At 63.5% G+C, this 226,209-nt stretch carries 204 protein-coding genes (1 of these 204 cut by a window edge); 113 read left to right on the top strand and 91 right to left on the bottom strand.

Annotated elements, in window-relative coordinates:
* The coding region (locus PXK01_RS03300; protein ID WP_274858854.1) for a hypothetical protein at window positions 1-192 on the top strand (192 nt) is incomplete at its 5' end.
* 149 nt (window positions 193-341) lie between these two features.
* Here the strand turns inward: PXK01_RS03300 and PXK01_RS03295 are convergent.
* Complete coding sequence (locus tag PXK01_RS03295) at window positions 342-2,456, bottom strand: methyl-accepting chemotaxis protein (RefSeq protein ID WP_274858853.1); 2,115 nt, start codon at window positions 2,454-2,456, stop codon at window positions 342-344.
* A gap of 378 nt (window positions 2,457-2,834) precedes the next feature.
* Here PXK01_RS03295 and fabB point away from each other — a divergent pair, with 378 nt between their 5' ends.
* Window positions 2,835-4,064, top strand: a complete 1,230-nt coding sequence (fabB, locus tag PXK01_RS03290; protein WP_274847858.1) for a beta-ketoacyl-ACP synthase I — start codon at window positions 2,835-2,837, stop codon at window positions 4,062-4,064.
* Window positions 4,065-4,071: 7 nt separating this feature from the next.
* The gene (locus PXK01_RS03285) at window positions 4,072-4,863 is read left to right on the top strand and encodes an enoyl-ACP reductase FabI (protein WP_274847857.1); all 792 of its coding nucleotides are present in this window, start codon (window positions 4,072-4,074) and stop codon (window positions 4,861-4,863) included.
* 77 nt (window positions 4,864-4,940) lie between these two features.
* Here the strand turns inward: PXK01_RS03285 and PXK01_RS03280 are convergent, their stop codons facing one another.
* The 3 genes from PXK01_RS03280 to PXK01_RS03270 form a co-directional block, all read right to left on the bottom strand.
* Window positions 4,941-5,570, bottom strand: coding sequence for a hypothetical protein (locus PXK01_RS03280; RefSeq protein ID WP_274847856.1), 630 nt, complete (start codon window positions 5,568-5,570; stop codon window positions 4,941-4,943).
* 50 nt (window positions 5,571-5,620) lie between these two features.
* The gene (locus PXK01_RS03275; RefSeq protein WP_274847855.1) at window positions 5,621-6,685 is read right to left on the bottom strand and encodes an NAD(P)H-dependent flavin oxidoreductase; all 1,065 of its coding nucleotides are present in this window, start codon (window positions 6,683-6,685) and stop codon (window positions 5,621-5,623) included.
* A gap of 408 nt (window positions 6,686-7,093) precedes the next feature.
* A complete protein-coding gene (locus tag PXK01_RS03270) occupies window positions 7,094-7,522 on the bottom strand; it encodes an FKBP-type peptidyl-prolyl cis-trans isomerase (protein WP_274847854.1) in 429 nt (142 codons plus the stop codon).
* A gap of 206 nt (window positions 7,523-7,728) precedes the next feature.
* Between PXK01_RS03270 and PXK01_RS03265 the strand changes: the two genes are divergently transcribed.
* The 10 genes from PXK01_RS03265 (at window position 7,729) to PXK01_RS03220 (ending at window position 17,416) form a co-directional block, all read left to right on the top strand.
* Complete coding sequence (locus tag PXK01_RS03265) at window positions 7,729-8,415, top strand: haloacid dehalogenase type II (protein WP_274847853.1); 687 nt, start codon at window positions 7,729-7,731, stop codon at window positions 8,413-8,415.
* Window positions 8,416-8,448: 33 nt separating this feature from the next.
* Window positions 8,449-9,285 (top strand): alpha/beta fold hydrolase, encoded by an 837-nt coding sequence (locus tag PXK01_RS03260; protein ID WP_274858852.1) that lies wholly within the window; start codon window positions 8,449-8,451, stop codon window positions 9,283-9,285.
* On the top strand, window positions 9,282-10,259 hold the full coding sequence (locus PXK01_RS03255) for a threonine ammonia-lyase (protein WP_274858851.1): 978 nt from the start codon (window positions 9,282-9,284) through the stop codon (window positions 10,257-10,259). The genes PXK01_RS03260 and PXK01_RS03255 overlap by 4 nt, the downstream gene beginning before the upstream one ends.
* A gap of 89 nt (window positions 10,260-10,348) precedes the next feature.
* A complete protein-coding gene (gene pcaD / locus PXK01_RS03250) occupies window positions 10,349-11,140 on the top strand; it encodes a 3-oxoadipate enol-lactonase (protein WP_274847850.1) in 792 nt (263 codons plus the stop codon).
* Window positions 11,133-11,843 (top strand): alpha/beta fold hydrolase, encoded by a 711-nt coding sequence (locus PXK01_RS03245; RefSeq protein ID WP_274858850.1) that lies wholly within the window; start codon window positions 11,133-11,135, stop codon window positions 11,841-11,843. Before pcaD ends, PXK01_RS03245 begins: the two co-directional genes overlap by 8 nt.
* Before the next feature lies 1 nt (window position 11,844).
* Window positions 11,845-13,185: a lyase family protein gene (locus PXK01_RS03240; protein WP_274858849.1), complete on the top strand. Its 1,341-nt coding sequence runs from the start codon at window positions 11,845-11,847 to the stop codon at window positions 13,183-13,185.
* 90 nt (window positions 13,186-13,275) lie between these two features.
* Window positions 13,276-14,493: a TCR/Tet family MFS transporter gene (locus tag PXK01_RS03235; RefSeq protein WP_274858848.1), complete on the top strand. Its 1,218-nt coding sequence runs from the start codon at window positions 13,276-13,278 to the stop codon at window positions 14,491-14,493.
* 118 nt (window positions 14,494-14,611) lie between these two features.
* Window positions 14,612-15,706 (top strand): Zn-dependent alcohol dehydrogenase, encoded by a 1,095-nt coding sequence (locus PXK01_RS03230; protein ID WP_274858847.1) that lies wholly within the window; start codon window positions 14,612-14,614, stop codon window positions 15,704-15,706.
* Between the two features lie 45 nt (window positions 15,707-15,751).
* A complete protein-coding gene (locus PXK01_RS03225) occupies window positions 15,752-16,984 on the top strand; it encodes a mandelate racemase/muconate lactonizing enzyme family protein (RefSeq protein WP_274858846.1) in 1,233 nt (410 codons plus the stop codon).
* A gap of 147 nt (window positions 16,985-17,131) precedes the next feature.
* On the top strand, window positions 17,132-17,416 hold the full coding sequence (locus tag PXK01_RS03220; protein ID WP_274847867.1) for an ArsR/SmtB family transcription factor: 285 nt from the start codon (window positions 17,132-17,134) through the stop codon (window positions 17,414-17,416).
* Window positions 17,417-17,648: 232 nt separating this feature from the next.
* Here PXK01_RS03220 and PXK01_RS03215 read toward each other — a convergent pair whose 3' ends face one another.
* Window positions 17,649-18,497 carry a fumarylacetoacetate hydrolase family protein gene (locus PXK01_RS03215; protein WP_274858845.1) on the bottom strand — a complete coding sequence of 283 codons (849 nt, stop codon included), beginning with the start codon at window positions 18,495-18,497 and terminating at the stop codon, window positions 17,649-17,651.
* Window positions 18,498-18,558: 61 nt separating this feature from the next.
* Window positions 18,559-21,555, bottom strand: a complete 2,997-nt coding sequence (locus PXK01_RS03210; protein WP_446728417.1) for an ABC transporter transmembrane domain-containing protein — start codon at window positions 21,553-21,555, stop codon at window positions 18,559-18,561.
* A 199-nt stretch (window positions 21,556-21,754) separates the two neighbouring features.
* On the opposite strand from PXK01_RS03210, the gene PXK01_RS03205 reads away from it, so the two are divergent.
* On the top strand, window positions 21,755-22,144 hold the full coding sequence (locus PXK01_RS03205; RefSeq protein WP_274847841.1) for a DUF3307 domain-containing protein: 390 nt from the start codon (window positions 21,755-21,757) through the stop codon (window positions 22,142-22,144).
* A gap of 10 nt (window positions 22,145-22,154) precedes the next feature.
* On the opposite strand, the gene PXK01_RS03200 is transcribed toward PXK01_RS03205, so the two are convergent.
* Window positions 22,155-22,613, bottom strand: a complete 459-nt coding sequence (locus PXK01_RS03200; protein WP_274847840.1) for an Lrp/AsnC family transcriptional regulator — start codon at window positions 22,611-22,613, stop codon at window positions 22,155-22,157.
* A 144-nt stretch (window positions 22,614-22,757) separates the two neighbouring features.
* Between PXK01_RS03200 and PXK01_RS03195 the strand changes: the two genes are divergently transcribed.
* Window positions 22,758-26,180 carry an indolepyruvate ferredoxin oxidoreductase family protein gene (locus PXK01_RS03195; RefSeq protein WP_274858844.1) on the top strand — a complete coding sequence of 1,141 codons (3,423 nt, stop codon included), beginning with the start codon at window positions 22,758-22,760 and terminating at the stop codon, window positions 26,178-26,180.
* Between the two features lie 63 nt (window positions 26,181-26,243).
* Here PXK01_RS03195 and PXK01_RS03190 read toward each other — a convergent pair whose 3' ends face one another.
* Both PXK01_RS03190 and PXK01_RS03185 read right to left on the bottom strand, forming a co-directional pair.
* Complete coding sequence (locus PXK01_RS03190; RefSeq protein ID WP_274847838.1) at window positions 26,244-26,909, bottom strand: TetR/AcrR family transcriptional regulator; 666 nt, start codon at window positions 26,907-26,909, stop codon at window positions 26,244-26,246.
* A gap of 135 nt (window positions 26,910-27,044) precedes the next feature.
* The gene (locus PXK01_RS03185) at window positions 27,045-27,629 is read right to left on the bottom strand and encodes a TetR/AcrR family transcriptional regulator (protein WP_274858843.1); all 585 of its coding nucleotides are present in this window, start codon (window positions 27,627-27,629) and stop codon (window positions 27,045-27,047) included.
* A 75-nt stretch (window positions 27,630-27,704) separates the two neighbouring features.
* Between PXK01_RS03185 and PXK01_RS03180 the strand changes: the two genes are divergently transcribed.
* On the top strand, window positions 27,705-28,496 hold the full coding sequence (locus PXK01_RS03180) for a crotonase/enoyl-CoA hydratase family protein (RefSeq protein ID WP_274847836.1): 792 nt from the start codon (window positions 27,705-27,707) through the stop codon (window positions 28,494-28,496).
* 47 nt (window positions 28,497-28,543) lie between these two features.
* Here the strand turns inward: PXK01_RS03180 and PXK01_RS03175 are convergent, their stop codons facing one another.
* Both PXK01_RS03175 and PXK01_RS03170 read right to left on the bottom strand, forming a co-directional pair.
* The gene (locus PXK01_RS03175) at window positions 28,544-29,173 is read right to left on the bottom strand and encodes a glutathione S-transferase family protein (RefSeq protein WP_274858842.1); all 630 of its coding nucleotides are present in this window, start codon (window positions 29,171-29,173) and stop codon (window positions 28,544-28,546) included.
* Between the two features lie 77 nt (window positions 29,174-29,250).
* Window positions 29,251-29,745 carry a class I SAM-dependent methyltransferase gene (locus PXK01_RS03170; protein ID WP_274858841.1) on the bottom strand — a complete coding sequence of 165 codons (495 nt, stop codon included), beginning with the start codon at window positions 29,743-29,745 and terminating at the stop codon, window positions 29,251-29,253.
* Window positions 29,746-30,013: 268 nt separating this feature from the next.
* Here PXK01_RS03170 and PXK01_RS03165 point away from each other — a divergent pair, with 268 nt between their 5' ends.
* Genes PXK01_RS03165 through PXK01_RS03145 form a run of 5 tightly spaced genes read left to right on the top strand, consistent with a single transcriptional unit; the run spans window position 30,014 to window position 37,229 of the window.
* Window positions 30,014-31,786: an ABC transporter ATP-binding protein gene (locus tag PXK01_RS03165; protein ID WP_274858840.1), complete on the top strand. Its 1,773-nt coding sequence runs from the start codon at window positions 30,014-30,016 to the stop codon at window positions 31,784-31,786.
* Complete coding sequence (locus tag PXK01_RS03160) at window positions 31,779-33,704, top strand: ABC transporter substrate-binding protein (RefSeq protein WP_274858839.1); 1,926 nt, start codon at window positions 31,779-31,781, stop codon at window positions 33,702-33,704. The genes PXK01_RS03165 and PXK01_RS03160 overlap by 8 nt, the downstream gene beginning before the upstream one ends.
* A complete protein-coding gene (locus PXK01_RS03155; RefSeq protein WP_274858838.1) occupies window positions 33,704-34,732 on the top strand; it encodes an ABC transporter permease in 1,029 nt (342 codons plus the stop codon). Before PXK01_RS03160 ends, PXK01_RS03155 begins: the two co-directional genes overlap by 1 nt.
* Window positions 34,729-35,886 carry an ABC transporter permease gene (locus tag PXK01_RS03150; RefSeq protein ID WP_274858837.1) on the top strand — a complete coding sequence of 386 codons (1,158 nt, stop codon included), beginning with the start codon at window positions 34,729-34,731 and terminating at the stop codon, window positions 35,884-35,886. Before PXK01_RS03155 ends, PXK01_RS03150 begins: the two co-directional genes overlap by 4 nt.
* Window positions 35,883-37,229, top strand: coding sequence for a CoA transferase (locus PXK01_RS03145; protein WP_274858836.1), 1,347 nt, complete (start codon window positions 35,883-35,885; stop codon window positions 37,227-37,229). Before PXK01_RS03150 ends, PXK01_RS03145 begins: the two co-directional genes overlap by 4 nt.
* Before the next feature lie 103 nt (window positions 37,230-37,332).
* On the opposite strand, the gene PXK01_RS03140 is transcribed toward PXK01_RS03145, so the two are convergent.
* Window positions 37,333-39,723 (bottom strand): mechanosensitive ion channel family protein, encoded by a 2,391-nt coding sequence (locus tag PXK01_RS03140; protein WP_274858835.1) that lies wholly within the window; start codon window positions 39,721-39,723, stop codon window positions 37,333-37,335.
* A 219-nt stretch (window positions 39,724-39,942) separates the two neighbouring features.
* Between PXK01_RS03140 and PXK01_RS03135 the strand changes: the two genes are divergently transcribed.
* From PXK01_RS03135 to PXK01_RS03105, 7 genes are read left to right on the top strand one after another with little or no spacing between them, the layout of a single operon-like run.
* Entirely contained in the window at window positions 39,943-41,169 is a 1,227-nt protein-coding gene (locus PXK01_RS03135) for a glycosyltransferase family protein (RefSeq protein WP_274858834.1), read from the top strand.
* Entirely contained in the window at window positions 41,166-42,410 is a 1,245-nt protein-coding gene (locus PXK01_RS03130) for a glycosyltransferase family 4 protein (protein ID WP_274858833.1), read from the top strand. The genes PXK01_RS03135 and PXK01_RS03130 overlap by 4 nt, the downstream gene beginning before the upstream one ends.
* Window positions 42,407-43,495, top strand: coding sequence for a glycosyltransferase family 4 protein (locus tag PXK01_RS03125; protein ID WP_274858832.1), 1,089 nt, complete (start codon window positions 42,407-42,409; stop codon window positions 43,493-43,495). The genes PXK01_RS03130 and PXK01_RS03125 overlap by 4 nt, the downstream gene beginning before the upstream one ends.
* Window positions 43,492-44,079, top strand: a complete 588-nt coding sequence (locus PXK01_RS03120; RefSeq protein ID WP_274858831.1) for a histidine phosphatase family protein — start codon at window positions 43,492-43,494, stop codon at window positions 44,077-44,079. The genes PXK01_RS03125 and PXK01_RS03120 overlap by 4 nt, the downstream gene beginning before the upstream one ends.
* On the top strand, window positions 44,076-45,212 hold the full coding sequence (locus tag PXK01_RS03115; protein WP_274858830.1) for a glycosyltransferase family protein: 1,137 nt from the start codon (window positions 44,076-44,078) through the stop codon (window positions 45,210-45,212). The genes PXK01_RS03120 and PXK01_RS03115 overlap by 4 nt, the downstream gene beginning before the upstream one ends.
* Window positions 45,209-45,967 carry a polysaccharide deacetylase family protein gene (locus PXK01_RS03110; RefSeq protein ID WP_274858829.1) on the top strand — a complete coding sequence of 253 codons (759 nt, stop codon included), beginning with the start codon at window positions 45,209-45,211 and terminating at the stop codon, window positions 45,965-45,967. The genes PXK01_RS03115 and PXK01_RS03110 overlap by 4 nt, the downstream gene beginning before the upstream one ends.
* Entirely contained in the window at window positions 45,968-46,444 is a 477-nt protein-coding gene (locus PXK01_RS03105) for a class I SAM-dependent methyltransferase (protein ID WP_274858827.1), read from the top strand.
* A gap of 17 nt (window positions 46,445-46,461) precedes the next feature.
* Here PXK01_RS03105 and PXK01_RS03100 read toward each other — a convergent pair whose 3' ends face one another.
* Both PXK01_RS03100 and PXK01_RS03095 read right to left on the bottom strand, forming a co-directional pair.
* On the bottom strand, window positions 46,462-47,268 hold the full coding sequence (locus tag PXK01_RS03100) for a metallophosphoesterase (protein ID WP_274858826.1): 807 nt from the start codon (window positions 47,266-47,268) through the stop codon (window positions 46,462-46,464).
* A gap of 38 nt (window positions 47,269-47,306) precedes the next feature.
* Window positions 47,307-48,449 carry an alpha-D-ribose 1-methylphosphonate 5-triphosphate diphosphatase gene (locus PXK01_RS03095; RefSeq protein ID WP_274847816.1) on the bottom strand — a complete coding sequence of 381 codons (1,143 nt, stop codon included), beginning with the start codon at window positions 48,447-48,449 and terminating at the stop codon, window positions 47,307-47,309.
* A 52-nt stretch (window positions 48,450-48,501) separates the two neighbouring features.
* Here PXK01_RS03095 and PXK01_RS03090 point away from each other — a divergent pair, with 52 nt between their 5' ends.
* Window positions 48,502-49,185, top strand: a complete 684-nt coding sequence (locus tag PXK01_RS03090) for a DUF1045 domain-containing protein (protein WP_274858825.1) — start codon at window positions 48,502-48,504, stop codon at window positions 49,183-49,185.
* Here the strand turns inward: PXK01_RS03090 and phnN are convergent.
* From phnN to phnG, 7 genes are read right to left on the bottom strand one after another with little or no spacing between them, the layout of a single operon-like run.
* Window positions 49,167-49,727 (bottom strand): phosphonate metabolism protein/1,5-bisphosphokinase (PRPP-forming) PhnN, encoded by a 561-nt coding sequence (gene phnN, locus PXK01_RS03085; protein WP_274858824.1) that lies wholly within the window; start codon window positions 49,725-49,727, stop codon window positions 49,167-49,169. The genes PXK01_RS03090 and phnN overlap by 19 nt on opposite strands.
* Window positions 49,724-50,407, bottom strand: coding sequence for a phosphonate C-P lyase system protein PhnL (gene phnL, locus PXK01_RS03080; RefSeq protein WP_274858823.1), 684 nt, complete (start codon window positions 50,405-50,407; stop codon window positions 49,724-49,726). The genes phnN and phnL overlap by 4 nt, the downstream gene beginning before the upstream one ends.
* Before the next feature lie 10 nt (window positions 50,408-50,417).
* Window positions 50,418-51,188 carry a phosphonate C-P lyase system protein PhnK gene (gene phnK, locus PXK01_RS03075; protein WP_192964531.1) on the bottom strand — a complete coding sequence of 257 codons (771 nt, stop codon included), beginning with the start codon at window positions 51,186-51,188 and terminating at the stop codon, window positions 50,418-50,420.
* Complete coding sequence (locus PXK01_RS03070) at window positions 51,185-52,045, bottom strand: alpha-D-ribose 1-methylphosphonate 5-phosphate C-P-lyase PhnJ (protein WP_274858822.1); 861 nt, start codon at window positions 52,043-52,045, stop codon at window positions 51,185-51,187. The genes phnK and PXK01_RS03070 overlap by 4 nt, the downstream gene beginning before the upstream one ends.
* A 42-nt stretch (window positions 52,046-52,087) precedes the next feature.
* Complete coding sequence (locus PXK01_RS03065) at window positions 52,088-53,188, bottom strand: carbon-phosphorus lyase complex subunit PhnI (protein ID WP_274858820.1); 1,101 nt, start codon at window positions 53,186-53,188, stop codon at window positions 52,088-52,090.
* Between the two features lie 3 nt (window positions 53,189-53,191).
* Window positions 53,192-53,776, bottom strand: coding sequence for a phosphonate C-P lyase system protein PhnH (gene phnH / locus PXK01_RS03060; protein WP_274858818.1), 585 nt, complete (start codon window positions 53,774-53,776; stop codon window positions 53,192-53,194).
* Entirely contained in the window at window positions 53,776-54,228 is a 453-nt protein-coding gene (phnG, locus tag PXK01_RS03055; protein ID WP_274858817.1) for a phosphonate C-P lyase system protein PhnG, read from the bottom strand. The genes phnH and phnG overlap by 1 nt, the downstream gene beginning before the upstream one ends.
* 108 nt (window positions 54,229-54,336) lie before the next feature.
* Between phnG and phnF the strand changes: the two genes are divergently transcribed.
* Complete coding sequence (gene phnF / locus PXK01_RS03050) at window positions 54,337-55,050, top strand: phosphonate metabolism transcriptional regulator PhnF (RefSeq protein WP_274858815.1); 714 nt, start codon at window positions 54,337-54,339, stop codon at window positions 55,048-55,050.
* Window positions 55,051-55,317: 267 nt separating this feature from the next.
* Here the strand turns inward: phnF and PXK01_RS03045 are convergent, their stop codons facing one another.
* Genes PXK01_RS03045 through PXK01_RS03035 form a run of 3 tightly spaced genes read right to left on the bottom strand, consistent with a single transcriptional unit; the run spans window position 55,318 to window position 57,532 of the window.
* Complete coding sequence (locus tag PXK01_RS03045) at window positions 55,318-56,121, bottom strand: substrate-binding domain-containing protein (RefSeq protein WP_274847807.1); 804 nt, start codon at window positions 56,119-56,121, stop codon at window positions 55,318-55,320.
* Window positions 56,118-56,828 (bottom strand): ATP-binding cassette domain-containing protein, encoded by a 711-nt coding sequence (locus tag PXK01_RS03040; RefSeq protein WP_274858814.1) that lies wholly within the window; start codon window positions 56,826-56,828, stop codon window positions 56,118-56,120. Before PXK01_RS03040 ends, PXK01_RS03045 begins: the two co-directional genes overlap by 4 nt.
* Window positions 56,828-57,532: an ABC transporter permease gene (locus PXK01_RS03035; protein ID WP_274847805.1), complete on the bottom strand. Its 705-nt coding sequence runs from the start codon at window positions 57,530-57,532 to the stop codon at window positions 56,828-56,830. Before PXK01_RS03035 ends, PXK01_RS03040 begins: the two co-directional genes overlap by 1 nt.
* Window positions 57,533-57,932: 400 nt before the next feature.
* Here PXK01_RS03035 and nadA point away from each other — a divergent pair, with 400 nt between their 5' ends.
* The 3 genes from nadA to nadC are packed head-to-tail and all read left to right on the top strand — an operon-like array spanning window position 57,933 to window position 61,429.
* Entirely contained in the window at window positions 57,933-58,985 is a 1,053-nt protein-coding gene (gene nadA, locus PXK01_RS03030; RefSeq protein WP_274858812.1) for a quinolinate synthase NadA, read from the top strand.
* A 3-nt stretch (window positions 58,986-58,988) separates the two neighbouring features.
* Window positions 58,989-60,578, top strand: coding sequence for an L-aspartate oxidase (locus tag PXK01_RS03025; RefSeq protein WP_274858810.1), 1,590 nt, complete (start codon window positions 58,989-58,991; stop codon window positions 60,576-60,578).
* Window positions 60,575-61,429 carry a carboxylating nicotinate-nucleotide diphosphorylase gene (gene nadC, locus PXK01_RS03020; RefSeq protein ID WP_274847802.1) on the top strand — a complete coding sequence of 285 codons (855 nt, stop codon included), beginning with the start codon at window positions 60,575-60,577 and terminating at the stop codon, window positions 61,427-61,429. Before PXK01_RS03025 ends, nadC begins: the two co-directional genes overlap by 4 nt.
* A 2-nt stretch (window positions 61,430-61,431) precedes the next feature.
* Here the strand turns inward: nadC and PXK01_RS03015 are convergent, their stop codons facing one another.
* The 8 genes from PXK01_RS03015 to PXK01_RS02980 form a co-directional block, all read right to left on the bottom strand.
* A complete protein-coding gene (locus PXK01_RS03015) occupies window positions 61,432-63,426 on the bottom strand; it encodes a CocE/NonD family hydrolase (protein WP_446728360.1) in 1,995 nt (664 codons plus the stop codon).
* A gap of 42 nt (window positions 63,427-63,468) precedes the next feature.
* On the bottom strand, window positions 63,469-64,572 hold the full coding sequence (locus PXK01_RS03010) for a CaiB/BaiF CoA transferase family protein (protein ID WP_274847801.1): 1,104 nt from the start codon (window positions 64,570-64,572) through the stop codon (window positions 63,469-63,471).
* An 88-nt stretch (window positions 64,573-64,660) separates the two neighbouring features.
* Window positions 64,661-65,758: a TonB family protein gene (locus PXK01_RS03005; RefSeq protein ID WP_274847800.1), complete on the bottom strand. Its 1,098-nt coding sequence runs from the start codon at window positions 65,756-65,758 to the stop codon at window positions 64,661-64,663.
* Complete coding sequence (locus PXK01_RS03000) at window positions 65,755-66,144, bottom strand: ExbD/TolR family protein (protein WP_446728361.1); 390 nt, start codon at window positions 66,142-66,144, stop codon at window positions 65,755-65,757. The genes PXK01_RS03005 and PXK01_RS03000 overlap by 4 nt, the downstream gene beginning before the upstream one ends.
* Window positions 66,144-66,527 carry an ExbD/TolR family protein gene (locus PXK01_RS02995; RefSeq protein ID WP_274847798.1) on the bottom strand — a complete coding sequence of 128 codons (384 nt, stop codon included), beginning with the start codon at window positions 66,525-66,527 and terminating at the stop codon, window positions 66,144-66,146. The genes PXK01_RS03000 and PXK01_RS02995 overlap by 1 nt, the downstream gene beginning before the upstream one ends.
* Window positions 66,517-67,194, bottom strand: coding sequence for a MotA/TolQ/ExbB proton channel family protein (locus tag PXK01_RS02990; protein ID WP_274858809.1), 678 nt, complete (start codon window positions 67,192-67,194; stop codon window positions 66,517-66,519). Before PXK01_RS02990 ends, PXK01_RS02995 begins: the two co-directional genes overlap by 11 nt.
* The gene (locus tag PXK01_RS02985; protein ID WP_274858808.1) at window positions 67,191-67,616 is read right to left on the bottom strand and encodes a hypothetical protein; all 426 of its coding nucleotides are present in this window, start codon (window positions 67,614-67,616) and stop codon (window positions 67,191-67,193) included. Before PXK01_RS02985 ends, PXK01_RS02990 begins: the two co-directional genes overlap by 4 nt.
* Before the next feature lie 26 nt (window positions 67,617-67,642).
* The gene (locus PXK01_RS02980; protein WP_274858807.1) at window positions 67,643-69,658 is read right to left on the bottom strand and encodes a TonB-dependent receptor domain-containing protein; all 2,016 of its coding nucleotides are present in this window, start codon (window positions 69,656-69,658) and stop codon (window positions 67,643-67,645) included.
* A 278-nt stretch (window positions 69,659-69,936) separates the two neighbouring features.
* Here PXK01_RS02980 and PXK01_RS02975 point away from each other — a divergent pair, with 278 nt between their 5' ends.
* From PXK01_RS02975 to PXK01_RS02960, 4 genes are read left to right on the top strand one after another with little or no spacing between them, the layout of a single operon-like run.
* On the top strand, window positions 69,937-70,995 hold the full coding sequence (locus PXK01_RS02975) for a hemin-degrading factor (protein WP_274858806.1): 1,059 nt from the start codon (window positions 69,937-69,939) through the stop codon (window positions 70,993-70,995).
* Complete coding sequence (locus PXK01_RS02970) at window positions 70,995-71,858, top strand: heme/hemin ABC transporter substrate-binding protein (RefSeq protein WP_274847793.1); 864 nt, start codon at window positions 70,995-70,997, stop codon at window positions 71,856-71,858. Before PXK01_RS02975 ends, PXK01_RS02970 begins: the two co-directional genes overlap by 1 nt.
* Window positions 71,855-72,958: a FecCD family ABC transporter permease gene (locus PXK01_RS02965; protein ID WP_274847792.1), complete on the top strand. Its 1,104-nt coding sequence runs from the start codon at window positions 71,855-71,857 to the stop codon at window positions 72,956-72,958. The genes PXK01_RS02970 and PXK01_RS02965 overlap by 4 nt, the downstream gene beginning before the upstream one ends.
* Window positions 72,959-72,969: 11 nt before the next feature.
* Window positions 72,970-73,758: a heme ABC transporter ATP-binding protein gene (locus PXK01_RS02960; RefSeq protein WP_274847791.1), complete on the top strand. Its 789-nt coding sequence runs from the start codon at window positions 72,970-72,972 to the stop codon at window positions 73,756-73,758.
* Here PXK01_RS02960 and PXK01_RS02955 read toward each other — a convergent pair whose 3' ends face one another.
* The 10 genes from PXK01_RS02955 to urtA all read right to left on the bottom strand — a co-directional run bounded on the left by PXK01_RS02955 (window position 73,759) and on the right by urtA (window position 83,711).
* A complete protein-coding gene (locus tag PXK01_RS02955) occupies window positions 73,759-75,327 on the bottom strand; it encodes a polyamine aminopropyltransferase (protein ID WP_274847790.1) in 1,569 nt (522 codons plus the stop codon).
* Window positions 75,324-75,548 carry a DUF350 domain-containing protein gene (locus PXK01_RS02950; RefSeq protein ID WP_274847789.1) on the bottom strand — a complete coding sequence of 75 codons (225 nt, stop codon included), beginning with the start codon at window positions 75,546-75,548 and terminating at the stop codon, window positions 75,324-75,326. The genes PXK01_RS02955 and PXK01_RS02950 overlap by 4 nt, the downstream gene beginning before the upstream one ends.
* Window positions 75,549-75,563: 15 nt before the next feature.
* Complete coding sequence (locus PXK01_RS02945; RefSeq protein WP_192967357.1) at window positions 75,564-75,725, bottom strand: hypothetical protein; 162 nt, start codon at window positions 75,723-75,725, stop codon at window positions 75,564-75,566.
* 3 nt (window positions 75,726-75,728) lie between these two features.
* On the bottom strand, window positions 75,729-77,039 hold the full coding sequence (locus tag PXK01_RS02940; RefSeq protein ID WP_274858805.1) for a DUF4178 domain-containing protein: 1,311 nt from the start codon (window positions 77,037-77,039) through the stop codon (window positions 75,729-75,731).
* Entirely contained in the window at window positions 77,036-77,662 is a 627-nt protein-coding gene (locus PXK01_RS02935; protein ID WP_274847787.1) for a DUF4178 domain-containing protein, read from the bottom strand. Before PXK01_RS02935 ends, PXK01_RS02940 begins: the two co-directional genes overlap by 4 nt.
* A gap of 71 nt (window positions 77,663-77,733) precedes the next feature.
* Window positions 77,734-78,429, bottom strand: coding sequence for an urea ABC transporter ATP-binding subunit UrtE (gene urtE / locus PXK01_RS02930; protein ID WP_274847786.1), 696 nt, complete (start codon window positions 78,427-78,429; stop codon window positions 77,734-77,736).
* Window positions 78,430-78,432: 3 nt separating this feature from the next.
* Window positions 78,433-79,173, bottom strand: a complete 741-nt coding sequence (gene urtD / locus PXK01_RS02925) for an urea ABC transporter ATP-binding protein UrtD (protein ID WP_274858804.1) — start codon at window positions 79,171-79,173, stop codon at window positions 78,433-78,435.
* The gene (gene urtC, locus PXK01_RS02920) at window positions 79,170-80,336 is read right to left on the bottom strand and encodes an urea ABC transporter permease subunit UrtC (RefSeq protein WP_274858803.1); all 1,167 of its coding nucleotides are present in this window, start codon (window positions 80,334-80,336) and stop codon (window positions 79,170-79,172) included. The genes urtD and urtC overlap by 4 nt, the downstream gene beginning before the upstream one ends.
* Window positions 80,337-80,339: 3 nt before the next feature.
* Complete coding sequence (urtB, locus tag PXK01_RS02915; protein WP_274858801.1) at window positions 80,340-82,304, bottom strand: urea ABC transporter permease subunit UrtB; 1,965 nt, start codon at window positions 82,302-82,304, stop codon at window positions 80,340-80,342.
* A 126-nt stretch (window positions 82,305-82,430) separates the two neighbouring features.
* Complete coding sequence (urtA, locus tag PXK01_RS02910; protein WP_274847781.1) at window positions 82,431-83,711, bottom strand: urea ABC transporter substrate-binding protein; 1,281 nt, start codon at window positions 83,709-83,711, stop codon at window positions 82,431-82,433.
* Between the two features lie 404 nt (window positions 83,712-84,115).
* Here urtA and PXK01_RS02905 point away from each other — a divergent pair, with 404 nt between their 5' ends.
* From PXK01_RS02905 to PXK01_RS02825, 17 genes are all read left to right on the top strand, one after another.
* Entirely contained in the window at window positions 84,116-84,970 is an 855-nt protein-coding gene (locus PXK01_RS02905; RefSeq protein ID WP_274858800.1) for an urease accessory protein UreD, read from the top strand.
* A gap of 4 nt (window positions 84,971-84,974) precedes the next feature.
* On the top strand, window positions 84,975-85,277 hold the full coding sequence (locus PXK01_RS02900; RefSeq protein WP_274847779.1) for an urease subunit gamma: 303 nt from the start codon (window positions 84,975-84,977) through the stop codon (window positions 85,275-85,277).
* A 21-nt stretch (window positions 85,278-85,298) separates the two neighbouring features.
* Window positions 85,299-85,472, top strand: coding sequence for a hypothetical protein (locus tag PXK01_RS02895; protein WP_274847778.1), 174 nt, complete (start codon window positions 85,299-85,301; stop codon window positions 85,470-85,472).
* Window positions 85,469-85,774 carry an urease subunit beta gene (locus PXK01_RS02890; protein ID WP_274847777.1) on the top strand — a complete coding sequence of 102 codons (306 nt, stop codon included), beginning with the start codon at window positions 85,469-85,471 and terminating at the stop codon, window positions 85,772-85,774. The genes PXK01_RS02895 and PXK01_RS02890 overlap by 4 nt, the downstream gene beginning before the upstream one ends.
* The gene (locus PXK01_RS02885; RefSeq protein ID WP_274847776.1) at window positions 85,771-86,202 is read left to right on the top strand and encodes a lysozyme inhibitor LprI family protein; all 432 of its coding nucleotides are present in this window, start codon (window positions 85,771-85,773) and stop codon (window positions 86,200-86,202) included. Before PXK01_RS02890 ends, PXK01_RS02885 begins: the two co-directional genes overlap by 4 nt.
* On the top strand, window positions 86,202-87,938 hold the full coding sequence (gene ureC / locus PXK01_RS02880) for an urease subunit alpha (RefSeq protein WP_274858799.1): 1,737 nt from the start codon (window positions 86,202-86,204) through the stop codon (window positions 87,936-87,938). Before PXK01_RS02885 ends, ureC begins: the two co-directional genes overlap by 1 nt.
* 142 nt (window positions 87,939-88,080) lie before the next feature.
* Window positions 88,081-88,320, top strand: coding sequence for a hypothetical protein (locus tag PXK01_RS02875; protein WP_274858798.1), 240 nt, complete (start codon window positions 88,081-88,083; stop codon window positions 88,318-88,320).
* A gap of 43 nt (window positions 88,321-88,363) precedes the next feature.
* A complete protein-coding gene (gene ureE, locus PXK01_RS02870; RefSeq protein WP_274858796.1) occupies window positions 88,364-88,942 on the top strand; it encodes an urease accessory protein UreE in 579 nt (192 codons plus the stop codon).
* Window positions 88,932-89,579: an urease accessory protein UreF gene (locus PXK01_RS02865; protein ID WP_274847772.1), complete on the top strand. Its 648-nt coding sequence runs from the start codon at window positions 88,932-88,934 to the stop codon at window positions 89,577-89,579. Before ureE ends, PXK01_RS02865 begins: the two co-directional genes overlap by 11 nt.
* Complete coding sequence (gene ureG / locus PXK01_RS02860; protein WP_274858794.1) at window positions 89,576-90,217, top strand: urease accessory protein UreG; 642 nt, start codon at window positions 89,576-89,578, stop codon at window positions 90,215-90,217. Before PXK01_RS02865 ends, ureG begins: the two co-directional genes overlap by 4 nt.
* A gap of 331 nt (window positions 90,218-90,548) precedes the next feature.
* Window positions 90,549-92,165 carry a glucose-6-phosphate isomerase gene (pgi, locus tag PXK01_RS02855; protein ID WP_274858792.1) on the top strand — a complete coding sequence of 539 codons (1,617 nt, stop codon included), beginning with the start codon at window positions 90,549-90,551 and terminating at the stop codon, window positions 92,163-92,165.
* A 36-nt stretch (window positions 92,166-92,201) separates the two neighbouring features.
* Window positions 92,202-93,650 (top strand): glucose-6-phosphate dehydrogenase, encoded by a 1,449-nt coding sequence (gene zwf / locus PXK01_RS02850; protein ID WP_274858791.1) that lies wholly within the window; start codon window positions 92,202-92,204, stop codon window positions 93,648-93,650.
* Window positions 93,651-93,709: 59 nt separating this feature from the next.
* Window positions 93,710-95,518 carry a phosphogluconate dehydratase gene (edd, locus tag PXK01_RS02845; protein ID WP_274847768.1) on the top strand — a complete coding sequence of 603 codons (1,809 nt, stop codon included), beginning with the start codon at window positions 93,710-93,712 and terminating at the stop codon, window positions 95,516-95,518.
* Between the two features lie 4 nt (window positions 95,519-95,522).
* The gene (gene eda, locus PXK01_RS02840) at window positions 95,523-96,173 is read left to right on the top strand and encodes a bifunctional 4-hydroxy-2-oxoglutarate aldolase/2-dehydro-3-deoxy-phosphogluconate aldolase (protein WP_274858790.1); all 651 of its coding nucleotides are present in this window, start codon (window positions 95,523-95,525) and stop codon (window positions 96,171-96,173) included.
* A gap of 112 nt (window positions 96,174-96,285) precedes the next feature.
* The gene (locus PXK01_RS02835) at window positions 96,286-98,076 is read left to right on the top strand and encodes a gamma-glutamyltransferase family protein (RefSeq protein ID WP_274858789.1); all 1,791 of its coding nucleotides are present in this window, start codon (window positions 96,286-96,288) and stop codon (window positions 98,074-98,076) included.
* Between the two features lie 35 nt (window positions 98,077-98,111).
* Complete coding sequence (locus PXK01_RS02830; protein ID WP_274847764.1) at window positions 98,112-98,936, top strand: sulfite exporter TauE/SafE family protein; 825 nt, start codon at window positions 98,112-98,114, stop codon at window positions 98,934-98,936.
* 18 nt (window positions 98,937-98,954) lie between these two features.
* The gene (locus PXK01_RS02825) at window positions 98,955-99,623 is read left to right on the top strand and encodes a FadR/GntR family transcriptional regulator (protein ID WP_274858787.1); all 669 of its coding nucleotides are present in this window, start codon (window positions 98,955-98,957) and stop codon (window positions 99,621-99,623) included.
* Here the strand turns inward: PXK01_RS02825 and PXK01_RS02820 are convergent.
* The 5 genes from PXK01_RS02820 to PXK01_RS02800 all read right to left on the bottom strand — a co-directional run bounded on the left by PXK01_RS02820 (window position 99,620) and on the right by PXK01_RS02800 (window position 103,530).
* Window positions 99,620-100,510, bottom strand: coding sequence for a DMT family transporter (locus PXK01_RS02820; protein ID WP_274858786.1), 891 nt, complete (start codon window positions 100,508-100,510; stop codon window positions 99,620-99,622). The two genes, PXK01_RS02825 and PXK01_RS02820, sit on opposite strands and share 4 nt — an antisense overlap.
* Before the next feature lie 47 nt (window positions 100,511-100,557).
* Window positions 100,558-101,544 (bottom strand): aminoglycoside phosphotransferase family protein, encoded by a 987-nt coding sequence (locus PXK01_RS02815; RefSeq protein ID WP_274858784.1) that lies wholly within the window; start codon window positions 101,542-101,544, stop codon window positions 100,558-100,560.
* A gap of 105 nt (window positions 101,545-101,649) precedes the next feature.
* Window positions 101,650-101,880, bottom strand: a complete 231-nt coding sequence (locus PXK01_RS02810) for a DUF2798 domain-containing protein (protein ID WP_274847760.1) — start codon at window positions 101,878-101,880, stop codon at window positions 101,650-101,652.
* 120 nt (window positions 101,881-102,000) lie between these two features.
* Window positions 102,001-102,753: a hydroxypyruvate isomerase family protein gene (locus tag PXK01_RS02805; protein WP_274847759.1), complete on the bottom strand. Its 753-nt coding sequence runs from the start codon at window positions 102,751-102,753 to the stop codon at window positions 102,001-102,003.
* A gap of 192 nt (window positions 102,754-102,945) precedes the next feature.
* A complete protein-coding gene (locus PXK01_RS02800) occupies window positions 102,946-103,530 on the bottom strand; it encodes a DUF1285 domain-containing protein (RefSeq protein ID WP_274858782.1) in 585 nt (194 codons plus the stop codon).
* A gap of 64 nt (window positions 103,531-103,594) precedes the next feature.
* On the opposite strand from PXK01_RS02800, the gene PXK01_RS02795 reads away from it, so the two are divergent.
* From PXK01_RS02795 to PXK01_RS02780, 4 genes are read left to right on the top strand one after another with little or no spacing between them, the layout of a single operon-like run.
* The gene (locus PXK01_RS02795; RefSeq protein WP_274858781.1) at window positions 103,595-104,602 is read left to right on the top strand and encodes an AAA family ATPase; all 1,008 of its coding nucleotides are present in this window, start codon (window positions 103,595-103,597) and stop codon (window positions 104,600-104,602) included.
* A complete protein-coding gene (locus PXK01_RS02790; RefSeq protein WP_446728414.1) occupies window positions 104,599-105,498 on the top strand; it encodes a DUF58 domain-containing protein in 900 nt (299 codons plus the stop codon). The genes PXK01_RS02795 and PXK01_RS02790 overlap by 4 nt, the downstream gene beginning before the upstream one ends.
* Entirely contained in the window at window positions 105,495-108,281 is a 2,787-nt protein-coding gene (locus tag PXK01_RS02785) for a DUF4159 domain-containing protein (protein ID WP_274858779.1), read from the top strand. The genes PXK01_RS02790 and PXK01_RS02785 overlap by 4 nt, the downstream gene beginning before the upstream one ends.
* A 9-nt stretch (window positions 108,282-108,290) precedes the next feature.
* Window positions 108,291-110,333, top strand: a complete 2,043-nt coding sequence (locus PXK01_RS02780) for a hypothetical protein (protein ID WP_274858778.1) — start codon at window positions 108,291-108,293, stop codon at window positions 110,331-110,333.
* 223 nt (window positions 110,334-110,556) lie between these two features.
* On the opposite strand, the gene pbpC is transcribed toward PXK01_RS02780, so the two are convergent.
* Window positions 110,557-112,572 (bottom strand): penicillin-binding protein 1C, encoded by a 2,016-nt coding sequence (pbpC, locus tag PXK01_RS02775; protein WP_446728416.1) that lies wholly within the window; start codon window positions 112,570-112,572, stop codon window positions 110,557-110,559.
* Between the two features lie 68 nt (window positions 112,573-112,640).
* A complete protein-coding gene (locus tag PXK01_RS02770; RefSeq protein WP_274858776.1) occupies window positions 112,641-118,082 on the bottom strand; it encodes an alpha-2-macroglobulin family protein in 5,442 nt (1,813 codons plus the stop codon).
* 144 nt (window positions 118,083-118,226) lie between these two features.
* On the opposite strand from PXK01_RS02770, the gene PXK01_RS02765 reads away from it, so the two are divergent.
* Window positions 118,227-120,521, top strand: coding sequence for a response regulator (locus PXK01_RS02765; protein ID WP_274858775.1), 2,295 nt, complete (start codon window positions 118,227-118,229; stop codon window positions 120,519-120,521).
* A gap of 9 nt (window positions 120,522-120,530) precedes the next feature.
* On the opposite strand, the gene yaaA is transcribed toward PXK01_RS02765, so the two are convergent.
* From yaaA to PXK01_RS02750, 3 genes are all read right to left on the bottom strand, one after another.
* Window positions 120,531-121,292, bottom strand: coding sequence for a peroxide stress protein YaaA (gene yaaA, locus PXK01_RS02760; protein ID WP_274858774.1), 762 nt, complete (start codon window positions 121,290-121,292; stop codon window positions 120,531-120,533).
* Between the two features lie 30 nt (window positions 121,293-121,322).
* Entirely contained in the window at window positions 121,323-123,383 is a 2,061-nt protein-coding gene (gene recQ / locus PXK01_RS02755) for a DNA helicase RecQ (protein WP_274858773.1), read from the bottom strand.
* A 132-nt stretch (window positions 123,384-123,515) separates the two neighbouring features.
* On the bottom strand, window positions 123,516-123,803 hold the full coding sequence (locus PXK01_RS02750; RefSeq protein WP_274847749.1) for a YggT family protein: 288 nt from the start codon (window positions 123,801-123,803) through the stop codon (window positions 123,516-123,518).
* 131 nt (window positions 123,804-123,934) lie between these two features.
* Between PXK01_RS02750 and PXK01_RS02745 the strand changes: the two genes are divergently transcribed.
* The 11 genes from PXK01_RS02745 to PXK01_RS02695 all read left to right on the top strand — a co-directional run bounded on the left by PXK01_RS02745 (window position 123,935) and on the right by PXK01_RS02695 (window position 133,811).
* Window positions 123,935-124,492, top strand: a complete 558-nt coding sequence (locus PXK01_RS02745; protein WP_274858772.1) for an acyl-CoA thioesterase — start codon at window positions 123,935-123,937, stop codon at window positions 124,490-124,492.
* A gap of 53 nt (window positions 124,493-124,545) precedes the next feature.
* Complete coding sequence (locus PXK01_RS02740; protein ID WP_274858771.1) at window positions 124,546-125,910, top strand: MFS transporter; 1,365 nt, start codon at window positions 124,546-124,548, stop codon at window positions 125,908-125,910.
* A gap of 5 nt (window positions 125,911-125,915) precedes the next feature.
* On the top strand, window positions 125,916-126,776 hold the full coding sequence (mepA, locus tag PXK01_RS02735) for a penicillin-insensitive murein endopeptidase (RefSeq protein ID WP_274847862.1): 861 nt from the start codon (window positions 125,916-125,918) through the stop codon (window positions 126,774-126,776).
* Window positions 126,749-127,672, top strand: coding sequence for an esterase-like activity of phytase family protein (locus PXK01_RS02730; RefSeq protein ID WP_274858770.1), 924 nt, complete (start codon window positions 126,749-126,751; stop codon window positions 127,670-127,672). The genes mepA and PXK01_RS02730 overlap by 28 nt, the downstream gene beginning before the upstream one ends.
* A 232-nt stretch (window positions 127,673-127,904) precedes the next feature.
* On the top strand, window positions 127,905-128,528 hold the full coding sequence (locus PXK01_RS02725) for a queuosine precursor transporter (protein ID WP_274847745.1): 624 nt from the start codon (window positions 127,905-127,907) through the stop codon (window positions 128,526-128,528).
* 340 nt (window positions 128,529-128,868) lie between these two features.
* Window positions 128,869-129,288 carry an alternative ribosome rescue aminoacyl-tRNA hydrolase ArfB gene (gene arfB, locus PXK01_RS02720; protein ID WP_274858768.1) on the top strand — a complete coding sequence of 140 codons (420 nt, stop codon included), beginning with the start codon at window positions 128,869-128,871 and terminating at the stop codon, window positions 129,286-129,288.
* 64 nt (window positions 129,289-129,352) lie between these two features.
* Window positions 129,353-130,099: an SDR family oxidoreductase gene (locus PXK01_RS02715; RefSeq protein ID WP_274858766.1), complete on the top strand. Its 747-nt coding sequence runs from the start codon at window positions 129,353-129,355 to the stop codon at window positions 130,097-130,099.
* Window positions 130,100-130,151: 52 nt separating this feature from the next.
* Window positions 130,152-131,177: a P1 family peptidase gene (locus PXK01_RS02710; protein WP_274847742.1), complete on the top strand. Its 1,026-nt coding sequence runs from the start codon at window positions 130,152-130,154 to the stop codon at window positions 131,175-131,177.
* A 118-nt stretch (window positions 131,178-131,295) separates the two neighbouring features.
* Window positions 131,296-131,718 (top strand): c-type cytochrome, encoded by a 423-nt coding sequence (locus tag PXK01_RS02705; RefSeq protein ID WP_274847741.1) that lies wholly within the window; start codon window positions 131,296-131,298, stop codon window positions 131,716-131,718.
* A gap of 188 nt (window positions 131,719-131,906) precedes the next feature.
* A complete protein-coding gene (gene idi, locus PXK01_RS02700) occupies window positions 131,907-132,449 on the top strand; it encodes an isopentenyl-diphosphate delta-isomerase (RefSeq protein WP_274858764.1) in 543 nt (180 codons plus the stop codon).
* A 105-nt stretch (window positions 132,450-132,554) separates the two neighbouring features.
* Complete coding sequence (locus PXK01_RS02695; RefSeq protein WP_274858762.1) at window positions 132,555-133,811, top strand: flavin-dependent oxidoreductase; 1,257 nt, start codon at window positions 132,555-132,557, stop codon at window positions 133,809-133,811.
* A 340-nt stretch (window positions 133,812-134,151) separates the two neighbouring features.
* Here PXK01_RS02695 and glpK read toward each other — a convergent pair whose 3' ends face one another.
* From glpK to panB, 3 genes are all read right to left on the bottom strand, one after another.
* On the bottom strand, window positions 134,152-135,642 hold the full coding sequence (gene glpK / locus PXK01_RS02690; protein WP_274858761.1) for a glycerol kinase GlpK: 1,491 nt from the start codon (window positions 135,640-135,642) through the stop codon (window positions 134,152-134,154).
* A gap of 70 nt (window positions 135,643-135,712) precedes the next feature.
* Window positions 135,713-136,570, bottom strand: coding sequence for a pantoate--beta-alanine ligase (gene panC / locus PXK01_RS02685; RefSeq protein ID WP_274858759.1), 858 nt, complete (start codon window positions 136,568-136,570; stop codon window positions 135,713-135,715).
* A gap of 8 nt (window positions 136,571-136,578) precedes the next feature.
* On the bottom strand, window positions 136,579-137,415 hold the full coding sequence (gene panB / locus PXK01_RS02680; RefSeq protein WP_274858757.1) for a 3-methyl-2-oxobutanoate hydroxymethyltransferase: 837 nt from the start codon (window positions 137,413-137,415) through the stop codon (window positions 136,579-136,581).
* Between the two features lie 209 nt (window positions 137,416-137,624).
* On the opposite strand from panB, the gene PXK01_RS02675 reads away from it, so the two are divergent.
* From PXK01_RS02675 to PXK01_RS02650, 6 genes are all read left to right on the top strand, one after another.
* A complete protein-coding gene (locus PXK01_RS02675; RefSeq protein ID WP_274858755.1) occupies window positions 137,625-139,103 on the top strand; it encodes an ABC transporter substrate-binding protein in 1,479 nt (492 codons plus the stop codon).
* A gap of 92 nt (window positions 139,104-139,195) precedes the next feature.
* Window positions 139,196-140,143: an ABC transporter permease gene (locus PXK01_RS02670; protein WP_274858754.1), complete on the top strand. Its 948-nt coding sequence runs from the start codon at window positions 139,196-139,198 to the stop codon at window positions 140,141-140,143.
* Window positions 140,140-140,955 carry an ABC transporter permease gene (locus tag PXK01_RS02665; RefSeq protein ID WP_274847733.1) on the top strand — a complete coding sequence of 272 codons (816 nt, stop codon included), beginning with the start codon at window positions 140,140-140,142 and terminating at the stop codon, window positions 140,953-140,955. The genes PXK01_RS02670 and PXK01_RS02665 overlap by 4 nt, the downstream gene beginning before the upstream one ends.
* Before the next feature lie 139 nt (window positions 140,956-141,094).
* Window positions 141,095-142,687: an ABC transporter ATP-binding protein gene (locus PXK01_RS02660; RefSeq protein WP_274858753.1), complete on the top strand. Its 1,593-nt coding sequence runs from the start codon at window positions 141,095-141,097 to the stop codon at window positions 142,685-142,687.
* The gene (locus PXK01_RS02655; RefSeq protein ID WP_274847731.1) at window positions 142,684-143,199 is read left to right on the top strand and encodes a GNAT family N-acetyltransferase; all 516 of its coding nucleotides are present in this window, start codon (window positions 142,684-142,686) and stop codon (window positions 143,197-143,199) included. Before PXK01_RS02660 ends, PXK01_RS02655 begins: the two co-directional genes overlap by 4 nt.
* On the top strand, window positions 143,186-144,643 hold the full coding sequence (locus tag PXK01_RS02650; RefSeq protein WP_274847730.1) for an aldehyde dehydrogenase family protein: 1,458 nt from the start codon (window positions 143,186-143,188) through the stop codon (window positions 144,641-144,643). The genes PXK01_RS02655 and PXK01_RS02650 overlap by 14 nt, the downstream gene beginning before the upstream one ends.
* Window positions 144,644-144,797: 154 nt before the next feature.
* Here PXK01_RS02650 and pncB read toward each other — a convergent pair whose 3' ends face one another.
* From pncB to pncA, 3 genes are all read right to left on the bottom strand, one after another.
* Window positions 144,798-146,087 (bottom strand): nicotinate phosphoribosyltransferase, encoded by a 1,290-nt coding sequence (gene pncB, locus PXK01_RS02645; protein ID WP_274847729.1) that lies wholly within the window; start codon window positions 146,085-146,087, stop codon window positions 144,798-144,800.
* 63 nt (window positions 146,088-146,150) lie between these two features.
* Complete coding sequence (locus tag PXK01_RS02640; protein WP_274858752.1) at window positions 146,151-148,436, bottom strand: PAS domain-containing hybrid sensor histidine kinase/response regulator; 2,286 nt, start codon at window positions 148,434-148,436, stop codon at window positions 146,151-146,153.
* A 66-nt stretch (window positions 148,437-148,502) separates the two neighbouring features.
* A complete protein-coding gene (gene pncA, locus PXK01_RS02635) occupies window positions 148,503-149,102 on the bottom strand; it encodes a bifunctional nicotinamidase/pyrazinamidase (RefSeq protein WP_274858751.1) in 600 nt (199 codons plus the stop codon).
* A 182-nt stretch (window positions 149,103-149,284) separates the two neighbouring features.
* Between pncA and trhO the strand changes: the two genes are divergently transcribed.
* Together trhO and PXK01_RS02625 are read left to right on the top strand one after the other, a co-directional pair.
* On the top strand, window positions 149,285-150,196 hold the full coding sequence (trhO, locus tag PXK01_RS02630; RefSeq protein WP_274858750.1) for an oxygen-dependent tRNA uridine(34) hydroxylase TrhO: 912 nt from the start codon (window positions 149,285-149,287) through the stop codon (window positions 150,194-150,196).
* A gap of 220 nt (window positions 150,197-150,416) precedes the next feature.
* Window positions 150,417-151,337: a PAS domain S-box protein gene (locus PXK01_RS02625; RefSeq protein WP_274858748.1), complete on the top strand. Its 921-nt coding sequence runs from the start codon at window positions 150,417-150,419 to the stop codon at window positions 151,335-151,337.
* Window positions 151,338-151,629: 292 nt separating this feature from the next.
* Here PXK01_RS02625 and gyrB read toward each other — a convergent pair whose 3' ends face one another.
* Window positions 151,630-154,047, bottom strand: a complete 2,418-nt coding sequence (gene gyrB / locus PXK01_RS02620; protein WP_274847724.1) for a DNA topoisomerase (ATP-hydrolyzing) subunit B — start codon at window positions 154,045-154,047, stop codon at window positions 151,630-151,632.
* Between the two features lie 85 nt (window positions 154,048-154,132).
* Window positions 154,133-154,726: an NAD(P)H-dependent oxidoreductase gene (locus tag PXK01_RS02615; protein ID WP_274858747.1), complete on the bottom strand. Its 594-nt coding sequence runs from the start codon at window positions 154,724-154,726 to the stop codon at window positions 154,133-154,135.
* A gap of 109 nt (window positions 154,727-154,835) precedes the next feature.
* On the opposite strand from PXK01_RS02615, the gene PXK01_RS02610 reads away from it, so the two are divergent.
* Window positions 154,836-155,429 (top strand): TetR/AcrR family transcriptional regulator, encoded by a 594-nt coding sequence (locus tag PXK01_RS02610; protein WP_274858746.1) that lies wholly within the window; start codon window positions 154,836-154,838, stop codon window positions 155,427-155,429.
* Between the two features lie 9 nt (window positions 155,430-155,438).
* Here PXK01_RS02610 and PXK01_RS02605 read toward each other — a convergent pair whose 3' ends face one another.
* From PXK01_RS02605 to mutM, 7 genes are all read right to left on the bottom strand, one after another.
* Window positions 155,439-156,059: a LysE family translocator gene (locus PXK01_RS02605; protein ID WP_274847721.1), complete on the bottom strand. Its 621-nt coding sequence runs from the start codon at window positions 156,057-156,059 to the stop codon at window positions 155,439-155,441.
* The gene (recF, locus tag PXK01_RS02600) at window positions 156,056-157,156 is read right to left on the bottom strand and encodes a DNA replication/repair protein RecF (RefSeq protein ID WP_274847720.1); all 1,101 of its coding nucleotides are present in this window, start codon (window positions 157,154-157,156) and stop codon (window positions 156,056-156,058) included. The genes PXK01_RS02605 and recF overlap by 4 nt, the downstream gene beginning before the upstream one ends.
* Before the next feature lie 43 nt (window positions 157,157-157,199).
* A complete protein-coding gene (gene dnaN, locus PXK01_RS02595) occupies window positions 157,200-158,321 on the bottom strand; it encodes a DNA polymerase III subunit beta (protein WP_274847719.1) in 1,122 nt (373 codons plus the stop codon).
* 245 nt (window positions 158,322-158,566) lie between these two features.
* Window positions 158,567-160,012: a chromosomal replication initiator protein DnaA gene (dnaA, locus tag PXK01_RS02590; protein WP_274858745.1), complete on the bottom strand. Its 1,446-nt coding sequence runs from the start codon at window positions 160,010-160,012 to the stop codon at window positions 158,567-158,569.
* Window positions 160,013-160,555: 543 nt separating this feature from the next.
* Complete coding sequence (rpsT, locus tag PXK01_RS02585; RefSeq protein WP_192964631.1) at window positions 160,556-160,819, bottom strand: 30S ribosomal protein S20; 264 nt, start codon at window positions 160,817-160,819, stop codon at window positions 160,556-160,558.
* Between the two features lie 227 nt (window positions 160,820-161,046).
* The gene (locus tag PXK01_RS02580; RefSeq protein WP_274847717.1) at window positions 161,047-161,823 is read right to left on the bottom strand and encodes an enoyl-CoA hydratase; all 777 of its coding nucleotides are present in this window, start codon (window positions 161,821-161,823) and stop codon (window positions 161,047-161,049) included.
* 64 nt (window positions 161,824-161,887) lie between these two features.
* Entirely contained in the window at window positions 161,888-162,739 is an 852-nt protein-coding gene (gene mutM / locus PXK01_RS02575) for a bifunctional DNA-formamidopyrimidine glycosylase/DNA-(apurinic or apyrimidinic site) lyase (RefSeq protein WP_274858744.1), read from the bottom strand.
* 107 nt (window positions 162,740-162,846) lie between these two features.
* Here mutM and ubiE point away from each other — a divergent pair, with 107 nt between their 5' ends.
* The 3 genes from ubiE (at window position 162,847) to PXK01_RS02560 (ending at window position 166,271) form a co-directional block, all read left to right on the top strand.
* Window positions 162,847-163,599 carry a bifunctional demethylmenaquinone methyltransferase/2-methoxy-6-polyprenyl-1,4-benzoquinol methylase UbiE gene (gene ubiE, locus PXK01_RS02570; RefSeq protein WP_274847714.1) on the top strand — a complete coding sequence of 251 codons (753 nt, stop codon included), beginning with the start codon at window positions 162,847-162,849 and terminating at the stop codon, window positions 163,597-163,599.
* A gap of 3 nt (window positions 163,600-163,602) precedes the next feature.
* Window positions 163,603-165,132: a 2-polyprenylphenol 6-hydroxylase gene (gene ubiB / locus PXK01_RS02565; protein WP_274858743.1), complete on the top strand. Its 1,530-nt coding sequence runs from the start codon at window positions 163,603-163,605 to the stop codon at window positions 165,130-165,132.
* 224 nt (window positions 165,133-165,356) lie between these two features.
* Window positions 165,357-166,271, top strand: coding sequence for a hypothetical protein (locus tag PXK01_RS02560; RefSeq protein ID WP_274858742.1), 915 nt, complete (start codon window positions 165,357-165,359; stop codon window positions 166,269-166,271).
* A gap of 109 nt (window positions 166,272-166,380) precedes the next feature.
* Here the strand turns inward: PXK01_RS02560 and PXK01_RS02555 are convergent, their stop codons facing one another.
* Window positions 166,381-167,556, bottom strand: a complete 1,176-nt coding sequence (locus PXK01_RS02555; RefSeq protein WP_274858741.1) for an acetyl-CoA C-acyltransferase family protein — start codon at window positions 167,554-167,556, stop codon at window positions 166,381-166,383.
* Between the two features lie 109 nt (window positions 167,557-167,665).
* On the opposite strand from PXK01_RS02555, the gene PXK01_RS02550 reads away from it, so the two are divergent.
* The 4 genes from PXK01_RS02550 (at window position 167,666) to tdh (ending at window position 171,623) form a co-directional block, all read left to right on the top strand.
* Window positions 167,666-168,232 (top strand): helix-turn-helix domain-containing protein, encoded by a 567-nt coding sequence (locus PXK01_RS02550; protein ID WP_274849376.1) that lies wholly within the window; start codon window positions 167,666-167,668, stop codon window positions 168,230-168,232.
* Between the two features lie 171 nt (window positions 168,233-168,403).
* The gene (locus PXK01_RS02545; protein WP_274858740.1) at window positions 168,404-169,591 is read left to right on the top strand and encodes a glycine C-acetyltransferase; all 1,188 of its coding nucleotides are present in this window, start codon (window positions 168,404-168,406) and stop codon (window positions 169,589-169,591) included.
* Window positions 169,588-170,547 (top strand): PLP-dependent cysteine synthase family protein, encoded by a 960-nt coding sequence (locus PXK01_RS02540; protein WP_274858739.1) that lies wholly within the window; start codon window positions 169,588-169,590, stop codon window positions 170,545-170,547. The genes PXK01_RS02545 and PXK01_RS02540 overlap by 4 nt, the downstream gene beginning before the upstream one ends.
* A 26-nt stretch (window positions 170,548-170,573) precedes the next feature.
* Window positions 170,574-171,623 carry an L-threonine 3-dehydrogenase gene (gene tdh, locus PXK01_RS02535; protein WP_274858858.1) on the top strand — a complete coding sequence of 350 codons (1,050 nt, stop codon included), beginning with the start codon at window positions 170,574-170,576 and terminating at the stop codon, window positions 171,621-171,623.
* A gap of 244 nt (window positions 171,624-171,867) precedes the next feature.
* On the opposite strand, the gene PXK01_RS02530 is transcribed toward tdh, so the two are convergent.
* Entirely contained in the window at window positions 171,868-172,599 is a 732-nt protein-coding gene (locus PXK01_RS02530; RefSeq protein WP_274858738.1) for a metallophosphoesterase family protein, read from the bottom strand.
* A gap of 202 nt (window positions 172,600-172,801) precedes the next feature.
* On the opposite strand from PXK01_RS02530, the gene PXK01_RS02525 reads away from it, so the two are divergent.
* A complete protein-coding gene (locus PXK01_RS02525; protein ID WP_274858737.1) occupies window positions 172,802-173,173 on the top strand; it encodes a hypothetical protein in 372 nt (123 codons plus the stop codon).
* 71 nt (window positions 173,174-173,244) lie between these two features.
* Here the strand turns inward: PXK01_RS02525 and serA are convergent, their stop codons facing one another.
* Complete coding sequence (gene serA / locus PXK01_RS02520) at window positions 173,245-174,843, bottom strand: phosphoglycerate dehydrogenase (RefSeq protein WP_274849371.1); 1,599 nt, start codon at window positions 174,841-174,843, stop codon at window positions 173,245-173,247.
* 142 nt (window positions 174,844-174,985) lie between these two features.
* A complete protein-coding gene (locus tag PXK01_RS02515) occupies window positions 174,986-176,131 on the bottom strand; it encodes a phosphoserine transaminase (protein WP_274858736.1) in 1,146 nt (381 codons plus the stop codon).
* Between the two features lie 248 nt (window positions 176,132-176,379).
* Here PXK01_RS02515 and PXK01_RS02510 point away from each other — a divergent pair, with 248 nt between their 5' ends.
* The 3 genes from PXK01_RS02510 (at window position 176,380) to PXK01_RS02500 (ending at window position 179,195) form a co-directional block, all read left to right on the top strand.
* Window positions 176,380-177,420 (top strand): AI-2E family transporter, encoded by a 1,041-nt coding sequence (locus PXK01_RS02510; RefSeq protein ID WP_274858735.1) that lies wholly within the window; start codon window positions 176,380-176,382, stop codon window positions 177,418-177,420.
* A 117-nt stretch (window positions 177,421-177,537) separates the two neighbouring features.
* Complete coding sequence (gene serB / locus PXK01_RS02505) at window positions 177,538-178,413, top strand: phosphoserine phosphatase SerB (protein ID WP_274858734.1); 876 nt, start codon at window positions 177,538-177,540, stop codon at window positions 178,411-178,413.
* 59 nt (window positions 178,414-178,472) lie between these two features.
* A complete protein-coding gene (locus PXK01_RS02500; RefSeq protein WP_274858857.1) occupies window positions 178,473-179,195 on the top strand; it encodes a TSUP family transporter in 723 nt (240 codons plus the stop codon).
* A gap of 197 nt (window positions 179,196-179,392) precedes the next feature.
* On the opposite strand, the gene PXK01_RS02495 is transcribed toward PXK01_RS02500, so the two are convergent.
* Window positions 179,393-180,391 (bottom strand): asparaginase, encoded by a 999-nt coding sequence (locus tag PXK01_RS02495; RefSeq protein ID WP_274858733.1) that lies wholly within the window; start codon window positions 180,389-180,391, stop codon window positions 179,393-179,395.
* Window positions 180,392-180,574: 183 nt separating this feature from the next.
* Here PXK01_RS02495 and PXK01_RS02490 point away from each other — a divergent pair, with 183 nt between their 5' ends.
* The 3 genes from PXK01_RS02490 to PXK01_RS02480 all read left to right on the top strand — a co-directional run bounded on the left by PXK01_RS02490 (window position 180,575) and on the right by PXK01_RS02480 (window position 182,839).
* Complete coding sequence (locus PXK01_RS02490; RefSeq protein WP_274849366.1) at window positions 180,575-181,111, top strand: invasion associated locus B family protein; 537 nt, start codon at window positions 180,575-180,577, stop codon at window positions 181,109-181,111.
* 172 nt (window positions 181,112-181,283) lie between these two features.
* The gene (rlmN, locus tag PXK01_RS02485; RefSeq protein ID WP_274858732.1) at window positions 181,284-182,468 is read left to right on the top strand and encodes a 23S rRNA (adenine(2503)-C(2))-methyltransferase RlmN; all 1,185 of its coding nucleotides are present in this window, start codon (window positions 181,284-181,286) and stop codon (window positions 182,466-182,468) included.
* A 152-nt stretch (window positions 182,469-182,620) separates the two neighbouring features.
* The gene (locus PXK01_RS02480) at window positions 182,621-182,839 is read left to right on the top strand and encodes a hypothetical protein (RefSeq protein ID WP_274858731.1); all 219 of its coding nucleotides are present in this window, start codon (window positions 182,621-182,623) and stop codon (window positions 182,837-182,839) included.
* Here PXK01_RS02480 and PXK01_RS02475 read toward each other — a convergent pair.
* The 3 genes from PXK01_RS02475 to PXK01_RS02465 all read right to left on the bottom strand — a co-directional run bounded on the left by PXK01_RS02475 (window position 182,836) and on the right by PXK01_RS02465 (window position 186,025).
* Window positions 182,836-183,684 (bottom strand): LOG family protein, encoded by an 849-nt coding sequence (locus PXK01_RS02475; RefSeq protein ID WP_274858730.1) that lies wholly within the window; start codon window positions 183,682-183,684, stop codon window positions 182,836-182,838. The two genes, PXK01_RS02480 and PXK01_RS02475, sit on opposite strands and share 4 nt — an antisense overlap.
* 114 nt (window positions 183,685-183,798) lie before the next feature.
* Window positions 183,799-184,752: a calcium-binding protein gene (locus PXK01_RS02470; RefSeq protein WP_274858729.1), complete on the bottom strand. Its 954-nt coding sequence runs from the start codon at window positions 184,750-184,752 to the stop codon at window positions 183,799-183,801.
* 250 nt (window positions 184,753-185,002) lie between these two features.
* Window positions 185,003-186,025, bottom strand: a complete 1,023-nt coding sequence (locus PXK01_RS02465) for a calcium-binding protein (protein WP_274858728.1) — start codon at window positions 186,023-186,025, stop codon at window positions 185,003-185,005.
* Window positions 186,026-186,245: 220 nt separating this feature from the next.
* Between PXK01_RS02465 and PXK01_RS02460 the strand changes: the two genes are divergently transcribed.
* The 4 genes from PXK01_RS02460 to PXK01_RS02445 all read left to right on the top strand — a co-directional run bounded on the left by PXK01_RS02460 (window position 186,246) and on the right by PXK01_RS02445 (window position 189,303).
* Window positions 186,246-187,175 carry a threonine/serine dehydratase gene (locus PXK01_RS02460; RefSeq protein WP_274858727.1) on the top strand — a complete coding sequence of 310 codons (930 nt, stop codon included), beginning with the start codon at window positions 186,246-186,248 and terminating at the stop codon, window positions 187,173-187,175.
* Between the two features lie 38 nt (window positions 187,176-187,213).
* Window positions 187,214-187,813, top strand: coding sequence for a GntR family transcriptional regulator (locus tag PXK01_RS02455; protein WP_274849359.1), 600 nt, complete (start codon window positions 187,214-187,216; stop codon window positions 187,811-187,813).
* A 108-nt stretch (window positions 187,814-187,921) separates the two neighbouring features.
* Window positions 187,922-188,749: a 2,3,4,5-tetrahydropyridine-2,6-dicarboxylate N-succinyltransferase gene (dapD, locus tag PXK01_RS02450; RefSeq protein WP_274858726.1), complete on the top strand. Its 828-nt coding sequence runs from the start codon at window positions 187,922-187,924 to the stop codon at window positions 188,747-188,749.
* Window positions 188,749-189,303, top strand: a complete 555-nt coding sequence (locus tag PXK01_RS02445) for an AbiU2 domain-containing protein (protein WP_274858725.1) — start codon at window positions 188,749-188,751, stop codon at window positions 189,301-189,303. Before dapD ends, PXK01_RS02445 begins: the two co-directional genes overlap by 1 nt.
* A gap of 82 nt (window positions 189,304-189,385) precedes the next feature.
* Here PXK01_RS02445 and hutU read toward each other — a convergent pair whose 3' ends face one another.
* Genes hutU through hutI form a run of 4 tightly spaced genes read right to left on the bottom strand, consistent with a single transcriptional unit; the run spans window position 189,386 to window position 194,536 of the window.
* A complete protein-coding gene (hutU, locus tag PXK01_RS02440; RefSeq protein ID WP_274858724.1) occupies window positions 189,386-191,053 on the bottom strand; it encodes a urocanate hydratase in 1,668 nt (555 codons plus the stop codon).
* Entirely contained in the window at window positions 191,050-191,832 is a 783-nt protein-coding gene (gene hutG, locus PXK01_RS02435; protein WP_274858723.1) for an N-formylglutamate deformylase, read from the bottom strand. Before hutG ends, hutU begins: the two co-directional genes overlap by 4 nt.
* Window positions 191,829-193,352, bottom strand: coding sequence for a histidine ammonia-lyase (gene hutH / locus PXK01_RS02430; RefSeq protein ID WP_274858722.1), 1,524 nt, complete (start codon window positions 193,350-193,352; stop codon window positions 191,829-191,831). The genes hutG and hutH overlap by 4 nt, the downstream gene beginning before the upstream one ends.
* Window positions 193,340-194,536: an imidazolonepropionase gene (gene hutI, locus PXK01_RS02425; protein WP_274858856.1), complete on the bottom strand. Its 1,197-nt coding sequence runs from the start codon at window positions 194,534-194,536 to the stop codon at window positions 193,340-193,342. Before hutI ends, hutH begins: the two co-directional genes overlap by 13 nt.
* 102 nt (window positions 194,537-194,638) lie before the next feature.
* Here hutI and PXK01_RS02420 point away from each other — a divergent pair, with 102 nt between their 5' ends.
* Both PXK01_RS02420 and PXK01_RS02415 read left to right on the top strand, forming a co-directional pair.
* Window positions 194,639-196,006, top strand: a complete 1,368-nt coding sequence (locus tag PXK01_RS02420; protein ID WP_274849351.1) for a formimidoylglutamate deiminase — start codon at window positions 194,639-194,641, stop codon at window positions 196,004-196,006.
* Window positions 196,007-196,083: 77 nt separating this feature from the next.
* Window positions 196,084-196,785, top strand: coding sequence for a GntR family transcriptional regulator (locus PXK01_RS02415; RefSeq protein ID WP_274858721.1), 702 nt, complete (start codon window positions 196,084-196,086; stop codon window positions 196,783-196,785).
* On the opposite strand, the gene PXK01_RS02410 is transcribed toward PXK01_RS02415, so the two are convergent.
* Window positions 196,782-198,353 (bottom strand): choice-of-anchor L domain-containing protein, encoded by a 1,572-nt coding sequence (locus PXK01_RS02410; protein ID WP_274858720.1) that lies wholly within the window; start codon window positions 198,351-198,353, stop codon window positions 196,782-196,784. The two genes, PXK01_RS02415 and PXK01_RS02410, sit on opposite strands and share 4 nt — an antisense overlap.
* Before the next feature lie 164 nt (window positions 198,354-198,517).
* Between PXK01_RS02410 and PXK01_RS02405 the strand changes: the two genes are divergently transcribed.
* Entirely contained in the window at window positions 198,518-198,865 is a 348-nt protein-coding gene (locus tag PXK01_RS02405) for a hypothetical protein (RefSeq protein WP_274849346.1), read from the top strand.
* A 45-nt stretch (window positions 198,866-198,910) separates the two neighbouring features.
* On the opposite strand, the gene PXK01_RS02400 is transcribed toward PXK01_RS02405, so the two are convergent.
* On the bottom strand, window positions 198,911-199,966 hold the full coding sequence (locus PXK01_RS02400) for a transporter substrate-binding domain-containing protein (protein ID WP_446728389.1): 1,056 nt from the start codon (window positions 199,964-199,966) through the stop codon (window positions 198,911-198,913).
* A 122-nt stretch (window positions 199,967-200,088) separates the two neighbouring features.
* Complete coding sequence (locus tag PXK01_RS02395) at window positions 200,089-201,660, bottom strand: Hint domain-containing protein (RefSeq protein WP_274858719.1); 1,572 nt, start codon at window positions 201,658-201,660, stop codon at window positions 200,089-200,091.
* A 333-nt stretch (window positions 201,661-201,993) separates the two neighbouring features.
* Here PXK01_RS02395 and dapE point away from each other — a divergent pair, with 333 nt between their 5' ends.
* From dapE to PXK01_RS02375, 4 genes are all read left to right on the top strand, one after another.
* Entirely contained in the window at window positions 201,994-203,139 is a 1,146-nt protein-coding gene (gene dapE, locus PXK01_RS02390; protein WP_274858718.1) for a succinyl-diaminopimelate desuccinylase, read from the top strand.
* A 48-nt stretch (window positions 203,140-203,187) separates the two neighbouring features.
* A complete protein-coding gene (locus PXK01_RS02385) occupies window positions 203,188-203,775 on the top strand; it encodes a TIGR04282 family arsenosugar biosynthesis glycosyltransferase (protein ID WP_274858717.1) in 588 nt (195 codons plus the stop codon).
* 51 nt (window positions 203,776-203,826) lie between these two features.
* Window positions 203,827-206,109, top strand: a complete 2,283-nt coding sequence (gene rnr / locus PXK01_RS02380) for a ribonuclease R (protein ID WP_274849342.1) — start codon at window positions 203,827-203,829, stop codon at window positions 206,107-206,109.
* 133 nt (window positions 206,110-206,242) lie between these two features.
* Window positions 206,243-207,577 carry a lytic murein transglycosylase gene (locus PXK01_RS02375; protein WP_274849341.1) on the top strand — a complete coding sequence of 445 codons (1,335 nt, stop codon included), beginning with the start codon at window positions 206,243-206,245 and terminating at the stop codon, window positions 207,575-207,577.
* A 73-nt stretch (window positions 207,578-207,650) separates the two neighbouring features.
* Here PXK01_RS02375 and PXK01_RS02370 read toward each other — a convergent pair whose 3' ends face one another.
* The 6 genes from PXK01_RS02370 to PXK01_RS02345 all read right to left on the bottom strand — a co-directional run bounded on the left by PXK01_RS02370 (window position 207,651) and on the right by PXK01_RS02345 (window position 214,986).
* On the bottom strand, window positions 207,651-208,826 hold the full coding sequence (locus PXK01_RS02370) for an ABC transporter permease (RefSeq protein WP_274858716.1): 1,176 nt from the start codon (window positions 208,824-208,826) through the stop codon (window positions 207,651-207,653).
* Between the two features lie 5 nt (window positions 208,827-208,831).
* On the bottom strand, window positions 208,832-210,103 hold the full coding sequence (locus PXK01_RS02365) for an ABC transporter permease (protein WP_274849339.1): 1,272 nt from the start codon (window positions 210,101-210,103) through the stop codon (window positions 208,832-208,834).
* A 131-nt stretch (window positions 210,104-210,234) separates the two neighbouring features.
* Window positions 210,235-211,335, bottom strand: a complete 1,101-nt coding sequence (locus tag PXK01_RS02360; protein ID WP_274858715.1) for an extracellular solute-binding protein — start codon at window positions 211,333-211,335, stop codon at window positions 210,235-210,237.
* 83 nt (window positions 211,336-211,418) lie between these two features.
* Window positions 211,419-212,519: an ABC transporter ATP-binding protein gene (locus PXK01_RS02355; RefSeq protein WP_274858714.1), complete on the bottom strand. Its 1,101-nt coding sequence runs from the start codon at window positions 212,517-212,519 to the stop codon at window positions 211,419-211,421.
* A gap of 338 nt (window positions 212,520-212,857) precedes the next feature.
* Window positions 212,858-214,252, bottom strand: a complete 1,395-nt coding sequence (locus PXK01_RS02350) for an aspartate aminotransferase family protein (protein WP_274858713.1) — start codon at window positions 214,250-214,252, stop codon at window positions 212,858-212,860.
* Window positions 214,253-214,317: 65 nt separating this feature from the next.
* The gene (locus tag PXK01_RS02345) at window positions 214,318-214,986 is read right to left on the bottom strand and encodes a GntR family transcriptional regulator (protein ID WP_274858712.1); all 669 of its coding nucleotides are present in this window, start codon (window positions 214,984-214,986) and stop codon (window positions 214,318-214,320) included.
* A gap of 159 nt (window positions 214,987-215,145) precedes the next feature.
* Here PXK01_RS02345 and PXK01_RS02340 point away from each other — a divergent pair, with 159 nt between their 5' ends.
* The 5 genes from PXK01_RS02340 (at window position 215,146) to PXK01_RS02320 (ending at window position 220,481) form a co-directional block, all read left to right on the top strand.
* Window positions 215,146-216,231: a polyamine ABC transporter substrate-binding protein gene (locus PXK01_RS02340; protein WP_274849333.1), complete on the top strand. Its 1,086-nt coding sequence runs from the start codon at window positions 215,146-215,148 to the stop codon at window positions 216,229-216,231.
* A gap of 110 nt (window positions 216,232-216,341) precedes the next feature.
* Entirely contained in the window at window positions 216,342-217,469 is a 1,128-nt protein-coding gene (locus PXK01_RS02335; RefSeq protein WP_274849332.1) for an ABC transporter ATP-binding protein, read from the top strand.
* Window positions 217,469-218,350: an ABC transporter permease subunit gene (locus PXK01_RS02330; RefSeq protein WP_274849331.1), complete on the top strand. Its 882-nt coding sequence runs from the start codon at window positions 217,469-217,471 to the stop codon at window positions 218,348-218,350. Before PXK01_RS02335 ends, PXK01_RS02330 begins: the two co-directional genes overlap by 1 nt.
* Complete coding sequence (locus PXK01_RS02325) at window positions 218,347-219,162, top strand: ABC transporter permease (protein WP_274849329.1); 816 nt, start codon at window positions 218,347-218,349, stop codon at window positions 219,160-219,162. Before PXK01_RS02330 ends, PXK01_RS02325 begins: the two co-directional genes overlap by 4 nt.
* Window positions 219,162-220,481, top strand: coding sequence for an NAD(P)/FAD-dependent oxidoreductase (locus tag PXK01_RS02320; protein WP_274858711.1), 1,320 nt, complete (start codon window positions 219,162-219,164; stop codon window positions 220,479-220,481). The genes PXK01_RS02325 and PXK01_RS02320 overlap by 1 nt, the downstream gene beginning before the upstream one ends.
* On the opposite strand, the gene PXK01_RS02315 is transcribed toward PXK01_RS02320, so the two are convergent.
* The 3 genes from PXK01_RS02315 to fliK are packed head-to-tail and all read right to left on the bottom strand — an operon-like array spanning window position 220,454 to window position 223,381.
* Window positions 220,454-221,341 (bottom strand): aminoglycoside phosphotransferase family protein, encoded by an 888-nt coding sequence (locus tag PXK01_RS02315; RefSeq protein ID WP_274858710.1) that lies wholly within the window; start codon window positions 221,339-221,341, stop codon window positions 220,454-220,456. The genes PXK01_RS02320 and PXK01_RS02315 overlap by 28 nt on opposite strands.
* A gap of 60 nt (window positions 221,342-221,401) precedes the next feature.
* Window positions 221,402-222,082: a flagellar hook capping FlgD N-terminal domain-containing protein gene (locus PXK01_RS02310; RefSeq protein ID WP_274858709.1), complete on the bottom strand. Its 681-nt coding sequence runs from the start codon at window positions 222,080-222,082 to the stop codon at window positions 221,402-221,404.
* Window positions 222,083-222,085: 3 nt separating this feature from the next.
* Window positions 222,086-223,381: a flagellar hook-length control protein FliK gene (fliK, locus tag PXK01_RS02305; RefSeq protein WP_274858708.1), complete on the bottom strand. Its 1,296-nt coding sequence runs from the start codon at window positions 223,379-223,381 to the stop codon at window positions 222,086-222,088.
* 700 nt (window positions 223,382-224,081) lie between these two features.
* Between fliK and PXK01_RS02300 the strand changes: the two genes are divergently transcribed.
* The 4 genes from PXK01_RS02300 to flaF all read left to right on the top strand — a co-directional run.
* Window positions 224,082-224,393: a rod-binding protein gene (locus tag PXK01_RS02300; protein ID WP_274858707.1), complete on the top strand. Its 312-nt coding sequence runs from the start codon at window positions 224,082-224,084 to the stop codon at window positions 224,391-224,393.
* The gene (locus PXK01_RS02295; protein WP_274858706.1) at window positions 224,380-224,739 is read left to right on the top strand and encodes a flagellar export chaperone FlgN; all 360 of its coding nucleotides are present in this window, start codon (window positions 224,380-224,382) and stop codon (window positions 224,737-224,739) included. The genes PXK01_RS02300 and PXK01_RS02295 overlap by 14 nt, the downstream gene beginning before the upstream one ends.
* Before the next feature lie 217 nt (window positions 224,740-224,956).
* Entirely contained in the window at window positions 224,957-225,799 is an 843-nt protein-coding gene (locus PXK01_RS02290) for a flagellin N-terminal helical domain-containing protein (protein ID WP_274858705.1), read from the top strand.
* Between the two features lie 83 nt (window positions 225,800-225,882).
* Window positions 225,883-226,209 carry the 5' portion of a flagellar biosynthesis regulator FlaF gene (gene flaF / locus PXK01_RS02285; RefSeq protein WP_274858704.1) on the top strand. The gene runs 45 nt beyond the window's last position, so only the first 327 of its 372 coding nucleotides appear in the window; its start codon is at window positions 225,883-225,885; its stop codon lies off the right edge, out of view.

Raw genomic sequence — 226,209 nt, 5'->3', positions numbered from 1 at the left:
GCCATCAACACCATGATTTATATAGGTAATGTCGAGTTCAGGACAGCGAAATCAGCGGGTTACTTGGGGAATACGGGCCACAAGGTCATCGTACCCCAGCCCAAAGAACAAGTGAAAGCGCTCAATACACTGGCGCCTTCTGCGAACAGGGTATCCCCAACCCATCTTACCCCCATGCCCTTCACGGCCTGATCTGGCATAGGCTATCGATGCAACCTCCCCCCTGAACACAAAACAAAAACGGCCTCGGGATCACCTCTGTGATCCGCAAGGCCGCTGGTTGGATTGAATGCGCCAACGCCGCGCCAGGGTGCAGGCCGGGGCGCCGATCGGGGCTGGGGTCAGGCCGCTTTCAGGCCCGCGTGGCCTGCATCCCCGTCGCGCAGGTCGAAACGGGCGACCAGTTCTTCCAGGTTGGCCGCATCCGTGCTCAGCCGGTGGCTGGTCGTGTTGCTCTCCTGCACCATGGCGGCGTTCTGCTGGGTGACGGTGTCCAGTTGCGACACGCCGACGTTGATCTCGCCCAGTCCGGTCGCCTGCTCCGAGGCGCCCTGGGCGATGCCCGACACCAGCTTTGAGATATCCTCTACACGGCCCATGATCGTCTCCAGCGCGCTACCGGCCTCATTCACCAGCTTGACGCCGCTATCCACATGAGACGAGCTTTCCTCGATCAGAGTCTTGATCTCCAAGGCTGCATCGGAGGACCGCAGGGCCAGGCTGCGGACCTCGGCGGCGACCACGGCAAAGCCCCGGCCCGCCTCGCCGGCCCGCGCCGCCTCTACCCCGGCGTTTAGCGCCAGGAGGTTGGTCTGGAAGGCGATATCGTCGATCACCGAGATGATCTGCGCAATCTGGCCCGATGACTGTTCGATCGAAGCCATGGCATCGACCGCCTTTTTCACCACCGCGCCGCTGGCCGTGGCATCGCGCCCGGCTTCTGCCGTGGTGGCCTCGGCGTTGCGCGCCCCTTGCGCTGCCGCCCGCACGCTGCCGGTCAACTCCTCCAGCGCCGCGGCGGTTTCCTCCAGGGTGGCCGCCTGGCCTTCGGTCCGGTGGGACAGGTCGTCAGATCCGCTGCGGATCTCAGAGGCGCTTTGCAGGATCCGCCGGGCGGCGTCACGGATGTGGGACAGCGTGTCATTCAATTTCTGCGCCGTCGTATTGAAGTCATGGCGCAGACCTTCGTATTCGCCCGGGAAGGCTTGCGCGAACTCGACGGTGAGATCGCCTTTCGAGAGCCGCTCCAATCCGCTGCGCAATTCCGTCACAACAATGTCCTGCTGCTCTTTCAGAGTCAGCTGCTCTTTTTCCAGCTCCTCCGCGTTCCGCCGCATGGCCAGGGTTTCCTGCTTGAAGTGGTAGATCGCATTGGCCATTCGGCTCAACTCGTCCTTCCCATCGATGCCTTTGATGTAGACATCGAACTCTCCACGAGTGAAGCCGTTGACAACTTCGATCAACACCTTGATCCGGCGGATCATTGTTTCGAACGCAACCACGGCGAAGGCAAGGACAAGGACACCGACAGCAGCACCGACCATCAAGAACTGATTGAACGTGGCGTTCGCGGCATCTAGTTCCGCATGCGACAATTCAACGATCCGATCGCCCAGCGCGATCTCTTCGGCCCGCAACAAATCGATCCAGTCGGTCGAGATGCCGAACCATTTCGGGGCGGTCAGGTTCTGGAAATCTCCGCTTTCGTAGCCCGCAGAGATCACGTCGCGGGCAGCGCTCAACGCCTTGTAGGCTTCCTGCTGATATAGCTCGTCCAGCCAATTCGGCTCATGCAGAACATATGTCGTCTCGTTCAAGAGTTCGCGCTGTATGGCCCCAAGCGAGATATAGCGCTCGTACACCGACAATTTGAAACCGCCACCCAGGCCAGTCGCCCCCATGGCACGCTCCAGCCCGGCTCGTTCCTTGGCAAGCGCAAGGAGTGCGGTGCTTTCAAGAAGGTTGAACACGGATTTGTCGGTACTCGACGCCACCTCAGCCCGGGCGAGTTTGAGCAACACGGCTATGGTTCCGGTGTAGTAGCGCGCCATGACGGGAACCGTGGAGTCAAAACTATCGACGCGTCCGCGTTGGTCTGCGAGTTCCGCCAATAGCTCTTCAGCCTGCGCAAAGCTCTCGCTCTTGGCCGTCTTTAGGGTTGGCGTTTGCGCAAGGAAGGCTTGCAGAGCCGCTTCTGTGTCTTGTCGCTGTTTCCGCAATTCGGCTGGGAAGTTCTTTCCACCAGACGCGATGAAACCTGCAGAATAGCCGCGTTCTTTCTGAAGTTCATGTACCAGGTCGCTGACGATAACCCCGTCATCAACCTGAGCTGCGGTCTGGGCCGCATCCAGCATCACTGATTTGGCATTGGAGATTTCAAAGTAGATAAAAAAGCCTGCCAATGCAGCCAGCGGGGCAATAACCAACAACATGACAACACGAAGACGTAGGTTCATCACTCAATCCCTTTATCCATTTCGATTGCAGAGCGGACTTGCGTTGTTGAGAAGGGTAAAATGGCCGGATTGAAGAAGCGTTTATGGCAGAGAGTTCAGCGGGTTATGCACAATATTAAGTCAATACCGCCCGGCGCGCCCATTTATTCGGCGAAATCATAAAGCCTACGCAATTCCCGCATAAAGATAGAGTAATTTTCCCGCCCTGCGCGATTGGCGGCGACTGCACCCACCCCGCGGCTGTTACCCGGTTTGCATCCAGGGCGAGGCCGTATTCACTGATTCTCGCGCCACGGCAGCCTTTGCCCCAAGCCAACCCATCTTGCACCCATGCCCTGCACAGCCTAGTAAGGCACAAGGTATCAAGGGAGTGCATCTATGCGTCGCGTTGTCGTCACCGGTCTGGGGATCGTCTCCTCGATCGGCAACACTGCCGAAGAGGTTCTTGCCTCGCTCAAAGCCGGAAAATCCGGCATCGTCGCCAGCCCCGAGATGGCCGAGCACGGCTTTCGCAGCCAAGTGGCCGGCACGCTGAAGATCGATGTCGCCGAACACGTCGACAAGCGCACCCTGCGGTTCATGGGGCCTGGTGCAGCCTATGCCCATATCGCCATGAGCCAGGCCATCGCCGATGCGGGCCTCACCGAGGATCAGATCGTCAACGAGCGCACCGGTCTGGTGGCTGGTTCTGGCGGCCCCTCGACCTCGGCCATGCTGACGGCACATCAGACCGTGCTGAAAACCGGCGCAACCAAGCGGATCGGGCCCTTTGCGGTGCCGAAATGCATGTCCTCGACGATTTCGGCGAACCTTGCCACCGCCTTCAAGATCAAGGGGATCAACTATTCGATCACCTCGGCCTGCTCCACCTCGCTGCATTGCATTGGCAACGCGGCCGAGCAGATCATGATGGGCAAGCAGGACGTGATGTTCGCAGGCGGCGGCGAGGAACTGGACTGGACCCTCTCCTGCCTGTTCGACGCCATGGGCGCCATGTCCTCGAAGTACAACGACACCCCTGAAAAGGCCTCCCGCGCCTTTGACCAGAACCGCGACGGGTTCGTGATTTCCGGCGGCGGCGGCATCGTGGTGCTGGAGGATCTCGATCACGCGCTGGCACGCGGCGCCAAGATCTATGCCGAGGTGACGGGTTTCGCCGCCACATCCGACGGGCATGACATGGTCGCCCCGAGTGGCGAAGGCGGCGAACGCGCCATGCGCCTGGCGCTGTCGACCCTGCCCGAGGGGCGCAAGGTCTCCTATATCAACGCCCACGGCACCTCGACGCCCGTTGGTGATGTGGGAGAGGTCGAAGCCGCCCGCCGCGTCTTTGGCGCAGGCAATGTGCCGCCGATCTCCTCGACCAAGTCGATGACCGGCCACGCACAGGGTGCCGCCGGTGCGCTGGAGGCGATCTTCTGCCTGTTGATGCTGGACAATGATTTCATCACCCCCTCGATCAACGTCGAAACCCTTGCCGAGGGGATCGACCCCAGCGAGGTTGCCACCGCTTGCGTCGAAAATGCAGGGCTGGACAGTGTGATGACAAACAGCTTTGGCTTTGGGGGCACCAATGGCTCCATGGTCCTGAGCAAGTACAAGGGATAAGCGCACCATGTCAGGACAATTGACCGGCAAACGGGGCCTGATCATGGGCGTTGCCAATGAACGCTCCATCGCCTGGGGCATTGCCAAGGCGATGGCCGATGCGGGCGCCGAGCTGGCCTTCACCTACCAGGGTGAGGCATTCGGCAAGCGGCTGGAACCGCTGGCGGCCAGCGTCGGCAGCGATTTCATGGTCGATGTGGATGTGACCGACGATGCCTCGCTCGATGCGGCTTTCGAACAGCTGGGCGCACGCTGGCCGACGATCGACTTCCTGGTCCACGCGATTGCCTATTCCGACAAATCCGAGCTGACCGGGCGCTTCATCAATACCAGCCGCGCGAACTTCAAGAACTCGCTGGATATCTCGGCCTATTCCTTCATCGAGGTGGCGCGCCGCGCCTATCCGATGATGAAGGAAAGCGGCGGCACCCTGCTGACGCTGACCTATGGCGGCTCCAACCGGGTGACGCCGAACTACAACGTCATGGGCGTCGCCAAGGCCGCACTGGAAAGCGCGACGCGCTATCTCGCCGATGACCTTGGCCCCGATGGCATCCGTGTCAACGCGATCTCTCCCGGCCCGATGAAGACGCTGGCAGGCGCGGCCATTGGCGGGGCGCGCAAGACCTACAAGCACACCGAGCAGAACGCCCCGATGCGATCAAACGCAACGCTCGAGGCAGTGGGCGGCACGGCTGTCTACCTGGCCTCGGATGCAGGCGCCTATACCACCGGTGAAATCATCCGCGTTGATGGCGGCTTCCATGTCTTGGGCATGCCGCAGCAGGAAAACCTCTAGGGCTGCAGTGCCAGACGAGCAGGATTATGGGCGCCTCAGCAGGGCGCCCTTTTCTTTTGCGGCGCTCAATCGTCAGATCAAGCCTGACCCTGCCCCGTATCCGCTGTCGTATCCTGATCCTGTTCCTGTTCCTGCACCTGTCGGCGAGAGCGGGCAAGGCTCGCCTCGAACCTCTCGCCATCTCCGAATTCGGAGAACTCGGCATAACGCGCATGCGCGCCTTCGACCCGCGCCGCATGTTTGATCGGGCACCAATAGGCCTCTGTCCGGCTGGCGACCTCGCGCACCCAGGCAATGACCCCGTTGCAATAGCCGCAGTAGACACAGTTCAGCTTCTGTACCCAGTTGAGATAGGCCAGGTGGTGGCGATCCAGCCGGATGTAGTCGCCCTGTGGCACCTTCGGGATGCCATAGACCGGGAAACACACCGCCTGGTAGAGGGTCACGAATAGATGCAGCAGCGCGAAGGGCAGGATCAGGCTGTAGATCACCGGCGCCGTCAGCAGCACCATGGGGCGGGTGTAGGCCAGAAACCGCAACCAGCGCACCCGCAGTTCGCGATGGCGACGACGGGCCTCTTCCTCCCAGACGATGCGACCGTTTTCCAGCCGGTACTGGAAGGCTGCGCGTTTCTCGGCGATTTCCTGTTCCAGCTCATCCTGAAGGGTGCGCATGCGCGCCAGAAGATCGTCCATTCGCGTGCTCATGTCGTCATCTCCTCCCCATCGCGCGGATTGCCCCCGCAGGCGTTGCAGGCCTAGGCCATGGCCGCCTGTAACTCGGCTCTGAGCATCTGCATGATCTGCCCTGCCGAACCGGATCGCGCACGCGGAGCGCCCTGACCTGCCCATTGAGCGCCGAATTCAGACACCCCAGCGGATTTGGCGGCAGCATTCAAGGCCTTTCCCGCATCATAGGCGATCGGATAGTCGGGGATCTCGCTCGCCCCGCGCTCTGCCGCCCAGGCCGTGAACCCGTTGGCCAGGCAGCGCGCGGGCCGACCGGAGATGGCAGCCGTCATCGTGGTTTCCTCTGCCGCCTTTGACTGCAGGGCCGCGCGATAACCCGCATCTGCCAGGCTTTCGTCACTGTCGATGAAGGCGGTTCCAAGCTGCGCCGCCGCAGCCCCAAGACGCAGCGCCCTGGCAATATCTGCCCCCTCCATCAGCCCACCTGCGGTGACAACCGGCAGGTCCAGTTCGGCCAGCAAGGCCTCTGTCAGCTCATAGGCCCCAAGCCGCGCATCTTCTGCCTCAGGGTCAAAGAGGCCACGATGGCCGCCCGCCTCCCAGCCCTGTGCCACCACCGCATCGATGCCTGCATCCTGAATGGCGCGCCCTTCCGCCACGGACGTCGCCGTCGCCATCAGGAAAATCCCGGCCTCTTTCAAATCCGCGATCACCGTGCGGGCAGGCAGACCGAAGTGGAAACTGACAACCGCGGGGCACTCCTCCAGCAGCATCTGCTGCATCGCACCATCCACGACAAAGCTGGTATAGATCTCACCCAGATCCGCAGGGGGCACCGCATTGAAACGCGCAAAGAGCGGCGACAGCGCCTGCAGCCAGGCCGCTTCGCGCACCGGATCCGGCCGGGCGGGACGATGGCAGAAGAGATTGACGTTGTAAGGACGGTCCGTCAGCGCACGCGTCTGACGGATCATGTTGCGGGCCTGTTCCACGCCGGAGGCACCAACCCCCAAAGCACCCAAACCGCCTGCAGTGCTGACGCTTGCCGCCATGGCCGGAGAACTGACCCCCGCCATCGGCGCCTGAAAGATCGGAACCTCCAGCCCCAGTCTGTCAACCAGATCCACAGCCACCTTGCCTTCCCTCCCTGACCCCAAACCCCGGAGCCAGAGAAACCACAGTTTCCCTGCGATGCAAGTAGGAAACCGAAGCAGCCCCTCCCGCCCGTCGCGAAACCATCAGAGATGGATCCGCTCCCGTTGGGCCCGGCAGCGCGCCCTGCGCGCTGCCCCACTGGCCAAGATTGGGATTGCCAAAACCGGGTCAAGGGCGGCGCAGCCGCCGCACCAAAGGTGCGGCTTGCCCTTGAGGCGGTCTTGGCAGGAAACACACTTCTAGTGGCGCCGAAGGGGCATATCGCCCCTTTGGTGCCTCTCAGCGGGCACCTGTGCCGCGCAGCGGCGCCATGCCCAACGGAAATGGATGGATCTTTGATCCGGCCGTTTCGGACGGGAGCACGCCCGCCATTATTTGCTGATCGGTCAGTTGATCGACACCAACTCGATATCGAAAATCAGATCCTGGCCTGCCAGGGGATGGTTGGCATCCAGCGTCACCGTCGCCTCATCCGCTTCGACTACCGTTACCGGCAGGATCTGCCCTTCCGGCGTCTGCATCTGCAGCTGGGTGCCCGGCTCCAGCGGAATGTCATCGGGGATACCCTCCCGCGGGATCGCCTGGCGCGCGTCCGGGTTGGAGGGGCCATAGGCGTCCTCGCAAGCGATCTCCAGCACCTTCTTGTCGCCAGCCACCATGCCCGGCAACCCGGCATCCATCCCGGCAATCACATGACCGGCGCCCACCGTGAATTCCAGCGGATCGCGCCCGTCCGAGCTGTCGAAGACGGTGCCATCCGTCAATCTGCCCGTGTAGTGGATGCGCACGGTATCGCCGTTCTTTACCTCGGTCATGAGACCTCCAGTTCCTGCTTGCTTGTGAAGGGGCCGAGCCTACAGGCTCAGCCCGTGATGTAAACCCGCAGGTCACAGCCCTCCTCGTAGCTGTTACGCCACTCCATGACAGCTCCTGCACATCGCTGACATGATTGTGACCCATACAAGTTCGCACTTTCTCTCCGGCTTCTTCCTGTGACAGTGTTGCCGCAACGGAGGACCCAATGCCCATCACAACCTGTGTATTCGATGCCTATGGCACCCTATTCGATGTCGCCGCTGCCGCGCGCCAGGCGGCAAGCGAACCCGACTTCCCGCAGCTTGCCGACAAATGGGCCGAACTGGCCAACCACTGGCGCCTGAAGCAGCTGCAATACACCTGGCTACGGGCCATAACAGGCGCCCATACGGATTTCTGGGAAGTGACGCAAAACGGTCTGGACTGGGCGCTGGAGGCCGTGGGCCTTGCCGGAGATGCCCCCCTGCGCGAACGGCTCCTGGCGCTCTACTGGGAGCTTCAGGCCTACCCCGAGGTGCCCCAGATGCTCACCCAGCTGAAAGAGGCCGGTTTCAACACCGCGATCCTCTCCAACGGATCGCCCGGCATGCTGGAGGGCTGCGTGCAATCGGCCGGGGTGGGCGCGGTTCTGGACGACGTGCTGTCGGTCGAAAGCGTCGGCGTCTTCAAACCCCACTCCAGCGTCTACGATCTGGTCGGCAAACGGTTTTCCTGTGCGCCTTCCGAGGTGCTGTTTGTCTCCTCCAACGGCTGGGATGCCGCAGCGGCCACGGGATACGGGTTCGAGACCGCCTGGGTCAACCGCGTGGGCGAGCCGATGGACCGCCTGCCCTGGACCCCGAAACATGTCCTCAGCGACCTGACCACGATCCCGGACATCGCCAAGGGCTGATCTTCCGCGCCTCCAAAGGAGCACGTCACACAGATGCCGCACTTCAAAACCTCAGACGGGCTGTCGCTCCACTTCACCGATACCGGGCAGGCGGATGCCCTGCCGCTGATCTGCCTGCCCGGCCTCACCCGCGACGGGCAGGACTTTCGCTATTTCGCACCTCATGCCGCACGCTATCGGATGATCACACTGGATGCGCGCGGTCGCGGGCGGTCGGAGCATGACCCGGATATCGCCAATTACAACGTCATGCGCGAAGCGCAGGATGTGACCGAGTTGATGGATCACTTAGGCCTGGAACAGGCGGCGATCCTCGGCACCTCGCGCGGTGGGATGGTGGCCATGGTGCTGGCCGCCACCGCCAAGGACCGCCTATTGGCCGTGGTGCTGAACGATGTCGGGCCCGAGATCCCGCAGGATGGTATTGCCCGCATCATGGAATACGTCGGCCGCCGCCCCGCCGCCAAGACGCACGACAAGGCCGCCGAAACGCTGGTCGCCCTGATGGCACCCGCCTTTCCCGATGTGCCGCCCGCCCGCTGGCGCGAAGATGTAGCGGTCTTTTACGACGAAACGCCGGATGGCCTTTCCTTGCGCTATGACCCCCACCTGCGCGATGCGCTGCTGGCGCAAGCCCAGGCGGGCCCGCTCCCCGATCTGTGGCCGCTGTTCATGGCGCTTGACGGGCTGCCCTGCGGGGTGATCCGGGGCGCGAACTCGGACGTGCTGAGCCATCAGACATATCTCGAGATGCAGCGCCGCCTGCCGTCATTGAAGGCGGTGGAGCTGGACAATCGCGGCCATGTGCCCTTTCTCGATGAACCCGCTGCCCTCACCCTTATTCATTCCCTATTGGATCAGATTTCATGACCTCCATTGCCATGATCGAAGCCGCCGCCGCGCAGCTGAAGGGCCACGCCCGCAAGACGCCGCTGCTGTCCTCCCCCTTCCTGGACGAGATCGCGGGACGTCGCCTTCTGGTAAAGCCCGAGTGCCTGCAACACACCGGATCCTTCAAGTTTCGCGGCGGCTGGGCGGCGCTGTCGGCGATGGAGGAGGAAGCCCGCAAACGCGGCGTGATCGCCTATTCCAGTGGCAACCATGCCCAAGGCGTCGCTGCGGCGGCAAAGGCCCATGGCGCACCCGCGGTGATCATCATGCCCGCCGATGCCCCGCAACTGAAGATCGACAACACCCGCGCGCTGGGGGCCGAGGTGGTGCTTTATGACCGGGTGGGCGGCGAAAGCCGCGAGGAGATCGGCGCCCACTATGCCCAGACGCGCGGTCTCACCCTGGTGAAACCCTATGACGAACCTCAGGTGATCGCGGGCCAGGGCACCGTTGGGCTTGAGATCGCCGAACAAGCCGCCGCAGAAGGCGTCACCTCGGCCGATGTGCTGGTCTGTTGCGGTGGCGGCGGCCTCACCGGCGGGGTCGCCCTGGCGCTGGAGGCCCGCGCGCCCGACCTGCGCGTGCGCCCGGCTGAACCCGAAGGTTTCGATGATGTGAGGCGCTCTCTGGTCAGCGGCCAGATCGAAAGCAATCCAGCCACCTCCGGGTCGATTTGCGACGCGATCCTGACACCGGCGCCGGGGGAGATCACCTTCCCGATCCTGTCACGGCTCTGCGGTCCCGGCATTGTCATCAGCGAGGACGAAGCCCTGCAGGCCATGGCGCTGGCCTTCCTGAGACTGAAGATCGTGGTGGAGCCGGGCGGCGCGGCGGCGCTTGCGGCGGCGCTGTTTCATGGGGACGAAATCGAGGGCGACTCGGTCATCGCCGTGGCCACGGGCGGCAACGTGGATCCGGCCATGTTCTCCCGCGCGCTGGACAAACTCGCCTGAGGCACGCAGCCCCGGCGACCGGGCCTCTGCTTTACCTTCCCTTGCCTTCGCGGATATGGTGCGCCGGATACGTGACGGGGAGAGATATCATGCAAATCGCGGATCTGGGCGATGTCCAGTTGCACTACCGTGTCGACGGTGACCCGAATGGCGCACCCATCGTTTTTGCCAACTCATTGGGCACCGACCTCAGGGTCTGGGACGCGGTGGTCGAACGCCTGCCTGCGGGCCTGAAGGTGATCCGCTATGACAAGCGGGGCCATGGTCTGTCCACCGTGCCCCCGGCCCCCTATTCCATGGGCGCGCTGGTGCGCGATGCCGAGCGGCTCCTGGATCTGCTGGAAGTCCGCGACTGCGTCTTCGTGGGTCTCTCCATCGGTGGCATGATTGCGCAAGGCCTGGCTGTGAAACGGCTCGATCAGGTGCGCGCGCTGGTGCTGTCGAACACCGCCGCCAAGATCGGCACCGCCGAAATGTGGCAGGAGCGGATCAAGGCGGTCGAGGAACAGGGCATCGAGGCGCTGGCGGACAACGTCATGGAGCGGTGGTTCGGCAAGGACTTCCGTGCAACGCCCGAACTGACCCTCTGGCGCAACATGCTGGTACAGCAATCGCGCGCGGGCTACGCGGGCTGCTGCGCCGCCATCGCGGGCACCGACTTCTACACCCCCACCAGTGGCTTGCGCCTGCCCTGCCTTGGCTTTGCCGGGGCCGAGGATGGCTCCACCCCGCCGGATCTGGTGCGCGAAACCGTCGATCTGATCCCTGGCTCGCAGTTCCACCTGATCCGCCGCGCGGGCCACATCCCTTGCGTCGAGAAACCCGATGAATACACCGAACGGCTGACAAGCTTCCTCAAGGAGATCGGACACATTGGCTGACTTTCTGCTGATCCACGGATCCTGCCATGGCGCCTGGTGCTGGCGCGACCTTATCCCCGCGCTGGAGGCGCGCGGACACACCGCCCGCGCCATCGACCTGCCCGGCCACAACGATGGGCGCGACCTGACCAGCGTCACGCTGGAGGAAACCGCCGAGGCGATCCTGATGGCGGCCGGGGCGGAGACCATCGTGCTGGGTCATTCCTGGGCCGGTTTCCCAATCTCGGCCGCCGCCGAAAAGGACCCCAGCCGCCTGCACGGGCTGATCTACCTCTGCGCCTATGTGCCCATCTCGGGCCTGTCGATGATCGACATGCGCAAGCGCGGACCGCGCCAGACCCTGGCCCATGCGGTGATCAAGGACGAGGACAGCAACAGCTACACCATCGACCCCGCCGAAGTGCCGCGCCTGTTCTACCATGACTGCCCGGACGAAGCGGTGGCTTTCGCGCTGGAACGCCTTTGCCCGCAGGCGATCCGCCCGCAGGACACGCCGCTGACCCTTGGCGCCAACTGGGACGGCACGCCAAAGGCCTATATCCGCTGCGCGGGTGACCAGACCATCCCGCCGGAATATCAGGCCGATATGGTGAAGGACTGGCCTGCGGAACGCGTCCACGTGATGGAGACTTCCCACTCTCCCTTCTTCGCCGCACCGGATGCGCTGGCGGATCTACTCACCCAGATCGAAAAGGATCTCTGACATGGCCGGATCGGTTTTCGACAGCCAGCTTTATGGCGATCTGTTCCCTGCTGGCGATGTAGGCCGCCTGTTCAGCGACAGCGCCGAGATCCGCGCCATGCTGCTGGTCGAGGGCGCCCTGGCCAAGGCACAAGGCGCCGCAGGCGTGATCCCCGAGATCAGCGCCGCCGCCATCCAGCGCGCCACCATGGAGGTGGCCCTCGATCCCGGCGCCCTGCGCAAGGCCACGGGTCAGAACGGCGTGCCGGTACCCGCGCTGGTCGCCGCCCTGCGCAGCGAGATGAACGCGCCGGAACATGCGCAATATGTCCACTGGGGCGCTACCTCGCAGGACATCATGGACACAGGGTTGATGCTGCGCCTGCGTCAGGCCCTGGCCGCGCTTGAGGCCGATCTGAAGTCCGTTCTTGGCGCGTTGGCCGCACTCGCCCGCGCCCATGCCGAACTGCCGATGCCCGCCCGCACTTATGGACAGCACGCCACCCCCACCAGTTTCGGCGCCGTGGTCGCCGCCTGGGGCGCGCCGCTGATCGCACTGCTGGAAGAACTGCCCGCTCTGCGCCGGTCCTGCCTTCTGGTCTCCCTTTCGGGCGCGGCCGGAACCGCCGGAGCACTGGGAGCAAAAGCGCCAGAGGTGCGCGCGGCCCTCGCCGAGGGGCTGTCCCTCGGTGATCCCGAACGCAGCTGGCACACCGATCGCAGCCCGGTGACGCGCATTGCCGACTGGATGGTGCGGGTGAACATCGCTCTGGGCAAGATGGGCGAGGATTGCATCGCGCTGGTGCAGACCGGCATTCAGGAGATCCGCCTTGGCGGTGCCGGCGCCTCCTCCACCATGCCGCAGAAACAGAACCCGGTCGCGCCCTCGGCGCTGGTGGCACTGGCGCGGCAGGGATCGGGGCTGGTGTCGGTGCTGCACGGCGCCGCCATGCAGCAGCATCAGCGCGATGGCGCCGCCTGGTTCACCGAATGGATGTGCCTGCCGCAGATCGTGCTGGGCGCCGCAAGTGCTGCCACCACGGCAAAGGCGCTTGCTGCCGGGATCACCCCCAACGCGGATGCCATGGCCGCAGCCCTGGACAGCGGGCTCGACATGATCCACGCCGAGGCGCTGAGCTTTGCCCTGACCGATACCCTGCCCCGCCCCGAGGCACAGGCGGCCGTGAAACGGCTCTGCCTTGAGGCCAACGAGAAAGCGACGCCCCTTGGCACGCTGGCGGCACGGGACTTCCCCGACCTGGACACCAAGGCGCTGTTCGATCCGGCCCGGCAACTGGGCCATGCCCCGGCGGAAGCCTTGCGTTTTGCCGAAAAAGTGGCCGAAGTCGGCCGCATGGACTAACCGGCCAGGGGACAGTGACATGCGGCGCGGGACAGAGGAGTTGGCAACAGGCTTGCCCCGTCCGATGACAGATGCGGCGGGTGGCTTCTGATGCGCCTGCCGCTGGTCTTTGTGCTAACCACGGTGATGATCGACGCCATGGGCATCGGTCTCATCATGCCGATCATGCCCAGCCTGATCGTCGAGGTGCAGGGCGGCTCGCTGGCCGATGCGGCGATCTGGGGCGGCATCCTCAGCACCGCCTTTGCGGTGATGCAGTTCCTGTTCAGCCCGGTTCTGGGCTCCCTTTCCGACGCGATCGGGCGGCGCCCGGTTCTGCTGGTCTCGCTGTTTGTCATGGCGCTGGACTATCTGGTGATGGCGCTTGCAGGCTCGCTTTGGCTGTTGCTGGCGGGCCGCATCGTGGGCGGCATCACCGCCGCGACCCATTCCACCGCGGGCGCCTATATCGCCGATATCTCGAAACCGCAGGAAAAGGCCGCGAATTTCGGTCTTCTGGGCGCGGCCTTTGGTGCCGGTTTTGTGCTTGGCCCGTTGGTGGGCGGCCTCTTGGGAGAGATGGGCACCCGGGCGCCATTCTATGCCGCTGCAGCGCTTGCGGCGCTGAACTTTGCTCTGGGCTGGTTCGTGATGCGCGAGACAGTCACCGACCAGACCCGCCGCGCCTTTGACTGGCGTCGGGCCAATCCCTTTGGTGCCTTTCGCGCCATGGCCCGCATTCCGGGCATCGCGCCACTTCTGTGGGTCTATTTCCTCTATTCGGTGGCGATATACGTCTATCCGGCGATCTGGTCCTATTTCACCGCCGAGCGGTTCGGCTGGCAGCCGCAGGTGATCGGCCTGTCGCTGGGGATTTACGGCATCTGCATGGCGCTGGTGCAGGGCTGGCTGCTGCGCCATAGCGTCCGCTGGGTCGGAGAGCGCGGCTCGGTCCTTTGGGGACAGGTGTTCGATTTCATTGCCTTCGGTGTGCTCGCCTTTATCGCCAGTGGTAGCCTCGCCCTGGCGCTGATCCCCATTTCCGCCCTGGGGGCATTGGTTCAACCGGCATTGCAGGGAATCATGTCCCGCCGAGTCGCGGACAATCAGCAAGGTGAGCTGCAGGGTGTGATGACGGCGGTGCATGCGCTGTCTATGATCATTTCCCCGCTGATGATGACCGCAACCTTTGCCCATTTCACGCGCGAGGGCGCTGCGATCTACATGCCCGGCGCGCCCTTCCTGGTGGCGCTGGTGCTGATGATCGCCGGATGTGTTGTCTTTCTGCGCACGACCCGTTCCGAGACACTGGGCAATTCCGCCGGGTAAAGCAATTCCGCTACGTAAAACTGTCTTCCACATTACGATTTGACAATTTCCCACTTGCAGCATGGTCCAGACCACGCCACCGTGCGGCAAACGCGCCTGGCAACCGGGAGAAACAGCCATGCAAACCATCAAAGCCGCCGTCTGTCGTGAATTCGGTCAACCGCTCGTCATCGAAGACATCCAGATCGCCGACCCGCGCATGGGCGAAGTCGAGGTGACCCTGGATGCGGTCGCGATCTGCCACAGCGACATCTCCTATGCCGAAGGCGCCTGGGGCGGGCACCTGCCGGCCGTCTATGGCCACGAGGCAGCAGGCACCATCACTAAGGTCGGCGCCGGCGTGAACGGCTTTGCGGCAGGCGACAGCGTTGTCGTCACCCTGATCCGCTCCTGCGGCACCTGCCCCAGCTGCGCGGGCGGCAAGCCGACGATCTGCGAAACCCCCTATGATGGGGTGAAGAACGGCCCGCTGACCACCGCCGACGGCGGCCCGCTGGAACAGGCCATGGCCTGCGGCGCCTTTGCCGAAAAGGTTGTGGTGGATCAGCGCCAGATCGTGAAAATCCCGGAAACCATGGCCAAGGATGTCGCTTCGCTGATCTCCTGCGGTGTGATCACCGGCGTGGGCGCTGCCGTCAATGCCGCGGGTCTGCGGGCCGGGCAGGATGTCGTCGTGATCGGCGCGGGCGGCGTCGGTCTCAACGCCATCCAGGGCGCGCGTATCGCCGGTGCCCGCCGCATCGTTGCTGTCGACATGAGCGAGGAAAAGCTGGAGGTTGCCAAGGAATTCGGCGCCACCCATGGCGTTCTCGGCACCGAGAAATCGCCCTGGCGCGCCTCCTACAAGGCGCTGGGTGGGCGGGGCGCCGATGCGGTTCTGGTCACCGTGGGCGCCATTCCCGCCTATGAGCAAGCGGTGCGTTACCTGGGCCGGGGCGGCAAGGCGGTGATGATCGGCATGCCCCATTCCGGCGCCAAGGCGGAATATGAACCCGTCGTCATGGCCGCCATCGGTCAGGGGCTTGTCGGCTCCAAGATGGGAGATGTCGTGATCCAGCGCGATATTCCCTGGATGATCGATCTTTATCAACAGGGGCGCCTGAAGCTGGACGAACTGATCTCCGGTCGCTGGAGCCTTGATCAGATCAACGAGGCGATTGCCGACACCAAGACCGGCTCGGCGCGGCGCAACGTGATCCTGTTCAACCGTTAAGAGGCTGTCCGCAGCCGATAGACCGCCATCCGCAAGGAGACGCCGATGAAGCTGCAGGACCTCGACATCATCGTGACCGCCCCGCCCGCACCGGGATGGGGCGGGCGCTATTGGATCCTGGTGAAAGTGACCACCGACACCGGCATCACCGGCTGGGGCGAATGCTACGCGGCCTCGGTCGGACCCGAGGCCATGACCCACGTAATCCGCGATGTCTTTGCGCGCCACATGGAGGGGGAGAACCCCGAAAACATCGAGCTGATGTTCCGCCGCGCCTATTCCTCCGGCTTTACCCAGCGGCCTGACCTGACGGTGATGGGCGCCTTTTCGGGGCTTGAGATCGCCTGCTGGGATATCCTCGGCAAGCACCGCGACCGCCCGGTGCATGCGCTGATTGGCGGGCGGATGAATGATCGCATCCGCGCCTATACCTATCTCTATCCACTGCCCCAGCACGAGATCTCCGCCTTCTGGGTCTCGCCCGAGATGGCCGCCGAAAGTGCGGCCGAAATGGTCCGCCAAGGCTACACGGCAGTGAAATTCGACCCCGCCGGCCCCTATACGCTGCGCGGCGGCCACATGCCTGCGATGAGTGACCTCAGCCAGTCCGTTGCCTTCTGCAAGGCCATCCGCGAAGCGGTCGGGGATCGCGCCGATCTTCTATTCGGCACCCACGGGCAGTTCACCACCGCAGGTGCCATCCGCCTGGGCCAGGCCATCGCCCCCTACCAGCCCCTGTGGTTCGAAGAGCCGGTCCCCCCCGATTCCGTAGGCCAGATGGCGCGCGTCGCCTCGGGACAACCCGTGCCGGTCGCCACCGGCGAGAGGCTGACCACCAAGGCCGAGTTCGCCCCGATCCTGCGGGAAGGGGCCGCCAGCATCCTGCAACCGGCGCTGGGGCGCGTCGGCGGCATCTGGGAGGCCAAGAAGATCGCCGCCATGGCCGAGGTCTATAACGCGCAGATGGCGCCGCATCTGTATGCAGGCCCGGTGGAATGGGCAGCGAACATTCATCTGGCGGCCTCGATCCCCAATATCCTGATGGCTGAAAGCATCGAAACGCCCTTCCATGACGCGCTGATCAAGGGCGCCATCCGGGTCGAGGAGGGCTTTATCACCCCGCCCGAGGCCCCCGGTCTTGGCATCGAGGTGGACGAGGCTCTTGCCCGCGCACATCCGTTTACGGGCGACGATCTGCACCTCAACATGCAGGAGGCCCCCTGCGATTATGTGAACGGCAATGCCTTTGCCGGAGGCGCACCTCCGCTGACAGAGTGAGACCAATGGCCGCGTGACTTGTGCTGCCGGGGCAATCTGGTGCAGTATGTGGCGCAAGATTTATCCCTCTTGCAAGCTCCACCGCAGGATTCTGGACACGTGACGATTCAAACCCCTGATACGATTTCCCCGGATGCGCCCGTCGACATGGCGCAGCGCGCGACCGAGGCGGCTGCCTTCCTCAAGACCCTGGCGCATGAGGGGCGGCTGATGATCCTGTGCCATCTTGGCACCGGAGAGAAATCTGTCGGCGAATTGGAGGCGCTGCTGGGGATGCGGCAAGCAGCTGTAAGCCAGATGCTGGCCCGTCTGCGCGACGAAGGTCTGGTGGCAACCCGCCGTGAGGGCAAGACGATCTTTTACTCGCTGAAAGACCGCAACACCGAAGAGGTCATCTCTCTCCTCTACCGCCAGTTCTGCGGCCCGGCCTAGATCCAGCCAATCCATAGTTGATCCGGACTGAGCCCGGCGGTCAGCTCCGGCCCCTATGCAGGTGGTGGCGCTCCCGCGCCTGTCCTGTCCTTTGCCTGCGGCAAATCCCCGAAAGCAGCCTTGGGCCCGGCGCGGCTTTGCCGCGCCACGCCCAACCGGCAAGGGGTATTCTTTGAATGCCCCGAGACGGGCGGGAGATCCCCGCCTGCCTTTTGAGTGACGTCACTGTGGATCAGCTATCGCTGCGCACGCTCTGACGCTGACGGCCCAGACCTTCGATCTCCAGCTCCATCACATCGCCGGGCTTGAGGTAGACGGGATCGGGCTTGATCCCCATGCCGACGCCCGGCGGTGTGCCAGTGGCAATCACATCGCCCGGGTGCAGGGTCATCAGCTGACTGAGGTGGGAAATGATCTCGGCCACGGAGAAGATCATCTTGCCGGTGGTGCCCGTCTGCATGCGCTTTCCGTTCACATCGCAGCTGAGCGCAAGGTTCTGCGGATCGGCCACCTCGTCCCGTGTCACCAGCCAGGGGCCGATCGGGCCAAAGGTGTCGCAGCTCTTGCCCTTGGTCCACTGGCCGGTCAGCTTGATCTGGAAATCCCGCTCGGAAACATCGTTGACCACGCAATAGCCCGCCACGTGATCCTGCGCCTCTTCCTCGCTGACATATTTCGCGGTCTTGCCGATCACCACGCCCAGTTCGACCTCCCAATCGCCCGCAACCGAGCCGCGCGGCAGCACCACGTCGTCATTGGCGCCGACAATGGCCGAGGTCGCCTTCATGAACAGGATCGGATGCTCGGGGATTGCCATGCCCGCCTCTTCGGCGTGGTCGGAGTAATTGAGCCCGATGCAGAGAAACTTGCCCACATCGCCAACACAGGGAGCGATATCCACGTCCCCCTCGACCGCGGGCAAAGAGGCCGGATCCAGCGCCGCAAGCCGCGCCAGTTCCGCGTCCCCCAGCATGGCGCCGGTGATATCCGCCACCTGCCCCGACAGATCACGTACCACGCCATCCGCATCCATCATGCCCGGACGCACCTCTGCGCCCACCCGGTATCGCAACAGTTTCATACCTGTTTCTCCCCCATTCCATCTGTGAGTGTTCTCTCGCTGCTTTATCAGCTTTGGCAACCTAGCTCGACACGTAACCCGCCACCACCTGCAGCAATTTGAAGGCGGTCGCCGCATCGTTTTCCACCACCGCGAGGAATTCCTCCTCGCCGATGCGCAGGCAGGTGAGGTTGGTCTCTGCCACCATGCTGAGCGCCCGCGGTTCCTTGCGGATAAGGCCCAACTCCCCAACAAGACGCCCCGGGCCAACCCTGGCGATCAACCGGTCCTGCTGCCCCTCCTGTGGCAGGAACAAGCCTGCTTCGCCTTCGGTGATCATATAGGCGCCATCGCTGGCATCATCGTCCTTCAGGAAGACCACATCGCCCGCCTTGGCCTCATACCAGCGCGCCCCGAATGCAAGCAGCCGCAATTGCCGCCGATTGAGGCTCGAGAACAGTTCGGATTGCTCCAGGGCGCGCAGCTTGCGCGCCAGATCCTGGCTCGCCGCACTGTCTGCCACGGCCGCCTCCTGCATCTGATCGGTTACCAATCGCCCCTGGCGCAGCTGGTAGTAGACATCAAAAACCTCGGAGCGCTCAAAATCGCTGTCGAGATAAACCAGCGTCGTCTGAGGCAGCAACCTGCGCAGGTTCTTGTGGACCGACACGCGAGTCTCCAGATCATAGCTGGCGAGCGCCGATTCCATGATCAGGATATCCGGCCGCTTGATCGTGGCACGGGCAAAGGCCAAGGGTTCCGCAAAACTGGCAGGCAGCCCCTGACCGCCCAGCGCGACGGGGAGATCGAAGATCAGCTCGACCACCATGTCGCGGGCCCCATTCTCGACCAGAACATCCGAAACCAGCTTGCGCAGCTCATCCCCGCGAGCGCCGGAACTGTCGGAGATCTTGCCGAACAGGGCGTTTTCCAGAACCGTCAGGCCGGGGGCAATGGCATCAGGAGCCAAGGGAACAAAGATATCCTCCAGCGTCTCCAGCAATTCCCCGGCATGGCTGCGGCGGAACTCCAGGATGCGCTCTTTCATGGCGTCGCTGAAGGCAGGCCCGATCTGCTCGGCCGAGATGCTGAAGGGAACGATCAGCATCTGCGCCAGTTCGTCACGCTCCAGCGCATGCGCACCCTTGCTGCGGGTCTTGTCGACCAGCGACAGGGCCGCTTCATAGGCAGAGGGCTCCAACCCCAGCTTGCGGAACAGCGGATGGCCGGTGCCATCGATCCCGAAGATCTGGCGCAGCATATCGACGACATCCTGCGTCAGAACCACCAGGTCCCGGTCCAGCCGCAGCTCCTGCAAACGGTCCAGGAAGTTCACATGCCGCTTCAGCACCTGTTCGGTGATCGGCTCGCGCAGGGTGGCATAGAGCAGGTTTTCAGCCACCGGCAGCGCCGGGTTGTAGGCATCGGGGCGGAAGATATGTGCCTGAATCGCCAGCCCCGCCGCCTCCACCGCCGCCTGCACCTTGGGGCGCAGGGCAATCAGGCTTGCGCTCAGCCGGGGATGGGCACGGCTGTCGAACTTCTGATCCATGCCGCGCCGAAACAGCGCCGTATCCGTGCCGATACCGGCCACCAGCTGCACCCACCAATCGCGCAGTTCCTCCTCGGTGGAGAATCCCGCAAGGGACGGATCCAGCCAGGCCGCATCGTAGGGATCGGAACTGTTGCCCGCCCGCAGGGCGGCATTGAACTGTAGCATGTCCCGCGCTTCGCCCTGCGGACGCTGGCGCATCGGCATCATCACGTTATCCCCGAAGGAACCCCGGAACAGCACCGGCCGCGAGGTCGCGTGACCGATGCGCGAGGCAACGATGGCCTGATGCATGTTGCGCAGGTCATGCCCCGCAACGGTGACACTGCCCGAAGCCGGCAAGACCTCGCGCGTCAGCAGTTCGGCAAGGGCGCGGCGGTCCTCTTCGGAGGGGGCGGCAATGCCGATGACCTGCCCCGCCGGTAGGGTTGCGCTCAGATCCTCCAGCACCAGATTGCCATCGGCATCGCGCACGCTGACCTGGTTCAAGGCGATGTCCCCTTCAAGGCGCGGAATTTCCTCCGGCTCTCCGGTCATCAGCGCCTCATCCACCATGCCCGCAGGCGCGAAACGTTCCAGGATCACCTCCCAGCGCAGGGACATGTCCTGGGTCTGGTTGTAATAGTCCAGCAGTTCCTTCCAGGGCGAGGCGATGTCCTTATAGGCCGCCAGTGCCGCCACCAGCGCCCCCAGCGAGACCTTGCCCTGCAGCACCAGGAAACCGCCCACGGCGTAGAAGAAGAAAGGCGTCAGCTGGGTGATGAAGTTGTTGAGAAACTTCATGAAGAACTTCTTCTGGTAGATATCGAAGCGGATATCGTAAAGCCGCCCCAGCCGGTCCGTGATCACCGCCATCCGGTAGCGCCAGCCACCATTGATGCGCAGGGTGGCGGCGCCAGCGGCGCTTTCCCCGATCTCTGACGCCAGCGCGCGAACCTCTTTGATGCGGTCCTTGTTCAAGAGGTTGATCCGGCGCTGCAGCATCGGGATGAGCCAGCCCTGAAGCGGGATCAGGGCAATCGCCGCCAGCCCGAACCAGAGGCTTTGCATGAACAGGAAATAGAGGATGGTCAGCATCTGCCCGGCCTGCAGCACCGGCTGGCTGACCGCATCCCCCATCAAGCCGCCCATCGGCTCGGACTCGGAGGTCACCATCGAGACCAGCTCACCCTGGCTGACCCGCTCGAAATAGGGCTGGGGAAACCGCAACACGCGGGCAATCAGCTGGTAGCGAAACCGGCGCAGCATCCGTTCGGCCAGAATGCCCTTCATGGTGTTGATGCGCATCTTCATCAACCCATGCGCCAGCACCGAAATCAGGAATGCCCCGCAGAGCAGCCACAGGAAGGTCAGCTGATCCACCGAATAGCCAAACACATCAATGATCTCGGTCTGGGCACCGATGGCATCGTTGATGATCCGCTTGGGCAATTCCAGCGTCAGATACAGCAGCGGAAACAGACAAGCCGTGACCACCAGAAGAACAAGCTGATCACGTTTGGAGTACTTCCAGATAAAGCGGAACAGGGAACGTTCTATGAGTGAGCTCCGGCTTGGCGTCTGAAATTCGATATCTTCATGCCTAGCGCGGTTTGCCCATGGCAGGCAATGGCAAGAACATCATGCGCGCCTTCAACCTGCCCTAACGGCAGCAATGGACGCGGCATTTGCCATGGCGCGAAAAACACGTAAGGTTCCGGGGTGTAAGCCACGATAGGGGATTGCCTTGCCGGACCTCGCCGGAGCGATACTGCTGCTGCTCTGCCTGATGCAGGTGAAGCATATGTTTGCGGATTTCTATCTGCAGACCCCGAAAATGCTGTCGGGACGGGGCGAGTATTTCCACGGCGGCCGCGCCCAGCATGCGGGCGTGCATGCGCTGGGGTCGGTGATCGTCTTTGTCATAATGGGCGCATCCGTGCCCTTCATTCTGACCATCTGCGCGCTGGAATGGCTGGTGCATTTCAACATCGACTACTGCAAGGCGCGCTATTCCGACAGCAAGCAGCTGACACCACAGCAAGCGGTGTTCTGGCGTGCCGTGGGCACCGATCAGGCACTGCACCAGCTCACCTATATCGCCATGGTCGCCGCCTGGGTGAAATGCGCCGCCTGACGGCAGGGTCTCAGGACATCACCGGCCTGTCCCGCTTGATCGTGCGCAAGACCACATTGGTCTGGGCACTGGCCACGGCAGGCAGTCGGAACAGGAACTCTTCCAGAAACCGGTTGTAGGCATCAAGATCGGGCGCCAGTACCCGCAGGTGATAATCGGACTGGCCGGTGGTGGCATAACACTCCTGTACCAGCGTATTCGTCTCCACCGCGCGAATGAACTGCTTCAGCTTGTCAGGGTCATGCCGCGTCAGTTGCACATGCACCATGGCATGGAACCCCAACCCCATGGCCCCCGCATTGACCACAGCGCCATAGCGTTCGATCACGCCTGCCTCTTCCAAGCTCCGCACCCGCCGCCACAGGGCGGAAGGCGACATGCCCACGGCCTCGGCCAGGTCCGCGTTCGAAATCCGGGAATCCTCCTGCAAGAGTGTCAGGATACTGCGGTCGCGATCGTCTAGCTTCATGAAATCGGTACCCCTTCTCACAATAGGTGGTATTGACGGATAAATTATCCACAAAATCATAAAATGACAGTAGATCCGGCAAATTATTCCGCACCCGATGGATTATCCTTCCGCGATCAGGACACCCCCGCGCGAGGACACCCCATGACCGAGCTGAGCCACGAATTTCGAAGCTACCAGCTGGATGACCGCTACGAGATGACCAAGGGTCGCGTGTTCCTCACCGGCACCCAGGCACTTGCACGCGTCATGCTGGACCAGGCGCGCCGGGATCGTGACGCGGGGCTCAACACCGCCGGGTTCGTTTCGGGCTACCGTGGATCGCCGCTGGGCGCGGTCGACCTGGAATTCTGGCGCTCGCGCAAGCGCATGGAAGAGGCCAAGATCAAGTTCATGCCCGCCGTGAACGAGGATCTGGGCGCCACCGCGGTTCTGGGCGCGCAGCAGGCCATCCTTGACCCTCACTGCGAGGTCGAGGGCGTCTTTTCCATGTGGTACGGCAAGGGGCCGGGCGTGGATCGTTCCGGCGATGCGCTGAAGCACGGCAACGCCTATGGATCTTCTGAGAAGGGCGGCGTGCTGGTGGTGGCAGGCGATGACCACGGCTGCGTCAGTTCTTCGATGCCGCACCAGTCGGATGTGGCCTTCATGGCCTGGTTCATGCCGGTGCTGAACCCGGCGGATGTTTCCGAATTCCTGAGTTTTGGCGAATACGGCTTTGCCCTGTCGCGCTATTCCGGCACCTGGGTCGGCTTCAAGGCGGTGTCGGAAACCGTCGAAAGCGCGCGCTCGGTCGAATTGCGCCCGGATCGTGATTTCATCCTCCCCGAGCTGCCCGAGTACCCCGGCGGGCTGCACATCCGCCGTGCCGACCTGCCCTCGCCCGAGATCGAAACCCGCATCCATGCCAAGATCAAGGCCGTGCGCGCCTTTGCCGAGGCCAACCCGATCGACCGCCGCATCTATGACGTTGAGGACGCCAAGTTCGGTTTCGTGACCACCGGCAAGGGGCATCTCGACCTGATGGAGGCGCTGCGCCTTCTGGGGCTGGACGAGGCCGCCTGCCGTCGGCTGGGGATCGACATCTACAAGGTCGGCTTGGTCTGGCCGCTGGCGCGCCCCGAGGCGCTGCGCTTCGTGAACGGCAAGGAAGAGGTGCTGGTCGTTGAGGAAAAACGCGGCATCATCGAAAGCCAGTTCAAGGAGTATTTCTACGACTGGCCCGGCGCCAAGCCGAAACAGATGGTCGGCAAATACGACAGCGCGGGCGAACCGCTGATCCCCTGGACCGGGGAACTCAGCCCGTTGCAACTGGTGCCCATCGTGGCGGCGCGACTTGATGCCTTCTTCCCGGATGAGAACCTGCCCGCCAAGGCCGCCGCGCTGACCGCTGAGCCGCCCAAGCTGATCAACGTGCCGGGCGCCACCCGCACGCCCTATTTCTGCTCGGGTTGCCCGCACAACACCTCGACCAAGCTGCCCGAAGGCTCCAAGGCGTTTTCCGGCATCGGCTGTCACGTCATGGCCAGCTGGATGGACCGCGACACCGCAGGCTATGCCCAGATGGGCGGCGAAGGCGTGCCCTGGGCGGTTGCCTCGCAGTTCAACGGGAACAAGCACGTGTTCCAGAACCTGGGCGAAGGCACCTGGTATCATTCCGGCAGTCTGGCGATCCGGCAAGCGGTCGCCGCAAGGACCAATATCACCTACAAGATCCTTTACAATGACGCGGTCGCCATGACCGGCGGTCAGCCGGTGGACGGGCCGGTCAGCGTATCAGGCATCGCCCAGACCTGCCGCGCCGAAGGGGTGGAGCGCATCGCGCTGGTCTCCGACGATATTGGCAAGTTCAACCGCGCCACCTTCCCCGCTGGAACCTCCTTCCATGACCGCGGCGACATGGACGCGGTACAGCGCGAGCTGCGCGAGATCCCCGGCGTCACCGTGCTGATCTACGAGCAGACCTGCGCCACCGAAAAACGCCGCCGCCGCAAGCGCGGCAAGATGGAGGACCCGAAGAGGTTCGCCTTCATCAACGATCTGGTCTGCGAAGGCTGTGGCGATTGTTCGGTGGAGTCCAACTGCCTCAGCGTGGAGCCGAAGGAGACCCCGTTCGGACGCAAGCGCAAGGTCAACCTCTCCTCCTGCAACAAGGACTTCTCCTGTCTCAACGGGTTTTGCCCCAGCTTTGTCACCGTTGAGGGTGGCGAGCGGCGCAAGAAGCAGCCTGCCGGTCTCGACGCAGACCAGCTGGCGGCCCGCCTGCCCGCCCCGGACCTTCCCTCCCTCGCCGAGCCGTTCGATCTGCTCGTCACCGGGGTGGGCGGCACAGGCGTTGTGACCGTTGGCGCGCTGATCACCATGGCCGCCCATCTGGAAGGCAAGGGATCGAGCGTGCTGGATTTCACCGGATTTGCGCAGAAGTTCGGCACCGTCCTGAGCTATATCCGCCTGTCGAACGCGCCCGACACCCTGAATCAGGTGCGCATTGATCAGGGGACCGCAGATGCGGTGATTGGCTGCGATGTGGTGGTCTCCTCCGCGCCCAAAGCCTCGGCCCATTATCGCGCTGGTACCAAGGTGGTGCTCAATCGCGCCGAAATGCCCACCGGTGACCTGGTGCTGCGCCGCGACGCGGACCTGATGGCCGGCCTGCGCGAGCAGGAGATCGCCAATGTGGTCGGCGCCGAGAACCTGTCGGGCTTCAACGCCAATGAGGCGGCAGAGGCGCTGCTGGGTGATGCGGTGCTGGCCAATGTGATGATGCTGGGATTTGCCTGGCAAAAGGGGCTGGTGCCAGTCAGCGGCGCGGCGCTGTCACAAGCGATCGAACTCAATGGCGTGGCGATCAACGAGAACCACCTGGCCTTTGCCATCGGGCGTGCCATGGCTGTGGATCCCGGCCTTGTGCGCCAGTTCTACGACGAGGCCCCGGAACAGGCAGAAACGCTGGAGCAGATGATCACCCGCCGCGCCACCTTCCTGACCGGCTATCAGGATGCAGATTATGCGGCCCGCTATCGCGCCACGCTGGACCGGCTGCGCAGCGCCCTGCCTGCGAACGTGCAGGACGACCTGACGACACGCGCAGCGAAATCCCTGTTCAAGCTGATGGCCTATAAGGATGAATTCGAGGTCGCGCGCCTTTTGACCTCTGATACCTTCAAGCATCAGATCGCGGCCGAATTCGACGGTGACTACTCGGTCAAATACCACCTCGCCCCGCCGTTGCTGACGCGTAGCAAGGACAGCCGGGGACGTCCGAAGAAACGCGCCTTCGGACCCTGGCTGCGCCCGGCGCTGTCAGTGCTGGCCAGGGCAAAGGGCCTGCGTGGCACGGCCTTCAACCCCTTTGGCTATCACGAAGAAGCCCGCCTGCACCGCGACCTTCTGGCCTGGTATGAGGCTGCCCTGGACAAGGTCGCAGATGGATACAGCCCAGCGACCCACGAGGTCTGTGCTGAAATTCTATCGGCCCCACAGGAAATCCGCGGCTACGGCCCGGTCCGCCTGGAGGCGGCCCAGCGCTTCCGGGCCGAAACCGAGGCGCGGTTGAAACGGCTCTGATCCCACCCGCGCAACGCAGGGCGCGCGCATCAACGATGGGTCTGGCCGCATCTGCAGGCGCGGTCAGATATCCCAGACGTCCCGGGTGTAACGCCGGAACGCCTCCAGCTCTTCGGGCTGTGCCTCCTTACCGGTAAACACCAGCAGGTATTCCGGCGTCATCTTCATGCGCAATTCGTAGCTTTCGTTCGGCTCGGCCATGTCATAGCCGAGCTGCATGTAATAGAGCACCTTGGCCCGTGCCTGCGCCTCCATCTCGGGATAGCCGAAGCGGGCAAACATGTCGGTCAGCGCCGCCACCCGGCGCGCATCCGAGCGGTCCAGCAGGCTGCGCACCTTGCCAGAACGCCGCGCCCAGTCGCGCACCGCAAAATCCAGCGCCGTGTTGAAGAGATCCGGGTTCTCGATGCAGTGAAAGACATTCAGCACCGCCCCGGTGATCGTCTCGGCCGTGGCTTCGGCCTGGGCCACCATGGCGGCGGTATTGGTCTGCTCCCATTCCTTCAGCAGCGCATCCAGCAGATCCTGACGCGACTTGAAGTACCAGTAGAAGGAAGAGCGCGAGACATTCATCCGCTCGGCCAGGGCCAGCACCTTGACCCGCTCCACCCCGTCGCTGATCAGCACATCCATGGCCACGTTCAGCCAATCTGCGCGGGTGACTTTTACGTTCCCGGTCAGCGGCGCGGCAGTGGGATCGTCGCGGTGAAGGATCGGTTTGGCGGGCATGGGCAGAATACCTTGTCACAGACGCCAAGCGGCGCAGCAAATATCCTGCGGCGGGTACCCGGCCATGTCCACCGCATTCGGCAGCGGTGCGCTATTTGTCTCAGGCGGAAGGCAAGGCGCCCTGCGATCCCGGGTTCAAGACGATGCACAGGCCAATTCGACAAGACGGTAAGCCGCAGCCCCTGCATCCTCTGCATATTGCGGATCGCGATGGGTCAGCATCGCAGAAAAGGCGCCATCCATCAGCAGGGTCACCGCCCGGGCGAGATCCTGTGCCTGCTGAATCCCCGCCTCTGCATACTTCTTGGCCAGCCAGAGTTCGAATTTCTTTTTGTGCCGCGCACCGACTGCCACCGCAGGGTGTCCGGGCATGTTTGCCAGCTCCGCGACGGTCCTCAGAAACCCGCAGCCCTTCCATTTCGGGTGGCGCGCATTCTCGGCAACCCTTTGAAGAATGACCTGTGTCTTTGCGGAGACCGGTCCTTCCGCCTCATCGAACCACCGTGCGAATGCCGCCAGGTTGGGCTGGTCCCGCGAGATCAGATAGGCCTCGATCAGGTCATCCTTGCTTTTGAAATGATAGTAGAGCGTCCGTTTGGTCAGCCCGGCCTTTTCGGCAATCGCATCGACGCTCACAGCGCGGATTCCTTCGCCGTAAAATAGCTTGTTCGCCGCCGTCAGGATGCGGTCCCGGGTTTCTAGGGAAGAGGGTTTCGCCATGTATACTACCTAGTGAGTTTACTTGAATTTGCCCCCTTCCCACACTCGGGTCAACACAACGACGGAGTATCGAAGATGACCGACACTGTTTTGATGACACGCGAGGGACCGATTGCAATTCTCACGCTCAATCGGCCGGAAAAGCTGAACGCGCTGAACTATCAGACCAACGACCGGATACTCGAGCTGCTGAACCGGATCGAGGACGACGCCAGCCTGCGCCTGGTTGTCTTGACCGGTGCCGGGGATCGCGCGTTTTCCGCAGGCGGCGACATCCACGAATTTTCGCAAAGCGTGAAAGAGGGGCCGGATGTGGCGATCAAGGCCTTCGTGCGCCGGGGGCAGGCCATGACACGTCGCCTGGAGGCCTTTCCCAAACCCATCATCGCGGCAGTGAACGGCATTGCCTTTGGGGGTGGCTGTGAAATCACCGAAGCGGTTCACCTGGCCGTAGCATCCGACCGGGCGCGATTTGCCAAGCCGGAAATCAACATCGGCATTCCGCCGACCTTTGGCGGCACACAGCGGCTCCCCAGGTTGGCGGGCCGGAAACGCGCGCTTGAGCTTCTGTTGACCGGCGACGAATTCGACGCCGCGCGCGCCTATGAGCTTGGCTTGGTGAACCGTGTCGTTCCCCATGAGGATCTCATGCCTGCCACCTTCGATCTGGCGGACCGTATTCTGCGCCATTCACCAATTGCGGCGGCACGGATCATCACGGCAGTGACGCGCGGGATCAACGCCTCAATCACAGAAGGTCTTGAGATCGAAAGCGAGCAATTCGGCCGCATGGCCGCCACCACCGACATCCACGAAGGGCTGGACGCCTGGATCGCACGCCGGAGACCGGCATACACGGGCACATGACCGGACCACGCCCTTGCCCCGGTGCGCAGCAACTTTGCCCCTTGATCCTACAGCTGCGCGCTGGGACGTTCGCGGATGGCCTCTTGCCAGGCCAGGGTCGCGCTGTTGGCTTCGGGCACGCGGATCTTGATCACGCGGGCAAAGTCCACAAAAACGAAGGCCGAGATATCCGCCAGGGTGAAATGATCGGTCGCCAGATAGGGGCTTTCCCGAAGTCGTTCCTCCAGGAGGTCAAAGAACCGCGCGGTGCGCAGCTGCCCGCGTTCCGCCAATGCCGGGATCTGGGCGTAGTGATCGGGGCCGGGAATGGCGCGGTTCTCGAACGCGGGATGAGTGTTGCGCAGCACCTCGGCAATCGGCGCGCCGCCCTGCTGTTCGACGATGGAGTTCCACATCAGCACCAGCCCCTTTTCATCCGCGTCTCGCCCCATCAGAGGCGGTTCGGGATAGGCAGCCTCCAGGTAGGCGGCGATACCCAGGTTCTCGGTCAGGGCGGTGCCCGCGTCGGTGATCAGCACCGGGATCGTGGCCCGCGGGTTCACCGCCAGAAAGGCCGCATCCAGCTGTTCGCCCTTGGCGATGGAGACATCATGCGTTTCGGGCGTCAGCCCCTTTTCGGCAATGAACATGCGCGCCCGGCGCGGGTTGGGCGCGGTGGAGCAATCGTAGAAAATCATGGCAGCCTCCCTTTTCTCCCCCCAGCCTAGGAGCAGAGTATCGCGTCAGGCCAGCATGACGATACGTCGCAGACAGATCAGGCGTCGCGACGGTAGATAAAGCAACGCCCCTCGACAGCGCCGTCCGGCAGCGGCATTTCGCGCAAGGTCTCGAAATACATCCGGTCCGAGGACACCATCAGGCCACCCACTGCCAGCAAGGGTTCGATCAGCGGCGAGACCAGCCGGGCGAAGGCATCGTTTTTCGCGCGGTTGTGCCCGCCCAGATCCGCATGGATCAGGCTGGCCGTGGCGCCGAACCGCTCCAGCGCGGCCGGAAGGGTCTCGCGCACATCGCCCAGGATCGTCAGCTCTTCCGGCGGGGTGCTGTCGGGGTGCGAGGCCACCGCGCGCTCGAACACATAGATGTCGCGCCCGCTGATATTGTGCTTCATGTGGTGATAGGTGCGCCCGTTGCCGAGCCCCAGTTCGAACACCGGCCCGCTCATGTCCGCGGTCTCTGCAATCGCGTGATCCAGACAGGCACGCTGGGACACCATGCGATCAATGAACAGGTCAAGGCGGGTGGTCATGAGGGGGCTCTCCTTGCGGTGCATGGCCGCGATACGGCCGGTGTGATGCAGATGTGTCAGAGTTTGCGGCAAATGTGTAGTGATTACAGAAAACTGGGCCGCAAAGCCCGCCGGGTGACCATCCGCCGCGTCAAAATTCCCGCACCTCAGCCAGCTATCGGTGAATGGGGGTTTGACTAGAGCGCATGGCCCGCGCGATGGTGGGAGAAAAACGGGGACATGGGAAGACAATGACGCGATATCGCCGGTCACGGACGGGGAGGGCCGAATGACACCTCTGTTGTCAGTCGAAGGTCTCAGCATCGGCTTTGGCCGGGATGAACCCGTCGTGCGGGACGTCAGCTTTGACGTGGCGCCCGGTGGCACCCTGGCCCTGGTCGGCGAAAGCGGATCGGGCAAGACCATCACCTGCCGCGCCGCCCTGCGTATCCTGCCGCGTGCGGCACAGATCCGCTCTGGGAAGATCACGCTCAATGGCGGCAAGGCGCCGCTTGAATTGCTGTCCCTGTCCGAACGGCAGATGCGCAATGTGCGCGGCAACCGGATCGCGATGATTTTCCAGGAGCCGATGCGCTCCCTGTCGCCGCTGCACCGGATCGGCAACCAGGTCTCCGAGGTGCTGTGGCTGCATGGCCGCAAGAGCGAGGCCGAAGCGCGCAAGGAGGTGCTGGAGTGCTTCGAGCGCGTCGGTTTCCCGGAACCGGAGCGCACCTATCACTCCTACCCGTTCGAACTGTCGGGAGGCATGCGCCAGCGGGCGATGATCGCTATGGCGATGGTGGCCAAGCCCGACCTGCTGATCGCGGACGAGCCGACGACCGCGCTGGATGTGACGACGCAGGCGCAGGTTCTGGGGCTGATGAAGGAACTGCAGCGCGACACCGGCATGGCGATGATCCTGGTGACCCACGATCTGGGCGTCGTCGCCAATATGGCCGAGGATGTGGTGGTGATGCACAAGGGCCGCGTGATGGAGTCAGGCCCCGCCGCGCCGATCCTGTCGGACCCGGCGCATGCCTATACCCGTGCCTTGATCGAAGCCGCGCCCAAGATCCCCGCCGCCAGCCACAACGCGCCGCCGCAAGCCAAGGAAGACCTGATCCTCGAGCTGAAATCCGTCTCGAAAACCTACACCCTGCGGGCCGGAAAGGGCTGGGCGCCGCCCACCTATATCCACGCCTGCCGGGGGGTGGATTTCAAACTGCCGCGCGGCAAGACACTGGCCATCGTCGGCGAAAGCGGATCGGGCAAGACCACCGCCGCCCGCATTGCGCTGGGAGCCGAGCCGCCAGATCCCGGCGGCGAGGTTCTGTTCCGCCCGACCCCGGAAGGCGAGACCGTCAAGGTCCACCAGATGGACCGCACCGCCCGCACCGCCTTTCAACGCGAGGCGCAGATGGTGTTCCAGGACCCCTATTCCTCTCTCAGCCCGCGCATGCGCATTCTGGATACCATGGTGGAACCGCTGGAAATCCACGGTATCGGCACGGCGGCTGAGCATCGCGACAAGGCCGCCAAGATGTTGCAGACAGTGGGTCTTGGCCCCGAAATGCTGCAACGCTACCCGCATGCCTTTTCCGGCGGCCAGCGCCAGCGCCTGTCGATTGCCCGCGCCCTGATGCTGGATCCTGCTCTGATCGTCTGTGACGAGCCGACCTCGGCGCTGGATGTCTCGGTGCAGGAACAGATCCTGCGCCTGCTGGAGAAGATCCAGGAGCAGCAGGGGCTTTCCTATCTGTTTATCAGCCATGATCTGGCCGTGGTCGCCCGTATCGCGGATGAGGTCGCGGTGATGCGGCGCGGGCTGATCGTGGAGCAGGCCCCGCCCGAGACCCTGTTCCACAATCCCCAGCATCCCTACACCAAGGCGCTGATCGCGGCGCAGCCCGAACCCGATATCGACCGCCCGATCAATCTGGATCTGGTGGCGCAGGGCGCAGGTGCCCCGGACAGCTGGCCCGAGCACTTCAGATTCACGGGCGCCGAAGCCCCGCCGCTGGTGATGCTGGAGCCCGGACACAAGGTACGATGCTATGTTTGACGCCAAGAAACCCGTTCTGGCCCTCGCCCTTGCTGTGGCCCTTCTGCCGTTTTCCGCCCTGGCAGAGGCCCTGCCGCAGCTGAAGGAAAGCGCCTTCTGGCAGCAGGAGGTGGACGCGGGTGACCTGCCCCCGGTGGCAGAACGCATCCCCGAGACCCCGCTGGTGGTCGATCTGGAGGCCAAGGGGCGCGCATACGGCGTGCAGGGTGGCGCGCTCAACACCATGGTGACGCGTTCCAAGGACATCCGCCAGATGGTGGTCTACGGCTATGCCCGGCTTGTGGGTTATGACGCCGATTACAAGCTGCAGCCCGACATCCTGTTGGGTTACGAAGTCGAGAACAACCGGCGTTTCACCCTGCAGCTGCGCCCCGGCCACCACTGGTCGGATGGCTCCCCCTTCACCTCGGCCGATTTCGAATACTGGTGGAAGGACGTTGCCAACCACCCGCAGCTGAGCCCCGCAGGCCCGCCCGATTTCATGCGCGTCGAGGGTGAATTGCCGGAGGTCTCATTCCCCGATGCCACCACCGTGGTCTTTGAGTGGACCCATCCCAATCCCGGCTTCCTGCATCATCTGGCGCAGGCCCGCCCGCCCTTCATCTATCGCCCCTCGGCCTATCTGAAACAGTTCCACGCCGATTACGCCGACCCGGCGGCGCTGGCCGATGAAGTGGATTACGCCCGCGTCAAAAGCTGGGCCGCGCTGCACAACAAATACGACAACATGTACCAGTTCGACAATTTCGAACTGCCGACCCTGCAGCCCTGGATGAATGCCACAGTCGGCAAGAAAATCCGCCAGCTCTTCGTGCGCAATCCCTATTATCACCGCCTGGACGCCAAGGGCGTGCAGCTGCCCTACATCGACACCGTCGAGATGGAGATCGTCTCGGGCGGGCTGGTGGCCGCGAAGTCCAACGCCGGAGAGGCGGATCTGCAGGCGCGCGGCCTGGGCTTTCGCGACATTCCGATCCTGCGCAAGGGCGAGAAGGACGGCGGCACCTACAAGACCCACCTCTGGGGCACCGGCACCGCCTCGCAGATCGCGATCTATCCGAACCTGAACGCCAACGATCCGGTCTGGCGCGCGTTGCTGCGCGATGTACGGGTGCGCCGCGCCCTGTCGGTCGCCATCAACCGTGCCGCCATCAACCGGGCGCTCTATTTCAACCTGGCCAAAGCCGGCGCCATGACGGTGCTGGAGCAAAGCCCGTTTTTCGACCCCGCCCTGCGCGCGGCCTGGGCTCAGTTCGATCCCGATCTGGCCAATCAGCTGCTGGACGAGGTCGGGCTGACCGAAAAGGACGGCTATGGCATCCGCAAGCTGCCCGACGGACGCCGGATGGAGCTGATCATCGAGACCGCCGGTGAACGGCAGGAGGTGGAAAACGCCCTGCAGATCATCACCGACGACTGGCGCGATGTGGGCGTCAAGCTGGTGATGCGCCCGCTCGACCGCGACATTCTGCGCAACCGGGTGTTTTCCGGCACCACCACCGCCTCGGTCTGGTACGGCTGGGACAACGGTCTGCCGCAGCCCTATACCTCTCCGGCCTATCTCGCGCCCACCGATCAGGTCTTCCTGGCCTGGCCGAAATGGGGGCAGTATTACCAGACCGGCGGCGCGGCTGGCGAAGCCCCCGACATGGAGCCCGCCCAGCACCTGCTGGACCTGCTGCATGACTGGGAGACCGCCACCACGGACGAAGAGCGCTCTGCTGCCTGGCGCCAGATGCTGAAGATCCACGCCGATCAGGTCTATGGCATCGGCATCGTCGCAGGCGCTCCACAGCCGGTGGTGGTGTCCAACAGGTTGCGCAACGTGCCGGAACGCGGCATCTGGGCCTGGGATCCCGGTGCGCATTTCGGCGTGCATCGGATGGATGAATTCTTCTTTGTGGATGGTGAGGGCTGATGGAAATCCTGCGCTACGCCATATACCGTTTCGGCACCATGCTGCTCACGCTCTGGGTGGTGTCGGTGCTGGTCTTCGTGATCATCAACCTGCCCCCCGGCGACTACCTGTCGAACCAGATCGCCGAGCTACGCGCCAGCGGACAGACTGCGGGCGTGGAAAAGGCCGAATTCCTGCGGCGCGAATATGCTCTCGATAAACCCTTGTGGCAGCAGTACTTCATCTGGATCGGCTTCATGCCCGGCCCGCATGGGTTTTCCGGTCTGATCCAGGGCAATTTCGGCTGGTCCTTCGAGTTCGACCGCCCGGTGGCGGAAATCGTCGGAGACAGCCTGTGGCTGACCGTGCTTGTGAACCTCGCTGCCGTGCTGTTCGTCTACCTGGTGGCCCTGCCGCTGGGGGTGCTGGCGGCGGCGCGCTCGCGCACCTGGGTCGATTACACATCGGCCTTTGTCGGCTACCTGGGCCTTGCCACGCCGAACTTCCTTCTGGCGCTGATCCTCTTTTACTACGGTCACCGCTGGTTCGGGCTGCCCATCGGCGGGCTGATGGATCCGATCTATGAAGGCGAGCCAATGAGCTGGGAGAAGGTGAAATCGATCCTCATCCACCTGATCGTGCCCACCTTCGTGATCGGCACCTCGGGCGCCTCGGCGATGATGCAGCGCTTGCGTGCCAACATGCTGGACGAACTGGGCAAGCCTTATGTGGAGACCGCCATCGCCAAGGGCATGGCGCCGTCGCGGATGCTGGCGAAATATCCGCTGCGAGTGGCCTTCAATCCCTTCGTCGCCGATATCGGCAACCTGCTGCCCTCGATGGTATCGGGCTCGGTTCTGGTCTCGGTCGTCTTGGGGCTGCAGACCATCGGGCCGGACCTGCTGCAAGCGCTGAAATCGCAGGACATGTTCCTGTCGGCCTTCATCCTGATGTTCGTCGCCCTTCTGACCCTGATCGGCACGATGATTTCCGATGTGCTGCTGGTCCTTCTGGATCCGCGCATCCGCTACGAGGGGCGTGACGCATGAGCCAGCTTCCCGACGGTCGCTTTGTCGACGATGCCCCCTATGATCCGCAGCAATCGATCCGCGAGCTGGAGCGCAAGGATCTCGATGCTCCCAACTGGGTGCTGATCTGGCGCAAGTTCAAGACGCATAGGCTGGGGCTGATATCGGGCGCCTTCCTACTGTTCTGCTACCTGATGCTGCCCTTCGTCGGCTTCATCGCCCCCTATGGGCCGAACGAACGCCAGAGCGAGCATCTCTACTCCCCGCCGCAAGGCATCAACCTCTTCCACGAGGGCGAATTCCTCGGCCCCTTCATCTATCCGATGACCTCGGCAGCGAACCTGGAGACCTTCCAGTGGGAGTTCGAGCCGGACTATGAGAACCCGATGCCACTGCGGTTCTTCTGCGAGGGCAAATCCTACCGCATCGCCGGGTTGATCGAGGCCGATACCCATCTGTTCTGCGCGCCTTCGGCAGAGGTGCCCTTCTTCCTCTGGGGCTCTGACCGGTTGGGGCGCGATGTCTTCAGCCGTATCCTATACGGGGCGCAGCTGTCGCTGACCGTCGGTCTGATCGGCATTACCGTTTCCTTTGTGCTGGGGATCTTCTTCGGCTCAGTCGCGGGCTATTTCGGCGGCAGGATCGACTGGGTCATCAACCGGGTGATCGAGATCCTGCGCAGCCTGCCCGAACTGCCCCTGTGGCTGGCGCTCTCGGCCGCCGTACCCTCCAACTGGTCGCCGGTGGCGGTCTTCTTCATCATCTCGGTGATCCTCGGCATCCTCGATTGGCCGGGGCTTGCACGATCGGTCAGGGCCAAGTTCCTCTCCTTGCGCGAAGAGGAATACGTGCGCGCGGCGGAAATGATGGGGGCCTCCTCAGGGCGGGTGATCCGCAAGCATCTGCTGCCGAACTTCATGAGCCACCTCATCGCCTCGGCCACCCTGTCGATCCCGGCGATGATCCTGGGCGAAACCGCGTTGTCCTTCCTTGGCCTTGGCCTGCGCGCGCCTGCGGTCAGCTGGGGTGTCATGTTGAACGATGCCCAGAACCTCGCCAATATCGAGATCTACTGGTGGACCGCCATCCCGATGCTGCCCATCGTGGTTGTGGTTCTGGCCTTCAACTTCCTCGGTGACGGCTTGCGCGACAGTCTGGATCCATACCAGCAATGAGCCTGATCGATGCCCTCCCCGACCCCGCCACCTATGACCTGACGGGCACCGGCCACTGGCCAAGCGCCTTTGCGGTCAGCGAGCTCGCCACCGCAAGCATCGCCGCAGTGGGGGTGGAGCTTGCCGACTATATGCAAGCGGCAGGTTTGGTGACGCAAGCCCCTGCGGTCACGGTGGATCAGCGCCTTGCCGCGCTCTGGTTCGGCTACAGCTTCCGCCCCGAAGGCTGGGAGATGCCCTCGCTCTGGGATCCAATCGCCGGCAACTACCCGTCGGCCGACGGCTGGATCCGGCTGCACACCAACCTGCCCCGTCACCGCGCCGCGGCCCTGTCGGTGCTGGGCTGCGCCGCAAAGCCAGAGGCGGTGCGCGCCGCAGTCGCCACCTGGCAGGGCGATGATCTGGAACAGGCCATCGTCACCAAGGGCGGAGCCGCCGCCGCCATGCGCAGCCGCGATCAATGGCTGGCCCATCCGCAGGGGCAGGCCGTGGCCTCGGAACCGCTGGTGCAATGGGGCCAGCCCCGCGCCATTGCCCCCCGCGCCCTGCCCCGGGCGACGGCCTCCCGGCCTCTGGCGGGGCTCAAGGTGCTGGATCTCACCCGCGTTCTGGCCGGGCCGATTGCGACGCGCACGCTGGCCGGTTTCGGCGCCGATGTGCTGCGGATCGACCCGCCCGGCTGGGATGAACCGGGCGTGATCCCGGATATTTCCATGGGCAAACGCATGGCCATGCTGGATCTCAAGACCGCACAGGATCGCAGCCGCTTCGAAGCGCTGCTGTCCCGCGCCGACGTGCTGGTGCACGGCTATCGCCCCGGTGCCCTGGCCGCACTTGGCTACGGCCAGGAGATCCGCGACCGGATCGCGCCGAACCGGGTGGAAGTGACGCTCAACGCCTATGGCTGGACCGGCCCCTGGGCCGCACGGCGCGGCTTTGACAGCCTGGTGCAGATGAGCGCCGGGATCGCCGATACGGGCCGCAGCTGGGCCGCCGCCGACAAGCCCGTACCGCTCCCGGTGCAAGCGCTGGATCATGCCACCGGCTACCTGATGGCCGCCGCCGTGATCTCGGCCCTCAATGCGGCGACACGGCAGGACAATGCGCCACAGGCCCGCCTGTCGCTGGCCCGCACCGCTGAACTCATGGCCAGCCTGCAAGGCTCGAACAGCGGGCCTCAGATCACGGCAGCCGAAACCGGTGACTATGCTGCGGCAATCGAACAGTCGGGCTGGGGTCCGGGACTGCGGCTGAAACCGCCGCTGTCCCTGGCTGACACGCGCATGCACTGGCCGCGGCCTGCCGGGAAAACCGGATCGTCCCCTGCACAGTGGACCGCTTGATATCTGACGCTGCCGCGCCGCGCATCTGCGCGGCGCCCGGCCCAACCCCAAGCGGAGCGCGCATGCGCACCGGCGCGGGGGCGGGAGCACGCCCGGAGCGGATCTAACGGTCGCCCCCGCCCTCGTTCACATCCAGCAGGTCCTCATCGATCGCCGCCTGTACCGCACCTGCCAGTGCTTCCTTTTTCTGCGGCGTCATGGCGTCACTCTGATCTTCTGCCAGGCGCACGGTGACCTCGCGGTGAGCAAACTTGATGCCTTCACGCTCAAACAGCTGGCGAATTTCCTCGTAGACCTTCTTGCGCACCAGCCATTGATCGCCCGGCTTGGTCATGAACTTCACCCGGATGATCATCGCGGAATCCTGCATCTCGATCACGCCTTGTGATTTCAGCGGCTGGATGAAGTTGTCACCGATGACCGGGTCGCTGAGCAGCTCCTGCCCCAGCTTCTTGATCAGCTTGCGCACCTTTTCCACGTCGGTGTCATAGGTCACCCGCAGCGGCAGTTTCATCATCACCCAATCGCGGGAGTAATTGGTCAGAACCCGGATTTCACCAAAGGGGATGGTGTGCAGGGCGCCCAGGTGATGACGCAGCTGGAAGGAGCGAACCGAGATCTTCTCGACCGTACCCTTCACATCGCCGATGTCGATATACTCTCCCTTTCGGAAGGCATCATCGACCAGGAAGAAGGCCCCTGAAAAGATGTCCCGCACCAGCGCCTGCGAACCAAAGCCCACCGCCAGACCGACCACACCGGCACCGGCAAACAGCGGGCTGACATTGATGCCCAGTTCCAGCAGCACGATCAGGATGATCGACACCAGCACCACCGCAAGGATAGCGCCCCGGAACAGCGGCAGAAGGGTTGCCAGGCGGCTGGCACCACCGGCGCCACCCTCGTCGCCCAGCTCGGCCTCGGGCAGATCGCCGACCTCCTCGTCGATCTTTCCATCGATCCAGATGCGCGCCGCATTGTAGACGATATAGCCGATGAACAGGATCACCACGACATCGTACAGACGGTCGATGGCGGAATCCTCGATCCAGTCCAGATCCGGGTTCCAGACGTAAAACAGCGCCACCGCCCCCATCACGAAGGCCAGGATCCCCGCCACCCGGCGCGCCAGGTCTTCGAAGGATGCAATGGGATGGCGCCTGCGGGCCGGGGCGGCAGCTGCCTCCTCGCCTTCTCCTGGCTCCGGCTCGTCTTCACCGGCCTCCCGCTGCGGCAGACGCCGCCTGCCTGCGTAGGCCTCGATGCCGTAGTTGATGACGCCGTAGACCACCAGGATCGAGGTCAGTGCCAGATAGGTGCCCATCATCAGCGGGATGGACATGTCCCGCTCCAGCACCAGGTCAAAGGCGAGTTCCAGCCAGCCAAAGACGATATAGGCCACAACCGCCGGCGCCCAGGCCACTGACAGCACGCGCAGCAGCCAGGAGCAGTCCTCCGGCGGGCAGCCTGCCCGGATCGCCCCGGTGATGGCACGGGCGTTGAAGGCCACAAGCGCCAGATTGCCCATCAGTCCGATCAGCGCCAGCCCGCCGTAGACAACCGCATAGACATTGTAGGTGAGGCCAAAATCCCCCACCCAGGAGGCAAAGACCAGGCTCGAGATGTCATAGGTCGCCAGGATCGACGCCCAAAGATAGAGCCGCTTGGCATCGCGGTCGGAAAACACCGGAATCCGGTACTGGCTGAGATAGGGCGACAGTACCATCCGCCACAGGTCCGATACCGTGCGCGACAGGAAGAACGCCGTATAGATGGCCAGAACCGTCAACCGCACCGAAGCATCCTCAGACGCGCCGAAGATCAGGTAGGATCCGAACAGCGCCACCGCCATCGTGAAGATCGTCCCCCCGACGCCCAGCAGGAAGCGGAACACCAGGAAGGGCATCTTCTCGAGATAGCCCTCGGGCTGATCCTTGGTCCGGGCAACGACATGCTTCAGAGCGAACCTCTTGCCATAGATCTCGACCGTGACCCAACGCCCGAAGAACAGGAACAACAGGCTCCAGAACAGCAGCTCCACATAGGTCATGATGCGCCCATCCGGACTGGTCTGGCGCAGGATGTATTTCATCTCGAAGACCGAATAGGGGAGCGCCTCCAACCGGCTGCGCAACTCGTCGCGGAAGATGTCCATTTCCGACTGGGCCTTCATCAACATCGAGGCCCCTTCCATCTTGTCAGGGGTCCCTGCAGCCTCTTCGCCCGAAGCGCCACCGCCCAATCGCGCCCCGGTGCCATCGACGATGATCACCCCGACGCCTTTTTCGGCAGCCAGTTCGATGGCCCGGGCAAAAGGATCTGCCTGCGCATCGCCTTCCCCATCAGGGACCGACTGCGCCTCTGCCTCGCCTTCCAACTGGCCATAGAGGCTGACCTGCGCCCGGACAGGCCCCGCGACCGACACCAGCAGAACAACAAGAAACAGAAAGGCCGCAATCACTTGGGCAGAACGCCGGAAGACACCGAAAATCATGGTCTGGAAATCCTCGTACAGGTTGGGTCAGGTTAGCCAGCCACCAGGACGGGTGCAATCGCCAGGGTGCAACAGGCGATCACAGTTTGCGAAGCTGCCCGTAAAGCCTCTCAATTCCATGCCAATTTTTGCGCAATCGGCAGACCGGGGGCCGATCACCCTTGATTTCGGCGCCTGCCTATTGCACCACCGCTCTGTTCCACCTGTTCAGGCAGCCAGATGAAAGACCAGACCAGCTCCACAGCCGACAGGGAAAACGGCACACGTGGCCCAAGGGTGATGCTTTACAGCCACGACACCTTTGGCCTAGGCCATCTGCGCCGTTCCCGGGCACTGGCGGGCGCCATCACCGCAGCGGATCCGTCCGCCTCGGCGCTGATCCTGACCGGTTCCCCGGTGGCGGGGCGCTTTGCCTTTCCCAGCCGGGTCGATCACATGCGCCTGCCCGGGGTCATCAAACGCGCCGATGGCAGCTATGCCTCGCGCACCATGGGGATGAGCATCGAGGAAACCACCGAGATGCGCGCCGGCCTGATCCGCTCGATGGCGCAGCAATATGATCCCGACGTGCTGATCGTCGACAAGGAACCCACGGGGTTCCGCGGTGAGCTGATGCCCGCGCTTGATTGCCTGCGCAGCCGGGGCCGCTGTAAGCTGGTGCTGGGCCTGCGCGATGTGCTGGACGAACCCGAGGTTCTGGCCGCCGAATGGGCGCGCAAGGGCGCCGTGCCGGTCACCGAAGACTACTATGACGAGATCTGGGTCTATGGGCTCAGCTCGGTCTATGACCCCACCCAGGGGCTGGATCTGTCTGCCGACACCCGTGCGCGCATGCATTGGACCGGCTACCTGCGCCGCGACCTGGGCCAGATCGGTGAGCCGCCCGCGCAACCCTATGTGCTGATCACCCCCGGCGGCGGCGGCGATGGGGCGATGATGGTGGATCTGGTTCTTTCGGCCTATGAACGCGATCCTGATCTCAACCCGCGCGCCGTCCTGGTCTATGGCCCCTTCCTGTCCGGTGAAACCCGCGAAGCCTTCGAGTCCCGCGTCGCCGCGCTCGATGGGCGGGTGACCTCGGTGGGATTTGAAAGCCGCATCGAAACGCTGTTTGCCGGTGCTGCGGGTGTGGTCTGCATGGGCGGCTACAACACCTTCTGCGAGGTGCTGTCCTTTGACAGGCCCGCCGTGATCGTGCCGCGCACCACGCCGCGCCTGGAACAGTGGATCCGCGCCAGCCGGGCCGAGGAACTGGGCCTCGTCGCCATGCTGGACGAGAACCGTGACGGCTGGACTCCCGAAGCGATGATCCGCGCCATTCGCGCGCTGCAGGATCAGCAGCCCCCCTCTGCCGCCTTTACCGACGGGCTGCTGGAGGGGCTTGATTATGTCACCCACCGGGTCGCGGCCCTGTTGCAGACCGAACCGCGAAAGGCCGCCAAATGAGTGACCCCCGACCACCGCTTGCCGTTCTGGTCAAGGGCTGGCCACGGCTGTCCGAAACCTTCATCGCCCAGGAGCTGGTCGCGCTGGAGGCCGCCGGTCATAGCTTTGAAATCTGGTCTTTGCGTCATCCGACGGATGTGAAACGCCACCCCCTGCACGAGCGCCTGCAGGCGCAGGTGAACTACCTGCCCGAATACCTTTATCAGGAACCGGACCGCGTCTGGCGCGCCCGCGAGGTGGCCCAACAGCTTCCCGGCTACGGCGAGGCATGGCGGATCTGGCGCGCCGACCTGCGCCGCGATCCCAGCCGCAACCGCATCCGCCGCTTTGGCCAGGCCTGCGTTCTGGCCGCCGAGATGCCGGACAGCGTCCTTGGGCTTTACGCGCATTTCCTGCACACCCCGTCATCCGTGGCGCGCTATGCGGCGGTGATGCGCGGCCTGCCCTGGAGCTTTTCGGCCCATGCCAAGGACATCTGGACTTCTCCTGACTGGGAGATCGAGGAAAAACTCTCCACCACGCAGCACGGCGCCGCCTTTGGGGCCACCTGCACCGCCTTCGGCGCGCAGCACCTGCGCGAGATGTCCGACGACCCGGCGCGCATCGATCTGATCTACCACGGGCTGGACCTCAGCCGCTTTCCCGACCCGCCCGATCGCAGCTGGCGCAAGGTCGGCGATCCGCTGCGCCTGATGTCCGTGGGCCGCCTGGTGGAAAAGAAGGGCTTTGACCGGCTCATTGCCGCGCTAGCGCTGTTGCCCCAGGATCTGGACTGGCACTGGACCCATATCGGCGGCGGCGGTCTGGGGGATCTGTTGCAGGGCATGGCCGCGGATGCGGGCGTTGCGCATCGCATCACCTGGCACGGCGCTTGCGATCAGCCCGAGGTGATCGCGGCCATGCGCGCCAGCGACATCTTCGTTCTGCCCAGCCGCGTTGCCGCCGATGGCGACCGCGACGGTCTGCCGAACGTGCTGATGGAGGCCGCCTCGCAGCGGCTGCCGATCCTGTCCACCCCCGTCTCCGCCATTCCCGAGTTCATCGACAGCGGCACCCATGGCACCTTGAGCGAGGACGCCCCCGAAGCGCTGGCCGCCGCGATCTGCGATCTGGCAAACGATCCGGGCAAAGCCGCCACCATGGCCGAGGCCGCGCTGATGCGCCTGCGTCAGGATTTCGGCATGGAGCCCGGCATTGCGCGCCTGTCAGAACGGCTCAATGCCATGCTGAACGGCGCATGACGGGCGGTAGCGGCAAACGCATCGCATTCTATGCGCCGATGAAATCGCCGCACAGCCCGGTGCCCTCGGGCGATCGGGAAGTCGCACGCAACCTGATCGATGTGATCGCCGCAGGCGGCGCAAAGGTCGATCTGGTCAGCGAAGCCCGCATCTACGACAAGGCAGGCGATACCGATCAGCAGGAAAGCTTGCGCGACACGGCCCGGCAGGAGGTCCAGCGCCTGCTGACCGAGATGCCGCCCGTGGATCTCTGGGTTACCTATCACAACTACTACAAGGCCCCCGATCTGATCGGCCCCGAGGTCGCCCGCGCCCGCGCCGTGCCCTACGTGCAGATCGAAAGCACCCGCGCCACCAGCCGCCTGACCGGGCCATGGGCGGAGTTTGCCAAGGCGGCCCATGAAGCCGCCGATGCCGCCGATGCAATCTTCTATTTCACCGCCAATGACCTGATCACCCTGGAGCGCGAGCGCTACGGGACGCAGGCGCTGGTACATCTGCCGCCCTTCCTGCCGCAGGCCGAATTGCCGCCTCCTTCGCCGCTCAAGGGACCGATGCTCAGCGTCGGCATGATGCGCGCGGGCGATAAACTCGCCTCCTACCGGATCATCGCCGAGACGCTTTCGTGCCTCGACAGAGACTGGCAGCTGGAAATCGCAGGCGATGGCCCGGCGCGGGCTGAGGTGGAGGCATTGATGGCGCCGTTTGGGTCCCGCGTGCGCTTTCTCGGCCAGTTGGACCGTGAGGGCCTGTCTGGAGCTTATGGCCGCGCCGCCCTGTTCCTCTGGCCCGGCGTCAACGAGGCCTTCGGCATGGCCTACCTCGAGGCCCAGGCGCATGGCCTGCCGGTGGTGGCGCAGGACCGTCCGGGGATGCGGGATGTTCTGGCGCCGGGAACCTACCCCGCCCCGGAACAGGGGCCAGAAGCCCTGGCGCGCCAGATAAAGGCGCTGCTGGAAGACCCCGATCTGCGCGCCCAGCGCAGCGATGAAGCCCGCCAGATGGTCGCCACGAACCACCTTGCCCCCGCCGCAACCTCCCGATTCTGGGCCGCCGTGGCACCGCTCATGGAGGGCCGCACATGATCCGCCTTGCCCTGTTGCGCCATGGCCATACCGAGTGGAACCGCGCGGGCCGCATCCAGGGGCGTAGCGACATTGCGCTGGATGAGACCGCCCGCAGCGAGTTGGCCGCCCAGGCGCTGCCCGCGCCCTGGGATGCGGCGGAACTCTGGTCCAGCCCGCTGTTGAGGGCCGCCGAAACCGCGAAACTGGTGGCAGGACGTGATCCCCGAACCGCGCCTGAACTGATTGAAATGGACTGGGGCGACTGGGAAGGTCTGCATGGGCTCGACCTGAAGGCCGATCCAGACAGCGGCTTTCGCGACATCGAACATTGGGGCTGGGGCTATCGCCCCCCCGGCGGCGAGACCCCGGCCGAGGTCTGGGCGCGCATCGCCCCCTGGCTGGAGCGGCTTACCCGCGATACCGTCGCCGTCTGCCATATCGGCATTATGCGGATGATCCTCGCCCGCGCCCATGGCTGGGATTTCAACGGCCCCGCGCCGTTTCGCATCAAGCGCAACCGGCTGTTTGTGGTGGAGATCGACCAGGGCAGCCTGACCCCCCTGCCCGATCCGATCCGCCTGATCCGGAAGGAAGCGCCATGAAGGTCCTGATCACCGTTACGCACCTCTTGGGCACCGGGCATCTGTCACGGGCGCTGACCTTGGGACGGGCCTTTGCCACGGCGGGGCACCAGGTCTGCATCGCCTCGGGTGGTTTTCCGGCCGCGCAATTGCGGCATGAGGGTCTCGACCTTCTGCAACTGCCGCCCTTGCGATCTGATGGCGTGGACTTCACCCGGCTGTTGACCCCCACGGGAACGGTGGCCGATGACCCCTATTTTGCCACGCGGCAACAGGTCTTGTGCGATGCGCTTGCACGCATGCAGCCAGACCTGTTGATCACCGAGCTTTACCCCTTTGGCCGCCGCAGCCTGAAGGCGGAGTTCCTCGCGCTTTTGCAGGCGGCCCATGACTTGCCCCGGCGGCCCGTGGTGCTGGCTTCGATCCGCGATATCCTGGCGCCACCCTCCAAACCCAAGAAGGCGGTGGAGGCCGATGCCGTGATCGCGGAGTTCTACGACGCCGTGCTGGTGCATTCCGACCCCGCTGCCACCCGGCTCGACATCAGCTGGCCGGTCTCGGACATGCTGGCGGGCAAGCTGCGCTACACCGGTTACGTGGCGCCCCCGGCCGCAGCCCCGCACCCCGAACAGGCAGGCACGGGCGAGGTGCTGGTCAGCGCCGGTGGCGGCAGTGTCGGCGATGCGCTTTATCGCTGCGCATTGCAGGCTGCCCGGCAGATGCCCGGAACGACATGGCGCCTTCTGGTGGGTGGCGGTGATGCGCCAGAGCGGATCGCGCAGTTTGCCAGCCTTGGCTCTCCCGCCGTGATCGAAGCGGCGCGCCCCGATTTCCGGCAGATGCTGCGCCATGCCGCGGCCTCGGTCAGCATGTGCGGCTACAACACCGCGCTGGACCTGCTGCAGGCGGGCACGCCCGCGGTGCTGGTGCCCTTTGATGCGGGCAAGGAGGTGGAGCAATCCCTGCGCGCGGGCAGCCTTGCCCCCTTGAACGGCATCGAGGTTGTGAAGACCGCCGATCTTACCCCAGAAGGGCTGTCACAGGCGGTGCGCGCCGCGATGGCAGCCCCCGCCCGCGCCACCGACAGCTTCCGGTTTGACGGCGCCGCCAGAACGGTAGAGATTGCCGCCGAACTGGTGGGGAAACGGGAATGACGGCACAGTGGCGCGCCCTGGATCGGGAGCTGAAGGCCTGGCAAGACGCAGGCATGACCCTGCCCCTGTGGTGGCGCGACGACGATGCCGTCAAGCACACCCCCGAGCTTGAGCGGCTGGCCGACCTCTCAGGCAGGCTGGGCCTTCCGGTCCATCTCGCCATTATCCCCAAGGACGCGCAAGACAGCCTTGCCGATCACCTGCAAGAGGCCTCGCAGCTGATCCCGGTGGTCCACGGATGGGCCCACATCAGCCACGCCCCGGCGACCGAGAAGAAAGCCGAGTTCGGCGCCCATCGCCCGGTGGATGACAGGCTGGAAGAGGCCGAGGCCGGGCTCTGCCGCCTCAAAGATCTGATCGGCCCCGCCCTGCGCCCGATGTTCGTGCCGCCCTGGAACCGCATCGCGCCGGACATGCTGCCTTGGATGGCGGGCCTTGGCTATGGCGCGCTCTCGACCTTCACGCCGCGCAGCCAGGTGAAACCGGCGCCGGGCCTTGTGCAGATCAACACACATCTTGATCCGATCGACTGGAAGGGCAGCCGCTCTTTGCTGCCCGAAGATCGGCTGATCCACCAGGTGACGCAGCAGTTGCAGGATCGGCGCCTTGGCCAGGCGGACGCGGATGAACCCTATGGCATTCTGACCCACCACCTGGTGCATGACGCCGCGATCTGGACCTTCACCGAGGCGCTGATTACCCGCCTTCTGGCAGGGCCTGCCGTGGCCTGGACCTATGACGAAAGGACTTCCTGAATGAGCCGACTGGATTCGATGCTGCGCCGCCTCACCGCCCAGCGCGACGGGCTGAACTGGGCCGCAGAGCAGATCGCGGATGTGCCCGGCGATGCGCTGGACATGGGGCTGGGCAACGGGCGCACCTATGACCACCTGCGCGAGATCCTGCCCGACCGCCGCATCTGGGTGATCGACCGGGTGCTGCAGTGCCACCCTTCCTGTGTTCCGCCGGAACAGGATTTCCTGCAAGGCGAAGCCGAACCGATGCTGCAGCGCCTTGCCTCCGAGGGCCACAAGATCGTGCTGGCGCACTATGATTTCGGCTTTGGCGTCAAGGAAAAGGACGTCGCCGAGGCCGCCGCCATGTCGCCGGTCATCGCCTCAGTCATGGCACCGGGTGGCATCGTGGTCTCGGGCCAGCCGCTCGTGGGGTTCGAGGAACTCAGCGGCCCAGAAGGCATCCCCGAGGGGCGCTACATGTTCTACCGCGCCTGAAAAGAGACACTCGGGCGTCAGCGCCCCTGCGTGCCGACCTCATAGGCGCAGAAACTCTCGTTCTGGATGGTGATCCGGGAGCCGTCGATCAGGATGATGCCCAGACCGGGATCCTCCTGTGTCGGGGCAAAACTGACCCAGTCCCAAGCGGGCACCGGAGGTGGTGCCTGAAACAGGACAGATCGCTGGGTGGCAAAGGGCAGGCCCGCCGCCACGCCGCTGACACTGCGGTGGACGTGGCCAATGCACAGCTGACACGGCCCGCTGATGTGCCGATTCACCAGCTCAAGGAAACTGTTCCCCTCCTCCATCCTGATCGCATCCAGCATCGGCAATCCCAGCTCCATCGGTGGGTGGTGGAGGAACAGGATCACCGGCAGACCTTCGGCCCGATCTCCGGCCTGTTGCAGTGCCTCTTGAAGCCACAGCCGCCGCGCTGCACAGAATTCCCCGGCTCCGGACGTCGGCTTGTGGGTGTCCAGCGCAAGGACCAGCGCACCCGACACAGGCACGGCATATTGCACGAAATCCTCCATGCAGCTGTCCGGTACCGGCAGGGTTTGGCGCAGAAGCGCGCGATCATCGTGGTTTCCCATCATCGGGAACCACGGCATGTCCAGCCGGTCCAGCAGGGGACGCAAGGCCACATAGTTTTCAAGGCTCGGGTGATTCACCAGATCGCCCGAGATGACACAACAGTCAGCGTCCCCGTGGTGTGCATTGATATGGGCGATCGCCGCCTCCAGCCGTGCGCGGGGATCATGGCCAAGGGGGGCACCTTCGGCCACGAAATGAAGGTCGGACATCCAGATGATCTTAACCATGGGGCGCGCTCCGGGCAGGCTGCTGCTGTCGTTCGAGGTTATGCCACCCGCTGACCGCGAGCAAACACACCCTGCAGGGCAGGCACACCGGCTCGCAGCCCAAAGCGGATCAGGTCCGCACGCTTGCCGATCTCCAGCCTCCCGCGATCCTCAAGGCCAACCGCCTTGGCCGGGGCACAGGTGACGGTGGCCAGCCCCCGCGCCATATCGCCCCAGATTTCTCCCAGCCGCGCCGCTGCCAGCAAAAGCGCCGCCGGCACATAGTCGGAGGAGACGATATCGAGAAGATCCAGCTCGGCCAGCTCCTGTGCCGCCACATTGCCCGAATGCGAGCCGCCGCGGATCAGGTTCGGCGCCCCCATCATCACTTGGATGTCATGAGCATGGCAGGCGCGGGCCGCCTCCACGGTGGTGGGGAACTCGGCCAGGCGGATGCCGTGACCGGCCGAAACGGCGACCTGATCCTCGGTGGTATCGTCATGGCTGGCCAGCACCGCGCCGAACCGCTGCGCCGCCTTCACTGCCTCCACCTCGTGAAGATCGCCATAGGTGTCGCGCATGGTCTTGAGGTTCGCGATATGCTGCAAAAAGGCATCGTCATCGAACCCGTGCTTGCCCTTCACATAGGCCTCCAGTTTCGAGATGTCGCGGAACTGGCGCTGCCCCGGCGTGTGATCCATCAGGGAGACCAGCCCGACGCGGTCTTCATCGCCAAACTCATTGAGCTCATCCACCAGCGTTTCCGAGCAAACCTCGGCGCGCAGGTGCAGGAAATGACTGATCTTGAGCGCATCCTGGGCGCGCAGCTCCAAGAGTTCACTGGCAAGGCTGCGGGCATATTGGCCATAGCGCGCCTCCTTTGCCTTGATCGAACCCACGCGCATCGCGTCAAAGACCGTGGTGATCCCGGTGCCCGCCAGCTCCGCATCATGAGCGATGATCGCAGCGGCATGGGGCCAGTCCACCTTGGGGCGGGGCTGGATGTGACGCTCCAGATTATCCGTGTGCAGCTCGATCAGGCCAGGACTGACAAAATCACCGCCGCAATCCACCGCACCTGTGGGCACGCCCGTGCCCTCGGCCATATCCGCGATCTCTCCACCCTTGATCTTGATGCTACCGGTGCGGGTTTCGCCAGGCAGGACAAGGGTGGCATTGGCAAGGATCATCTCTTGTGTCATCTGGATTTCACATCTTTCGAGGTATTGGAAAGGCCACGTTTAGGAGGCCAATGTGACATTCACGCGATACGCGATCTATTTTGCGCCGCCCCACGGGGCGGAATGGAGCCAATTCGGTGCCAGCTGGCTGGGCTGGGATATGGAGACGGGGGAAGCGCTGCCGCACCCGGATCTGCCGGGGCTGGACGTGGCCACCATCACCGCGACACCGCGCAAGTATGGCCTGCATGCAACCATGAAACCGCCGATGCGGCTGGCCGAGGGGTCTTCGCAGGCCGATCTGAAGGCCGCCTGCGCCGCACTGGCCGCCACGCAGGCGCCGGTGACGCTGGACGGCTTGCAGCTGGCGCGGCTGGGTCGGTTTCTGGCGCTGCGCCCGGTTGGCGATGAGAGCGCTCTCAATGCGCTGGCCGCCGCTTGTGTCACGGAACTGGACGCCTTTCGCGCCCCTGCCCCCGAGGCAGAGCTTGAGCGGCGCCGCGCTGCGGGCCTCAGCCCCGCGCAGGAGAAGAACCTCGTGACCTGGGGCTATCCCTACGTGCTGGACCAGTTCCGTTTTCACATCACCCTGACTGGCAAGCGGCCCAAGCCCGAGCTGCCGGGCGTCGAGGCGGCCCTGCAGGCGCATCTGATCCCGCTCTTGCCCGCGCCCTTCGTGATCAAGGATCTGGCGCTGATGGGCGAAGATTCCGAGGGACGCTTTCACCTGATCCACCGCTACGCCCTGACCGGCTGAATCGCAGCGCGCGCGGCCATGACCGCCGCGCCCATATCGCCGCTGTTGTCGATCTCATGAACCTTGGCCAGCCCCGCAGGCAGGGGTTTACCCGCGCGGGCAAGTCGACGCTGCACCTCGGCGGCATCCTCGCGCCCGCGCGCCGCCAGACGGGCGGCGAGCACCTCGGGACGGGCCGTAACGGACAGCACCCGAAAATCGTCAAAGGCACCTTGTGCCTCCAGCAGCACCCCACGTGACAGGTTCACCAGAACGGCCGTGGCCCCGGCCCGAAGGCTCTCGATCTCTTTCGGAATGCCATAGTGCAGCCCATGGGCAGGCCAGTGCAGGGCAAAGGCGCCCTTGCTTGCCAGATCCAGAAATTCGGCTTCGGTCACCGGGGTGTAATCCTCGCCCCCTGCCTCGGGCGCGCGGGTGATGACCCGGCGCATCAGATGCACGCCGGGATCGGCCTGACGCAACGCCTCCATCAAGCTGTCCTTACCGACGCCCGAGGGGCCGACAACCGCAATCACCGGCCCCTTATTCATGGTCAGGCTCATGCCGCAACCTTTGGCGAAAAGCCCGAGACATCGACAAAGCGGTCGCAGACCTGTTCGCGTGCGGCCTCGTCATGGAAGATGCCGACAATGGCCGCTCCGCGCGCCTTGGCTCCTTCGATCAGACCCAGAACGGTCGCCCGGTTCTGCGCATCAAGGCTCGCCGTGGGTTCATCCAGCAACAGCGCCGGATAGTCATAGGCAAAGCCCCGCGCGATATTCACCCGCTGCTGCTCCCCGCCGGAGAATGTCGTGGGGCTGAGGCTCCAAAGCCGCTCGGGAATGTTGAGCCCCGCCAGAAGCGTCGCCGCCTTTTCGCGTGCCTGTTCGATTGGGGTGCCCACCGAAAGCAGTGGCTCGGCCACCACATCCAGCGCGGGCACGCGCGGCACCACCCGCAGGAACTGGCTGACATAGCCCAGCGTCTTGCGGCGCAGCGCAAGGATCTCGCGCGGCTCGGCCTTTGCCACATCGGTGTCACCCACCATGATACTGCCACTGGCAGCCAGGTAGTTGCCATAGATCAGCCGCATCAGGGTCGATTTACCGGCGCCGGATGCGCCCACCAGGCCGACGCATTCGCCAGGTTTGACGGAGAGCGTGGCACCCTCCATCACCGGGATCACCGCGCTGCCCTGATTGTGCAGGGTGAAGCTTTTGCTGACGTTTTGAAGTTCGATCATCACTCTGTCCTCACACCTGCAACACGCTGGAGACCAGCAGCTGCGTATAGCCATGTTGCGGATCGTCCAGCACCTGATCGGTGAGACCCGTTTCCACCACATGGCCGTCCTTCATCACCATCAGCCGGTCCGCCAGCAGGCGCACCACCGCCAGATCGTGGGTGACGATAATGGCGCTGAGACCCATCTCGCGCACCAGCCCCCGCAAGAGATCCAGAAGCCGCGCCTGCACCGAAACATCGAGGCCACCCGTGGGTTCATCCATAAAGACCAGCCTTGGCCCGGTCACCAAGTTGCGGGCGATCTGAAGCCGCTGTTGCATGCCCCCCGAAAAGGCCGAGGGGCGGTCATCGATGCGCGCATCGGAAATCTCCACCCGGCCCAGCCAATCGGCCGCGCGGGCGCGAATATCGCCATAGTGACGGTCCCCCACGGCCATCAGCCGCTCGCCGATGTTGCCGCCGGCCGAGACCGACATGCGCAACCCGTCGCGGGCGTGCTGGTGCACAAAGGCCCAGTCGGTACGCCCCAGCATGCGGCGGGCGGGTTCCGACATGGTGACCGTATCCACCGGCCCGTCGGCGCGGGTGTCAAACACCACCTCTCCCCGATCCGGCGCCAGATGCCCGGCCAGGCAGTTCAGCAATGTGGACTTGCCCGAGCCGCTTTCGCCGACGATGCCCATGACCTCACCGGGGTAAAGGTCAAAGCTCACATCGGTGCAGCCGATCCGCGCGCCATACATCTTGGCGACGTCTTTCACTTGCAGCAAAGGGGTCATGCCGCGGCCTCCTCTCCCAGGCGGCCCACATGACCTGCCTCGCGCCGCGAACGGCAGTAATCGGTGTCCGAGCAGACAAACATCCGGTTGCCCGCATCATCGAGGATCACCTCATCCAGATAGCTGTCCTCTGCCGCACACAGGTCACACGGGTGATCGGCCTTGCTGGCCTCGAACGGGTAATCCTCGAAATCGAGGCTCACGACCTTTGTGTAGGGCGGCACCGCATAGATGCGCTGCTCGCGGCCCGCGCCAAAGAGCTGGATCGCCGCCATCTCCATCTTGGGGTTGTCGAACTTGGGGATCGGCGAGGGATCCATCACGTAGCGGTCCGAAACCTTGACCGGATAGGCATAGGAGGTCGCGATGGCGCCGTGCTGGCTGATATCCTCGTAGAGCTTCACATGCATCAGGCCATATTCCTGAAGCGCGTGCATCTTGCGGGTCTCGGTCTCGCGCGGCTCAAGAAAGCGCAGGGGTTCCGGGATCGGCACCTGATAGACGAGGATCTGATCCTCGGTCAACTGCGCCTCGGGGATGCGGTGGCGGGTCTGGATGACGCTGGCCTTTTCCGTCTCCTCGGTGGTGGCAACACCTGCGGTGCGTTCAAAGAACTTGCGGATCGACACCGCGTTGGTGGTGTCATCGGCGCCCTGGTCGATCACCTTGAAGGTATCCTCGGGCGTCAACGTCGCGGCAGAGACCTGCACCCCGCCGGTGCCCCAGCCATAGGGCATGGGCATTTCGCGGCTGGCAAAGGGCACCTGATAGCCCGGCACGGCAAGGCCTTTCAGAATCGCCCGGCGGATCATCCGCTTGGTCTGCTCGTCAAGATAGGCAAAGTTATAGTCAGACATTCTGGGCACCCTTCTTCAAAATGGCCCTGTGTTGTGTGAAGCTCATTCCGCCGCCTCCCGTGCAGCCATCTGCTCCACCGCCTCGGCGGCTTCTCGGCGCAGCTTGCGCACCAGTTCCAGCTCGGACTGGAAATCGACGTAATGGGGCAGCTTGATATGTTCGAGGAACCCGGTCGCCTGGATATTGTCCGAGTGGCTGAGCACGAATTCCTCATCCTGCGCAGGCGCTCCCAGATTGTCCTCACCCAGCTCCTTCCAGCGCAGCGCGCGGTCCACCAGCGCCATGGCGATGGACTTGCGCTCTGACTGGCCGAATACCAGGCCATAGCCACGGGTGAATTGCGGCGGCACGGTTTTTGAGCCTTTGAACTGGTTCACCGTCTCGCATTCAGTCAGCTCCACCTCGCCGATCTCGATGGCAAAGCCCAGCTCGGGGATCTCCATCTCAACCGCCACGGTGCCGATGCGCAATTCGCCCACAAAGGCGTGGTTGCGCGCGTAGCCACGCTGGGTGGAATAGGCCATACCAAGGATGAACCCCTCGTCTCCGCGCGTCAGCGATTGCAACCTGACCGACCGGTCAGCGGGAAAGGCCATCGGCTCGCGCGTGAGGTCCCCGGGCTGGGCCTCTGACACAGGTTCGCGCTCGATGATATCCTCGCCCTGCAGGAACTCGGTGATATGGGGCGTGGGTTCGGTGCGGGGGGCAGAGGTCGGCGCCTCCACGGCTTCCCCTTCGGCGGCCAGTTTGAAGTCGAGCAAACGGTGCGTGTAGTCGAAGGTCGGCCCCAGCACCTGCCCGCCCGGCGCATCCTTGAAGGTCGCCGAGATGCGCCGGTCGCAGGCCATCGCGCCAGTCTCCACCGGCAGCGTATAGCCAAAGCGCGGCAGGGTGGTGCGATAGGCGCGGATGAGGAAGATCGCCTCGATCAGATCGCCGCGCGACTGTTTGATCGCCAGCGCCGCTAGGTCGGGATCGAACAGCGATCCTTCGGCCATCACCCGGTTCACCGCCAGCGCCAGCTGTTCGCGGATCTGCGCCAGTGACAGCTCGGCCACCGAGGTATCGCCGCGACGCTCTTCGGCCAGCCAGGCATGGGCGTTGTCAATGGCGCGCTCGCCGCCCTTTACAGCAACATACATGCCTTAAGCCTCCGCATGGATCTGGGTCGAGCGCGGCAGCGCCGCCACCTGAGAACCAGAGGTGAAAAAGAAATCGACGCCCAAGGGATAGAGCATCGCATTGCTCGCGCAGGCCATCGGATCCGGCAAGCCCATCTGCGCTGTGTCCTTGATGCCCGGCCCACTGAGACTGGAATTGGGGGCATCAAAACCCGCAACCTCGACAATCAGCGTGGTCGAGCGGTCGGGGTACTCCGCCGTCCCGATGGGAAAACGGTCCAGCGGCATCAGCGCCTCCCAGCCGCCGAGGGCAAAATCCGCCTCTTCTGCACCCACAATGGGCGCACCGGTGTGAAAGGTCAGCCAGCCGCGCAGGGCGTCACTATCGACATCCGGCGCGAGGAAAACACCGGTTTCAGGATCGCAAAGCGTCAGCAGCAGGCTGCCCGCCGCTGGCGAAATCCCCTCGGGCGGGGTGGCGCCCGTGATCTTTTGCACCGTGCCGGGGCGCGCCATGGCGTTCATTGCCGCGCGAAAGGCATGGGCCGAGGCCACCGGCGGATTGGCAAAACCACCCGCATAGACCGTATTGTCCGTCATCTGGTTCATCAGTCCTCTCCCCGCACCATGGTGAAGAAATCGACTTTGGTTGCCGCCGCCTTGGAGGCGCGGGCTTCCTTGGCCGCCGCGCGCTCGTCCTGCAGCGGGGTCAGGATCTTGGCGCGCAGGGTGTCTGCCGCGTCGGTCTGCATCAGGGCGTCGATCTTGGCGGCCATCTCGGCCTTGGCCTTGGAGCGGCCCTGCACATAGCCATGCCCGACGGTGCCATCGGTCAGCGACAGGGCACAGCGGGTGACGGTCATCTCACCCAGATTGAAGGGCGCGCCGCTGCCGCCCATGCGGCCACGGACCATGACGCCGCCCGCCTCGGGTGCGCGCAGCCAGTCGAAGGCTGGTTCATGATCAAAAGCGTGCCAAAGGTCGGCAAGCCGGGCATCGTCAGCCGAGGCCAGCAGGCCCATCCAGGCCTTACGATCCTCTGCGGAAAAAGTGGTGTTCATCGTCTCAAAGCCTCTTGGCCGGGTTGTCTATATTTACTATACAACTAGACAAATATTAACTGACTCGCTGCCAAAGGCGCAATCGAAACCTTGTGAAAGTTTCATGACATGGCCCGCACCCCCGTCTGGAAATCCATCGCCACCGCCCTGACCGAGGACATCGCCCAGGCGCGCTATGACACCGGAGACAAACTGCCGGCCGAGGCGCAGCTGGCCGCACGCTTTGGTGTCAACCGCCATACGGTGCGCCGCGCCCTGGCCGAGATGGCCGCAGGCGGGCTGGTGCATTCACGGCGTGGCGCCGGCGTCTTTGTGGCGGCAAGGCCAACGGATTACCCGATCGGCAAACGTGTGCGCTTTCACCAGAACATCTCCAAGGGCGGGCGGACGCCGGCCAAGCAGATCCTCACCACCGAAACCCGCGCCGCGGCAGAAGGCGAAGCCGCTGCACTGGGGCTTGCCGCCGGTGATATGGTGCATGTCTACGACGGATTGTCGCTGGCGGACGGGCAGCCCATCGCGCTGTTTCAAAGTATTTTTCCAAGCGACCGTTTCCCCGGCATGCTGGAAGCCCTGGAGGAGACGCAATCGGTCACCGCCGCCCTGAAACGCTGCGGTATTGAGGATTACACCCGCCTCGAGACCCGCATCACAGCACGCCAGGCGACCGCCACCCAGGCCCTGCACCTGCGCATCCCCGAAGGCGCGCCGATCCTGCGCACGACCGGGATCAATGTCGATGGGAACGGACAGCCCATCGAATACGGCCGCACCTGGTTTGCAGGTGACAGGGTTACCCTGACTGTTGGCGGCGACGCGTAACGAGGCGGGCCCGTACAAACGCAAACCGTTCGCCAAATCCGGGTCAAGGGCCACGAAGTGGCCGTGCGCATGCACGGTTCACCCTTGAGGCGGATATGGCGGACAACACCATCGACATGGCGCCTCAGGGCAGACCTGCCCCTGAGGCGCCTCTCAGCAAAGGAAAAGCGCCGCGCGAAGCGCGGCGCCAGGCCCAACCGGGACAACGCATTTTTCAAATGCGGCGCCACGGGCGGGAGCCCCCCCCGCCACGGACACCTTGTGCGTCTACTGCTTGGCGTTGAAGACAAACAGGGTTTCACCGTTGATCGTGTAACCGTTGATCAACCCCTTGGCCTTGTCCGACACCAGCCAGGCTTCCAGCTTCATCGCCAGGTCGTTCTTGGCATGGGCATGTTTCTCCGGGTTCACCGGCAGATAGGCATATTGGTTGAACAGCACCGGATCACCCGAGAACAACAGCGCCAGATCGCCCTTGTTGCCGAAGTTCAGCCAGCTGGCGCGGTCGGCCATGATATAGGCTTCCATCCCCGACGCGGTATTGAGCGCCGCGCCCATGCCGGCCCCAACCGCGCGATACCAGCTGCCAAAGCCTTCGGCATCCAGCCCCGCGGCCTTCCAGAGGCTCAGCTCCTTCTTGTGGGTGCCGCTGTCATCGCCGCGACTGACAAACAGCGCCTCGGCACTGGCAACCTTTTGCAGAGCATCCACAGCGGATTTTGCGCCCGCGACACCGGCCCCATCCGATTTCGGCCCGATGAAGACAAAGTCGTTGTACATGATCTCACGGCGGTGGGTGCCATTGCCCCCGGCCAGGAATTTCTCTTCGGCCTTTTTCGAGTGTACCAGGATCGCATCCACATCACCCGCCTCGCCCAGACGGATCGCCTGACCGGTGCCGACGACCAGAAGCTGCACATCCAGATCCAGGTCCTTCTTGATCTCAGGCAGCAGGATCTCGGCCAGACCCGAGTTGTGGAACGAGGTGGTCACAGCCATCTTCATCTCCTCGGCAATCGAGGCCGTGGCCAGAACGGCGGCGGCAACAGCGCCAAACAACACATGTTTCATTCTACAATATCTCCTCTCAAGAAAGCGGCCCCTTGCGGGGTCTGTGGTCCGGCAAAAAACTCTGCCGCCGGGGAAAACTCGTGAATGCGGCCACCGATGACGAGGATCACCTCATCCGCCAGCCGCTGCGCTTGACCCATGTTGTGGGTCGACATGATCAGGCGGGTCCCGCCCCGGGCCGCCTCGGTCAGGATCTCTTCGATTTCCCGCGTTGCGCGCCCATCCAGCGAGGCGCAGGGTTCATCCAGGAACAACACGTCCGGCTCGCGGATCAGGGCGCGGGCCAGGGCCAGCTTCTGCCGCTCACCACCGGACAAGAGCACCGCCTGCCGCTCCAGCGCGTCGCCCAGATCGATCCGCCGCGCCCAGTCCGCCGCACGGGCGCGGGCCTCCTTGCGGGGCACCCCGATCAGACGCAGGGGATAGGCGATATTCTCCACCACCGAGCGGCGCATCATCACCGGCATCTGAAAGACGAAGGCTTGGCGCTTCTCCGCCTCTTCGCGCGGGCAGGCCCAGTTCAACCGTCCTTCATTCAGCCGCACGACCCCGTGCAGCATCTTGAGCAGCGAGGTCTTGCCAGCCCCATTCGGCCCGACCACGATGGTGGTGCCCTGCCCTTCAAGCTTCAGATCCACGGGGCCGACCAGCACCTTGCCGCGACGGCGCACCATGCCCTGCTCGACGGTCAGCGGAAACATCTGCATCACCAGCGCCCCCCGCGTTCGGTATGGCCGATCCAATGGATCGCCAGGTTCACCGCAATGGCCATGCCGATCAGCACGAAACCAAGGCCCAGCGCCATGGCGAATTCGCCCTTGCCGGTCTCCAGCGCGATGGCCGTGGTCAGAACCCGCGTTGCGTGATCGATATTGCCACCCACCACCATGATGGCGCCGACCTCGCCAATGGCACGGCCAAATCCCGCCAGCGCCGCGGTCAAGAGCGCCCGACGCCCATCCCACAGAAGCGCCCGGATACGCTGCCCTTGCGTGGTGTTCATCGAGATCAAGAGATCGTGGTAGTCGCTCCACAGTTCCCGCAGCGATTGATGCGCGATCGAGGCCACCAGCGGCACGATGATGATCACCTGGGCAATCACCATGGCACTGGGGGTGAACAACAGCCCCAGGACCCCGAACGGCCCGGCCCGCGACAGGAAAACATAAACGATCAGCCCGACCACCACCGGCGGCAGCCCCATCAGCGCGTTCAGCACGGCAATGGTGGCGCGGCGCATGCGAAAGCGTCTGACGGCCAGAAGCGCAGCCAGCGGCAAGGCAATCGCAGAGGCTATGGCAAGCGCGGTCAAAGTGACCCTGAGAGAGCGCAGGGTGATTTCCACCAGATCGGGATCCAGCATCACCACCAGCCAGAACGCCTGGCTCAGCCCTCCCCAAAGATCAGACATGACGCGTGAATTTCCCCCCGATGGCTTGGGGTTACAGGCGTTGCTCCCCCTAGCTGCGTCAATTTCAAAACACAAGCGCGTGAGGCAAAACAGAAAAAAATGCAGCGGACCTTCAAAAAGGACAAATTGTCCACCATATAATGGACAGCCCCTCTGGCGGCGGTCATAAAGGCGCCGCCCCCGGCACCTCCTGCGCCGGGTGACATGAATGACGGAAAGCCACCCAACCAGACCACAGCTGCGGGGCCGGGTAACCGCTGCCGAGCTGCAGCAGCGCCAAAACAGCGCAGACCCGGTGGTCAGCCCTCGCCCTTACTTGCACGTGCCAAGTGAACGTGAAAGAAGACCCACCCAAAGTGCCCGCCACAGGACTCGGCGGACGCGTTTTCGAGGAAATGCCATGTTCGATCTGCAAACCATGCGCGATCAACTCGCCGATATCTATGATCTGGCGCCCAATCCCGACCTGGCGCAGGAAATGTCAGAGACCTACGCCCGCATGGATCGCGTGGTGAACCCGGTCGACTGGACCCGTTATGCGCCCTACGTGGCCGCGATCAACGCCCTGAAGAAAGAGCGCGGCGCGGTCATCCTGGCCCACAACTACATGACGCCGGAAATCTACCACGGTGTCTCCGATGTGGTCGGGGACAGCCTGCAGCTGGCGATCGAGGCGGCGCGGGTCGAGGCGGATGTCATCGTGCAATGCGGCGTGCACTTCATGGCCGAGACCTCCAAGATCCTTTCGCCTGAGAAAACCGTGCTGATGCCGGATATGGCGGCGGGCTGCTCGCTCGCCGAAAGCATCACCGCCGCGGGCGTCGAAGAGATGCGCCGCAAATACCCCGGCGCGCCGGTCGTCACCTACGTCAACACCACCGCCGAGGTGAAGGCCGCCTCGGACATCTGCTGCACCTCCTCCAATGCTGCGCAGATCGTCGCCGCGATGGAGAGCGACACGGTGATCATGACGCCGGACAAGTACCTGGCGCAGAACGTGGCCAATCAGGTGCCGCAGAAGAACATCGTCTGGTGGGATGGCGCCTGCATCGTGCACGAGCAATACACCGCCAAGGATCTGCGCGATTTCCGCGAATGGAACCCCGGCACCCGGCTGATCGCCCACCCCGAATGCCCCCCCGACGTGGTAGCCGAGGCGGATTTCTCCGGCTCCACCAGCGGCATCCTCAAATATGTGACCGACGAAAAGCCCGAAAAGGCGATGCTGATTACCGAGTGTTCGATGGCCTCGAACATCGCGGATGCCCTGCCCGAGGTGGAGTTTGTCGGCCCCTGCAACATGTGCCCCTACATGAAGATGATCACGCTGGAGAAGATCCTCTGGTCGCTGCACACCATGTCCACCCCGGTCGAAGTGGATCCGAAAGTGGCCGACAAGGCGCGTCTTGCGGTGCAGCGGATGATCGATCTCAGCCAGAAACTGGGTATCTGACCAGTGGCAGCGGCCCGTACAGCGCCTGTCGAGACCGGCCGCATCGTCATCGTCGGCGCCGGGCTTGGCGCGCTCTATGCCGCCCTTGAGCTGGCACCGCGCCCGGTCCTGATGATCTCTCCGGAAACTCTGGGCCTGGGGGCAAGTTCCGCCTGGGCGCAGGGCGGCGTCGCCGCCGCCATGGACCAGAGCGACAGCCCCGAGGCCCATGCCGCCGACACCCAGGCGGCGGGCGCAGGCACGGTCGACCCCGACGTGGCCGCCATGGTCACCCGCGTCGCGCGCGATCATATCCTCGACCTCACCGACCTTGGCACGCCCTTTGACCGCGACGAGATGGGCAACTACGTGATGAGCCGCGAGGCCGCCCATTCCGCCGCCCGCGTGGTGCGGGTAAAGGGCGACCGGGCCGGGGCGCAGATCATGGAAACCCTGGTGGCCGCCGCCCGCGCCGCCCCTTCGGTGCAGGTGCTGGAGAACACCCAGGCCGTCAGGCTGGAAGTTCAAGATGGCACCGTCACCGGCGTCTGGATCGCCCGCGCCGATGCGCCTTCGGACCCTGTGCTGATCAGCTGTCCCGGCGTATTGCTGGCCGGGGGCGGCTCGGGCGGGCTTTATGCTCATACCACCAACCCGCCCCGTATCCGGGGGCAGGTCATCGGCCTTGCCGCCCGCGCGGGCGTGCGCATCGCCGACCCCGAATTCGTGCAGTTCCACCCCACCGCCTTTGACATCGGCGAAGACCCTGCCCCCCTGGCGACCGAGGCGCTGCGCGGCGATGGCGCGACCCTGTGGAATAACAAGGGTGAACGCTTCATGCTGGCGGTCCACCCGGATGCCGAGCTGGCCCCGCGTGACATCGTTGCCCGCGCGATCTTTGCCGAGACCCAAGCCGGGCGCCGCCCGGTGCTGGACACCCGGCAAGCGCTGGGGTCCAAGGTGCTGACCCGCTTTCCCACCGTCGCCGAGACCTGCGCCCGCGCCGGGATCGACCCGGTGCATGAGCCGATCCCCGTGGCCGTCGCTGCCCATTACCATATGGGCGGGGTGGACACCGACATGCAGGGGCGCGCCAGCCTTGGCCGTCTCTGGGTCTGCGGCGAGGCCTCTTCCACCGGGCTGCATGGTGCCAACCGGCTTGCCTCCAACGGGCTTTTGGAAGCGCTGGTCTATGCCCGCACCGCCGCTGCCGACATGAAGGATCTGACCCAGGAGGGCGATCTGTCGGACGTTCAGATCAGCTTCGCCCCGGATCGGCACGAAACCAACGCGACCGCCGTGCAGGTCCTGCGCGACACCATGACCGCCCATGTGGGAGTCCGCCGCACCGAACTGGGCCTGGAAACGGCGCTCGCCACCATCGCGCGGCTGGAAGCCGAGAACGCGCAGGATGAAGCCTTCGTCAACATGTGCGCCACCGCCACCCTGATCGCCGCCGCCGCCCTGATGCGCCGCGAAAGCCGGGGCGGGCATTACCGCGATGACTTCCCCGAGGCCGAGCCGGCCCAGGCCCACCGCACCCATATCACCCTGACCGAGGCCCTCTCCCTGCGCGACCGGATCGCGGGCGAGGCCACAAAGGAGTCCGCATGAGCACCGCCTTTGCCACCCTGCCCGACCTGATCCTGGAGCCCATGGTACGCGCCGCCCTGCACGAGGATCTGGGCCAGAACGGCGATATCACCACCCGCGCGGTGATCCCGGCCGATGTGACCTACTCTGCCCGGCTGAATGCCCGGCAAGAGGGCATTGTCTCAGGTATGCAGATCGCCCGTATCGCCTTTCACCTGGTGGATGCCGGTCTGAAGGTGGAAACGCTCTTGCCCGATGGCAGCGCCTGCAAGCCCGGCGACACGCTGATGACCATCGAAGGCTCTGCCGCCTCGATCCTGTCGGGCGAGCGGGTGGCGCTGAATTTCGCAGGCCGTCTGACCGGGATCGCAACACTGACCCATTGTTTCGTGCGCGAAACAGCTGGAACCGACACCCGCATCACCTGCACCCGCAAGACCACGCCAGGCCTGCGCATCGCCGAAAAACAGGCGGTGCTGCACGGGGGCGGCTTCAACCACCGCTTTGGCCTGTCGGATGCGATCCTGATCAAGGACAACCATATCGCCGCGGCTGGCGGCATCACCGCCGTGCTGCAGGCCGCAAAGGCCAGCGTCAGCCACATGATGAAGGTGGAGATCGAGGTCGACACGCTGGCCCAGCTGGATGAGGTGCTGCAGACCGGCGGCGCGGATGTGGTGCTTCTGGACAACATGGACACGCCGACGCTGGCAGAGGCCGTCAAGATGGCGCGCGGCCATCTGGTGACCGAAGCCTCCGGCAACATGAAGCTTGACCGCATTGCCGAGGTCGCCGCCACCGGAGTCGACTATATCTCCTCAGGCGCGCTGACCCATTCGGCGCCGACGCTGGATCTGGGCCTCGACTTCTGAGCCTAAAGGCAGCCGCGCGGCACGGTTTCGCTCCATTCCCTGACCAGAACCGGCTCTGAGGCGCCGCCCTCATAGGCGTGAATGCGGCGCCAGAGGTAGAAGTTCTGCGTATCGCAGGTCATGCGGTTTTCGGTATCGATCGCCACCTGCCAGTCGCCGCGCTCAAAGGTGAACCGCCAGTCGGATTTGAAGGTGGCCGTGGCCGGGTCATCCGGATGGATCGCGTAGTGCATCGTGACATGGCTGCCCACCTGCAAACCGTTATGCGGGTTCACCGCCTCGCCGTAATCGTCAAAGGTATCCAGCACCAGCGTGCCGTCCGCGAGCGTTTTCGTCTCCGACGTACCAGAGGGGCTTCGCAGCTCGGTGCCGCCCAGCGTCGGATAGGGCTGCGCGGGACCGGGCGCGTGGGGCGGGATTTCTTCGGTCACGCTCCGCTCGGGCAGGATCAGGGCGCAGCCTGCAAGATCCAGCGTGATCTCTGCCGCCTCGGGCGCGGGCCAGACGATGGGCCAGTAGGAGGTCGAAAGCGCCAGCCGCAGCACATGCCCCTCCCGCAGCGCATGAGCGCATTCACCCAAAGGGAATTCCACCTCGTAGCGCTGACCGGGCACCAGCTTCTCTGGCGCGTCATGGCCGTTCAGATGCGTCAGGTTGAAGGCGCGATAGCTGATCCGCTGCGAGCTGCCATCCGGCGTCACGTCGCAAAGCCGCCCGACGATCTGCGCCACCGGGCGATCCACGGTAAAGGCGATGCGAACGCGGGGGCGGCCAAGGATCTGCAACTCACCGTCCAGCGGCGCGGTGTCGAAACAGGCCGACAGCGCATCATCCCCCGCCTGATCGCCGGGCAGTTCGTTGTCGATCCGCATGCCCGGGCAGAAATACCCACCCGCCTGACCGACGGTTGCCGGGCTGGCGACTGTGCAAGTCCCGGCACCCGCAGTATCTGTCAGGCTGCCTGTCGAAAGATGAAGCACCCGCTCGGTCACATTGGGCGAGGGCCAGTGCTGTTCCGCCACCCAGCGCCCTTGCCGGGGCTTGTTCTCCTTGGTGGGGCCGAAATGTTCCTGCATATAGGTGCGGTAATCGGGCAGGGCTCCGGCGCCGGTGTCCTCGCCCTTTAGCCAGTGATCGAACCAGCGCAGCACCTCGCCATGGAAATCCGCCGGATCCAGCTTCGAGATATGCGGATAGCGATGCTCCCAAGGCCCCATCAGCGCCTTGGTGGGCGCGGTGAGGTTCGCGGCCAGCATTGCAGGCGTGTTGAGGTAGGCATCGGCCCAGCCGGTGATCGCCAGCACCGGCGCCGTGATCGCAGACCAGTCCTCGCAGACCGACCCGTGTTTCCAGAAGTCATCGCGGGACTGATGGCGCAGCCAGTCCGCAGACATGAAGGGCAGCTTTTCGATCCGCTCCAGCCAGGCCGCGCGCCAATCGGGGCGCAAGTCAGGGTCCAGCGGTCGCGTCATATAGGCGAACATCTGGCTGCCCCAATTGGCATTGTCGCTAAGCAGACATCCCCCCATGTAGTGGATGTCATCGGCATAGCGGTCGGCGGTTGAGGCGACCGAGACCACGGCCTGCAATTCGGGTGGGCGACGGTAGGCCAGTTGCAAGCCGTTGAAGCCACCCCAGGAAATACCGATCATGCCGACCTTGCCGTTGCTCCAGGGCTGCGCGGCGATCCAGGCCAGCACCGCCTCGCCATCGCTCAACTCCTGTTCGGAGTATTCATCGTCAAACAGCCCCTCGCTGTCGCCACTGCCTGCGATATCGACACGGATGCAGGCGTATCCCTTGGCGGCAAAGACGGTGTGAGTGGTCTCGTCCCGCGGCGCGGTGCCGTCGCGCTTGCGATAGGGCAGGTATTCCAGGATCGAAGGAAAGGGCGCCTCGCCCATGGGCAGCCAGATGCGCGCGGCCAGGCGGCGCCCGTCGGGCATCGGGATCCAGGTGTTTTCAATCAGGGTATAGGGGGGGCGCATCATGGTCATCCAATGTCAAATTCCATGGTGCCACCCTGCCCCCGTGCCTCGCTATTTGGCAAGCTTTGGCGCGGATTTATCGAGCGCCAGTTCCGCATCGGAAAACTTCCAGGGGCCGCGCACGCCCGGCACGCCTTCGGGCGCAATCTGCATGCCGCGATGGCGGATCTGCGGATCGTCAAAGGCCTGACCGATGGTGTTGATCGGCCCGGCGGGGACCGTCGCGGCCTCAAGTGCGGCCAGAAGATCGGCCTGCGTCCAGTGCAAGAGCGCCGCCTCCAGAAGCGCGGTCAGATCCCTGCGGTTGGCGACGCGCGTCTGGTTGGTCAGGAACCGCGGATCCACCTTGAGATCGGGCATCTGCAGGACGCCACACAGGCGCTGGAACTGGCCGTCATTGCCAACGGCCAGGATGATATGGCCATCCTGCACCGCCATCACCTGATAGGGCGCGATATTGGGATGATCGTTGCCAAGCCGCGTTGGGCTGGTGCCGGTGGCGAGATAATTCATCGCCTGATTGGCCAGCATCGCCGTGGCGCAATCCAAGAGCGACATATCCAGATGCTGCCCCCTGCCCGTGGTGTGGCGCTGCTCCACCGCCGCAAGGATACCGATAGTGCCGTATAGCCCGGTCACGATATCGGTGATGGCGACGCCCACCTTCTGCGGCTGGCCGTCGGGATCGCCGGTGATCGACATCAGTCCCGACATGCCTTGAAGCAGGAAGTCATAGCCCGCGCGACTGGCATAGGGGCCATCCTGCCCAAAGCCCGTGACCGAGCAATAGATCAGCCGCGGGTTCACCTCTTTCAGGCTGTCGTAATCCAGCCCGTATTTCTTCAGGCCACCCACCTTGAAGTTCTCGATCAGGATGTCGGCGTCCCTGATCAGATCGAGGACGATCTGGCGCCCTTCCTCGGTGCGGAAATCCGCCGTCACGCAGTCCTTGCCGCGATTGGCAGCGTAATAATAGGCCGCCGTCTTGTCGCCCTCGCGCTCGATGAAGGGAGGCCCCCAATGGCGGGTGTCATCGCCCGCCTCGGCTTCGACCTTGACCACCTCGGCGCCCAGGTCCGCAAGCGACTGGCCAATCCAGGGACCGGCCAAAATACGGGCGAGTTCAACCACTTTGAGGCCTGAAAGCGGGGTCATGGCGGCTCCTGTTCTTGATGCTGTGCCGCCTATGTAGCCCAGCCCCCGAGTGGCGGCAATCTTTGATCAAATCGCGTTCAGCCGCGCCTCACTTACCCTTGATCCGCACGGTAAAGCTGGTGCGGGCTCCGGGGGGCGGCGGTGGAAACGGCGCGGCCCGGCGCACCTGTGCCACCGCGATCTGATCCAGCTTGCCCGATCCGGAGCTGCGCGCAAGGCCAACAGCGGCCAGGCCGCCGTTCGGCGCGATGCGGAAGGACACCGTGGCCACCCCGCGCACCGTCGCACGCCGCTTGGCCCGCTCGATCCGCCGCAGGACCAGGCCGGGATAGTTGCTGGCGGCAGCATTGCCCTGCACCTTGGCCGTGCCACCGCCGCTGCGGGACTGGCCACTAGGTTGTTTCGCCGTGGCCTGGGCCACCCCCCGTGTTGCGTTCACATCGCTATTGCCGCGCGGTTTCGCGGGTGGCTCCTGCCGCTTTGTGACCCGTTCCACCGGCTGCACGGGGTCCGGTTTCGGCTGCGCCTTGATCGGTTCAGGCGGGCGGCTTGGGCGCGTGACAGGCTTGAGAGAAACCGTGACCTCAGGCGCTTGCGGTACCGGCTCCTGCACGGCCTGTTGCGGTGGCGGCGTCATGGCCGTCTGCACCGGCAGCGGTGTCGTGGTCTCGGCCACGGGGGCTGCCGCATCCGGGGTAACCGGCTCTGGCGGCGGGACGGCGGCTGTCTCTGTCACCGAAGTCGCGGGCGGCGCCACAGCGGTCTCTGACGGCGGCGGGGTCTCGGTCGGCTGGGCCCGTGGCGGCGCAATCTCGATCCCGGGCGTCAGGGCAGCGGTCACCACAGGGGTCGGTGCAGCCTCTTCCACCGGCGGCATCTGCATGGCCGGGATCACCGGCGTGACCGCCTGTGGCGGGGGCGGCGCCTCTGCGGTCTCTACCGGCTCGGCGATCTCGGGCGTCTGTTCGGGTTCCTGGGGCTGTTCCGTCAGCTCTTCCGCAGGCTCGGGAGTTTCCACCCCCACGGCGAGATTGGCGAAGGAGCCCCCGACAGCGGCCAGTTCCGTCTCGCCCCCGGCCTGCTTTATCTTGGGCGTATTGGTCAGCGCCACGCCGCCTGCGTGGACCATGGCGGCCAGGGCCAAAGCGACCAGAGCGACCAGGCGGGACTGCGGCACCCGGCTCATTTCAACGCCCTTTCCGAGACAAGGATCACACGCTCCGCCCCGGCAGCGCGCAGGGCATTGCCGATCTTGACCAGTTCTTTTGCGGGGAGCGCGCGATCCGGCACCACCCGCAGCGCGGCGCGTTGCTCTTCACTCAGGCCCGCGACATAGGCTTCCGCATCCAGCACCGCTTCACCGCGATAGGCAAGAGCGCCATCGGCATGGATCACCAATGTATCCGGGGGGGCGCTGCCCTCCAGGTCGGCGGTGTTGATCAGCTTCACCTCCCGGTCCATCGGCGGCGCCAGGGTGCCTGCGATCATGAAGAAGACCAGCATCAGGAAGACGATGTTGATCAGCGCGATCGTCGGCTCGCGCTCGCTTTGGATATGCCGCATGATCCGCATCAGCCCAGCACCACCGTTTGCAAGCCCTCGACCTGGCGCAGCACCATCAGAAGATCGACCAGACGCTGGGCATTGGCGCTTTCGTCGGGGCTGATCAGGACCAGGTGACCGCCACCATCCTGCGGCTGCAGACGCACCAGATCGGCGATACGGTCCAGATCGGCGGGCTGCCCATTCAGGGTGACGCGATCGGCACCCAGGGTCACGAAGAGCTTTTGCCGCTCCTGAACCTTGGTGCCCTGACCGGCGGCCATCAGTTCGACCTCTCCGTATTTGGAGAAGGTCGAGGTCAGCATGAAAAACAGCAAGAGCAGGAAGATCACGTCGATGAGCGAGGTCATCGACAGCCGCCTGCGGGCCTGGCCCTGCAGCTTAACCGCCATGGGGCGCCCCGACGGAATGCAACCTGGCAGGTGCGGCTGACCGTTCGGTCGGGCAGAACAGGGTGCGCAGGGCTCGGTTGGCAAAGACACGTTCGCGCTGCATCCGCGCCGAAAGCCAGCTCAGCACCAGCGAGGTGGGCATCGCCACCGCAAGCCCGGCCGCCGTGGTCAGAAGCGCCACCCAGATCCCACCGGCCAGAAGCGCCGGATCGACGGAAGATCCCGCCGATTGCAACTTCTGGAAGGCTTCGATCATGCCGATCACGGTGCCGAACAGCCCCATCAGGGGCGCCAGCTGCGACACCATATCCAAGGCGCCCAGACCGCGCTCGAGCCGGGCAAAGCTCTCTTCTGCCTCCGCATCGGCGCGATCCGACAGGGCGGCATCCCCGTCCTGTGCCATATCCCTGGAAAGGGCCAGGTGCAGGACCGGCACCAGATAGGAGCGGCTGCTTTCGAGATGGCGCAGGGCGCCGTCGCGATCCCCCTGGTCCCAGGCCGTCACGGCTGCGGACAGATGCGCATGCCGCCCCACCCGCGCCGCCCGGTACTGCCAGATCTTGTAGAGCACCAAGGCCGCGGTCAGGATCGACACCACCAGCAGCAGCAACACCACCGGACCGCCCAGGTCCAAAATGCGATTGATCGCCTCCTGAACCCAGATCATCCGATCAGCTCCTGATCGGTGCGGCTGGTCAGGGTCAGGGCGCGGCTGCACGCCCCTTCGGGGAGACCACCACCCTCGCAGGTGGTGGCCCCGTTGATCAAGACCCGGCTGATCCCCGTGCAGGCATAGGGGAACTGGAACTGGCGAACCCGCATCCGCCCGGCGGGCAGATCCTGAAAGTCAAGCAGCGTCAGCCGGGCGACCTGTCCGTTTTCATCGAAGAGCACGGTTTCGAACACCGCCTTGGCGATGTCCTGCGCGTGACTGTTCTGGGCCACGAAGGACAGCAGACAGGCCTCGCCGACCTGCTCTGCCGTGCTCAGCTCGATCGACAGGGCAGGATCATCGGCCTGAGCTGCGCCTGCCAGCCCCGCCAGCAGCACCGCTGCCCGGGCCACCCATTTCATGTTCACGCGTTGCATGTGGTACCTCTTCGATTGCAGTTGGATCAGAAGGTCTTGGCCAGGGTCAGCTTGACGTTGCGACCCGGGGATTTACGAGTTGCCAGTGCGGCGGTGTAGGATTTGTCAAAGGCGTTCTCGACGCCCAGACGCACCTCTGCACCGCTCAGGGCGCCGGTCTGCACGCGGTAGGTCGCACGCAGGTTGCTGATTCCGTAGCCGTTGATCTTTGCGCCGGTGCTGTCGGTAAAGGACTTGCTGCCGACCAGCTCCCAGCTCAGGTCCCAGGCCTCGCCGATTCGCTTGCCCAGGGTCAGGCGTGCACTGTCAGCCGGAGCGTTGCTCCAGACGGTGCTGACGCCGGCGGTCGAAATCCCGGTGTAATCGCCGACCGACGCGTTGAAGTCGGCGTAAAAGCCGCTCTCCATGCTGTATGTCGCTTCGATCTCCACACCTTCGCTCTCCACTCCGCTGAACCCCGAATAGGAGGTGACATCCCAGAGCTTGGTCTTGAACAGGTTCACCTTGGTCTGCAGGGCATCGCCATCCAGGAACAACCCGGTCGTGGTATAGGAAGCGCCAAGCTCGTAGGTATGAGAGCGTTCCGGCTGCGTCATGAAGGTGGGATTGCCCATGTCATCGATGATCGGCAGGTTCTCCGTATAGGCACCGCTACCAAAGACCGCCCAGCCATTGTCAAAGGCATAGCGCGCCGACACACCGCCCATCAGAGCCGAATTGTCATAGGCGACGGATTTGTCGTGCGCCTCGATGTCCTGGGTCTCGTAGCGCAGGGCCGGCGTCACGGTCCAATGATCGCCGATGCTGATGTCATCCACCGCAAAGAGGGCGATGCGGTCATCGGTGCCACCGGGGGCCGAGGGCGCATCCAGGCGTTCCCTGCGAATGAACTCGATCCCCACACGCAGATCATGGGTCGCCATGCCGGTTGCAAAATACATGCTGTTCTTGGCAGTGAGCTTGGTGATCTCATAGTCCTGATCCGCGTCCGCCAACCCGATGACGATGGGCCCGGAGGGGGTGCCCTCCAACGGGCTTGAGCCCGACACATAGTCCGATTCCATGTGCTGGGTGGACCGGGTCAGGTTCACATCCAGATCGATCAGGTCGTTGCCGACCGGATTCCAGCGATAGCGCAGACCCGCGATCTCGTTGGTGACCTTGCGGTCCACATTGCCGAAGGAGCCTCCGGTGGTGCCGAAGGTATCGTAGGGAACGTCCTTCTCGTCGGTTTCCGAGTAGTTGTAGGAGGCGGTGATGGAATGCTCCATACTGTCGCCAAAGCGGTATCTCACCTTGCCGAGATACGACGGCATCCGGCTTTCGGTATTGGCGACCACCTGACCGTCGCCGTCCTTGTAGGGGTCCACGTCCCGCAGGGTGTAGTTCAACAGAACGTCCAGGTTCTTGGTCGGCTGCCAGGCCAGGATCGACGAGGTCACGAAACCTTCGGCATTGGAGCTGGCGCCGACGGTCTGACGGAACCGCAACCCGACCTCACCGCCCGTGAAATCCGCGGCATCCTTGGTCTCCATCTTGACCACACCGCCGATGATGCCGGACCCGAACTCAAAGCTGCCGATGGTGCCACGAATGACCGAGACCTGCCGGTAGAGTTCAGGGTCGGTGAACAGCTGCGTGCCGATGCGATAGAGCTCTTCCGATCCGGTGGTGGCGCCGTCGATGACGATGGCCACCTTCTGGTCGGTGCCATAGCTGCTGGTCGCGCCAAAACCGCGGATGTTCAGGCCCGAGCCTTGCGGACGGCTGCCGTTCACCAGGGTCACCCCCGGCACCGAATCGATCAGCTCGGCCACCGAGCCGGCCTGCCGGTCGTCCAGCTCCTCCTGGGTGATCACGGTCTCGGGCGTTGCCGTTTCGGTCTGCACCTCGCGCTTGCCCTGACCCAGTTCAACGGTGCCCAGGAACCCCTCTCCCTGGGTGTCCAGCGGCAGCTCTTGCGCCTGTAGGCCCGCACCAATTGTCATCCCGAGAACCGAAACGGTCCCCAGAAGCCGCATGCCAATAGGGTATTTCCCCATCACTTTTCCCTTCGCATCTTTCTTGCGTTCGAACCGAAGGCTTGCGGCGGGGCTGGCACGGAGTTCGCATATTCATATGAGTATTTGCTATTGCGGAAGCCAAATTTCCACTTGAGCCTGATAGTAAAGGTGATAAAAACAGTCAACAAAATTCAGCACAGCTGATCCGTTGACCGCCAGCTTCGCTGTCTCGCTCGAATTGCCGAGCCGCACAGCCACATGCCAGCCCTCTCCAGTCGCCAAAAACAGCCAATTGGCCGTCTTCGAAAGGGCTCGAAATGACCACCCAGACTTCCCCCTCCGCAGCGGAGATCCGCAGCGCGCGCGCCGAAAATGCGCAGATGCGTGACCGCGACTTTGCCGCCAAGCTGAACATCACCGAAGCCCAGCTGGTCGCCGCCTACTGTGGCGCGGGCGTGACGCAGATCTCCGCGCGTCCCGATGACGTCTTCCCGCGGCTGGAGATCTTGGGCGAGGTCATGGCGCTGACCCGCAACGAATCCTGCGTGATCGAAAAGGTCGGCACCTACAGCCACTACCGCAGCGGTGAGCGCACCAGCCTGGTGCTGACGCCAGAGATCGACCTGCGCCTGTTCCTGCAGCATTTCGCCTATGCCTTCGCGGTAGAGCGCGAGGGCAAGAAGGGGCTGGCCCGCTCGATCCAGTTCTTCGATTCCGCGGGCGATGCCGTCCACAAGGTGCACCTGCGCGAGGCCTCCAACCTGGAGGCCTGGGAAACGCTGGTTGCGGATCTGGCCCTAGCCGAGCAATCCGACACGCTGGACGTCGCTCCCCGCACCCCTGCGGAAGGCGCCAGGGAGAATCCCGAAAAGGTCGACATCCTGCGCCGCGAATGGGCCGAGATGACCGACACCCACCAGTTCCAGCGCCTGTGTTCCAAGCTGAAGATGAACCGCCTTGGCGCCTACCGCGTCGTCGGTGAACCGATGGCACGCAAGCTGTCGCCGGACACGGTGAACCCGATGCTGGAGGCGGTGCGCGATCAGGGCATCGAGGTGATGCTCTTCGTTGGCAACCGCGGCTGCATCCAGATCCACGGCGGCCCGATCAAGACCCTGCGCGAAATGGGGCCCTGGCAAAACATCCTGGATCCCGGCTTCGACCTGCACCTGCGGCTTGATCACGTGGCCGAGGTCTGGGCCGTCAACAAGCCCACCAAGCGCGGCGATGCGATTTCATTCGAGGCCTTCGACGCAGAAGGCACCATCCTGTTCCAGGTCTTCGGGCGTCGCACCGACGATAGCGACAGTCGCCCCGCGTGGAATGCCATCGTTGCCGCCCTGCCCTCGCTGACGACAGAGCTGGAGACCGCGTGATGAAGGCCCTCTCCCATCTCACCAAGGGTATTGCCCTGGCCCTGTTCACGGGCACCCTGGCGGCGGCCGCCCCGGCCGAGCGGATTGTCAGCATTGGCGGATCGGTGACCGAAGTCGTCTATGCGCTTGGCGAAGAACACCGGCTGGTGGCCCGTGACACCACCTCCAGTTACCCGGCAGAGGCGCAGGCGCTGCCAAACGTGGGCTATGCCCGCGCCCTGTCCCCCGAAGGGGTCCTGTCGGTGGCGCCGGATCTGATCGTCGCGACCTCGGGTTCCGGTCCGCTCGAGACCATCGAGGTGCTGAAGAAGGCCGATGTCGCCTATACCGAAGTGCCTGAGATCTACACCGCCGATGGCGTGATCACCAAGATCGAGACCGTCGCCACCGCCCTTGGTGTCGAAGCAAAGGCGGCCGAGCTGATCGCCGAGATCAAGCCCAGCCTCGAGGCCGCTCAGGCCCGGGCCAGGGAGCAGGCGGGCGATGCGCCGGTCAGGGTGCTGTTCATCCTGTCGACGCAAGGTGGGCGCATCATGGCAAGCGGACGCGGAACGGCGGCGGATGGTATCATCCGCATGGCCGGCGGCATCAATGCGGTCGACAGTTTCGAGGGCTATAAGCCGATGACCGATGAGGCCGTCTCGGCCACCGCGCCGGACGTCATTCTGGCAATGGACCGGGGCGGCGATCACGGCATCGCACTGGAGCAGCTGGCCAGCCTGCCCGCGCTGATCCCAACCCCGGCGGCGCAGAACGGGCGCCTGGTGCGCATGGATGGGCTGTCGCTGCTGGGCTTTGGTCCACGCACGGCCAAGACGGTCGAAACCCTGTCCAAGGCCTTCTACGAGGGGCACGCGGAATGAGCCTGGCCGCCGACACTCCTCAGGGGGCCGGAGATCAGGCTCGGGGCGGCTCCACCGGGGCGCCGGTGGACCGCCGACACCAGGCCCGGCGCCTGACGGTGGTGCTGGCGGCGCTGCTCGTGGTGACCTCGGTGACATCGCTGACCTTCGGGGCGGCGGGCACCTCTGTCTGGTCGGCGCTTGGAGATCTCCTGGCCGGGCGCGAGCTGTCGCAGCTGGACCGGATCATCCTGTTTGACATCCGCCTGCCGCGCCTGTGCCTGGGCATCCTTGTCGGGGCCGCACTGGCGGTCTCGGGCGCGGTGATGCAGGGGCTGTTCCGCAACCCCCTGGCCGACCCCGGCATTGTCGGCGTCAGCGCCGGTGCGGGGCTTGCCGCCATTACCGCCATCGTTCTGGGCAGCCTCCTGCCCGTTGCCTGGCGCGACACGCTTGGCACTGGCCTGGTGCCGGTTGCCGCCTTCTTTGGCGGCTGGGGATCGACCTTGATCCTCTATCGCACCGCCACGCGCGGCGGGCAGACCTCGGTTGCGACAATGCTGCTGGCCGGCATCGCCCTGGGTGCCCTGGCCGGAGCGCTGTCGGGCATCCTTGTCTACATGGCCGACGACAACCAGCTGCGTGATCTTACCTTCTGGGGCATGGGATCGCTGGCGGGGGCCACCTGGACCAAGGTGCTGGCCGCCCTGCCGGTGATCGCGCTGGCGCTGTGCGCCGCGCCGTTCCTGGCGCGCGGCCTCAATGGGCTGGCCCTGGGAGAGGCCGCCGCCGGTCACATCGGCATCCCGGTGCAGCGGATGAAGAACATCGCCATCATGGCCGTGGCCGGAGCCACCGGCGCCGCCGTTGCCGTATCGGGCGGCATCGGTTTCATCGGCATCGTGGTGCCGCATCTGCTGCGCCTTGCCACCGGGCCGGATCACCATCCGCTGCTGCCCAATGCGGCGCTTCTGGGGGCCACGCTGCTGCTTGCCGCCGACATGATCGCGCGGGTCATCATCGCCCCCGCAGAGCTGCCGATCGGCATCGTCACCGCAGTCCTGGGCGCGCCGGTCTTCCTGTGGATCCTGCTGAAGCGCCGCGCAGGCCTGGGACTTTGAACGGAAAACACATGCAAGCCTTTGACATCACAGTTGATCTGGGAAAGCGCCCCATCCTGCACGGGGTGGATTTCAGCGCCGATGCGGGTCGCGTCACCGCCATCGTCGGGCCCAACGGATCGGGCAAGACAACGCTTCTGCGGGCCATGACCGGAGAAATCCCCCATTCGGGCCGGGTGCTGCTGAATGGTCTCGATACCGCCACGCTGCAACCCTGGGAGCTGGCGGCCCTGCGTGCGGTGCAACCGCAAAGCACCACCATCGCCTTTCCCTTTACCGTGCTGGAAATCGTGCGGCTTGGCCTCAGCGCGGGCCTTTCCGCCGCAAGCACCGACCTGCCGCTGAACGCCCTGGATGCCGTGGACCTGCATGGGTTTGCCGGGCGCTACTACCAGGATCTGTCGGGCGGAGAGCAGCAGCGGGTGCAGCTCGCCCGTGTCCTCACCCAGGTCTGGGAGCCGGTGGTGGATGGCACCCCGCGCTGGCTGATCCTGGATGAGCCGGTCGCCAGCCTCGATATAGGCCACCAGTTCACGGTGATGGATCTGGCGCGACGCTATGCGGCGGCGGGCGGCGGCGTGGTGGCGGTGATGCATGATCTCAATCTCACCGCCATGTTCGCCGACCAGGTGGTGCTGATGCAATCGGGCCGTGTCGCAGCACAAGGCTCCCCGGCAGAGGTGCTGACAGACCGCACCCTGGCCGAGGTCTATGGCTGCCCGGTGCCGGTCAACACCACGCCCCCCGGCGATATGCCCTTCCTGCTGCCGCAGGCGCGGCAGGTGCCGGTGCCCGCCTGATCACTCGAACCAGCGCGACCAGCCATCCAGGTAATAGCCCACCAGCGCATGGGACTGGATCGAGTTCTCCTCAACCGCGACCGGCTCGGTATCACCGCCAAAGACCTGCGCTGCCTGCCAGACCTGCTGATCCAGAAAGCGCAGGTCCTGCGGTAGGTCACGCAGACTTTGCGCTGTCAGGACCTGCGGCGCCGCCATGACAAACCCCCAGTCGCCAAAGCTGGGCACATAGGCGTGATAGGGGCGCACATGCAGCCCCGCCCCCTGTACAGGAGCAAGCGGATTACGGGTTGCCTCAAGCGTGGCGGCGATGGACCAGAAGGCCTCTCGCGCGAACAGCGGCGATCCGGCTTGCGTCACCATCAGCCCTTGCGCGCTCAGCCGCTCCACCAGCGCGCCGTAGAACTGGCGCGAATAGAGTTTCGACAGCGCCAGGTTCTTGGGATCGGGCAGGTCGATGAGGATCACATCAAAGACCTGATCGCTGCTGTCGGCGAACTGCCAGGCATCCATGTTGTGGATGGTCACGCGCGGGTCCGACAGGGCGTGATCATTCAGCGCCGACAGATCCGGGTGATCGCGGAACAGCGCTGTGACACGCGGGTCGAGGTCCACCAGCGTCACATGCGCGACCTCCTGCCATTTCAGCACCTCGCGCGCGGCCATGCCATCGCCGCCGCCCAGGATCAGCACATCGCGGCGGCGCGGCGCCAGGGCCATGGCCGGATGCACCAGGCTTTCGTGATAGCGATGCTCGTCCAGGCTGTCGAACTGGATGGAATAGTCGAGAAACAGCCGCGTGCGGTCGCGGTAGCGGGTGACGGTGATCTGCTGATAGGGCGTCGCCTCGCTAAGGATGATGTCGTCCTCAAAGAGGTTCGCCTCGGCGACCGAGACAAGCCGTTCCGCCTGCACCAGCCCTGCCAGCGTCAGAAAAAGCGCCGCCGCCCAGATCACAACGGCCGTGCGACTGGCCACCGCGCGAAACACCCAGAGCGACAGCCCCGCGACCAGCAGGTTCAAGGCTCCAAAGGTGAGGCTTGCGGGCATCAGCCCCAGATGCGGCACAATGAGCAGCGGAAAGGCGACCGAGGCCGCCAGCGCGCCGACGTAATCGACGCTGAGCACATTCTCGAACCGGAACTCGGGCGCGCCAATTTCCTTCAACGCGCGGGCAATCAGCGGGATCTCCATCCCCGACAGTACCCCGATCAGGATCAACAACCCATAAAGCGGCAACATCACCGCGCCGCTCCAGGCGTAGAGGTAGAAGACCAGGGGCGCCATGAAACCGCCCGCCACCCCCAGAAGGATCTGCGCCCAGATGAAGCCCTCCATGGCGCGGGTCACATAGCGTGACAGCCAGGCGCCCAGCCCCATCGAAGACAGGAACACCCCGATCACCAGCGAGAACTGCCGCACGCTGTCGCCCAGAAGGTAGCTCGACAATGTGGCGGCGATCAGCTCGTAGATCAGCCCCGAGACAGCCACCAGAAAGGTCGCCGCCAAGAGCCAGGTCTCGCGCAGGTTGGTTCGGGGTTCCCCGGCCTCGGGGACGGCCCCGGTCATGACAGGATGACGGCGGCGATAATGATGGCGATGGAGACGAACAACAGGCCGATCAGCACGGCCAGCGCCATGTTCTGATCCTCCTCGATCTCCTTCACGATGGAAAAGGGCGTCATCACATCCAGCACCTTCCAGACCACCCACATCAGCGCCACGCCGACAAAGGTGTAAAAGACGGTGCTGATCAGCTCAGCCAATTGAATTGCAGCAAAATACTCCATGGCATCCTCTTATTGTTATTTCACATGTCCATTCAGGCCGCGCCCGGCGCCCACCACCCTGACCGATCGGTCAAGGTCCGTGCTTTCGCTGCCGTATCCCATGTAGGCGACATAGGAGGTTCCGGCGACGGCAAGCCCGGCCAGCAGCAGGAAAACAAGTCGGAACGGGGTTATCATCACTCAGTCCTCATCGATCCAGTCACTGCCACTCCAGCGGCGTTTTTCGTGCCAGTATTTCCGGAACAGCGGATAGCCCCCGATCAGGCCAAAGACCACCGCCAGCACAACCATCCAGCGCCCGCTAGAGAGACCGCTGCGGATCCCCACGTCGATGGCGCTGATCTGCGCCGGAGTCTTGCGATTGCCAACGGGGAAATCACCGCCCCAAAACCCGCTTTCCTCCAATGACACGGTCAGATGGTACTCTCCCGCCATTTCGGGGCGGAATGTCAGGCTGGCGCGATTGGTACCTTCCGTCCAGCGACCATCCGCATCCGAGCCGTAGTAGTATTCTACCGTCCGCCCAGCCTCGAAAACGGGGTCGCCCTCAGGGTCTTCCAGCTCCAGTGACAAATAGGCCCAGCTATTGCTGGCGTCCCCGTCCAGCGTGATACGAGTGAGCCGGTTCGGCGTGTCGATGGTAAAGGGCAGCTCAGCCGGGAAGTCGGCCATGGCGATATGCCGGGTGCGGGCGACGGCCTGCCCCGGCAGGCTTTCCAACACCCCCGCGATCAGGAGCGACAGGAGCGCAAAGACAATGCCCGCCATCACCAGGAACCGATGGTTTGCACCCGCCCGGAAGGACTGCAGGGCGTGCACACCGCGTGGCATGAGGCCGGTTGCAACTCCAAAGGCGTCCTCGGCCTCTTCCGGGGTGACATAGGTCATGCGGTAGGTCTCGCGCTCGGTTCCGGTCTGGGAAAACCCCATCCCCGCACCATCGGAGATGGCGGTCACCTCGGTGGTGCGCTCGTCCTTTTGCGGCGCCCAGGTGAATTCGCCCTCGGCATAGGTGATCGTACTGGTGGAGGTCTCGTAGTAGCGGAACCGCTCCCCGCCGATACTGACCTCAGGCTGATACTCCGAGGTGTCCACCTGCCGCTCCGACATCCAGCCGCCACCGCCGCGATGGCGACGGGAAAAGACCAGGTGACCATCTTCAATCGTCAGCCAGGCATAGCCGTGGGTCGGGGAATAGAGCTGATGATCGAGCCAGGTGTAGGCCACCCCTTGCCAAAACTCCCGGTGCTGCAGGAGGCCGATGACGGTGAACTCCACGCCATATAGCCGCCCTGTGGTGCCAATGGGAAAGGGAGTCTTGGGCCGCTCCACATCGTTGAAGCGGCGCAGGGCGCGGTAGCTGTCGAGCGCGTCCAGCTCGGTGCCGCAATAGGGGCAGATATGGACGGTGACGCGTCCGCCGCCCAGAACATCCAGCCCCGCGCCGCAGGCGGTGCAATCGACGGATTTCAGATCGGGATTGAGGCTCATTGCGCGGCCCTGCCCGCAGTTTCGACCCGGATATCAAAGGGATCGACCCAGACACCGCTGTACCAATCGCGAAAATCGCCCTGGAACTCACCGGACAGCAGCCGCCCGTGACGATCCTGAAGATTCACGAAGCTGTAGCGCTCCCCGACGCTGAGCGGATGATCGAAACTGCCACGCAGGGCCACGCAGGTCGCCTCGTCCATTTCGATCACGGTGAAGTCTTCATGATCGTATTCGATCTGCCGCCCCAGATGCAGCGTTCCGTCGTAACGGGGCCAGTCCGCCCGCGTCAGTTCCTGTTGGATCACCACGTCGCCTTCATCGACCGAGATCCAGCGCAGGGGGCCGTCTTCGCGGCGGCAAAAGAACTCGTCCCAGGTGCCGCGCCCGTAGGAAAACCGCGCATGGCCCAGAACCGCGAATCTCCAATTGTCGATCCGTAGCCAATCGCCAAGGCCAAAGAGCATCGGCACGTCATGCATCACGCCTGCTTCGCCAGCGAGCCTTGCACCCTCGTCCTCAAGAAACAGGCTGGTGCCGCAGGAGGGGCAGCTCAGCATCTTGATCGACTTGATCGCAGGGCTGATGCCGCTGCCGCAATTGGGACAGTTGAAATCGCTCATGGCCCCAAGTTCCCCAATGGGGCGAGCGGATCAAGGGGGAATTTCCCCAATAGCGTTTATTCTGAACGGGGTTAGACCGAAACGCCCTCCAGCAGCGCATCGCGTTCCACTTCGCCCTTGCGGCCCTCCAGCACCACCTCGCCCCGGCGCAGGACCACGAAACGGTCGGCCAGCTCATAGGCGAAATCGAAGAACTGTTCGACCAGGATGATCGCCATGTCACCCTGCGTGCGCAAGAGTTTGATGACCTCGCCGATCTGCTTGATGATATTGGGCTGGATGCCCTCGGTCGGCTCGTCCAGCACCAAGAGTTTCGGCTTGGTGATCAGGGCACGGGCGATGGCCAGCTGCTGTTGCTGTCCGCCGGACAGATCGCCCCCCCGCCGGGCCAGGAAGTCCTTCAGGATCGGGAACAGATCATAGATGTGATCGGGGATGTAATGTTCTTCCTTGGGCAGGCAGGCAAAGCCGGTCTCAAGGTTCTCCTTCACCGTCAAGAGCGGGAAGATATCGCGCCCCTGCGGCACATAGGCGATGCCTGCGCGGGCCAGTTGGTGCGCGGGCACGACGCCGATCTCCTGCCCGTCGAACTGCATGGTGCCGCCTGATCGCGGGTGGGTGCCGGTGACCGCCTTCATCAGGCTGGTCTTGCCAACGCCGTTGCAGCCCATCACGCAGGTGACCTCGCCGAGATCCGCCTGCATGGAGATCCCGTTCAGGATCCGGCTGCGGCCATAGTGGAGGGTGATATCTTTCAGATCCAGCATCGCTCAGCGCCCCAGGTAAACATCGATGACTTCGGGATTGGAGGTCACATGATCCAATCCCCCTTCGGCCAGCACCGCGCCCTCGTGCAGCACCGTGACCTTGCAGTTGAGACGGCGCACGAACTCCATATCGTGCTCAACCACCACCACCGCGCGGGTCTTGGCGGCCTCCACCAAAAGATCGGTGGTGTGTTCGCGTTCCTCAGGCGTCATGCCCGCCGCCGGTTCATCGACCAGCAAAAGCCGCGGCTCCTGCGCCAAGAGCATACCGATCTCGAGCCACTGTTTCTGCCCGTGGGACAGCTCTCCCGCAATGCGGTCAAGCTGATCCGAAAGACCGACCTCTGCCGCCAGGTCCTCCACCCGTGCCATATCCGCGCTTGAAGCACGGAACAGCAGCACCGCAATCACCCAGCGGTCCTTTTTCAGGGCCATCATCAGGTTGTCGCGCACCGACTGGTCTTCGAAAACCGTGGGTTTCTGGAACTTGCGCCCGATGCCCTGCCGCGCGATCTGCGCTTCGTCCATGTCCAGCAGTGACACGGACTTCTCTCCCCAGATCACCCGGCCTTCATCAGGGCGTGTCTTGCCGGTGACGATATCCATGAAGGTGGTCTTGCCCGCCCCATTGGGGCCAATCACCGCGCGCAGCTCGGCCTCGGCGATCTGGAACGACAGGTTGTTGATCGCCTTGAACCCGTCAAAGCTGACGGAAACGCCAGAGACTTCCAGAAGCGTGCTCATGTCCGGTCCTTTCGCGGCAGGAGGTCAAAGAGGCCGCCGATGCCTTTCGGCGCAAACAGCGTCACCAGGACGAAGGACAGACCCAGGATCACCTGCCACCAGTCCACCCATTTGATGGTGTAGAACCCCAGGGGAATGTCAGGCGCCTGCCCGCCGGTGAACCAGGTGGAGACCAGCGAGACAAAGGCCGCGCCGATCACCGCGCCGTAAAGCCGCCCGCGCCCGCCGATGGCGACCCAGACCGCCAGATAGATCGAGGCCACCGGCGCCATTTCCGCCGGGTTGATGATGCCCGCCTGCGGGTAGTAGAGCGCGCCCGCGATGGCGGCGATACAGGCGGTGAGGGTGAACACGGCCAGCTTGAAGGTCTCGACCGGGTAGCCAAGGAAACGCACGCGGGCCTCGTTGTCGCGGATGCCGCGGATGACCGAACCGAACTTGCCCGAGACCACCCAGACCGCCAGCATATAGCCAAGGCCCAAGGTCAGCGCCGAGGCCCAGAAGAACCACATGGAAACCTCGGACTGCGGCGCCTCCACCCCCGGCAGGTTCTGCAGGCCCGACAGACCGTTGTTGCCGCGCAGACCGGAATCGTTCTGGAACAGGTACAGCGCCAGCGCCAGCGTCATCGCCTGGGTCAGGATCGACAGGTACACGCCCGTGACCCGGCTGCGGAAGGCCAGCCAGCCAAAGATGGCCGCCAGCACGCCCGGCACCAGCACCACCAGCATCAGCTGCAGCACCAGACTGTCGGCAAACATCCAGACCACCGGGAATTCGCTGCTGCCCACCACGCCGAAGATCTGCGTGCCGATGGCATCGACCACCTCCGCCTCGGTCGGGGGGATGTCGCCCTGCGCCAGCGCGTCACTCACGATCAGGCGGGTGCGCTCATACATCAGCCACATGCCGATCATGTAACCGCCCAAGCCAAAGAAGGCGAAATGGCCCAGCGACAGGATACCGGTGTAGCCCCAGATCAGATCCATGGCGATGGCGATCAGGCACAGGCACAGGGTCTTGCCCAGCGTTTTCACAAAACTCGTGGGGATCAGCCCGGCCCCCGGTCCCTCGGCAAACACGGTCACCAAGAGGGTGAACAGCGCGAGGATCGAAAGGAAGACCAGAACCGATGGGTTCTTTGCAATGAATGACTGTCGCATGGATCAATCCCCCGCCGCACGGCCCTTGAGGGCGATGATCCCTCTGGGGCGGAACTGAATGAAGATGATGATGAAGATGATCATATAGGTCTGCGCCGCCAGCGTGTTGGACGGGTTCAGCCATTCGATCCCCTTTTGCAGGGAGCCGATCATCGCCGCACCGGCAAGGGTGCCGAAGATATTGCCGACACCGCCCACAACCACGGTCATGAAGCTTTGCACGATATAGTCTTGCCCCAGCTCCGAGGTGACTTTGGCGAAGAGACCGATGGCAACGCCCGCGATCCCGGCAATGCCCGATCCCAGACCAAAGGTCAGCATGTTCACCCGCCCCGGATTGATCCCCATGGAGGACGCCATGCGCGGGTTCTGCGTCACCGCGCGGGTCTCAAGCCCCAGCCGCGTGCGCCGCATGATGAAGAGGAACAGCGCCAGGAAGATCAGCGCCAGCACGAAAATCGCGATCCGGATATAGCTGATCGAGACCACATCGTTGATCACCCAGGCGCCATCCAGCCAGCCCGGCGCCGTCAGCGGGCGCGCCTGCGTTCCGAAGATGTTCTTCGCGAGCTGCTGTAGCGCGATGGAGATCCCGAAGGTCGCCAAGAGGGTCTCCAGCGGGCGGTTGTAGAGATGCCGGATCACCAGCCGCTCCATCGCGACACCAGCCGCGAATGTGACGCCAAAGGCCAGTGGAATGGCGACAAGGATCGACACCGTGTGGTTCGGGATCACCTGCTGCGCCACGTAGCCTGTGTAGGCGCCCATCATGATGAACTCGCCATGGGCCATGTTGATGACCCCCATCAGGCCGAAGGTGATGGCAAGGCCGATCGCCGCCAGGAAATAGATCGAGGCGAGCGAGATAGCATCCAGACCCAGATCCACCGCCTGGTTGAGTGCAACCTTGGTGCCGATACGCTCCAGCGCCTGCCGCGCGGCATCGGTCACGGCACCAGATGGCTCGGCGTAGGTTTCGAAGAATACATAGCGGTTCAGGGCAATGGTGATGGCATCCTCACCCACGAAAGGCGGCACCTTTCCGTCCGAGGCAAGGCCCTCGTATACCTTCTCCCGGACCAGTTCGTTGGAAAGCTGCGCCACCGGAACACCTGCCACCCGGCCGCCCTCGATATTTGCTGCAAGGGCCTGACGCAGCGCATCCGGGGTGGTGCGTTTGGGCACATGACCTGCAGCAACCAGCATGTCATAGGCATCATTGCGGGACAGGCCCTCTTCGCCGGGGGTCAGGGTGCGGGCGATATTGCGGCCCTGTGGCACTTCCTTGGCCAGCTCTACGGTGACGGCCACCAGCGGATTGAGCGCCGCGCGCACATCGACGCTGAGGTCCCCGGACAGACCTTCGATGGCGGCGATCCGCTTTGCCTCATCCGCGCCATAGGCGATGGTCAACAGCAGGGCGAGCCGCGTCTTGCGGGCCTTCAGCGCCGGGTCTTTCTCGCCGTCGATCGAGGCACGCAGAGGTGCCAGCAGTTCGGCACCGGGTGCACGTTCAATGGCCAGCAGGGCCTCGGCCCGGGTGGCGGGATCCGGATCACTCAGCTGGAACTGCACCAGCGCGGTGGCGATCATCGCCCGCACGCCGCTATTGGGTTTCAGCTGTTTCAGATCACCCTTGTCATAATCTCCGACCACGGCGCCATCGTCCGGGTCGCTGAGGGCATAGCTGCGTTTGGCAACTTCCGCGCCGATGAAGAACAGACCGTCCTCCTTGCGTTGCCAGATCTCCTTGGCCTGCCAGGCCTCCAGGAAGCTCCGCGCCTGCGGCAGACCGCTGGAGGCGATACTGTCGATCACCGGCCCGATGGTCTTGCGCGAGCTTTTCTCGATCAGCGCGCGGTTGTCCTGCAAGAGCTGCTGCAGGGGGCCGCTGCCCGCCGGGGTCTGGGCAAGGCTGACCTGGCACGCGCAGATCAGCGCGAGGCAGGCGAGGAGTAGTCGTTTCATGTCGTTGAGATCCGCCCTGAAAGTGATGCCCCCAAAGACTCCGCTCCGGCGTCCGGTCGAGGGCGTCAGCCGGGGCGGAGGCTATGAAAGCCCCCGCCGCGACCTTGGTCTTCTCGGTTCAGAAGATCAGTAGTTCGAAAGCGTCTGCACGCAGGTCTTGGTCTCGGTGTTGTACATACCGCAGCCCAGATCCTTCCAGTCGGACATCAGAACCGCCGATTCCGGCAGGAAGTCGGTCCATGCATCGCCCGGCACCGGCTCGGTTGCCGAGATGATGTCGAACTGGCCGTCTTCCTGGATCTCGCCGATCAGCACCGGCTTGGCCAGATGGTGGTTCGGCAGCATCACGGCGGTGCCACCGGTGAGGTTCGGGAACTCCTGACCGTACATGGCGCTACGCACCGCATCCACGTCAGCCGTACCGGCGGCGGTCACCGCATTGGCCCACATGTTGAAGCCGATGTAATGCGCTTCCATCGGGTCATTGGTCACACGCTCTTCGCCCATGACCTCTTTCCACTTGGCAACGAAGGCCTCGTTGGCTTCGGTGTCAGCCGACTGGAAGTAGTTCCAGGCCGCCAGGTGGCCAACCAAGTTCGACGTATCCAGACCCGACAGTTCCTCTTCGCCGACCGAGAAGGCCACGACCGGGATGTCATCGGCGGAAATGCCCGCCGCCGCCAGTTCCTTGTAGAAACCGATGTTGGCGTCGCCGTTGATGGTGGAGATCACGCCGACCTTCTTGCCATCCGCACCCAGCGCCACCACGTCAGCGACGATCTTGGACCAGTCCGAATGGCCAAAGGGGGTGTAGTTCACGAAGATATCGCTTTCGGCGATGCCTTTGCCCTTGAGATAGCTTTCCAGGATGTTGTTGGTCGTGCGCGGGTAGACATAGTCGGTGCCCAGCAGCGCGAATTTCTCGACGCCCAGTTCCTCAAGGAAGTAATCCGTCGCGGGGATCGCCTGCTGGTTGGGCGCGGCACCGGTGTAGAAGACGTTCTTGGAGCTTTCCTCGCCCTCATACTGGACGGGGTAGAACAGAAGGCCGTTCAGCTCTTCGATGACGGGCAGCACGGATTTGCGGCTGACGGAGGTCCAGTTGCCGAAGATCACGTCCACCTCATGCACGGTCAAAAGCTCGCGCGCCTTTTCGGCAAACAGCGGCCAGTCGGAAGCCGGGTCGACCACGACCGCTTCCAGCTCGCAGCCCAGCAGGCCGCCCTTTTCGTTCTGATCGGCCACCAGCATCAGCATGGTGTCCTTCAGCGTGGTTTCGGAAATCGCCATGGTGCCCGACAGCGAGTGCAGAACACCCACCTTGATGGTGCAATCGGCAGCAAGACCGGCACCGGCAGTCAGGCCCAGGGCCAGCACGCTGGCAGCGGTTTTCTTGAAAAAGCTCATTATTCCCTCCAAGCAGGGCATTCCTGTTCCGTCTCTTCTCTTGTCAGCCAAGAGCGGCGGTACTAGGTCAGCCCTGCAACTGTTGTTGCAAAACGTGTGGCGGTCTGATCGAGGTCCAATTCGTGTGGCCGCCACACTCCCAAGGCCCGCGCTTGCTCTCACTCAGATGAGGTCACACGGCCCGCAGTCAGGTTTCTGCAGCGCGGCAAGGTTGGCAAATCCTTGCACCGATCCCGGGGGGCGGAATCCTCGATTGCTGAAAAAGCGGGCGATCTTTTTGGGTTGAGGTCAATTTTCAGGCAGTCTTGCTGGCGAGACGCCCATCAAGCGCCTGCAAAATGGTCATTCCACCCCGCAAAGCGCACCCTCTTAGGCAAAGGCGAGAGTCGCATAGCGCCAGGGGAGTGCAAAAGATCACCGACGCCACCATCATATCGCAGCAAGACGCACGGCCGGTTTCGGCTGCCCAGCCGCGCGCCCGGGGCCGCGCGCGCGTCTGCGTTCACTATAAGGACGGCGCCGTGCGGTTGAAGGAGCTGCACCAGGCGGGTGCGATGAAACTGTTGTTCCCGCAGGGCCGCCCCCACCCGGAAGCTGTGATGGTCAATACCGCCGGCGGCATAACCGGCGGTGATCGCTTCGATATCGCGGCGGCGTCGCTGGCCGGGGGTAAGCTCACCATGACCACCCAGGCCGCCGAGCGCGCCTATCGGGCGCAACCGGGCGAGACGGGCCGCATGGAAACCTGCCTTGAGCTTGCCAGCGGTGCACAGCTCAACTGGCTGCCACAAGAGACCATCCTGTTCGAGGGTTGCCGCTTTGCCCGCTCCCTGAAGGTCGAGATGGCCGCCGATTCCCGGTTCCTGATGGTGGAGCCGGTCGTCTTTGGCCGCATGGCCATGGGGGAAGAGCTGCAGGATGCCGCCTTTAGCGACCGGGTCGAGATACGCCGGGATGGGCACCTCATCTATTATGACGGGGTGGACCTGGCGGGCGACATTGCCGCCACCCTGGACCGCCCCGCCGTCGCCGCAGGCGCGCGTGCCATGGCCGCCCTGGTGCTGGCCGCCCCCGATGCCGAAGCCTGGATCAAACCCTTGCGTGACATGCTGCCCGCCACCGGCGGCGTGTCGCTTGTTGCCGATGGCCTTTTGGTGCTGCGCCTGCTGGCGACAGACAGTTTCGAAATGCGCCAGAGCCTTGTTCCCATTCTTGACCGGCTGACCAAACACGGTCTGCCGCGCTGCTGGAGACTATGACGAGATGAACCTGACCCCCCGTGAAAAAGACAAGCTGCTGGTCGCCATGGCCGCCGAGGTTGCGCGCAAGCGCCTGGCCCGCGGCGTGAAGCTCAATCACCCAGAGGCGATCGCCCTCATTACCGATGCGGTGGTGGAAGGTGCCCGCGACGGGCGCTCGGTCGCCGAGATGATGGAGGCAGGCGCCGCTGTCGTCAGCCGTGACCAATGCATGGCGGGCGTGCCCGAGATGATCCACGAGGTTCAGGTCGAGGCGACCTTTCCCGATGGCACCAAGCTGGTGACCGTCCACAACCCCATTCGATAACCCCCCGACAGGAGACATGACATGAAACACCTGCCCGCTCTCGCATCCGCCATCACGCTCACCGCTGGTCCGGCCCTGGCCCATGGCGGGGCACACCTGCATCCGCACGGGGCGGAAAACTGGCTGCCCGTGATCCTTGCGGCGCTGACCGTCGGTGGTGCTGCGGCACTGGTCTACGTGCGGTCGCGCAAATGATCCCCGGAGAGATTTTCCCAGCCGCAGGTGATTTGTCCCTGAACGACAGCTCGGCGGCGATCACCCTGATGGTGGCCAATACCGGCGACCGTCCGGTGCAGGTCGGCAGCCACTACCATTTCGCCGAAACCAACTCCGCGCTTGATTTCGATCGGGAGGCGGCGCGCGGCATGCGTCTTGATATCGCCGCCGGCACCGCCGTGCGGTTCGAACCCGGCCAGCGCCGCGAGGTGCAACTGATCCCCATCGGCGGCGCCCGCAAAGTCTATGGCTTCAACCAGCAGATCATGGGTGATTTGTGAGAAAACCTTTCGTTGTTGCAGTGGTCGTGAGTGTTGCATCTGGCAGTGCCAGCGCCGAGCAGCGCGACTGCTCGAATCCCCAGACTCAGACGGATATGAACATCTGCGCCTACGAAGAATGGCAAAGGGCAGATCAAGATCTGAACCTCGCCTATCGGGCTGCCATTGAGAACGCGAGGATGCTGGACACGTCGCGCCATGGGCTGACCATGCAGCGTCGCGTTGGTGGCCAAACAGAGAACCTGAGCACCGAAGATGCTTTGCGACAGGCGCAACGAGCCTGGATCACGTTTCGCGACAATGCATGCCTTGCGGAAAGCGACATCGCCTTCGGCGGATCCCTGCAACCACTGCTCTATTCGGGCTGCTTCACTGATCTGACCGTGCAGCGTACCCATCAACTTCGTTCATTTGCGGAGACCAACTAATGCCTAAGACCATCTCCCGCGCCGATTATGCCGCCATGTATGGCCCCACCACCGGGGACCGGCTGCGGCTGGCCGATACCGATCTGATCATCGAGGTAGAGCGCGACCTCATCGCCGAGCGCGCAGGTGAAAACGCGCCCCTTTACGGGGAAGAGGTGAAATTCGGCGGCGGCAAGGTGATCCGCGACGGCATGGGGCAATCCCAGGCCACCCGCGCCGCAGGCGCCGTGGATACGGTGATCACCAATGCGCTGATCGTCGATCACACCGGCATCTACAAGGCGGATGTGGGCCTGAAGGACGGGCGCATCGCGAAGATCGGCAAGGCGGGCAACCCGGACACCCAGCCCGGCGTCGATATCATCGTCGGCCCCGGAACCGAGGCCATCGCGGGCGAGGGGCGGATCCTGACAGCGGGCGGCTTTGACAGCCACATCCATTACATCTGCCCGCAGCAGATCGAGGATGCGCTTCATTCGGGCCTCACCACCATGCTGGGCGGCGGCACCGGGCCGGCCCATGGGACATTGGCCACCACCTGCACCCCCGGTGCCTGGCACCTTGGCCGCATGATGCAGGCGGCAGATGCCTTCCCGATGAACCTGGCCTTTGCGGGCAAGGGCAACGCCTCGCTGCCCGCAGCCCTCGAGGAACAGATCCTTGGCGGCGCCTGCGCTCTGAAACTGCACGAGGATTGGGGCACTACGCCTGCCACCATCGACTGCTGTCTTGGGGTGGCGGATGCGATGGACGTGCAGGTGATGATCCACACCGATACCCTGAACGAGAGCGGCTTTGTCGAACATACCGTCGCGGCGATGAAGGGCCGCACGATCCACGCCTTCCACACCGAGGGCGCCGGCGGCGGCCATGCCCCCGACATCATCAAGATCTGCGGCGAGCAGCACGTGCTGCCCTCCTCCACCAACCCGACGCGGCCCTTTACCGTCAACACCATCGAGGAACACCTCGACATGCTGATGGTCTGTCACCACCTCGACAAATCCATCCCCGAGGATGTCGCCTTTGCCGAAAGCCGTATCCGCCGCGAGACCATCGCCGCCGAGGATATCCTGCACGACATGGGGGCCTTTTCGATCATCGCCTCCGACAGCCAGGCCATGGGCCGGGTCGGCGAGGTGCTGATCCGCACCTGGCAGACCGCCGACAAGATGAAGAAACAGCGCGGCCGCCTGGCCGAGGAGACCGGCGAGAACGACAACTTCCGCGTCCGCCGCTATATCGCAAAATACACCATCAACCCGGCCATCGCCCATGGCATCTCTCACGAGATCGGCAGCATCGAGGAAGGCAAACGCGCCGATCTGGTGTTGTGGAACCCGGCATTTTTCGGGGTGAAGCCCGAGATGGTGCTGATGGCGGGCACCATCGTCTGCGCGCAGATGGGTGATCCCAATGCCTCGATCCCTACCCCGCAACCAGTCTATTCGCGGCCCATGTGGGGGGCCTATGGTCGATCCGTGGAAAACTCTGCCGTGACCTTTGTATCTGAGGCGGCCCAGGCCAGCGGATTGCGCGACAAGCTGGGGCTGGCGAAACAGACCGTCGCCGTCAAAGGCACTCGCGACATCGGCAAATCCGATCTGCAACTGAACAGTGCGACCCCCGAGATCGAGGTCAACCCGGAAACCTATGAGGTGCGCGCCGATGGCGAATTGCTCACCTGCCAGCCTGCGAAAGAGCTGCCGATGGCGCAGCGCTACTTTTTGTACTGAGGAGCACAAATAATGAGCGTTTTCAGAAAGTTGCACCAGGCGCATGGCAGCCATTCCAACTGCGGCCTAGCTGGGTCAGGATCCATGCCCTATCTTCAATGCCAATGGGAGGAGTTCACAACTGAGACAGGAGTGACCTCCAATGGCATATACAACACATCACACCGCACCGGCCGCATCGGCCAGCGCAACCTCCGTCCTGAAGATCCTGGCGAAACCCTTTGTGGTGATCGGCAACGGATTGATCGCCATGGGCGAAGCCAACGACCGCAGCCGCAAGGTACGAACCCTGATGGCCCTGAGCGACGCCGAACTGGCAGAGCGCGGTCTCAAGCGCGACGAGATCGTCCAGCACGTCTTCTCGGACGTCTACTACATCTGAGCCGCACAGCCGCGGACCGAACAATGCTACGCGGGGGGCTGTCATGACCGCCCCCACGCAGCTTCATCGCCTGATTGCCCGGCACTATCACGGGCACGCTCATAAGCCAGAACCGCAAGACTGGGTTCTGCTGGATTACGAGGCGCGCTTTCTGCGCCGCAAGGTGCTGACCACCCAAGGCGGCGCCCGCCTGCTGGTGGATCTGCCACAGACGACCTCGCTCGACCACAATGGCGTTCTGGTGCTGGAAGACGGTGGCGAAATCGCTGTCGTCGCCGCCCCCGAAGAACTGCTTGAAATCACCTCGGATGAAGAGGGAGAGCTGGTGCGCCTGGCCTGGCATATCGGCAACCGCCACACCCCCTGCCAGATTTCTCCGCAGCGGCTGCTGATCCAGCGCGATCACGTGATCCGCGCCATGTTGGAACAGCTTGGCGCCAGGGTGGCCGAGGTCACCGAGCCCTTCACGCCGGAAGGCGGAGCCTATGGTCACGGGCGCACCCATTCGCACGATCACGGCCATACGCACAGTCCTGAGCACGGGCATGATCACGGGCACGGGCATTCCCACGATCACGACCACAATCACGATCATGCGGCGGGGCACAGCCATGAGCATTGAACCTGGCGCCGTCCTGTTGATGCAGTGGCTGTCCCCGGCCTACCCGGTAGGTGCCTTTGCCTATTCCCACGGGCTGGAGGCGGCCTGCGCTGCAGGTCAGGTCACCGATGGGAGGACGCTGAGCGATTGGCTGGGCGATCTCCTGCTTTATGGCGCGGGACGCACAGATCCGATCCTGCTGGCCTGCGCCTATCGGGCCGGGGATGAGGCCACGGTGGCGCAGGTGGACGCAAGATCCCGCGCCTTTGCACCCTCGCGCGAACGGCTGGCCGAAACCGTGAACCAAGGCCGGGCCTTCTGCCAGACCACCGCCGGGGTCTGGGGGCATGACCTTCCGGATCTGACCTATCCGGTGGCGGTGGGGCGGGCCGCGCGGCTGCATGGGCTGTCGCTGGACCTGACCCTGCAGATGTATGTCCATGCTTTCGTGTCGAACCTGGTGGCTGCGGCGCAACGGCTTTTACCGGTCGGTCAGCTTGAGGGGCAGCGAGTGCTGACGGATCTGGCTCCGCTCATTCGAGAGGCGGCGCAGAACGCGCTGGATAGAGATCTGACAGCGCTGGCCGGAGCAAGCTTTGCCTCGGACATTGCATCGATGCATCATGAAACCCAGTATTCGAGGATCTTTCGCTCATGAGCAGTTTCAACGGACCCCTTCGCGTTGGCATCGGCGGGCCGGTCGGCGCCGGGAAAACCACCCTGACGGCGCAGCTGGCACGCGCGCTGTCGCGGCATCACTCGATCGGGGTGATCACCAATGACATCTACACCCAGGAAGACGCCGAGGCGCTGATGCGCATGCAGGTGCTGCCGCAGGACCGGGTGATCGGGGTCGAAACCGGCGGTTGCCCCCATACGGCGATCCGCGAGGATGCCTCGATCAACCTGGCTGCCGTGGCCGAGATGCAGGCGCGCCATGCGGATCTGGAGATCGTGCTGATCGAAAGCGGTGGTGACAACCTGTCGGCCACCTTCAGCCCGGAACTGGCCGATGTGACGCTCTATGTGATCGATGTGGCGGCGGGCGAGGAGATCCCACGCAAGGGTGGCCCGGCGATCACACGATCGGACCTTCTGATCATCAACAAGACCGACCTTGCGCCTCATGTGGGCGCCTCGCTTGACGTGATGGAGCGGGACGCTGCCCGGATGCGGGGGGCGCTTCCCTTTGTCTTCACCAGCCTGCGCCACGGCAGGGGCGTCTCGGAGGTCGTCACCCATCTGTGCAACATCGGCGGCGTCGACTCCCCGGCTGTTTTGCAAGCCACCGCATGACCGAGGTGCATCCGGCAGATGCTCCCGCGCCTGAAACCAGCTTTGAAAAGCTGCCTTCCGACTTGGGCCCGGCGCCGCGCTTCGCGCGGCGCCGGGCCCAACCGTGAGGAGGTATCCCATTGGATACCCCGCAACGGGCGGGAGCCCTGGCCTGCTGTGCAAGACCGCTGCTTTCTGCCTCACCGAATTGACGCACGTACGACGTCCTGAAATAACTCGGCTAAATCTATTGCGCGTTCCCGGATTTAAGACTACCAAAGTTAGCGCTAACGCGTCCGGTTCGGAACATGCCGCAATATCCTGGCCAGCCAATTGTAAGGAAACCGTTGGAATGAGCGATATCTGGGCACACCTGGCCCGACACCGAGCCGAGACAGCCGACACAGCTCTGTTGTCCCTGTTCGATGACGATACCCGTTTCGAAGACTTCTCTGCCGAAAGCGACGGTCTCCTGCTGGACTATTCAAAGACCAGCCTGGATCGTACCGCGCTTGAACTGCTGGTCCAACTGGCGGAACATTCCAACCTGACCGACCGGATCGCGGCGATGTTCCGGGGGGACCGGATCAATCAAACCGAAAACCGCGCCGTGCTGCACACGGCCCTGCGCGCCCAGGACGACGCGGCGATCATGGTCGATGGTCAGGACGTCATGCCTGCGGTCCGGCAAACCCTGGCCCGAATGGAAGAGTTCGCCGAAGCGCTGCGCAACGGCAGCCTGACCTCCGCAACCGGCGCGCGGTTTACCGATGTGGTCAATATCGGCATCGGCGGCTCGGATCTGGGGCCGGTCATGGCCACCCTGGCGCTGGCTCCCTATCACGACGGGCCGCGCTGCCATTTCGTCTCCAACGTCGATGGCGCCCATATCCGCGATACTCTGAAAGATCTGAACCCCGAAACCACGCTGATCGTCATCGCCTCCAAGACCTTCACAACGGTCGAGACCATGGCCAACGCCGCCGCCGCCATGACCTGGCTGCAGGCCGCGGTGGGTGACGGGGCACAGAAACATCTGGCGGCTGTCTCAACCGCCCAGGACAAGACCGCCGCCTTTGGCGTCCTGCCCGAACGCGTTTTCGGCTTTGCCGATTGGGTGGGGGGGCGCTACTCCATGTGGGGGCCAATCGGGCTGCCGATCCTGATCGCCGTTGGACCTCGGAACTTTCGCGCCCTTCTCAGCGGCGCAGCGGCCATGGATGCGCATTTCCGCTCGGCGCCGCTTGCGCAGAACCTGCCGGTGCTGCTGGGGTTGATCGGGATCTGGCACACCAACATCTGCGGCTATGACAGCCGCGCGGTGCTGCCCTATGAGCAGCGCCTCGCCCGCCTGCCCGCCTATCTCCAGCAGCTGGACATGGAAAGCAACGGCAAGGGCGTCACACTGGAGGGTGAGGCGCTCACCCGCAACTCCGGCCCGATCGTCTGGGGGGAGCCGGGCACCAATGGTCAGCACGCCTTCTATCAACTGTTGCACCAAGGCAGCCATGTGGTACCGACCGAATTCCTGATCGGCGCCGAAGGCCATGAACCAGATCTGGCCCATCAACACCGCATGCTGGTGGCCAACTGCCTGGCGCAATCCGAAGCGCTGATGCGGGGCCGCAGCCCTGAAGACGCCCGCGCCCTGGCAGCGCAACGCGGCTTTGCGGGCGCAGAACTGGAGCGGATGGCGGGCCAGTTGACCTTCCCAGGCAACCGTCCCTCTGTCACCATCGTCTATGACAAGCTGACACCATTCGTTCTGGGGCAGATCATTGCGCTTTATGAGCACCGGGTGTTCACCGAAGGGGTGATCTGGGGGATCAACTCCTTCGACCAATGGGGCGTGGAACTGGGCAAGGAGCTGGCGCTGAGCCTGCTGCCGATGGTCGAGGGCGCAGACAGTGCTGGCAAGGATGGCTCTACCCGAGGTCTCTTGTCGCAACTCACCCGCAAAACGGGCTGACCGCAAAACGGCCTTCATCGAGGATCTGACAGACACATGGTTTCCCGCGTTATCCCCGTAGACCCTTTTGATCTGCTCCTCTTTGGCGCCACAGGGGACCTGGCCCGCCGCAAGATCCTGCCCAGCCTGTTTCACCGGTTCCAGATCGGCCAGTTCGACGCCCAAAGCCGTATCATCGGCACCTCGCGCGCAGATCTCGACCAGCAGGGATTTCGCGACCTGACCGCCGATGCCATCCGCGAATTCGGTCAGCCCGGCGAAACCACCGAGGAAGACATCGCCGCCTTTGCCGCGCTTCTGGACTACGTGCCGGTCGATGCCCGTGGCGACACAGGCTGGGATGAGCTGACCAAGCACCTGCGCCCGGATGTGATCCGCGCCTTCTACCTGTCGGTCGGCCCCAGCCTGTTCACCGATATCGCGGATCGGCTGAGCGCCAGCGGCATCGCCACACCCGAAAGCCGCATCGTGCTGGAAAAACCCTTCGGGCATGATCTGGCCTCGGCGCAGGCGCTGAACCAAGCGCTACGGGCGCATTTCCAGGAGGGTCAGATCTACCGGATCGATCATTACCTCGGCAAGGAAACCGTGCAGAACCTGATGGCGCTGCGCTTTGCCAATTCGCTGTTCGAGCCGCTGTGGAACTCCTCCCATATCGACCACGTGCAGATCACCGTCGCCGAAAGCATCGGGGTCGCGGGACGCGGCGAGTATTACGACCGTTCCGGCGCCATGCGGGACATGGTGCAGAACCACCTGATGCAGCTGCTGTGCCTCACCGCGATGGAGCCGCCCGCCCGGTTCACTCCCAGCGCGGTGCGCGATGAAAAGGTCAAGGTGATCGAGGCGCTGGATCCCGTCGCCCCCGACGATATCGCCCGCGGCCAGTATCGCGGCCAGAACGGCTACAGCTACCGCGATCACGCGGGCAACCCGGACAGCACCACCGAAAGCTTCATCGCCATGAAGGTGCAGGTGGCGAACTGGCGCTGGGCCGGAACGCCCTTCTACCTGCGCACCGGCAAATGCCTGCGCGAGCGGGTGTCCGAGATCGCCGTCTACTTCCGCGACCCGCCGCACAACATCTTTGAGGGCGCCGCCGGGGTGCATGGCAACGTGCTGGTGATCCGCCTGCAACCGGATGAGGGCATCACCCTGCGCACCACCATCAAGGACCCCGGCCCCGGCGGCATGCGTCTGACCGGCGCCAACCTTGATATGACCTTTGCCGAATCCCTGCCCGATGCGGGCCGTCCTCAGGATGCCTATGAACGGCTGATCATGGACGTGATCCGGGGCAATCAGACCCTCTTTATGCGCGGTGACGAGGTCGAAGCCGCCTGGGCCTGGGCCGATCCGATCATCGCAGGCTGGAGCGAAGCAGGCACCGCCCCGCAGCGCTATGATCGGGGCGGATCGGGGCCGGAGGATTCGCTTTTGCTGATGCATCGTGACGGGCGCCGATGGCGTAGCATCGGAGACTGACGCATCTTTCACCCTTCGCCTCCAGCCCGCCCGTGCAAGACACCCGAAAGGCATCTCCCATGCGCTTGAACCAGAGACTCGCAGAGGTCACCGAACGGATCATCGCCCGCAGCGCCCAGAGCCGCAGCGCCTATCTCGCCCGCATGCGCGCGGCGAAAGGAAAAGGACCGGCGCGGGCGCATCTCTCCTGCTCGGGACAGGCGCATGCCTATGCCGCCACCGGCGCAGACCAGGAAACCCTTGCCACCGGCAGCGCAGGCCATCTGGGGATCGTCACCGCCTATAACGACATGCTCTCGGCGCATCAGCCGTTCGAAACCTACCCCACCCTGATCCGCGATGCGGTCCGCGCCAATGGCGGCACCGCGCAGGTCGCAGGTGGCGTGCCCGCCATGTGCGATGGCGTCACCCAGGGCGAGGCAGGCATGGAGCTGAGCCTTTTTTCCCGCGACACCATCGCTCTGGCCACCGGGGTTGCGCTCAGCCACAACGTCTTTGACGCGGCGGTCTTCCTTGGCGTCTGCGACAAGATCGTGCCGGGCCTGGTGATCGGGGCGCAGACCTTCGGCCATCTGCCCGCGGTGTTCCTGCCTGCAGGGCCAATGACCAGCGGCTTGGCAAATGACGACAAGGCCAAGATCCGCCAGAAGTTCGCCGCCGGAGAAATCGGCCGGGAGGAACTCTTGAAGGCCGAGATGGCCGCTTACCACGGCCCCGGCACCTGTACGTTCTATGGCACCGCCAATACCAACCAGATGCTGATGGAGTTCATGGGGCTGCACCTGCCCGGCGCCTCTTTCGTCAACCCCGGCACGCCCCTGCGCGACGCGCTGACCATCGAGGGCGCCAAGCGGGCGTTGTCGCTCTCGGCGCTTGGCAACAGCTACACGCCAGTCTGTGATGTGCTGGATGAGAAGGCCTATGCCAATGGTATCGTCGGGCTGATGGCCACGGGCGGGTCGACCAACCTCTTGATCCACCTCATCGCCATGGCGCGCGCCGGGGGCGTGATCCTCGACTGGCAGGATTTCGCGGACCTGTCGGAGGTGGTGCCGCTGCTGGCGCGGGTCTACCCCAACGGTCTGGCCGACGTGAACCATTTCCACGCCGCGGGCGGGCTTGGCTTTATGATCGGCGAGTTGTTGAACGCGGGCTTCCTGCATCCCGATACCAAAACGGTCGCGGGCACCGGACTGGACCACTACACGCAGGAACCCTTCCTGACCGGAGAGGGCCTGACCTTCCGCCCCGGCACCACGAAATCGCTGAACGAGGGTGTCTTGCGCCCTGCCGCGGAGCCTTTCCAGAAAACCGGCGGGCTGAAACGGCTGACCGGCAGCCTCGGCACTGCGGTGATCAAGGTCTCTGCCGTCGCCGAAGAACATCATGTGATCGAGGCCCCGGCCCGCGTCTTTCACGACCAGGAAGAAGCCAAGGCCGCCTTCAAGGCAGGCGAATTCACCGGCGATGTGATCCTTGTGGTCCGCTTCCAGGGACCACAGGCGAACGGCATGCCCGAACTGCACAGCCTGACGCCAATGCTGGGCATCCTGCAGGGCAAGGGGCACAAGGTCGCGCTGGTCACCGACGGGCGTATGTCGGGGGCTTCGGGCAAGGTGCCCGCCGCCATCCATGTGGTGCCTGAAGCGCTGGACGGTGGCCCCATCGCCCGGATCCGCGATGGCGACATGCTGCGGCTTGATGCCACCAGCGGCACGCTCGATGTGCTCACCCCCGGCGCGCTCGACCGTGCGCCTGCCACGGCGGACCTTTCCGCCTATCAGCATGGCACCGGCCGCGAGCTGTTTTCCCTGTTCCGCCGCGCCGTGACCTCTGCCGACACCGGCGCCAGCATCTTCGGAGACTGACCCCATGAGCATCACCCCCCAAGACGCCAGTGCCCGCACCCGCGAGATCTGCCAGATGGCGCCCATAGTTCCGGTGCTGGTGGTCCATGACGTCGCCCATGCCCGCCCCCTGGCCGAGGCATTGGTGGCAGGTGGGTTGCCCGCGCTTGAGGTGACCCTCCGCACGCCAGCGGCCCTGGATGTGATCCGCGAGATGGCCCTGGTGCCCGGCGGCGTGGTCGGCGCGGGCACGCTGGTCACTCCCGAGGATGTGAAAGCCGCCGTCGAAGCGGGCGCGCAGTTCGGCGTCTCTCCCGGTGCGACTGACGCTCTGCTGGACGCCTGTGAGGCTGCGGGCCTGCCGATGCTGCCCGGTGCTGCCACCGCATCCGAGGCGATGCGTCTGTTGGAGCGCGGCTATGACATGCTGAAATTCTTCCCGGTCGAAGCCTCGGGCGGTGCACCGGCGCTGAAAGCCATCGGCGCGCCGCTGCCGCAGATCTCCTTCTGCCCCACCGGCGGGGTCAGCCCCGGAAACGCGAAATCCTACCTGTCGCTGCCAAATGTCATCTGCGCGGGCGGCAGTTGGGTCGCCCCGGCGGATCTGGTGGCCGCAGGCGACTGGGCCGGGATCACCGCACTGGCCAAGGCCGCGCGGGAACTGACAGCAGGCTGAACCACACCGCAGGATGACTTGACAGCAGGCATGGCTTCCACGATGTACCGAAACCAATTCGAAATTGGTTGCAACCCACCCCGGTTGCACCCATCGGCAGTGGAGATCGCCCATGTCCGCCTTTACCACCCGCCCCGAGATCCGCGGCAGCTTTGGCGTCGCTACCTCGACCCACTGGATCGCCTCGGCCGTGGGGTTCGGCATCCTGGAAAAGGGCGGCAATGCCTTTGACGCCGCCGTGGCGACGGGGCTGGTCCTGCAGGTGGTTGAGCCGCATCTGAACGGCCCGGCGGGGGACCTGCCCGCGATCTTCCACTCCGCCAAAACCGGCAAGACCGAGGTTCTGGCCGCCCAGGGCCCCGCGCCCGCCGGGGCCACCATCGAACACTACAAGGCGCAAGGCCTGTCGCTGATCCCTGGCTCGGGGCTCTTGTCCACCGTGGTGCCCGGCGCCTTTGACGGCTGGATGCTGATGCTGCGCGATCATGGCAGCCTGACCCTGCGCGAGGTGATGAACCCCGCCATCGACTATGCCCGCGACGGCCACCCGGTGCTGCCGCGCGTTGCCCATACCATTGCGGGCCTTGCCGAGTACTTTGCCCGCGAATGGCCTTCTTCTGCCGAGGTCTGGACTCCGGGCGGCGCGGCGCCGGAACCCAATGCCATGTTCCGCAACCCCGATCTTGCCGCCACCTATCAGCGGCTTGTGGAGATCGGTGAGGCAGCTGGTGAGGAGCGTACCACCCAGATCGACGCCGCCCGCTCTGCCTGGGCCGAAGGTTTCGTGGCCGATGCGATTTTTGACTACCTGTCGGAGGCCAGCGTGCATGATGTCTCCGAGCAGAAGAACCGCGCGGTGATGGCCCCCGCCGACATGGCAGGCTGGCGCGCGGGCTATGAGCCGACTCTGACCTATGACTATCACGGCTGGACGGTCCACAAGACCCATGCCTGGTCGCAGGGGCCGGTGCTGCTGCAGGGGCTGGCGATCCTGAAACACTTCGACCTTGGCGGGATGGACCCGCTCGGGGATGAATTCACCCACACGGTGGTCGAGGCGATGAAGCTCGCCTATGCCGACCGCGAAGCCTATTACGGCGACCCGGCACAGAGCGAGGTCCCTTTGGAGGTGCTGCTGTCCGATGCCTATAACGCCGAACGCGCAAAGCTGATCACGCGCAAAGCCTCGATGGAGCAGCGTCCGGGTCGGGTTCCAGGCTTCGAACATCTGGCCGATGCCTATATCGAACGCGCATCCCGCGACTTTGGTGTCACCGATGCCGCCCCGCAGGAACCCACCATGGCCCACCTAACCGAGAAACGCGGCGATACGGTGCATCTGGATATCATCGACCGCTGGGGCAACATGGTTTCGGCGACGCCCTCGGGTGGCTGGCTGCAATCCAATCCGGTCATTCCCGGCCTTGGCTTTCCGCTCAATTCCCGCGCGCAGATGTTCTGGCTGGAAGAGGGCCTGCCCACCTCGCTGGCGCCGGGACGCCGCCCCCGCACCACCCTGACGCCCAGCCTTGCGGAAAAGGACGGACAAAGGCTGGTCTTTGGCACGCCCGGCGGCGATCAGCAGGACCAGTGGCAGCTGATCTGGTTCCTGCGTTTCGTGCACCACGGGTTCGACCTGCAACAGGGGCTGGACGCGCCGCTGTTCCATACCATGCATTTCCAGGGCAGTTTCTTCCCGCGCGAGGCGCTGCCCGGCGAGATTATGATCGAGGCAAGCTATGACGCCGCCACCATCGCCGCCCTGCGCGCCCGTGGCCATATCGTGACCGTCGCCGACCCCTGGACCGTGGGCCGCCTGACCGCCGCGTTGCGCCACGCCGATGGCACGCTTCAGGCCGCCGCCACGCCGCGCCTGATGCAGGCCTATGCCATCGGTCGATAAACAGCACCCCACACAGCCCCACAAGGAAACACTGCATGCTTGATATGAACACACTTCTGACCCTGGCCGCCGTTGCCGCGGGATCCGGTATCGTGGGCGGCATCCTTGCCGGTCTTCTGGGCGTCGGCGGTGGCATCGTCATCGTGCCCGCGCTTTACTTTGCACTGTCGCTCACCGGCATGGAGCCCGCGCTGACCATGCAGGTGGCGGTGGGCACCTCGCTTTCGACCATCATCTTTACCTCGATCTCCTCCGGCTATGGCCACTACAAGAAGGGCGCCATCGACATGGATCTGCTCAAGCTCTGGGCGCCATCGATCCTGGTTGGCGTGGCGATCGGCGGCATCCTGGGCGGGGTGGTATCGGGGCAGGTTCTGATCGCGGTCTTTGCCACGGTGGCCGTGCTGGTTGCGCTCGACATGATCCTGCGCAAGGCCCAGGACAGCGACAACCCGCGCAGTTTCTCGAAGCCTGTCTGGGCCGGGCTGGGCGTGGTGGCAGGCGCGATTTCCGCCATGATGGGGATCGGCGGCGGCACTGTCTGCGTGCCGATGCTGAACTTCCTTGGTTATGACATCCGCAAGGCCGTGGGCACCTCGGCCGCCATCGGCTTCATCATCGCAGTGCCGGGCGCGCTGATCTACATGACGACGGGGTTTGGCGCCGAGGGGCTGCCGCCCTTCTCGTTTGGCTACGTGAACCTGTTCCTGGCCGCCGTGATCATCCCGCTCAGCACCACATTTGCGCCAGTTGGGGTGAAGCTGGCCCATAGCATCCCACGCCGGGCGCTGCGGCTGTCCTTCGGCCTGTTCCTGTTGTTCACCGCCGCGCGCATGTTCAAGGATCTGTTCTTCGGCTAGACCATCATGACTGCTCCCATGCTCAGCGACGAAGATATCGCCAGCCGCCTGCGCCGTCAGATCGCCGAAGGAGATCTGCTGGACGCGAACGGTCGCCTGCCACCCGAACGGGAGCTGGCCCAGGCGCAAGGCATCAGCCGCGCGCATCTGCGCCGGGTGCTGGATCTTCTGGCCACCGAGGGAACGATCTTCCGCCGCCGCGGTCAGGGCACCTTTGCCCTGCCGCCCCCGGCCACCGATGCCGCGCGGCTGAAACCGCTGGCCCGGCGCATCACCCCCGCCGAGGTGATGGAGGTGCGCCTGGGGCTGGAGCCGACCCTGGCCGCGCTCGCCGCCCGTCGCGCCACGGCGCAGGAGCGGGATCAATTCGCCCAGATCGCCGCCGCCACCCAGGCAGCTGCGGATCAGGCGGCCTATGACGCGGCAGACGATGTCTTTCACTACAAGATCGCCGAGATGGCCCACAACGCCCTGTTTCTGAGCATGTACGAGGCAATCCGCAGCGTCCGGCGCGAGGCCAGCTGGACACGCCAGCGTGCCGAGACCTATTCGGATGCGGTCTTTGCCCAGCTTGCGCACCAGCATCAGACCCTGGCAGAGACGATCATCAAGGGCGACGCTGCGGGGGCCGAGGCGGCGATGGCCGACCACCTGCGCATGGTCGCGCAGACGCTGGCGAAGGCTTAGGACGGCTTCCTCGCCCGACGCCCTTCGGAGGCGGCGAGAACAGAAGCCAGGAGGATCACACCGATGGCTACAAGCGTGGTCAGCGGCAGGGCGGTCGCAAAGAGGATCTGATCGGCCAGAACCGCCCAGATCAGCGCCAGATACTCAAACGGCGCCAGCCGCGAGGCCTCGGCATAGCGGAATGCCAGCGTCATCGCGATATGGGCGCCACCGCCGAACAGGCCGGACAGCACCAGGAACAGCAGCGTTTGCCCGTCGGTCCAGACCCAGCCAAAGGGCAGTGTCGCCAGCCCGCCCGCCATCGAAGTCAGGATGAAATAGAAAGCAATGGAACCGGCGGTTTCGGTCTGGCTGAGCCGCCGCACCATGATCAGCGCCAGGGCGATCAGAAGGGCGGTCAGAACGCCAAGGCCATAGCCGACAAGCTGCCCATCCGCGAGCCCCTCCCCTTCGAGGATGGTGGGTCCGGTCGCCAAGGCAACCCCCAGCAGCCCCAGGCCAATGCCCAAGACCCGCGCCTGAGTCAGCCGCTCGGACAGGAAGACCGCAGCAATCACTGCCGTGAACAGCGGCGACAGATAGGCCAGCATCGTCGCCTCTGCCACAGGCAGGCGCGCCAGGGTGGCGAATGAGGCAAACATCCCCGCCGCCCCCAGCCCCGAGCGCAACAGGTGGCCGAAGGGACGCCGCGTTGCCAACCCATGCGGCCATTCGCCCCGCAGCCATAGGAACAGAACCAGCGGCAAGAGCGCAAAGAAGGAGCGTGCAAAGACAATCTGCCCCAAGGGGGCATGCCCGCTTGCCATTTTCACGCACAGCGCCATGCCGGTGAACAAGAGCCCCGACAGGATGCGCAGGGCAATCCCCGTGAATGCAGTGTCTTTCATGCAGCCCCTCCGGCGGCAATGTCCCGCGCATGGCAAGATGACAATTCTCAGACTTGCTGCCAGCCCGGCAGCTCCCGGTTCAGGAAGGCGGACACCTCGGACAGCCCGGCGGCCTCCAGCGCCGCCTCCATCTGGCGCAGCACGCGCGACAGGAAGCGCAGATATCCCGGTTTGCCGTCACGCAGGGCCAGACGCTGGAATACCCCCGCGATGCGCGTGTGGCGCTGCGCCCCCAACAGGTGATAGCGCCGCAATATGTCATCCGGGCCACCAGCTCCGTCCGGGGCCGCCGCGATATAGCGCTCCAGCATCGCCTGCTCCAATCCCGGCGCCAGATCGCGGCGCGCATCCTGCAGCAAAGAGACCAGATCGTATTCCGCAGGGCCGATCACCCCGTCCTGAAAATCCAAAAGCCCGCAACGGCGCACCCCCTCGCGCCCGTCCAGCTCCATCAGGTTGTCCACGTGGAAATCCCGCAAAACCAGCCTGCGCGGACCTCCTGCCAGTGATGCCAGCGGATCCTGCCAGAGTGCGCGAAACGCCGCATCAAACGCTGCCGTGTCGATCTCGGGGCGCAGGGTGGGTGCATACCACTGCGAGAAGATCGACAGCTCGTCCAGCAGGGTGGTCAGCTCGTAGTCCGGCACCGCGACCCTTACCGCCTCTGGGTGGTGGTGCAGATGCAGCAGCGCCTCCACCGCCAGCGCATAGAGATCCGCCTCGTCCCGGCCTGCGGCCAGTTGCACGCTGTATGTACGGCTGCCGAAATCCTCGATCAGGGCCAGACCCGTCTCGGGGTCGGCGCCATGGATGCGCGGCGCGCTGAGGCCAAGGTCAGAGAGGTGCCTGGCGATTTTGACAAATCCCGCGAACCCCGCCGGATCATGGCGGTCCTCCATCAGCATCTTGCCGCGCCCCTCAAGCCGCAGATAGCGGCGCGCCGAGGCATCGCCGGGCAAGGGGAGAAGCGTCGCATCAGCCTCTCCCTGGGCGGCCAGGAAGGCAGAGATATCGGCAGGGATCTTGGCAGTCATCACTCGGGCGCCTTGCGTCAGGGGGGCAGTCGCCCCATGACCTGAAGGATTTTGCCGCCGCCGTCCAGAGGTCTGAGCCTTACCGGATATTGAGCCCGACCCGGTTTATGTCCCCTGCTTCACCAACCGGTTCACAAAGCCGCGCACCACGGGCGCAACCACCATGATGCCGCAAAAGGCGACGGGCCAGCCGAACAGCCAGGCGTTGAGCCAGGCGTCAACAGCCTGGATTGCCAGCCCGACATTCCTGACGGCAGCCACCAGGGTCACGATGCCGGACATGATCCCCGACAATAAAAACCCGAACAAAACTGGCGCAAAGCGGGCAGGCAGCATGGGGCACCTCCTTGGGATTGATCCTGACGTCGCATTTCTGAGGTCTTTATGTGATACCTCCCAAGGGAATGCCAGTCTGCGCCCACCACACGTCAAAACAAGTCCGCGTGAAGGCAGGCCTCAGATCATCCAGCCCAAACTGTCTTCGGTGCGTAAGGTAGAGGGCGTGTATTCGGCGCTGACCCAGCCCTTGTAGCCGCTGTCATCGATGGCGGCGAACAGCTCTTCAAAATCCACCGGGCCGGTGCCCGGTTCGCAGCGCCCGGGCGCGGCGCCGATCTGGATGTGCACCGCCCGATTGCCGAACTCCTCCCAGACTTTCAGGGCGTCACCATGGATCAGCTGGGCGTGATAGGCGTCATATTGCAGGCCGACGTTAGGCCGGTTCACCGCATCCAGAACCTCGGCCGCCAGATTGTAGTCATTGAGGAAGTAATTCGGTTGATCCCCGGCATTCAGCGGCTCGATGGTGAACTGCTGCGCGGGCGCGCGATCCGCCGCCCATTGCAGGTTTTCGATGAAGGTCTGTTTCGCCAGGTCGCCCGAGGCATAGCCTGCCATGATGTGAAGGGCGCCGGGCCGCAGGATATCCGCGTAGCGCAGCACCCGGCGGATGTCGCGCTGGAACCGCTCCTTGCCACCCGCAAGGGCCGCATAGCCGGGCATGCCGCCGGTGTAATTGGGCGGCGGCGCATTGATCAGCAAGAGTTCCAAACCGTTGGACACCAGGGCTCTTTGAGTTTCCTTGGCCGCTAGTTCGTAGGGAAAAAGGATCTCTACCGCATCAAACCCGGCGCGCGCCGCCGCCGCAAAGCGATCCAGATAGGGCAGTTCAGCAAAAAGTAGTGAAATATTGGCAGCAAAGCGTGGCATCGCGGGTCCTGTCGTTTTCCGCAGGTCTACTCGCTGTATGGATGAGCGCCAAGGATGGGAAACGATAGATTGGAAGCAATCCCCACATTCTTGCCACAATTTCGACGCACTACCGCCCAATGAAGCGCGCTCGGTTTCAGAGCGCCTGCGAGATGTCGCCCGTGATAGCCCTTTGAACGCTCCGCTCGGCGCTCAACCCTCTTCCAGCTCTGAAGACGGCAGCAACGGGAAGAACTGCCCCGATGACCACAGCCCGAACCAGCCCTCGTGATGGCTGCCAAGCTCCACCAGCCGGTAAAAGCTCTTGCGGTCGATCAGCGCCTCAAGACCCGCGCGGATCATCACATAGGGCGAAGGTTCACCGGTTTCGGGATCGCGCACCACGCGGATCGGGTGATCCGCCCCCGCAACGGCCGTGTCCCCCACATGGGTGGTGAACCTCAGGACCTGATCCACTCCCGTTCCAGTCCCCTCGAAGTCCACCGCAACAAAGGGCGCATCATCGACCGTGATCCCAACCTTCTCGACCGGCGTTACCAGGAAATACCGGTCCCCTTCCCGTTTCAGGATCGATGAAAAAAGCCGCACCAGTTCGAAGCGGCCAATGGGTGTGCCAAGATAAAACCAGCTGCCATCGCGGGCGATGCGCATATCCAGATCGCCGCAAAAGGGCGGGTTCCACAGGTGAACGGGCGGCAATCCGCCCCCCTTGCGGGCCGCCTTGACCGAGGCTGCCAGCCCGTCGGCCGTTGGTGTCACGATGTTTTGTCCACTCATTGTTTTTGCCATTTCCGCTGGGCGCTATACACTACATGCATATACGCGCTGTGAAAGGAAAGTCATGTCCGAACCCGATGATCTGCTGGCCGAGATCGAAGCGCTCGAAACCAAGCTGCAACAGGCACGCGGGTCGATTACCCGCCGTTTTATCGGCCAGGAGCGGGTCGTGGACCTGACCCTTGCCACCCTTCTGTGCGGCGGGCATGGATTGCTGGTCGGCCTGCCCGGCCTCGGCAAGACGCGGCTGGTGGAAACGCTCTCGACCGTGATGGGGCTCGATGGCAACCGCATCCAATTCACCCCCGACCTGATGCCCGCCGACATCCTCGGCTCCGAGGTGCTGGACAAGGCCGCCGATGGCAGCCGCTCTTTCCGCTTTGTCTCCGGACCGATCTTCTGCCAGCTCTTGATGGCGGATGAGATCAACCGCGCCAGCCCGCGCACCCAGTCGGCGCTGTTGCAGGCGATGCAGGAGCGCACCGTGACCGTCGCCGGCGAAGATCGCCCGCTTGGCACGCCCTTCCATGTGCTGGCGACCCAGAACCCGATCGAGCAGGAAGGCACCTACCCCCTGCCCGAAGCGCAGCTGGACCGCTTCCTGTTCCAGATCGACGTGCATTACCCTGACCGAAGCACCGAGCGCGATATCCTTCTGGCCACCACCGGCGTGGAAGAGGCCGAGGCCCATCAGGTCTTCACCGCCGAGGAACTGATCGCGGCCCAGACCCTCTTGCGCCGCATGCCGGTCGGGGAGTCGGTGGTGGAGATGATCCTTGATCTGGTACGTGCCTTCCGCCCGGATGAGCCCGGTGTCTCGGACCGTGTGGCCCAGACCGTGGCCTGGGGGCCGGGGCCCCGCGCCGCACAGGCGCTGATGCTGGCGGTGCGCGCCCGCGCGCTGTTGCAGGCGCGCCTTGCGCCCAGCGCCGAGGATGTGATCGAGATGGCCCGCCCGGTGCTGACCCACCGGATGCAGTTGAACTTTGCCGCCCGCGCCCGCGGCGAAAGCCTCGCCGATCTGATCGACGAGACCGCGGCAAGCCTCGCTCGCACCGGGGCCGCCGCGTGAACCAGGCCGCTGCCTCTTCCGCGCCGGGCGCAGCCGATCTGCGCCACCGCTCCGAGGCCGAGGCCAGCGCCCTGCCGCCCCTTCTGGTGCAGGCGCAGATGCTGGCGGGCTCGGTCCTGCTCGGAGAGCACGGGCGCAGGCGCGCCGGAACCGGCGATGATTTCTGGCAATACCGCCCCCTGCAACAGGGCGACAGCCGCCGCATGATCGACCACCGCCGCTCGGCGCGCGGCGATGTGCAGTTCGTGCGCGAACGGGAATGGCAGATCGCCCAGACCGTGCACCTGTGGACGGACCTTGGCGCCTCGATGCGGTTTTCCTCTTCCCCCGATCTACCGCAGAAGATCGACCGCGCCCGCCTGCTGGCGCTGGCAACTTCGGTGCTGATGCTGCGCGGCGGCGAACGGGTGGGTCTGACGGGCGGCAAGCTGCCGCCCCGCAGCGGCAAGGCGCAGGTCCTGCGTCTGGCCGAAGCGCTGAGCGCCGAGGACGATGCCGACTACGCCCCGCCCGAACACCGCGCCATGGTGCCCCATGCCCGCGCCCTGTTCATCTCGGACTTCCTGGGTCCCTTTGACGAATTGCAGCTGGCCCTGACCAAGGCCGCCGACCGGGGTGTGCGCGGGGTGCTGTTGCAGGTGCTGGACCCCAGCGAGGAGAGTTTTCCCTTCTCCGGGCGCACCCGGTTTCACAGCATCACTGGCGGGCTGACACATGAAACGCTGAAGGCCTCGGCCCTGCGGGATCGCTATCTGGACCGGCTGGTCGAGCGGCGCGACGCCCTTGAAACCCTCTGCCGCGCGGCGGGCTGGCGGCTGGGCCTGCACCACACTGGCGATTCCGCGCAATCGGCGCTGATGTGGCTCTATCACGCGCTGGAAAGGTCCGCCGCATGACCCTGATCGCCGGTATCGGATTTGCCTATCCATGGCTTCTGCTCGGTCTACTGGCCCTGCCGATCCTGTGGCTGCTGCTGCGCGCCGTACCGCCAGCGCCCCGGCGCCAGGCCTTCCCGGCTGTGACGCTGCTCTTGGGCCTGGGCGATGACGAAAGCCTGTCGGACCGCACGCCCTGGTGGCTGTTGCTGCTGCGCATGCTGGCGCTGGCAGCGGCGATCATCGGTCTTGCCGGCCCGGTGCTGAACCCCGAGACGCGCCAGACCGGCAGCGGGCCGCTGTTGGTGGTCATGGATGCGACCTGGGCGGGCGCCGAGGGTTGGGAGGAAACCCGCGAGCAAATCGCCCTGCGCCTGGAAGAAGCCGGGCGGGCAGGTCGTACCGTTGCCCTGATGCGCCTCAGCGATCCGCAAGAACTGCAATTCCGCGCCGCCACTGACTGGCTGCAGCAACTGCCCGGTCTGAACCCGCAGCCCTGGCAGCCCTCTGCAGATCAGATCGAGCAGGCGCTGGCGCATTTCGCCAAGGCCGCAGAACCGTTTGAAACCCACTGGTTCAGCGATGCGCTGGATTATCCGGGCCGTGACCGCCTGATCACCGCACTGGAGGCACGCGGCGCTGTCTCCGTCTTTGAACACCCCGGTCCTGTCTATGCCCTTGCCCCGCCTGCAATCGCGGATGGCGCGCTGGAACTGACCGCCGAACGCAGCCTTGCGGGCCCCGCCGAAGAATTGCCCCTGCAGGCCCGTGGCCGTGATCCCGGCGGCACCCTGCGCAGCCTCGCGCAGGCCACGCTGCGGTTTGAAGACGGCGACAGCCGCGCCACGGTGCGCCTCGCCCTGCCGTCGGAGCTGCGCGCGCGCATCACCCGGTTCGAGCTCAGCGGCCTGCGCAGCGCCGGTGCCGTGGCCCTGGCCGACGATGGGCTGCGCCGCCGCGAGGTCGCCCTGATCGCCTCCGACAGCGAGGATGAGGGCCTCGCCCTGCTGTCGCCGCTCCACTACCTGCGACAGGCCTTGCTGCCCTCTGCCGATCTTCTGGAGGGCGCCCTCAGCGACCTTATGCCCGCCAACCCGGATGTGATTATCCTGGCCGATGTGGCCCGCCTGCCGCCCGCGCAGGAAGAGGCGATGATCGAATGGGTCGAAGCGGGTGGCCTTCTGGTGCGCTTTGCCGGACCTCGCCTTGCTGCCAGCGATACCGCCCGCAGCGAGGAAGAACCGCTGATGCCCGTACGCCTGCGCCTAGGCGGGCGCAGCATCGGCGGCGCCATGAGCTGGGGCGAACCCAAGACCCTGGCGCCCTTTGTCGAAGGCTCTCCCTTTGTCGGGCTGGTCGCCCCGGATGAGGTCACGGTCACCGCCCAGGTTGTGGCACAGCCGGATCCCACCCTTGCGGCGCGCTCCATCGCCACACTGGCCGATGGCACGCCGCTGGTGACGCGCAAGCCCCTGGGACAGGGGCAGGTGGTGTTGTTCCATGTGACAGCGAACGCGGAATGGAGCAACCTGCCGCTCTCGGGACTATTCGTGCAGATGCTGGAGCGGCTGGCGGTCTCCTCCTCGACCGGCACCCCCGAGGCCAGCAGCCTTGAAGGTACGGTCTGGCGGCCTGTGTCGGTGCTGGACGGGTTTGGCCGTGCGCTGGATGCGGGCACCCTGCCGGGCGTGCAGGGCCCCGCCCTTGTCACCGATCCTGCGGGTCCGGCGCTCAGACCCGGTCTATACGACAGCGGTAGCCAGACGCTTGCGCGCAACGTGCTGCGCCCCGGCGACAGCCTGACGGCGGCCACCTGGCCTTCTTCGGTGACCGTTGCGGGCTACAGCGCCCCGCAGGAACGCCCGCTGGCCGGGCTGCTGCTTGGCCTGGCGGTTGGGTTGCTGGCCTTGGATATCCTGGCCACGCTGCTGGTGTCCGGCCAGCTGTCGCAACTGCGGCGCAGAACGGCACTGTTGCCGCTGATTGGCCTGTTGGCCGCCGCTGCTATGGCCGTGACGCCGGATCGTGCTGCGGCGCAGGAGGCCGGTGCCAATGATCCCATCGCCCTAGCGGCCGAACTGACCCTTGCCCATGTCCTGACCGGCAATGCCGAGGTCGACCGGATTGCCCGCGCCGGCCTGCAAGGCCTGTCAGATACGCTGTTCTTCCGCACCTCGATCGAGCCGTCGGCCCCGGTTGGGGTCGATCTGGAACGCGATGAGCTGGCCTTCTTCCCGCTGCTGTACTGGCCGGTGACTGCCGATCAAAAACTGCCCTCGCCAGCCGCCTATGACAGGCTCAACGCCTACCTGCGCAGCGGCGGCATGATCCTGTTCGACACCCGCGATGCGGATATGGCCGCCGTCGGCGCCACCAGCCCCGAAGCGCGCCGCTTGCAGCAGCTGGCGCTGGCGCTGGATATTCCACCGCTGGAACCGCTGCCCTCGGACCATGTTCTGACCCGCACCTTCTACCTCTTGCAGGACTTCCCCGGCCGCCACCCCCGCGGCCCGCTCTGGGTCGAGGCGGCACCACCCGATGCGCAGCAGACCGAAGGCATTCCCTTTCGCAATCTCAATGACGGGGTGACGCCGGTGGTGATCGGCGGTAACGACTGGGCCTCGGCCTGGGCGGTGGATGCAAACGGGCGGCCTCTGCTGCCGGTCGGGCGCGGTTTCGCCGGAGAGCGGCAGCGCGAACTGTCCCGGCGGTTCGGCGTCAACCTGGTGATGCATGTGCTGACCGGCAACTACAAATCCGACCAGGTCCATGTTCCGGCCTTGCTGGAACGGCTGGGGCAATAGGGGCACGAGATGACACAGTCGATCCTGTTTGACCCGCTTCTGCCCTGGCCCGTGATCTGGACCCTGGGAGCGCTGACCTGTGTGACCCTGGGTATCGCCATCTGGACCCGGCTGCGGGGATGGCTGTTGCGCGCCGGTGCATCGCTCGCGCTATTGGCCATCTTGGCCGGACCCGTGGTCCAGAACGAGGACACCGCGCCGCTGAGCGATATCGTGATCGTGGCCAGCGATCAGACCGCCAGCCAGAACCTGCCCGAGCGTCCCGCACAGATGGCCCGCGCCGAAGAAGAGCTGGCCCGCGCCCTGGCCGCACGACCCAATACCGAGACCCGCTGGATCACCCTGCCGGACGCCGCCGATGACAGCGGCACGGCGCTGATGCAGGCCGTCTCGGATGCGCTGGCGGATGCCCCCCGGGGCCGCATCGCGGGGATCATCGCCCTGTCGGATGGGCAGGTTCATGACATCGACCAGGCACCGGATCTGCCCGCCCCCCTGCACCTGTTGCTGACCGGGCAGGAGGATGACTGGGACCGCCGCCTAGTGGTGCAGAACGCCCCGGCCTTTGGCATTATCGGTGAACCCGTCACCCTGACGCTGAGGATCGAGGATCAGGGCGCAGCACCCGCAGGAGCCGCGACGGCGCCCCTGGACATCGCCATCGACGGGGATGAGCCGAAACGTTTCGTCCTGCCGATCGGGATCGATTTCGACCTGCCCCTTGCCCTGCCGCACGGTGGCCGCAACGTGATCGAATTCTCAACCCCCGAAACGGCAGGAGAGCTGACCGCGCGCAACAATACGGCCCTGATCCAGATCAACGGGGTGCGAGACCGGCTGCGGGTGCTGCTGGTCTCGGGCGAGCCGCATCCGGGCGGGCGCACCTGGCGCAACCTGTTGAAATCCGACAGCTCGGTCGACCTGGTGCATTTCACGATTCTGAGACCGCCGGAGAAGCAGGACGGCGTGCCGGTGGATGAGCTGAGCCTGATCGCCTTTCCGACGCGGGAACTGTTTCTGGAAAAGATCGACGATTTCGACCTGATCATCTTCGACCGCTACAAGCGGCGCGGGATCCTGCCCGCGATCTACCTCGACAATGTGGCGAATTACGTCGCCAAGGGCGGCGCGGTGCTGATCGCGGCAGGGCCCGATTTTGCAAGTGCCGCCAGCATCTATCGCAGCCCTCTGTCCGCGGTGCTGCCCGCCAGCCCTACCGCGCGGGTATTCGAGCAACCCTATCTGCCCGAGGTCACCGATCTGGGCGCGCGCCATCCGGTAACCTCGGGTCTTGGCGCTGGTGGCGACTGGGGACGCTGGCTGCGGCAGATCGATCTGGAAGCCCCTGAAGGTGATGTCCTGATGCAGGGCGTGGACCAACGCCCGCTGTTGATCCTCAATCGTGAAGGCGAAGGGCGCGTGGCGCTTCTGGCCTCGGATCATGCCTGGCTCTGGAGCCGTGGCTACGAGGGCGGCGGGCCGCAGCTGGAGCTTTTGCGACGCCTGGCCCATTGGATGATGAAGGAGCCGGAGTTGGAAGAGGAAGTGCTGACTGCCGAGGCGACGGGACAGGTGATGCAGATCATCCGGCGCAGCCTTCAGGATGGGATCGGAGCAGTCACGATCACCGCGCCCAACGGCGGCGAGACGGTGCTGGAGCTGAGCCAGGCCGCGCCGGGTCTCTGGCAGGGCACATATACCGGGGCCGAGATCGGGCTCTACCGGTTAAAGGAAGGCGAGACGGAAGCAGTGATCGGCCTTGGTCCCGCGGCCCCGAAGGAATTTGCCCAGACCATCGCCACCGCAGAGCTCCTGCGCCCTGTCATTACCCCGGCGCGGGGCGGTATCCTGCGGCTAGAGGACGGGCTGCCGCGCCTGCGTGACGTGCGCCAGGGGCGCCCCGCTGCGGGGCGTGGCTGGATCGGGCTGACCCCGCGCGAGGCCCATGAGACCCTGTCGGTGTCACAGCACCCACTGCTTCCCGCCTGGCTGATCCTGCTGATCACCGCGACCCTGATCACCCTGGGCTGGCTGCGGGAGGGACGCAGCTGACCGGTCGGTCAGCGCTTGCCCACTACCACCTGACCCGCCGCCACCTGACCCAAGACCATCTGCATTGCAATTCCCATCAGACCCGAACCCGGGGCGGGGAAGCTCCCGCCCGTATCGGGCCTCCTGCCGGAGGCCCTCTCCAGTTGGGCCCAGCGCCGTGCAAGCACGGCGCTGACTGTATCACAATCCGGCCGCGCCAGCCCGGCGGGGACACCCTGCGAGACTACTGATCGATTTGAATGGATGCGCGGGCTGCTCGGCCCTGGGCATCGACCACGACCACATCAGAAAACCCCCGGCCGGGACTGGGGATTTCGAACTCACGAAGCTGCGCCCCGCTCAGGACCGGCTTGCCATCCGCCAGCACGACGAAGGGCGCCTGCCCGCCGCGCAGCTTGAGCGGCAGGGTCTGCCCGTCAAGCGCAAGCCGGGCGCCATCCGGCGGGAACAGCAGTTGCGGCGCATCGGCCGCAGGTGCAAATACCGCATCCCGGGATCTAAACCGGCGCAGGGGCGCGGGCAGTTCGGCAGCGGACAGGATCAACGTCGCGGCAGGTGGCGGCGGCAGCGGGTCGAATGCGGGTTTCAGCAGGCCGAAGGCCTCGAACAGGATGGGGGCGGCCAGGTCGCCCCCAAAGGCGCCGGGCACGGGAGTGCCATCTGCCCGCCCCAGCCAGACACCGATCACATGGCGCCCGTCCCAGCCCAGCGCCCAGGCATCGCGGTGGCCATAGGATGTGCCGGTCTTATAGGCCAGCACCCCCGCCCGCGCGCCCGGCGGCGGCGCCAGGTCGCGCAGGATATCCCCCAAATGCCAGGCCGCCACATCGGAGATCATGCGCGGGCGTTCATCCCGCGCCCCATTGGTCTGGACCCGCAAGTCAGGCCCCTGCCCCCCCGCGGCGAAGCCGACATAGAGCTGCACCAGATCCTGCAAGGTGAGGCCCGCGCCGCCAAGCGAAATCGCCAGCCCCGGTGCACCGCCCGGCAGCCGGGGATCGGCGCCGCCGCGACGCAGCGCCGCCATTACCTGGGCCGGACCCAGCTCACGCGTCAGCTTCACCACCGGGATGTTCAACGACAGCTGCAGGGCCTCCCGCACCCTCAGATCGCCGCGAAAGTCCCCGTCAAAATTCTGCGGCGCGTAGCCGTCAAAATCCACCGGCCCGTCATGAATCAGGGTCTCCGGGTGGACCAACCCCTGATCAAAGGCCAGCCCGTAGATCAACGGTTTCAGGGTCGACCCGGGAGAGCGCAGCGCCTGCGTCATGTCGACAAACCCCTGCCGCCCCTCATCCCGGTATCCGGGCGATCCGACCGAGGCGAGGATCTCGCCGCTGTGATGATCCGCCACGATCAGCGCCGCTGACAACCGGTCCCCGGCGCGCCGGGCGGCAGCCTCAACCAACTGCTCCATTCGAGCCTGCAGATCGGCCGCTATGGTGAGAGACACCCGCTGCCCACCGGGCGTTTCAGACAGAACACGATCCGCCAGATGCGGCGCAAGCCGGGGCATCGGGGCCATCTGATGTGGCAGGCGCGCCCGGGCAGCCGTTGCGCGTTGTTCCTGATCCAGAACCCCGCGCGATGCTATGCGGGACAGAACCTGTGCCCGCGCGGCCCTGGCCGCCTCTGGTACACGATCCGGGCGGCGGCCCTCGGGCGACTGCGGCAGGGCCACCAGCAGCGCCGCCTCTGCCGGGGTCAGGCGCCGCGGCTCCTTGCCGAACCAGACATGAGTTGCCGCCCGCAGCCCCTCGATATTGCCACCATAGGGCGCATGGGTGAGGTAGAGCGTCAGGATCTCGTCTTTGCTGAGGCGCCGCTCCAGCGCCAGCGCCAGGCGGATCTGCCGCAGCTTGCCGGACCAGCGCCCGGTGGGGCCATCCTCCAGCAACCGCGCCAATTGCATCGTCAGGGTCGACCCGCCCGAGATCACCCGTCCATGGCGCAGGGCCTGCCCCGCAGCGCGCATCAGCGCCAGGGCATCGACGCCGGAATGAGACCGGAACCGGTGATCCTCATAGGCGATCAGCATCTCGATGAAGCCCGGATCCACCCGGTCAAGGCGCACCCCCATGCGCCAGACGCCATCCTCCACCGGATAGACCCGCAAGAGCTGGCCCTCACGATCCACCACCTCAACCGAGATCTCTGCCAGGGTCAGCGGCAATTCGGTGCGGGCAACCCAGGCATCAAACTGTCGCCAGCCAATCCCCAGAACCACGGCCAGGGCCAGGCACAGCAACGACAGGTGCGCCCATGCTGACCGGCCGGTAAATGCCGAGGCGAAGGCGCGCCTGCGTCTCACCGGACCTCGACCCGGCCCGCCGCAGTATGGGCACGATAGGCCGGGCGGTACATATCCTCGACCGAGGCCGCCGGATGATGGAAGCTGCCCGGCGTCACCGCGCGCGCCACATAGGCCAGGGTCACAGTCCGGCTGCCGCCGATATCCACCGCCGCCAGGAACCGGTCGGAGCGGAACTCGGCATGCCTCGCCTCACTCAGCTTCAGCCAGTCCAGATCCCGCAGATCGCCCGAGCGCAACAGGTTCGGGTTGTCGATCTCCACCCCGGCGGGCAGCGGATCATCTACCATCAACCGGGCACCGGTCTGCTCATGCGGGATGACGGTCAGTACCGTGACGAAGCGCGCGCCGGTTTCAAAGCTCAGGCTCTCGATCGGCGCGCCCTCCAGTGTGTAATACTCACGCCGCAGGGTGTAGCCATAGCCGCCTGCCTGCGGAGACAGTTCTGGCACTCCCATGGTGGTGAGGGTGATCTCGGCGCTGCGCCCCGAAGCCGCAGAGATCGACTTGGGAACGGCTCCGCTGCCGCTATCCAGGATCTCCACGAAAGCACCGCTGACGCTTTGCCCATTGACCAACAGTCCACTGTCCTCGGGATTTGACACCAGCGCCTGCGCCGCAAGAAGAGTCCAGGCGGCCTCCTGTGTGGACATGGTGGAGCCGTCTTCTGTCACGCGGGCCAGCAGGTAGTCGCGGCTGACGGCAGCACTGCCCGCTTCGCTGGCCAGGGCCAGAACAGCGGCAGCGTCGCGGCGATGGGTGCCATAATCGACCCGCCAGATCGGCGTCTCTGCCCCGCTGCGACCCAGCATCTGTGCGGCGCGGGCAAACATCCGATCCGCGCGCGGCTGGTCGCCATAGGCCGCAAGGGCAGCCCCAAGCTGCGCCGCGGCCAGCGGAGTGGCGAAATCGCCTGCCTTCACATCGACATAATAGCGCAGGTCTCCCATGGCGGCGGCGCCCTCGCGGGCCAGCACAAACAGCGCATAGGCCACGTCCTCGCCACCATCATCGAAATCCGGAGCGTAGTTGATGCGGTTGCGCAGATTGTCCATCGCCTGGGCAAAGGCCTGATCCGGCACCGCATGGCCCTGCGCACGGGCGCGGGACAGGAAATCGCTGGCATAGGCATCGAGCCAGAAATCGCCGCTTTCGGCGCGCCACAGACCAAAGGCGCCATTGCTGGCCTGCCGCGTCAGCACCTTGCGAATGGCCGCATCGATACGCGCGTTTACGGCGGGACCATTGCCCAGTCCCGCGGCCTCTGCCACCGAAGACAGATAAAGCAGGGGCATGGCGGTGGAGGTCACCTGCTCGGTGCAGCCATAGGGGTAGCGATCCAGCTGCGCCAGAAGCCCCGGCACATTGAGCTTCGCCAAGGGTCCGCCAGACAGAACCGCCCGGCCTGTCCCCGGTCTGAGCCCCGCAAAGACATCCTCGCTGAACTGGAAACTGTCGCCAGCCGCCAGACGGAAGCGCCGGGTTTGCGCCACGGCAGGGTCATTGGCCCGCACCGGCAGGCGCAACCGCTGGGTCAGCGGCAGCCCGGCGGGCGTGGAGAGCGTCAGCTCGATTTCAGGATCGCCAACGCTCAACGCGCTGAGTGGCAGTTCCAGCACCGCCTTGCCCTGATCGGCCAGGGTGACCGAAGCGGGCAGGCTGCCAAGAGCCAGCCCCTCTCCGATCGCGCGGACCGACAGGGGCATGACACCGGCAGGGCCATCCGCATGCACCACCTCGATACGGGCGCGGCTTTGATCCCCCGGCGCCAGGAAGCGCGGCACGGAGGCTGTCACCACCACCGGATCGCGCACCAGCATGTCTGCCTCTGCCTGCCCAACCGCCCGGCCCGACCAGGCCACTGCCATCAGCCGCACGGTTCCGTTGAAGGCCGGCAGATCCACCGGGAACAGCGCGGTGCCATCGGCGCCCAGCTGCAAGGGGCCAGAGAAGAGTGCCACCAGATCCTGCGTCGGCGGCGGTGACTGCATGCGCATGCCGCTGTCCGCATCCCCGCCCGAGCGTACCTGTCCCATGGCGCCATTGCCGGGATCGATCAGCCGCCCGTAAAGATCGCGCAGCTCCATCCCCAGCCGCCGCTGCCCGTGGTAATGCGCAGCGGGATCGGGGCTTTGGAAACCGGTCAGGTTCAGGATACCCAGATCGACAGCAGCGACGGTCAGCCAGACCTCTTCGCCCGCTTCGGCCCCGTCCACGCGCACCCGCGCCATTTCACTGCCACGTGGCCGTGCAACTTCGGGAACCTCGATCGTCACCGACAGCTCCTGTCCCGGCTGGGCCACCTTGGCATGGGCAAGCCCCAATGCGCGAGCGGGCGTGCGGCTCTGCTTGCCAGTCACCGGTTGCAGCACGGTTGCGGTCACATAGGCGCCGCTGCCCCAGTCTTCGGTCACACTCAGGGGGATCGTCGTCTCGCCTTCGGGCACTTCGACCGCCCTGCGTTCGATCAGCCGGTTGGACACCACCGAGATCAGTGCCGTTCCAGCGGCGCGTGGCACGATGCGCAGCCGCGCGGTATCGCCGGGCTGATAGCTGTCTGTATCCAGCGACAGGTCCAGCCGGTCGGGCGTGGCGGCGGCATCGGCAGGGGCATACCAGCCCGCGTAGAAATCCAGCGCAGCCGAAACAGGCGCGCCATCCAGCCGTTCGATCACCAGTTCATAGCGGCCCCAGTCCACCGGTTCCGAAATCTGCAGCGGCGTGCTGCCTAGCGTTGCCTCGCCCGTTGCGATGCGGCTGCGGCGGGTGGTCGGCTCCCAGTTCCAGTTGCCATAAAGCTGATACCACTGATAGTGCGTCTCGACCCGGTTCAGGGTCCATTTCACATGCATCGGCTGCGGCACAAGGTCGGGGCCGAGGGCAATCACCTCGAACCCAGCCGCGCTGCCTTCGCCCACCACATCCTCAAACAGGGGGCGGATGCCAATCACCGGAGTGGCAGGGCGCACGGGCAGGGTCAGCTCGCGCTCCACCGGGCGGGCGGCGCCATCCATCAGCCGGGTGACGAATGTGGCCTGCATCGGTTTGCCCTCGGCCGCCGCCGCGGGCAGGGAGACCACAAAGGAGGCCTCTCCGGAGGCATCGGTCTGTTGACCGCCAAAGTAGGCGCGCTGCGGGTTCGATTGCGCGTCATAGCGGCCAAAGCGGTAGCCGGGCCAGCCTTCGACCGTGTCGCGGGCGGCAAGGCGCAGATCGCCGTCGATGGTCAATCCGCTGCCCGGCGCACCAAACAGATAGCGGGCCGAGATCGTCAGCCGCGCCGCCTCTCCCGGCACCAGAGCATCGGCGTTTGCCACATCCTGTTCAAAATCGATCCGCTCGGGCAGGAAATCTTCGACCAGGATCTGGCGCGTGGCCAGCGCGGGCCCCTTGGGATCGGTTTTCAGATCCAGACGCCAGGTGCCGCGTGGTGCAGACTGACCGATCGGTAGGGCCAGCACATGCCCACCAACCCGACCGCCCTCAGAGACATGGCGGCTGTACTCCACCCCATCGGGGCGATGCAGGATCGCGGTCAGAGGCAGATCCTCTATGGCCTGGGCGCGGCTGTCACGGGTCAGGGCGGTGACATGGATCACCTCCCCGGCCCGGTAGGCGCCCCGGTCTGTGGCCAGGAAGACATCCACCGGCCCCGGGGCCGGGCGTCCTTCCACGCCACGATCTGACAGGTCAAATGCCGCATCCTTCAGAGATAGAAAGGAAAAATCAGCGTCACCCTGTTTCGCCATGACCATGGCCGGGGCCGAGGCACCGCGCCCACGGGACAGACCAGGCGCAAATCTGGCATAGCCTGTCGCATCGCTTTCAGCCGTGGCCAGTACCGCATTGGCGTTGGAAATCAGCGTCACTTCCACCCCGGCGCGGGGTTTGGCATCCGACAGCCCCTGGACCTGCACATGCAGCCCATCGGCACCCGACATGGTGGAAAGCCCAAGGTCGGTGAGCACAAACCACTGGGTGGCTCCGGGATCGTCATAGGGATCCGCCCCCGGAACGCGGGCGGTCAGCGCATAGATCCCTACCGGTCGGTCAGCCAACACGTCGGCCAAGGGGAGTCTGGTGGTCATATCGCGGTTCAGATCGTCCTGAACGCGGGCCGTGCCGCTCCAGACCTCCTCCCCGATGTCGGAGGCGAAGTATTCGTCCTGCCAATGCGACAGCGGACGTCCGAAATACCCCTCCTGCAGGGTGCGCAGCAGGTTGCGGTCGCTGACCCGGCGCAGTTGTAGGTCGACCTCACGCAGGTTGACGGTCTCCACCGGCAGGGCCACCTGATCGGATTTTGCCAAGACGTAGGCGCGGCCCGGAAAACGCACCACCGGGGCACGGTCGCGCACATAGTGGCTGAGTTCCACCTCGCGGATCAGCGCCTCGCCGCTGGCGGCGGGCAGACCGCGCCGCAGGGCAATGCGATAACGCTGCCCATGTTCGATACCGTCCAGGCACAGCTGACGGCCGCTGGCCTCCACCGCAAGGCCCGGCTCCATCCCCTTGACGTAATCGCCGTAATTCACACCATTGCGCGCCAGATCCTCGGAAAACTCCACGCAGATGCGTGGGGCGGCGGTGTCGCTTTCGACGGTGCTGTCGGTGACGCGAAACCCGTATTTCCCGATTGCCTCATCAAGCAGCGCAGCCGTTTGCGGGCGCGGCGCCAGATCCTGCGCCAGACGCAAGACGGACAACATATCGCGCCCACGGCCAAGCGTTTCGAGCGCCCGCGCCGCCTGGACCAGGGCTTCGGCCTGGGACACCGACCTTTCGGCACGAAGATAGCCGTTCAAGGCCGCCGACAGCGCCTGTTGCCGCTTGCTGCGCGTTTCACGGTTGCTTTGCGCTGCGAATCGCAACCACAGGGCCGAAGTCTCGCCCCACAGGGCAGGGTCGTCACTGATCGCCACCGCGGCACTGAGCCAGCCAAGCGCGCTTTGGACATTGCCTGCGCGCGCCTGGGCGCGGCCAGCCCGGATCATATCCTCAAGGCTGCCGCCCCGCGCGGGATATCGCAGCCCGATATCGGAGGCCTGCTGCAAGGCCGCTCGAAAATCCTGTTCCCGCAGGACCTGCAGCGCATCGGCCCGTTGGCGCGCCGCCGCCTGCTGGGCTTCGGGAACCGCATGTTTCAGCGCGGAAATGGCGCCCTCATAGGGAGTCGGCTCTTTCATATCCGACTTCGGGAAACACGCGTTGGCCTTCCTGTTATAGGCAAAGCCCACACAGGCATCCTGCGCGGTACAGGCCCTGATGCAGGAATTCAGATCCGTGTCGAACAGGGCCTGCAGATCCGAGCCGTAGTAATCGGTATCGGCAAAGGACTGGTACCTGACCTGTGGCAAAACCCGGTCTGACCCGGCCTCTACAGCCCCTGAAAAAATCCCCAATAGCGGTAGCAAAACAGCAATAAATCGACGCAACATGGCACCCTCCTAATAGGGCTAAGCTGGCACGGGCTTAACGCCATAGCAAGGTTTCCCATCGTAACACCGAAGGCAGGCATACCCGTCGCCGTATTTCAGGCCACGGCGTTGCATGCCGATAGGAAGTGGTTGGAGCACGCAGGGATGAACCTTGCCGAAAAACTCGCTGAGGAACGCCGGGCGCGCCTGGCGGCAGAACGGCTGCTTGAACTCAAGCAGGCCGAACTGACCGCTGCGAATCGCAAGCTCGGCCGACACGCGCTCGCTCTGACCCGCCAGATCGGCGAAACCCAGGCCGAAGTGGCCAAGACCCGCGATGAGAACGCCAAGGTCAAATCCGACCTCAGCATGGCGAACGAGAAGATCGAACAGGCGGAACGCCGTCTGTGGCATTCGATCCAGGCCTTCCAGGACGGCTTTGCCTTCTTTGATGCCGACAGCCGGTTGATCGGCGCGAATACCGCCTACCTCAATATCTTTGACGGGCTGGAGGAGATCAGCCCCGGTGTCTCTTATGTGCGGATCCTGCAGATCCTGACCGACGAAGGATTGGTCAACACCGGCGAAATGAAGCCGTCCGATTGGCGCGCCATGATGACCGACCGCTGGATGTCCCTGAAGCCGGAACCGGTGATCATCCAAATGTGGGACGATCGCTTCCTGCGCCTGCTTGACCAGCGCGGACAGGGGGGCGACGTGGTGAGCCTGGCGCTCGATATCACCGCATCGGTGCGCTACGAAGAGGAACTGCGCACCGCACGCGAACGGGCCGAAAGCGCCAACCGCGCCAAATCCGCCTTCCTTGCCAATATGTCCCACGAGATCCGCACGCCCATGAACGGCGTGATCGGCATGGCGGAACTCCTGAGCGATACCGAACTGAGCGAAGAGCAGCGCCTCTACGCCAACACCATCAAGAACTCCGGCGAAGCGCTGCTGGTGATCATCAACGATGTGCTCGATTACTCCAAGATCGAAGCCGACAAGATGGCGCTGCACCCCGAACCCTTTGACCTGGAGCGCTGCATTCACGAGGTGGTCATGCTTCTGCAGCCCACCGCGCGGGACAAGGGCCTGGCTCTGCTGGTGGATTACGACATCTTCCTGCCGACCCGGTTTGTCGGTGACCCGGGCCGTATCCGGCAGGTTCTGACCAACCTTGTGGGCAACGCGGTGAAATTCACCAAGGAGGGGCATGTCACCCTGCGCGTCACCGGGCTGGCCGAGAAGGAAAGCAATCAAAGCTCCGTTCACGTCACCATCGAGGACACGGGGATCGGCATTCCCGCCGAGAAGATCGAACACATCTTCGGCGAATTCAATCAGGTCGAGGATGAGCGCAACCGCAAATTCGAGGGGACCGGCCTGGGCCTGGCGATCTCGAAACGGCTGATCGACATGATGGGCGGCGAAATCTGGGTCGAAAGCGAGGAAGGCGAGGGATCCTGTTTCGGTTTCCGCCTGCCCATGCCCACGCCGCAAGGGGCGCAATCCTCGGTGCCAGAGGTGCCCAATAGCCTGAAACGCGTTCTGCTGGTGGACGACCTGCAGCTGAACTGCGAAATCCTGCAGCGTCAGTTCATGCTGCGCGGCATTGATGTGGTCGCCGCCCAGAGCATCGCAAGCGCCATGGATGTGATGAGCGCAGACATCGACCTGGTCATCTGCGAACACAACGTACCCGGTGGTGGTGGCGTTCAGATGGTCCGGAACCTGCGGGCGGGGGGCTGGAACCAAGTCCCCTTCCTGTTGCTCAGTTCGAATCCGCATACGGTTCAGGATGCCGATATCGAAGACCTGCATTTCGATATTCTGCAAAAGCCGACCCCCCGCGACGAGCTTTTCGAAAAACTGGCTGAAATCGGAACACGCCTGTCGCCCCCCGAGGCCGCTCCAGAGGCTGCTCCGCTCGCCGAAGCGCCGGGTGAGTTGACGCTTGAGGAAGCCTATGCGGCGGACAACGCCAAGGCGGTGACACCGGACGCCGAGGAGGCTGCCGCAGATGACAGTGCCGTCATTCCTGCCGGGCCGCGGCAGATGCGGGTGCTGGCTGCGGAAGACAACAAGACCAATCAGTTGGTCTTCCGCAAGATGCTCAAAAACATCAATATCGACCTGCAATTCGCCAACAATGGCGTCGAAGCCGTCGAGGCCTACCAGACCTTCCAGCCTGACCTGATCTTCATGGATATCTCCATGCCGATCATGGACGGAAAACAGGCCACCGGCGAGATCCGCAAGCTGGAAGAAAGCACCGGGCAGCACGTTCCTATCGTCGCCCTGACCGCCCATGCCATGACCGGAGATTCCGAGGGCATCCTGGCGGCGGGCCTGGATCACTACCTCACCAAACCGCTGCGCAAGGCTCTGATTCTCGAACGGATCGAGGAAAACATGCCGCAGGATGTTCAGCCGATCGACATCAGCCCTGCGGCGTAGCGGCAGCCATCAGCCGCGCAGGAAGACCGGTTTGTCCGGCTCCGACATGTCCGGCTGATAGGCATAGCCGCCAGTGTCGAAATCCGTCAGGGACTCTGCATCTTCCAATCGGTGCTGGATGATATAGCGCGCCATCGCCCCCCGCGCCCGTTTGGCATAGAAGCTGACCACCTTGGGGGTGCCGTTCTTCATCTCCATGAAAACCGGCGTGATCACCTTTGGCTTCAGCGCCTTGAGATCCACGGCGCCAAAATACTCCTGGCTGGCACAGTTCACCAGGATATCGCTGCCGGTCTCCTCGGCCTGGGCGTTCAGCGCCTCGGCGATCTGGCTGCCCCAGTAGTCATAAAGGTTCTTGCCACGTTCGTTCTTCAGCCGCGATCCCATCTCCAGCCGGTAGGGCTGCATCCCGTCCATGGGCCGCAGGAGGCCATAAAGGCCAGACAGGATACGGAAGTGATCCTGCGCCCAGGTCATCTCCTCGTCATCCAGGGATGCGGCTTCCAGCCCCTGGTAGGTGTCTCCCGCAAAGGCCAGCGCCGCAGGGCGCAGCGCCTCGGATGCAGGCGCGTCTTCGAAACTGCGGAACCGGTCGTAGTTCAGCTTGGCCAGATCCTCGCTGATATGCATCAGCTTCATGAGGTCAGCCACCGTGAGCTCCCGCGCCACCGCGTTCAGACGCGCCGCGTCCTCCTGGAATACGGGCGCGGTCATCTCCATGTCGCGCTCTGCCCAGTCCAGCTTCTTTGCAGGGGAAACCACTACCAGCATCTCTGATCCTCGCTCTGTTCTGGGCCAGACTTAGCCCGCGCCGCGCAAGACGTCCAGAAACGCCGCCGCGAAACGTTGCGCGCGGCGCTCCCCCAAGAGCCGTTCAAGCCCGGCCTCATCCTCGGGGCGCAACTGTGCCACCTTCGCCAAAAGTGACGCCGAACAGCTGAGAGGCTTCAAGGTACCGCAGGCCCCGCGCGCAAGCTGTCCCTGCGCCTCCAGCAGCGCATCATAGACCGAACCGGCCCCGGCCCGCGCTGCCAGCTTGCGCCGCTGCGGATGGAGTTGCTCCACCGCACCGGTGATCACCGAAAGGAAGGCCTCTCCATAGCGCTCCAGCTTCTTGGCTCCGACGCCGCTGATCCGGGCCATCTGATCCAGGCTCTCGGGGCGCTGCTCGGCCATCTCGATCAGGGTGCGATCCGGGAAGATCACATAGGCGGGCACCTTCTGCGCCTCGGCCAGCGCGCGGCGTTTCGCCTTCAGCGCCGACAGGAGCGGCGCATCCTCATCCGAGACCAGCGCCTTCACCGCCGGGCGGCGCGCGGCGGATTTGATCGTATCCCTGCGCAAGGCAATCTCCGCCTCGCCGCGCAGCACCGGCAGCGCCGCCTCGGTCATCCGCAGCGCGCCGTGGCGTTCGGGGTCCGGGCGCACCAGATCGTGCCCCATCATCTGCCGGAACACCGCCTGCCACTGGGGCTTGCCGTATTCCTTGCCACAGCCAAAGACCGACAGCTCGTCATGACGCTTGGCCCGTACCCGGTCGGTCTCGGTGCCGCGCAGGATGTCGATCAGGTGGCCCGTGCCATAGGTCTCCTGTGTGCGCAGGATCGCCGACAGCGCCTTGCGCACCGCCGTGGTGCCGTCAAAGACCTCAACCGGGCTGTCGCAAAGATCGCAATTGCCGCAAGGCGCGGTCTCTTCGCCGAAATAGGAGAGCAGCGTCTGGCGGCGGCATGTCAGCGCCTCGGCCAGCCCCAGAAGCGCATTGAGCCGCGCATGATCCGCCGCGCGCCGTTCCGGCGGCGCCATGCCTTCGTCGATCTGGCTGCGGCGCAGTCGAATGTCCTCGGGTCCGAACAGGGTCAGGGTTTCGGCCGGTGCCCCGTCGCGGCCCGCGCGGCCGATTTCCTGGTAATAGGCCTCGATGCTCTTGGGCAGATCCGCATGGGCGACCCAGCGGATATCTGGCTTGTCGATTCCCATGCCAAAGGCCACCGTCGCCACCACGATCAGCCCGTCCTCGCGCGCGAACCGCGTCTCCACGATGCGCCGGTCCTCGGCCTCCATGCCGCCGTGATAGTGGCAGGCCACATGGCCCGCCTCGCGCAGGGCGGCAGCAAGCGCCTCGGTCTTGGCGCGGGTGCCGCAATAGACAATGCCAGACTGCCCCTTGCGCGCCGCGGCAAAGTCGAGGATCTGGCGGCGCGGCCCGTCCTTGGCGCCAAAGGCCAGGTGGATATTGGGCCGGTCAAAGCCGCGCAGGAAGGCCCGCGGCGCCTCCCCATCGAACAGTTTCTGAACGATCTCTTCCTGGGTTTCCTGATCCGCCGTCGCGGTAAAGGCCGCCAAGGGCACGCCCAGCGCGCGGCGGAGTTCCCCAATGCGCAGGTAGTCGGGGCGGAAATCATGGCCCCACTGGCTGACGCAATGGGCTTCGTCCACGGCAATGAGGCTGACCCCGATCCGCCGCAGCATCCCCATCGCCGCCCCCGAGGCCAGACGTTCCGGCGCCATGTACAATAGCTTCAGCCGACCCGCCTCGATCGCCTCCCAGACGGCATCGGTCTCTTCCTCGGTGTTGCCCGAGGTCAGCGCACCGGCCACCACGCCCGCCTCCTCAAGCGCCCGCACCTGATCGCGCATCAGGGCGATCAGCGGCGAAATGACCACCGTGATACCGTTACGCAACAGCGCAGGCAGTTGGTAGCACAGGGATTTCCCGCCCCCCGTCGGCATGATCGCCAAGACATTCTCGCCTGCGGTCACTGCATCGACGATCTCTTCCTGGCCGGGGCGAAAGGCATCAAAGCCGAAGATGTCGCGCAGCAGCGGGGTCGCCCGGGACAGGTCTGTCGTCTGCGTCATCGAAAGGAGGGCCTCAAGGGAGTGTCTGCTCGGGTTCGCCGCACACAATCCCACAGGACGATTCGGGCGGCAAGAGGCCGCCCGGTCAAATTCGCTTCGTCAGGGCCTCAATCGGCCCGCCGCGCATTGGGATCAGTAGAACATCACCATGTTGTTCTGAATGATGATCCGCAGCGCATAGACCGCGATCAGTACCACCAGCGGCGCCAGATCGATCCCCTGCATATTGGGCAGGATACGGCGCACGGGGGCGTACAGGGGCTCGAGGAGGCGGTTCACACCATACCAGATCTGCGCCACGAACTGCTGCTGCAGGTTCAGCACCTGGAAATTGATCAGCCAGCTCATGATCACATGGGCGATGATGAAGAACCAGACGATGTCCAGGATCAAAAGCAGGATTTGAAACAGCGAGAGCATCCTATTCCCCTTTGTTAGCCGCGTAACAGGTAAGCAGCCCCGGCCCGATGCGCAAGCCTTCCGCGAGGTTGCGGTTGACGGGCGGTAAATGGGTGGCAAGAGGATCACGAAACAGCCGGAGTACCCGCCCCATGTTCCCCATCGTGCGCCTTCTGAAGGATCTTTATGTGGCCAGCCGCATGGAGCCGCTGCCGCTGACGGCGGTGCATCGCTCCAGCCATATCTGCTGGCCCTGGGATCTGGATATCTGGCTGGAGCTGAACAACGGCCGCGCCATGACCCTTTATGACCTGGGCCGTACCATGCTGGCGCAGCGGGTCGGGCTGATCGGCGCCTTGCGTCAAAACCGCTGGGGGATGACGGTTGCCGGAACCTCGGTCCGGTTTCGCCGCCGCATCCGCGGATTTGAACGTTTCGAGATGCGCAGCCGCGCCGTGGCCTGGGACGAGAAGTTCATCTACCTGGAACAGTCCATGTGGAAGGCAAACGGAGACTGCGCCAGCCACGTGATGTTGCGCACCGCCGTGACGGATGCCAACGGCATCGTGCCCCCGGCCAAGGTTCTGCAGGCCGTTGGACAGGACGGTGCCGAAAGCCCGGCCATGCCCGATTGGATCAAGGGCTGGTGCCAGGCGGATGCCACGCGCCCCTGGCCGCCGATGTCAGAGACGCAAGAGGGGCTTGCCTAGCGCGCCCCGCATCTGTCTTATCGGCGGCAACACCGCAGCGGGGGATGGGCGACATGGCAGAGATTTCACAGAAGAAGCGCATTTGGGGATGGTGGTTCTTCGACTGGGCCAGCCAACCCTATCACACGCTCTTGGTGACCTTCGTGTTTGGTCCCTTCTTTGCCGCTGTCGCAGCAGAGCATTTCCTTGGCCTGGGGCTGGCAGAAGAGGCCGCCAAGGCGCAGGCGCAGACCGTCTGGTCGCTGGGCATGACCATCACCGGCCTGTTCATCGGCTTCGGCGCGCCTTTCCTGGGGGCGCTGGCGGATATATCGGGGCGCAAGATGCCCTGGATCATGGCCTTTTCCCTGATGTACGTGATCGGCGCCTGGGGGCTTTGGTATATGGATCCTGCAGGCAGCAACCTGTGGTGGATGCTGGTCAGCTTCGGTATTGGTTTCATCGGCGCCGAATTCGCCCTGATCTTCATCAATTCGCAACTTCCCTCCCTAGGCAGCAAGGAGGAGGTCGGCGCGATCTCCGGTTCCGGCTTTGCCTTTGGCTATCTGGGCGGGGTGATCGCGCTTTTCATCATGCTCCTGTTGTTCGTGGAACAGGAGAGCGGTAAGACCCTGATCGGGCTGGATCCCATTCTGGGCCTGAATGCAGAGGCAAAGGAAGGCACCCGATCCGTCGGCCCGCTGACGGCCCTCTGGTTCGCCGTTTTCATGGTGCCCTATTTCCTGTGGGTGCGCGATGACAGGGCGACCGGCCAGCGGGCAAGCCTGCGTCGCGCCGTCGGCATGGTTATCGATCTGGTTTCGGGTCTGCGCCATCGCGCCAGCCTGACCAGCTACCTGGTCTCTTCCATGCTCTATCGCGATGCGCTCAACGGGCTTTATGCCTTTGGCGGCGTCTATGCGAGCCTGGTGCTGGACTGGTCGATCACCTCGATCGGCATCTTCGGGATCATCGCCGCGATCTCGGCCACGCTGTTCAGCTGGCTCGGCGGCAAGGCGGACCGGCGCCATGGCCCCAAACCCGTGATCATCGTCGCCATCCTGGTGCTCACGCTGGTCTGCATCACCGTCGTCTCCATGTCGCGTGAGCAATTCTTCGGACTCCCCCTGCCCGAGGGTTCCACCCTGCCGGATGCCGTTTTCTTTGGCTGCGGGGTGCTGATCGGCGGTTTCGGCGGAATCTTGCAGGCCGCCAGCCGCAGCCTGATGGTACGCCATACGGATCTGGCCAAAGCCACGGAAAGCTTTGGTCTTTATGGGCTTTCCGGGCGCGCAACAGCCTTTCTGGCGCCCGCTTTGATCGGTGTTGCCACCACCGTGACCGGCAGCGCGCGCCTCGGGATCACTCCCGTTATCGGTCTCTTTGTACTAGGCTTGATTCTGTTGAAATGGGTGAGTGCCGAAGGAGACCAGAAGTGAGACTGCTGATTGCGACGTGTTTTGCCCTGATCGGCCTTCTTGGTCCTGCAACGGCTGAAACGCCCGCAAAGCAACTGTTCGGAGCCAAGGCAACCGGATCCCAGCAAAAGCCCGCACCACTGGGATCTTACGCCAAGGGCTGCGTTGCGGGAGCGGTCGAGTTGCCGGAAACCGGCCCCACCTGGCAGGCCATGCGCCTGTCGCGCAACCGCAACTGGGGGCATCCGGAGACCATCGACTATATCCGCGACCTCAGCGCGTTTGCCGCGACCCTACCGGGATGGAAGGGCCTATATATCGGCGACATCAGCCAGCCGCGCGGCGGGCCGATGCTGTCGGGGCATCGCAGCCACCAGATCGGTCTTGATATCGACATCTGGATGCTGCCGCCGGATCGCCTGACCCTGAGCCATGCCCAGCGCGAAAAGATCTCCTCGATCTCCCTTCGCCGGGCCAAGGGCGCCTATGTGAATGGCAGCTGGAGCCGCCAGCACCACGAAATCCTGAAAGCCGCCGCCAGCGACAAGCGCGTGGCGCGGATCTTCGTCTTTCCCGGAGCCAAGGTGCAGATGTGCAAGGACGCCAAGGGAGACCGGCGCTGGCTGCGCAAGATCCGCCCCTGGTGGGGCCATCACTACCATTTCCATGTCCGGCTCAACTGTCCGCGCGGCGCCCGAGGTTGCGTGGATCAAGATCCCCCGCCACGTGGCGATGGCTGCGCCGATGCGCAGAAGTGGGTAGATGACATCCTGAACCCGCCGCCTCCCAAGCCGCGCGATCCCAATGCGCCGAAACCCAAGCCGCGCCGCGACTACACGCTCAAGGATCTGCCCCGGCAATGCGCCGCCGTACTTCAATCCGACTGACCCTCTTGCTGTTGCCTGCCCTGGCGCTGACCCTTGCGGCCTATGCCTGCGCGGGCGGCGGACAGTCAACAGGTCAGGCCCGCCATCTTGCCTCCTTCACCTGGACTGCGCCTGCCGCTCAGGACGCCACGTGGTTTGGCGGCTTTTCCGGGATCGAGGTGCAGGACAACGGCCGCCGCCTTGTGGTGCTCAGCGACCGGGCCACGCTGGCCCGCGCCAGGATCACGCGGGAGGCCGGTCTGATCACTGCCGCCCATATCACCAAAAGGCGCCGCCTGCGGGCCTCGACCGGGAACCTGCTGCAGGGACGGGTCGTCGACAGCGAGGGGCTTGTTCGCGCGCCTGACGGCAGCCTCTATATCTCCTTCGAGGGGGTCTCGCGCATTGCCCACCACAAGAACGGCAGCAGCCGCGCCAAGGTTCTGCCGCGCCCGCAGGCCTTTCGCCAACTGCCGTTGAACAAATCCCTGGAAGCCCTGGCGATGGATGACAGGGGCCGTCTCTATACGCTGCCGGAAAACGCCCCGGACCAGAATGACGAAATCCCGGTCTGGCGCTGGGACGGTGCGCGCTGGAGCCAGCCCTTCAGCCTGCCGCGCCGCAATGGGTTCATGCCGGTGGGTGCGGATTTCGGCCCCGATGGCCGGTTCTATCTGCTGGAGCGGAAATTCATGCTGATCGGCTTTCGCAGCCGCCTGCGCCGCTGGGACATCACCGATGTCGGCGCGATGCAGGAGATCACCCTCTTTGAAACCGCCCTTGGAACCCATGACAATCTCGAAGGCGTCTCGGTCTGGCGCGACGAGGCCGGAGCCTTGCGCGCAACGATGATCTCCGACGACAATTTCAGCGCCCTGCAGCGCACCGAGCTGGTGGAATACAGCCTGCCCGACTGATCCCGCCCGATTGGCAGGAACGCGCCCGCAGCGTGCGACAGCACGCTGCCCGGCCCAACGGCCGATGGGTCATCTGCGATGGCCCGCTCGGCGGGCGGGAGCCCACCGCAATTGTCACACGCGGCCTTGCCAAAAGCCGCAAAAGGGCCTAACTGGCCCGATCCCCGGGGCGCCGAGTGCGCGCCGGGCAAGTCAACAAGTCTCCGCTACCTTGTCAAAACGGACCAGATCTATGACACGTTCCCATCTTCCCGGCATTCTTGCCATGGCCGCCGTCGTTGTGGCCTCCAACATCCTGGTGCAATTCCTGTTCGGCCAATGGCTGACCTGGGGCGCCTTTACCTATCCGATCGCCTTCCTCGTCACCGATGTGATGAACCGAGTCTACGGTGAAGGCCCGGCCCGCCGCGTTGTCTTTATCGGCTTTGTCGTGGGCGTGATCTGCTCGCTCATCGGCACGCAGATCATCGGCGAATTCGGCCCGCTGGTGACCCTGCGCATCGCCATCGGCTCGGGCCTAGCCTTCCTGACCGCTCAGCTTCTGGACATCTCGGTCTTCTCCGCCCTGCGCGGCGGCAAGTGGTGGCGTGCGCCGCTGGCCTCGACCCTAGTGGGGTCCAGCGTCGATACCGCGCTCTTCTTCACCATCGCCTTTTCCGGTGCGCTGTCCTGGATCGAGCCTGCCAACGATGTCTCCTGGGCCGGTGAGATGCTGCCGCTCCTGGGCGCCGGTCCCGTTGCCCCGCTCTGGGTCTCCCTGGCGGTTGCGGACTGGATGGTGAAACTCTCGCTGGCCCTGGTGGCGCTGATCCCCTTCCGGGTAATCGTCAACCGCCTGACCGCGCAACCGGCCTGATCCCACCTCTCTGCAATCTGCTGAAGAATGCAACAGCCGCGGCCTCCGATTTTCGGGGGCCGCGTTTTTTGTTTGGCGGATCCGGAATTCCGTGCAACGCTGAATTCAACGGAAACAGAAATGTAAAGGAGGTGATCCAGTGTCAAGAAAGGTATTGGAGCAAGGTGTTGGAACAACCGGAGGGTCCGCCTGCTGAGGCAGCCCTTTGCTGTGTGGTCCCCTCGGCTGAGCTGCCCCGTGCAGATCTAACCGACCCGACCTCCTGAAAACTTTCGAAGGGCCGTCCCCCCGTGGGGCGGCCCTTTTACCTTGCCGCATCCCACTGTAGGCTCCGCCCAAGATGATAAGGATCACCGACGATATCACCCTGCAGGACTGGGAATTCACCGAAAGCTTCATCCGCGCCTCGGGGCCCGGCGGGCAGAATGTGAACAAGGTCGCGACGGCAGTTGAGCTGCGCTTCGAGGCCGCGCGATCGCCCTCCCTCACTCCGGCCGTGAAGGCGCGGCTCAAACGGTTGGCGGGGCGGCGCTGGACCAAGGAAGGTGCCATCATCCTGCACTGCGACGAGACCCGCTCACAGCAGCGCAACCGCGACATCGCCCGCGAACGCCTTGCCGATCTGGTGCGGCAGGCGCTGGTGGCGCCGAAACGGCGGATCGCCACCAAACCCACGCGCGGATCGGTGCGCCGCCGCCTGGACGCCAAGAAACAGCGCAGCCAGATCAAGGCCGGACGCGGCAAGGTCGATCCGGATTGATCTGTGATTGCACCCGCAGGGATCGCTGTTAAAGCTATCAAAAAGACATTTTGGAGGATGATTGATGCGGCTTGCAGGAAAAACGGCGATCGTGACCGGGGGTGCCTCGGGATTTGGCGCAGGCATTGTTGAAAAGTTCCTGGCCGAAGGCGCGCGGGTGATGATTGCCGACATCAACGCCGAGGCCGCCGCTGCCCTGGCCGCCGAAAAGGGCAGTGCAGCCATCGCACAGGCCGTCGATGTTTCTGATGGTGCCTCGGTCAACACCATGGCCGAAGCGGCGCTGACCGCCTTTGGTCATGTGGACATCCTGGTCAACAACGCAGGCGTCACCCATCTGCCCACACCGCTGGATCAGGTCAGCGAAGAGGATTTCGACCGGGTGTTCAATGTGAACATGAAGTCGGTCTACCTCACCGCCCGCGCCCTGGTGCCGCATATGAAATCCCGCGAAACCGGCGCCATCCTCAACGTCGCCTCCACCGCAGGCGTGTCGCCGCGCCCGAACCTCAACTGGTACAATGCCTCCAAGGGCTGGATGATCACCGCGACCCGCACCATGGCGGTAGAGCTGGCCCCCACGGGCATAAGGGTCAATGCCATCAACCCGGTGGCCGGGGAAACGCCGCTTCTGAAATCCTTCATGGGTGAGGACACGCCCGAAATGCGCGCCAAGTTCCTGTCGACCATCCCGCTGGGGCGCTTCTCCACGCCCGAGGACATGGGCAATGCCGCCTGTTTCTTATGTTCGGACGAGGCGTCGATGATCACCGGCGTCGCCATGGAAGTGGACGGCGGCCGCTGCATCTGACTCCCCCTCCCACTGCCCTACCGACCGGTAGACCTAATTCAGGAGACCTAGCATGCGTCCCGGACCCCGCAATCTGATCACCGATGTTCCCGGCATTCTGGTCGGCAACGCACAAGATGATACCCTGAAATCCGGTGCGACGGTTCTGACCGCCGACAGCCCCTTCACCGCCTCGGTCCATGTGATGGGCGGCGCGCCGGGCACGCGGGAAACCGACCTGCTGGCGCCTGACAAATCGGTGGCGCAGATCGATGCGCTGATGCTGTCGGGTGGCTCTGCCTTCGGATTGGATGCCTGTTCGGGCGCGGTCGATGCGCTCCGGGCTGCGGGGCGGGGATTTCGCCTGGGACCGGCGGTGATTCCGCTGGTGCCCGGCGCAATCATCTTCGACCTTCTGAACGGCGGCGAGAAAGACTGGCAGGACAACCCCTATCGCGCCCTGGGTCGCGCCGCATTCGAGGCGGCTGGCCAGGATTTTGCCATCGGCACCGCAGGTGCGGGCACCGGTGCGCTGACGGCAATGGTGAAGGGCGGGCTTGGCTCTGCCTCCTTCGTGCTGGAGAGTGGCATTACGGTCGGCGCGCTGGTGGCCGCCAATCCGATGGGGGCCGTGACCACGCCGGGGGATCGCCATTTCTGGGCCGCCCCGTTTGAGGTGGAGGGCGAATTCGGCGGGCTGGGACCGGATCCCAGGGGCGGGCTCGGACAGCCAGAGACTAGCCGCAAGGTCCAGAGCATGCTGCAGCAGGCTGCCGGTCTGCCCCTGCCGGACGAGCGCGGCAATACCACCATCGCCATCGTCGCCACCGATGCGGATCTGACCAAGGCGCAATGCCAACGCCTGGCCACCGCCGCCCATGACGGCATTGGCCGCGCAACCGTTCCGGCCCACGCGCCGGGTGACGGCGACCTGGTGTTCTCCGCCAGTACCGGCGCCCGGGCGCTATCGGCGCCCGAAGCGGAACTGGGGCAGATCTGCCATGCTGCGGCGCTGTGCCTCAGCCGGGCCATTGCTCGCGCCATTTACGAAGCCCGCCCGGCCCCTGGCGACCTTCTGCCCTGCTGGAACGACGGATGACAGCCGACAGACAGACCGGCAAAACTTGGCGAAAAACCACGACGCGTCAAAACGTCCATTGACTATACCCCCCAAAGCACTCGTATTTCCAACAGCCAACTCAAACTGGAGCAAGCATATGAAACGTCTGATGTCCGCCGCTGTTATCGGCCTTCTCGCCGCCCCCGCCTTTGCCGAAGGCGATGCCGCGAAAGGGGAAAGCGGTTTCAAGAAGTGCAAATCTTGTCACATGGTCGTCTCGGACAGCGGCGAAACCATCGTCAAGGGCGGCAAGACCGGCCCGAACCTCTGGGGTGTGGCAGGCCGCACCGCAGGTACCGCTGAAGGGTTCAAATACGGCAACGATATGGTCGCAGCCGGCGAAGCGGGCCTGGTCTGGGACGAAGCAAACTTCGTGGCCTTCACCAATGATCCGCGCGGTTTCCTGCAGGAGCACCTGGGCGACAGCAAAGCCAAGTCGAAAATGTCCTTCAAGCTGAAGAAGGGTGGCGAAGACATCTATGCCTTCCTGGCACAGCACGGACCCGCTGCCTCGGAATAACCGCCAAGGCTCATTCTTTCAGCAGCAGAGGCCGCACCCCCGGGGGCGCGGCCTTTCGCGTAATTGCTCTGGATCGAAATTGAGACTAACCCTTTCTGGACACGGCCGCAGGGCATGCGCCCGATGCCACCTGCCCAATGCTACCATTGTAAAATGAACCTGTGGTTTGAAACGGAATTGAACCGGACATGACGCATCCGATCCCGGCCTGGGTGAACGGCGATTTGATACCCGTGGACAAGATGGCCGCGCATGAGCAGGGCCTGAAGCACAAGGCCGTGTCGGTCTTTGTGGTGAAAGGCACCGAAATCCTGATGCAGCAGCGGGCCATGGGCAAGTATCACACGCCTGGGCTTTGGGCGAATACCTGCTGCACCCACCCGATGTGGGACGAGGCCTCCTCGGCCTGCGCGGTGCGCCGCATGGAAGAGGAACTGGGCATTTCCGGCCTTTACCCCGAGTTCCGCCACCAGTTGGAATACCGCGCCGATGTGGGGCACGACATGATCGAACACGAGGTGGTGGATGTCTTCCTGGCCCATGCCCACAGGCCGGTCACCCTGGCGCCGAATCCCGAAGAGGTGATGGAGACCCGCTGGGTCGACTATCACGACCTGATCGCCGAGGTGCAGCGCCACCCGGAACGCTTCACCCCCTGGCTGAAGATCTATCTTGGCAAATATGCCGACATTATCTTTGGTCCCGACCTGATCATTGCCGCCTCGGGCTGACGCGACGATACGACCGGCACACCGCATTTTCATGGGGCGCCTCTTGCTCTCCCTCGGTCAGGCATGTTCTTTACCATAAACAGAAAGCACGAGGGGGAGCTCGCAATGACCATTCTTATCGCAGGTGGCGGCATCGCCGGGCTGACGCTGGGGCTGACGCTGCACCAGATCGGTGTCCCCTTTCATATCTGCGAATCCGCGCCCGAGCTGAAACCGATGGGGGTGGGCATCAACCTGCAGCCCAATGCGGTGCGCGAGCTGATCGACCTGGGGCTTGCCGAGGAGCTAGACGCCATCGGCGTGCGCACCCGGCAGCTGGGGTTCTATACCAAACTGGGCAAGACCATCTGGGAAGAGCCGCGCGGCATGGAGGCCGGCTATGCCTGGCCACAGTACTCGGTACATCGCGGCGCCCTGCAGATGATGCTCTATGAGGCGCTGGTTGCGCGCGCCGGACCCGAGTGCATTTCCACCGATGCCCGTGCTGTCGGCTTTGAAAACACAGACAGCGGCGCGGCGCTGATCCTCGCTGATGGTGGCCGCCTGGAGGGGCGCCTGGTGGTTGCCGCCGATGGCATCCACTCGGCCATGCGCAAGCAGATGTACCCGACCGAAGGGGAGCCGATCTGGAACGGTCGCATCCTGTGGCGCGCCACCACCCGTGGCCGGGTCTGGAACGGCGGCGGCGCCATGTGCATGATCGGACACAACGCCCTGCGCATGGTGGCCTATCCGATCTCGGACCCGGATGAGAACGGTCTGGCAACGATCAACTGGATCGCCGAGAAGAGCTTTGACCCCTCTGCCGCCTGGAAGAAGGAAGACTGGAACCGCGCGGCAGATATCAATGATTTTGTCGGCGACTTTGAAGAGTGGCAGTTCGACTGGATCGATGTACCCGGCCTCATTCGCGGCGCGGATGTGGTCTATGAATACCCGATGGTGGACCGTGATCCGCTGCCCAAGTGGACCGATGGCGCGGTGACGCTGATGGGGGATGCGGCTCATCCGACCTATCCCGTCGGCTCCAACGGGGCGAGCCAGGCCATTCTGGATGCCCGGCTGATCGGCTCCGCGCTGTTGCAGCATGGTGTGACAGCCGCAGCCCTTGACGCCTACGAGGACGTCGTGCGCCCGCTCACCACCAATGTGGGCCGCGCAAATCGCAGTGCAGGCGGCCCGGATGCCGTGCTGCAGATGCTGGAAGATCTCTGCGGTGGCGATTTCGAAACGGTGGAGGATGTGATCCCCATGGCAGATCTGGCGGCCCATGCAGCCAAGTACAAGTCCATCGCCGGCTTCAGCATAGAAGAGCTGAACGCCCGCCCGCGTACCATTGCCGAAGGCATGCGCATCGCTTGACGGTCCGGGGGGCTCCCGCCCCTTTGGTGCATCATCAAAGATGACGCCCGCAGGGTTGGGCCTGGCGCTGCACGATGTGCAGCGCAGGAAGGCCTGCTGAGAGGCGTTTCAGGGGCAGGTCTGCCCTGAAAGCGCGACAACCAGCCTGAGGTATGAGCCGAGTCGCCTCAAGGGTGCACCACGCCTGCGGCGTGGCCGCAGATGCGGCCCTTGACCCGAATCGGCTCGGGATCGGCGGGTGCGACCGCGCCGTGCATCAGCACGGCGCCGGGCCCAAGGCCGCCAAGGTGTCTTGCCTGCGGCAAGACACCTGCGGGCGCGGGAGCACCAACTGCGTGCCTCAGACGCCGATCACCGCCTGCACCGCGCGCTTCCAGCGGTCATAGGCGGCATCGCGTTGGACCGCCTCCATCGCCGGAGTGAACTGCCGATCCCGTGCCCAGGTCGCGGCAAACCCCGCCTGATCCGGATAGAGACCTGCCTTCATGCCTGCCAGCCAAGCTGCCCCCAGCGCCGTGGTTTCCTGCATCACCGGCCGATCCACCGCCGCGCCCAGGATGTCCGACAGGCTCTGCATGGTCCAATCGCTGGCGCTCATCCCGCCATCGACGCGCAGGGTGACGGTGTCCCCTGCCGCCTCCTGCCAATCCGCACGCATCGCTTCCCAGAGATCGCGGGTCTGGTAGGCAACGCTTTGCAGGGCGGCACGGGCGAACTCCGCGGGACCGGAACTGCGGGTGAGACCAAACATGCCGCCACGGCAGTCCGGCTCCCAATAGGGCGCGCCAAGGCCGGTGAAGGCAGGCACCAGGATCACATCCTGTCCGGGATCCGCAGAGGCCGCAAGGCCACCGGTTTCCTGCGCCGAGGCGATGATACCAAGACCGTCGCGCAGCCATTGCACCGCGGCACCTGCGATGAAGATCGAGCCTTCCAGCGCATAGGTCGGCTTGCCGTCCAGCTGGTAGGCGATGGTGGTGAGCATGCGGTTGCGGGAGTCTACCGGCGTATCGCCCGTGTTCAGCAGGGCAAAACACCCGGTCCCATAGGTGGACTTCATCATGCCCGGCTCAAAACAGGCCTGGCCGATGGTGGCCGCCTGCTGATCCCCGGCCACGCCCAGGATCGGGATCTCCCCTCCCAAAACCTCGGCCTGCACGGTGCCGAACTCCGCCGCGCAGTCCTTGACCTCGGGCAGCATGTCCATCGGCACATCCAGGATCTTGCAGATCTCGGCGCTCCAGCCGCCATTGCGGATGTCATACATCAGCGTGCGCGCGGCATTGGTGGCATCGGTCACGTGAGACGCCCCGCCGGTCAGTCGCCAGATCAGGAAGCTGTCGATGGTGCCGAACATCAGCCCGCCTTCACCCGCGCGGGCACGCGCCCCCGGCACCGTATCCAGGATCCACCTGACCTTGGTTCCCGAGAAATAGGGATCCAGCAGAAGCCCTGTCGCCCGATGCACCAGATCGCCATGACCGGCCGCGCGCAGATCCTCGCAGATTGCAGCGGTGCGCCGGTCCTGCCAGACGATGGCCTTGTGGATTGCCTTGCCGGTGTCGCGGTCCCAGACAACCGTGGTTTCGCGCTGGTTGGTGATCCCAATGGCCGCGATATCCGCAGCCGTGGCGCCCCGATCAGCCATCACCCGGCGGCAGACCTCCAGCGTCGAGGACCAGATCTCCTCAGGATCGTGTTCGACCCAACCCGCTTGCGGGAAATACTGCGGAAACTCCTGCTGGGCCGTGCCCGCAACCTGCATGTCGCGGTCGAACAGAATCGCCCGTGTCGAGGTGGTGCCCTGGTCGATCGCCAGAATATACGTCATCTCCTGCCCTCTCTCCTGTCTTCCTGAGGGCGGACTTTAGACGCAAAACTGTTAGCGCGACCAGACCTTACTAATCACTTAGTGGGTGAACCGCGATATTGTCGATCAGCCGCACCCCATCCAGCCAGGCCGCCGCCAAAAGCCGGGCCGGACCGGTTGGCGCCTGCAGCGGCGCCAGCGTCTCGGCGCAGCGCAGGTCCAGATATTCGATCTCGCCAAATCCCGCGGCATGCAGCGCCGCACGCGCATCGGGTTCGATCTGAGCAAAGCCTTCCCCCGCCGCCAGCCGCGCAGCGCAGGTTGTCATCACCGGGTAAAGCTGGCTGGCTTTTTCCAAGGCCTCGGCCGAGAGGCGCATATTGCGCGAGGACATGGCAAGGCCCGAAGATTCACGCACGGTGGGGCAGCCTATCACCTCGATCGGGATATCGAGATCACGCGCCATCCGGCGCACCACCATCAGCTGCTGAAAGTCCTTTTCGCCGAAGAACGCCTTATGGGCGCCGGTCTGCAGGAACAACTTGGCAACCACCGTGGCAACCCCGTCGAAATGGCCGGGCCGGAAGGTGCCCTCCAGCACATCGGTGACCCCCTCGACCGAAACCGAGGTGGCATAGCCATCGGGATAGATCTGCTCGGGATCCGGGACATAGATGGCGTCCACACCAAAGGGCGCCAGCTTCTCGGCATCCGCCTCTTCGGTGCGGGGGTACTTCGCCAGATCCTCGGCGCTGTTGAACTGTTTGGGATTCACGAAGATCGTCACGATCACCCGGTCGCAGGCCGCCTTGGCCGCCTCGACCAGCGACAGGTGACCGGCATGGAGCGCGCCCATGGTGGGCACGACGCCAACGACCTCTCCGGCGCGGATCCAGGTGGCGTGTTTTGCGCGCAGGTCCGCAAGGCGGCGCAGGATGGGAGCAGTCATCGCTAGGGTCAGTCCTTCTTGGCGGCAGGCGCCGTATCGGCAAAGACGTGTTCGGGCGCCGGAAAGCAGCGCGCGCGCACCTCGGCGGCGTAGTCCTTGATCGCGGCCTCGGCGGCAGGGCCGAGATCGGCGTAGCGTTTGACGAATTTCGGCTTGAAGGCGGCGAACATGCCCAGCATGTCGTCCAGCACCAGCACCTGCCCGTCGCAGCCCGCCGAAGCACCGATGCCGATGGTCGGGATCGCGACATCCGCGGTAATCCGGTCGGCCAGCCCCTGAGGCACCTTCTCCAGCACCACGGCAAAGGCGCCTGCCTCTGCCACGGCGCGGGCATCTGCGATCACCGCGTCGGCCTGCGCATCACGCCCCTGCACCTTGTAGCCGCCAAGCGTGTTCACCGACTGCGGCGTGAGGCCGATATGCGCCATCACCGGAATGCCGCGTTTCACCAGGAAGCGGATGGTCTCGGCCATCTCGACGCCGCCCTCCAGCTTGACCGCGCCGGCGCCGGTTTCGCGCATCAGCCGTGCGGCATTTCCGAATGCCTGCGCCGGTCCTTCCTCATATGACCCAAACGGCATATCGACCACCATCAGCGCACGCTTCAGCCCGCGTGCAACCGCCTGGCCGTGCAGAATCATCATCTCCATGGTGACCCCCAGCGTCGAGGGTAGCCCGTGCAGCACCATGCCGACGCTATCGCCGACCAGGACAAAATCGCAGGTGTCATCCATCAGCGCTGCCATCGGCGTGGTGTAGGCCGTCAGGCTGACAATCGGATCCTTGCCCTTTTGGGCACGGATGTCTTCGGCCGTGATGGCCTTGGTCTGGATGTTCGCGCTCATTTTCGTCCCATGTTCCGTTCGGGTTGCGCGTGCCTATCATTTCGCAAGCGCAGCATCCAGTGCGCGAAATGTCCCTCTTGCGCCGCTCTGACCTGGGTTGTGCCGCGACGCGAAAGCCCGAGCGCTCTTGATTAGCATGGCAAAATCAGGACAGAGTTACGGAAAAGCCCAGGTTCCAAGGGCGTCTTTCCAACACAGGGAGTTTCAATATGTCTTTCAGATCCATCCTATTCGCTGCGGGATCCGCCCTGGCGCTGAGCACCGCAGCCGCATGGGCCAAGGACAGTGTCACCGTCGGCATGCAGCTGGAGCCGCCGCATCTGGATCCCACCAGCGCCGCTGCCGGTGCCATCGACCAGGTGCTCTATTCCAATGTCTTTGAGGGGCTCACCCGCTTCATGGGCGACGGATCCGTGGTGCCGGGGCTGGCCAAAAGCTGGGACATCTCCGCAGACGGGCTCACCTATACCTTCCACCTGAACGAAGGCGTCACCTTCCACGATGGCACCACGATGGATGCCGAGGACGTCAAGTTCAGCCTGGATCGCGCCCGTGCCGAAGACAGCACCAACGCGCAAAAGGCGCTGTTTGCCGATATCGCAGGGGTCACGGTGGTCGATCCGATGACCGTCCAGCTGACCCTCAGCAAACCCAACGGCAACATGCTGTTCAACCTCGCCTGGGGCGATGCGGTGATCGTCGCGCCCGAAAGCATTGCGGACATCAAGACCGCGCCCGTCGGCACCGGCGCCTTCAAATTTGCAGGCTGGGTACAGGGCGACCGCATCGACCTGGAAAAGAACCCCGAATACTGGGGCACGCCCGCCATGCTGGAAAAGGCCACATTCAAGTTCATCTCGGACCCCACCGCCGCATTCGCCGCGATGATGGCCGAGGATCTGGACGCCTTCGCAGGCTTCCCGGCGCCGGAAAACCTGCCCCAGTTCGAGGCCGATCCGCGCTTTCAGGTTCTGGTCGGCTCGACCGAGGGTGAAACCATCCTCTCCACCAACAACAAGCAGGCCCCCTTTGACAACGTGAAGGTGCGCGAGGCGCTGGCCCATGCCATTGATCGCCAGGCCATCATCGATGGCGCCATGTTCGGCTATGGCACCCCGATCGGCACCCATTTCGCACCGCACAACCCGGCCTATGTGGATCTGACCGGCCAGTCCGCCTTTGATCCCGACAAGGCCAAGGCTCTGCTCGCCGAGGCGGGCCTGCCCGACGGGTTCGAGACCACCCTCCACCTGCCGCCGCCGTCTTATGCCCGCCGCGGCGGTGAGATCATCGCGGCCCAGCTGGCAAACGTCGGCATCAAGGCCGAGATCATCAATGTGGAATGGGCGCAATGGCTGGAGACCGTGTTCCGGGGCAAGACCTTTGGCCTGACCATCGTCAGCCATACCGAGCCGATGGACATCGGCATCTATGCCCGCCCCGAATACTATTTCCAGTATGACAACGCTGCCTTCCAGACGCTGATGACCGACCTCAACGGCACCACCGACCCGGATCAGCGCACCGCCATGCTGCAGCAGGCGCAAAAGATCATCGCCGATGACTATGTGAACGGCTACCTGTTCCAGCTGGCCGCCCTCAGCGTGGCCAAGGCGGACCTGCAGGGGCTTTGGGCCAATGCACCGACGCAGGCCACAGACCTGACCGCTGTCAGCTGGGCCAAGTAAGCCTGCCCAGTTGCCAAAACCGATAGGTCCAGCCCGGCTGAAACATCGCCCGGGCTGGACCCTGAAGGTTCCCGCTTCTAGCCTGACACCCGATGATACGTTACTCCCTGAAACGGCTGCTTTCGCTCTGCCTCAGCCTGGCCGTGGCCTCTGTCGTGATTTTTGCCGTGATCGAGATCGCCCCCGGCGATCCCGCCTCTTTCATGCTGGGAATCAACGCCCAGCCCGATACAGTCGCCGCCCTGCGCAGTGAGCTGGGGCTCGATCAATCGAAGCTGCAGCGCTACCTGACCTGGATCGGCGGCATGCTGAGCGGGGATTTCGGCACCTCCTATACCTATCGCACCCCGGTGTCCGAGATGATCGCGGATCGGCTCTGGGTGTCACTGCCGCTGGCCCTTTACGCGCTGGCCCTGTCGACGCTGATTGCCTTTCCCGCCGGGATCTATGCCGCCGCCCGCCGTGGCAAGCCCGGCGACATGGCGGTGATGGGCGCCACCCAGCTGGGGGTCGCGATCCCGAATTTCTGGTTCGCCATGCTGCTGGTGCTGGTCTTTGCCATCAACCTGCGCTGGTTCAGCGCCGGTGGCTTTGCGGGCTGGGAGGGTGGTCTTGGCACCGGCTTGAAATCCCTGACCCTGCCCGCCATCGCCCTGGCTTTGCCGCAGGCGGCGATCCTGGCACGGGTGATGCGCTCGGCCCTGTTGGATATCCTGGGTGAGGACTTCATGCGCACCGCCCGCGCCAAGGGGCTCAGCCGCAGGCAGGCCCTGTGGCGGCACGGGCTGCGCAATGCGCTGATCCCGGTGCTGACCATCATTGGGTTGCAGTTCTCCTTTCTCTTGGCCGGCGCCATCATCATCGAACAAGTATTCTACCTGCCCGGCCTGGGGCGGCTGGTGTTTCAGGCGATTTCCTCGCGCGATCTGATCGTGGTGGAATCGGTGGTGATGCTCCTGGTCTTTGCGGTGATCACGGTAAACTTCCTTGTCGATCTGGCCTATGCGCTGGTCGATCCCCGGCTGAGGAGCCGCACATGAGCCGCACCCTGTTTCTTGGCGCGATCCTATCCTCGCTGGTGATCCTGGCGGCGCTGCTGTCGTTCCTCTGGACGCCCTTTGACCACACGGCAATGAATATTCCCGAGAAGCTGCAGCGTCCCGGCGCCTTGCATTGGTTGGGCACCGATCATTTCGGGCGGGATATCTTTTCCATGATCATGGTCGGCGCGCGGACATCCTTGGCCGTTGCGCTGGTGGCCGTCGGTATCGGCATGGCCATCGGCATTCCGCTGGGCCTGACCGCAGCCGCCCGCAAGGGGTCCTGGCTCGATGAGTTGATCATGCGCGGCAACGATCTGGTCTTTGCCTTCCCCTCCCTGGTGATTGCGATCCTGATCACCGCGATCTTCGGTCCCGGTGCGATCAATGCGATCATCGCCATCGGCATCTTCAACATCCCCGTCTTTGCCCGTGTCACCCGCGGCGCCGCCCTGCCTCTGTGGCAGCGCGAGTTCATCCTGGCCGCCCAGGTGGCGGGCAAGGGCGCCGCGCGGATTTCGGCCGAGCATATCCTGCCCAATGTGGCCAACCTGCTGATCGTGCAGGGCACCATCCAGTTCAGCCTTGGTATCCTGGCCGAAGCCGGCCTCAGCTACGTGGGCCTTGGCGCCCAGCCGCCCACCCCCAGCTGGGGACGGATGCTGGCGGATGCGCAGACCATGGTGAGCCTGGCACCGCATCTGGCGATCATTCCCGGTTCGGCCATCGTGCTGACGGTGCTCGGCCTCAACCTGATGGGCGACGGGTTGCGCGACTGGCTGGATCCCAAGCTACGCGAGGGGCGCACATGAGCCGGCTTTCCTGTCTTGCTGATGTTTGCACTGGCTCAGCATCGCCGGGCCGCGCTCGACCCTCCCCCCGGGAGGGCGCTTCGCACCCACCCAGGCTCGGGCGCGCCCCTCGCCACGATGGATCGGAAGGGCACCGCGCATGAGCCTTCTTCAGATCAACGACCTGTCGCTGTCGATCGGCAGCCATCCGATCCTGAAGGGTGTCTCCCTGTCGGTCGCCGCCGGAGAAATCGTCGCTGTCACCGGCGAAAGCGGGTCTGGCAAGTCGATGACCGCCTTCTCGGTGATGCAGCTGTTGCCGGAACAGACCGCAACCAAGGGCCAGATCCTGCTGGAAGGCACCGACCTTCTGGCACAGGCCGAGGCACAGATGTGCGCCCTGCGCGGCCGCTCCATCGGCATGGTCTTTCAGGAGCCGATGACCGCGCTCAACCCGGTGAAAACCATCGGCGATCAGGTGATGGAAACCATCCTGATCCATGAGGCCATGCCCAGGGCAGAGGCCAAGGCGCGCGCGGCAGAAATGCTGGAACGGGTCGGCCTGCCTGCGGACCGCTTCCCGCTCAGCCGCTTTCCGCATGAGCTGTCGGGCGGTCAGCGCCAGCGGGTGGTGATCGCCATGGCCATCGCCCTGCGGCCCAGGCTGTTGATCGCGGATGAGCCGACCACTGCGCTGGACGTGACCACCCAGGCGCAGATCCTCGATCTGTTGAAGGACCTGGTACAAGAATTCGGCATGGGCCTGTTGATCATCACCCACGATCTGGCAGTGGTGGCGAATCTGGCCGACCGGATCACCGTCATGCGCCATGGCGAAGTGGTGGAAACCGGCGCAACGGACTGGCTGCTGAAGAACATGAGCCATCCCTACACGAAGATGCTGTTCGCCGCTTCGAACCACAAGGTCGCCCTGCCAGAAGCCCCGCCGCCGCAACCGCTGCTGCAGGTTCAGGGCGCGATACGGGACTATCGCTTGCCACGCGCCTCGCTGTTTGCGCCGCAAGAGCACTTCCGGGCCGTCAACGAGGTCTCCTTCACCCTGAACCGGGGCGAACGGCTGGGTCTGGTGGGCGAGTCCGGCTGCGGGAAATCGACCCTGACACGGGCCATTCTGGGACTGGAACCCTTGCAGGGCGGGCAGATCCTGCTGGACGGCGAAGCGGTCACCACCGACCGCACCCCGGACCAGCGCCGCAAGATGCAGGTGGTGTTTCAGGATCCCTTTGGCAGTTTCAACCCGCGCCACCGGGTCGAGCGGCTGATCACCGAACCCTTCTACAGCCTGCCCGATCCGCCCAGTGGCAGCGCCCGCGCAGATCTCATTGCCGAAACCCTGTCTGCCGTGGGGCTGAAACCCGATGATGCAGGCAAGTATATCCACCAGTTTTCCGGCGGACAGCGCCAGCGCATCGCCATCGCCCGCGCTCTGATCACCCGCCCCGAGCTGATCCTGTTTGACGAGGCGGTCTCGGCGCTGGATGTCTCGGTGCGCGCGCAGATCCTCGACCTGCTGGCAGAACTCTGCGAGGCCTATGCGCTCACCTACCTGTTCATCAGCCATGACCTGTCGGTGGTGCGCACCATCACCGACCGCTGCCTGGTGATGCAGAAAGGGCAAATCGTGGAGGCTGGCGCCACAGAGGAGGTCTTTAGCGCTCCAAGCCATCCCTATACGCAGTCCCTGATCGCTGCAGCCCCCGTGCTGCCGGAACTGGACCAGGGGGCCGCATGAGCCTGACACTCTCCCTGATCCTGCCGAAAGAGCACGCGGTTCTGACCAGTGTCCTCGCGTCCTATTTCGAGGAAACCGCCAGCAAGGCCCGCGTCGATCCCGGTGACAGGGCGCGGCAGATGCTGCACCGCAAGGATGTCACCGCCTTCTGGGTCGTGAAGGACAGCAAGAGGATCGGCTTTGCCCTGGTGCTGAACCTGCCAGACGACCGGCGCGAGCTGTCGGAGTTTTCGATCTTTGCGCCGCACCGCCGCCAGGGCCATGGGCAGGAGGCCGCCCGGGTGCTCTTGCAGGAGTTTCCCGGCTACTGGCGCATGGGCATTTCGGCGCAATCGCAATCGGCCCTTGCATTCTGGGGCACCTGCCTCAGCATTCTGCCGGGGATCATCGACCTGCGCCAAGGCGCGCCTTTCACAGAGTTTCAAAGCAGAAGCTACTCTTTCCAGATCGCCGACCCGACGATTGGCCCAACGACTGAGCAGACCACAGGATCCGAACATGACACAGAATAAGCCCCCCCGTTTCGACCCCAGCCTTTGTCTCATTGGCGGCCTCTGGCAACCGGCGGCCTCTGGCTCCACCCTGCCGCTGATCAACCCGTCCAATGGTGAAGAAATCTGCCAGATCGCACGGGGCGGGGCGGTCGATGTGGATGCCGCCGTCGCGGCGGCCAGGACGGCGCTGGATGGCGAGTGGGGCGCCATGAGTGCCCTGGAGCGCGGCCGCATTCTCAGCCGCCTTGGCCAGCTGGTCCTGGACTGCGTCGACGAGTTGGCCGCGCTCGAGGCCATGGATGTGGGCAAGCCGCTCACCCAGGCACGGGCCGATGTGGTGGCGCTGGCGCGCTATTGCGAGTTCTATGGCGGCGCCGCAGACAAGGTGCATGGGGAGACCATTCCCTATCTGGACGGCTACACGGTCTACACCCTGCGCGAACCCCATGGGGTGACCGGCCATATCGTGCCCTGGAACTATCCGATGCAGATCATCGGCCGCTCGGTTGGGGCGGCTCTGGCCATGGGCAATGCCTGTGTGCTGAAACCCGCCGAAGAGGCCTGCCTCACGGCGCTGACCTTTGCCCAGCTGGCACAGGATGCGGGTCTGCCGAAGGGGGCCTTGAACGTGGTGCCGGGGCTGGGGGCCGAAGCGGGCGCCGCTCTGTCTTCGCATCCGGGCATCGATCACATCTCCTTCACCGGATCGGTTGCCACCGGTGCCCTTGTTCAGCAGGCCGCAGGGAAGAACGTGGTACCGGTGACGCTGGAGCTGGGCGGGAAATCTCCGCAGCTGGTCTTTGACGACGCCGACCTAGAGGCCGCCCTGCCCTTCCTCGTCAATGCGGGGATCCAGAATGCAGGGCAAACCTGCTCGGCCTCTTCCCGTATTCTGGTGCAACGCGGTGTCTATGACGAGGTGAAGGCGCGCATGTCCACCGCCTATGAGGGCCTGACGGTTGGCCCGGCAGCCGACGATCTGCGCCTTGGCCCGCTGATCTCGGCCCGACAGAAGGAGGTCGTCGAAACCTTCCTGGCAAAGGGCGGGGATCTTCCGATTGCTGCCACGGGTCAGATCGTGAAAGGCGCGCCGGAGGCGGGCGCCTATGTGCGCCCCACGCTGTTTGCCGATGTGCCGCCCGATCACCTGCTGGCCCGGGACGAGATCTTTGGCCCGGTGCAGGTGCTGATCCCCTTTGATACCGAAGAAGAAGCCGTCGAAATCGCCAATTCCACCGAGTACGGGCTGGTCGCCAGCGTCTGGAGCCGGGATGGCGCACGTCAGATGCGGCTCGCGAAAAAGCTGCGCGCCGGTCAGGTCTTTCTCAACAATTATGGCGCAGGCGGCGGGGTGGAACTGCCCTTTGGCGGGGTCGGCAAATCCGGCCATGGCCGCGAAAAGGGCTTTGAGGCGCTTTACGGGTTTTCACAGCTGAAAACCGTTGCGGCCTATCACGGCTGACCCGCCAGTGGCCGCCACGGCATGAGGTTTTGCGCTGCGCCCTGCGCATCGCGAGGGGGCAGGCCGCGCCTTCGGCGCGGCCTGCCGGGCCCAAGGGGAGAGCGTGCATGTTCCATGCAGGTGATCCGCGCGGGAGCCCCCGGGCCTTGACAGGCTAGACGATGACTTCCATCCGGTCCTGCGCGCCGACACCAAAGACACGCTTATAGCGCGCGACCTCATCTGCTGGGCCCATCGCCTTTTCAGGATTGTCCGAGAGCTTCACAGTCGGGCGGCCATTGGCGCTGATCGCCTTGCAGACCAGCGAGAACGGCGCCAGCCTGTCACCTGGCACAAGTCCGCGGAAATCATTGGTGAGCAAGGTGCCCCAGCCGAAGGAGACCTTCACGCGCCCGGCGAACTGCGCGTGCAGCTCGGCGATCTTGTCCACATCAAGACCATCGGAGAAGATCACCCGCTTCTGTGTCGGATCTTCACCGCGCTCCTGCCACCAGTTGATCGCAACCTCGGCCCCCGCCGCCGGATCGCCACTGTCGATGCGGATACCCGTCCAGCCCGCGAGCCAGTCCGGCGCATGCTCCAGGAAGCCCTTGGTGCCATAGGTGTCGGGCAGGATGATGCGCAGGTTGCCCTCGTGCTCCTCGTGCCAGTCCGACAGCACATCATAGGGCGCGCGGGCAAGGTCTTCGTCCGTTTCGGCCAGGGCGGAATAGACCATGGGCAGCTCATGGGCATTGGTGCCGATCGCCTCGACCTCGCGCCGCATGGCGATGAGGCAGTTGGAGGTGCCGGTGAACTTTGTCCCGAGCCCCTCGATCATCGCCTGTACGCACCAGTCCTGCCAGAGAAACCCGTGCCGTCGCCGTGTGCCGAAATCCGCGATGGACAGACCGTCGATCTTGCGCAGGGCCTCGATCTTTTCCCAGACCCGCGTCATGGCGCGGGCATAGAGGACCTGCAACTCGAACCGTCCCATATCATTGAGAACCGCCCGGCTGCGCAACTCCATCAGAACCGCCAACGCGGGGATTTCCCATAGCATGACCTCGTGCCATTTGCCTTCGAAGGTCAGCTCATACTGGTCGCCCCGGCGTTCCAGGTGATAGGGCGGCAGGCGCATGCCCTCGAACCACTCCATGAAGTCCGGGCGGAACATCTGGCGTTTGCCATAGAAGGTATTGCCGCGCAAAAAGGTGCTTTCACCGCGCGACAGCGACAGGGACCGGATATGATCCAGCTGTTCGCGCAGCTCGCCCTCGTCGATCAGACGGGCAAGCGGCACATGGGACGATCGGTTGATCAGGGAAAAGGTCACTTGCGTGTCCGGCTTGCTGCGAAACACCGACTGACACATCAATAGCTTGTAGAAATCCGTATCGATCAGGGACCGGATGATCGGATCGATCTTCCATTTGTGATTGTAGACGCGGGTTGCAATATCCACCGGCAGCCTCGTTCCGTTGTTTCACATGGTGATAGGACAGGGCCGCCCGGGGCGCAAAGAAAATCAGCCCGCCCGCAACCGGCGCGCGCCCTGCCCGTGCGTCAGCAGAGCTTCGATCAGCTTGGGGCGATCTATGGGTTTGGTCAGAAATGCGTCCATGCCTGCCTCCAGGCAGTCGGCCTTGTCGGTATCAAAGGCATTGGCGGTCAAGGCAATGATCACCGGCTGTCGGATCGGCAAGGCACGGATCGCGCGGGTGGCCTCCAGGCCGTCCATCACCGGCATGCTCATATCCATCAGGATGATGTCAGGGTCAAAGGACTGGACACGGTCAACCGCAAGGGCCCCGTCAGCGGCGAACTCGATCCTGATCGGCGCCTCCTTGAGAAACTTCTGAACCAGAATCTGGTTGACCCGGTTGTCCTCTGCCACCAACAGGCGCATGCCGGTCAAGGCCTCTGCAACCGCGCCCTTGGCCGCTGCGCCCGCAGTGTCGGGCAGGACCGATCCCGCGTCCTGTTCCGCCTCGGCAAAGGGCAGGCAGACGGAAAAACAGGATCCCTTTCCGGGTTCGGAAACCACCCAGATCTTGCCGCCCATGGCCGTGGCCAGGCGGCGGCAGATGGCAAGTCCCAGCCCGGTGCCCCCGAACCGGCGGCTGATCGCCGCATCCGCCTGGGAGAAGCGCTCGAAAATCTTGCCCTGCATCTCCTTGCAGATCCCGATCCCGGTGTCTGTGACATGGAAGGTCAGATCGGCGCCATCATCGCGCTGCTGTGCCTCTAGCGTGACCGTCACCTGTCCGGCTTCGGTGAACTTGATCGCATTGCCGATCAGGTTGGTCAGGATCTGACCGAGCTTGCGATCATCGCCGCTCAGCAGATCCGGCACCGCACTGTCGCATTCAAAGGCCAGTTTCAGCCCCTTGGCATCGGCCTGTGACTGCAACAGAAGCATCGTGGTCTCGAAACACTGCCGGGGATTGAAATCGCTCGCATCGATGGAGACCTCGCCGGAATTCAGCTTGGAGAGGTCCAGAACGTCATTGATCAGATCCAGAAGCGTGCGTGCTGAACTGAGAATTGTCTCGGCATAAAGCCGTTGGTCGCCGTCCAGTTCGGTTTCTTCCAAAAGTTGCGCCATCCCGATGACGCCATTCATCGGCGTGCGGATTTCATGGCTCATTGTGGCCAGGAATTCCGACTTCGCCCGGGCGCCATCCTCGGCGGCGCGACGCGCTTGCTCCAAGGTGGCCGCATATGCCTTGGCCTCGGTAATGTCACGCTCCACCGCGATATAGGTGGTGACCTCGCCGGCATCGTCAAGCATCGGGACCTGGTTGGTTTCCAACCAGATTTCCTTGCCATCCTTGTGCCTGTTCAGGACCTGCACCCTGAAGGGAACTTTCTTCGTGCGGCCATCGACGATGGCGTTCAGGCTTTCGGGGTCCGTGTCCGGATGGTTCAGAAGATCGCCGGGTTCGCGTCCGATCGCCTCGTCTGCCCGCCAGCCGGTGATACGTGTGAAGGCATCATTCACCCAGATGATCTTGCCCGAGTTTTCGAGCAGCATCACACTGTCATTGGCATGCCGCGCCACCAGCGCCAATCGCTGTGTTTCCAACTGCTGCGCATAGAGACGCTGGTATGCTGTCTCCAGTTCCTGCCGCTGCAAAGCCTGAGCCAGAAGACTGCTGCGCGTGCGGTGAAAGTTGCGGGTGGAAAAGGTCAGCAGCCAGACAAGCGAGCCAAAGAAGACGCAGAGCCCGGCGATATGAAGCTGGGTATCCGCCGGGCTTGCGCCCAAGACCGGTCCACGGATCAGAATCACCACAACGGGCGTTGCCATGTAGATGATCAGCCTGAGCGACACGGCGATCCGGTGGAAGGGGAACAGCAGGCCGACATTGATGGCCGCACCGGTCAGCAAGGCCATCGAGAACAGCTGATCGTATTCCTCCGGTGCCTGCGATTGCCCAAAGGGAACAAGAGGTGCCCAAATCGGGGCCGTCGCCCCAATCCCGATGCCGATGGCATGAAGAACTGCCGTAACCGTGCTGATCCGGCGCACCCGGGCCTCGACTGTGGCATCACGGCGCAATTGCCAGCGCGCGCGACGCAGATACAGGCAATCCGCCAGATCCGTCGCGGTCACGGCCAGCAGGCTCAGAACCCCAACAAGCGGAGAGATCAGCACTGCCAGTGTCAGGGAAACCGCACAGCAAAACACCAGCCGCGTGCGGAACCCCTTGATGCGCCCTCTGGAATAGCGATCAAACAATCCTGCCGAACTGAATCTTCGGTAGTGGCTGGTCAGCGGCCCGTTGCCAGACATGCGCTGCTCGTTCATCGTCTATCCCTGCACGTGCACTTCGCCCTAGTGATAGACGAATGCCCCTTTATGAATCACTAAATCTCAGGCCTGGATCAGTTTCACACCCTTGGCCTGCATCTGCTCCAATGCCGATGCCAGAGATCCATCCATGTCGATCGCGCGACAGGCGGCAAGATCAACGCGCACATCAAACCCCAGTTGCGCCGCATCCAGCGCCGAATAGGCGACACAGAAATCCGTGGCCAAACCAACCAGGGTCAGATCCGTGATACCCCGGTTGCGCAGGTAACCTTCCAGCCCGGTCGGGGTCACCTTGTCATTCTCGAAAAAGGCCGAATAGCTGTCCACCGCGGCGCGAAACCCCTTACGGATGATGAGATCGCCATCCTGTCGCAGATCATCGCGAAAGGCGGCGCCCGTCGTGCCCTGCACGCAGTGATCCGGCCACAACACCTGCGCCCCATAGGCCAAGTCCACAAGATCGAAGGGCGCCTTTCCCGGATGGCTTGTCGCAAAAGAGGAATGCCCCGCCGGATGCCAGTCCTGGGTCAGGATCACCGCATCGTGGTGCTCCATCATGGCGTTGATCGGCTGCACGACCTCTTCTCCGCCTGGGACGGCAAGCGCCCCGCCTGCACAGAAATCGTTTTGCACATCAATTACGATCAGGGCCGTGGCCATAAGAACCTCCTGTTCCATCTTTTCAACGGGTAGGATGCAGCTGTCGTCGGGTCAATGACAAGAACGCGCCTGCCGGGCAGAGTTGTCACGGTCCCAGCGCGACAAATTTGCGCGCAGCAAAGCCAGGAAGACGCAAGGCGCGACCTTGCGGGAATTTCCCAACCTGGTGTAAAGGGCTGACCATGTACACGATCGCTGCCCTGTATCACTTCACCCAATTCCCCGACCCTGCCGCCCTGCGGGAGCCGCTGCTGGCGCTGTGCCGCGCGCAGGATGTCAAAGGATCTTTGCTGCTGGCGCGAGAAGGCATCAACGGCACGATCGCCGGCCCCCGCGCCGGGATCGATGCGGTTCTGGCCCATATCCGCAACCTGCCCGGATGCAGCGAGCTGGAATGGAAAGAGGCCACTGCCGAGCAGGCTCCCTTTGGCCGCATGAAAGTGCGCCTGAAAAAAGAGATCGTCACCATGGGCCAGCCGGACGTGGACCCGAAGGCCCGCGTCGGCAACTACGTCGAACCCGAGGACTGGAACGACCTGATCCGTGCCGACGATGTGGTGGTGATCGACACCCGCAACGACTACGAGGTGGCCATCGGCACCTTTGAGGGCGCGGTGGATCCCAAGACCGAAAGTTTCCGCGAATTCCCCGCCTGGTGGGAAGCCAACAAGGAGCGGTTTCACAACAAGCGTATCGCCATGTTCTGCACCGGCGGCATCCGTTGCGAGAAATCGACCAACTACCTTCTGGGGCAGGGCGTTCCGGAGGTCTACCACCTCAAGGGCGGGATCCTGCGCTACCTTGAAGAGGTGCCGCAGGAAGACAGCAGTTGGCAGGGGGAATGCTTTGTCTTCGACAACCGCGTCTCCGTTGGACATGGGCTGAAGGAAGGTCCCCACGAACTGTGCCACGGATGCAGACGCCCGCTAGTACCCGAAGACAAGCTGCGAGAGGAATACGAGGCAGGTGTCTCTTGCCACCTTTGCATTTCCGAAACATCCGAAGCAGACAAGGCCCGGTTCCGCGAACGGCAGAAACAGATGAAGCTCGCCCGCGCGCGGGGAGAAGATCATCTCGGCGCAATAGCCCTTTAGCACCGAAGGCTGCCCCTGCGGAAACTTCCGCCAATAAGGGGATTATAGTTTCACCTTGACACCTAAAAGTGGAAATTTGAACTTGCATTTTCCGCTCTTCTTTTTCATTTTCTTTCATTGAGTGACGTACGAAGGCCAGCACACGACATATTTAGGTCTAACGCTGGAGAGGGCGCCATTGTGGCGCATTTAGTTTTTGCCTTTGATAGAGGTGCCATTTATGCCTGACAGCGCGACCGAGCTACAGAACCGCCCGGAAGAAGCCGCCAACATCAGACTGGGAAGGGTCTCCATTCCCGGTCTGTTTCGCGACCTGCCCGAGGCGGTTATCGTGGCCGACGAGGAGCGCGAAATCGTCTGGGCGAACAATGCGGCACTGGCCATGTTTGGCTATACGATCGATCAGCTGATCGGGCAGAGCACCGAAATCCTCTACCCGAACAAAGACGCCTTTCAGGAGGCCGGCACCGCCCATTTCAACAAGACCGGCTCGGCGACAGATCACAACTACGAAGCCAACTATCTACGGGCTAACGGCAAGGTGTTTCTGGGCGAAACCACTGGCGGCCCGATGCGGGGTGCCAACGGGGAGGTGCTGGGCTATTTCGGGATCACCCGCGACATTTCGAAAACCCGCGCGTTCGAGGAACTGCTGGCGAACCTCTATCGCGTCTCTTCCGATCAAAGCCTGGATACCGCACAGAAGATCGATGAGATCCTGAAGATGGGCTGCGCCCATTTCCAGACCGATTCCGCGCTGGTGAGCTGGGTGCGGGGCGAGACCTATACCGTTCTTTACAGCCATTCTGAGATTGCCGAAATCGAACGTGGCAGCGTTTTCAAGATTGCGGATTGCTGCTGCGCCAGGGCGCTGGAAACCAACGGACCGGTCGCCTGCAACTCTTCTCAAGACAATGCCTGTGGCCCCCATCCCTGCTACAGTCTGTTTGTACTGGAAACCTACATCGGAGTGCCGCTGATCGTGGACGGCACATTGTTCGGAACGGTGAATTTCACCTCATCCGAAACAAGGGCACCGTTTGAAAGCAGCGACTTGGAACTGATCAAGATGTTCGCGGCCTGGATTTCCCAGCAATTGAGCATTGAAAAGGAAATCAACGGGCTGCCGGATCTGTCGTAACAGAACCGCGGGGGCCAGGCAGCCCCGGCTGCAGCACCTGATCCTTGCCCGAGAGCCTTTGGGCCACCTTTTGGCAGCTGTTCCTCGCCGCCGACACGGATACCGTAGGCGTACCAAAGGCGTTCGACCCAATTCGTTCAGCCTGGGCGTTCGAACGGCAGGCAAGGGCGCGCGAGAGAGACACCGGGAAACACCAGAGATGGCCCGCACCAAGGCCGACACTGTGTGATCCCACACTGCGGTTCCGCAACCCCGAGAACAAACGCCCAGGGCTGCGCAACTCCAGAACGGCTCAGAAGTCGAGGTTTTCGACGCTCAGCGCGTTCTTCTGGATGAATTCGCGGCGCGGTTCGACCACGTCGCCCATCAGCTTGGTGAACAGATCATCGGCTTCAGCCATGTCATCCACATGCACCTGCAGCAGGGTGCGGGCATCCGGGTCTAGGGTGGTTTCCCACAGCTGATCGGGGTTCATTTCACCCAGTCCCTTGTAGCGCTGCAGCGACAGGCCCTTTTCGCCCTCTTCCAGGATCGCCTGCAAGAGCCCCAGCGGCCCGTGGATCAACTGGCTGCGGTCCTTGCGCACCAGGGTCGCGGTCTGCCCGTAGATGTCCTGCAGGCTTTTGGTGAAGCTGCCGGTCTTGCGTGCCTCGCCCGAACGCAGCATCGGCCCATCCAGCGTGCGCACCTCTTCGACGCCGCGCAGGATCCGGGCCAGGCGAATGCCGTGATCCTGGGTGATCCGGCCCTGCCAGCCACGTTCATACTCCAGCGCGATCAGGTCCAGACGCGCGGCCACGCGATCTGCAACACCTTGAAGATCCGCATCCACCGCACCGGGGACAAAGGCGCCTGCCACGGCGGCCTGTTCCAGAATGTGGCGGGGATAATGGGTCGGGAAGGCATCCAGCACTCGTTTCAGCTGGCGCGCCTCATCGACCACGCGGGTCAGATCCTGGCCAGTGATTTCCTCACCGGATCCCAGCCGCAGCACCGCGCCTTCGACGCCCTGATGGATCAGGTAGTCATCCAGCGCCGCCTGGTCTTTCAGGTAGACCTCGGATTTGCCGCGCGCCACTTTGTAAAGCGGCGGCTGGGCGATGTAGAGATACCCGCCTTCGATCAGTTCCGGCATCTGCCGGTAGAAGAAGGTGAGCAGCAGCGTCCGGATATGCGCACCGTCCACGTCCGCATCGGTCATGATCACGATCTTGTGGTAGCGCAGCTTGGAGATGTCGAACTCATCCCGGCCGATGCCGGTGCCAAGCGCCATCACCAGGTTGCCGATCTCCTGGCTTCCCAGCATCCGGTCAAAGCGCGCGCGCTCCACGTTCAGGATCTTACCGCGCAGGGGCAGGATGGCCTGGGTCTGGCGGTCACGGCCGGTCTGGGCGGACCCACCCGCCGAGTCACCCTCCACCAGGAAGACTTCGGTCTTGGAGGGATCCTTTTCCGAGCAGTCCTTCAGCTTACCGGCCAGGAAGTTCACATCCATCGCCGTCTTGCGCCGGGTCAGTTCGCGCGCCTTGCGGGCCGCCTCGCGGGCCAAGGCGGCCTCGATGATCTTGCCGACGATCTCCTTGGCCTGGTTCGGGTTTTCCTCGAACCATTCGGCCAGTTTCTCGTTCACCAGGCTTTCCACCACCGGGCGCACCTCGGAGGAGACCAGCTTGTCCTTGGTCTGGGAGGAGAACTTCGGATCCGGCACCTTGACCGACAGAACGCAGGTCAGACCTTCGCGCGCATCATCCCCGGTGAAAGAGACCTTCTCTTTCTTGGCGATGCCCGAAGACTGCGCGTAGTTGTTGATGGTCCGCGTCAGCGCTCCGCGGAAGCCCGCCACATGGGTGCCGCCGTCGCGCTGGGGAATGTTGTTGGTAAAGGGCAGCACGGTTTCGTGGTAGCTGTCGTTCCACCACATCGCCACCTCGACCCCGATATCGTCCTTTTCACCGGTGATGTAGATCGGCGCATCCATGACCGGGCTTTTGGAACGGTCGAGATACTTGACGAACTCCTTGACGCCGCCCTCGTAGAACAGCTCGGTCTCAAGCCGTTCCGCCGGACGTTCATCGACCAGGATGATCCGCACGCCGGAATTCAGGAAAGCCAGTTCCCGCAGGCGTTTTTCCAGCGTTTCGAACGAGTATTCGAGGTTGGAAAAGGTATCGGTCGAGGCCAGGAAGCGCACTTCGGTACCGGTGCGATCGCCGCAATCGCCCACGACCTCCAGATGTTTCGCCGTGTCGCCACGCTCGAACCGGGCGATATGTTCCTTGCCGTTGCGCCAGATGCGCAGTTCCAGCCAGTCCGACAGCGCGTTCACAACGGAAACCCCCACCCCGTGCAGACCGCCGGACACCTTGTAGGAGTTGCTGTCGAATTTGCCTCCCGCGTGCAGCTGGGTCATGATGACCTCGGCTGCCGAGACGCCTTCTTCGGGGTGGATGTCCACCGGAATCCCGCGCCCGTTGTCGCTGACAGAGACGCTGGAATCCGGGTGGATTTTCACGGTCACGGCATCGGCATGGCCCGCCAGCGCCTCGTCGATGCCGTTATCGACGACCTCATAGACCATATGGTGCAGGCCAGATCCATCATCGGTATCGCCGATATACATGCCGGGGCGCTTGCGAACCGCCTCCAAGCCTTTGAGAACCTTGATGGAATCCGCACCATATTCGTTGGGGGCGTGCTCGTTTCCGGACATTCGCGCGTTCCTGTTTTTGCTTTCGGATTTTATACGCAGTCCGGGGGGGAATGTCACGCGCAGGCGCCTTTTTTTCTTTGACGATTCAAGCCGCTTTTGCACCCAGACCGGCGACTTTTTGCAACCAGCCTTCAACCTTCTTGCCGCCCGCATCCGTGGCCGGTGCAAAGGAGGAGAACCGGGTGGGTTTCACCCCTACAAAACCCAGGATCTGGCGGCTGATGATCTTCTTGATCGCATTGCTGTACATCAGTCGCAGCAACAGCGGCGGCGTATCCGAGGTGAGCAGCACGCGGGCCGTCTTGCCGGTCAGCATGGGTGCCGGCACACCGAACATATTGGGATTGCGGGTGTCAAAGGTCCGCCCGGGCAAAAGGGCACGATCAAAGATGCCCTTCAGCTTTGCCGGGATCGCCCCCCACCACAGCGGCGTTGCCACCACCACATGATCAGCCCACTCCAGATCTGCAAGGAAGGCCTCCAGATCGGGCTCCAGCGGCTTGGGATTGCTGTAACCGCCCTGCCCGTAGTCCATGTCAAACTCCATGGCAGAGATATCGTGATAGCGCACCGCATGCCCCTTGGCCTTGGCCGAGGACGCATAGGCATCGCACAGGGATTTCGACAGCGAGCTGTCGCCGGGGTGACCGTTCAGGATGATGATTTTCTTGGTGGACATTTGACACTTCCTACAACTAAATTGACCTTGGTCACTTTAATGACTCACAAAATGACCCTGGTCAATATTTAAATTGACCGAGGTCAAAATAATTTTGCAAGGACGGCTGATGTCAAGACAACCGCAGAAACGACGCCTCGAAACCCGCGCCAAACTCCTGGAGGTCACCTCCGCTCTGGTCGCCTCAGAAGGCTACAGCGGCCTCAAGGTCGAAGACGTGGTGAAACGTGCAGGCGTGGCCAAGGGGACCTTGTTCTCCCACTTCCGTGACAAGGACGGGCTGCTGGCTGTTCTGATCGGCGCCGAGGTGATGCGCTTTCTCGACGAAATGGAGGCGGAAGGCACCCCGGACAGCCGCGAGGCGCTGTTGCAGCGGCTTGCGCCGCTTCTGGACTATATCGCCGGGGATCGGGTGATCTTTGACCTCTTGCTGCGCTATTCGGGCTCGACCGGTACCGAAACGGATGAGGTCATCACCGAAAGCTTCTACCGGCAGATCGGCATCTGGGCGGCATGGATCGAGGCACTGCAAAAGGCCGGAGAGGTACGCAGCGATTGTGCGCCAGATTTCCTCGCCGAGGGCATTCAGGCCTTCCTCAATCAGGTGATCGCCATCTGGTTCTGCATGTCCAGCCCCAATACCGCGACCCCGCTTGAGGCGCTGCGTCCGTTCCTAGAGGCCTGGCTGGCACCCCCCGCCTGATCGCCGCTGTCACGAGAAGGGGATGATCAGCCCGACACAGATCAGCAAGACGCCAGAGATCGTATTGACGCGTTTGAGCGCCCGGGGCGACGACAGAAGCGCGCGCACCCGATGTACCAGTGCGGCCAGCGCCAGGTTGCCAATTAGCGGCACCATGAACGACAGGGTGACAATCGCCAGCACATCGATCCAGGTGACCGCCGAAAGATCAAAGAACCCCGGCAACAGCCCCATGTAGAACAGGATCGCCTTGGGATTGCCCAGGATCACCGCGATCCCGGCCATGAAGCCCGCCCAGGTGCCAGGCCGCAACAGGGCGCTGTTCTCCCGGATACGCACGCCCGCGTGCCGGATCAGGGTGATCCCCATGAACAGAAACATCAGGCAGGCAATCCAGCGCAGCGCGGTCATGATCCCTGCAAATTCCGAGACCAGCCAGGACATGCCCGCCACCGCCACCAGCGGCCATAGGATATCGCCACAGGCCACCCCCAGCGCCAGCGGCCACGCCGCGTGAAAACCGCCCGACACCGCCCGCGCCAATAGCGCAAGCCAGACCGGTCCCGGCGTCAGAAACAGCACGAACAGCGCGCCTGCATAAAGCACCAGATCCCAGGGCGTGAGGCTCATGACCGGCTCTCGATGACCGAGCCATCGCCCGTATCGGTGATTTCAAACATCTGGGCGCGGGCATCCATCTCTGCAAACAGCTCTGCCTCGGTGCCGGTCATCCAGGCCTGTGCGCCAAGGGCGCAGATCTCGTCGTAAAGGGCCGCGCGGCGGGCAGCATCCAGATGGGCGGCGACCTCGTCCAGCAGCACGATGGGCGGCGCCCCCTCGCGGGCGGACAGGGCACGGGCATTGGCCAGGATCAACGAGACCAGCAGCGCCTTCTGCTCGCCGGTGGAACAATCGCGGGCCGGAACCCCCTTGGCGGCATAGGTGCCGATCAGATCGGTGCGATGCGGCCCAACCAGCGTGCGCCCCGCCGCCAGATCGCGGAACCGGCTTTCCGCCAGTGCCTCGCGCAGGTCATCCTCGGTATCGGGCATGCTGCCTTCGCTCTGGATCAGCTCCAGTTCTGCCACGGGAAAGGCGGTTTCGGCCTGTCCCTGCGCCTCTTGTAGCAATCCGACCGCGGCGATACGGGCCGCATTGATCCGGTGTCCTGCCTCGGCCATCTGGCGCTCCAGCACCTTGTACCAGGCCGGATCGCGGTTCTGATCCTTCAGCAGGCGGTTGCGTTCGCGCATCGCCTTTTCGTAAGAGAGCGTCGCCTCGGCATGGCCGGGATCAAAGCTGAGCACGATGCGGTCCAGAAACCGGCGGCGCCCCTCCGCCGCCTCGATCCAGAGCCGGTCCATCGCCGGGATCAGCCAGACCACCCGGCAGATCTGCCCCAGCACGATCTGATTGGAAGCCTTGTTGTCGATCCTGACCTGCCGGGCATTGCCGCCCTCGGACCAGGTTTCCACCTCATAGGCCTGATCCGGCGCCCGCAGCACCGCCTTCAGCTTCCACCCCAGCGCCTCGGGGCGGCGGGTCATCTCGGCGGCACTGGCACGGCGCAGGCCACGACCCGGGGAAAATAGCGACACCGCCTCCAGGATATTGGTCTTGCCCGCCCCATTGGGACCGAACAGCGCCACCGGCCGCCCGTCCAAATGCAATTCCGCCCGCAGATGCGAGCGGAAGTGGGACATGGTCAACTCTGTCAGGGCAAGCACTTAGGGCGCCCCTTTCCTGGTGTTGAGTGAGTCGCTGCGCGCGTCAGACCCGCATCGGCATGACGACATAGACGGCGCTTTCGTCACTGCCTTCACGCATCAGGGTCGGATCGCCGGAGGAGTTGAACATGAAGACAGCGTTTTCACGGTCCACCTGGCTGGCGATCTCCAAGAGATACTTGGCGTTAAAGCCGATCTCGAGACGTTCATCACTATAGGCCACGGCCAGCTCTTCCTCGGCGGCACCGCTGTCGGGCGCGTTGACCGACAGGGTCAGACGGTCTTCTTCCAGCTGCAGCTTCACCGCGCGCGAACGTTCCGAGGACACGGTTGCAACCCGGTCCACCGCCTTGGCGAATTCTGCCGCATCCACTTCCAGGCGGCGGGTGTTGCCCATGGGAATGACGCGTGTGTAGTCGGGGAAGGTGCCGTCGATCACCTTGGAGGTGAGGGTGATATTCGGCGTGGCAAAGCGCACCTTGGTTTCCGAGACCGAGACCGCGATGTCCATCTCGTCATCGTCCAGCAGCTTGCGCAGCTCGCCCACGGTCTTGCGCGGCACGATCACGCCCGGCATATCCTCGGCGCCCATCGGCAGCGGCGCATCGATCCGCGCCAGGCGGTGACCGTCGGTCGCCACACAGCGCAGCGCCTTGCCGCCCTCGGGGCTGTCGGCCACATGCATGTAGACACCGTTGAGGTAATAGCGGGTTTCCTCGGTCGAAATCGCAAATTTCGACTTGTCGAACAGGCGCCGCAGCATGGCTGCATTGGCGGTGAAATTCGAGTGATACTCGGAGGAGGCCATCACCGGGAAATCCTCGCGCGGCAGGGTCGCCAGCGAGAAGTTCGAGCGGCCCGCCTCGACCGTCAGGCGGCCAGTTGCGGCATCGGCGGTCAGCGTGACCAGCGCGCCATCGGGCAGCTTGCGCACGATTTCATGCAGGGTGGTGGCGGCAACCGTGGTGGCGCCGGCACGTTCCACCTGCGCGGGGGCTTTATCCACGACTTCGATATCAAGGTCCGTGGCGCGGAACTGGGCGGTGTCACCCTCAGCCTCGATCAGCACATTGGCGAGGATCGGAATGGTGTTGCGACGCTCCACAACCGACTGTGCCTGCGCCACAGCCTTGAGAAGCGTGCCACGTTCGATGCTGATCTTCATGTCCCTTGTCCTCTTTGTCTTGCCTCAGGCAATGGCCGGGACCAGCAAATTAGCGTGTTACCCCTGCCATACAAGGCTTTTTATCGAGTTCTCCAAGGGAAAGCCGGTAGCGTCAAGGGGCCATTGGCCCAAGCGCCGCAAAACGGAGGGCAGCGTTGCCTGCAGACACGCGCAGATTGCCCCGCGCATGCAAAAAGACCCCGGTCGATCCGGGGCCTTATCGCTGTTTCCAATGCTGCAGAGGCTTACGCTTCCAGCGCCCGGCGCAGCATTTCCACGTCCTCGGCGATCTGCCCGTCGGAGGTCTTCAGCTCTTCGATCCGCTTGACGCCATGCATCACGGTGGTGTGGTCGCGCCCGCCGAACCGGCGGCCGATTTCCGGCAGCGATCGGCTGGTCAGCTGCTTGCACAGATACATCGCCACCTGGCGCGGACGCGCATAGGAGCGCAGGCGTTTCGGGCCGATGATGTCGGACATGCGGATGTTGTAGTATTCCGATACCTTGCGCTGGATCTCCTCGACGGTGATCTTGCGCTCGGAGGCACGCAGAACATCCGCCAGACAATCCTGGGTCAGATCCATGTCGATCTCGCGCCCCACGAGCGAGGCGAAGGCAAAGAGCCGCGTCAGGGCGCCTTCGAGAACGCGCACGTTGGTGGAAATGCGATGGGCCAGGAATTCCAGCACGCCATCGGCGATTTCCAGATCGGGATAGGTTTCGCGGTGCTGCTGCACCTTGGTCTGCAGGATGCCGAGACGCAGCTCGTAATCGGTGGGGTGCAGATCGACCACCAGACCGCACTGCAGGCGTGATTTCACCCGGTCCTCGAGATCCTTGATTTCACCCGGAGCGCGATCCGCAGAGATGATGATCTGCTTGTTCTGATCGACCAAGGCGTTGAAGGTGTGGAAGAATTCTTCCTGTGTGGAGTCCTTGCCGGCGATGAACTGGACGTCATCCACCATCAGCACATCGACCGAACGGAACAGGTGCTTGAAGTCCATCATCTTGCGCTCGCGCAGGGCCTGCACGAAGCGGTACATGAACTGTTCCGCCGACAGGTACAGCACGTTCAGATGCGGATTCTGCTCTTTCAACTCCCAGGCGATGGCATGCATTAGGTGGGTCTTACCCAGGCCGACACCGCCATACAGCACCAGCGGGTTGAAGGTGACCGGGCCGCCTTCGGCCACGCGCCGCGCGGCGGCATGGGCCAGTTCGTTCGGCTTGCCGACCACAAAGCTGTCAAAGGTGAAGCGCGGGTCCAGCGGTGCAGCCTGGATCATATCCGACCCGTCGCGCGAACCAGCAGAAGGCGACACCATCGCAGGCGCATCGGAAGCAGCACGCGCAGCCGCGCCCTGCTCTACTGCCTCATCCCTGTCGGCCAGTTCCGCAAAGGGTTCGGCCACGTGTTCGACCTGGCGAACCGGGCGCACGGGCGAATTGGCAGGCACCTTGAAGGCAAGCCGCTGCACCGGTTCCCCTGACAGGGTCAGCTCATGCAGGATAAGATCGGCAAAGTTCTGGCTGACGTAATTTCCCATGAAATTTGTCGGCACATGGAATACCGCGACACCTTCCTCGACAACGCTGAATTCAAGCGGTTCGATCCAGGTGGTGAAGTTGTTTTGGCCGACCGTCTTGAGCAGTCGTTTTCTGAGCTGTCCCCATTTTTCTTCCGTCATGCTGCGCCTCGTGCATCCCCAATAGCAGCGGCCCTTGTTCGACCTATCATTTCATCAAGCCCCCTTTTAGGAGGCACGTTCACACACAGGCATATTGGTGCGTACCAGCAGAACCAGCCGCAGAACCCGAAGCGGGCGGTAGAGATCGCGTCGCAACGCAACATCCTTCGACCGCCGCACCACACGCGTTTAGTCGATATGCACCAATGTCAAAACAGGACTACGTGCCGGACTATCCGGCACAGCTCTAGGATCGGATCACGCTGCCATTTGGCGCAGTTTTCCGAACACTCAGGAATGATCTTAATGCCCGTTAAGATCATCGCGAGCAGCCTGTCCCCCAGCGAGTGAATCGCTGAAACAGTGGTAGCAACTTGTGAGGGGAAGCGGCAACGAAACTATGATATTGACTCGCGCTTTCATCGCAAAGAATCTCTCGCAACTGCAGCACTGGCTCAACATGAGATCAAAAAAGAAAGGCGCCGCGAAACGCGACGCCTTTGCAGGAAACCCAAAGCGGGAAATTCCCAATATTCTTAAGAATCAGCCCAGCGCTTTGACGCGGGCCGCCAGGCGCGAGATTTTGCGCGAGGCGGTGTTCTTGTGGTAAACGCCTTTGGTCACACCGCGCATCAGTTCCGGCTGAGCGGCGCGCAGGGCTGCGGTTGCGGCTTCCTTGTCGCCGGATGCGATTGCTTCTTCGACTTTACGCAGGAAGGTGCGGATGCGCGAACGACGGGCTTTGTTGACGGCAAAGCGTTTCTCGTTCTGACGGGCGCGCTTTTTTGCCTGGGGCGAATTTGCCATGATGTCTGACCTTTGTATCGGGTTCGTGTTGTTCAATGGGCGCAATGCCAGCCGGACCCGGATCAGTTCACCGGTGTGATTCTAGCCTAGGCGGGCTGCACGCGCATGTATGACGGCGGTCTATACAGAGATGGCTCCTCCTTGGCAAGGCCAATGGAAACGGCATCCCGTCACGAAAAAGGGCAGGTCCGGCCTGCCCTTTCCTATTCGATATGCCCGCGTGCGGATTACTTGTCGCGGAACTGCGCTTCGCGCTTTTCCAGGAAGGCGGCCATGCCTTCCTTCTGGTCTTCGGTGGCAAACATCGAGTGAAACACCCGACGCTCAAACAGCATGCCTTCGCTCAGCGGCATCTCGTAAGAGCGGTTCACGGTTTCCTTGACGGCCATCGCGGTCAGCAGGGATTTCTCGGCGATCTTCTGCGCCGCGCCCATGGCCTCTTCCATCAGCTTCTTGGCCGGAACCACGCGCGACACCAGCCCGGCGCGCTCAGCCTCTTCGGCGCTCATGAAGCGACCGGTGAGGTTCATGTCCATGGATTTGGATTTGCCCACGAAACGGGTCAGACGCTGGGTGCCGCCGATCCCGGCGATGACGCCCAGATTGATCTCGGGCTGGCCGAACTTGGCGCTATCCGCCGCGATGATGAAATCGCAGAGCATCGCCAACTCGCAGCCACCGCCCAGCGCATAGCCGGACACGGCCGCGATGATCGGCTTGCGGATGGCCTCGATGCGATCATTCACGAAGGCGAAGAGATTGGTCGAGAACACCTCAGTGAAGCTCATCTCCGACATCTCCTTGATGTCGGCGCCCGCGGCAAATGCCTTCTCGGATCCGGTCAGAACGATGCAGCGCACCTTGTCGCTGGCGTCGGCTTCATCCAGGGCGGCGCAGAGTTCGGTCAGCAGCTCTTGATTGAGCGCGTTCAACGCTTCGGGTCGGTTCAGCTTGATGAGGCAAACGTGGTCCTTCACTTCGACGTTGATCGTCTCATAGGCCATGGGTATCGCTTTCAGTTGTTCCGTTCAGAAACGAGTCATTATCACGAGACACATCTCGTTCAAGCTATCTTTGGCACTTGCCACAGTAGAAAGACGATCGCCCCGATTGGGTGATTCTCGCAATGGTTCCGTTGCATCCCTCGCGCCTGCACGGCTCCCCCTCGCGGCCGTAGGCATCAAATGTGTGCTGGAAATATCCAAGCTCTCCATTGGCTTGGCGAAAATCCTTGAGCGAGGAGCCGCCTGCCCGGATAGCATCCTCCAGCACGGTGCGGATGATCGGCACCAAAGCGGCCACCCGTGGCGCGGCAATCTGCCCTGCCTTCCTTTTGGGCGAAATCCCGGCCCGGAACAGGGCCTCGCAGACGTAGATATTGCCAAGACCCGCGATGATTCCCTGATCCAGCAGCGCCGATTTCACCGGCGTGTTGCGGCCCTTGAAGGCGGCGATCAGGTGATCTTCGTGGAAATCATTGCCCAGGGGTTCCGGCCCCAGCACCGACAAGAGCTTGTGCTGTTCGGCCGTCGCCGTCTCCAGAAGATCCATCGCCCCGAAGCGGCGCGGGTCGTTGAAGGTGATGCGGGCGCCATTGTCCATGTCCAGCACCACATGGTCATGTTTCTGTGCCTGCGGGTGGTCGTGCACGAACTGCCCCAGGGGATCGCCCGAGACCGTCATCCGCCCCGACATGCCAAGATGCACCAGCAGGGTTTCCCCCGTATCGAGATCCGCCAGGATGTATTTCGACCGCCGCCTGAGCGCGTTGACCCGCGCGCCGGTCAGCCGCTCGGCCATGCGATCGGGGAAGGGCCAGCGCAGATCCGGGCGGTTCACCGCGGCCCGCGCGATCACCGCGCCCTCCATCGCAGGCGCCAAACCGCGGCGTACCGTCTCGACCTCTGGCAATTCTGGCATTACATCGCTCCTGACACCCTATAGACGCATGTTTGGCCCATGGGCCGCATTGTGCCCACCCTTAAGCGCCCTATAACTGGGGCGAAGCAACGAAAACGGCAAGCCGCATGAGCGATACACAGGATAGAACCACCCATTTCGGGTTCGAAACCGTTCCCGAGCGGGAAAAGGCGGGTCGCGTGCAGGGTGTATTCAACTCTGTTGCCTCGAAATACGACGTGATGAACGATGTGATGAGCGTCGGCATCCACCGCATCTGGAAAGATGCGATGATGGACTGGCTGGCGCCGCGCCCCGGTCAGCGCCTTCTGGATGTGGCGGGCGGCACCGGCGATATCTCCTTTCGGTTCCTGAAACGTGCCGGATCCGGCCATTCGACCGTGCTGGACCTGACCCGGCCGATGCTGGAAGAAGGCCGCCTGCGCGCCGAAGCCGCCCAGATGGCCGACAGCCTGGATTGGGTCACCGGCGATGCCATGGCGCTGCCGTTCAAGGACAATACCTTCGACGTCTACACGATCTCCTTTGGCATTCGGAACGTCACCCGCCCGCAAAAGGCGCTGGAAGAGGCCTACCGCGTGCTGAAACCGGGTGGCCGCCTGATGGTACTGGAGTTCTCGCAGCTCCCCAATGACGGGATGCAGAAGCTCTATGACCTTTACAGCTTCAACGTGATCCCGCGCATGGGCAAGCTGATCGCCAATGACTATGACAGCTACCAGTATCTGGTGGAATCGATCCGCAAGTTCCCCGATCAGGAGACCTTCCTGCAGATGGTCAAGGACGCGGGCTTTGCCAATGCCAAGTATCGCAACCTGTCGATGGGCATCGCCGCGCTGCACTCCGGCTGGAAGATCTGAGCCATGCGCGGCCCCCATAACATCATCCGCCTGATCCGCACCGGCGCCACGCTGGAGCGCACCGGCGCCATGAACGTGGTGCTGGATGCCTTCGAGGCCCCCAAACCCCTGCGCATTCTGGCCCATACCCTTGGCTGGCCGTTCAAATGGCTGGGCTACAAGGGCGACACCAAGATGCCGCCCGCCACCCGCGCCCTCACCGCGCTGGGACCGGCCTACATCAAGTTCGGACAGGTGCTGTCCACCCGCCCCGATGTGGTGGGCGACGATCTGGCCCAGCAGCTGCGCGTGCTGCAGGACAAGCTGCCCCCCTTCCCGCGCGAAGCCGCCATGGCAGAAGTGGCAAAGGAGTTGGGTCGCCCGGTGGATGAGGTCTTTTCCGAATTCAGCGAACCCATCGCCGCGGCCTCCATCGCGCAGGTGCACCGGGCACGCCTTGCCGATACCGGCGAATATGTCGCCGTAAAGGTGCTGCGCCCCGGCATTGAGCGCGCCTTCAAGAAGGACGTGGATGCCTTCTATTTCGCGGCCCGGATCGTGGACCTCTTTGCCCCCGGCGCACGGCGCCTGCGCCCCATCGACGTGATCGAACATTTCGACGGCGTGGTGCAGGGCGAGCTCGACCTGCGCCTGGAAAGCGCCGCCGCCTCGGAATTTGCCGCCAATACCGGCCAGGACGAAGGCTTCACCCTGCCGCAGGTACAGTGGAATCATTCGGCACGCCGGGTGATGACGCTGGGCTGGGCCGATGGGGTGCCGCTGGGTGACAATGACGCCATCGATGCCGCAGGCCACAACCGGCAGGAGCTGGGCGCGCGAGTGCTGACCCTGTTCCTGCGCCACGCCCTGCGCGACGGTTTCTTCCACGCCGATATGCACCAGGGCAACCTCAAGGTCGCCGCCAATGGTGACATCATCGCCTATGATTTCGGGATCATGGGCCATATCGACGAATACACCCGCCGGGTCTATGCCGAGATCCTGTTCGGCTTCATCCGCCGCGACTACAAACGCGTCGCCGAGGTGCATTTCGAAGCCGGCTATGTGCCCGCCAACCGCGACGTGGATGAATTCGCCCGTGCCCTGCGCGCGGTGGGGGAGCCGATCTTCGGCATGGATGCCAGCCATATCTCGATGGGGCGTCTGCTAAATTACCTGTTCGAGGTGACCGAGCGCTTTGGCATGGAAACTCGGACCGAGCTGATCCTGTTGCAGCGCACCATGGTGGTGGTCGAAGGTGTCGCGCGCTCACTCGATCCCCATATCAACATCTGGGAAGCCGCCCGCCCCGTGGTCGAGGATTACATCAAGAAATCCATCGGCCCGCGCGCGGTGGCCTCGGACCTGATCAGCACCGCGCAGGTCATGGCCCGCTTCGGCCCCCGCCTGCCAGCGCTGGTGGAGCGCGCCCTGATTGCCCAGGTGCAAGGCGGCGAGACGCAGAAACGCGGTTCCTGGAGCTGGCTCGCCCCGGCCCTGATCGGAGCGGGTGTCGGTGGACTGTGTGTGGGGCTGCTGGCGCTTGTTCTCTAAATTGGCCTGACGATCCGACTTGCTCTGACGCACCGCGCCAATAACCGAAGTAATTTTGAAAACGGCAACTTGCGCAAACCACGTAGGCTGTCTGTGCGGGACGCAGCAGACGAGTGCGTTCCTGCCTACGGCTTGATGACCTGTTTATATCATGCCAAAGTTTGCTCCTATTGAGACGAATACTCTAATATCAATAAAGCCTATAACTATGGGAGCATAAGAGTATGCGAATTGCTCGCTTGATACTTATCTTCACCATCTCCACACCTGCGGCCGCACAAGAAGATTGTGTAAAAATCGGTGACGATGCGGTTCGGCTCTCTTGCTATGATCGAGCATTTGGCAGGCAAGATTTAGACCAGAGCCAGAGTTCAAGTTCGGAAGAAGTGTTATCAGCTTCAACCAGTGATGAAATTTCACCCGCCTTATTGGATGCTTTGTCAAAAAGGTCTGCCGTGCACTTGATCGAAGCCGTGGAGAGTTCAGACAGCCTTGATGGCTTGCAAGATAAAATGCGCATTGAAGCGATTAACATTATATTGAATTATGTCCGCCCTTTACCAGCTTCTAACGCTGAAGCGAACAGAGACGGCTACAGCGCATTGGCGGCACTCGATCCAAGTGATCCGACCTTCAAACAAAAAGCCAACCGATATGCTGCTGCCGTTGAAGAAAAGCGAACGTCAATTCTTCGGCGCATGAAGAAAGAGACCGATGAGTTTAACGGCAACGTTTTCTATGAGCACCCTAACACTCCGCGCTATACCGATACTCGATCCTACTTAGCCGTTTACGCAGGACAGAACAGTGGGAGAGTATGGCTTCGAATGCGCTTGAACTACACCAATGACAGTTGGCTATTTGTTCAGAATGCTGCACTCAACATTGATGGTGAGACCGTAAGGCTGCCATATATGGACTGGAAACGAGATAACGATTCAGAAATATGGGAGTGGATTGACGTTACCGTTGATGCCGATCTCCGGTCTACTCTGGAAAAAATTGCCGCTTCGAAGTCAACCATCGTTCGGTTTAACGGGCGACAATATTACGATAACGTGACAATCCGAGAAGCTGACAAACAGGTCATCCGTGACATGTTCTTGGTTGAGGAAATTCTGAAGAGTGAGTCAGGCTAGCATCGGTTGAGAGGGTGGATAACGATCTATTTGGGCGCAAGGCGTGCGGCGGCGCAGCCGCCGGATCCCGAGCGCGCGCGGGAGTGCCGCGCGCGCTATCTGTGATGGATCAGAGGCGTTCGATTGCCAGGGCAATGCCCTGACCGCCGCCGATGCACATGGTGATCAGGCCCAGCTTGCCGCCGGTGCGTTCCAGCTCGTAAAGGGTCTTGATGGTGATGATGGCGCCGGTTGCGCCTACCGGGTGGCCCAGCGCGATGGCGCCGCCGTTCGGGTTCACTTTCGCGGGGTCCAGACCCAGCTCCTTGTTCACCGCCAACGCTTGGGCGGCAAAGGCCTCGTTCGATTCGATCACGTCGAAATCGCTGGCCTTGAGGCCGGTTTTCTTCAAGAGGTTCTGCACCGCGGGAACCGGGCCGATGCCCATCACCTCGGGCCGCACACCGGCGTGGGCGTATCCAACCACACGTGCCTTGGGGGTGAGGCCCGCCTTTTCAGCCGCCTCGGCCCGTGCCAGAACAATCGCCGCCGCGCCATCGTTGATGCCCGAAGCGTTGCCCGCGGTCACGCGGCCATCCTTCTTGAACACCGGGCGCAGGCCCGCCAGCGCCTCCAGCGAGGTCGCCTTGGGGTGTTCATCCACCTCGAAGGGCACCATGTCGCGCTTCACCTTGACCTCGACCGGCGTGATCTGGCTGGCGAAATAGCCGGCCTCGATCGCCGCTGCCGCGCGGGTCTGGCTGGCGAGCGAGAATTCATCCATCTGCTCACGGGTGATGTCGTGTTCGTCCGCGACGTTTTCAGCCGTCACGCCCATGTGGCCGGTGCCAAAGGGGCAGTTCAGCGCGCCCAGCATCATGTCGAGCGATTTCACATCGCCCATCTTCGCGCCCCAGCGCTGCTGCTGCATGATGAAGGGGCTGCGCGACATGTTCTCGGCGCCGCCGGTCAGCGCGAAATCCGCATCGCCCAGCATCAGCGACTGGATGCCCGAGACGATCGCCTGCGCGCCCGAGCCACACAGACGGTTCACGTTCATCGCCGGGGTGCCATTGGGCACACCCGCCTGCATCGCCGCCACGCGGGACAGGTACATGTCGCGCGGTTCGGTGTTGATCACATGGCCAAAGACCACATGGCCAATCTGTTCCGGCGCCACGCCAGAACGCTCCATCGCCGCCTTGGAAGCCACGGTCGCCAAGTCGATGGGCGCGGTATTGGCCAGTGCGCCGCCGAAGGTGCCGATGGCGGTCCGGGCGCCGTCCAGGATCACGATATCTGTCATTTTCTCTCTCCTCACGAGTCAGTTGCGCGCATTATGCAGATGCAGCATCCGCTGTCTTGCCAAACGTGCCGTCATTGACATTTTTCTACATCGGGCGCAGGCTTCCGTTATGTCGGACAAAACAGACGATATCCTGACACTGCTGCCCGCGCGCCTAAAAGAGGCCCGCCGCGCCAAGGGTCTTAGCCTGGAAGCGGTGGCGCATCTGTCGGGGGTTTCACGCTCGATGGTGAGCCAGATCGAACGCGGCGAGAGCAGTCCCACCATTGCCACCCTGTGGAACCTCACCCGTGCGCTGCAGGTGGATTTTGCGGGCTTGCTGGATTCCGGTGACAAGGCGGATCGGATCGAGGTCTTGCGCGCAGGCGATGTGCCCACCATCGACAACATGGGTCAGGGCTGCCGGATCCGCATCCTCTCCCCGCCCGAGGATGCTGGCGGGCACGAGGTCTACGACATCGCATTCGACGCAGGCGGTACCCTGGACAGCCAGCCTCATGGGCGCGGCACGGCAGAGCATCTGACAGTGCTGGAGGGCGATATCAGCGTCACATCCGGCGGCGCCCATATGCGCCTGCACGGCGGGGACACAGCCCGCTACGCCGCCGACATTCCCCATAAGATCACCGCAGAAGGTGGCGCGGCCCGGGTGTTTTTGATCGTCAAGAACGGTTGATTTCCAACCCGCGGGCTAAATCTGCATGACCTGTCGCGCATATGGCAGGCACGCGGTTTCCCCTAGCTTCAAATCCGGTTTCACGGATATTTTTCCGCAATGATGAATTCCCCTATTTCGGAAACACCTCCGTTATGATAGATTTCATCCGATCGCAGAAGGAATCCCCCCATGGCATCTGCCTTTTTGACCGATATTTCCAACACCCTGGACAGCATCAAGGCCGATGGTCTGTACAAGAAAGAGCGAATGATCACCTCCCCGCAGGGGGGAGAGATCACGGTGGGCGGTCATGAAGTGATCAACCTTTGTGCCAACAACTACCTTGGGCTGGCGGATCATCCCGATCTGATCGCGGCCGCGCAGGGTGTGATGGAGGGCAAGGGGTTCGGCATGGCCTCGGTCCGGTTCATCTGCGGCACGCAGGACATCCACCGCGAACTGGAGCAGAAGCTGGCCAAGTTCCTGGACAAGGATGACGCCATCCTCTTTGCCGCCTGTTTCGATGCCAACGGCGGGCTGTTCGAACCGCTGTTGGGGCCAGAGGATGCGATCATTTCCGACAGTCTTAACCATGCCTCGATCATCGACGGGGTGCGCCTTTGCAAGGCGAAACGCTATCGATACCTCAACAGCGACATGGACGATCTGGAGGCCTGGCTGAAACAGGCCCGCGAGGACGGTGCGCGCCATATCATGATCGCCACAGATGGCGTCTTCTCGATGGATGGCTACCTGGCCAAGCTGCCGGAAATCCGTGCGCTGGCGGACAAGTACGATGCCGTGGTCATGGTGGACGATTGCCACGCCACGGGCTTCATGGGGCCAAATGGCGCGGGCACGCCGGATCATTTCGGCGTCGATGTGGACATCCTGACGGGAACATTGGGCAAAGCACTCGGGGGGGCCATCGGCGGTTACATCGCCGGGCCGCAGCCAGTGATCGACCTCCTGCGGCAGCGGGCGCGGCCCTATCTGTTCTCCAATTCGCTGCCGCCCTCCATCGTTGCCGCCGGGATCGAGGCGCTGCGCCTTGTGGAAAAGGGCGCAGAACTGCGCGCGCGCCTGTTCGAGAACACAAGATTCTGGCGCGCAGGGCTGGAAAGCCTCGGCTTTGATCTGTTGCCGGGCGAGCATCCCATCGTGCCAATCATGCTGGGCGAGGCACAGTTGGCGCAGGATATGGCGGCGCAGCTCTTTGACGAAGGGGTCTATGTCTCGGGCTTCTTCTTCCCCGTCGTACCGCGTGGACAGGCGCGCATCCGCACCCAGATGAACGCGGCCCTGACGCGGGACGAGCTGGAACGTGCCCTCACCGCCTTTGGCAAGGTGGGCAAAGCGCTGGGGGTGATCCAATGAGCCACCCTCTTCCCTCGGTCATCGATGCCATCGGCAACACGCCGCTGGTTGAACTGTCGCGCCTGACGGCGGATCTGGGCCTTGAAGGGCGCATCCTCGCCAAGCTGGACTACCTGATGCCCGGCTTCTCCAAGAAAGACCGCGCAGCCCGCGCCATCATCGAGGCCGCGCGGGCCGATGGCTCCCTGTCTGAGGGGCAAACCGTGGTCGAGCTGACCTCGGGCAACATGGGCACCGGGCTTGCCATCGTCTGCGGGGTGCTGGGTCACCCCTTCGTGGCAGTGATGAGCGCGGGCAATTCCGTGGAACGCGCCCGGATGATGCGCGCCCTCGGCGCCGAGGTGGTGATCGTGCCGCAGGCGGCAGGCAGCCGTGCGGGCGAGGTTTCGGGCGCCGATCTGGCGCTGGTCGAAGAAGAGGCCCGGCGCCTGACCAAGGACCGGGAGGCCTTTCGCGCCGATCAATTCGCCCACCCGGGCAACCCGGCCGCCCATGCCAGCGGCACCGCGCCCGAGATCTGGCAACAATCCGGCGGCACCGTCACCGCCTTTTGCGATTTTGCGGGATCGGGCGGCACCCTGGGCGGCGCGGCGCGGTTCTTCGCTGGACAAGGCGTGCGTTCTTATGCGGTGGAGCCGACAGGCGCAGAAGCCCTGGCCGGATGCGCAGTGACCCGCCCCGAACACCCGATCCAGGGTGGCGGCTATGTGATGGCGGATCTGGCGCATCTGAAAGACATCCCGCTAGCCGGGTATCTTTCCGTTTCAAGAGAAGAGGCCGAGACCCATGCCCGCTTGCTGGCCCGGCGCGAAGGCATCTTTGGCGGCTATTCCTCGGGCGCCAACCTTGCTGCCGCAATCCAGCTGCTGCGCGGCCCGGAAAAGGGCGGCACCGTGGCCATCGTGATCTGCGACAGCGGCCTCAAATATCTTTCCACCCCGCTATGGGAGGGCTGATGATGAGCCACACAGGTGCAAACACGATGATCGCCCTGGAGAAATCCAGGCCCGAAGAAGGCCTGTGGATGGTGCAGGCGCCGGTGCCGGAGATCGGCCCCGATGATGTGCTGATCAAGGTCAACATGACCGGGATCTGCGGCACCGACCTGCACATCTGGAACTGGGACGGCTGGGCACAACGCACGGTGCCGGTGCCCCTGATCACGGGCCACGAATTCGCCGGTGAGATTGTCGAGCTGGGCCGGAACGTGACGGATCTGACGATCGGCCAACGCTGCTCGGGCGAGGGTCACCTGATCGGCCATCACTCACGCCAATGGCGGGCCGGGAAGTTCCACCTGGACCCCGAAACCCGCGGTATCGGTGTGAACGAACAGGGCGCCTTTGCCCAGTATCTGCGCCTGCCCGCCTTCAACGTGGTGCCGCTGCCCGACGACATCCCGGATGAGATCGGCGCCATCCTCGACCCCCTGGGCAATGCGGTGCACACGGCGCTCAGCTTTGATCTGGTCGGAGAGGACGTGCTGATCACCGGCGCGGGCCCCATCGGCATCATGGCCGCGGCCGTGGCACGGCACGTGGGCGCGCGCCATGTGGCGATCACCGACGTGAACCCGGACCGGCTGGCGCTGGCAGAGCAGGTCGCAGATGTGCGCCCCGTGAACGTGGCCAAGGAAGACCTGCAAGACGTGATCGCGGAGCTGGGCATGCGCCAGGGGTTCGACGTGGGTCTGGAAATGTCCGGCAGTCAGGCCGCGCTGGATCAGATGGTGGAGGCCCTGGTGATGGGCGGAAAGATCGCGCTTCTGGGCATCCCGCCCGGCAAGTCCCCGGTCGATTGGAGCCGCATCGTCTTCAAGGCGGTCACCCTGAAAGGGGTCTACGGACGCGAGATTTTTGAAACCTGGTACAAGATGATCGCCATGCTTCAGAACGGTCTGGATGTCCAAAAAATCATCACGCACCGATTCGGAATAAAAAGTTTCAAAATGGGATTTGAAGCAATGAAATCAGGGCATTGCGGCAAGGTCATCCTGGATTGGAACGCGCCGGATCCCAGTCAGTCTTCATGAGCCGAAAACACCATAAAACATTGGCACTCAAGGGAATTCAGCAGCGCATCAAGGGCCGCATGAGGTACTATCAGGTGGAGGATTTGAGTGTGGCTGGCACCGAAACACATCATCCCAGAACCGAGAAGAAAAACAGTATAACACTGGCAAAATGGTCACCAGCCACATTCACAATCTAGCATGCTTCCCTTAATGATGCGAAAAGAAAGTGGCCTGTTGTGCGCAAAATGAACATCTAATTAGGTTAGCTCGAACCTAGCCTTTTGCGCCCCTCATCGCTCAGCACCCAGCAGTCCTTGCCCTCAAAGACGGCTGCCGTCAGGGGGCGGCCAAAGCCCGCGCCGCTGTCAAGATTGACGCGATTGCCGCGATGTTCGGCTTGTGGGACATGGGTGTGACCATGCACCACCAGCCAGGGATGGCGACGGCGATCGTTCAGAAACTCTTGGCGGATCCAGATCTTGTCATCCTCGCTCTGCTCGGCCAGCGGCAGCCCCGGTCGAATGCCTGCGTGAACGAACAACAGCCCGTCCGCCTCGTGATGGCTGGGCAGGCCCTGCAGAAAGTCGCGGTGGTTTTCGGGCACAGCACCGCGCGCCTCGGCATGGACTTCGTGGATGCGCGCGCCGTCGGGCACCTCCACGCCGTAAGAGGCCAGCGTCTCCACCCCGCCGATCTTGTCGTGCAGCCAGTGATAGCCGACCAGCAGCCGGGCATCGTTGCGCGGGTACTCCTCCACGAACATCGAGAACATGCGGTCATGGTTGCCCATCAGGCAGGTCCAGTTCCTGCCCGCCGCCTGGCCCTCGATCAAGAGATCCAGGACACCCCGGCAATCGGGGCCACGATCCACGTAGTCCCCCAGGAACACCACCTGCGCGTCAGGGCCGCCATCCACCACGATCCGCTCCAGCGCCTGTTCCAGCATCTCACGCTGTCCGTGGATATCTCCAATGGCGTAGATCGGCGCGGTCATGAGGTATCTCCTTGGCTGCAATGCAGAATAGATGACCCATGCCCGCCCGCATCACAAGGGGCCCAGGCGCTCGGAAAAACTGGATTACAGCCGAAAATCCGGCCACACTGCTTCGAACTGTCGCACTCAAGACCGGTATTCCAGCGGCACGGAAACGATGTGACAGCCAAGGATAACGAGTTCAACAGGGGGGAACTGACCAATGAAGGGACTATCATCGGCTTTCTTTTTGATCGCAGTCATTTCGGCACTTGGCGGCATGGCATGGGGGATTCACATGGCCGCGTCCGGCGATCACGGCCTGTCCCCAGCGCATGGGCATCTCAATCTCATCGGCTGGGTCAGCTTTGCGATCTTCGGCTTTTTCTACCACCTGGTACCGAATGCAGCCGAGGGCGTTCTTCCAAAACTGCATTTCGGATTGTCTGTTGCCGGTCTAGGCGTGATCATTCCGGGCATCGCAATGGCAATCTCGGGCCAGAATGACGTTCTGGCCAAACTCGGCTCGGTCCTGACCCTGGCGGGCATGGTGGTGTTCCTGATCGTGGTGCTGCGCGCCCGGACGCGCGGCTGATATCCAGCCTGAACGGAAAAAGCCGCCCCGTTGCAAGGGCGGCTTCCTAAGTCTTGGCTTGATCGCGCAGATCAGTTCACGTCGAACTCAAGCGGCTTGATCTGGTTGAAGAGACCGGTTTCCGCCAGCTTGGCGCGGGCTTCGGCCGGGACCAGCCCGTCGACGTACAGCAGCGCGATCGCTTCACCGCCGGCCACGGCGCGGCCCAGGGTAAAGTTCGCGATGTTGACGCCATGATCGCCCATGGTCTTACCCAGGGTACCGATGATGCCCGGCACGTCGTTGTTGGTGGTGTAGAGCATGTGCTCACCCACTTCGGCGTCGATGTTGATGCCCTTGATCTGGATGAAACGCGGCTTGCCATCCGAGAACACGGTACCCGCGATGGAGCGTTCGCGCGTCGGGGTCGCCACGGTCACCTTCACGTAGCCTTCAAAGGCGCCCGACTGTTCCTGGTTGGTGGTCGATACCTTGATGCCGCGCTCCTTGGCGATCATCGGGGCCGAGACCATGTTCACATCCGGGTTGATCGACTTCATGATCCCGGCGATCAGCGAGCAGTTCAGCGCCTCGAGGTTCATCTCGGCCGCGCAGCCATCATAGAGGATGTTGATCGCCTTGATCGGCTCATCATCGGTCATCTGGCCAATGAAGGCACCCAGGTGCTCGGACAGTTTGATCCACGGGCCCATGACCTTGGCTTCTTCTGCAGTCACCGACGGCATGTTCAGCGCGTTCTCGACCGCGCCGGTCAAGAGGTAGTTGGCCATCTGCTCGGCCACCTGCAGGGCGACGTTTTCCTGTGCCTCGGTGGTGGCGGCGCCCAGGTGCGGGGTGCAGACCACGTTGGGCAGGTTGAACAGCACGTTCTCCTTGGCAGGCTCTTCCGAGAAGACGTCAAAGGCCGCACCGGCGACATGGCCGGATTTCAGCGCCTCTGCCAGCGCCTCTTCATCGACCAGACCGCCACGGGCACAGTTGATGATACGCACGCCTTTCTTGGTCTTGGCGAGGTTTTCTGCCGACAGGATGTTCTTGGTCTGGTCGGTCAGCGGCACGTGCAGGGTGATGAAGTCGGCGCGGGCGAGCAGCTCGTCCAGCTCGACCTTCTCGACACCCATCTTGTCGGCCTTCTCCTGGCCGAGGAAGGGGTCATAGGCGACGACCTTCATCTTCAGGCCACGGGCACGGTCGCAGACGATGCCGCCGATGTTGCCGGCACCGATCACACCCAGGGTCTTGCCGGTGAGCTCGACGCCCATGAACTTGGACTTTTCCCACTTGCCCGCGTGGGTGGAGGCCGATGCCTCGGGGATCTGGCGCGCCACGGCGAACATCATCGCGATGGCGTGCTCGGCGGTGGTGATCATGTTGCCGAAGGGCGTGTTCATCACGATCACGCCTTTTTTCGACGCGGCTTCCTTGTCGACATTGTCGGTGCCGATGCCGGCGCGACCGATCACCTTCAGGTTGGTGGCGTTCTCGAGGATCTTCTCGGTGACCTTAGTGGCCGAGCGGATAGCAAGACCGTCGTAGTTGCCGATCACCTCGGCCAGCTTGTCCTTGTCCTTGCCAAGGTCGGGCTGGAAGTCGACCTCGATGCCGCGATCGCGGAAGATCTGAACGGCGGCTTCGGAGAGTTTGTCGGAAATGAGTACTTTGGGGGCCATGTCTGGTGGTCCTTTGTGCGGGGGCCTGTGGAAAGGCCGTCAATTTTGAGCGAGGGAAGCGTCCGACCCTGGTGGGTGCAAAGCGCCCTCCTGGGGGAGGGTCGGGCGCTGCCCGGCGGTGCCGCCGGGCGAAGTCACTTAATCAGCCTTGCGCGGCGATCTCGGCCTCAAAGGCCCAGGCAAGCCAGGGCAGCATCGCCTCGACGTCGGAGGTCTCGACCGTGCCGCCACACCAGATCCGCAGACCGGCAGGCGCGTCGCGATAGGCGCCGATGTCCAGCGCGATGGTTTCCGCTTCCAGACGCTTGGCCACGGCCTTGGCAAAGGCAGCGCCGTCCTTGATGCGGTCATCGGTGAACTTCAGACAAACCGAGGTGTTAGACCGCGTCGCCGCATCCACAGCCAGGTTGGCAATCCAGTCGTTGGCCTCGCAGAAGTCGAACACTGCCTGCGCATTGGCATTGGCGCGGGCCTGCAGGCCTTCGAGACCGCCAACCGAGCGCGCCCAATCCAGCGCAAACAGGTAATCCTCGACCGCCAGCATGGAGGGCGTGTTGATGGTCGCACCGGAGAAGATCCCGTCGATCAGCTTGCCGCCCTTGGTCAGGCGGAAGATTTTCGGCAGCGGCCATGCGGGCGTGTAGCTTTCCAGGCGCTCAACCGCACGCGGAGACAGAATCAGCATGCCGTGGGCCGCTTCACCGCCCAGCACCTTCTGCCAGGAGAAGGTGGTCACATCCAGCTTGTCCCAGGGCAGGTCCTGCGCAAAAGCCGCCGAGGTGGCATCGCAAAGGGTCAGACCTTCGCGGTCCGCCGGGATCCAGTCGCCATTGGGAACACGCACGCCCGAGGTGGTGCCGTTCCAGGTGAAGACCACGTCATTGGCAAAATCGACCGAGGCCAAATCGACGATCTCGCCATATTCTGCGGTCTTGGAAACGGCATCCAGTTTCAGCTGTTTCACAACATCGGTGACCCAGCCGGAGCCGAAGCTTTCCCAGGCCAGCATTTCAACGCCGCGGGCGCCCAAAAGGCTCCACATGGCCATTTCCATGGCACCGGTGTCCGAGGCGGGCACGATGCCGATCTTGTAGTCGGCGGGGATCCCCAGAACTTCGCGGGTGCCTTCGATGGCAGCCTTCAGCTTGTCCTTGCCGACAGCGGCACGGTGCGAGCGGCCCAGAGGCGCATCTGCGAGTTTGGTCAGATCGAATGTGGGGGGTTTGGCACAGGGGCCAGAGGAAAAACGCGGATTGGCCGGCCGCGTAGCCGGTTGCTGGTTAGCCATTTATGCTATCCTTCCAGATAAATGCCCCTCGTTGGGGAGGGGTGTCCCACGGACGGCATTACGCTGCGCCGCCGCATCGCGCAATACGGAAAACGACAGATTGCGGCGATCTGGCGCGCAATTGCGACCCGACCTGACGCCTTTCGGAAACTTCGTAAACAGAGTTTTGCCAAACCCGCTGTTTCATTGCAGCACCCGTGGCAATGCTATTGTCTGTTTCAGGCAATGAATCGAATCGGACCTCAGACATGAGCAGACTGGCCCTGGTCACCTATTCCCTTGCCCTGTTGCTGATGGTGGGCTGGCTTCTGACCGCCGGGCAGGCCATCCTGCTGCCGATCCTGATCGCCATCATCGCGGTCTACATCCTGACCACCGCCGCCGAAGTTCTGTCCGGTGTGCCGATCATCGGCCACCTGCCCCGCACAGCACGGCGGCTGCTGGTGCTCTTGGCGATCCTGGCCGCCTTCATGGTGCTGGCCTCCTTCATCACCGCAAGTGCCACGGCGATTTCTGCAGCCCTGCCGACCTATGCCGCCAATCTGGACAAGTTGCAGCACGAATTGCTGACCTATCTGGGTGTCGACGAGGTGCCGAGCTGGGCCAATCTGGGCGAAAGCCTGCTTGACCTGATCGACGCCACCACTCTGATGCCTGCCATGCTGGCCACCATCAGCAACGGCGGCACCCTGATTGTGGGTGCGGCGCTTTATGCTGTCTTCATCCTCACGGAACTGGACCGGCTGCCGGAGAAGACCCTGATGGCCATGCGCGACCCCGAAGACGCCGCGCGCACGCTGGAGCTGGCGCGCAAGATCAACGACAAGATCGGCGGCTATCTTGCCGCCAAGACGCTGGTCAATGTCATCCTGGGCCTCATCTCCTATGCGATCCTGCTTGCGCTGGGGATTGCCCACCCGGCCTTCTGGGCGATCCTGATCGGGCTTTTGAATTACATCCCCTATATCGGCTCCATCATCGCTGTGTTCTTCCCGGTGACGATCAGCCTGATCCAGTTCGGCTCCTTCGGCCATGCGGCGCTGGCGCTGGTGGCGCTGATGACCCCGCAGATGATCATCGGCTACTACATGGAGCCGAAATACCTCGGCCAGTCGGTGAACCTCAGCCCCTTCTCGGTGCTGCTGGCGCTGGCGCTCTGGACCGAGCTTTGGGGCATGACCGGCGCCATCCTGGCGGTGCCGCTGACCGCCATGGTGATGATCATCCTGGCAGAGATCCCGACCACGCGCTGGATCGCGGTGATGATGTCCGAAAACGGCAGGATCTGACCAGAGCGGCGACCACGGGCAGCAATCAAGCGCCTTTCGCCGCAGGGACTGGTCCCCATGGCCGGGCATCGCTATGAGAGGCCCAAGACCTGCCTTCTCCCACCTTGGAGCCTGCCTATGTATACCGTCACCCTGCTTTGCAACCCTGCGGCCCCCTGCCTTGAGACGGCGCTGGTCGACTCCCTGCGCAATGCCTGGGGCGGCACCGAGGCACAGTGGCTGGCCCCTGACGTTGCCGCCGAATTTGCCCTGGACACTCTGCCCGACAACCAGTGGAAGGTCTGGGAGGATCTTCAGCAGATGAAGGTCGACCTGGTGATCCAAGCTGCGCAAGGCCGCCGCAAGAAGATGCTGCTGGCAGATATGGATTCCACCATGATCCAGCAGGAATGCATCGATGAGCTGGCCGAGGTCGCAGGTGTTGGCGAACGCGTGAAGGACATCACCGCCCGCGCCATGAACGGGGAGCTGGATTTCGAAGGCGCCCTGACCGAGCGCGTCGCTCTGTTGAAGGGCCTGCCCGAAGGCATGATCACAGAGGTTCTGAACACCCGTATTTCCCTGATGCCGGGCGGCAAGCAGCTGCTGGCAACGATGAAGGCCAATGGCGCCTATGCTGCGCTGGTCTCGGGCGGTTTCACGGCCTTCACCGCCAAGGTCGCCGCCGAACTGGGCTTTGACGAGAACCGCGCCAACACGCTGCTGGTGGCGGACGGCACGCTGACCGGTGATGTGGCGCGTCCGATCCTGGGCCGCGAAGCCAAGGTCAATGCGTTGGAGGAAATCACCGCGCGGCTGGGAATTTCCGAGGCCGAGGTCATTGCCGTCGGCGATGGCGCCAACGATCTGGGCATGCTCACACGGGCAGGCGCAGGGGTTGCGCTGCATGCCAAGCCTTCGGTCGCGGCAGAGTGCGACATCCGTATCAACCACGGCGATCTGACCGCGCTTCTGTTCGTTCAGGGCTACGGCCAGGACGACTTCAAAGGCTGATCAAAGTGCCGGAATTCCTGCTTGGGGTAGAGGTCACCCCGGACATCCTGCTGTTGCTGATGGCGGCGGGATTTGTCGCCGGCTTCATCGATGCGATCGCAGGCGGCGGTGGCTTGATCACCGTGCCAGTGCTGCTGATCGCCGGCGCCAACCCGGTAACCGCGCTTGCAACCAACAAGATCCAAGGGTTTTTCGGTGCTGCCACGGCGGCCCTGTCCTATGCCCGTGGGGGCCATGTGGATCTGCGCAGCCAGTGGGGCTCGGCCCTGATCGCCTTTGCCGCCTCGATCCTGGGGGCGCTGCTGGTCTCGGTGCTGCCGGTGGAATGGATCCGGGTGATCCTGCCCGTTCTGCTGATCGGGATTGCCATCTTCTTTGCAACCAAGAAGGGGCTCGGCGATCTGGACCGCGCCCGCCGCCTGTCGCCTGCGCTGTTTGCAGGCACCATGGTGCCGCTCTGCGCCGCCTATGACGGGCTATTGGGGCCAGGGGCGGGGAGTTTTTACATGCTCGCCTTCGTATCGCTGGCCGGATACGGGATCCTGAAAGCGACCGCCCATACGAAGCTGTTGAACCTGGCATCAAACGCGGGCGCCCTGGCTGCCTTTGCCTTTGTCGCCACACCCTGGTGGATCACCGGCCTTGCGATGGGCGTTGCCCAGATCGCGGGGGCCAGGCTGGGCGCCCTCATGGCCCTGAAGGTCGGCGCGCGGCTGATCAAGCCGCTTCTGGTTCTGACCTCCGTGGCGCTGGCCGCGAAACTGATCCTCGACATGCTATAGGCCCAGACCTTTCGATCCAGACGGGCGTACTCCCGCGCATGCAGGTGCGTCGGCCCGGGGGCCGTCACCCCTTGGCAGCCTTGGGCCCAGCGCCGCGCAGCGCGCGGCGCCACGCCCAACGGGAGGAGGTCTTTTTCAAAAGACCGCCGACGGGCGGGAGCGCCCCGATCTCAAACCCTGTTCTCAAACCCTGTCGCTCAGAAGATCAGCTCGGAGGCAGGGCGGATCGCGCCGCAGTCAACATTTCGCCGATTGAGCAGCGGCGCGTTCATGTATTTGCGGGTCTCGGGGTGATCGGCCTCCAGCACGCCCAGCCCGACCAGAATAGTCGCAATCGCGCATTCGCTGGCCCGGGTCGCCCCATCGACGATCTTCAGCGCCACGCCCAGCTGCTGTTCCGGCAGGATCGCCACGAACACGGCTTCGGCGCCCGTCTTGATCGCCACGCGCCCGCCCATGGCGCGCATCAGGTTGGTGCAGGCGCGTGTTTCACCGGCGACCAGCTCTGGGTGCTTGGCCATGGCCGCGACCAGCTGCGCCGCGCCGTCCGAGGCCCGGTCCGAACGCGTATGCGCCGATGCAAACCAGCCCATCGCCCGCGCCAGCCCATGCACCGAGGTCGCAAAATTCGGCGCCGAGCAGCCGTCGATCCCATAGGTCGGGCTCTCCATCCCCGTCACCTCTTCAAAGGCCGCAAGACAGGCCTGCTGCACCGGGTGGTCGATCTCGACATATTCAGGTCCTGCCCCCAGATGCTGGCTAAGCGTCAGGAACCCCGCATGTTTGCCCGAGCAGTTGTTGTGCACCTGACAGGGGGACTGATCCGTCTTGATCAATTCGTTACGCGCCGGGATGTCGGCGGGCTCCTGCGGGCCACAGCGGAAATCGCTGTCCGCAAGACCCAGTTGCCCCAGCCAGGCGTTGACCCGATCTGTATGGATATGCGCGCCATTGTGGGAGGCACAGGCCAACGCCAGCTGCTGCGAGCTCAGCCCGTATTTGGCGGCAGCGCCGGATGTCATCAGCGGCAGCGCCTGGATCATCTTGGCAGAGCTGCGCGGGTAGATCACCGCATCCGGATCGCCCCAGCTGCGCACAATCTGACCCTTTGCGTCGCAGACCACGCCATGCCCCAGATGCAAGCTTTCCAGCAAAGATCCGCGCCACACTTCAGCCATGGGAACCGGTTTCGTCATGATATCAGCCTCGTTTCTTGGCGAAATCCTGCCAAAACGCACTTTCGCTCGTGGTGATTGTTACGTTACTGTGCTTCTGTATGGCAAGCGAGGCAATGCGGGCAAAGACGGCGGTTCAACGCTGCCAAACCCCCAAAGCTGCCACTTGAAATTGAGGTTATGACAGTCTTGGAGTCGGGACAAATGGCATCGAAACTCGTCCGCTTGGCTGCGGGCCTGTGTATGGCGGCAATGGCCAGCACCAGCGCGCAGGCACAGCAAGCAACAACAGACAACCGGGTTGGCGCCAATGTGGATTGGAGCGTCTTTCAGGCCGACAACCCCAAGGAATGCTGGGGCGTGTCCGCGCCCAAGGAAACCGTCAACACCCGTGACGGCCGTGTCGTGGCCGTGCGCCGCAGCGACATCCAGCTTTTCGTGCTGTTCCGCCCCGATGACAGCGACAAGGGGCAGGTCAGCTTCACCGGCGGCTATCCTTTCGCGCCGGGTTCCACCGTGAACATGGTCATTGGCGACGCCGAATTCGAACTTTTCACCGAGGGCGAATGGGCCTGGCCCGCCACTCCTGCGGATGACGCCAAGATCATCACCGCGATGAAACGCGGCGCAGATGCGGTTCTGACCGCCCGTTCGGCCCGCGGCACCCAGACCAAGGACAGTTTCTCGCTGCTGGGCTTCACCGCCGCCTTCGAGGACGCAGAGAAACGCTGCGCCCAGTAACGTGTAAAGCTGCCGACGTCGCGCAGATCGCCCCGGCTCCATCTGGTGTCGGGGTTTTTGATGCGCGACCCGGACTGACCGCTTCAGATCTGAGCGGGCAGGAAATCTTTTGATCTTCGGGCAAACTCCTATATAGAGCCGCATCCTGCCCCTAAACCGTGAGTCGCCCGCCATGACCGCCAATGCGCCGATCACCCAAGACGTCCTGACCCTGCCCCGCAAACTGCCCGAGGGCGGCAAGATCAATCTTGTGGGCCTCACCCGCGACCAGATGCGCGCGGTGCTGATCGAACATGGCACACCGGAAAAGCAGGCCAAGATGCGGGTCGGTCAGATCTGGCAGTGGATCTACCAATGGGGCAAGCGCGACTTTGCCGAGATGACCAACCTCGCCAAGGCCTATCGCGCGCAACTGGCCGAGCATTTCGAGATCGCCATCCCCGAGGTGGTCAGCAAGCAGGTCTCCTCGGATGGCACCCGCAAGTACCTGGTGCGCATCGCCGGCGGGCATGAGGTCGAGGTGGTCTATATCCCCGAAGAGGGCCGTGGCACGCTCTGTATCTCCAGCCAGGTGGGCTGCACGCTGACCTGCTCCTTCTGCCACACCGGCACCCAGAAGCTGGTCCGCAACCTGACCGCCGCCGAAATCGTCGGACAGGTGATGATGGCACGCGACGATCTGGAGGAATGGCCGGTCCCGGGGGAACCGAAGGACGAAACCCGCCTTCTGTCCAATATCGTGCTGATGGGCATGGGCGAGCCGCTGTATAATTTCGACAACGTGCGCGATGCGATGAAGATCGCCATGGACCCCGAGGGGATTTCCCTGTCGCGCCGCCGGATCACCCTGTCCACGTCGGGCGTGGTGCCGGAAATCGCCCGCACCGCCGAGGAAATCGGCTGCCTGCTGGCGGTCTCCTTCCACGCCACCACCGACGAGGTGCGCAACAAACTGGTGCCGATCAACAAGCGCTGGAACATCGAGGCGCTGCTCAATGCGCTGCGCGACTATCCGCGCCTGACCAACTCCGAACGCATCACCTTTGAATACGTGATGCTGAAGGACGTGAATGACAGCGACGAAGACGCGCATCGTCTGGTCGAGCTGATCAAGGGCATCCCGGCCAAGGTGAACCTGATCCCCTTCAATGAATGGCCTGGCGCGCCCTACAAACGCTCGTCCAACAACCGCATTCACGCCTTTGCCAATATCATCTACCAGGCGGGCTATGCGTCACCGATCCGCACCCCGCGCGGCGAGGATATCCTGGCGGCCTGTGGTCAGCTGAAATCCGCCACCGAACGCGCCCGCAAGAGCCGCAAGCAGATCGAGGCCGAAACCGGGCTGTCGTCCTGAGGGTTTTGTTCGGCTCGGGTCTTCGGCTCGGGCCGAATTCCGACACAATCCAGCCTTGCCGCCCCATTCTTTCCCTTGTTCCGGTGCAATTTCGCCATTTGCCCGGAACAGTTTCTATTCCGAGAACAATTGGATTTTAGAAGGGAATCGATATGCAACAGGACATCAACCACGCCGCCAACCACAACGAGATCGAACCGGGCGTTCTGACCCTGATCCGCGACGAGCGTGAAAAGGCGCTGAGCGCCCGCGAATGGCAATTCCGCCTGCGTGGCTATGGCTACGCCATCAAGACGGTCGAGGGCGAACAGGTGCTGACCCGTCTGCCCAAGAATGTGCCCGTGGGCGTTCTGCCGCCTGAGTTTTTTTAAATATCCCGGTCCGGTAGGGTCTCGCGGGCGGGAGCTGGCTCCCAGTTTTCGATGATCTCCACGGCCTCCTGCGCGGTCTCCACGAAACGGAACAGGTCGAGATCCTGATCGGAGATGGTCCCGGCATCGGCCAGGGCCTCCCAGTTGATGATCTTTTCCCAGAAGGCGCGACCGAACAGGATGAAGGGCACCCGCTCCATCCGACCCGTCTGGATCAGGGTGAGGCTTTCGAACAGCTCATCCAATGTGCCAAACCCACCGGGGAAGACGGTGATCGCGCGCGCGCGCATCAGGAAATGCATCTTGCGCACCGCGAAATAGTGGAAGTTGAAGCTGAGATCGGGGGTCACATAGCTGTTGGGCGCCTGCTCATGCGGCAGCACGATGCCCAGACCGATGGAATGCCCACCCGCGTCAACGGCGCCCAGGTTGCCCGCCTCCATCACGCCGGGACCGCCGCCGGTGACGACGACATTGTGTCGGCAAGACGACTCCAGCGATTTCTGCGTCATCAGCCGGGCGAACTCCCGCGCCTCGTCATAGAAATGCGACAGATCCGCCAGGGTCTGGGTGCGCGCCTGATGCTTGTTCTCGGGGCTGGGAATACGGGCACCGCCGAACATGACGATGGTGCTTTCGATCCCCTTTTCATCCAGCAACAGCTGCGGTTTCAGCAATTCCAGCTGCAACCGCACCGGGCGCAGCTCGTCACGCAGCATGAACTCGTTATCGGCAAAGGCCAGCTTGTAGGACGGCGACCGCGTCTGCGGCGTCTGCGGAATATGCTCGGCGCGGCTGCGGTCGGACTGGGCATCGGGAAACGGGCTTTTGCGATCATCACTCATGGTGAAATACCTGTCTGTCAGAAGGGTCGAACAGCAGGTGTAGCGATACAACGGGGGCTGGGCCAGCCCTTGCTACCCGCCCATTGCAATACTGCGTCACAGGACCGGGACCAGCTACCCGAAATCAAAGCCATCCGGCAGCAGGAGCCAGTTTGTATTGCCTGTGAAACTCCCCTGACCGTCCAGCAGGATGGATTGATCCATTTCCCCGTCGCCGTTGCTGTCCACCTCGACAAGGCCGTCTTCCATTCGGATTTCATAGCGGCCTTCTGTCCCGGTGAAGGCGTCGCTGCCGATGTAGACGATTTCATCGAAGTCCTGGAAAAAGAAGATCTCATCCTGCGAAAGATCAACCTGATCGCCCTGGCGCCTGTTGAAATCCGTCACCGTGGCGCCAAGGTCGCCTTCTCGGAAGAAACCGATTTCGAACCGATCCGCACCACGCCCGCCGGTCCAGGTATCCTGGCCAAAGCCATTCTCTGCGCGGAACAGATCCTGTCCCCCGCCCCCCAAAAGAACATCGTCATGTTCCCCGCCATCCAGGGTGTCGTTGCCAGCCCCGCCGATCAGGCGATCATCTCCCTTTTGGCCGTGCAGCATGTCATTGCCGCCCTTCCCGGAGATCCGATCGTTGCCCTCGAAGCCAAAGATCACATCGTTGCCGCCGCCGGCATTCAAGACATCCCGTCCATTGGAGGCCGAGAAGTAATCGTATTCTCCGGTCAGGCGTCCGCTGAACCCGTCAAGGCTGAGGGCATCCCAGATCGTGCCAGAGTCGGTTTCCCCGAACACATCCTCGATTGCCAGATTGCCCCGCAGGCTGATGGTGCCGACTTTTTCACCATCGACGAAGACCTGTAGCTTGCGAATGGGGCCGGACCAGTCTCCGTCATTTTTCGAGAACGCGCCAACAAAGCGCAAGGTGACATCCATCTCGAAATCCGGCTCTCCGGCGATGGTGGAGGGTTCGACATAGGTGGTTTGCAGTCGAAACGCGGAGCCGGAGTTCCCGGAAGGCGCAGCCGCATTCCAATCCTCGACCGTGATCGGGATCGCATCGCGCCCCATCAGATGAAAAGGATTCTCGCGAAAAGGTGCCCCAGTGTTCGACAAGAGATTTAAAATACTACGCGCCATGGCTGCCCCCAATGCAAACTGATTAACACACCAGCTTCAGCCTAGCATGACGTGAGGGCAAGGCAAGGATCACGGTCTCCTGCGCAGCACGAAGGCCTGCCGCACCGAAGCACAGCACCCAGCCAGGGCGACCCCGGCTCGGGGCTCAATCATGATGTCCCATGAAAACTTGGGCGCCCCGTTAGCCGAACTCAAAACCTTCGGGCAGGATCAACCAGTCGAGCACGCCCGAGAAACTGTCGTGACCGGTCAGGACAATGGATTGATCGGCCTCGCCATCCCAATCGCTGTCGACTTCTACCACACCGTTTTCCATGCGGATTTCATAGCGATCTTCCGTTTCCGTGAACTCCCTGGTGCCGATAAAGATAAATTCGTCAAAGGATCTTTCTCTGAACGCATCGTCGCCGGACAGATCAATCTGATCGCCATCTTCGCGGGAAAAATCGCTCACCGTGGCGGCGGCACCCACACCTCCGGCACGGCTGATTTCAAACCGGTCGGCTCCAGCGCCGCCTGTCCAGGTATCCTGACCCGCAGACTGTTCCTCCCGAAAATGGTCGTCACCGCTGCCGCCGATCAGGACATCGTCACCGTCTCCGCCGTCCAGGGTGTCATCGCCGCTGCCCCCCACCAAACGGTCGTTGCCACGGCCGCCGTAGAGGTAATCGCTGCCATTGTTGCCAAGCACACGGTCATCCCCGCCGTTGGCCAGGATCGTATCTCCCCCTGCACCGCCCCGCAGGCGATCTGCCCCCTCCGACGCGGAAAAGTAATCATCCTCCGCCGTGAGCGCGCCCTTGAAACCATCCAGGCTCAGGGCCTGCCATATGCTGTGAGGGTCGGTGACATTCACGATTTCGGAAATATCCAGATGCCTGCCCAAACGGAGGGTGCCCACCTGCACATCATCGAAATAGAACTGCAGCTTCTTGATACCACCGGACCAACCGCCGCCCGCAGAGGAGAACCGGCCGATGAACTCCAACCTCACCGGCGTCTCCACATCGGGTTCATTCAGCGTTTCGGAGGGCACGAAAACCGTCGTTTCGATGGAAACGCGGTTGCCGGATCGCCCAGTGGGCAGACCCTCCTGCCAATCCTGCTCGGAAATGGACAGCCTGTTGCGGCTCATCAAGTAGAACGGATTTTCCATCAGCGGAAATCCGGCATTATCTCGCAACCTTAGAACTGCATTGGGCATGTCACTTCCTCCAAATCGAATCAAATTGTCGCCAACGCAGCAACCTTCGCATAGGGAGGTTAAGCAATATTATACCATGGGTTGTGTTCACATCGACCTGCCCGAACATGCCCCGCGCCGCGCTATCTTGACGGCATGGGATGTTGTTTTCCCCGCATGATCTGCGCTAACACTCCTTCTGGCCAAGTCGGCCCCCTTTCAAAGAAGAAGGCTTCGAAACATGAATTGGCACGGTGATATTGCGCGGGCGGCGGATCGGGTTCGCTCGTATGTTCAGCGAACTCCTGTTCTGACAACGACGGGTTTTGGTCTCGGCTATCCGATTGAAATGAAGCTGGAACACATGCAGCACACCGGCAGTTTCAAGGCGCGCGGGGCCTTCAACACGCTGCTGAGCAGTGAGGTGCCCGAAGCGGGGCTTGTGGCGGCCTCGGGCGGCAACCATGGCGCGGCCGTCGCCTATGCCGCCAGCCAGCTTGGCCACAAGGCGCGGATCTACGTGCCGGAAATGGCTGGTCCCGCCAAGATCTCCCTGATCCGCGATGCGGGCGCCGACCTGCAGGTGGTGCCCGGCGCCTATGCCAATGCGCTGGAACAGGCTCAATCCTACGAAGCCGAAACCGGCGCGATGCAAGTCCACGCCTATGATGCCACCGGCACGGTCGCGGGTCAGGGCACATGTTTTGCCGAATGGGAAGACCAGGGGCTTGAAGCGGATACCGTGGTGATCGCGGTGGGCGGCGGTGGCCTGATCGCCGGAGCCCTGGCCTGGTTCGATGGCCGCAAGAAGATCGTCGCGGTGGAGCCCCATACCTCCTGCGCGCTCCATGCGGCACTGGACGCGGGCACTCCCGTGGATGTGGAGGTTTCGGGCGTTGCGGCGAACGCGCTGGGCGCCAAGCGCATCGGTTCGATCTGCTTTGATCTGGCGCGGGAAAAGGGCGTCACCTCGGTGACCGTATCGGACGAGGCGATCACTGCGGCGCAGTCGGCGCTTTGGCGGGAGCGGCGCATCCTGACCGAACCGGCGGGCGCCACCGCGCTGGCGGCCCTGATGTCCGGCGCCTATCAGCCCGCCCCCGGCGAACGTGTGGCTGTGCTGGTCTGTGGTGGCAATATCGCCCCAGATCCGCTTGCACCGCAGGGCTAAGGCTTGCCGCAGGACCAAAGGCACCCTATCGCAGGATCATGACCGCCACGATCGCAGACCGGATCTACACCGCACTGAGCGAACAGATCGTCACCGGGCAGCTGCCCGCGGGCGAAAAGCTGCGCCAGGACCATATCGCGCGCGCCTTCGACACCAGCCACGTGCCGGTGCGCGAAGCCCTGTTGCGGCTAGAGGCGCATGGCCTTGCCTATTCGCAGCCGCGCCGGGGCACCCGTGTCAGCGCGCTCGATCCCGCCGAAATCCGCGAGGTGATCGAAATGCGCGTGGCGCTGGAGGTGCTGGCGCTGACACACGCCTTTGCCCGGCTGAGCGATGCCGATGTCAAAGCGGCCGATGCCGCCCGCATCGCCTGCGATGAGGCAACCGATATGGCCTCCTGGGAACGGCTGAACCGGCAGTTTCACCGTACCATCCTGTCGCCTTGCGCCATGCCGCGCCTGCTGGCGGCCATCGACGATCTGCACATCGCCTCGGCCCGGCACCTGTTTGCGAACTGGAAACACCAGTGGCGCCCGCGCGCGGACAAGGATCACGCCGCCATTGTTCAGGCGATGCGGCGGCGGGATGCGGCGGCGGGATGCGAAATCCTGCGCCGCCACCTGCGCCGGGTGCGATAGATCGTCCGGGGCCGCCCAACGGCACCCGATCACCGCAATCGGCACATGACCTTCACCACAAATGCCGTTATGTAGGCGCGAAACCATATTCTTGCCGGAGATACACCCATGTCCAACGCACAGCTGGAAACCGCAATCGAAGCCGCCTGGGAGGCGCGTGACACCATCACCCCCGCCACCACCGGCGAGCAGCGCGAGGCGATCGAGGATACGCTCAACGCGCTCGACAGCGGCAGCCTGCGCGTGGCCGAAAAGATGGAGAACGGCGACTGGCACGTGAACCAATGGGCAAAAAAGGCCGTGCTGCTGGGCTTCCGCATCAAGGACATGGAAATCCAGTCCGGCGGCCCGCAGGGCTCCGGCTGGTGGGACAAGGTCGACAGCAAATTCGTAGGCTGGGGTGAAAACCAGTGGAAGGCCGCCGGTTTCCGCGCGGTCCCCAACTGCGTCGTGCGCAAATCCGCCTTCATCGCGCCGGGCGTGGTGCTGATGCCCTCCTTCGTGAACCTCGGCGCCTATGTCGATGAGGGCACCATGGTCGATACCTGGGCCACCGTCGGCTCCTGTGCGCAGATCGGCAAGAACGTGCACCTGTCGGGCGGCGTCGGCATCGGCGGCGTGCTGGAACCCATGCAGGCCGGCCCCACCATCATCGAGGACAACTGTTTCATCGGTGCCCGCTCCGAAGTGGTCGAAGGCTGCATCGTGCGCGAAGGTTCGGTTCTGGGTATGGGCGTCTATATCGGCAAATCGACCAAGATCGTCGACCGTGAGACCGGCGAAGTCATGTACGGCGAAGTGCCGCCCTATTCGGTGGTGGTCTCCGGCTCCATGCCCTCGAAGAACGGCATCAGCCTCTACTGCGCGGTGATCGTGAAGCGCGTGGACGCGCAGACCCGCTCCAAGACCGGCATCAACGAGCTGCTGCGCGATTGATGGAACAGTTAAAGCAGGACTTTGAACTTTTTCGAGAGCAATGCACTTCGCTCGCTATACTCGTAAATACGTTCGAAGTCCTGTTTGAAAATGAAGAGGGAGCGCCCCCAATGAACCGGGTCGCTCCTGAATTCTTTTGTGATCTCAACGGGTGGATGGTTGAGCTGTACTTTCTGTACACAGCCCGAATCCTGGATTCAGCCGGGTCCAAAAAACAACGAAACCTCTCCGTAGACTATTTTCTCGTTAGCCTCAGAGAGGCAGGTGTATTGACCGACGAGATAACCGACCTAGGCCAACGCCTGAAAAGCTACTTAGACAGAATTGGCAAAGCCAGAAGAAAACTGATCGCTCACAACGACCGCGCAGCGCTGCGAAAAGGTGAACCTCTTGGGCAGCATAGTGAGCAAGAAAAACGCGAGTTTTTACGGAACCTCCAATCCTTTTGTGACGCGGTGGGAAGGGCAACAGGGGTTGGTCCGTGTGAATTCCTTTCAATCGCGCCAGGCGATGTTGTGGATTTGCTACGCTTGGTCAAAAGAAACGGCCTTTAGTGCTATTGCCCCTCTATCCAGCATCACTCTAACAACCGTGAAGGCTGCCATTACCACTGCCACATAGACGTGACTTCTTTGCTCACAGGATCCCCGGCAGGGTCAGTTGATGCTGGCGCGCGCAGTCCTTGGCGATCTCATATCCCGCATCGGCGTGACGCATGACGCCGGTGGCCGGATCATTCCACAGCACCCGTGCGATACGGCGGTCGGCGTCTTCGCTGCCATCGCAACAGATCACCACGCCGGAATGCTGCGAAAAGCCCATGCCGACCCCGCCCCCATGGTGCAGCGACACCCAGGTCGCGCCCGAGGCGGTGTTCAGAAGTGCATTCAAGAGCGGCCAGTCCGACACCGCGTCCGATCCGTCCCTCATCGCTTCTGTCTCGCGGTTGGGCGAGGCGACTGAGCCGCTGTCGAGATGATCGCGGCCAATGACCACCGGCGCGGACAGCTCGCCATTGCGGACCATCTCGTTGAAGGCAAGCCCGGCCCGGTGACGGTCGCCCAGCCCGATCCAGCAGATCCGCGCGGGTAGGCCCTGAAAGGCGATCCGCTCCTCAGCCATATCCAGCCAGCGATGCAGGCCTTCGTTGTCGGGGAACAGCTCTTTCATCTTGGCGTCGGTCTTGCGGATGTCTTCGGGATCACCGGACAGGGCACACCAGCGGAAGGGGCCGATGCCGCGGCAGAACAGCGGGCGAATATAGGCAGGCACGAAGCCGGGGAAATCGAATGCGTTCGTGAGCCCCTCCTCCAGCGCCATCTGGCGGATGTTGTTGCCGTAATCGACGGTGGGAATGCCCATGGCGTGGAACTGGCACATGGCTTCGACCTGCACCCTCATACTGGCGCGCGCGGCCTTTTCCACGGCTTTGGGGTCTGTTTCACGCTTTGCGATCCACTCTCCCATGGTCCAGCCCTGCGGTAGGTAGCCGTTCACAGGATCATGGGCCGAGGTCTGATCGGTCACCAGATCGGGGCGGATGCCGCGCCGCACGAGTTCGGGAAAGACATCGGCGGCATTGCCCAGAAGACCGACGGATTTCGCCTCACCCGCTGCCGTCCAACGGTCGATCATCGACAGCGCCTCGTCCAGGCTGTCGGTCTTTTCATCAAGGTAGCGCGTACGCAGGCGGAAATCGATGCTGTCGGGGTTGCATTCCACCGCAAGGCAGCAGGCCCCGGCCATCACCGCCGCAAGGGGCTGCGCGCCGCCCATGCCGCCAAGACCGCCGGTCAGGATCCACTTGCCAGAAAGATCGCCGCCATAATGCTGGCGCCCGGCCTCAGCAAAGGTTTCATAGGTGCCCTGAACGATGCCTTGCGTGCCGATGTAGATCCAGGACCCGGCGGTCATCTGGCCGTACATCATCAGCCCCTTGCGGTCGAGTTCGTTGAAGTGATCCCAGGTCGCCCAGCGCGGCACCAGGTTCGAGTTGGCGATCAGCACGCGCGGCGCGTCCCTGTGGGTCTGGAAAATGCCGACGGGTTTGCCCGATTGCACCAGAAGGGTCTGATCCTCTTCCAGGCTGCGCAGGCTGTCGGCGATCAGGTCGAAATCCTTCCAGGTGCGCGCCGCTCGCCCGATACCGCCATAGACCACCAGCTCGTGCGGGTTTTCGGCCACATCGGGGTGCAGGTTGTTCATCAGCATCCGCAAGGGCGCCTCGGTCAGCCAGCTCTTGGCGCTGATTTCAGGGCCGGTGGGCGGGTAGATATCACGGTTGTTCTTGCGGGGATCGCTCATGTCGGCCTCCAGGAAATCAGGTCTGTCAGAATGGGACGCAGGTGCGCGCGCAGCCGCTCGGCGCGGGAGCTGTCATAGCTCCAGGGCGGGGCTTCATCGCAGTAGGTCGCCTGCGCCAGCTCCATCTGGATGGCATGAAACCCGTCAGCGGGGCGGCCATAGTGGCGGCTGGTCCAGCCACCAAGGAAGCGGCCATTGAGGATGGTGGAATAGCCCTCGGCAGCCTCGCAGCGCTGCAGAACCTGCGCCTCGATCTGCGGATCGCAGGTGCGGCCGCGATTGGTGCCAATGTTGAAATCCGGCAGCCGCCCATCGAACAGGAAGGGGATCTGACTGCGGATCGAATGGCAGTCATAGAGAATGGCAAAGCCATGCAAATCGCGGACCCGGCGCAGTTCGGCCTCTAGCGCAGCGTGATAGGGCGCATGATAAAGAACCCGACACCGCGCGATTTCCTCCGCGTCCGGTTCGGCCCCATCCTGCCAGATTGATCGCCCGTCAAAATCTGTCAGGGGCACAAGTGTTGTCGTGTTCTGACCGGGATAAAGGCTGTGCCCCTCGGGATCGCGGTTCACGTCGATCACGTAGCGATGGATCCGCGTGCGGACCATGGTGATCCCATCGACCAGACCGGCGTAAAGATCGTGCACATGCCAGTCGGTATCGGCCAGCGCGCGACCTGTCTCGTTCAGCCTGTCCCAAACCTCGACCGGGACATCGGTGCCGGTATGGGGAAGCCCCAGCACAAGGGGCGATGCACCGCGCGTCACATCAATCATAGCGGCACCTCAAGCCCGGCAGCACGGGCGATGCGACCTGCGCGGATCATCTCGCTTGCCAGTTCGATCTCGGGCGCCAAGTAGCGATCCTCCGCCAAAGGCGGGATCTTGGCGCGCAAACTCTCGATCACGTCGCGCAAACGCGAGGAGGTCGCCAGAGGCGCACGCGCCTCGACCCCCTGCGCCGCGCAGAGCAGTTCGACGCCAAGGATCACCGACAGGTTCTGTCCCATCCGCCCCAGCCGCAGCGCGCCGTGGGCCGCCATGGAGACGTGATCCTCCTGGTTGGCCGAGGTGGGCGTTGAATCGGTCACACAAGGGTTCGCCAAGTGCTTGTTCTCGCTCATCAATGCCGCAGTGGTCACCTCGGCGATCATAAAGCCAGAGTTCAATCCCGGCTCAGGCGTCAGGAAGGGTGGCAGATCGAAAGAGAGCGCGGGATCCACCATCAGGGCCACCCGGCGCTGGGCGATGGCACCGATCTCGGCCAGCGCCAGGGCGATCTGATCGGCGGCAAACCCCACGTATTCGGCATGGAAATTGCCACCGGAGACAATGCGCCCGGCCTCGGTCAGCACCAGCGGGTTGTCGGTGACGGCATTGGCCTCCACCTCCAGCGTGCCGGCGGCCATGCTCAGGACATCCAGCGCCGCGCCCAGAACCTGCGGCTGGCAGCGGATGCAATAGGGATCCTGTACACGGCTGTCGCCATTGCGGTGACTGTCGCGGATCTCGCTGCCTTTCATCAGGGCGCGCATCTCGCGGGCCACGTCGATCTGTCCCGCGTGGCCGCGCAGGGCGTGGATCTCGGCCAAGAGCGGCGCGGTGGAACCCATGATCGCATCGGTTGTCAGCGCCGCCACAACGGTAGAGGCTTCGGCAAGGCGCCAGGCCTCAAACAGCCCGGCCAGGGCGCAGGCGGTGGAAAACTGGGTGCCATTGATCAGGGCCAGCCCCTCTTTCGGACCCAAGACAATAGGCTCTAATCCGGCCTGTTTCAGGGCCTCGGCACCAGACATACGGGCGCCCGCCACAGTGGCCTCCCCTTCGCCGATCATCACGGCAGCCATATGGGCCAGAGGCGCAAGATCCCCCGAAGCCCCGACAGAGCCTTGCGAGGGCACCACCGGCAGCACACCACACGCCAGCATCTGTTCGATCTGCGAGATCACCGCCCAGCGCACGCCCGAGGCGCCGCGCCCCAATGACACCAGCTTGAGCGCCATCATCAGCCGCACCTTGTCGGCGGGCAGCGGATCGCCCACGCCGCAGCAATGGCTGAGGATCAGGTTGCGCTGCAACAGCGCCGTGTCCTGCGGCGCGATCCGGGTCGAGGCCAATTTGCCAAAACCCGTGTTGATCCCATAGACCGGCGCATCTCCCTCTGCGGCCTTGGCCACCATGCCGGCGGCCTCCTCAACGCCCGCGCGGGCAGCGGGATCCAGGCACAAAGGCTCCGCACCCCGGTAGATGGTTTCAAGAACGCGCAGCGATACCGTGCCGGGGCTCAGTTGCAGCATGGTTGACCTCCGAAGATGCGCATGTGGAGCGGGTTGAAGCCGATGCGATAGGAGAGTTCGGCCGGGTGCTGCACGTCCCAGACCGCCAGATCCGCCCGCAGCCCCGGCGCGATCTGGCCACGATCCCGCAGTCCCAGCGCACGAGCGGCATGACTGGTGACCCCGGCCAACGCCTCTTCCGGGGTCATGCGAAACAGGGTGCAGCCCATGTTCATCGCCATCAACAGCGAGGTCATGGGCGAGGATCCGGGATTGCAGTCCGTAGCCAGCGCCATCGGCACGCCATGTTTGCGAAACAGCGCGATGGGCGGCGCCTGGGTTTCGCGGATCGTGTAATAGGCACCGGGCAGAATGGTCGCGACACTCCCTGCTTCGGCCATGGCAATGGCATCCGCCTCTGTCGCGTATTCCAGGTGATCGACCGACTGCGCCCGATGGCGCGCGGCCAGCGCCGTGCCGCCCTGGTGGCTCAACTGTTCGGCGTGGAGTTTGACCGGCAACCCCAGCTCGGACGCGCATTGAAACACCAGATCGATTTGCGACGCGGAAAAGGCGATGGTTTCGCAGAACCCGTCCACCGCATCGACCAGACCTTCGGCATGCGCGGCGCGCAGGGTGGCCAGGCAGACCTCGTTCACGTAAGCCTCGGCGCGGCCCTCATATTCGGGTGGCACCGCATGGGCGCCCAGAAAGGTCGTGGTGATGGTCACCGGACGCAACTCCCCCAGCCGACGGGCGGCGCGCAGCATGGTCAGCTCGGTCTCCCGGTCCAGCCCGTAACCGGATTTCACCTCGACCGTGCTCACCCCTTCGGCGATCAGCGCATCAAGGCGCGGCAGGGCCGTCCGGATCAACTCCTCTTCGCTGGCGGCGCGGGTCGCGGCAACGGTCGAGGCAATGCCCCCACCCGCGCGCGCCAGCTCCTCGTATGTTGCGCCGTTCAGCCGCATCTCGAATTCCCGCGCCCGATCACCGGCAAAGACCAGATGGGTGTGACAATCGATCAGCGCAGGCGTGATCAGCCGCCCTTCCAGATCCTGACGCCGCCATGTGTCAAAGGCGCCGGGCAACTCGGCCTCCGGCCCGACCCAGGCAATCGATCCATGCTCGACCGCAAGGGCTGCCTCGGGGATCAACCCATAGGCAGGACCTTCCAGAGCCATCGTGGCAGCCGATCCGCCCATCAGCACATAGGGAGATGCATCGTCCATTCACGCCTCATGAAAATGCTTGATGGCAGTGTGATATGAGCATATCGATATTATGTCTATACATAAGGTGGTCTCATGCAGACAATTTTTGCCGCGCAGGCCCGCACACCCGCCGGATGGCAGCAGGGTCTGCGGCTCTGCATCGAAGACGGGATCATCACCCGCCTTGATACGGGCTGCACGCCCCGGGCCGGGGATCTGCGAGTCGACACACTGCTGCCCGGCCTTGCCAATCTGCATTCGCACAGCTTTCAACGCGCCATGGCGGGGATGAACGAGCACCGTGCGGAGGGGCGGGACAGTTTCTGGACCTGGCGCGCGCTGATGTACCGCTTTCTGGATCACCTGACGCCAGAGCAGATGCAGGCCATCGCGACGCTCACCTTCATGGAGATGCTGGAAGCCGGATACACGGCGGTGGGAGAGTTTCACTATGTCCACCACCAGCCCGGCGGCGCGCCCTATGCCAGTCGTGCCGAGCTGAGTCAGCGCATCTTCGCCGCCGCTGCCGAGACGGGCATCGGCCTCACCCATCTGCCGGTACTCTATTCCTATGGTGGTGCCGGTCGCCAGCCCCTTGCCGGGGGGCAGCTGCGCTTTGGCAATTCGGGCGCGGAATACGCCGATCTGGTGGAGCAGATCCGCAGCCTTGCCCACCGCAATCTGCCCGCCGATACAGTCGTCGGCATCGCACCCCATTCCCTGCGCGCAACCTGCCCCGAAGACCTAAGGGATGTTCTGGCCCTGCAGGACGGCGTGCCCCTCCACATCCATATCGCCGAGCAACCTGCAGAAGTGGCCGATATCACGGGCTGGCTGGGTGCGCGCCCTGTGGAATGGCTGCTACAGAATGCCCCGGTGGATCCGAAATGGTGCCTGATCCATGCCACCCATATGACCGAGGCTGAAACCCGGGCGCTGGCCCATTCGGGTGCGGTGGCGGGGCTCTGCCCCATCACCGAGGCCAACCTGGGCGATGGTCCCTTCAACGGCGCCGCCTACCTGTCCCATGGCGGGCGCTTCGGGATCGGTTCGGACTCCAACCTGCGGATTGCCCTGCCGGAAGAGCTGCGCCTGCTGGAATATTCCCAACGCCTGCGTGATCTGTGCCGGAATGTGATGGTGCCCGGCCCGGGTTCGGTCGGGGAGAGCCTGTATCTGGGTGCCGCAGAAGGCGGTGCGCAGGCCCTGGGCCGCACTGCTGGGCGGATCGAACCGGGTGCCCTGGCCGATCTTGTCGCCATCGACAGTACGCACCCCGCCCTCTGCGCACTCGACCCCGCACAATTGCTGGACGGGCTGTGCTTTGCCGCCGGGGAGGGCACCGTTACCGATGTCTGGAGCGCCGGGCGCCATCAGGTCAAGGAGGGACGCCACCTGGCACGCGACAGAATTCTGGCCGCCTACCGCCAGGCGATGGCCGACCTGCGCGCAGCTCTCTGAGCGCACAGCTTTACAAAACCGCTCAAGACGCCGAGAAAGACGTGACACCCTCCCTTCAGCCAGCAACAGGATCGCCGGTGCAGCCAGACAAGAAGACCAATTACAAAGAGGTCCGGGACGAGGTGCTGCGCCGCATTCAGGATCGGATCTGGGACCAAGGCGCCCTGCTGCCCACCGAACAGGAGCTGTCAGAGGAATTCGGCTGCGCCCGCGCAACCGTCAACCGCGCCCTGCGCGAACTGGCCGATCAGGGCATCATCGACCGCAAACGCAAAAGCGGCACGCGGGTGGCCACGGCGCCTGTGAAACAGGCGCGGCTGACGATCAGCATCACCCGCCAGCAGGTGGAGGATATGAACGCCGCCTATCGCTACCGGCTGGTCAGCCGCGAGATCGTCGCGGCGCCGGATTGGCTGTCGGCGCAGATGGGCCTGCCCGCCGGGGCCGAAGTCCTGCATCTCATCTGCATGCATTACGCCGATGGCAGCCCCTATCAGCACGAGGATCGCTGGATCAATATCGCCGCCATTCCCGAAGTCGCGCAGGCGGATTTCACTGAAACCGGACCAAACGAGTGGCTGCTGGCACAGGTGCCCTTCTCAGATGCGGAAATCACCCTGTCCGCGGTCCCTGCTGAGGCCGAGATCGCCGCCTTCCTGGGCGCGCGGGAGGGTGCGCCGCTGTTCCTGATGGAGCGCAGCACCTGGTTTCAGGAGCAACCCGTCACCTATGTGCGGATGCAGTTCCACCCCGGCTACAAGATGCGCACAGGCTCCTAACCTGCCTGCAACAGCAGCTCGGCCTCGTAGCTTTTCAACGCAGGCCGTGCAGAGGGGCCATAGGCGGACCAATCGCCGCCGATCAGGCGCAGGATCTCGGCGCGGGTCTCCGTATCAAAACTATCCGCGGTCTCGGCGCCAGGATGATAGCTTTCACTGAACAGCCCGTTGCCACAGACGATCTCGTGGCGGTCAAACAGCAGGTGGACATAGGTAACCGCAGCGCCATCCATGCGGCGGCGAATAGAGCTGCCGTTGACCAGATCCTTGGCCTTCACCAGCACCTGCGGGGTGCCGAACAGCATCTCGGCACGACCGGAGGCCAGAAATACGCGGTGGCAGGGGGAAAGCTCCACCGTCTCATGCCTGCCCAGCGCCCCGGCCTGCAGCACCACGGGCGCATCCGCGCCCCTGGCCTTGCGCTGACTGCGACCGATCCAGCGCAGAGGCTGGAACCCGTTGTCCCGCGTGCGCACGCGCATCCCCGTCTGCAGCGCCTCCACCGGAACCGATCCCTCCAGGGTATCGATCAACGTGCCGGCCACGAAACAGGGCACCGTTGTCATCTCCACCACGCCGGTGTCGGTGTTCCCCAGATCATCGGCCACCGTGTAGGTGAAGGTGGTGGTTTCAGGATCCTCCACATCCGGCTGCGCCCAGAGCGTGAATGTCCCATCCGCGTTCAGCGTGACCTGTTCACCATTCGCAAGGGTCACGGTGCTGCCCACACCCACCGGCTGACCGTTGATATGGGTGACCGTCAAGGTCGAACCGGGCGTGTGAATATCATTGGCCAATACATCCAACACCTCCGACTCACCCTCGGTCACGGTGAGCTCATCGTCGCCCGCGACCAGGGCGGTCTGGATCGAATCCCCGGCGATCAACAGGTTGGAATCATATTTGTCATCCCCGGCATCCGCGATCCCGATCTTGATCGTGTTGACCTCTCCGGCATTGACCGGCGCGGTCAGCGTCAGGGTGATGGTGAACCCGTCCATCTCCGTGTTGTAGGTATCATCCCGGTGATAGTTGTCGACATAGAGGTTCTCGTTCGACTCGTCATTGATATTGTCGATCGAGATATCGCCGGTGCCGATGGTCATCTCGGCCTTCTCACCGTTGACCCAGACACCGACCACATCGTTGAAGCCCTTGTTGACATATTCGAGATACTCCTCGGAGGAGAACACGAACTGCATCGTCAGGGTCGAGCCTTCGGGGACGAATTCCGCTTCGAAAACAGCCGCATCATAGGTGCGCATCCCCGCCAGGGCCGTGAGATCGGAATCCCCCGCCTCCCCGTGGCGGGTCGTGGTGCGGGAGCTGACATTCACATCGCCGCTGCTGTTGGTCACATCCTCGGCGCGGCCGGTCGACAGGATCACGCCACTGTCCGAAGGGGTCAGCTCAGGGGCCACCGTGTCGCCATCCGTGTAGATGCCCGAGGCACTGGTGGCACCGGTATAGCTGGCGCTGTTGATGGAGATGCCGCTGCCAAACATGGCTTCAGCCATCTGCAATGCGCTGGCAGAGGTATCGATAGGCAATTCAGAGGCGGTGGGCATGACGTCAATCCCAAGCAGGTTCAATCAAAACGGATGATGGTGCCGAAATCTGGAAATCGGTTTGTTCTCGTTTACCTCACGGGGCGTTTAGGATCGGTAAACCGCGCCCCTCCAGGGTGCCAAACCGATTGACCGGCGGGCGCTGCAGGCGTAATGCCGAGGCCATGGAAAAGAAGAAAACCTCCCGCCAGCAGGTCTACACGCTCCTGGTCCAGATCGGACGCAAGGAGGGCGACGGGCTGCCCGATGGCGCCACCGGCGCGGCGCTGATGATCTACGCCTCAGGTGTGGATGAAGCCGAAGCCGTGCGCGAGAGCGTCGCGATCCTGAAACAGGCCGATACGGCGCCGCTTGATGTCACCGGCTATGGCACCCTGGAAGAGCGCGAAGCCGAAGGCCATGAGATCGGTGAGGAAGAGCGCGCCCTGATGCAGCGCGCGCTAGAGGAAAACGCGGTGATCGTGGCGCAGATGACGCCCTTCTTCGATGGCGAGGAAGCGACCATCCACTAGCCCCCATCGGGCCTGAGTGTTTGGGCGCACCAATACCTCAGACGATCAGTTGCCGCCGCCGAACCAGCGTTTGTAGATCTGATCGTAGGTTCCGTCTTCCTGCAGCGCCAACAGGGCCCGGTTCACCTCTTCGGTATGAGGAGAGCCCTGCGGGAACAACAGACCGTAATTCTCACGCAGGAAGGCAGAGCCGATGGTGCGACCGTGGCTCTCTCCCTGATGGCTGACATAGTAGTTCAGCACCGGCGCATCAAAGACCACGGCATCGATCTTTTTGCCCTCGAAGGCGTCGATCAGCTCGTCCAGGCCGGTGTAGCCATAGAAATCGATGTCCCGACGGTCCAGGAACCCGGCAGCGGTGGAGCCGGATATCGTCCCGACATTCTGCCCATAGAGATCGTTGACCGAATTCACCTTGCCGGTGATGGCCTCCACCGTCATGGCGGTGGTGATCTTGGCAACGAAGACGGACACGACGAACAGCGAGGAAATCACCAGCAGAACGCCAAACAGGCGCCCGATGGGGGTGCGCGGCACCCGCTCTTCAAAGCCGCCGTTCACCACCAGATTGAGCGCCCACCAGAAGGAGGGGAACCAGGCCTCGTTCAGGGGGCGGTCGAAATAGGGCTGCGCGCGGCGTTCGAACACCCACATCAGCATGCCGCCGCCAAACAGCACCACAAAGGCAAGACCGATTGCCACCGCCAGATCCCAGGACAACATCGCCCGCCACAGGGACGGCGGGCGCACGTCTTCGGCATGGACCATGATCTGCAGGCCGCTTTCAAACACCGGCTGGCTGAAGTCCATCTCGGTTTCCCGCGCTGCGGTGATCGAGATATTCGCCGCCGCCAGATCCACCTCGCCCTGGCGCACACCGTCCAGCATTTCGGCAAAACTGTCCGTGCGGTTGATCTCGTAGCTCCAGCCAAGGCGATCTGCCAGGGCATCCACCAGTTCGATGGAAAACCCGGTATCCTGTCCGTTTTCGACCATCGAAAACGGCGGACGTGTCACGGTATTGACCGTCAGGGTCTGTGCCCAGATCGCCTGCCCCCACAGCATGAGCAGGATCAACCAGGAATAACGAAGATAGCGCACAGCTGACAGGACCCGCTTATTAAGGAAATCGGAAAAAGTCTTAGGCGCTCCCAAAGCGTCACGCAAGCGTGATTGCCCTGACTTGACCTGACGCCACAGAGAGGGCAACGCTAGGCGACTGGTCAGGCGGCCTGCAGCGCCGTCAACAGGCGTCCTTCGACACCGGTCAGGGTCCGCCGGGCCGCGGGACCGTATCCTGTGCCCGTCTCGGGATCCAGCTCGGGGAACAGGGCGCAGATCTCATCCAGCACCCGACGTTCGAACAGGCTGGGCGTCTCCGGCCCCGGCAGGAAGCTTTCGCTGGGCAGATCTTCCGAATAGATCACCTGGTGGCGATCGAACATCAGGTGGACATAGCACACCTGCGCCTGAGGCACGCGCCGGACGCTGCTGTCGTTAATCAGATCGCGTGCCGCCACCAGGACCTCCGGCTCTCCGAACAACAGTTCGGCGGCAGCGCCCCGTACCAGCACCCGGTGCTGGGGCGAGACCTCAAGATCCCGATGCGCCCCGAACGTGCCCGCAGCGATCCGCACCGGGGCCAGCTCTCCCTGCCCCGCAACCAGGCGCGATCCGGCCCAGCGCACCGGCTGCGGCCCCTCATCGCGGGTCAGGACCAGATCGCCCGGCTGCAGGCTCTCGACCGGTACATCGCCCCCAGGCGTGCGGATCAGGGTGCCCGCGACAAAACAGGGGATCGAGGTTGCATTAACCACGCCGGTGTCAGAGCTCACCCCGTTGTCGACGGTATAGGTAAAGGTGAAATCCTCCACATCGCCGTCCCCGATCAGGGTCAGCGTCCCGTCGGCGTTCAGCTCCACCTCCTGGCCGGTGCTGAGCGTGATGCGCGATCCCGCTGTCACCGCGATCCCGTTCAGATGGGTGATGGTCAGCGTTCCGCCCGCCGCATTCACATCATTGGCCAGCACATCGACGGTCTTGCTGCCATCCGGCAGGACATGGACCAGATCGGTCTTCGCAACCAACCCGGTCTGGATCGAGTCCCCGGCAATCAGCAGGTTGCTGTCATAGGCACTGTCGCCCACATCCGCGATGCCGATCCGGATGGTGTTCACCGCGTCCGGATTGACATTCATGGTCAACGTCATGGTGACCGTCAGCCCGTCCATCTCGGTGTTGTAGGTGTCATTCGTGTTGTCGAGGTACAGGTTCTGATTGTTTGTGGCGCTCACATTGTCCGGCGTCGCGGTGCCGCTGCCCACTTCCAGCTGGACCTGTTCCCCGTTGACCCAGACCGACACCACATCCTGAAAGACTGAGTTCTGATATTCCGGAAATTCCTCGGAGGAGAAGATGAACTGCATCGTCATCACCTCCCCATCCGGGACAAAACTCACATCGAGATAAGAGGCGTCATAGGTGCGCGCGCCCGCAGCTGCGTTGAAATCCGCATTGTCGGTCTCGCCGCTGGTATTGGTCGACTGGTTCGGGCGCTGGTTCGCCTCGCCGCTGGAATTGGTATAGTCATCGGCCCGCCCGGTCGAGAGGATCACCCCCGTGTCGCCCGGCGTCGCCCCCGGCGCCAGGGCATCACCCCCCGAGTAGATCCCCGAAGACCGGCTGTCCCCGGAATAGCTGGCGCTCACCACGGTGACACCGGGGCCAAAGATCTCCTCGGCCATCTCGTCGGCCGAGGCGTTCAGATTGTAGTTCAGCTCTGATGCTGCCACCATGACGGTCCCACCCATACTGCTGCAAGGCACATCTCTCCGGCCCCGGCCGCGCGGATGCGCACCGGGCTTACCCCTCCAAAGAGGGCCCTTCTTGGGAATGAAATGCTGGCTCCGCCCGTCTGCCCGGCGGGTTGCCTGCCTCGTGTTCTTTTTGGTTAACGACTGATTAACACGATTCTTTTTCCGAGTCCCCGCCCCAGTGCGCGGTTCACGAAATGACCTTGGCGGCGCCACATTTTGCCGGGATCTGCCCGATTTGCGCCACGCCGTGATTTGCACGTCGGCAGGATCCGCGCTAGGCCATGATCAGCCGAAATTCCAGGAGCCCGCCCGATGACCCCGACCGATCCCGCACGCCTCTCCGCCGATCTGATCCGCTGCCCCTCGGTCACCCCCGAGGAAGGCGGCGCGCTGGAGCTTCTGGAACGGACATTGAGCGCGGCAGGCTTTGACTGCGCCCGCGCCGACCGTAACGGCACCCCGAACCTCTTTGCCCGCTGGGGCGCCAAGGGACACGCCCGCACATTCGGTTTCAACGGTCACACCGATGTGGTGCCCGTGGGCGATGCGGCAGCCTGGAGCACCGATCCTTTCGGCGCCGAGGAAAAGGACGGCATCCTCTATGGCCGGGGCGCCACGGATATGAAATCGGGGGTGGCAGCCTTTGCCGCCGCCGCCATCGATTTCGTGAAAGAGACCCCGCCCGATGGCGCCGTGATCCTGACCATCACCGGCGACGAGGAAGGCGATGCCACGGATGGCACCACGGCGCTGCTCGACTATATGGAGGATCAGGGTGAAGCCATGTCCGTCTGCCTGGTGGGAGAACCCACCTGCCCCAACACCATGGGCGAGATGATCAAGATCGGGCGGCGCGGATCGCTGTCGGCCTGGTTCACCGTCACTGGCAAGCAGGGCCATTCCGCCTATCCGCATCGGGCCAACAACCCGCTGATTGCCATGGCGCGGCTGATGGATCGCCTTGCCAGCCACGAGCTGGACCAGGGCACCGAACATTTCGACGCCTCCACCCTGGCCGTGGTCACCATCGACACCGGCAACCCGGCAACCAATGTGATCCCGGCACAAAGCCGCGCCACGGTGAACATCCGCTTCAACGACGCCCACAGCGGCGCCAGCCTGAGTGACTGGCTGCGTGCGGAAGCCGACAAGATCGAGGCTGAGTTCGGCACCTCGGTCGACATGAAGGTGAAGATCTCGGGCGAAAGCTTCATCACGCCCCCCGGTGCCCTGTCGGATCTGGTTTCAAAGGCCGTTGAGGCGGAAACCGGTATCACACCCGAACTGTCCACCACCGGCGGCACCTCGGATGCGCGTTTTGTCAAAAGCCACTGCCCGGTGGTGGAGTTCGGCCTGGTGGGCAAGACCATGCACCAGGTGGATGAATGCGTCGAGATCGCGCAGATCCATCAGCTCAAGGCGATCTACTCCCGTATCCTGAAGGACTATTTCGCCTGAACCGGAGGTCTTGGTGATCCTGGGGCAGCACATGGTGAAGGAAGATTCATGAGGCGCCCAACCCTTGTCATCATGATCAAGGAACCGCGCCCCGGACGGGTCAAGACTCGGCTGGCGCAGGGCCTCGGCATCATCCCGGCAACCTGGTGGTTTCGCCACCAATCGGCGCGGCTGATCCGCAGCTTGCGCAATCCCCGCTGGCAGATCGTTCTGGCGGTTGCCCCGGATCGCGCCGTCACATCGCCCATGTTTCCTATCGATCTGCCCCGCCTGCCCCAAGGCGGTGGAGACTTGGGACAGCGCATGAAACGGATGCTCCAAAATGCCGCGCCCCACGGCCCTGTGTGCCTTATCGGAGCCGACATTCCCGGTATCACTCGCGCCCATATCGCCCGCGCTTTTTCCGCCCTTGGCCCCCATGATGCCGTGTTCGGCCCCGCCACCGATGGCGGCTATTGGCTGGTGGGCGCTCGCCACCCGGCCCGCCTGCCACGCGACCTGTTTCAGGGCGTGCGCTGGTCCAGTGAACATGCGCTGGCCGATTCTCTTGCCACCCTGCCCGGCTGGCGCATTGCACGCACGGACACCCTGCAGGACATCGACACGGTAGAAGATCTGCGCCGCAGCGGGGCCTGAGCCATGATTTTTCACGATGACCTTGCCCGCGCGCCGTGATACGCGGGATTCATGACCCGTATCCCCTCCAAGGCCGAAATCCTCGACTGGATTTCCGCCCACCCGACCCAGACATCGAAACGCGACATTGCCAAGGCCTTTGGCATCAAGGGGGCTGACCGGATCGACCTCAAGCGCGTGCTGAAGGAGCTGGAGGAAGAGGGGCACCTGCAAAAGCGCAAGAAAACCTACAGCGATCCCGACCAACTGCCCCCCGTCACCATCCTGACGGTAAAACGTCCCAGCCGCGACGGCGATCTTTATGGCCGCCCGCTGGAGTGGCACGGGGAAGGAATCGAGCCGGTCATCCTGCTGGTCCTGCGCGCCTCGGATCCTGCCTTAGGTGAAGGGGACCGGATCCTTGCGCGTCTGACTGCGGTGAAGGGTGAAGACCACAATTACGAGGGCCGCCTGATCCGCCGCATCGGCACCAACCCCAAGCGCGTGCTGGGCGTCTTTCGCACCGGGGCCGAGGGCGGCCGCATCGTGCCCATCGACAAGAGCGCCTCGACCGAGTGGATGGTCCCGACGGATGCCACCAATGGTGCCAAGGACGGCGAGCTGGTCGAGGCCGAACAGGCCGGACCTAAGGCGCGCATGGGCCTGCCCCGCGCCCGCATCGTGGAACGCCTCGGCGATCCTTCCGCGCCCAAGGCCGTGTCGCTGATCGCCATCCACCAGCACGGCATTCCCGATCAGTTCCCCGATCAGGTCATGGCAGAGGCAGACGCCGCCAAACCCATCGGCCTCAAAGGGCGCGAGGATCTGCGCGATCTGCCGCTGATCACCATCGACCCCGTCGATGCCCGCGACCGGGACGATGCCTGTTTTGCCGAGGCGGACACCGATCCCAAGAACTCCGGCGGCCATGTGATCTGGGTCGCCATTGCCGATGTGGCGGCCTATGTGCATCCCGGCTCAGCACTGGACCGCGAGGCGCGCAAGCGCGGCAACTCCAGCTACTTCCCCGACCGCGTTGTGCCGATGCTGCCGGACCGTCTATCGGGCGATCTCTGCTCGCTGCATGAAAACGTGCCACGCGCCAGCGTGGTCGTGCGCATGCAGGTAGATGCGGAGGGCAACAAGATCGGCCATCGCTTCATGCGGGCGCTGATCAACTCCAGCGCGGCACTCAGCTACCAGGAGGTGCAGGACGCCATGGATGGGCGCCCCAGCGACAAGACCGCGCCCCTGCTGGACGATGTGATCAAGCCGCTTTACGCCGCCTATCGCGCCCTGACCAAGGCCCGCGCAGCGCGGCAACCGCTGGATCTGGACCTGCCCGAACGGCGCATCATTCTGGATGACGATGGTCACGTGGTCTCGGTCAATTTCCGTGACCGGCTTGAGGCGCACCGGCTGATCGAGGAATTCATGGTGCTCGCCAATGTGGCCGCCGCCGAAACCCTGATCCAGAAGCGCACGCCGCTGGTTTTCCGCGTGCACGAGGAACCGGCGCCGGACAAGCTCGATGCCTTGCGCGAAACCGCCCAGGCGGCCGGGCTTTCCCTGGCCAAGGGGCAAGTTCTGCAGACCCGGCATCTCAATGCGCTGCTGAACGCTGCGGCGGGAACGGATGATGCAGAGCTGATCAACATCTCCACCCTGCGGTCAATGCAGCAGGCCTATTACAACCCCGAGAACTTTGGCCACTTCGGCCTTGCGCTGCGCAACTATGCGCATTTCACCTCTCCCATCCGCCGCTATGCGGACCTGATCGTGCACCGCGCGCTGATCACCGCCCATGGCTGGGGGCCGGACAAGGGCAAGGATGGCCTCAGACCCGACGAGATCGAGCGACTGGACGATACCGCCACCCATATCTCGGAAACCGAGCGCCGCTCGATGATCGCCGAGCGCGACACCACCGACCGCTACCTGGCCGCCTATCTGTCGGAACGGGTGGGCAATGAATTCACCGGCCGGATCAGTGGCATGGCCCGCTTTGGCGCCTTCGTGAAACTGGATGAGACCGGCGCCGACGGGCTGGTGCCGGTGCGCACCATCGGGCGCGAGTTCTTCCACTTCGATGCCGAGGCCGGAACCCTGATGGGCGCCGATACCGGCTTTACCCTGGCCATCGGCCAGCGCGTCACCGTGCGCCTGACCCAGGCCGCGCCCGTGACTGGCGGGTTGGAACTGGAGCTGCTGTCGGTGGAGGATGCAACGGTGCCAACCGGCGGCGGGCGTGGGCGACGCAGCCCGGCGGGGCGCACCGTCAAACGCAAGGCCGCCAAATCAAAGCACAAGGCCGCCAAGACCAAGCGCAAGGTGGAGCGCAAGCGCCGGAAGTGATCCCGCATCCATGGCGCCCTGGCACCGGCGAGGCATCGCCTGTCGCAAACCCGGAATGAGACTGCGCCCTTTTGCCAGTGCCCGGCAAAGGCTACATTCACCTTGAGCAGTACACACACAAGGTAGATGTCACATGCGGATCTGGATGACGGCGGCAGCCCTTGCCGCGACCGGAACACTGGCTGGCGCGACCGCGCCCGATCACTCCCTGCGCCCCACAGGTCGGCCGATGGCACAGGATCAGACCGGGGTTCAACTGGCGGCGGCGACCTCGCTGCGCCCTGTGGCGCGCCCCGGAGAAGTTGCGCCTGTGATCGATGGGCCCGAAGAGGTGCAGCCCGTCGCCTCCAACAGCGCCTTTCAGGCCTGGATCAACGGCTTTCGCAAACGGGCCCTGGCGCAGGGGATCACCACGGCCACCTTCAACCGCGCCTTTCGCGGAGTGGAATACGACAATGAGGTCATCCGCCGCGACCGAAACCAATCGGAGTTCACCAAGACGCTGCAGGATTACCTTGGCAGCGCGGTCTCGGACACCCGCGTCAAGAACGGCAAGAAGGCCCTACGCGAGCAGCGCCGCCGCCTGAAACAGATCGAGGCCACTTATGGGGTCGACAAGGAAGTGGTGGTCGCCGTCTGGGGCATGGAAAGCAACTATGGCAACAACCGTGGCTCCATGGACGTGATCCAGTCTCTGGCGACACTGGCCTATGACGGGCGGCGCGGAAAGTTCTTTGAAAAGCAGCTGATCGCCGCGCTGAAGATCCTGCAGTCGGGCGATGTGCCGCCGCGCAAGATGACCGGCAGCTGGGCGGGCGCCATGGGGCACACCCAGTTCATTCCGACCTCCTACCTGGCTTACGCGGTGGATTTCACCGGCGATGGCAAGCGCGACATCTGGTCGGACAACCCCTCGGATGCGCTGGCCTCCACTGCCGCCTACCTGAAACGCTTTGGTTGGGTCAAAGGGCAGCCCTGGGGCGTAGAGGTGAAACTTCCGCGCGGGTTCAACTACGGGCTGGTGGGTCGGTCAATCAAGAAATCCCCCGCCGAATGGGCCAAGCTGGGGGTGACTGGCGTGGATGGCCGCGCGGTGCCCAACTATGGCTCCGGCGCGCTCCTGCTGCCTGTCGGCGGCAATGGTCCGGCCTTCATGGTCTTCAAGAACTTCTCGGTGATCGAACGCTACAACGCCGCCGATGCCTATGTGATCGGCGTCGGGCACCTGTCGGACCGCATCAAGGGCGGCGGTGAGTTCCAGGCGAAATGGCCGGGCGGGGATCGCTCCCTCACCTTCCGCGAACGCAAGGAGCTGCAGCGCAGGCTGACCCGCGCCGGGTTCGACACCGGCGGTGTCGATGGCAAGATCGGCCCAAAATCGCTGGAGGCCATCCGCGCTTATCAAAGCTCCAAGGGGCTGGTGCCGGATGGGTTTGCCTCGTTCAAACTGCTGAAACGGCTGCGGTAATCCGCAATCTTTCCAACGAAAAGGCCCCGTGCATCGCGCCGGGGCCTTTCTGTTTTGAAATGATCCGGTCCGATCAGCCGGGGCTCATGCCGCGCAGCCGTTCAGAGCGGCGGCGCAGCAGCTCCAGCACCGTCAGCAGGGCAATCGAGATCGCCACCAGGATCGTGGCCACCGCCAGGATGGTGGGCGAGATCTGCTCGCGCAGGCCGGTGAACATCTGCCAGGGCAGCGTCTTCTGGCCGGCGGAACCGACGAAGAGCACCACCACCACCTCGTCAAAGGAGGTGATGAAGGCGAAAAGGCCGCCCGAGATCACGCCGGGCAGGATCAGCGGCATCTGCACCCGGAAGAAGGTGGTGACGGGATCCGCGCCCATATTCGCCGCTGCCCGCGTCAGCGAGCGGTCAAAGCCCACCAAGGTTGCGGTCACGGTGATGATGACGAAGGGAATGCCCAGCGCCGCATGGGCCAGGACGACACCGAAATAGGTCCCCTGCAGGCCGATGCGGCTGTAGAAGAAATACATGCCCGCAGCCGAGATGATCAGCGGCACGATCATCGGCGAGATCAGGATCGCCATGATCGCCCGGCGGAACGGAACATGCGGCTGGCTGAGGCCAATCGCGGCCAGGGTGCCAAAGCTCACCGACAGGATCGTCGCCATGGGGGCGATCTTCACCGAGTTCCACAGCGCCTGCTGCCAGTCGTCATTGGTGAAGAAGTCCTCGTAGTGTTTCAGCGAATAGCCCGCCGGGTCAAACCGCAGCATTTCCGGCGTGAAGGTGAAGAAATCCTCGGCGTTGAAGCTGAGCGGCATCACCACCAGGATCGGGGTGATCAGGAAGACGAAGATCGCACCGCAGATCACCCGGAAGGCATAGTGCCACAGCACCTGCCCCGGCGTGAGGTAGGGCGCCAGGTGCTGACGATAGCGCGAGGTCGCAAGCCAGAAGATGAACCAGCCCGCGAACCAGCCGAACAGGCCGCCCAGAACAGCAGCCGGAAGCCCGCCTAGGAAATAGCCAAGGACCAGGAACAGCGCGAAGGTGGCCCAGCGCAGGGGCTTTTCCTTGTCGGTCATGCCCGCAAAGACAAAACCAAGAACGCCCAGCAGCGCCGCGCCGATCAGGATGCCGATCAGCCCGGTGGCCTGCGCCGTGCCCACGAAAAGTCCAAAGAAGGCTCCGGCACCGGCTGCAACGGCAGCGGTGAAACCGGGGGTTTGGTTGGTGACAGGTGTCAGTGCCATGTTGCTTATCCCAGTTTCACGTTGTCGATGCCGACGATCTTGTCATAGGCCCAGTAAAGGATCAGGACGACCACCAGCAGGATCGCGCCCAGCGCCGCCGCCAGACCCCAGTTGAGCGAGGACGAGATGTGATAGGCGATCCGGTTGGAGATGAAGACACCCTTGGTGCCGCCGACGATCTCGGGCGTGATGTAGTAGCCGATGGCGAGGATGAAGACGAGGATCGACCCCGCACCGATGCCCGGCACCGACTGCGGGAAATAGACCCGCCAGAAGGCCGTCCAGTTGGTTGCTCCCAGCGATTTCGCCGCGCGCAGGTAGGATGGGTTGATCGTCTGCATCACCGAATACATCGGCAGGATCATGAAGGGCAGCAGGATATGGGTCATCGCCACGATGGTGCCGAACTGGTTGTTGATCATCACCAGACGCGCATCATCCGCCACCAGCCCCAGCCACACGAGAACATCGTTGATCACCCCCTGCTGCTGCAGCATCACCTTCCAGGCGGAGGTCCGGACCAGTAGCGAGGTCCAGAAGGGCAGCAGAACCAGGATCATCAACAAGTTGGCCGATCGCGCCGGCAGGTTCGCCAGGATCCAGGCCACCGGGTAGCCCAGCACGATGCAGGAGAAGGTGATCACCAGAGACATGAACATGGTGCGTTGGAACAGAGTGATATAGATCTGCTGATTCTCGGGCCGCGCCTCGGCGCCGTCCACGCCCTTCTGCATGTCGATGGAATTCAGGAAATAGCCGTTGGTGTACTTGGGGCTATAGGTCTGGATGGTGCGCCAGACTTCGGGGTCGGCCCAATCCTTGTCGATCTTGACGAATTTCTCTTTGAAGGGCGCATCCTCGGCGATGTCCCATTTCTTGACCTTGCGGCCAGACTTGCGGAACAGCGAGGAAATCCCGGTCATTTCATAGTTCAGGCGGGTGCCAAGCCGGGTATGGGTCTTGGCCTCGACCGCCACGATCAGATCGGCAGCCAACGCCGCATAGACCGCCTCGTCCGGGGCCTCGCCGCTGTTTGCGTCCCAGCCCTGCAGGGCGACAACGGTCTTTGGCAGCGTGTCGGCGACGATCCGGTTCTCGACCGAGCGGAACAGCATATCCGCAATCGGGAGAATGAAGGTCAGAAGGATGAACAGCAAAAGCGGCGCGACCAACATCAACGCACGCAGTTTCTGCATTCTCAGGGCGCGGGCCAGGCTACGCTTCAACGGCGTGCCGTCAGCCGCCAGCACCGGGCCGGATTGGGTGGTGTCGCTCATATCTATCCCTGTTCATTGCCCCGCCGTGTCCCCCGCGGGTTTTGCTCTTCCGGCCGTTCGAACGCGGCCTATTGCGAAGAGTGAGGTGCCAGAGAGCGGCGGGCGCTCTCTGGCGGTGTTTTCAGACCGGCTTACTTGGCGAGCCAGGCCTGGAATTTCGCGTCGATGTCGTCGCGGTAGTCAGCCCAGAACTCGTAGTTGTAGAGGAACGTGTTCTTGGCGTTGTTCGGATCGGTCGGCATGTGCGGCGCCATGTCGATGCCCAGATCGGCGTGCTTGCCAACCAGCGGCGCCGAGGAGGCACGGGCCGGGCCATAGGAGATGAACTTGGCCTGATCCGCCAGACGCTGCGTGTCGGTGGCGAACATGATGTAGTCCAGGGCGCGGGCCTGACGTTCCGGCGACAGACCTGCCGGGATGATCCAGCCGTCCAGGTCGAAGACCTGCGCGTCCCACAGCATCGCAACCGGCTGCTTCTGCTCTTCGATGACCGAGAACAGGCGACCGTTGTAGGTGGAACCCATCACGACTTCGCCATCCGCCAGCAGCTGCGGGGTGTCGGCGCCTGCGGACCACCAGATCACGCTGTCCTTGATGGTGTCGAGCTTGGCCAGGGCCTGCTCCTGACCGGCTTCGGTTTCCAGAACGTCATAGACTTCGTCCTTGGCAACACCGTCACACAGCAGGGCCCATTCCATGTTGTTGATCGGACGCTTTTCCAGCGCGCGCTTGCCCGGATAGGCTTCCAGGTCGAAGACGTCGCAGATGTCATCCGGAGGCGTGTCGCCAACCATGTCGGTGCGGTAGCCGAAGGTGGTCGAGTAGACGATCTGCGGGATGAAGCAGTCGGAGACCAGCAGTTCGCCGAAGTCTTCGGAGGCAGGCGTGCCATCGGGCGCCGCTGCCAGCTGGGTGTCGGCATCGATTTCCAGCGCCAGGCCTTCGTCGCACAGGCGCATGGCGTCAGCGGCAACCACGTCGACCACGTCCCAGGTCACATTGCCCGCTTCGTTCATCGCGCGCAGCTTGGCCACGGCTTCGGCGGAGGATTCATCGTTGATGATCTTGACGCCGGTCTTGGCCGCATAGGGCTCGTGATAGGCCTTCATCTGGGAGTTCGAATAGGCGCCGCCCCAGGATACGATGGTCATCTCGTTTGCCATCTCGGCAAAGGCCATCGGTGCGCACAGCGCAGTGGAGGCTGCAAGGGCGGTCAGTTTGGTGAGTTTCATAAGCACTCTCTCCTTGTTGATCTTGAACTAAAGTCATCCCCCGGTCACTTCGCCGCCGAGGGTTATCCAGCTGCGCGCGGGCCTCAGGCGTCCAGCGCGCGGCAATCTTCGGGCAGCCAGCCGATCTCGATCTGCTGGCCGGGCTTCAGGCGGGTCTGGTCCGGTGCATTCCGGGTCTTGATGATGAACTCATCATTGCCGGCCACGCGCAGACGAGTGCGGAAGATGTCACCCATGTAGATGAACTCCAGCACCTCTGCTTTCAGCGTATGTGCCCCTTCCTGAAGCCGCTCCTTGTTGTATTCGACCCGCTCGGGACGGATGGACACGCGGGTGCGTTCACCCGGCTGCGAGACATTGACCGGTTTGCAGTCGATCAGCTCTCCATCGTCCAGCTGCACCACGGCCTGGCCGTTGGTGATTTCCTTCACGGTGCCTTCCAGGGTGTTGTTCTCCCCGATGAACTGCGCCACGAAGCTGTTTTCCGGCTCTTCATAAAGCTGATCCGGCGGCGCCAGCTGCTGGATACGGCCATCATCGAAGACCGCGACACGATCCGACATGGTCAGCGCCTCGGTCTGGTCGTGGGTCACATAGACCACGGTAATGCCAAGACGGTGGGCCAGGTCGGTGATCTCGAACTGCATCTTTTCGCGCAGCTGCTTGTCCAGCGCGCCCAGCGGTTCATCCATCAGAACCAGCTCGGGTTCGAACACCAGTGCGCGGGCCAGCGCGACCCGTTGCTGCTGACCGCCCGACAATTGCGACGGACGGCGGCCGCCAAAGGCGCCCATTTCCACCATGTCCAGCGCGCGCATGACCTTCTGTTCGCGCTCGGACTTGCCCATCTTGCGGACCTCCAGCGGAAAGCTGAGGTTCTCGGCAATGGTCATATGCGGGAACAGGGCATAGTTCTGGAACACCATGCCGATGCCACGCTTATGCGGAGGAATGTTGTTGATCGACACCCCGCCCAGGCGAATGTCGCCATGGGTGGCGGTCTCAAATCCGGCCAGCATCATCAGGCAGGTTGTCTTGCCGGAACCGGACGGCCCCAGCATTGTCAGAAACTCACCTTTGGGCATGACCAGGTTCAGATCTTTGACGACGAGCGATTCGCCATCATAACTCTTCTGGACACGTTCGAATTCAACGAACGCATCACTGTTTGACGCATCAGCCAAAACAGGCTCCCCGTGTTAAGTCGGCAGTTTGTCTGCACTTGTTGCACCGATGTAAGCATACCCACCCCGCGGGATGCAACCGGATCGTCAATCGGCGCTTGCGACCAGCTTAGGCGCGGGCCCCAGAGGGATCGAACCATTTGCGACATCTGGAGGAGAATTTGCGACGCTTTTTCGATAGCAGCACAGAAGAATCCACTGGACATGACTGTCTGGTCAAAAACGGACCGCAGAACAAAGAGTATCCCGGTGCCGCCATCGCGGCACCGGGCCTGTTTTTAAGGCAGATTTGAGTCTCGGGGCCGACCCCGAGTCAGGTGCCCGAGTCGGGCCTCGTGTCAGGCGCTGTGCAGCAAATCCTGCTCTTTCAATGCCGCATAGCATTCGTCCAGCGACAGGCGCGCCCGTTCAATCAGCGTGTCGATCTCTTCCGGCTTGATCACCAACGGCGGCGAGATGATCATCCGATCGCCCACATGGCGCATGACCAGATTGTTGGCAAAGCAGCGCTCGCGGCAGATATAGCCCACGGTGCCCGCAGGGGCGGCAAAGGCGGCGCGGGCCTCCTTGTTCGGCGTCAAGGCGATAGACCCCATCATGCCGACGATCTTTGCCTCGCCCACCAGCGGGTGATCAGTCAGCGCTTCCCACTTATCCTTGAGGTAGGGCGCGGCCACATCCTGCACGTGACCGACGATGTTTTCCTCCTCCAGGATGCGCAGGTTCTCCAGCGCAACGGCCGAGGACACGGGATGCCCCGAATAGGTATAGCCGTGGTTGAACTCGTCCCCCGCGATCACGGCGGCAACCTCATCCGACACGATGGAACCGCCGATCGGCGCATAACCGGAGCTGAGCCCCTTGGCGATGGTCATGATATCGGGGCGGATGCCCATGGTCTGGCTGCCGAACCAATTGCCGGTCCGGCCAAAGCCGCAGATCACTTCGTCCGCGATCAGCAGGATCTCGTACTTGTCGCAGATGCGCTGGATCTCGGGCCAATAGGTGGCCGGAGGCACGATGACACCGCCAGCACCCTGCACCGGCTCGGCGATGAAGGCCGCAACGCGGTCTTCGCCCAGCTCCAGGATCGCCTGCTCCAACTCCTGCGCGCGCTGCAGACCGAAGTCTTCGGGGGACATATCACCGCCCTCGGCCCACCAATGCGGCTGGTTGATGTGGTGAATGTCCGGGATCGGCAGGCCGCCCTGTTCATGCATGGCGCTCATGCCGCCAAGGCTGCCACTGCCCACGGACGAGCCGTGATAGGCATTCTTGCGGCTGATGATGATCGACTTGGTCGGCTTGCCCTTCAGCGCCCAGTAGTGGCGCACCATGCGAATGTTGGTGTCATTCGCCTCCGAGCCGGAGCCGGCAAAGAACACGTGGTTCAGATCGCCCGGCGCCAGTTCGGCAATCTTGTTGGCCAGCGCGATGGCCGGCACATGGGTGGTCTGGAAGAAGGTGTTGTAATAGGGCAGCTCGCGCATCTGGCGGGCGGCCACATCGGCCAGTTCATCCCGGCCATAGCCGATGTTGACGCACCACAGGCCCGCCATGGCATCTAGGATCTGGTTGCCCTCGCTATCGGTCAGGGTGACGCCATTGGCGCGGGTGATGATACGCGCGCCTTTCTCAGCCAATTCCCCATTGGCGGTAAACGGGTGCATGTGATGTGCCGCATCCAGCGCCTGCAATTCGGCCGTCGGCATATGGTTGGTGATCGCATTCATGGGAGTCGCTCCGAAACATAGAGATTGCCCCCAGAATATGATCAAATTTCACAGAGTCAATCGAATCAGTAACCATCGTCCAACCCCATGCTGACCTGTTCCATGCCCTGACGAACGTCCCGCTCCATTGCCAGGGCGGCCATTTCCGGATCCCTGCGACGCAAGGCCTCAAGGATGTCCTTGTGACGGTCCGGAAAGCTCTGGGTTCCAAAGCGCCCGCAGACCACCCGCAGGGACGGCCCGAAGCGCAGCCACAAGCGGTCGGCAAGATCGGTCAGGATCGGTGCCGCTGCATGGTTGTATAGCGTCGTGTGAAAGCTGTAGTTCTGGGCCAGATACCCCGGCACATCTCCGGTTGAAATCGCCCGGTCCAGTTCGCTGTCTATCTGTTCAAGGGCGGCAATATCAGCCTCTGAGACATTCAGGGTTGCCAGCCTTGAAAGCTCACACTCAATTGTTTTTCTTGCAAAAAGAAGCTCATCCACATCGCCGGAGCTGAGCAGCGGAACCGAAACGCGCCGATTTCCCTGAAACACCAGCGCCCCGTCGGAGATCAGCCTGCGGATCGCTTCACGCACCGGCGTCATGCCTGCTCCCAAAGACGCGGTCAGCCCCTGGATGGTCACCGCCTGCCCCGGCGCCAGTTCGCCAAACAGGATCTGCGCCCGCAACTGTTGATACACGGCCTCATGGGCGGGCCGTTTTGCCGTGCCTTCCTCTGTCGTTTTTGCCAAAGAACTGGTCCCTGTCACCGCTCGAATACCTCCCAATTTTTGGGCAGCTTGCACCAAACTCGCCCCGGTGAAAACATAAACGGTATTGCCCAAAGAGGCAAAACTTGATCAAATCCATTCCAGCCGGGCACTGAAACCGGCAGGCACAGGGAGACACTCATGACACTCAAGACGATGACACTGACCGCCGTCGTTGCCCTCAGCAGCGCCGCCGCCGTCGCGGAAGAGGTGCGCGTTTACAACTGGTCCGACTATATCGACGAAGCGCTTCTGGAAAAGTTCGAGACCGAAACCGGTATCAAGCTGGTCTACGATGTCTTCGACAGCAACGAACTGCTGGAGACCAAGATGCTGGCCGGCGGTTCGGGCTATGACGTGGTGGTCCCGACCGGCACCTTCCTGCAGCGGCAGATCGCGGCAGGCGCCTTCCAGAAACTGGACATGGCCAAGCTGCCCAACCACAAGAACATGTGGGACGTGGTCGAGGCCCGCACCGAGCAATACGACCCGGACAACGCCTATTCCATCAACTATATGTGGGGCACCACCGGTATCGGCGCAAATGTCGGCAAGGTGAAGGAACTGCTGGGCGAGGATGCCCCGATCAACTCGCTTGATCTGGTCTTCAACCCCGCCAACATGGAAAAGCTGGCCGCATGTGGCGTGCATTTCCTGGATGCACCGGCAGAGATGATCCCCGCCGCGCTGAAATACATCGGCGAAGATCCCAACAGCCATGACCCGGACGTGATCGCCAAGGCCGAAGGCGTCTTTGCCGCCGTGCGTCCCTACATCCAGAAGTTCCATTCCTCGGAATACATCAACGCGCTGGCCAATGGGGACATCTGCGTCGCCGTGGGTTGGTCCGGCGATGTCCTGCAGGCGCGTGACCGTGCGGCCGAGGCCGACAACGGCGTCGAAGTCGCCTATAACGCACCGGTCGAAGGCGCCCAGATGTGGTTTGACCAGATGGCCATCCCGGTCGATGCGCCGAACCCGGACGCGGCCCATGTATTCCTGAACTTCATCATGGATCCGCAGAACATGGCGGATGCGTCGAACTACGTCTATTACGCCAACGGCAACAAGGCGAGCCAGGAGTTCCTGGTCGAGGACGTGATCGGCGATCCGGCGATCTACCCGGATGAGGCAACCCTTGCCAACCTGTTCACCACCACGCCCTATGACCCCAAGGTCCAGCGTGTCGTGACCCGTCTGTGGACCAAGATCAAATCGGGCACCTGATCCCGAAAACCTGATCCGGCAGGGCGCCCCGTGCGCCCTGCCATTCGACGCTCCAAAACATTCAAGGTGGCCCGCGCCGCTTTGGACCTTGACCGCGCAGGGGGGCCGGCTTGACACTTCCCGTTTTTGAACCCTGGAACGATCCCGAGGCCAAGCCCTTGATCGAATTCCAAAATGTGACCAAACGCTTTGGTGACTTCACTGCCATCGATGATCTGACCATCGGCATATACGAGCGGGAGTTCTTTGCGCTGCTCGGGCCCTCGGGCTGTGGCAAGACCACGCTGATGCGCATGCTGGCAGGGTTTGAAACCCCGACGGAGGGCAAGATCTTCCTGTCCGGCCAGGACATCGCCCCGGTGCCCCCGAACAAGCGCGCCGTGAACATGATGTTCCAATCCTATGCGCTGTTTCCGCATCTCAGCATCTGGGACAATATCGCCTTTGGCCTGAAGCGCGAGGGTCAATCAAAGGCTGAGATCGAAACCCGCGTCAGCGACATGTTGCGCCTGACCCGGCTGGAAAAATTCGCCCGGCGCAAGCCGCATCAGATCTCGGGCGGGCAGCGGCAGCGGGTGGCACTGGCCCGCAGTCTTGCCAAGGCGCCGAAACTTCTGCTGCTGGATGAACCGCTTGGCGCGCTCGACAAGAAGCTGCGCCAGGATACCCAGTTCGAACTGATGGACATCCAGGAGAAGACCGGCACCACCTTCGTGATCGTGACCCACGACCAGGAAGAGGCGATGACCGTCGCCAGCCGCGTGGCCGTGATGGACAACGGCAAGATCATCCAGGTCGCAACCCCTGCCGACATCTACGAGGCGCCAAATTCGACCTATGTGGCCGACTTCATCGGCGATGTGAACCTGATCGAAGGCACCGTCAAACCGACCGGTGACGCGACCTATGCGCTGCACTGGCGCGAGGGCGCTGAGCCGCTGACCGTCAAGACCGCCACCGGATTTTCGGACGGGCAGACCGCGCATCTGGCGATCCGCCCCGAGAAGGTCACCATCTCTGCCGAACGCCCCGACGGTGCCGACAATGCGGTCGAAGGCAAGGTTCTGGATATCGCCTATCTCGGCAATATCTCCACCTATCACGTGGAGCTGCCCTCGGGCGTGGTGATCAAGGCGCAGACCGCCAATACCCGCCGCATTTCGCGCCGGGCCTTTACCTGGGAAGACACTGTCTGGCTGTCCTGGACCGCCACGGCAGGCGTTCTCTTGGCTGACTGATGCGCCGTTTTGCCCTGATCTCCATCCCTTACCTGTGGCTGCTGGCGCTGTTCCTGGTGCCCTTTGCCATCGTCCTGAAGATCTCGCTGTCCGATGTGGCGCTGGCACGCCCGCCCTATATGCCGCAATTCGACTGGGCCACGGGCCTCTGGGCCTTCCTGTCCGAGCTGGATTTCGAGAACTTCGTCTGGCTGACCCAGGATGATCTGTACTGGAAGGCCTATCTCAGCTCGCTGCAGATCGCCTTCTTTTCGACGCTGCTGACGCTGCTGGCGGGCTATCCCATCGCCTATGGCATGGCGCGCGCCCCCGAGGAATGGCGCGCCACGCTGATGATGCTGGTGATCCTGCCCTTCTGGACCAGCTTCCTGATCCGGGTCTACGCCTGGATGGGGATCCTGTCGAACGAGGGTTTCCTGAACCAGGCCCTGCTGTGGCTGGGTGTCATCAACGAGCCGCTGACGATCCTCAACACCAACACCGCCGTCTATATCGGCGTCGTCTATACCTACCTGCCTTTCATGATCCTGCCGATCTACGCCGCGCTTGAGCGGATGGACGATTCCCTGATCGAGGCGGCCGAGGATCTGGGCTGTTCGCGCCTCTCCGCCTTCTGGCTGGTGACCGTTCCCTTGTCGAAATCCGGCATCGTCGCGGGTTGTTTCCTGGTCTTCATTCCGACCTTGGGTGAGTTCGTGATCCCGTCGCTGCTCGGCGGCTCTGACACGCTGATGATCGGCAAGGTCCTGTGGGAAGAGTTCTTCTCCAACCGCGACTGGCCCGTTGCCTCGGCGGTGGCGGTGGTACTGCTCTTGCTGTTGATCGTGCCCATCGTGCTGTTCCAGCGCAACCAGCAGAAGCAACAGGAGGCCGAGCAATGAATCGCATGAGCTGGTTCAACACCGTCTCGCTGAGCTTGGGCTTTGCCTTTCTCTATATCCCCATGGTGATCCTGGTGATCTTCAGCTTCAACGAAAGCAAGCTGGTCACCGTCTGGGCAGGCTTCTCGACCAAATGGTACGGCGAGCTGATGCAGAACGAGGCCTTCCTCAATGCCGCCTGGGTCACCATCAAGGTCGCGGTCTTCTCCTCGACCATCGCGACGGTCCTGGGCACCATGGCGGCCTATGTCATGGTGCGCGGCGGGCGGTTCTTTGGCCGTACCCTGTTTTCCGGCATGATCTACGCGCCGCTGGTGATGCCCGAAGTGATCACCGGCCTGTCACTGCTCTTGTTGTTCATCGGGATCGGCCTTGATCGCGGCGTGCTGACCATCGTGCTGGCCCATACCACCTTTTCCATGTGCTATGTCTCAGTGGTGGTCTCCTCGCGGCTGGTGACCTTTGACCGGTCACTGGAAGAGGCCGCGCTGGATCTCGGCTGTTCCCCGGCAGAGGCGTTCCGCCTTGTGACCCTGCCGATCATCGCCCCTGCGGTGATTTCCGGCTGGCTTCTGGCCTTTACCCTGTCGCTGGACGATCTGGTCATCGCCTCCTTCACCTCGGGGCCTGCGGCCACCACCCTGCCGATCAAGATCTTCTCGGCGGTGCGCCTTGGTGTCTCCCCCGAGATCAACGCGCTCTCGACCATCATGATCGCCATCGTCACGGTGGGTGTCATCACCACGTCGCTGGTGACCAAGCACCAGATGGTACGCCAGAAACGGGACGAACAAGAAGCGGCCCGCACCTGATGCGGCGGATCTTCTCGGACTACGCCTACGGGCCAGAGCCGCGCAACGGCTGCTGGTGGGATGAGACCATCGCGGCCCCCGACTGGCCGCAGCTGAGCGGGGAGATCAGTGCGGATGTGGCGATCATCGGCGGTGGCTTCACCGGCATGTCCGCCGCCCTGCACCTGGCAGAGGCCGGGGTGAAGGTCGCCCTGCTGGAGGCCGAGACCCCCGGCTGGGGTGCCTCCGGGCGCAATGGCGGCTTTTGCTGCCTGGGCGGAGCGAAACTGTCCGGCGCCGCCATGCAGCGCAAATACGGCGAAGAGGCCACCCAAACCTATGCAGCCGGTGAGATGGCCGCCATCGATCTGGTGCGGGGCCTCCTGGACCGGCACGGGATCGACGCAGACACCCACTCCAAGGGCGAAACCCGGATGGCGCATAGCCCGCGCGCCATGACGGCCTTGCGCCGTGAAGCGGAGTTGATCGCAGCCCATGGCGGCGCGGTGCAGCTTCTGGAACAGCCGGAACTTGCCGAACACGGGTTGAACGGGCAGTTTTTTGGAGCGCTGACCACGCCTGCCGGATTTGGCCTCAACCCGCGCAAATACCTGTTCGGCATTTCGGAGGCCGCGCAACGGGCGGGCGCAACGCTGTATCAAAAAAGCCCCGTGACCAACCTGACTTCGGCTCCGAATGGCCATGTCCTGACCACCCCGCAAGGTAGCCTGCAAGCGAAACAGGTGATCATTGCCACCAATGGCTATTCCTGGGACGGGCTGCCCGATTGGCTGTCGGGGCGCTACATCCCGGCGCAATCCACCGTCATGGTGACCCGCCCGCTGAGCGATGCAGAGCTGCAGACGCAGGGCTGGTTCAGCGATCAGATGGCCTATGACACCCGCAACCTGCTGCACTACTTCCGCCTGATGCCGGATCGGCGGTTCCTGTTCGGCATGCGAGGCGGTCTCTTTGCCTCGCCCCGTGCCGAGGCCGGGATCCGGCAAGCCTTGCGCAAACACTTCGAGGATCTCTTCCCCGCGTGGCGCGATGTGGAAGCCACTCATGTCTGGTCCGGGATGGTGTCGATGGCGCGCAATCTGGTGCCCTTTGTGGGACCGGTTCCCGGTGCGCCGGGCCTGTTTGCCGGTCTATGCTATCACGGCAACGGGGTTGCGATGGGCAGCTACGCCGGGCGGCTGTTGTCGGATCTGGTGCAGGGACAGCAGCCCGCGCTGCCCTATTCGCCGGTGATGCAGAGCATGGGCAAGTTTCCCCTGGGCCGCGCGCGGCGGGCCTTGATGCTGCCCGCCTATGCCATACTGGGGCTGATGGACTGAAGCGCGGCCAATTCCAGCCGCATCGCCTCCCGGTCCTGAGATCCGCCCTGCTCTGCCTGCCACAGGCAATAGGCGGCCATACGCCAATGAAACCAGGGCAGAAGCGCCTGCACGCGCGCCACCACAGGGCGGTTGGGATAGGCTGCAAGGAAGCTCTCTGCCTCGTCCCGGCTGAGCGGTGCGCCGCGATAAAGGACCTGCATGGCCGGAGACAGGAACAGCGCCAGATCCTCGGCCGGATCGCCCATCTTGGGGCATTGCCAGTCGATCAGGGTCAACCGACCCCGATGGGCCACCAAATTCCCCGGCACGGGATCGCCGTGAATGAGACTCTTGTCTGGTGTCGGCGGCACATCTCCGACCGGGCGCAGCGGGCGCAGATCCGCCCCCGCCTGGCAGCGCGCCAAAATGTCTTCGGCCTGCGCCCCCAGCATCGCGCTGCCATTGGCGCCCTCGGGCAGGCCCGCCAATACAGGCTGGGCATGCAAACGCCCCAGGAGAAGGGCCACGGCTGCGGTGCCATCTTGCCAGGGACCGCCTTCGAGATGGGAATAGGCCAGCCAGTGATGCCCTTCGAAACAGCCCGCACGCACCAGGTGCGGCACCATCCCGGTGTGGTCCAGGGTCCGCAGCACGGCCATCTCACACTCAGGATCATTGGCAAACAGCGGGTTGTTCCCATCCTGGAGGTAGAGTTTCACCACCAGGGGCCCCATGCGCCAGACATGGTTCGACCGCCCCCCGGTCAGGATCCGAGGTGTGCACGCATCCAGCCCCAGGCCATTCAGATGCGCCAGGAACCGGGCGTTGAAGTCACATGACAGGGCTGGCAGGGTCCGCTCCCATTGGCAAGCGCCCACGGATGCGGGCCGTCAGAACGACAGCGCGCAACCGAAATAGCGGACCCGGTCAGGGGTGGATCAGGCGTCCGTGGCGCGGTTGCGCAGGGCTGTCACAGAGGAGGCCAAGATTGCCGAGCCGCCCTCGGTAATCAAGACCACATCGTTGCCCAGCATCTGGGTTTCCTTCACCTCGGTATAGACCTCGGCCAGATCCGACAGCAGCACATCGTCGCCGCGGCGGCTTTCGATGGTGAACGTGTAGCTGCCTTCCTCCACCGTATTGCCATCCGCATCGGTGCCATCCCAGGAATAGGGTTCGGCCGCGACGGGCAGTGCAATCCGGTTGACCTCGGCGCCGTCGGCGTCGCGAACGATCATCGTGACCGCATCGGCACTGGCGGCGGGATTCGGAGAAACGACAACAGGCGACGTGCCGTTGAAATAGCCAGGCGCCGATACCCGCGCTTCCATGCCGACCCAGCCGGACATCGCCGCCATATTGGACAGGCCCAGCTGATTCTGCATGGCCACCAGGGTCTCATTGCCCTGCACCTGCTGTTCCACCATCGAGAACTGCGCCAGTTGCGATGCGTATTCGGTCGAATCGAGCGGTTCCAGCGGATCCTGATACCGCGCCTGAGCGGTCAGCATCTTCAGGAAGGTCTCGAAATCAGAGGTCAGCCCGGTTGCGCGCTGAGATTGAGCGCTGCTGGTCTGAGTCGTCGTTGCGGTTGTTGCCGCGCTTACAGCATCAGTCATCGTCTATACCCTCATGTCCATGCCGGAGGAGCCCAGCTGGAGATTTTGCTTTTCTGAATCGGCTGCGACCTCGCTCGCTGCCATCTCTGCGGTCCCGCCAAGCGTGCCGCCGCCGTCACCCCCCAGGCCTTGCTCTGCCTGTCCACCGAAGGACTCACCGCTGCTGAATTCAAACGAGATGTCCTGGAACCCCATGCGGCGGAATTCCTCGGCCAGTTCGTTGATATGGCGCCGCATCAAGTCACCGGTTTCGGGGCGTTCCGTCTGGATGGTCATCACGATGCCGGTGTCACTGGTCGAAACACGCATCTTCACGCGCCCCAGTTCTTCGGGGTTCAGCGAGACATCCATGTTGCGCTCACCCTTGGCTGCAAAGGCCTCGGCCAGCTGGGTGGCGATCATGCGCGGCATCTCGACTCGATGGGTGGCACCCGGTTGGAACACAGCTTCGGTCAGAAGCTGCGGCAAACCGGGAAGATCCGCCGTCAGGCTGGCCTGACCGGCAACCGAATCAGCGATCAGAGACGGGTTCTGCGAAAACTTGGCCGTCACAGACTGCACGGGCTGGCTGAGGGAAATGGCCGCGCCAATTGTGGGCGCCGCCGAGAATGTGGCCGTTTGTGCTGGCGTTGCGTTTTTTACCTCCGCGACAGGCTGTGCAGCGCCGTCCCGGATGCGGTAGCGCGATTTGCGGGCCTCTCCGGTTTCGGCATTTTGCACCTGCATCTGGAACACAGACTGCGACGCGGATTGGGTCGTGTTCGCCGCGGTGGACGGTGCAGCGGTTGCCCGCGCGTCGGATGGCTTTTCACCCGCCGCTCGCAGCGATTCGGCCTCCGCCGTCACCGCCGCTTCGGCCGTCGCCGCGCCCTGGCCTGGCTTGACCTGTCCGGCATTGGATGCTGCCTGCGCCTTTACCTGCGCCTCGCTCTGCGGCGCGGCCGCGCGTGCAGCCCCTTCCGATCCCGAGCGTGCTGTTGCTTCTGTTGCCGTGCGTGCAGTTGCCTCTGTTGCCGTGCGTGCAGGTGTCACTGTTGCCGTGCGTGCAGGTGTCTCTGTTGCCGTGCGTGCAGTTGTCTCTGTTGCCGTGCGTGCAGTTGTCTCTGTTGCCGTGCGTGCAGTCTGCCCGTCCGAGCGGCTCTGTCCGGCCTGCGCTGATGCGGGCATCTCCGCCTTGCGGTCAACCGATACTTCGGACTGCGCAACCGTCTTGTCACCTGCGCCGATTCGTTCCGGGGCCTGGCTCGCCAGGGTTTCCTTTCCAGCAGCAGCAACCGGTTGCGCCTGTCGCTCGCGCATAGATGCGTCAGCCTCGGTATCAGACGACTGGGATGTGCCCGTGTCAGAAGGCAGTTCTTTGCCCGTGGGCAAGGCGCTTTCTTTGGATGCAAGCTTGGATGATGGCGTGTCCTGGATCGGCTGAGCCGCGGACTGTGTGGTCCCGCTCGATTCGCCGCTTGCCCGTGAGCTCCGCAACGCCGCATCCGCTGCCAATCCATCGGCCCCGGCAAATTCTGCCTCAGCGATTTCAGCTTCGGTCAGATCTGCATCAACGGCTTGGACAATCTGCGTTTCCTCAGACGCTGCCTGATTCTGCCCTGCAACGACTTCCCCGTCGGAGGCCGGTGTGTCCACAGCCCCCTGTTTCACCGCCCCGCTTTCCGGCTTTTCCTGTGCCAGCTTGTCCTGGCTCGGGGCGGAAACGGCTTCAGCCTTGCTGGAAGCGCCTTCTACATAGTCGGCAAATGGGCGCTCTTTTGAAGACTTCGCGGCGATGACCTTGGATCTATCCTGCGATGTATCAGAGGCTGTTGAGGCCTTGGTCCCGGTGGCTCCGCCAAGGGCTTGGCCTATAAGTGATGTGCTGTGCATGGGCTTCCAGACGTTCTATCTCGATGCCCCCGGTCTACAGCAAAGCGGTTACGGCAATTTTAACCGGTTCTGTCGCAGTCTCTGAAAAATCGATGCAATTCGAAACTTCTTTCGCTCTGAGGCCAGAATGTCAGATCCAGTATTACCCCCGTTGTCGCAACAGCTGCCAAGTGCCGCCCTTGCAAAGGCATCCAACCCCACGGCCGAGGATCCCTTGCGCAAGGCCGCAATCGATCTAGAGGCTTCATTTCTCGCGGAAATGTTGAAAGCCGCCGGCCTTGGAGAATCCCGTGATGGCTTTGGCGGAGGCGCTGGCGAAGATCAGTTTTCCAGCTTTCTCGTTCGCGCCCAGGCCGAACAAATGGCTAAGGCCGGCGGCATTGGCCTGGCCGAATCACTCTACCACGCCCTGAAGGAGACCCAAAATGTCCAAGACTGATCCCCAAGCATTCATCGATGCGCTGGATCGCATCCTTGATGAAGAGCGCAGCGCTCTGATGACAGGTGACCTGAAGCAGATGGAATCGATCCTCGCACGTAAAGAAGAGGCGATCGACCAGCTGAACACGATTTCGAATCTGGAACAGCAGACCCTGGCGCAGGTCCAGACCAAAGTTGTGCGCAACCAGGACCTCCTGGAAAGCGCGATGGAAGGCATTCGCTCCGTCGCAGCCCGCATGGCTGAACTGCGCCGCGTACGCAAGGGACTGGATGTCTATGACAGCACCGGCCGCAAGACCCGCTACGGCACCCGCCTAACCAAGAAACTGGAGAAGCGCGCGTAAGCCGATGCAATTTAGGGAAAATTCTACGGAATGTACTTTTCCGCATTAGCACTCCCTTAGCAAATATCGCGGCAAAGTCCACTTGCACTTCGGGAAACGAGGTGGCGCGAAAACCGGTCGGTTGAACGCATTGTCAGAAAGACGTCACGAATCGCCCTTCGGGGCAGGGAAAACCTCGAGGCGAAAAAGCCTCACCTAAGCTAAAGGAATAAAAGCTATGACCAGCATTCTGACCAACAATGGCGCAATGGTTGCTCTGCAGACTCTTCAGAGCATCAACAACAACCTGACTGACGCGCAGAACCAGATCTCGACCGGTAAGACCATCGCCTCTGCCAAAGACAACTCGGCAGTTTGGGCGATTTCCAAAGTCATGGAATCGGATGTTGCAGGCTTCAACGCTGTTTCCGACTCTCTGGCACTGGGTGAAGGTACTGTTGACGTTGCTCTGGCCGGTGTGGAGCAGATCTCCGAAATCCTGAACGACATCAAAGAAAAAGTCGTGACGGCAACCGGTGAAAACGTTGACCACACCAAGATCGGCAACGAGATCACTCAGCTGACCAGCCAGGTGACTCAGATCATTGCTGCGGCTCAGTTCAACGGCACCAACCTGCTGAACGACTCCACTGTTGACGGCAGCAACGCCAACCTGACCGTTCTGTCCTCGCTGGACCGTAACGCAGGCGGCTCTGGTATCACTGCGGCGAACATCACCGTCGCAGCTCAGGACTTCACCAGCAACCTGGACCTGAGCGACATCGATGTAAGCGACTCGACCAACGCTGAAGCCTCGCTGGCAAACATCGAAGCTCACATCCAGACCGCAGTGAACTCCGCCGCAACTCTGGGTGCCGCCGCTGCGCGCATCGAAGATCAGCAGGAGTTTGTGACCAAGCTGTCCAACGCCATGAAATCCGGCGTCGGCGCCCTTGTCGACACCGACATGGAAGAAGCGTCCGCACGCCTGAAGGCCCTGCAGACTCAGCAGCAGCTGGGTGTTCAGGCCCTGTCGATTGCCAACTCGGCACCGCAGGCCCTGCAGCAGCTGTTCCGTTAAACGGCCTGATCCGGGGCGCGCCTGGCGCGCCCCGGTCCTCTATTCTCAGAGAACCTGAAGAAACAGTACGTTAGGAAAAAAACGTGAATGCCCTTCTGAATGCGAAGCGCGCCTATGCGTCGGCAAAAGCCCCGACACGCACCCCGAAAGACCTGGAGTTCGAGGCGATCGCCCGGATTACGCACCGGATGATCAACGCATCCAAAAAAGGAAGAACCGGTTTCTCCGCTCTTGCCGAAGCTGTTCATGAAAATCGCAAACTCTGGCAGATTTTTCAGACCGATATCATCAGCTCCGATAATGGCCTTCCCGAAGACCTCAAAGAGCAAATCCTGTATCTCGCGGCGTTCACCAATCAGTACACCAGCAAGGTACTCTCTCGCAAAGCGGGAGTAGGCCCCTTGGTAGAA

Origin of the sequence: Phaeobacter sp. PT47_59, from assembly GCF_028890025.1 — a bacterium.
In the GTDB taxonomy this organism is placed as follows: domain Bacteria; phylum Pseudomonadota; class Alphaproteobacteria; order Rhodobacterales; family Rhodobacteraceae; genus Phycobacter.
The sequence above is the reverse complement of the archived record's forward strand: the minus strand, read 5'-3'. Positions and strand labels throughout refer to the sequence as shown.

Coding starts and splice junctions, on each gene's coding strand:
- PXK01_RS03295 (WP_274858853.1), bottom strand. CDS start 2,456: ATGAACCTACGTCTTCGTGTTGTCATGTTGTTGGTTATTGCCCCGCTG.
- fabB (WP_274847858.1), top strand. CDS start 2,835: ATGCGTCGCGTTGTCGTCACCGGTCTGGGGATCGTCTCCTCGATCGGC.
- PXK01_RS03285 (WP_274847857.1), top strand. CDS start 4,072: ATGTCAGGACAATTGACCGGCAAACGGGGCCTGATCATGGGCGTTGCC.
- PXK01_RS03280 (WP_274847856.1), bottom strand. CDS start 5,570: ATGAGCACGCGAATGGACGATCTTCTGGCGCGCATGCGCACCCTTCAG.
- PXK01_RS03270 (WP_274847854.1), bottom strand. CDS start 7,522: ATGACCGAGGTAAAGAACGGCGATACCGTGCGCATCCACTACACGGGC.
- PXK01_RS03265 (WP_274847853.1), top strand. CDS start 7,729: ATGCCCATCACAACCTGTGTATTCGATGCCTATGGCACCCTATTCGAT.
- PXK01_RS03260 (WP_274858852.1), top strand. CDS start 8,449: ATGCCGCACTTCAAAACCTCAGACGGGCTGTCGCTCCACTTCACCGAT.
- PXK01_RS03255 (WP_274858851.1), top strand. CDS start 9,282: ATGACCTCCATTGCCATGATCGAAGCCGCCGCCGCGCAGCTGAAGGGC.
- pcaD (WP_274847850.1), top strand. CDS start 10,349: ATGCAAATCGCGGATCTGGGCGATGTCCAGTTGCACTACCGTGTCGAC.
- PXK01_RS03240 (WP_274858849.1), top strand. CDS start 11,845: ATGGCCGGATCGGTTTTCGACAGCCAGCTTTATGGCGATCTGTTCCCT.
- PXK01_RS03235 (WP_274858848.1), top strand. CDS start 13,276: ATGCGCCTGCCGCTGGTCTTTGTGCTAACCACGGTGATGATCGACGCC.
- PXK01_RS03230 (WP_274858847.1), top strand. CDS start 14,612: ATGCAAACCATCAAAGCCGCCGTCTGTCGTGAATTCGGTCAACCGCTC.
- PXK01_RS03225 (WP_274858846.1), top strand. CDS start 15,752: ATGAAGCTGCAGGACCTCGACATCATCGTGACCGCCCCGCCCGCACCG.
- PXK01_RS03220 (WP_274847867.1), top strand. CDS start 17,132: ATGGCGCAGCGCGCGACCGAGGCGGCTGCCTTCCTCAAGACCCTGGCG.
- PXK01_RS03215 (WP_274858845.1), bottom strand. CDS start 18,497: ATGAAACTGTTGCGATACCGGGTGGGCGCAGAGGTGCGTCCGGGCATG.
- PXK01_RS03200 (WP_274847840.1), bottom strand. CDS start 22,613: ATGAAGCTAGACGATCGCGACCGCAGTATCCTGACACTCTTGCAGGAG.
- PXK01_RS03195 (WP_274858844.1), top strand. CDS start 22,758: ATGACCGAGCTGAGCCACGAATTTCGAAGCTACCAGCTGGATGACCGC.
- PXK01_RS03190 (WP_274847838.1), bottom strand. CDS start 26,909: ATGCCCGCCAAACCGATCCTTCACCGCGACGATCCCACTGCCGCGCCG.
- PXK01_RS03185 (WP_274858843.1), bottom strand. CDS start 27,629: ATGGCGAAACCCTCTTCCCTAGAAACCCGGGACCGCATCCTGACGGCG.
- PXK01_RS03180 (WP_274847836.1), top strand. CDS start 27,705: ATGACCGACACTGTTTTGATGACACGCGAGGGACCGATTGCAATTCTC.
- PXK01_RS03175 (WP_274858842.1), bottom strand. CDS start 29,173: ATGATTTTCTACGATTGCTCCACCGCGCCCAACCCGCGCCGGGCGCGC.
- PXK01_RS03170 (WP_274858841.1), bottom strand. CDS start 29,745: ATGACCACCCGCCTTGACCTGTTCATTGATCGCATGGTGTCCCAGCGT.
- PXK01_RS03165 (WP_274858840.1), top strand. CDS start 30,014: ATGACACCTCTGTTGTCAGTCGAAGGTCTCAGCATCGGCTTTGGCCGG.
- PXK01_RS03160 (WP_274858839.1), top strand. CDS start 31,779: ATGTTTGACGCCAAGAAACCCGTTCTGGCCCTCGCCCTTGCTGTGGCC.
- PXK01_RS03155 (WP_274858838.1), top strand. CDS start 33,704: ATGGAAATCCTGCGCTACGCCATATACCGTTTCGGCACCATGCTGCTC.
- PXK01_RS03150 (WP_274858837.1), top strand. CDS start 34,729: ATGAGCCAGCTTCCCGACGGTCGCTTTGTCGACGATGCCCCCTATGAT.
- PXK01_RS03145 (WP_274858836.1), top strand. CDS start 35,883: ATGAGCCTGATCGATGCCCTCCCCGACCCCGCCACCTATGACCTGACG.
- PXK01_RS03140 (WP_274858835.1), bottom strand. CDS start 39,723: ATGATTTTCGGTGTCTTCCGGCGTTCTGCCCAAGTGATTGCGGCCTTT.
- PXK01_RS03135 (WP_274858834.1), top strand. CDS start 39,943: ATGAAAGACCAGACCAGCTCCACAGCCGACAGGGAAAACGGCACACGT.
- PXK01_RS03130 (WP_274858833.1), top strand. CDS start 41,166: ATGAGTGACCCCCGACCACCGCTTGCCGTTCTGGTCAAGGGCTGGCCA.
- PXK01_RS03125 (WP_274858832.1), top strand. CDS start 42,407: ATGACGGGCGGTAGCGGCAAACGCATCGCATTCTATGCGCCGATGAAA.
- PXK01_RS03120 (WP_274858831.1), top strand. CDS start 43,492: ATGATCCGCCTTGCCCTGTTGCGCCATGGCCATACCGAGTGGAACCGC.
- PXK01_RS03115 (WP_274858830.1), top strand. CDS start 44,076: ATGAAGGTCCTGATCACCGTTACGCACCTCTTGGGCACCGGGCATCTG.
- PXK01_RS03110 (WP_274858829.1), top strand. CDS start 45,209: ATGACGGCACAGTGGCGCGCCCTGGATCGGGAGCTGAAGGCCTGGCAA.
- PXK01_RS03105 (WP_274858827.1), top strand. CDS start 45,968: ATGAGCCGACTGGATTCGATGCTGCGCCGCCTCACCGCCCAGCGCGAC.
- PXK01_RS03100 (WP_274858826.1), bottom strand. CDS start 47,268: ATGGTTAAGATCATCTGGATGTCCGACCTTCATTTCGTGGCCGAAGGT.
- PXK01_RS03095 (WP_274847816.1), bottom strand. CDS start 48,449: ATGACACAAGAGATGATCCTTGCCAATGCCACCCTTGTCCTGCCTGGC.
- phnN (WP_274858824.1), bottom strand. CDS start 49,727: ATGAGCCTGACCATGAATAAGGGGCCGGTGATTGCGGTTGTCGGCCCC.
- phnL (WP_274858823.1), bottom strand. CDS start 50,407: ATGATCGAACTTCAAAACGTCAGCAAAAGCTTCACCCTGCACAATCAG.
- phnK (WP_192964531.1), bottom strand. CDS start 51,188: ATGACCCCTTTGCTGCAAGTGAAAGACGTCGCCAAGATGTATGGCGCG.
- PXK01_RS03070 (WP_274858822.1), bottom strand. CDS start 52,045: ATGTCTGACTATAACTTTGCCTATCTTGACGAGCAGACCAAGCGGATG.
- PXK01_RS03065 (WP_274858820.1), bottom strand. CDS start 53,188: ATGTATGTTGCTGTAAAGGGCGGCGAGCGCGCCATTGACAACGCCCAT.
- phnH (WP_274858818.1), bottom strand. CDS start 53,776: ATGAACCAGATGACGGACAATACGGTCTATGCGGGTGGTTTTGCCAAT.
- phnG (WP_274858817.1), bottom strand. CDS start 54,228: ATGAACACCACTTTTTCCGCAGAGGATCGTAAGGCCTGGATGGGCCTG.
- phnF (WP_274858815.1), top strand. CDS start 54,337: ATGGCCCGCACCCCCGTCTGGAAATCCATCGCCACCGCCCTGACCGAG.
- PXK01_RS03045 (WP_274847807.1), bottom strand. CDS start 56,121: ATGAAACATGTGTTGTTTGGCGCTGTTGCCGCCGCCGTTCTGGCCACG.
- PXK01_RS03040 (WP_274858814.1), bottom strand. CDS start 56,828: ATGCAGATGTTTCCGCTGACCGTCGAGCAGGGCATGGTGCGCCGTCGC.
- PXK01_RS03035 (WP_274847805.1), bottom strand. CDS start 57,532: ATGTCTGATCTTTGGGGAGGGCTGAGCCAGGCGTTCTGGCTGGTGGTG.
- nadA (WP_274858812.1), top strand. CDS start 57,933: ATGTTCGATCTGCAAACCATGCGCGATCAACTCGCCGATATCTATGAT.
- nadC (WP_274847802.1), top strand. CDS start 60,575: ATGAGCACCGCCTTTGCCACCCTGCCCGACCTGATCCTGGAGCCCATG.
- PXK01_RS03015 (WP_446728360.1), bottom strand. CDS start 63,426: ATGACCATGATGCGCCCCCCCTATACCCTGATTGAAAACACCTGGATC.
- PXK01_RS03010 (WP_274847801.1), bottom strand. CDS start 64,572: ATGACCCCGCTTTCAGGCCTCAAAGTGGTTGAACTCGCCCGTATTTTG.
- PXK01_RS03005 (WP_274847800.1), bottom strand. CDS start 65,758: ATGAGCCGGGTGCCGCAGTCCCGCCTGGTCGCTCTGGTCGCTTTGGCC.
- PXK01_RS03000 (WP_446728361.1), bottom strand. CDS start 66,144: ATGCGGATCATGCGGCATATCCAAAGCGAGCGCGAGCCGACGATCGCG.
- PXK01_RS02995 (WP_274847798.1), bottom strand. CDS start 66,527: ATGGCGGTTAAGCTGCAGGGCCAGGCCCGCAGGCGGCTGTCGATGACC.
- PXK01_RS02990 (WP_274858809.1), bottom strand. CDS start 67,194: ATGATCTGGGTTCAGGAGGCGATCAATCGCATTTTGGACCTGGGCGGT.
- PXK01_RS02985 (WP_274858808.1), bottom strand. CDS start 67,616: ATGCAACGCGTGAACATGAAATGGGTGGCCCGGGCAGCGGTGCTGCTG.
- PXK01_RS02980 (WP_274858807.1), bottom strand. CDS start 69,658: ATGGGGAAATACCCTATTGGCATGCGGCTTCTGGGGACCGTTTCGGTT.
- PXK01_RS02975 (WP_274858806.1), top strand. CDS start 69,937: ATGACCACCCAGACTTCCCCCTCCGCAGCGGAGATCCGCAGCGCGCGC.
- PXK01_RS02970 (WP_274847793.1), top strand. CDS start 70,995: ATGAAGGCCCTCTCCCATCTCACCAAGGGTATTGCCCTGGCCCTGTTC.
- PXK01_RS02965 (WP_274847792.1), top strand. CDS start 71,855: ATGAGCCTGGCCGCCGACACTCCTCAGGGGGCCGGAGATCAGGCTCGG.
- PXK01_RS02960 (WP_274847791.1), top strand. CDS start 72,970: ATGCAAGCCTTTGACATCACAGTTGATCTGGGAAAGCGCCCCATCCTG.
- PXK01_RS02955 (WP_274847790.1), bottom strand. CDS start 75,327: ATGACCGGGGCCGTCCCCGAGGCCGGGGAACCCCGAACCAACCTGCGC.
- PXK01_RS02950 (WP_274847789.1), bottom strand. CDS start 75,548: ATGGAGTATTTTGCTGCAATTCAATTGGCTGAGCTGATCAGCACCGTC.
- PXK01_RS02945 (WP_192967357.1), bottom strand. CDS start 75,725: ATGATAACCCCGTTCCGACTTGTTTTCCTGCTGCTGGCCGGGCTTGCC.
- PXK01_RS02940 (WP_274858805.1), bottom strand. CDS start 77,039: ATGAGCCTCAATCCCGATCTGAAATCCGTCGATTGCACCGCCTGCGGC.
- PXK01_RS02935 (WP_274847787.1), bottom strand. CDS start 77,662: ATGAGCGATTTCAACTGTCCCAATTGCGGCAGCGGCATCAGCCCTGCG.
- urtE (WP_274847786.1), bottom strand. CDS start 78,429: ATGCTGGATCTGAAAGATATCACCCTCCACTATGGCCGCAGCCGGATC.
- urtD (WP_274858804.1), bottom strand. CDS start 79,173: ATGAGCACGCTTCTGGAAGTCTCTGGCGTTTCCGTCAGCTTTGACGGG.
- urtC (WP_274858803.1), bottom strand. CDS start 80,336: ATGCGACAGTCATTCATTGCAAAGAACCCATCGGTTCTGGTCTTCCTT.
- urtB (WP_274858801.1), bottom strand. CDS start 82,304: ATGAAACGACTACTCCTCGCCTGCCTCGCGCTGATCTGCGCGTGCCAG.
- urtA (WP_274847781.1), bottom strand. CDS start 83,711: ATGAGCTTTTTCAAGAAAACCGCTGCCAGCGTGCTGGCCCTGGGCCTG.
- PXK01_RS02900 (WP_274847779.1), top strand. CDS start 84,975: ATGAACCTGACCCCCCGTGAAAAAGACAAGCTGCTGGTCGCCATGGCC.
- PXK01_RS02895 (WP_274847778.1), top strand. CDS start 85,299: ATGAAACACCTGCCCGCTCTCGCATCCGCCATCACGCTCACCGCTGGT.
- PXK01_RS02890 (WP_274847777.1), top strand. CDS start 85,469: ATGATCCCCGGAGAGATTTTCCCAGCCGCAGGTGATTTGTCCCTGAAC.
- ureC (WP_274858799.1), top strand. CDS start 86,202: ATGCCTAAGACCATCTCCCGCGCCGATTATGCCGCCATGTATGGCCCC.
- PXK01_RS02875 (WP_274858798.1), top strand. CDS start 88,081: ATGGCATATACAACACATCACACCGCACCGGCCGCATCGGCCAGCGCA.
- ureE (WP_274858796.1), top strand. CDS start 88,364: ATGACCGCCCCCACGCAGCTTCATCGCCTGATTGCCCGGCACTATCAC.
- PXK01_RS02865 (WP_274847772.1), top strand. CDS start 88,932: ATGAGCATTGAACCTGGCGCCGTCCTGTTGATGCAGTGGCTGTCCCCG.
- ureG (WP_274858794.1), top strand. CDS start 89,576: ATGAGCAGTTTCAACGGACCCCTTCGCGTTGGCATCGGCGGGCCGGTC.
- pgi (WP_274858792.1), top strand. CDS start 90,549: ATGAGCGATATCTGGGCACACCTGGCCCGACACCGAGCCGAGACAGCC.
- zwf (WP_274858791.1), top strand. CDS start 92,202: ATGGTTTCCCGCGTTATCCCCGTAGACCCTTTTGATCTGCTCCTCTTT.
- edd (WP_274847768.1), top strand. CDS start 93,710: ATGCGCTTGAACCAGAGACTCGCAGAGGTCACCGAACGGATCATCGCC.
- eda (WP_274858790.1), top strand. CDS start 95,523: ATGAGCATCACCCCCCAAGACGCCAGTGCCCGCACCCGCGAGATCTGC.
- PXK01_RS02835 (WP_274858789.1), top strand. CDS start 96,286: ATGTCCGCCTTTACCACCCGCCCCGAGATCCGCGGCAGCTTTGGCGTC.
- PXK01_RS02830 (WP_274847764.1), top strand. CDS start 98,112: ATGCTTGATATGAACACACTTCTGACCCTGGCCGCCGTTGCCGCGGGA.
- PXK01_RS02825 (WP_274858787.1), top strand. CDS start 98,955: ATGCTCAGCGACGAAGATATCGCCAGCCGCCTGCGCCGTCAGATCGCC.
- PXK01_RS02820 (WP_274858786.1), bottom strand. CDS start 100,510: ATGAAAGACACTGCATTCACGGGGATTGCCCTGCGCATCCTGTCGGGG.
- PXK01_RS02815 (WP_274858784.1), bottom strand. CDS start 101,544: ATGACTGCCAAGATCCCTGCCGATATCTCTGCCTTCCTGGCCGCCCAG.
- PXK01_RS02810 (WP_274847760.1), bottom strand. CDS start 101,880: ATGCTGCCTGCCCGCTTTGCGCCAGTTTTGTTCGGGTTTTTATTGTCG.
- PXK01_RS02805 (WP_274847759.1), bottom strand. CDS start 102,753: ATGCCACGCTTTGCTGCCAATATTTCACTACTTTTTGCTGAACTGCCC.
- PXK01_RS02800 (WP_274858782.1), bottom strand. CDS start 103,530: ATGAGTGGACAAAACATCGTGACACCAACGGCCGACGGGCTGGCAGCC.
- PXK01_RS02795 (WP_274858781.1), top strand. CDS start 103,595: ATGTCCGAACCCGATGATCTGCTGGCCGAGATCGAAGCGCTCGAAACC.
- PXK01_RS02785 (WP_274858779.1), top strand. CDS start 105,495: ATGACCCTGATCGCCGGTATCGGATTTGCCTATCCATGGCTTCTGCTC.
- PXK01_RS02780 (WP_274858778.1), top strand. CDS start 108,291: ATGACACAGTCGATCCTGTTTGACCCGCTTCTGCCCTGGCCCGTGATC.
- PXK01_RS02770 (WP_274858776.1), bottom strand. CDS start 118,082: ATGTTGCGTCGATTTATTGCTGTTTTGCTACCGCTATTGGGGATTTTT.
- PXK01_RS02765 (WP_274858775.1), top strand. CDS start 118,227: ATGAACCTTGCCGAAAAACTCGCTGAGGAACGCCGGGCGCGCCTGGCG.
- yaaA (WP_274858774.1), bottom strand. CDS start 121,292: ATGCTGGTAGTGGTTTCCCCTGCAAAGAAGCTGGACTGGGCAGAGCGC.
- recQ (WP_274858773.1), bottom strand. CDS start 123,383: ATGACGCAGACGACAGACCTGTCCCGGGCGACCCCGCTGCTGCGCGAC.
- PXK01_RS02750 (WP_274847749.1), bottom strand. CDS start 123,803: ATGCTCTCGCTGTTTCAAATCCTGCTTTTGATCCTGGACATCGTCTGG.
- PXK01_RS02745 (WP_274858772.1), top strand. CDS start 123,935: ATGTTCCCCATCGTGCGCCTTCTGAAGGATCTTTATGTGGCCAGCCGC.
- PXK01_RS02740 (WP_274858771.1), top strand. CDS start 124,546: ATGGCAGAGATTTCACAGAAGAAGCGCATTTGGGGATGGTGGTTCTTC.
- PXK01_RS02730 (WP_274858770.1), top strand. CDS start 126,749: ATGCGCCGCCGTACTTCAATCCGACTGACCCTCTTGCTGTTGCCTGCC.
- PXK01_RS02725 (WP_274847745.1), top strand. CDS start 127,905: ATGACACGTTCCCATCTTCCCGGCATTCTTGCCATGGCCGCCGTCGTT.
- arfB (WP_274858768.1), top strand. CDS start 128,869: ATGATAAGGATCACCGACGATATCACCCTGCAGGACTGGGAATTCACC.
- PXK01_RS02715 (WP_274858766.1), top strand. CDS start 129,353: ATGCGGCTTGCAGGAAAAACGGCGATCGTGACCGGGGGTGCCTCGGGA.
- PXK01_RS02710 (WP_274847742.1), top strand. CDS start 130,152: ATGCGTCCCGGACCCCGCAATCTGATCACCGATGTTCCCGGCATTCTG.
- PXK01_RS02705 (WP_274847741.1), top strand. CDS start 131,296: ATGAAACGTCTGATGTCCGCCGCTGTTATCGGCCTTCTCGCCGCCCCC.
- idi (WP_274858764.1), top strand. CDS start 131,907: ATGACGCATCCGATCCCGGCCTGGGTGAACGGCGATTTGATACCCGTG.
- PXK01_RS02695 (WP_274858762.1), top strand. CDS start 132,555: ATGACCATTCTTATCGCAGGTGGCGGCATCGCCGGGCTGACGCTGGGG.
- glpK (WP_274858761.1), bottom strand. CDS start 135,642: ATGACGTATATTCTGGCGATCGACCAGGGCACCACCTCGACACGGGCG.
- panC (WP_274858759.1), bottom strand. CDS start 136,570: ATGACTGCTCCCATCCTGCGCCGCCTTGCGGACCTGCGCGCAAAACAC.
- panB (WP_274858757.1), bottom strand. CDS start 137,415: ATGAGCGCGAACATCCAGACCAAGGCCATCACGGCCGAAGACATCCGT.
- PXK01_RS02675 (WP_274858755.1), top strand. CDS start 137,625: ATGTCTTTCAGATCCATCCTATTCGCTGCGGGATCCGCCCTGGCGCTG.
- PXK01_RS02670 (WP_274858754.1), top strand. CDS start 139,196: ATGATACGTTACTCCCTGAAACGGCTGCTTTCGCTCTGCCTCAGCCTG.
- PXK01_RS02665 (WP_274847733.1), top strand. CDS start 140,140: ATGAGCCGCACCCTGTTTCTTGGCGCGATCCTATCCTCGCTGGTGATC.
- PXK01_RS02660 (WP_274858753.1), top strand. CDS start 141,095: ATGAGCCTTCTTCAGATCAACGACCTGTCGCTGTCGATCGGCAGCCAT.
- PXK01_RS02655 (WP_274847731.1), top strand. CDS start 142,684: ATGAGCCTGACACTCTCCCTGATCCTGCCGAAAGAGCACGCGGTTCTG.
- PXK01_RS02650 (WP_274847730.1), top strand. CDS start 143,186: ATGACACAGAATAAGCCCCCCCGTTTCGACCCCAGCCTTTGTCTCATT.
- PXK01_RS02640 (WP_274858752.1), bottom strand. CDS start 148,436: ATGAACGAGCAGCGCATGTCTGGCAACGGGCCGCTGACCAGCCACTAC.
- pncA (WP_274858751.1), bottom strand. CDS start 149,102: ATGGCCACGGCCCTGATCGTAATTGATGTGCAAAACGATTTCTGTGCA.
- trhO (WP_274858750.1), top strand. CDS start 149,285: ATGTACACGATCGCTGCCCTGTATCACTTCACCCAATTCCCCGACCCT.
- PXK01_RS02625 (WP_274858748.1), top strand. CDS start 150,417: ATGCCTGACAGCGCGACCGAGCTACAGAACCGCCCGGAAGAAGCCGCC.
- gyrB (WP_274847724.1), bottom strand. CDS start 154,047: ATGTCCGGAAACGAGCACGCCCCCAACGAATATGGTGCGGATTCCATC.
- PXK01_RS02615 (WP_274858747.1), bottom strand. CDS start 154,726: ATGTCCACCAAGAAAATCATCATCCTGAACGGTCACCCCGGCGACAGC.
- PXK01_RS02610 (WP_274858746.1), top strand. CDS start 154,836: ATGTCAAGACAACCGCAGAAACGACGCCTCGAAACCCGCGCCAAACTC.
- PXK01_RS02605 (WP_274847721.1), bottom strand. CDS start 156,059: ATGAGCCTCACGCCCTGGGATCTGGTGCTTTATGCAGGCGCGCTGTTC.
- dnaN (WP_274847719.1), bottom strand. CDS start 158,321: ATGAAGATCAGCATCGAACGTGGCACGCTTCTCAAGGCTGTGGCGCAG.
- dnaA (WP_274858745.1), bottom strand. CDS start 160,012: ATGACGGAAGAAAAATGGGGACAGCTCAGAAAACGACTGCTCAAGACG.
- rpsT (WP_192964631.1), bottom strand. CDS start 160,819: ATGGCAAATTCGCCCCAGGCAAAAAAGCGCGCCCGTCAGAACGAGAAA.
- PXK01_RS02580 (WP_274847717.1), bottom strand. CDS start 161,823: ATGGCCTATGAGACGATCAACGTCGAAGTGAAGGACCACGTTTGCCTC.
- mutM (WP_274858744.1), bottom strand. CDS start 162,739: ATGCCAGAATTGCCAGAGGTCGAGACGGTACGCCGCGGTTTGGCGCCT.
- ubiE (WP_274847714.1), top strand. CDS start 162,847: ATGAGCGATACACAGGATAGAACCACCCATTTCGGGTTCGAAACCGTT.
- ubiB (WP_274858743.1), top strand. CDS start 163,603: ATGCGCGGCCCCCATAACATCATCCGCCTGATCCGCACCGGCGCCACG.
- PXK01_RS02560 (WP_274858742.1), top strand. CDS start 165,357: ATGCGAATTGCTCGCTTGATACTTATCTTCACCATCTCCACACCTGCG.
- PXK01_RS02555 (WP_274858741.1), bottom strand. CDS start 167,556: ATGACAGATATCGTGATCCTGGACGGCGCCCGGACCGCCATCGGCACC.
- PXK01_RS02550 (WP_274849376.1), top strand. CDS start 167,666: ATGTCGGACAAAACAGACGATATCCTGACACTGCTGCCCGCGCGCCTA.
- PXK01_RS02545 (WP_274858740.1), top strand. CDS start 168,404: ATGGCATCTGCCTTTTTGACCGATATTTCCAACACCCTGGACAGCATC.
- PXK01_RS02540 (WP_274858739.1), top strand. CDS start 169,588: ATGAGCCACCCTCTTCCCTCGGTCATCGATGCCATCGGCAACACGCCG.
- tdh (WP_274858858.1), top strand. CDS start 170,574: ATGATCGCCCTGGAGAAATCCAGGCCCGAAGAAGGCCTGTGGATGGTG.
- PXK01_RS02530 (WP_274858738.1), bottom strand. CDS start 172,599: ATGACCGCGCCGATCTACGCCATTGGAGATATCCACGGACAGCGTGAG.
- PXK01_RS02525 (WP_274858737.1), top strand. CDS start 172,802: ATGAAGGGACTATCATCGGCTTTCTTTTTGATCGCAGTCATTTCGGCA.
- serA (WP_274849371.1), bottom strand. CDS start 174,843: ATGGCCCCCAAAGTACTCATTTCCGACAAACTCTCCGAAGCCGCCGTT.
- PXK01_RS02515 (WP_274858736.1), bottom strand. CDS start 176,131: ATGGCTAACCAGCAACCGGCTACGCGGCCGGCCAATCCGCGTTTTTCC.
- PXK01_RS02510 (WP_274858735.1), top strand. CDS start 176,380: ATGAGCAGACTGGCCCTGGTCACCTATTCCCTTGCCCTGTTGCTGATG.
- serB (WP_274858734.1), top strand. CDS start 177,538: ATGTATACCGTCACCCTGCTTTGCAACCCTGCGGCCCCCTGCCTTGAG.
- PXK01_RS02500 (WP_274858857.1), top strand. CDS start 178,473: ATGGCGGCGGGATTTGTCGCCGGCTTCATCGATGCGATCGCAGGCGGC.
- PXK01_RS02495 (WP_274858733.1), bottom strand. CDS start 180,391: ATGACGAAACCGGTTCCCATGGCTGAAGTGTGGCGCGGATCTTTGCTG.
- PXK01_RS02490 (WP_274849366.1), top strand. CDS start 180,575: ATGGCATCGAAACTCGTCCGCTTGGCTGCGGGCCTGTGTATGGCGGCA.
- rlmN (WP_274858732.1), top strand. CDS start 181,284: ATGACCGCCAATGCGCCGATCACCCAAGACGTCCTGACCCTGCCCCGC.
- PXK01_RS02480 (WP_274858731.1), top strand. CDS start 182,621: ATGCAACAGGACATCAACCACGCCGCCAACCACAACGAGATCGAACCG.
- PXK01_RS02475 (WP_274858730.1), bottom strand. CDS start 183,684: ATGAGTGATGATCGCAAAAGCCCGTTTCCCGATGCCCAGTCCGACCGC.
- PXK01_RS02470 (WP_274858729.1), bottom strand. CDS start 184,752: ATGGGGCGCGATGCGATCCCGATCACGGTCGAGGATTGGAATGCGGCT.
- PXK01_RS02465 (WP_274858728.1), bottom strand. CDS start 186,025: ATGCCCAATGCAGTTCTAAGGTTGCGAGATAATGCCGGATTTCCGCTG.
- PXK01_RS02460 (WP_274858727.1), top strand. CDS start 186,246: ATGAATTGGCACGGTGATATTGCGCGGGCGGCGGATCGGGTTCGCTCG.
- PXK01_RS02455 (WP_274849359.1), top strand. CDS start 187,214: ATGACCGCCACGATCGCAGACCGGATCTACACCGCACTGAGCGAACAG.
- dapD (WP_274858726.1), top strand. CDS start 187,922: ATGTCCAACGCACAGCTGGAAACCGCAATCGAAGCCGCCTGGGAGGCG.
- PXK01_RS02445 (WP_274858725.1), top strand. CDS start 188,749: ATGGAACAGTTAAAGCAGGACTTTGAACTTTTTCGAGAGCAATGCACT.
- hutU (WP_274858724.1), bottom strand. CDS start 191,053: ATGAGCGATCCCCGCAAGAACAACCGTGATATCTACCCGCCCACCGGC.
- hutG (WP_274858723.1), bottom strand. CDS start 191,832: ATGATTGATGTGACGCGCGGTGCATCGCCCCTTGTGCTGGGGCTTCCC.
- hutH (WP_274858722.1), bottom strand. CDS start 193,352: ATGCTGCAACTGAGCCCCGGCACGGTATCGCTGCGCGTTCTTGAAACC.
- hutI (WP_274858856.1), bottom strand. CDS start 194,536: ATGGGCGGATCGGCTGCCACGATGGCTCTGGAAGGTCCTGCCTATGGG.
- PXK01_RS02420 (WP_274849351.1), top strand. CDS start 194,639: ATGCAGACAATTTTTGCCGCGCAGGCCCGCACACCCGCCGGATGGCAG.
- PXK01_RS02410 (WP_274858720.1), bottom strand. CDS start 198,353: ATGCCCACCGCCTCTGAATTGCCTATCGATACCTCTGCCAGCGCATTG.
- PXK01_RS02405 (WP_274849346.1), top strand. CDS start 198,518: ATGGAAAAGAAGAAAACCTCCCGCCAGCAGGTCTACACGCTCCTGGTC.
- PXK01_RS02395 (WP_274858719.1), bottom strand. CDS start 201,660: ATGGTGGCAGCATCAGAGCTGAACTACAATCTGAACGCCTCGGCCGAC.
- dapE (WP_274858718.1), top strand. CDS start 201,994: ATGACCCCGACCGATCCCGCACGCCTCTCCGCCGATCTGATCCGCTGC.
- PXK01_RS02385 (WP_274858717.1), top strand. CDS start 203,188: ATGAGGCGCCCAACCCTTGTCATCATGATCAAGGAACCGCGCCCCGGA.
- rnr (WP_274849342.1), top strand. CDS start 203,827: ATGACCCGTATCCCCTCCAAGGCCGAAATCCTCGACTGGATTTCCGCC.
- PXK01_RS02375 (WP_274849341.1), top strand. CDS start 206,243: ATGCGGATCTGGATGACGGCGGCAGCCCTTGCCGCGACCGGAACACTG.
- PXK01_RS02370 (WP_274858716.1), bottom strand. CDS start 208,826: ATGGCACTGACACCTGTCACCAACCAAACCCCCGGTTTCACCGCTGCC.
- PXK01_RS02365 (WP_274849339.1), bottom strand. CDS start 210,103: ATGAGCGACACCACCCAATCCGGCCCGGTGCTGGCGGCTGACGGCACG.
- PXK01_RS02360 (WP_274858715.1), bottom strand. CDS start 211,335: ATGAAACTCACCAAACTGACCGCCCTTGCAGCCTCCACTGCGCTGTGC.
- PXK01_RS02350 (WP_274858713.1), bottom strand. CDS start 214,252: ATGAATGCGATCACCAACCATATGCCGACGGCCGAATTGCAGGCGCTG.
- PXK01_RS02340 (WP_274849333.1), top strand. CDS start 215,146: ATGACACTCAAGACGATGACACTGACCGCCGTCGTTGCCCTCAGCAGC.
- PXK01_RS02330 (WP_274849331.1), top strand. CDS start 217,469: ATGCGCCGTTTTGCCCTGATCTCCATCCCTTACCTGTGGCTGCTGGCG.
- PXK01_RS02325 (WP_274849329.1), top strand. CDS start 218,347: ATGAATCGCATGAGCTGGTTCAACACCGTCTCGCTGAGCTTGGGCTTT.
- PXK01_RS02320 (WP_274858711.1), top strand. CDS start 219,162: ATGCGGCGGATCTTCTCGGACTACGCCTACGGGCCAGAGCCGCGCAAC.
- PXK01_RS02310 (WP_274858709.1), bottom strand. CDS start 222,082: ATGACTGATGCTGTAAGCGCGGCAACAACCGCAACGACGACTCAGACC.
- fliK (WP_274858708.1), bottom strand. CDS start 223,381: ATGCGCGAGCGACAGGCGCAACCGGTTGCTGCTGCTGGAAAGGAAACC.
- PXK01_RS02300 (WP_274858707.1), top strand. CDS start 224,082: ATGTCAGATCCAGTATTACCCCCGTTGTCGCAACAGCTGCCAAGTGCC.
- PXK01_RS02295 (WP_274858706.1), top strand. CDS start 224,380: ATGTCCAAGACTGATCCCCAAGCATTCATCGATGCGCTGGATCGCATC.
- PXK01_RS02290 (WP_274858705.1), top strand. CDS start 224,957: ATGACCAGCATTCTGACCAACAATGGCGCAATGGTTGCTCTGCAGACT.